Genomic DNA, 206,239 nt, shown 5'->3' on the forward strand with positions numbered 1-206,239 from the left:
GCGATGCGCTTGACCAGTTCGTTGACGCTGTCGTGGACGATGGGCGCCGGCAGGAAGAAGTGCGTGAGGGCACGCTCGAACCCGGTGTCCGCGACGACGAGTTGCCGGCCACCGGAATCAAGGTCTCCGACCAGGATCCCGGTCGGACCGACCTGTACGCCGAAACGGTAGACCGCCCACTGGTATCCGTCGGTGTACAGCACATTGTGGAGTGCCTTGATCTTCTCCCACTGCTTGCGGTCGTGGCTCTTCACCGACCACTTCTCCGGATCGGCCCCCGAGCCCGGCTGCTTCAGCTCGACGTGCCCTATGGTTCTGCCTCCGCAGGCGATGGCGAAGTCAGGCCGGATCCCGAGTTCCTTGATGCGACTCTGACCGTGGACGATGAGCTTGAGGCGATGCCGTGCGCCCATGCCGCGCAGCAGATGTTCCACCGGCGCGGTCAGGCTGTCCTCCTTACTGCTGACCGCCCCTGCTGGACCTTGCAGCTTGGCCCTGACTTCCTCGCCGAACCGAGCGACGAGGTCCGCGACCGATCCAGTTGTGCCCTTTCCCGCCCAGACGTCCCCTCTTGCCATCGGCCCCCCAAGGCTGCACCCACGCCGACGATCAGACCCATACAGAATGCCCATGACATCTCAAGCAACAAACGCCAGTGGATGTAGGTTGATTGGTGACGAGCTGCCAAAGCCCCGCTTAGCGAGGTCGGTTGGAGCGTGAGGGCGGGCGAGCGTCCCGGGCGTGCGTCAACATGCGGAGCGCAACCGGTGGACGGTACGGCGATCTCGCAGGCACGCTGGGGCGATCACCGGGGGGCGTACTGCGCGAGTACGAGGATCTCGACGTCGACGCGGCAGAAGGCGTCGTTGTGGGCGAGGACATGGAACCGCACGGTGACGAAGAGATCGGCTCCGCCGTCGGTATCCCATTCCTCTTCCTGGCTCTGAGCATGTGTCGCGTCGTAGCTGATGGCCTCGTCGGCCGTCAGACTGCTGGCGGTGCGGAGTCCTCTCGGGACGCTTGCCGCTGCCATGAGCCGGGCGGCGGCAGCCGGGTCCGTCCCCGGAGGGATCACCAGCAGGTCCAGGCGGCCCACCGTTCAGAACAGGCGGATCACCTTGTTCGGTCCTGCTCGGCCGCGAACCAGCCGACATGCACCGTGCGCCATGAACGAATCCGATACCTCTCGCGCCCCGGTCTTCTGCCGGACGCGATCCATCGGGCCGCGAAACCCGGGACGGTCCTCCCGCGGCTGGAGACGACACGGTCTTGGGTAGGCAACATCGACGGTGAGTGGTGGCCGCGTTCCCGCGACATCGGTGCTGAGCTGCCCGACCTCGTCCACGCGCTGACAGTGCACCTCGGCCCCCTCATGCGCGTCGGACTGGATGCCACCGCTTGGGATCACCTTTCCACGCGCCTAGTGATCGATGGCCAGGTCGTCCATATCGCCTCCTTGCCGGTGGGTGACGACACGGTCCTGATCACTCGGGGCGACCAGGGCCACTTCTCCCCTCTCGTCGTCCCACCGCGCGCGACAGCCGAGGCCGCCCGTGCCGCGACCGAGCCGTCAACGTCACCGAGGCCGCACAGATCCTCACCGACACCGGCACCCACCAGGCATACACGGTCCCGGTGGAGGGCCCTCGGAGCGGCGAGGAACGCCACGAGCCCGGGTATCACCTCCGTAGCTCCGGGCGCCGTAGGGATGTACGTGCCGGGCGGTGCCTTCAAAGCGATCGGGGCGGTGCCGCCCGTCGGAGTGGATGCCCGGAAGTGGTGTCCGCCGAAGTTCCGCCGGTGCCGATAGGGTGCGCGACATGGCCCGTACCCGGCTGTACCGCGACGGCTCCCTGGTCCAGGAGGACTTCCCGGTCCGGGACATCTCCCAGCATCTGGCGGACCCGTCCACGACCGTGTGGTTGGACCTCTACCGCCCGGAACGCGCCGAGTTCACGGCGGTCGGCGAGGAACTCGGTCTGCACGAGCTGGCGCTCGAGGGCGCACTGCACGAGGGGCAGCGGGCGAAACTCGACACCTACCGCACCCATCACTTCCTCAGTGTCTATGCGGTCACCGTCGACCCGGACAGTGCGGGACTGACGATGAGCGAACTCGCGGTCATTCTCACGCCACAGGCGTTGATCACGGTCCGCAAGGACGCCGCGTTCGCCCTCGACGAGCTGGTCGCCCGCTGGGACCGCACCCCGGCTCTGGCAGCGCACGGGGTGGCGTTTTTGCTCCACGGTTTGCTCGACCATGTCGTCGACGGGCACTTCGCTGCGGTACGGCGACTCGACGAACGTATCGAGGAACTGGACGATCTGCTCTTCGCCGAAGGCAGTCGGCAGATCCAGACGGTACAGCGCCAGTCCTACGTCCTGCGGAAATCACTGGTCCGACTCCGCCGCGTGGTCCTGCCCATGCGGGAAGTCGTCAATGCCCTCATGCGCCCCGACCTCGACATCGTCGATGATTCCTTGCTGCCGTACTACCGAGATGTGTACGACCACGTGCTGCGTGCCGGCGAGTGGACGGAGTCGCTGCGGGATCTGGTGGCCTCGGTGATGGAGACCAACTTGTCGGTGCAGGCGAACCGGATGAACCTGATCATGAAGAAGGTGACGAGCTGGGCCGCGATCATCGCCGTGCCCACGGCGATCACCGGCTTCTACGGACAGAACCTTCCCTACCCCGGCTTCGCACACCAGTCGGGTTTCATCGTTTCCAGCGCCGTCATCGTCGTTGCCTCCCTGACGCTGTACTTCGCTTTCAGGCACGGGGACTGGCTCTGACCGCACACTCCTGCGCACTCGTCGGCAGCCGGACCTTGGGAGCCGGTTCCAGGAGTCGGCTCCTAGACAGCTCCAAGGACTTCGGGCCGTGTGTCAGTGACGCAGGACCTCGCCCTGCAGCTCCGCCACGGGTAGCGACGAAAAGGGCGCCACCATGCCGCCCAGCTCCTCGGATCGCCCAACGGGTACCGGCAACGGCCCCGTCGCTCCTTTCGCCGTTCAAGTGCAGCGGCCGGCGGTCGGGCAGAGGGCGTTCAGGACTGCTGTCTCACATGCCGATGATCACGCGGCTGTCGTCACCGGGCTGTGCGGGTACCGCTTCGGGCGTCACGCAGGTACCGCCCTCGTACTCCCAAGCCTCGTCCGGATCGAGTGGTCGGTCGGCCGTGGAGACTGCGCGCCCGGCTCGGTCCGCGGCGATCAGTGCGCTCGCGCTCAGGGCGGGCCGTCGTAGTCGGATACGGCCGCTATCAGGCGCGCCGCCGACCGCACCCCGGGTTCGGGTGGGATGACGAGCAGATCCCAGCGTCCAGTGCCGTACGGGAGCAGCAGCTTGTGTGGGTCGATCTCCTGGGTGAACCAGCCGACCTTCACGACATGACCGTCGACGGGCACCATGGGCCGGATCACCGGCCGGTGCTCGGGGTTGACGGCGACACGGGTGATGCGGCCCCAGACGGGTGCAACGCATCGGCCAGCGCGTCGGCCAGTGCGGGTAGTTCACGCAGCAGGCCGCGCGAGCGCGGCCACCAGGCGCCGTCCAGGAGTCCACGGGACGGGCCGTCCGCATTCAGCACGATGCGGGTGGGGAGTATGGCCGCCGTCGTGAAGGACAGCGTGGGTTTGGGAGTCGCAGTCCGTTGACGGTGGCCGCCGGACCGGACCGCCCCCGGCGCCGCGGCGTCCCGGGTGAGGGCCCGGGAGTGTCGTCACCGGACCCGGCTCGGCCGGCTCCACTGCCCGGCCCTGGGCGGGCCGTGCTGCCCGGACGTGCAGTCCGTTCGGACCGTCAACGGAGTAGGCTGATGTTACCGAGGGTATTTCGTGCACCGGCTCCCCTGTCGTTGTCACTTTCGGCGATCTGATCACGCCGGGTCGGTTGCGATCGGCCCGGAGAAGGGTTCGCGTCATGAGTGCGACCGTTTCCCCCAAGCCGATCCCCGGTCGTACGCCCCCCTCCAAGTCCCTTCGGCTCCCGCACCCCCCGGTTCCTCGCCGACAGCCGTGCTCGATCCGCTGTCGGGGCTGAGCGGCGGGGCCGGTTGAACCGTGCGGTGGGCGGCCGCCCCGGGAAGACCACGAAGTCCGCGATCCGTCTGCACGCCCCCCAGATCCCGGCCGTTCACGTTGCGCCGACGGCGGGGTGAGGGCCGTGCGTACTCCAGCGGCCGTCGGGGCCGCAGTCGGCGGATCCTGGACCGGCGTACCGCAGAGTTCTCCCGGCTGAGCCGGGCCAACACCCGCCTCGGCAGCAGCCCGGGACCCCCGGCCGCACCTCAGGCCACAGGCCGGGGTCCTCCCGTGCTGTGTGCTTCCCGGACCGCTCGGGCCCGGGACCGTCATCGACGTAAGGAACGTGAGAACCATGGGTGTTCTGATCACCGTACTGGCGGTGTGCGCCGTGGCCGGGCTGATTCTGCTCGCGCTGAGCGTGCGCAACGTCCAGCAGTACGAGAAGGGCGTGGTGTTCCGCTTCGGGCGGCTGCTGCCGGACATCCGCGGGCCGGGCCTGCGGGTCATCCGGCCGATCGGGGACCGGATGCGGAAGGTGTCCGTACAGACCGAGGTCCTCGGTATCCCGCCCCAGGGGTCCATCACCGCCGACAACGTGACGCTCACCGTCGACGCCGTCGTGTACTTCAAGGTCATCGACCCCGTCAAGGCCCTGGTGAACGTGCGCAACTATCCTGCCGCCGTCTCCCAGATCGCCCAGACGTCGCTTCGCTCCGTCATCGGCAGGGCCGACCTGGACACGCTGCTCTCCGACCGCGACCACATCAACGCGGAACTCAAGAAGGTGATGGACGCCCCCACCGAGGAGCCCTGGGGGCTGCGCATCGAACGCGTCGAGATCAAGGACATCGCCCTTCCGGAGTCCATGATGCGCTCCATGTCCAAGCAGGCCGAAGCCGAGCGGGAACGCCGCGCGCGGGTCATCGCCGCCGACGGGGAGTTCCAGGCGTCCCAGCGGCTGACCGACGCCGCCGCGACGATGGCCGACACCCCCGGAGCACTCCAACTACGGCTGCTGCAGACCGTGGTGGACGTCTCCGCCGAGAAGAACAGCACCCTCGTGATGCCGTTCCCCGTGGAGATGCTCCGCTTCTTCGAGCGCCAGAGTGGGGAAACCGACGGCGAGCCCGCCGGACGGCGCGTGCACCGGACCCCCAGGCACGCTGCGCTGTCCACCAGCGCCGTGTTCCCCGAGCCCACCACCCCCGCACCGGCCCTCACGCCGTCGGTCTCCCTGCCCGAAGAGCGGGCCGACAGCCGTGCGGAGGTGGCCCGGGAGCGGCGGGACAACTGGCCGACGCGCCGGGACGCCGAGGAATCACTGAGCGGTTGACCGTTCCGGGCCGCCCGGGGTGACGTGATCGTCCCGGTACGGGTGGTGCAGCTGCTGGCCCCGGTGACAGCGTGTCACCGGGGTCGCAGCGGTCCGGGGTGGCTGAAGCGGCCGGCCCGCCGTTGGACGCGATGCCCGAGGGCGCGGTGTCGTACCGGCCGAGCCAGAGGGCGTGTCGCGATAGGGGCCTGCCGGTTCCAGCCGATCGCCCGGTACCGGTCGTTCACGCCCGCCATGGAGACGTTGCGGACGGCTGCTCGGTACCGGGATCGGCGACAACGGGTGGATCACCATCCTCTGGTGCTTGGGTCTTGCGGCGCTGGGCCACCGCTGGTCGAAGGCGGTGTTCGACCGCGGTGACCGCGCGAACTGCCGGGAACGTCGGCCGGACAGGGCGGGGCAGCCACGGGATCAGTGCGAGTCGGCGGGGACGGGCGAGAGTCGGTAGGCGCCCTCATGCGTGACGACACGGCCGGCGGTGGGCGGCGCGAAGTGGGTGCCCAGGAGGAGGGTGTCCGTGCCGGCGAGCGAAGCGAGCAGGGTGCGGCGCGACGTCTCGGACCGCTCGGGCTCGATGTCGACGCAGGCCCCGATCTCGGGGTGAGCAAGCTGGACGGGGTGGTGGACGCAGTCGCCGGTGATCACAGCCGTCTCTCCTCGGCTGGTCAGCTCAACGGCTATGTGGCCGGGGGTGTGCCCGGGGGTGGGGATCAGGCGCAGCCCCGGGACGGCCTCGACGCCCTCGGCAGGGACATCGACGAGGTCGAGCAGCCCGGCCTCCTCCACCGGAATCACGGAGTCACGGAACATCTGCCGGCGCGCCTCCTCCATGTCGTACCCGCTCCAGAACTCCCGCTCGACACGCGAGGTGACGTAGCGGGCGTTGCGGAAGGTGGGAACCCACTCTCCGTTCACCTGGTGAGTGTTCCAGCCGACGTGGTCGGCGTGCAGGTGGGTGAGGATCACCAGGTCGATGCGGTCCGGAGGGAATCCGGCGGCGCCGAGGCGCTGGAGGTAACCGGTGTTCAGCCTGTGCCAGGCGGGGTTGGCCCGCTCCTTGTCGTTGCCGATGCCGGTGTCCACCAGGACACGCACCCCGTCGACAGTGAACGCGAAGCTGTGGCTGTCGATGTTCAGGAAGCCCTCGTCGTCTGCGAAGTGGGGGCGCAGCCACCCCTGTTGGTCGACGACACCCGGGGTGGCACCGGGCAGCAGCCACGGTCCGGTGGCGGGCGGCAGGAGGATCTCGTCGATGCGGTGGACGGTGACGTCGCCCACGGTCCAGGAGGGCGTGGCGGTCGGGTCGATGGCCGGTGGAGTGGTCATGATGGGCCGTTTCCTGGTCTCTCGTTACGGAAGATCGTTACGGAAGATCGCTGTGCGCGCCGTGGGCTGCTCCGCGTCCCGACCTGGCGAGTGCCGCCAGGGCCGCGACGGCGAGCAGGGCGGCGGCGGTGGTGTAGGCGTGGGCGGTGGTATCCAGCCCGAAGTGCTGGGTGGCGGCTCCAGCGGCGATGGCGGGCAGGCTCATGGACAGGTAGCTGAGGACGTAGTAGGCGGCCAGGGTCGCGGCGCGGTCCTGCTCGTCGAGCGAGGTGAGCGTCATGCGCAGTGCCCCTTGGGAGACGGCCCCGAAGGCGACTCCGGCCAGGACCGCGCCGCCCTGGACAGCGGGCAGGCCGGCGCCGTGCAGACCCAGCAGGCTCAGGACCGCGGACGGGATGAGGGACAGGCACCCGCCGATGGCGGCGGCGCGCGGCGGCACGCACCGCACTGTCCACACAGTGATCGTGGCCGCGGCGGTGAGCACGAAGAAGACCACGCCACCGGCCGCCTGAGAGACACCTGGGGCCACGAGGTGCACGAGTGCCGGTCCGAGGGAGGAGTAGAAGCCTCCCAGAGCCCAGACGGCGACTACAGCGGTGCCGACCCCCAGCAGAGCGCTGCGCGCCGACGGAGGTACGGCGAGGTGAGGGCGCAGCGACCGCAGGACGCCGGCGTGCGAGCGGGCCGTTCCCGCGGTGAACGTGACCGCTATCGCCTGGGCGGCGAAGAGGACCGCCAGCAGGACGTACACGGTGACCGTGGGCGCGGGGGCGAAGCGGACGAGGAGGGCGGAGGCCAGGACGCCGATGGCCATGCCCGCCACCGGGGCGATGCTGTTGGCCAGGGCGGACCGGCCCGGACGCAGGGGGTCCTGAAGGTCGAGGAGGGCCGCTCCAGCAGCGCTGGTGGCCGCGCCGGTGGCCGCGCCCTGCAGGATTCGGGCGGTCACCAGCGCTCCGGCGCCGTCCGCCGACGCCAGCAACACCATGGATGCGGCCTCCAGCAGCAGGGCGCCCACAAGGACGGGGCGCCGCCCGAGGTGGTCGGAGAGCCCACCGGTGGTGAGCAGGGCCAGCAGCAGGGTCAGGGAGTAGGCGGCGAAGATCACGGTGACGGTGAGCGCGGACAGCTGCCAGTGGTCCTGGTAGTGGGGGTAGAGGGGGGTCGGCGCACTGGAGGCCGCCAGGAGGGCGGCCAGGATCGAGGCGTGCAGGGCGAAGGGAGCCGCGCGGTGGGCGGTACGGCTCCCGGCACCCGGGTGGCTGGATGGCGCAGGTATGCGTGGTGTGACGGCGGGCACGGGACTCCTTGGCGCAAACGCAATAGATTTGCTTTAAGGCACCGTAGCCCCTAAGGTCTACTAACGCAAATGTTTAGCCTTAGAGGGAGAGCGTCATGTCCTCAGTCGAACTCACCCCGCTGGAAGCGGCCCGCTGGGCCGCCCGCGTCGGCCTCCCGCTGCCTGCCGACCGCTACGCCGTGGTCGCGACCACCGCCCGCCACATCCACTCCGTCGTCGCGGTTCTGCGCGAGCTGGACTTCGCGGACACACCGCCTGCTCCCGCCTATCGCGCCGAACAGGAGAACCACGATGCAGCCGTATGAACTGCCCCTGAGCGCAGCAGCCGACGCCATCCGGGCTCGGCAGTTGTCCCCCGTCGAACTGGCCGACTCGGTCCTGGAGCGCATCGGGGAGGTGGAGCCGCACCTTCAGGCGTACGTCACCGTCACCGCCGAGCATGCCCGCCGTGCGGCACGCGAAGCCGAAGGCGACATCGCGGCCGGCCGGTACCGTGGCCCGCTGCACGGCATCCCCATGGCTCTCAAGGATTTGATCGACGTCGCCGGTACGGCGACGTCAGCCGGCTCCCGCGTCAGAGCGAACCACCGTGCGCAGGCCGACAGCGCCGTCGCCGCCCGCCTGGCCGCGGCCGGCGCGGTTCTGGTCGGCAAGACCCACACCCACGAGTTCGCCTATGGGCTGACCACACCGCAGACCCACAACGCCTGGAACACCGGTCGGATCGCAGGCGGTTCCAGTGGCGGGTCCGCCGTCGCCGTCGCTGCGGGCGCCGCGACGTTCGCCCTGGGCACCGACACCGGCGGATCAATCCGTGTGCCCGCCGCGCTCAACGGGGTCGTCGGTCTCAAGCCGACGTACGGGCTCGTCCCCCGCCACGGCGTTACGCCGCTGTCCTGGTCGTTGGACCACGTAGGCCCGATCACCCGCACCGTAAAGGACGCGGCCCTGGTCCTGACCGCCCTGGCCGGACACGACCCGCGCGACCCCGCGTCCCTGGCCACCCCGGCCGTGGACTACCGGCCGGGCGCGGGCGCGGACCTGACGGGGCTGCGGATAGGTGTGCCACGCACCTACTACTTCGACCACGTCGACGCGGAGGTGGAGGCCGCCACACGACGTGCGATCGGCCGGCTTCAGTCACTCGGCGCACGGCTCGTCGAGGTCGGCATTCCCATGACCCGGTACATCCGGGCGACCCAGTGGGGCCTCATGGTGCCCGAGGCAACCGCCTACCACGAGAACACGCTTCGCACGGTCCCCGAGCTGTACCAGGCCGACGTCCGAATCCTCCTCGAGGCCGGCGAACTGATGCCCGCCGGGGACTACCTGCGCGCCCAGCGCGCCCGCACCCTCATGCGGCAGGAATGGGCACGCATGCTGGAGGAGGTCGACCTGATCGTCGCTCCCACCGTCCCTGCGACCGCGGTCGAGGCCGGCCAGGAGAGCATCACTTGGGCCGACGGCACGGTCGAGGGCGTCTCCGACGCCTACGTACGCCTCTCATCGCCTGCCAACATCACCGGGCTGCCGTCCCTGTCCGTCCCGGTCGGCCACGACGCGGCGGGCCTGCCGATCGGCATGCAGTTGCTGGGGCGACCGCTCGAAGAAAGCGTGCTCCTGCGCGTCGGCCACGCCTACGAGCAGACCCGGCCCGCCCGCGAGCTCGCGCCCACGACGTGAACGAGTGCTCGGGCCCGGCCTCACCACTCGGCCGGGCCGAAGCCACATTCGTCACTGACCCGCCGGCCGGGGGCCGCAGAGGAAGACCTTCCCATGGAGAGGTACGACTCGATAGACGCAATGATTTTGCTTTAAAGTGGGGTTCCATGAGCAGGCAGATGGTGCGCCCTGGGGGGCGCAGCGCCCGGGTTCAGGCGTCGGTCCATGCCGCCGTACGTGAACTCATGTCTGAAGTGGGCCGGGACGCCCTGACGGTACCGCTGGTCGCCCAGCATGCCGGCGTGACGCCGTCGACGATCTACCGCCGCTGGGGGAACCTGCAGGAGCTGCTCTCGGACGTAGCCGTCGAGCGTCTGCGGCCCGACACCGCGCCTGAGGCACACGGAACCCTGGCGTCCGACCTGACGGCCTGGGCCGAGCAGTTCCTCGACGAGATGGCCTCTCCCGCCGGCCGCGCCTACACCCGTGACGCGCTCCTCGGCGACCCGGACGGCAGCAACGCCGGCCAGTGCTCGGCCTACGCCGCCGACCAGATCAACCTCATCCTCAGCCGAGCAGCCGAACGCGGTGAGAAGACGCCCGGCATCGAGACGGTCATCGACCGCGTCGTCGCACCCCTGATGTACCGCATCCTCTTCCGTCCTGACCGACTCGACGCCGCGTACGCGCGCCGACTCGTCGCAGAGGTTCTCCGGCCAGCCCAGCCCGTGACCAGCTGACCGTGCCGACGTGCCCCCCTGGCAATGTTTGCGACGTCCGGGCCGCGAAGGTCGGCACGACCTCACGGACTCCCCAGTCCTCGGGGTGCGCCCCAAGGGCGCACCCCGAGCACGTCAGGCCCACGAGGAGAGCGCCCGCGACGTAGTGGATGCGGGGTCGTTCGAACTGATGGTGCCAGGCGGATGCCCGCCCGACCTGTTGCGGTCGGAGCGCGGGATGGCCGGCCGACCGGTGCGTCAGCTGGCGTAGCGGACTTTCACGATGGAGACGCCACTGCGATCCGACAATGGCAACGGCCGCTTGAAAGAGGGCCGGCAGCGGAGTGCTACTCACGGGCGCCGCCCCTAGAAGGCGTGCCAGGCTCTTGCGAACGTGCTGAATCGACCACCGACGCGACCTCAGTCAACTTGAGGCCCTTGTTCGTGCATTCGCACGCTAAACCCGCCGCACGGACTACAGCACAGACTGGAAATCGTCAAAAGGACTCGGGAGCTCTCGGTGAACACGACAAAAACCCAGCCCCATCTTGGCGCTGGGATCACTCTTCAGCGGGACTGTATATCCGTCGCAAAACGAATCTTGAATTTCTCCGGGCTCATGCGCCAGACACATGCGGCTCAAGCGCAGCAGGCCAGTACTTGAGCCGTCTCGGTCGCCGGCCGCGCCAACCTGAGGCGAGAGAAGCGGGGCAACGGAGCGAGGGAACGCCGGTTGGCCTAAGTGGCGTCCCCGCGCACCATTGGTAGTCCACCGCCACCCGGCCCGGACGTCGAAAGGCCGCCGCGCGACCTCATCCTCACCGCACCGGACGACCACGCTCCAACGGCCCCGGCCGGAAAGAAGGTGCCGTTCCCCGTTCGTCTCCTGTGGTGTGTGCGGTGAAGAGGCCCGTGGGACCGGCCGCAGGACGGCCACCTGGCCAGGAAGTGCCACGCGAAGTGCGAGTTCGGCCTGCGCAAGGGAGTTCTTCCCGGTCTGCCGCAGGCGGACGCCGACCGTCCTGGTGAGTGCACGGAATGGAAGTCGACCCGCGCCGGCGTGTGCTCGCACCTGCCGACCCACGGCGGACACCTTCAATAAGCCATGGGCGGACGGAATGAGGTGACTGCGGTGCCGGGCGCGGCCCGGAGCGGCCCGGATCCCTGGCCTGGCTTCAGGGAGCCTCTGCATGCCACCTGTGGCGTACCGCACTTGCGGCATATGCCGGTGTAAATATTCTGATGAGTGGAAGTAGGGGTGGTCCGGCACGGTTCGTGCTGGACCGCCCATTTCGTGCGGCTGGAGGAGTTCCCAAGATGCAGCAGCCTTACCCGGCGGACATGCGAGCGGTGGCTACCTACCGCGATGACGGTGACATCAAGCTTGAAGGCATCTCACTCACCTGGCGGATCGGCGCAAACGCCCCCGACCAGGGCACCGCGGAGCCGTCCGACTGGAACAACGGGAGCCCGGATTACCCGCACCACTACGAGGTGTGGCTGGACGGACGTCCCGCGCAGACGGTGGATCTGTACTGGGCGGCCTGGTATCCGCACTGGCAGTCGGCCAACCGGCACTGGGTGTGCCTTGGAGAGACCCCCGCCCGCGAATACCGGGTGAAGATCCGGGCTCGGCACACGGACGGCGCCTGGGGGCCGTTCACGGATGAGGTCACCGTCAACACGTCCACATCCACTCCCTATAGCGCGCATATCCCTGCGCGCGCCGAGGATCGCGGAGAGGGCCGGGAGCGACACGGGAGTCTGGAGTTTCCGGCCAGCCGAGCAATCCGGGCGATCCGCGACGAAGACGATGCGCCGATCTGCCGGAAGGCGCGCGAGTTGAACACCTCGACCACCTGGCAGGAAGTGGTGCCTGCCGGAACAGCCGGCAACCCGCCGTGGAATGAGGCCCGCGGGTACCTGGAATACCGCAAGTTCTTCCAGGGAGCCAACGTGGCATCGGCAGCGAATCCCGCCTTCAAGGGCCTGGACCTGGCCAGCGGGGAGGGTTTGGGCGACTGGCCGACCAGCACGCTGGAAGCCGTCGACGGCCGGCACACCTTCACCTACAACTACCGGCAGAACCACATGGGCCCGAAGTGGACACACCAGTGGTTCATTACCAGAGAGGGCTGGGACCCGACCCAGGGAATCTCCTGGGACGTGCTGGAGCCGACGCCCTTCATGGTCGAGTACCACGGCAGCGGCACACACGCCGACCAGCAACTGCAGTACACCACTGAGCTACTGGCAACTCGGCAGGGACGACACGCCATCGTCAACATTTGGGGCGGCGGCGACGCCGGACACGACTTCAAGGGCGAGTTCTTCGTCAGCGTTTCCGACGTCCAATTCCCTTAGGGCCGCCCAGCGCACCCCCCAGTCTCATAGACCAGCAAGTTGCGTAGCCCCCGTAGTTGTCCAACATCGCTGGCAAACGATCCGGGTTCGGTGGCAGAGGACACCCGCAGAGCCACCGCACCTGGTCTCACGCTGACGCCCCGATGGAGCCCGCCGGCGCGCAGGACGATGGAAGCGTGGGCGAGCACAACGAGGACCGGGAGCACGGCGTCGGCCCGGGGCGGCCGCCGCTGACTGCGGCCCATGCCCGGGAGATGACGGCCGGGCTGTGCGAGGCGATTGGACGACGTCCGCCGCTCCGGGGTGGTGCTCGCGGCCCGGCGGGTCCAGGACGCGCACACCCCCCGAGTCTGGGTGCCGCTTTCGAGGGCGAGGACGTGGGCTCTCAATCCGTCGGCCAACCTTCCTCAGTGGCTGAACCGGCCCCTGCGTCGCACCGTCGCCTGGCCCCCGGCGGCTGCCCTGCCCCCGGCACGGCAGCCGCCGGGGGCACGGCATTTCGCATCGCAGCCACTCTCGTATTCGGCAGTTGTCACCCAGATAGCAACGCGCAGCCACTCATATTCAGCCCGCACCGCAGGGAGTCGGCAAGCCGACCTGGCGGATCCTGCCGACACCGCTAGGGTCCCTGCGTCACTGCCCCCCGCCGAGGGACAGAACCCTTGGGAGGTCCCGGCAGCCCACTACCGACCGGTTCTTCATCATCCCCGTCACCAATCCGGCTGGCCGGAGTGCTGTGCTAGGGGGCAGGAGCTGGCCGCCACTCGTATGGGCGAAGTGCGCGGCGGAACACGAAGGGCCCTGCCCCCTCTGTCTCGGGGAGGCAGCGGGGGCAGGGCCCGTAGCGGTGTCGGCAAGACCCGCCAGGTCAGCTTGGCAGATTCCGTCCGGCGGGGTGTCGTGACGCGCGGGGGCCGGTCAGAGGGCGCACGGCGAATGCTGTTGCTGGGGGTGCCAGATCTCGCTGCCGGTGGTCAGGTCGGCTTCGGCCTCGGCGGTGGTGCCGTACAGTCGCGGGCTCCGGTTCGCGGCCGTCCCGGGTCTGCACACCAAGCGGCGTCGGTCGGGTTCGAGGCCTATTCTCGGCCCTAACGAGCTGGTGCACGGTAGGCGGTGAGGCGTGGAGGACTGCGGCGGGGATCAGTATTGACATCTGCTGTGCCGAGGTGGCAGGCCAAGGCCCGCCAGTTCTTCCAAGGCACGACGCCGTGCTCGACGCGGATACGACGTGAGGCTGCGCCTTGTGCTGCCGCTCGTGCATCTCCTCGTACCAGTCCGTGGCGTTCTTCTTGACCTTGCGGTGCGGTGGCGTCGTCACGCTCCCGCCGGTCTGGGTGCCCAGGCCCTGGTAACCGGCATCCGCGGGGATCTCCAGTGCAGGTCCGACGTCCAGAAGTCCAACTAGCCCCAACTGGCGAGCATGGGTGATGCCTGCGTAGCTGCCGTGCCGTGCCGGACTGCAGATGAGGACAGGACCGTCACCGTCCGTGACAATCATGCTCTTGACCGCGTTCTGCTCGCTCTTGCCATAGATGAACTTGTCCGGGTTTTTGCGCCCGGCGCCCGGCGGCCGGGCACCTGACGCGGATCTCGGTTCCATGAGTGACGGCATGGCGCAGGTGCACGAGTGTGGCCAGGAGCCGGTCGACGAAGACCAGCCGGTGCTTCGCACCCGCGCCGCAACGCATTTCCCACCACACGACCATGATCGACGATCAGGAGCCCGACGCCTCACCGCCCGCCGTGCACCAGCTCGACAGGTCGTGTTTGTAAAACGCGTCGTCCGCCTGGCGGGCGGGCCCAGTGCGTGTCCGGTGCGTGCTCTCGGCGTGCTGGGCGGACGCCAGCGTACTGGCCGTCCTCGGGTGTTCGCCCGGTGCCGCGGTGGGGTACCTCCCGCGCGTGCGAAGTCGAGCGTGGGGGCGTCGTGGGGCAGGCGCGACTTTGCGGGCTCGGCCCAGCCGTTGTGCCTCCGCTCCAGCAAGCAGATTCTTGGAAAGAGGCGCGCTGACCGCGTCGCTGGCCGTAGTGATAGCGAGGATGGATGTGTCGTGACCAGTTTGACACCCGCCCCTGGGGCGGCCGATCGGGGCGACCCGCTGGGTGTCACGCGCGCAGCCGTCGTCACGCTGGACGAATGCAAACGGGTGACCGGCTGGAGCCCGCAGGCCGAGCGGCTGCTTGGCTACCGAGCGGAAGAGGTGCTTGGCCGACCGGTCGGTGTGCTGTCGGTGCGGGCAGGGGAAGCGGACGGGGGGTGGCCCGGCTCGCAAGCGGACCATGGCATGCCTGTTCACGCGGTTCTCCGTCACCGGTCCGGTCACGCTCTTCGGGCGGTGACGGCGCTGCACCGGCTCCCGGTGGCGGGCAACGTCTACCTCCTGTTGGTGGCAGATGCCGAGGAACATGCGGAGTGGCAATTTCGACAGGCTCTGCTCCATAGCCTTGCCGCTGACTCCTCGGTAGCGCTCACGATCTATGGCCCGGACTTGCGGGTGGCCTGGGCCAATGCCGCGGCGCGAAAGGAGTTGCCGGGAGACTTCGCGCAGTATCTGGGGCGTAGTGAGGGCGATCTGTATCCCGGTAGCCAGGTGCTTTCCGTTGGGCACCCGCCTTCGGTGACCCAGATGATGGGCGAGGTGCTCGCCTCCGGGCAGTCGGTCGTCGATCTTCTGTATCGGGGACGTACTCTCGCGGATCCGGATCGCGAACACGTGTGGTCACTGTCCTACTACCGACTGCAAGATGCGGCGGGCCTGACGCTGGGCGTGTGTGAGGAGTCGGTTGACGTCACCGATCTGTACCGAGCCCAGCACAGACTGACTCTGCTGAACAGGGCCGCTGCCCGGGTGGGCAGCACCCTGGACCTTGACCGCACGGCAGAAGAATTCGCCGAGATCCTGGTGCCTGAGATCGCCGACTTCATCGCTGTCGACTTGATCGGGGCCGTTGTGGACGGCTGGGAACCCGATGCCCGTTCCGTCGCCCGGACGGGCGACCTGCGTCGAGCCGTCCACCGGTCCGTCCGCGAGGACCTGCCCGAAGTCGTCGTCCCAGCCGGCGGCACGGTGGGGTATGCGGAGGGTTCGCCGCAGTGGCAGTGTCTCGCAAGCGGGCGCCCCGTCCTGAACGCGGTGTTGGCGCCGTCGAGCCCCTGGCTGGTGAAGGACAGCGCGCGCAGCACCCTCAGACGAGAGCTGGGCATCCACTCCCACATGGTGGTTCCGCTCCGGGCTCGGGACGTGACCATGGGGGTGGCGACCCTGATGCGGTGGCGCAACCCCGAACCGTTCACACCGGAAGACCTGCTCCTCGTCGAAGAACTCGCTGCCCGGGCCGCTGTTTGCATCGACAACGCACGCCGGTTCACCCGAGAGCGGCACTCCGCGCTCATGCTCCAGCGCAGCCTGCTGCCGCACGACATGCCCGCCCGCGCGGCCGTGGAGGCCGCCTACCGGTACCTGCCCGCCGACACACAGGCGGGAGTGGGCGGTGACTGGTTCGATGTACTGCCCCTGGCGTGCGCCCGGGTGGGGCTGGTGGTGGGCGACGTCGTCGGACACGGCCTGCGTGCCGCTGCCACGATGGGCCGACTGCGCACAGCCGTGCACACGTTGGCCGACCTGGATCTGCCGCCCGACGAACTGCTGGCACACCTCGACGACCTGGTTCAACGCTTGGCCGAAGAGGCCGAGGCGGCGCATCCGCGTGGAGTCGAAGGTGTAGTCGGCGCCACCTGCCTGTACGGCGTCTACGACTCGGTCACCCGGCGTGCGACATTCGCCAGCGCCGGACATCCGCCGCCCGCCATCGCACACAAGAACAAGCCGGTGGAGTTCTGCGACATCCCGACCGGCCCCCCGCTCGGCGTGGGCGGCATGCCCTTCGAAGCGGTGGAGGTCGACATCCCGGACGACTGCGTCCTGGCTCTGTACACCGATGGTCTGATCACGGCCTCCCAGTCCGACGCGGACATCGGTCTGGCGCGACTGAGCTTCGCGCTCGCTCATCCGGACCGCCCTCTGGAAGAGATCACCGGCACGCTGGAGCGCATCCTGCTGCCCGATCATCCTCCGGACGACGTCGCCTTCCTGGTTGCCCGGCCTCGCCCCCTGCCTGCCGACTGCGTCGCCTCATGGAGGCTGGCCTTCGATCTGGAAACGGCCGGGCGGGCCCGCGCGCTGACCGGCGAGCGCCTCGCTCAGTGGCGGCTTGAGGAACTGACCTTCTCGGCCGAATTGATCGTCAGCGAACTGGTCACCAACGCGATCCGGCATGCGCGCGGCCCCGTCTCCCTGCGGCTCATCCGGACAGAGGACCGTCTCATCTGCGCGGTCTCGGACGGCAGCAGCACCGCACCCCACATGCGACGGGCGGCAGCTGGCGATGAAGGAGGCCGCGGCCTCTTCCTGGTGGCGCAGTTCGCCGCACGCTGGGGCACCCGCCACACCACGGACGGGAAAATCATCTGGGCGGAAGTCCTCGCCCCTGCGGCAGAAGCGGGCACCTTCATCCCGTGACATCGACCGCCGCTCACAGCTCACATGGCCACGTCGCAACTCAGTCGGCCACGCTTGGCCGGAAGGCGTTGGTGCGCCTGAGCCGTGGCGGTCGGTGCTGGCATCGCAGACCCCGACCGGCGACATCGTCATAGAGACCCGGGCCCGGATCGGCTACGTCGCCCCGATCGGGTCGGCGGACGAAGACCGCATCCGGCACCTGACCGTCGCGCTCCCGCCCCGCGAGGCCCCTGCTTCTTCGACGCCCGAGATGTCGGCGCCAGCGACCAGCAGATTGCCGCCGACGCGCACAAAGAGGTGTATTTCCAGGACGGCGGCCGCCGCGTCGGCAGCCTGGAGGACGCCGTAGCAGCCCGTGCCCCGAACGGCGCGAGCCCCACCCGAGTCAGAAGAGGAGGTCGACGAACACACCGTGGAAGTGGTGGCTTCTCCGTGCCGTTCATAGCAGTGGGAATTCCTTGGTATGTGCCACATCGAGGAAGGTTCCGCATGAACCGCACGTACACGAACGACCGCCTCGCCCGCACCCGTGACGGCCGAGCCGACGCCGGAAGGGGCGGCAGCGGCTACGGCTCGCAGGCACCGCGCCGTACCGGCGGGCCCGTCCGCTCCGGCGGTCACGGCCGTTGGCCCGCCACCCTGCAAGGTAAGTTCGCGCTGCCCAGGACGATCACCCCCGCGCTGCCCGCCGTCGAGGGCTTCGCCCATCTCGACATGCCCGAACAGCTGCTGGCCGAACTCGGCAGGCAGGGTGTGACGGCACCGTACCCGATCCAGGGAGCGACGCTGCCCCTTGCGGGCCGTGACGTCCCGGGGCGCGGCCGCACCGGATCCGGCAAGACCCTGGCCTTCGGCCTCGCCCTGCTCGCGCGTACCGCGGGGCAGCGTGCTGAGCTCCGTCGGCCGCTGGGGCTGATCCTCATACCCACGCGTGAGCTGGCACGGCAGGTGACCGACGCGCTGACCCCGTACGCACGCTCCGTGCGGCTGCGGCTGGCCACGGTGGTGGGCGGCATGTCGATCGGCAGGCAGGCCGGCGCGTTGCGCGGCGGAGCCGAGATCGTCGTCGCGACACCGGGCCGGCTCAAGGACCTCATCGACCGCGCCGAATGCCGGCTGAACCCGTCGGCCGGTGCGGTCACGACGACGGGGCGCCACGTCCTGCACGTCCACGGCGCCGACAAGCGCGCCGCCACGACCGAGATCGCCGCCCGGGACGGCCGTGTGATCATGTTCCTGGACACCAAGCACGCCGTCGACCGGCTGACCGTACGGGCCGCCGCGCTGCACGGCGGCAAGTCGCTACCCGGCAAGGAAGGCGCTCACGGTCTTGCCGCCGGCGGCCCGGCGGGATTCCGCCGTGACGCGCGCGAGGCGGGTGACTGTGGGCCAGCCGAAGCCCCCGGTGCCTCCGTTCAGGTCAGGCGTCCGCATGCGCGGCACATGCCGGCCAGGATAGTGAACGGCGACCTCGATGGTGTCGGGGTGCGCAGTCAGGTCCAGTGCGCAGCAGCCCCCGCCGGGGCGCAGAGCATGGGTGACGAGCTCGGACACGACCAAGACCACAGTGTCCGCCGCGTCAGGGGCCACGGCCGGCTGCTGCAAACCTGAGAGGAAGGCCCGTGCCGTATCGCGTGCGTCGGCAATGGCTGCGGTGAACGGACGGCTGCGGCGCTCGCCATCACCGTGATCATCAGCGTCACCACGGTCTCTGAATAGTCCATGCCCCTGCCTACCCAGCCCCTGTGCCCTCCACCCGCCAACCCCACGAAGCCACAGTGCTTGCCTGGAGGGTACGGAGGACCACAGTCGACGCATGACAGGCGCCTGCTGCCGTGAGCCAGTGTCTCCGCAGTCCACGGTCTGCTCGAGTCAGAGGCCGTGTCGGTTCGCCACGAGCTGCTCGATCATCCCGGGACCGTCGGAGGCGGCGCAGGGACTCCTGCCACGTTCGTCAACGGCCGACCTGCGGGGCGTCACGGCTGGAAACGCCCGGTCCCGGCCAGTGGAGTTCTCCACGAGACGCTGTGTTGGCCGGTGCCCGCCGACGGTAGCCGCGGCGCAGTCGGCGACGTCCCGCTCAGGCCGAGGTGCTGCGCGGCGGGGGATCCCCTGCGCGCCGGACTGAGCCGGAAGCTGCTTGAACCGTCCATGGACCGGCCGAGGTAGACCGGCCAAGACGGATTACCTCATCGTGGAGTGCACGGAAATCTATGCCAGCCGAAGTAGACTTTCGTCGGCGGCGTGGTTATGGTTTCTCTCGTAGCCGAGATCGAGAGAGGCCCGGCAGAAATGAACCGCCGGGCAGCAGGGCGCAGTTGTAGTTTGCAGGACGGTGCGGTGGTGGAGTTCCGAAGCCAGAGCGGTTGCAGGACGGCGACGGGACTGACGACCGGACCGGGTGGCCCGCAATGATCAGGGGCCGCTATGAGCAGCACCGCAGTGGCGGTACCAGTGAGTGAAGGTTCGCCGTACCCAGCAGTGAAGTCAGTAAGCCGCACCTCGGTGAAGGCGTCGGCTGCGGACGCGCGCACCGGGAAGTTCGGCAGTGGGGTTCCAAGCCAGAGCAGACGCAGGACGGGCGACGGGGCCGGCTGCCGAAGAGTGGCGCTTTGACAGGCCACAGAGCAGTTCGCATCACCAGTAGTACGCAGTGGAGCAGTACCAGCGTTTGAGGGAATGAACGGAGGAATTGGCGCCATCAGGATCGCCCGGGTGGAAGTCATCAGGAGCCCGGGTACCGCAGGACATCGATAGTGAGGTGGTCTCCGGTCGAGCAACCGCGATCCCAGCATTCCCGGCAGCATCTCGGTCGGGTGTGCGGTGACAGAAGGCCGGCGCAGCAACAGGGCCGGCAGATGGTGTAGCAGTTCCTTCGGGCCCTGGCGCCGTACGGCGCCAGGGCCCTCCATGCGTTTGAGAGAGGTTCGATGACAGCAGACGACTCCTACAGCCGTCTCGACGACGAGGACTATCCCGCCTACACCATGGGCCGGGCCGCCGACATGCTCGGCACGACGCAGGGCTTCCTGCGCGCCCTCGGCGAACACCGCCTCATCACCCCGCTGCGCTCCGCAGGCGGACACCGGCGCTACTCCCGCTACCAGCTGCGCATCGCCGCCCGCGCCCGGGAACTCGTCGACCAGGGAACCCCGATCGAGGCCGCCTGCCGCATCATCGTCCTCGAGGACCAACTCGAAGAAGCCCAGCGCATCAACGCCGAATACCGCCGCAAGGCAGCAGCCCTGCACACAGCCGTCACCTGACACGCATGCGCGATACCTCGCCCGACCCCGCACATCCGCCCTTCAAGAACATGAGCGCATGATCGCCGAAGACAGTGAGACGCCATCCCACGGACGGGAGCCCCAGCCCGGCCCGGGCAACCCGCCCCACACCTCGCGTGTCCCGGTGATGGATGCGCCTCCCGCCGCAACTGGCCGGCTGACCGCCGCCACCGGCCTGGAAGCCCGGGTCGAGCGGGCTGCGACCGCGCTGAAACCAAGGATGCGCGGCTGGCTGCACGCCGGCGTCTTCCCCCTCGCGCTGGCCGGGGGCATCGTCCTGATCGCCGTATCACGTTCGGGCGCGGCGGTAGCGGCCTGCGCGGTGTACGCGGTGTCGGCTTGTCTGCTGTTCGGTACCAGCGCGGTCTACCACCGCGGAACGTGGGGTCTGCGCGGGGAAGCGGTGCTGCGGCGGCTGGACCACGCGAACATCTTCCTGATCATTGCCGGCACGTACACCCCGTTGGCGGTGCTGCTGCTGCCCGAAGGCCAGCAGAGGGTGCTACTGGCGGTGGTCTGGGCGGGGGCGCTGGCCGGGATCGCATTCCGCATCCTGTGGATCGGGGCGCCCCGCTGGCTGTACACGCCGTGTTACATCGCGCTGGGCTGGGTGGCCGTCTTCAACCTGCCCGACTTCGCGCACGCCGGCGGCAGCGCGGTCGTCGTGCTCGTCATCGCCGGCGGTCTGCTCTACACCGCGGGCGCCGTCGTCTACGGACTCAAGCGCCCCGACCCCTCACCGGCCTGGTTCGGCTTCCATGAAGTCTTCCACGCCCTGACCATCGCTGCCTTCGCCGCGCACTACACCGCCATCCTCCTCGCAGCCACATGACGGCTCCAGCGGGCAGAAGTCGCGTCCGGTAGGGCAATGTGACCCGTCCGGGTACCCCTCAGCGTCATCGAGCAATGGAGGAGCCGCTGTGACCGCAGAAAGGCCGGACGGCAAACGGACCGCTCGTCTTCCCCGGGGCGGAAGTGGCCGGGGCACGGCGATGACTCTGGCGGGGACGTTGGAGGCGGCGGAGGCCGCAGCGCCCGTGGAGTCGCTCGACGTGGTCGCGCGCTTGCTCCGGGAGCGCCTCGGAGCGGTGTCGGTGTCGTTCCTGATCACCGACTTCACCGGCAGTTCGGTCGTGCGGCTGGGGGCGGCGGGCAGCGTTGACACCGACGAACCCGCCCGGCGCATCACGCTGCGGGGCACCCTGTACGACGATGTGATCCGCACCCAGCGGCCGCGGGTGCAGGACGACGGCAAGGGCAGTCTGGTGCGGGTCGTGGCCCCGGTGACCAACCGCGGGGACGCCATCGGGCTCCTCGAACTCTTCCTGCCGACGGCGCCCGACGCGAAGACGATGCGCGAGATCGGCGAGACCGCGCACGCGCTGGCGTACATCGTCATCGCCAATCGGTCCTTCACCGACGTCTACCAGTGGGGACGCCGGACCAAGCCCCTGAATCTGGCCGCGGAGATCCAGCATCGGCTGCTCCCGGCCTCGCTCGCATGCGAGGCGGCGCAGTTCGCGGTAGCCGGGGCCCTGGAGCCGGCCGATCACGTCGGAGGTGACACCTTCGACTACGCGATCGACCGGGATACCGTCCAGCTCTCCGTCACCGACGCCATGGGGCACGATGTCCAGGCCGCGCTGCTGGCTACTCTCGCGGTGGGAGCCCTGCGCCGGGCCCGGCGGGCCGGTGCCGATCTCGCCGAACAGGCCCGCCAGGCCGACCAGGCCATGCGCGAGCACGGCCACAAGGGCTACGTCACCGGCCAGCTCCTGCGCATCAGCCTGATCGACGGCAGGACCGAGTTCGTCAACGCCGGACACCCCTGGCCGCTGCGGATGCGGGACGGCCAGGTGCGGGAGATCACTCCGATGGTAGACATGCCGTTCGGTTTCGACGCCCCTCATACCTACCGGGTCCAGTCGCTGGACCTGCGTCCGGGCGACCGACTAGTGATGCTGACCGACGGCATGCTGGAGTACAACGCAGACAGCCTCGACCTGTCCGACCTGATCGTGCGCACCCGCCCGCTGCATCCCCGCGAGGCCGCCCGTACCCTCATCGCGGCGATCGTCGACGCCAATGACGACCACCTGCAGGACGACGCGACCGTCATGTGCCTGGACTGGCACGGCACCCACCACTTCCAGCGGGACGCCGCCACCGGCGCCGACCTCACCGACGCCTCACAAGCGTCAGGAACGGGACCGACCACTCCGGAGCGGTGAGCCGGGCGTTTGGTAGGGACCGGGCCAAGCAGTGGCAGGCCAATACTGCGCAACGCCGCTGACAGAAGGTCGGGATGCCGGCGGGGACAGGCCGGGTCGGGTGGGAGGTCAGTGGGCGGGCTCCCGGCCAAGGGCCTGGGCAGGGCTGAGCTGCTGGTGGAAGTCGGCGTCGACGTCACCCGCGACGCCTACGGCCGGTGGCCGGGGAGAATCGACTGTAGGGCACCACCGTTTCCGGCGAACAGCCGGACGGTGGGACGGATCAGGTCCTGGAGCGGCGGCTGCCGCGGCGTTCCGACGAGGACAGCCTCCTCATCGACGCCGGGAGCCGGTCCGACGCTGAAGCCATTGATTGGGCAACCCCGCACCATCGGGAGCAGGAACCCGGTCCTCCCTGCCACAGGCCGTGTCGCGGAAGGTGGCTGTTGGGCGCTACCGGAAGCCGAGGTGTCTCTGGTGGGCCGGCCGACGCGGGGGGAAACACGCAAAGAGGCTCTGGGGCCTGCGTTCGTACGCCGGAGCAGAGACCTGACCCCCAAGGGTCTGACCCTGCCCGGGCACGTACCCGACCTTCGCTGCGCCGGTCCTGGACGCATCGTGGTGCTGGTAACCGCACACAACGAAGAAGCGCTCATCGCCGAAACCCTCCAGTCACTCGCGGCTCAGACCAGGCCGGCGGACGAGGTCATCGTCGTCGCCGACCGGTGCACCGACCGAACCGCTCAGATCAGCGCAGCCCACGGCGCGAGGGTCGTTGAATCGGTCGGGAACACGCAGGCCAAGGCGGGCGCGCTCAACCAGGTCCTGGACGAACTGCTACCGCAGCTGTCCGACGACGACGCAGTCATGATCATGGACTCCGACACCTCATTGTCCCCCGAGTTCATCGCCCGCGCGGCCCGCCGCCTGCACGAACAGGAACCCGGCCTCCCGCCCATGGGGAGTGTGGGTGCCATCTTCTTCGGCTACCCGCTGCGCGGTCTGGTCTGCCACCTCCAGGACAACGAGTACGTGCGTTACGCACGCGAACTGCACCGCCGCCACGGCCGCGCCGACGTCCTGACCGGCACCGCCTCCCTCTACCCGGCCAAGGCCCTGCGCCACGTCCACCGAGCCCGCACCGAGCACACCCTGCCCCGAGGGGACGCCGTCTACGACGTGCAGTCGCTGACCGAGGACAACGAACTGACCCTCGGACTCAGCCACCTCGGGTACCGCTGCGCCTCCCCGTGCGCGTGCGTCGTGGGCACCGAGCTCATGCCCACCTGGTCCCGGCTCTACTACCAGCGGCTGCGATGGCAGCGCGGCGCCCTGGACAACCTGCGGGCCTACGGCCTCACCCGCGTCACGCTGCCCTACGTGTGCCGGCAGGCGCTCACCTATCTGAGCGTGGCGTTCGTCCCCTTCTTCTTCCTGCACCGGGCGGGTATGCGCGAGGGCCTGGCGGACGAAGACCAGATCGCTGCGTCCGCGCTCATCGACTGGCTCGGCGGGGGCCCCGACCACTGGGACTCCATGGCCCGGTGAGCGCCTGCGGTACCGACAGGCGTCGGCGCCAGCCCGCCGAGAAGGTCCCCCCTCCCACGGTTGCGCGTGCGCCGGCTGCGGCTGGCTCCGCCGGAGTGGCTGATCCAGCACGGGCTGAACCGGACGAACCTCGATGCGGTGCACACGGCGAGTGCTGGGCCGCGGTCAAGAGCGGCCGGTGCCGCCCGGCCACCCGGCAGCAGGCCGTCGAGGCGCTGCGCCAGCAGGTCCCGGCGTGCGTCCACTGCCGCCCGGACACCGCCCTGGTCATCCTCGGATAGGGCCAGGCTTGCACCCCCGCCCGTCCACATCTCCGGAACCGCTTGCCTCTGTGACCTACACGACACCGTCGATGGCGGTCACCAGCTCCACGTCCAGAGCCAGTAGCAAATCCGCGCCTCCGCAGCGCTGGTAGGGGGCGCTGAGCGGGAGCTGGGCGACGTTGTTCAAGAGACCAGATGCGTGCACGGTTTCGGCCACAGCCTTGTTTGTGTGATCGATGGTGGTACAAGTGTTGTCGAATGCCGGGCTTCCGATGACACCGATACCCCCGGCTGCCGCCGACTCGGCATTAGCGATTCCAGCACCCATCGCAACAACCGTCAGACCCACCGCCACAGTGCCTCTGTATGTCTTCATGCTTCAGCCAACGACACATGCCCCTCTCAGTCACGGCGAGTAGTTGAGCAGCATGGATTCCCTCGAATTCGACATCTTCGCGGTCCGCAGGATCCACCTCGCTGACGCGGGCTGGGTCAAAGCTTCCACCTGCGCCCCTCGGTCTGCATGAACTTTGACTGACCCAGGCCGCGCCGCCCGGCCGGGTGCCTGCCCCCTCCGTCCAGCAGCGCGGGCATCTGCGAGGCAAGCTGCGATGGTCCGGTCTGGCGTCAGTGGGTGGGTGTCAGTGACGGCACAGGCCAGCCGAAGGCCACGCCTGTTCCGTCAGTGTCTGTCCGCCTGGCCTTCTTCCTCCGCGGCCATCGCGTCCAAGACCGCATGGGCCATCGCCTCGATGCGGTCGTTCAGCCTGTGCTGCTGCAGGTCGTGGCAGGCGTCGAGGACGGCTGCTGCATCCGTGGCGTTGAAGCCCAGTTGTTGCGCCTCCAGCGCTGCGCGGACGCTCTCAACGCCGTCAAGGAGTACCAGATCGGTTTCCTCTACCGTGTCCGGATATGACGGATTGCGCATCCACCCCTCGGCACCCCGAATGAACAAAGACACCATGGCGAGTTTGTCGGTCGGGTCAGCACGTGCGAATGAACGCAGCTGCGCAAGGTAGAGGATCTTGCTCCGTCCATCCTTCGCGCTGGAGACGAAGTGGCTCATCTCCTGAAATCCGGCCTCGGACGCGGTCGCCGTTCCTGTCTCCTGCCGGGCAGTCAGAGCAATCAGCGCCAGCAGTTCGACATAGACCGCGCCCGCTTGCGCGGTGACAGGTGTTTCGCCCTCGCGGGCCATCGGCAGGAATTGCTGACGAGCCACCTCGATAAGCCGGATCGCGTCGAACCGCGGCACCTCCACGACGAACTCCTTGATCGCCGCGGCGAAGGCTGCGTCAGCCTCAGTACCTGTCTCTGATCTTCCGTAGAACGCCTGGCGGCCCCTGCCGTGAGGCAAATGACAGGGGCGCCATCCGTTTCAGCTGCCCGGCGGACACGATGGCATGGCGCGTGATCAACAAGCCGTACTCCATGGCAATCTGCAGGTCAGCAGCATGATGTGGAGCCGGAGGTACACCGCTCGTGGCGGCGAACAGCAACCCCACCGTCAGGAGACGCCATCTGGGGGCCGAGCTGCGCCGGCTGCGCCTGGCCAGCGGACTGAAGAGCACCGACGTGGCCGAGCGGCTGATGATGTCCCAGCCCAAGATCAGCCATCTGGAAACGATCCCCCAACTCACCACCGAAGAGACCCGCAGGCGCCTGAAGGTACGCCTTCGCCGCCAGCACCGGATCTACGACCCGGCCCACCCCTTGCGCCTGTGGGTCGTCCTGGACGAATCGGCACTGCGTCGTGTCGTCGGAAGCCCCGACGTCATGCGGGAACAGCTGGAGCACCTGAACGCGCTCGGCGCCGAGCCGCACGTCACGGTCCAGGTCCTCCCCTACACCGCGGGGGCCCACCCGGGCTTGTCCGGACAGTTCTCCATCCTGCGGTTCGCCGACAGCTCCGCAGCACCCGTGGTATCTGGAGCGGTTCACCAGCGACCTCCATCTGGACAAGCCATCCGACGTGCAGCACTACAGCGCGTTGCACGCCCACCTCCAGGCCCAGGCCCTCAGCCCCGACAGCAGCCGCGACTTCATCACCGACGTAACCAAGATGTACGTCGACATGGCGGGCCGCCCCTGATCCGGCGAAGGCGAGCGGGCGTTGCATCCGCGTCGAGCTTCACCGGCGGCGGGACAGTGTGTTCAGGACCGCGACGCCGTGCCGGTGCGGGCCAAGGTGATGGTCATGGTGTTGGGAACGATCAGTCCCGCTGGGCTTTGCAGTCGGCGAGGAGTAGCGGTTGCCGTGACCGGTCAACGGTGGCTGCGGGAGCGGGTCGTTGCCGATGCCGGTGCCCCTGGCTGTCGCCAAGGTTCGATCTCGTGCTTCGGTTCTCCGCTGGGCAGGGACAGCAGCAGCCCCAGTGGGTACAGGCGGCTGAGGCGGATGACTGCTGCGGTGACACCGCAGACCACGAAGACGGCGATCAGGTGCCAGGCGATGCCGAGCGCGATGCAGGCGATGGCCAGGCCCACGACGGCGGCCAGCATAGTGAGCAGACCGCAGGTGGTGACCAGCAGTCGTCGGAGGCGTTTCTTACGGCCGCGTGTTTGTTCCCAGGTGGCGTCGGTGCGGGTCAGGATGTCGATGAGGGCTTTGGCGTAGACCACGTTGAGGAATTGGTCGAAGAGGACTTCCGGCACGATCGCACCGGCGAGCAGCAGGGACTTCCATCCGCCGTGTTTGGCTGCCCAGACGCGTTCGAAGGCGGCGATGCCGGTGACCGCGACCCAGAACCACGGCACTCCGGGAAAGCCCTTGGTGACGGTGTAGTACCCCAGGACGGTGAGGAAGAACGGCACGAAGGCCACACTCAGATAGGTGAGCGCCTGCCGGCACACGTAGGGCAGCGTGACGCGGGTGAGGCCGTAGGCCCTGAGGTTGTCCAGGGCGCCGCGCTGCCATCGCAGCCGCTGGTAGTAGAGCCGGGACCAGGTGGGCATGAGCTCGGTGCCCACGACGCACGCGCACGGGGAGGCGCAGCGGTACCCGAGGTGTTTGAGTGCGAGGGTCAGTTCGTTGTCCTCGGTCAGCGACTGCACGTCGTAGACGGCGTCCCCTCGGGGCAGGGTGTGCTCGGTGCGGGCTCGGTGGACGTGGCGCAGGGCCTTGGCCGGGTAGAGGGAGGCGGTGCCGGTCAGGACGTCGGCGCGGCCGTGGCGGCGGTGCAGTTCGCGTGCGTAGCGCACGTACTCATTGTTCTGGAGGTGGCAGACGAGTCGGCGTAGGGGGTAGCCGAAGAAGATGGCGCCCACGCCGCCGATGGGTGGGAGGCCGGGTTCCTGTTCGTGCAGGCGGCGGGCCGCGCGGGCGATGAACTCGGGGGACAATGAGGTGTCGGAGTCCATGATCATGACTGCGTCGTCGTCGGACAGCTGCGGTAGCAGTTCGTCCAGGACCTGGTTGAGCGCGCCCGCCTTGGCCTGCGTGTTCCCGACCGATTCGACGACCCTCGCGCCGTGGGCCGTGCTGATCTGAGCGGTTCGGTCGGTGCATCGGTCGGCGACGACGATGACCTCGTCCGCCGGCCTGGTCTGTGCCGCGAGTGACTGGAGGGTTTCGGCGATGAGCGCTTCTTCGTTGTGCGCGGGTACCAGCACGAGGATCCGGCCCGGCCCGGCGCGGCGGAGGTCGGGTATGTGTCCCGGCAGGGTCAGACCCTCGGAGGTCAGGTACCTTCGCTGACGTACGAACGCAGGCCCCCAAGCCTCTTCGCGCGTCTGCCCCCGCGTAGGCCGGCCCACCAATGGCACCTCAGCTTCCGATAGCTCCCATCGGACAGAACGAGCTTCCGCGTCGCCCGATCGATGGAGAGGGCGGCGGGCAGGCGCTCCCCGGCGTCGATGAGGGGGCTGTCCTCGTCGCAGCGCGGTGCCACCTGCCGCTGCAGGGCATCTCCATGCCCTACAGCCGATTCTCCCCTGCCAGTGCCGCCCGGCAAGTGGATCACTGCGGTCGTCTCTGCTGCTCAGAAGCCCTTGACGAAGTCGAGGACGTACCACTTGCTCGTGGTGGAGTTGTAGATCGCGGTGAGGAAGTCCCGCTTGCCGGCTGTCGTGGTGAGGGTGACAGTGGGGATCGTGGTGCCCCGGACGAAGATCGAATTGAGGGTGAGGGTGCGGTTCCCGGTGGCGTCCTGGATGAGTTCCCAGGTCACGCGTTGGCCGTTGATGGGATTGGTGGGCGCGCCCAGGGTCCTGTTGCCCTGGAGGGTGACGCGGAAGAGATTTCCGAGCGCCGCGTTGGTGGCGATGGTGGGGGCGTCGGTGAGGGCGACCGGGGCGGGGTTGACCTTGGAGTCGATGTAGTCCTTGCGCGTCAGATGCTCGGTCGCGGTCGGCGCGGTGCCTGAGGAGACGGTGCCTTCGTAGTAGGCCGAGTCTGCCCCGTAGACGAATCCGGCGGCGACGGTGCCGCCGGCGGTGTCGTTGATGATGTTGGTGCTGCCCGCCAGCGACAGGGGTTTGACGTTGCTGCAGTCGCCCAGGGTGGCCGAGCAGCCGGAATCGACTTTGACCGAGTTGACCGCTGTGCCGGTAGGGGTGTTCTCGGCGAATCCGAGGATGCTGACCGCTCGGGCGCCGCCGGTGACCCAGATGCTGACGTTGGGGCTGTTGTAGGTGAAAGGGTTGTACAGGCCCACGCCGATGGCTGCGTTGATCTTCCAGCTGTAGCCGTCGTATCCGGTGCCGCGGTTGACCGCGGACTCGGCTCCGCACCCGGTGAAGCTGATCCCCTGGCTTCCGACGCCGGTCACCTCGTAGCCGATACCGCAATGGTCGGCGGCGCAGCCGACGAAGGAACAGTAGGCCATGGTGTCCAGACGGAAGCCGGCGTTGGCGATGATATCGGCGTAGCAGGCGATGAACGAGCAACTTGTGCCTGCCGCGCCTCCGGAGACACCGTGGATGTCCCAGCCGTGGTTGCCGTTGTCGGCCGATGTCACGCCGGTGAACGTGGACACGATCGGGTTGGACAGCTCGATGCCGGTGTTGCCGAAGAACTTCACCGTCACCCGCGAGAACGCCAGCGACACGGTCGCGGGGTTCGCCGACCGCGTCAGCAGGATTCCTTTGCCGCTGCCGCTGCCCGGCCCCTGGAAGGTGAGGTCCTGGATGGTGAGCCTCGTGATGTCCGAGCCGGTGAGGCCGTGGGCCGTGGTGCTGCTCTGAGAGATCAGCGAAGAGCCGTCGCTGACGCCTTGGAGGATCAGGTTGGAGCGGGCCACCAGCGCGGAGGAGATCTTGTAGGTGCCCGCGGGGAACACGACGGTTCCGCCGGAGGAGGGCACCGCGTTGATCGCGGACTGGATTGCGGTGGTGTCGTCGGTGACGCCGTTGGCGGTCGCACCGTAGTCCAGGACGTTCAACCAGTAACTGGTAGCCATGAGGGTCTCCGTCGCTTGTTCGTCGACGCGGAGTGCTGAGCTGGGAGCAGCGAACACCGGATTCGGTGGCCGGCTCTGAGGAGAGGCGATCAGAGAGCGCGACTGAGGTCCCGAGGAGCGTGCTCCCGGCGGAGTAGCTCGTTCCCTGGGAATGGCCTTGGGCCTTGGTGACCGGCTGCTCAGGGGCGGGTGAGGGCACGATGACCAGCCGCCGCACAGTGACGCTACCGATGCAACTGATTACTTCACGTCATTTTAGTGACTGCGGGACGTCCCGTGAAGTCCTGCACATGTCCTTACACGCGTTCATCGGTCTGGTGATCGACGATGTGGTGGCAGGCACCCTCGCTGAGGCTCCCGGCCCAAGCGGTGCGGTCACATGGTGTCATCGGGTGAGCCACGCGGTCGCGTCGCCGGGCAAGCGTTCGCTCTCCAGGGGAACGCTGCTCAGGAGTACCCCGTCGTGGTCCGGCAGCCGAAGCAGCCGAAGGGCGCCAGGCATCCGATGTGCAGCACTACAGGGTGGTGCACGCCCACCTTCAGGCCCAGGCCCTCAACCCGGCGACAGCTGCGACTTGATCACCGATGTCACCAAGACGTACGTCAACGTGGCGAACCGCCCCTGAGTGCTGGCCACCTACGAGCGTGTGCTGTGTGCCCCAGCCTGCCGCGAACATCCCCCCATGCCACGGATGCACACCCTGCGGCGGGACCAGGACGTCGCCCAAAGCACGCCCGGTGCGCTGGGACAGCGTGGTGCTGCGCCCGGCGTACTGGAGACGGCCCGCGGTGTCGTAGCGGCCCAGCACTACGGGAGGCAGCCGATATCACTGGCCGCACGCTGCTGACCAGTGCATCGGCCTCTGTGTTCAGGTTGCATTCAGGTTCGACTGAGTCTCAGGCAACTCCCGTACCGGAAGCGCCAAAACTCTAGCAAAGGGGTCTGGAGCGAGGGCCGGGCACCATGTCATGGTGCCTGCCATGTCGACTGATCACCTCACTCACAACCGGCACGCGGGCCACATGCGGAACGCGGCGAGCAAGGTGCCGGAGGTGACCGTCTACTTCTGGATCATCAAGGTGCTCACCACCGGGATGGGCGAGACGGCGTCCGACTTTCTGGCTCATCTGCTTGGCCCGATCCCTGCTGTCGGCCTCGGTGGTATCGCCCTGGTGGCCGCTCTGGCGGTGCAGTTTGCCGTCCGCCGGTACGTGGCCTGGGTCTACTGGACGGCGATCGTCATGGTCAGTGTGTTCGGCACGATGGCCGCCGACGTCCTGCACGTCGGCCTCGGTGTGCCGTACACGCTGTCGACTCCGTTCTTCATGGCCGCGCTGGCCGCCGTCTTCGCCTTCTGGTACCGCAGCGAGCGCACCCTGTCCATCCACAGCATCCATACCCGGCGCCGCGAGACGTTCTACTGGGCCGCCGTGCTGGCCACGTTCGCGCTGGGTACCGCCGCCGGTGATCTCACTGCCACGATCGGTCGCGGCTATCTGGGCTCCGCGGTCCTGTACGCCGCCGCGATCGCCGTTCCAGCCGTCGCCCACCGGTGGGGGAGCCTGAACGCGGTGGCCGCGTTTTGGGCCGCGTACGTCATCACCCGCCCGCTCGGCGCCTCTGTCGCCGACTGGATGGCCGTCGGTCACGGCCGGGGCGGACTCGGCCTGGGCCTGGGGCCGGTCACGTTGTCCTGGACGGTGGCCATTCTCGGGTTCGTGGGCTATCTGGCCGTCTCCCGCAAGGACGTCCAGCGCGGCATCACGCCGTGAGGCTCCGGTAGCGTCGAGTGCGGCGTGGTCACCCGGCAGGGAGGCTGACCGCGCAAGCTGCCGCAGCATGTCCTCGGGGTGCGACAGGCGTCGATACCTGTGACCGTACGGTTCTGTGCGGGTCAGCCCGCGCGTGGGGCCGTCAACAGTGGCCTGCTCTCCACCCTCAGCGGCTGACCAGGGAAGATGGAGAACTGGGACGGGAGTATCTAGGGTCAGCGCGTGGCTTTCATCATGGTGTGCGAAGACGACGCGGCGGTCCGCGGCGTCCTCAAGCGCGCCCTGGAGCACGACGGGCACACCGTCTCCGTCGCCGCCACGGCCGACAGCCTGCTGCGGCAGCTCGAACCGGCGCCCCACCTGGTCGTCCTGGATCTCGGGCTCCCGGACGCCGACGGCCGAGACGTCTGCCTGGCCCTGCGGGCTCGCGGCGTCGACGCGCCGGTGTTGATGCTCACCGCCCTGGACGGCCTGCATCACAAGGTGGGCGGCTTCGAGGCCGGCGCCGACGACTACATGACCAAGCCCTTCGACATTCCGGAACTGCTGGTCCGCGTCCGGGCGCTGCTGCGCCGGGCCACCGTGGCGCCCGCACCGCGCGAGGTCGTCCTCGATCCGGCGAAGCACGTGGTTACCTACGATTCGGCGAACATGAGCCTGACCCCGACGGAGTTCCGGCTGCTGGGCCGTCTGATCGCCTCGCAGGGCGACGCGGTACGCCGCCACGCCCTCGTCGCTGCCGGCTGGCCGCACGGGGCGCAGGTCAGCGACAACACCCTCGACTCCTATGTGCGCCGGCTGCGGGCGAAGCTTGGTTCGCTGGGTGTGGCCGAGCGTCTGGCGACCGTCCGCGGCGACGGACGCCGACGCCCACGATCTGGCACGTACGCGCGCCGAGGCGGTCGCGGCGAACGTCACCGACAAGGGCGGCCGTATCGTACTGACGGAGAACGGCAGTGAGGCGCTGGACGAGGTCGCCTGGATGTATGCCGACGGCCGTCTGATCGACGGAAACGTCCCGCCGAGCCTGGTCGGTCGCGTCGAGGAGCTCGCGGACTCGGAGCGCTCGCAGACCGCGTCGGTCGGCGATTACCTCCTGTACGCGCGGAAGGTCCCGATGGACGGCCACCACGTCATGGTGATCGCCCGGGTGGACCTCACGCCCTACGAGACGTCCGAGCAGCGCAGCCTGACCTTGTCCCTGATACTGGGCGGCCTCACGATCCTCCTCGCCGGCGGGGTCGCACACCTCGTGGTGCGCCGCGCGCTGCGGGTCGTGCACGAGATGGCCGCCCTCGCCGACGACTGGGGCCGGCACGAACCCGGGCGCCGCTTCAACCTCGGCGTCCCCCGCGATGAGTTCGGGGAGCTGGGGCGGACCCTGGACCACCTCCTGGAGCGCGTCGACAACGCGCTGGCGGACGAGCGCCGGCTCACCGACGAGATCGCCCACGAGCTGCGGACACCGCTCACGGTGCTGCGGGCCGAGGCGCAGCTGGCGCAGCTGTCGGGCGAGCCGGTGCCGACGGAGGCGGTGCTGAGCGAGGTCGACCGCCTCGATACGGCGATCACGACGCTTCTGCGCGCCGCCCGCGCGCTGACGGAGAAGGGGACGCGGTGCGACCTGCGCTCCGCCGCACAGCAGGCAATCGCCGGCCGCGCGGTCGAGGTCGCCTTCCCCGCGAAGGTCGAGGTCGCCGTGTCGCCTGAGGTCGCCGTGTCGCTGCTGTCGCCCCTGCTGGACAACGGTCTGCGGCATGCGCGGTCGCGGGTGTGGATCACCGCGCGCAACCAGGGTGAGGCCATCGTGGTCGATGTCCTGGACGACGGCCCTGGATTCGATCCCGCGGAGGTCGACCGGGTCTTCGAAGTAGGGGTGACCGGTGGCGGCGGGTACGGGCTGGGGCTGCCGGTGGTCCGGCGCATCGCCGCCTCGGCCGGTGTGGAGGTCCGCGCGATCGCGGACGGCCGCGGTCACGTCGAGGTGACACTCCCGGCCGCCCGTGCAGCCGCGTAGTCAGGTTATGTGCAGGTTCCCCGCGTCAACCTCCCCGCATGACAGCGACAACGGAAGCGCGCACGCGCAGTGGGCGTCTCATGCTCAACAAGGTTCCCGAGGTCACCATCTGGTTCTGGGTGATCAAAATTCTCTGCACGACCGTGGGTGAGAGCTTCGCCGACTGGATCAACATGAAGCTGGGCGTCGGCCTGGTGAACACTGCCTGGATCTTCACCGCGGTGTTCGTGGTGGTCCTGGCCGTCCAGCTGAGGCTGAAGCGGTACGTCCCGTTCCCCTACTGGCTGACCGTGGTCGTTGTCAGCGTCACGGGCACCCTGTACACCGACATCCTGACCGACCAGCTCAACGTGCCACTGTGGATCAGCTCCGCGGTCTTCTCGGTGCTGCTCGCGGCGGTCTTCGGTGTCTGGTGGGCGCGGGAGCGCACACTGTCGATCCACTCGGTCACCACGCTTCCGCGGGAGTCGTTCTACTGGCTCGCCGTTCTCGTCACCTTCGCGCTCGGCACCGCGACCGGCGACTGGACACTTGAGCTCACCGGCTGGAGCCCGGGAGCCTCGGTCCTGCTGCCGCTCGGCCTCATCGCGGCGATCACGGCGCTGTGGAAGTTCGGCGCCAACCCGGTGCTGTCCTTCTGGCTCGCCTATATCCTGACGCGCCCGCTGGGCGCGAACATCGGCGACTGGCTCGCCTCCCCGAAGGTCGCCCAGCTGTGGGCCCACAGCCAGCCGCACGTCGGCCCGGCGCCGGAGGAAGACAACACCTCCGCCGTCCAGATGGCCCCCGGCCAGGCGGTGAAGAAGTTCCCGCCCGCCGAGGTCGCCGCGCTGAAGACCCTCGCCTCCACCTCGCTCAAGGACGCACGCTCGGGGAACGAGACCGGGGCCCACGCGGCCGCCCAGAAGCTGCGTGACCTGTGGGACGCCGACCAGGCGTCCCTGCAGCCGCTGGACCAGACCGGCTGGACCTCCATCGACGCCCAGATGGACAAGATGCTCAAGACGTTCGGCATCGACCACTCGAACCCGCCGATGTCGCCTGCGCAGCAGGAGAAGGAACTGAATGCCCTCCTGACGGACATGGGCTGACAGACCGCACAGCGCCCGGCCGGGCAGGCTCAGAGTGCCGAGGCAGCGCAGAGAACCGCGCTTCCTCGGCACACGCCAGGGAGCCTCGGAGGCAGGAAGTGAAGGCCGACTGGCCCGACTCGGGGAACGCCACGCCGGCAGCTGCTCGACGGGGGAGGACCCGAGACGCCCTCGGCAGTGAGGAGTCCTTCGCCGGGCTGCGCGAGGCCCGCCCCGTGGGCGGTGTCTCGTGCCGTTCGTGCCATGGTCGACGGACGACAGCTCGTAAAGCGGGCGGCAAGGCTGTCCGTCAATGCCGGTCGTGAGTAGACGAAGAAGCAACACAGGGCAGCTCGCCCTGGCCATGTTGAGCACCGGTTCGGGCGAAGCTTTTCGGCTGTGGTCGGGTCATGCCGTTGTACCGGGACCGATGGGACGGTTGCGCGGTGCCGTTCCGGGCGGGGGTCTGACTCATGAGATATATGACCCAAGTGTCCAGTCACAGGCGTGTCGACTGTCGTTGCGGGACGGCACCTGCAGGTACCGAGCCACAGGGGCGTGTCCCAATAGGGGCCTTGCTGAGTTTCAGGCGCCATCACGGTTCAGACCGCCCGAGCGGGTCGGTGCCGTCCACCCAGCACGTCACCCGCGGGAAGGCGAACCACCATGACGACCAGAGAGCGCAGCACCTCCTCGAGCACGGATCCGCCCGTTCGGCGCGAGGTCGTTCTGGGCGTGGACACGCACGGCGAGGTGCATGTCGCCGCCGTGGTCTCCCCGCTCGGGAAGATCTCGGGCACGGAGTCCTTTCCGGCGACGGCGGCTGGCTACCGGCAGCTGCTCGTGTGGGCCCGTAAGCGGGGGACGGTGCGCCGGGCCGGTGTGGAGGGCACCGGCACCTTCGGCGCGGGCCTGTCCCGCTACCTGCTGGCCCAGCAGATCCAGGTGTTCGAAGTGAACCGGCCCGACCGCTCGGCACGCCGCCTGCTCGGGAAGTCGGACCCGCTCGACGCGCAGGCTGCCGCGCGAGCCGTGCTCAGCGGTCGCGCCCGGGCCCGGGCCAAGTCCGGTGACGGTCCGGTGCAAAGTGCCCGGTTGTTCAAGCTCGCCAAGGACTCCGCGGTCAAGGCCCGCACCCAGGCGATCAACCAGCTCAAGGCCGTCCTGGTCATCGCCGACCCCGCCCTGCGGGAACGGTTGTCGACCTTGGGCAATGCCGAGCTGTTCCGCACCTGCGCGACCCTCAGCCCACCCGACAGTGAGGGAGACGAGGACGCGGTGACCCAGGCCACCCACCTGACGTTGCGCATGCTCGCCGAGCGCATCGAACAACTCACCAGGCAGATCAATGAGCTGAACCAACGCCTGACCGAGCTCGTCGAACGCCACGCCCCACAGCTACTCGAACCGGTGGGCATCGGCCCGAACAGCGCCGTCACGCTCCTGATCACCATGGGAGACAACCCCGAGCGGCTGAACTCCGAGGCATCCTTTGCTGCCCTTTGCGGAGTCAGCCCCATCGAGTACTCCTCCGGCCGCCGGAGCACGCGCCGGCTCAACCATGGCGGCGACCGCCAAGCGAACGCCGCCCTGCACCGCATCGTCTTCACCCGGCTGCGTCACGACCCGCGCACCCAGGCGTACTACGAACGCCGCACCCAGGAAGGCAAGACCCGACGCGAGATCATCCGATGCCTCAAGCGATATGCCGCCCGCGAGGTGTTCAACCTGGTCAGACCGGTCTCCCTTGCCCCCGCGTTATAGGGGCGTCAGTGATAGGGCGAGGCCCCGCCGGGCCCCTCCTGACGGGAGCACTGCACGGAGCCGTAAGACGACGAAGCCGCGCCGGAACGTTCCGGCGCGGCTTCGTCGTGAGATCAGCTGCGCTGGCGCGCACGATGCGGTCGGCGCATCACGCGGTCCGCGTCCTGTCACGCTTCCAGGGTGCGCCTACTTTGCGATTGCACTCGCCGGGAGGCACGGTTCTGGACGGCAGTGGGCGGCGGTCACACCGGTCGAAGGCCGGCAGGGCGAGGTCGCGACGAGCTGAGCCCTGAGGTGGAGTGAGGGGAAGGCGCATGCGGAGGCTGATGGGGCACCGAGGGCGGGCGACGATAAGGGCAGACATATTGAGCCCTACCGGTCAGATGTCCCGGAAGGGACCAGCCAACGCCGTGACCTGCGGCGTCTTGCCGATGCAGGTCGTTGACCTGCATGAATGCCCTCACAGTCCGCGCTCGTCAATTAGGTGCCGCCCGAGTGCCCTCTTGCGGGGGAATGTTGGCATGGATGTGTCAGGCAGCCATGCTTATGCCGATGAGAAGGAGGCGAGTTTGGACCTGAACGAGCACCACGATGCTGCACCCCTGCCCGAGCAGCCTGCGGACCGGCTATCGCCCGCGGCGCACTGGCCGTGCGTACTTGCGAGGCGTCCGCTCCGAACGTCACGCCCCTGACGTGGTGATCCCGATTCTCGATAGCTCAATGCCCGCGAACGCGTTCCGCATGAGGTCAGCAGTGTGCGCCTGGTGAACCGTCAGGCTCGTGATCAGGTAGACGTGTTCGGGCACACGCCGACAGGTTCAGGGCCATCGCAACGACAGAGGCCGGTGCGAATGCGAAGCTGGACATGCCCCTTCGTATGCCTGGGTCACGCATCGGGAGCGCCGTCGGCCTGTTGATTCCTACTGCGTCGTCGTGGCGATCGTTTGGGTTTCGGGATGTGACTGGGACGGGAGACGATGATCACATCGGTGATGTTGGGAAGTTTTAGGAGAGCGTTGCGGGTGGTGTCGTGTTCCTGGACGGAGGCGGACTCGTCGTATATGAAGACGGTCATCTGCCGGTAGGGCGAGTTTCCGGCAAGGTAGCCGATGTAGTCATCGTAGATCTCCTTCTCGAAGGTCTTGAAATCGGCGGCCTTGCGCGCGTATTTGACCTCTATGAGCAGAGCGAGCGAAGGGATGCCGAAATCCGCGCGGTAGGTGCTGTGGCCGAGCCTTCGGAGGGTTTCTTCCTCGACGAGGTCGTCGAATACGGGCCGGAGCATGAGCCAGAGGATGTTCTGGATCTCGCGTTCCGAGGTGATGGGCCATTTGATGGGGTTGTCGAGGTCGTCACCGTCGTAGCGCCATTGCCGCATCGCAGCCTCGAAACGACTCAGGAGCACGCCTACATGGGTGCGGCTCAGGAGAGTCTCGTCGATGCTGGCGGTGACTATCTGGGCGGTGGCCTCAAGGAGTAGCGCTGCCCGAGGCGCGGTTGGCTGCCCTGTATCGGCCAGGAGGATGTCGCTGAGCAGCCGGGACTGCAGTCGCCGCAACTCGTCTTGGTCCGCGAGGCGTCTGTCTCTGGCCGAGACGGTCAGCCAGTGAATACAGGCGGCTTCTACCGGATCGCGGATGCTGCAGGCGTCCACCGCAACGGCGGCGGTTGTGGTGCCGAGGATGCGCCGGGCGTGTTCTTGAAAAAGGCTCAGGAGGATGTTGGCAGGGCGTAGCTTCGGGTCTTGGAGGACCTCGGCCAGCCATGTGCGGGCTTGCGGAATGTCATCCTGCATTGTGTTGACGGCGAGCGCGAGTCCGATGATCTGCCTGGGATCGTTGACGAAGGTGACCCCATCGTCCTGGAACGGGTTCTTCCGCATGAGGGCAGGCAGGCCAGCGGTCAGGTGTTTCCGGGCAGCCGCCTGGGAGGCGGCTGTTGAGGAGAATCCGGCGAGGCCGTAGCCGAGGACGGCCAGGCCGTGAGAGTGGGCGAAGCGGTGCTCGTTGTCGGCGATCCATGCCGGCGCCAAGGGGTTGACGTCCCAGTCGAAGCTGAGGCGTCGTCGGCTCAGGATGTGATGGGCGAGCAGACCGTCGAGGTTGCCGGGCGCGTTCGCCTGTCGGATGCATTCCTCCAGGCGGGCGGTCTGCGCGGCCAACAGGTGTCCGGTGGGTGTGGCTCTTCCGGGTTCTTCGGTCCCGGTCACAGAAACCACCGGCTGGAGCGCAGCTTGGTGGCGACCGCGTCGGCGTTCCAGTTCCGCACGTGGCGCAGCTGTCCGAGCAACTCGGCGATCAGGTCTGAGTACAAGATCGTCACAGGGATGCGTGACGGATACATGTTCCGCCAGGACATCGCTGTGAACCGAAACGCCTGCCGTCCCAGGTATTCGATGTCAGTGAAGGTCGAATGGCGGTGGAGCTTGAGCAGGAGCGGCTTGGGGGCACCGTGCAGAGCGCTCTTGAGATCCATGGGCCCGCTGACAGCCACGAGCAGCTCACGCTGGCCGATGGGCACGGCATGGCCACGCTCCGGCACATAGTGCCCCTTTGCCCGGCCGCTGGCCCCCCGGTTCACTCCCGCGCTGGCCCGGTCGAACATGGCCCAGTCGTGGTCGGTGCTCACGTGCACGAACGCGAACTCGACCTTGGCATACGTCCGGGTGAGGCGCTCGACCAGCTCCTTGACCGCAGCGGCCTCAATGTCTTTGAGCGGTTTGAACACATGGAAGATAAGGCGCAGTTCGTCGCCTTTCTGCCAGGCGTTACGGATCTTGATCGCGTCGATGCATTCTGTCAGGGAGCGCAGGAGTTCCCGGGGGTAGTCGTCGTAGTCGGCCTCCCGGGACGTGTTGGAGAGAAGGTAGTTGCCGTCTGCGCTGAACACGGTGGTGATGCCCACTACTCGTTCCGGCGCGGTGAGTCGGCTCTCTTTGACGTGCGCGCTTCCGATTCCGATGACCAATTCGTGGGTGAGTGAGCGTGGAGCGGCGATCACGAAGGGGATTCCGCCCAACTTGGCGTAACAGGCCAGGGCAATGCTGTTGAGCGGGTGGGCGAGCTTACCCAGTCGGACCGTTTCGACTCTCACGTCCTGGACGGGGACGCCCTGTCCCATGAAGGCTGATTTCGCCACGAGATACGGGCTGTTGTCGCCCGTGAGATGAGCCTGATCCTCGCTGGTGATGACGATGGCCAGGTCGATGTCCCCGCTGAGCAGTGCCCTCCGGCACGCCTCGCGGTAAGCGTTGGCATCGGTCGTGGCCCCGTCGAAGGGGTGCAGGGAGACGTCACAGCCGGATAGGTGATACTTGCGGATGAACCCGAGGCCGAATGTCCTCTCTCCTTGGATCCCGTGAAGGAACTTAAATAGGAAGTTCTCGACAACGCCTTTGTGTGCGCGGGGCGTGATGACGGCGATCCTCGGTTTCTTCTTCGCGAAGAATTCCACGTCGAACGGGCCGTATTCGTCCAGGCCGCGGTCGGGTGACCGGCTCGTCTTGTCTCCGGCCTGGTCGAACTGGAACGTCGGGGACTGGTAGTAAGTCCCGCTCACTTTCCTGCCGCTGCTCGATCCGACTGGCGGCTCGATGGCCACGGACAGGTCACCGGCCACCTGCAGTTGGCCGAGTCGCTCCAAGCGGCTGGCAATGCTGACCGCACCCTCGTAGCGGCCAAAGGCCCCGAGCAAATCGAACGTCTTCTGGTCCAGTTCCTTGAGAATCCTGGAGCTGTCGGCTCCGGCCAGGGCACGGACCACGTCGTCGAAGGTCTCCCGTCGGCTCTCCAGCCACGCGTTGCTGGCAGAGATTCGGGTCACCCCAGGGGCATCGCGCAGTACCAGGTCGGTGCCGTCGACGTGGTCGACAGCACCGACCGCCTGCCGGGCGGCGTGGTGATCCATGCGCGGGTCGCGTGTGCTCGCCGCGTCCTCGCTCAGTACGTAGCGCCCCCGTACGTCGAGGCCCTGGTGGATCAACTCGTCCACTGTCATATCGATCTCGTAGCGGCTCTTCACCCCGACGATCACACCAGGGTGGTTCGAGGGACCGATGGTCCTGCTGTCCAGCCGGTATTCCGGATAGACGTGGAGCCTTCCGAGGGCCTCCTGACGCCGGCCGCGGACCGAAGGCTCAAGCAGATCCCTGCCCGCCAGGCGAGAGACGAACGCCGGTGGGCTAAGCCGACGCACCTTGTACCCCCATCCCAGCACCGACCGGAGCAACGCCTCCTGGACGAGACGCATGGTGAGGGACCGGTGATCGCGTGTCCGGAACGTTGTAGGGGTGCCGTAGACGTCGGTGTCGGCCTGCACGGGAATGCAGGCGATGTTTGTTCGTGTCTTGGCGACCACGTGGCTGTCGCCAAGCTTGGCTCGGAGGTCAGCGAGTTGCTCGGGTGACTCGAATTCGATCAGCCCACCCTTGAAGTCGTCCGCTGAAAAGCGGACCGGCAGGAAGTTGAAAGCCAGCACCGGCGGATTCATTCTGCCCCCTTGCTTCCAAGCCGCAATCCTCCCCGACAACGAGGCGGTTACACGTCACGGCACCTCGTCACCAGGGCGCCCGTCACGCTCAGAGCATTGTGGCACTGGGGTGTGACAACGGACGGGGAAGAGCCGCTTGATCGGATCAACCACGTGATGCCGGTCAGCGGGAGTCGCCACAGCCGGAGCTCTCCTTGAGTTGTCCGTGTGCCCGCAGGCCGCGCCCCTGCCCCTGGCGGACCGCCACCTCATCCTGCGAGCGATACGGAACGATCCGTGTCGGGTGAACCCTCCCCGAACCTCTGCTCGGCGGCATACGCTGGCCAGCCAGTGCCGCCGTGATCACCGGGAGCCCGGGAGGCGCGGCGGGAGGAAGGACAGCAGGACCGGGGGCAGGCTGCCCGCCTGTACGCAAGCACCGGGGCACTGTACCGACGCCATCTGGGAGCGCGTGCTGTGGCCGGGCAGGGCCGCGTCACCCGGCAGGGGGAGGGCCATGAACCGCTGGGTCGGCATCGTGTCGCTGCGCGAGACTGCGCCGCCGACACCCGTGCATCGCATCGCGCTCGCCATCGACGCCGCGCGGAACCGGACGTCGTACCAACTGGCCGGCCAGACGGTGCCGTATGCGCGCATGCGGTCGGCGCTGCGCACGCTCGGTCAGGAGCACGCGCGCCAATACGAGTGGGAGCGGTATGCGTACTGCATCGACCTGGCCGGCGACTTCTTCGACGGCGGCCACCCCCCAACGGGACTGCCCTCCTGGCTCACCAACGAACTCCAGAACCTCCTGGACGGCAGGTCCGGCACACCGCCGACCGGCGGGCGGAGGGTGCAGGAGGCCCCTCGGCGCACCGTCTCGCGTCCTGCCAACCAGCGCCCGACGTCCACCCGCCGGGGCCGGACCGTACCCCCAGAAGTCGCCCGACCGGCCCGGCCCGCGCGGTCAGGCCCGCCTGCGGCCGGACAGCGTCCGTCGCCCGAGCCGGTCCGACCGTACTCCCGCGCCGAACGGCGACTCGATGTCCACGACGTCACGTACCTGGCGTTGTGCGAGCCGCCCGTGTCGCTGGTGGGCAATTGCGGGCAAGAGGTCTGCGAGGCCGTGGGGAAGGCCGTGCGCGGATGGGACGCCGACGCCGAGGTCACCGCCTGGCTCGGCCTGGCCGCCGAACACCGCAGTCACCTCTACGAGAGCCACCACGCCGACCAGGTCACACCGCACGTGCTCGGCCTGCTCGACCGGCTCGGCGCCACCGCGCTCGACGTCATACTGCTCGACGCCTACGTGCGATGGGCGACGCCTCGGAAGGCGGGCGAACAGTCGAGCGAACACGCCCGGCGACGCGCCGCCGCCGACCTCGCGCTCGGCGCGTGGGCTGCCAAGCAGGGGCTGGTTCGCATGGGCGCGGGGGAGGCGCAGCAACCCGCCAGATCCGTCTTCGAAGGAGTGGCCCGGCAGATCCTCGGCGTGCTCAGCCTCTGTGGCGAGCACGAGATCGCCCGGAGACTGGTCGCCTCCGTCTGGCCCGACCTCGACCGCCCGTCCGTGGAGACCGGAGCCGATCCCGTCACCCTGGCGCAAACGGCCTTCCACAAGGAAGGACTGACCTACGACTACGACGAGGAGGGCCCGGACCACCGCAAGGTCTTCCGCGCCACCGTCCGCACCGGAACCGGCCGCACGGCACAGGGCACCAGCCAGTCCAAGAAGGCGGCGCGGGCAGCGGCGGCACGAGCACTGCTCGACGCATACCCGCATGTGGCCACCTCGGCGGGCGCCGAGCGGAAGGTGGCACCCGCGACCCTGCCGGCCGCGTCGCCTCTGCCCTACGCGCAGACGGGCAACCGGCACAGAGACGCCGTGAGCGACCTGGCGGCCATGTTCGAACTCGGCCATCGCGCGGACGGGCTCCTCGCCCAGGCCCTCACCCATGCCTCCTGGGTCCACGAGAACCAGGCGGCGGTTTCCGCCGCCCGCCAGCGCGACAACCACCTCCTCGCCCACCACGGCTCGCACGTGGTGAACCACCTTGCCGCCCACATCCGCGTCCGCCAGGTCCTCGCACACAGCCTCACCCCCGACGAGGACGAGGCACGCATCCTGACCGTCTCTGACGACGACACCGCCCGGCTCGGTGCGACCCTCCAGCTCGCGGAAGGGCTGCTGACGAGTCGCGGTGAGAGCGGACAGAGCCGCGCAGCGGTGTCGGACGCCACCCAGGCGGTTGTCGCCGCGGCCTGGCGCACCCACGGGCCTCGGCTGCTGAGGCGCCGGCCCGCCATCCTCGACGACTGGCTCACCGGCCTGGAACACCAGCACGACCCGGTGACCATCCTTGCCACCATGGCCACCACATACGGCATCGACCACGAGTACACGTACGACGTCTCGGGGCCAGACCACCTGAAGAGCTTCACCGCCACGATCAGGCTGCAGGACGTTCAGGGTCGGGTCCACCAGTGGACGGAGCGTCTGCCCGGAACTCCCGGAAAGCCGGAGGCGAAGAAGGCGACCGCCGAGGCCGTCCTCGATATCCTCGCCACGCCCGTCAACGGTGCCGTCGACGATCTTCCCGTCCCGGAACGGGACCTGCTCGTCTTCCTCCTGCGGGCTCAGCTCGATGGCCTGGGCCGGCCGACGGAACGGCAGCGCGCCCGGATGCTCGCCCGCGGCGACCTCGGCACCGACCTCCTCACCACCGGCGATACCGAGGCGTTTCTTGCCTGGGCAGAACGCGTCCGCCTCCTGCTCGGACCGGACGGCCCGGCCGTACCGGATGCGCTGCGCGAGCTTTACCGGAAGGTCCTCGATGACACGCGAATCGGGGCCGGCTCGCTCCTGCGCCGCATGGGCGCAGACCCCGGATCCGACGCCGCGAGCGTGGTCCGGCGAAACGCGGCGGACGCCGTGCGGCGAGCGCTCAGCAGCGGGCCGCAGGCCGCCTCGGTCCGAGACATCGTGCAGGGCTGGTGGCGCGACCAGGCCCCGGCCACCGGCGTCACGGTCCGCGATGACATGCGTCAGGACGTCTTCCGTCCGCTTCCCGTCCACCTGGGCGCGTTGGACGAGACCCTGACGTGGTGCGGCGAAGCCGCCGAGGCAGCCGGCACCCGCATCGACGTCGAGCTGACGGTTCAGGACGGCACGTTGCACGTCTGGCTCGGCCTCGACAAGGTGGACATCCGAGCGGCCTGCGACGATTTCGCCCGCCTCCTGTCCCGCACCCTTCCGTTCACCGACTGCCTGGTCGGTGACGACCATGTACTGCTGCGCCTGCACGGCGATCTTGAGACGGCTCCCCTCCATCCCCTGGCCACAGCGGGCATGGATACCTACGTCTCCGTGCCGCTTGATCGGCGGAGGCTCCCCAGGGAAGTCGAGCCAACAGGAGCACAGGACGTGCAGCCGTACTCGTGAGCCCGCTCCGCGAGCCAGGCCACCGGCCCCAACTGCTCCGTCGCCACAGTTCAGAGGACGGTCCTGGGCCCCGGTTCCAGTCGGCCGCTGGCCCAGGGGTAGGACGCCCATCCCTGGACGAGGATCGGGTTGAGGGAGTTCTCGTGCCCGTTCAGGCATTCGTTGAGTGCCCAGGTGGAGCGCTCGGGGTCGGCCGCCCGGTCCAGGAGTAGAGAGCTGGGTGTGGTGTCGGTGAGGGTCACCAGGCGTTCGACTTCGTGGGCTGCGACGACCGTTGTCGGGATGTCGGCGGTGGGCAGGTTGAGGTGGGGCAGGTTGGCGTTGGCGACGGGGAACGGTTCAAGGGTGACGATCAGTGCCTGGCGTGGACGGTCGGTCGGAATTTCGGCGAATGCCGGATGGCGCTGGTCGATCTGGGCCGAGGTGGCGTTGACCTGGCGGAAAGCGCGGGCGAGTTTGCTGTCGGTCTCGGCGACGCCAAGTTCCAGGCCGAGGCGGGCGTTCTCGGTCGGCATCATGGACTTGACCTCCACGAGCAGCACCAGGTCGTCGAAGACGACGAACCAGTCGACGCTTTGCAGTTCGTTCCGCTTGACCCGGTACGTGATCTCCGAGATGACATCGACGTCCGGTATCAGGCGGAGCTGGCGGCCGACGTACTCCTCGAAGAGATAGCCGGTCTCCTGGAGGAAGTCGGGTCCGAAGTGCTCGCGTCCTGTGTGGTAGATGCCGGACGGAGTCGCTTTGCGCCAGACCAGCTGGGGGGAGGGGCACAGCAGGCCGGGTCCTAAGCCGGTGACCGCGGGCCGGCCGAGCAGCGGGTTGTACGTGAAGCGCCGCAGTTGGGCCGCTTTGCCGCCGGCCACTCTCGCTAGGTTCTGCGTGGTGTGCTTCTCGGCTGCTTTGACGGAGGCCACGTCGGTGGCGAAGTGCCGTTCGATGACGCGTAGGACGGTGTCTCGGCTGACGGTGCGGTCGAACTTTTCCCCGTCCGGGCTGTCGTAGAGCGCGGGATCGAATCGCCCGGCGTTCAACAGTGCGCATCCCCACAGCAGTTGCGCGGTGCCGACGTAGTCGGGCAGCGGGCAGCCGAATACCTCGGTGTCCCAGCCGGAGACCATACAGCGGGGCTGGCGGTGTGCAGGGAACCGTGTGTGTAGGTACAGCGCCGCGGTACGGGCGAGACTGGCGAACTCCGGGGCCTGGAAGGCCATCTGTTCGCCGCCCAGGCGCATCATAAAGTCCCTCAGGCGGACCGCGTCCTCGTCGGTGCCATGCAGGGTCGGTTCCTTCAGGCTGGAGTACGCGGCCAGGATCTCCAGTAGATCGCGCTCGGTGGCTTCGGAGCGCAGGTGCTCGGTGCCGTAGGCCAGGCTGACACGGGCCGCGTCAGCCAGCGCCCACGGCGTGTACTTCAGAGAGGGACTTTCCAGCCAGGGCTGTGGCCGCTCTGGTGTGCTGTAGCGCGCCGCCGCAGCGGCGATCAGAGGCAACAGTGAGCTGGGACGATGCCGCCGGATGCGCTGGCGGTATTCGTCCTCCGTCACCAGCCGGTCGTACAGGTACGCAGCCATCCCGCCATGATCCTCGCCGTAGAGGAATTATTCGAGCAGTTTCTCCTGGTCAGTGCTGAACGCACGTATGCTCCGGGCAGCGTCCGATTGAAACGGATTGTTCGCTCCCGTAATCGGCGCAAGCCTGGCTGCCGCCAGCCGAGAGTTGTCTCTCGGACTGGGCGTCTGCGGATGATGACCTGGCAGTCCCTCTCTGCCAGTCCTTGCGTCTGCGGGCCGCTCCGCGAACGTCGGCTACTTGTCCGGTCGGGGGCCGGCACTGGCGTAGTAGAAGGCTCGTGCCTGTTTGACACGGTCCCGGGAGTCGCCATGCTCCGTTCCCTCAACGTTCAGCGGCGGGCGCAGTTGGGAGATCAGTTCCTTCTCCAGCGGGATCGGTTGGGGGCGCTCGGTCCAGGTGAGGGTGAGGTGGTGGTGCATCCAGTGGGTGAGGCGCTGCTCGTCCTCGGGAACCAGGACGACGCGGTCGGTCCAAGTGGTGCGGTAGCTCTCGGCGGCCATAAGGAGTCCTGCCAGGGTTCGACGCAGGGTGGACCGTCCGGAGTCCCTCAGGTGGTTGGAGGCGACGCGGGAGCGCAGCCGGCTGGCTTTGCCGAGGTAGAGCAGTCGCCGTCCAGGATCGAACGAGTTGACCGGGCCGGGGAAGGAGGTCAGGATCTCGGGCGGTGCCCACCAGGCGTACACCCCTGCGGTCGTGGGCAGGGCGATAGTCGCGCGGCTGAGGGGGTGCGGTGTGGAGAGTAGATCGGCTGTGGCCTGCTGAACGGTCGCGTCGTCGAGCATGAGCGCACCCTAGGCGCGACGGCGCGGATATGTCACCGCCTGCGGTGCCACCCCGCAGCTTGATCAGAAAGACGCCTCAGCGCGGGCGAACGCCAACTGCTCACTCGCCCGCGCGGTCCTCATCCAGCCGTCGATCCTTGTCCTGGACGAGGCCACGTCGTCCGTCGACACCCGCACCGAAGTCCTGACCCACCGCGCCATGGCCGGCCTGCGCACCGGCCGCACCGGCGTCGTCATCGCCCACAGGTTGTCGACGATCCGCGACGCGGACACCATCTCGCCATGGAGGCCGGGCGCATCGTCGAACAGGGCAGGCGCGAGGAGCCGTTTGGCGGCCGGTGACGCCTACGGTCGCCTATAGGAGGCTTGTGGTCCCCGGGCCGTAAGACCCATTGTTGGTAAGGGAGTCAGGACTCACTGGGCAGGCAGTGACCGCATCGCTCCCACTGCGTGGGTACCTCACCATCGGTGGGGAACCTCAGCAGTTCGCCACCGCGGTAACCCCGCCGGAACCAGTCGCAGTCCGTGCCGGCGTGGTAAAAGTCGCTCGTCGCCGTGGTGACGAACTCGTCATCGAACTTCCAGGTGCCAGGACGCATGAACCGCCCGTATGCGTCCTTTCGCAGGCCGGCGTCGATGCCACCGTTCTTGCCGCCACGGCTGTTGCGAGTGTTGACCCCGCATGCCTCGGCGAACTCGTAGACATCGAAGTTCGGGTCGTTGTATCCGAGCACCTGGGCGGTGACCCACATCGCGTTGGTCTTGACGCGCCGTGCCTCGTCGTCGGTCAGGGCCCGCTCGGTGAGCTTGGAGTTGGAGTCGCTGGCGCGGCTGTGACCCGCTCGGTCAAGCCGCCAGGGGGCATCGGACCAGTCGTGGTTCCGGATCTCGGCAGCGAACTCCTGGGCGATCTTGCTGAGGGCCATATCGTCCTCCGATCGGACGGCCTGGCCGCCCCCGACAGGGCGGCCAGGCGACGGTACGCGCCAACGGCCAGCAGCCGCAATAGCCCAGCTGACGCGGGAGCGGAGTGTCCGGTGTACACCGGGGATTCGTGGTGCGCTGTACCGAGTAGACCGTGAGGTCCAGTGGCGCTCGCTCCCCCATTGAACGAGTGCTTGGTGCACGGTGGGCAGGCGCACCCCCGTCGTCTGCCTGCCAGGCGCACGTCTTACCGGGACCGACTCATGTCGCCTGGCGCGCCCCCGGTACTCCGGGCACTCATCAACAAACTGCAACACCCGCTTTGGGAGTGGGATCGAATCTTGCCGGGGGTGCCGGAGCTGCGACGCTGTGCTGTCCTGCCTGGTCAGCGCATAAATCGTCTTCACCGAAGATGATGACACCGTAGCGTGGGGGTACGACAGCGACGGTGACTCGGCTGGCCAGCCTGCCTTCAGAGCGGGGTAGTGAAAGGGCGCGCTTGGAACGACGAAGCCCCGCCGGAAGCGGAGCCTCGTCGAAGCTGGCTTAGTGCGTGGGGCGGCATCCGGCGCGCGCATCGTTATACTCCGGATCTCCGCTTTCGAGGACGCGGAGTAGAGACGCCGTGACAACACGCGTCCTACGGCCGATGCGTAGCACACGGCACGGAAACTGCCCGTTGCGGATCAGGTCGTATCCCTTGGCCCGTGAGAATCCCAGCGCCTTTGAGGCGTCCTCCACGCTCCCCGTTCCGTCCCAGGTGGCGCGGATGTGAGCGGGGCTATAGCGAGGGCCCAGAGTCTCTTCGATCTGCGTGTGCATTCCGATTACTTTCGTCTTGGCGGGTAGCCCGTGCCGGGCCTACGGACACCGCATGCGCCGGTCATCGCGGTGACCGTCAATAATCCGCGTTATCGCCGGTTTGGCTAACCGGCGATTTGGGGCTATGTTGCCTCGCTCGCCGTGGAGGGGCTCACTCTGACGGCGTGAGGCACCGAAGAGGAGTCGGCAGAGTCCAGCACTTCACAGCATTGCCCAGCACTGTGACGAACGGTTACCACGGATGAGTTGGTTGTTGCATGGGTCGCAGTTCGCCCGTTGCACCACTGCAGGTCAATTGGGGTCTGGCTCTTCGGGGTCAGGCCCCTTAGTTTTCACCGTGCTGGATAGGTGCTGGATTTCCTGACCCCTCGTCACCTGCCTCAACTCCGCACCTGCACTGTGCTGGATTCGTGCTGGACGCCGACGAATCACGGGTACCACCGACCTGCGTGCTGCGCGCCGGGGCAGCTGACCCAGTTGATCGGGCATCCGGCACACCTTCTTCACGTGACTCGCGCCGGTTGCGGAAACAAATCTCTGCCCGTCCGACGTTGTCCATCTCATATGCGACAACGGGAGTGGTCGGCTTGAAGTTGTTCCGGACGGACGCATCGAAATGTGGCGTGAGCGAGGTCATGCCGCGTCTTGTTGAGGTCGAGGCAGATGTGCAGGGTCTCGTCGAGGCGCACATGGAGACGCTGCTAGGCGTCCGTTTCCTGGCGAGTGAGTACGGCACCGGGACGGTCCACAAGGGCCGGATCGATTCGCTCGGGCTGGACGAGAACGGATCGCCGGTCATCGTCGAGTACAAGCGCGGCATCGACGCCGGCGTCATCAACCAGGGCCTCTTCTACCTGGCGTGGCTAATGGACCACCGTGCCGAGTTCGAGCACCTGGTCCGCGACCGGCTCGGGATGAGGGCCGCGTCCCAGGTCCTGTGGAGCAGCCCTCGCCTGATCTGTATCGCCGGCGACTTCACGCGTTACGACGTGCACGCCGTGCACGAGCACCGGCGGTCGATCGACCTGGTTCGCTACCGACTCTTCGGGAGTGACCTGCTCGGGCTTGAGTCCGTGGCGTCCGGCAGCGGCGGCATGCAGGTGGCACGCCGAGTCCGCCGCCAGGCGGTTGCCCGGGCGACAGCCGACGTCCAGGATGCGTCGATGGTTGAGCTGGCGAGCGCGGTCGATGAGGCACTGCTCGGGCTCGGGGGCGGTGTGAACCGCGTCGAGCGCAAGACGTACCGGGCGTACCAGCGGCTGCGGAACTTCGCCTGCCTCTGTCCGCCGCAGCGGAGCAAGCTGCTGGTCTACCTGAAGGTGGACCCGAAGGACGTCGACCTTGTCCCGGGATTCACCCGGGATGTCTCCGGTCTCGGTCACCACGGGACGGGTGATCTGGAGGTGCAGTTGCGTACGCCGAGGGATGTGGAGCGGGCGCAAGATCTGTTCCTGGCGAGCTACGCGGCGGCGTGATCGCTGGCGGTTTCCTCGGTCGGGCCTGCTCGTGTGGGCGGTCGGGACCTCGTCGCGTGATGGACGCGGGGACAGGACGTGGCGGTGGATTACCAATGATGCGCGGGGTCGCCGGTTTGGCTAACCGGCGATCCCTCGCTATGTTGTGCCGCCGCCTCGGCCTCCTGGAGTCAGACGCTCTGAGCGATCGTCGCCACGCCTAGCAAGGTTGCCGCCGAGGCGTATTTCACTACGCTGGCATCCCCACGATTGGGTGCCGGGCTTCCGCCAAGGTGGCTGAACTACTCCTGGCCGGCGGTCGCTTCCGCCTCGTTGTCCTCCTGAGGGGGGGCGGTACTGCGGGTGGTCGAGGTCCATCTGCTGGGCAGCGTGGAGATGGACGGGGTATCGGGTTCGGTCGCTCCATGCCTGGGGACGGTTGCACAGGCGCGCTGGCGGAGGCGAGCCCGTCCTGGGCGACGGTCCCGACGGAGCTCGCCGCCATGCTTCGCGACCCAGGCTGATACGGCGAGCACGTCGGCCGACTGGCGGGAAGCCGACGTCACACGCGTTCGTACAGGGAATCCTCCGCCTCCCTCAGCTCGCGTTCGACGGCTTCGGTGAGGTTCGGGTTGTCGATGAGGACGCCGAACTCGACGTTGTTGTTCTCTGCGCTCCAGGAGAAGTTCGCGCTGGTGACCAGGAGGAGGTGGTGGTCGATGGCGAGGAACTTGGCGTGGTTGCGGACGTAGCCGCCGTCGAATTCCTTGGTGCGCCAGACCTCTGCCGGGGCCAGGTGCTCAGCTACCTCCGAGGTCGTTGGTGACCAGTGTTGTCCGCTGCCGTCGGCGGCCCGGGTGTCCATGTAGACGCGGACGGCAACGCCGTCGCGCTGCGCGGACGTTCGAAGTGACGTCCAGAGCGCCGAGCTGCGCTGGAAGTTGAAGGTCGAGCAGGTGATCGCGTGGCGGGCGCTGTCGACGAAGCGGGTGACCGAGGTGGTGAGCGGTCCGCTCTGGGCGAGGTGTCCGGGCATGGTCCACAGCGGTGACAGCGTGGTCGGAAGTGCCCGTGCCCCCTCGATCGCTCTCAGGACCAGGATCTGTTGGGGTGCCGCTCCGGGACCGCCGCCGACGGCCTCCAACAGGCGGCGGATTTCTGCCCGTTGGCCGACGGCGACGACCTTGAGGGCGGTGGTCAAGGTGTCGCCGTCGGCCAGGCGGTCCGCTATGTCCTTGGCCTCGGTTCCGGTCAGGAGCCGACCGAGCTGGCGTGGCGCGTTCGCGTCACTCATGGGTCTGGAAGAAGCCGAGGTCGCTGCCGGGCAGGTCGAGGAGGAAGCGGCGGTCGAGGAAGCGGTTGGCGCGCTCGCAGGAGGTCTCCGAGGCCATGACGCAGCAGTGGCAGGCGGCGCCGTGGAGGAAGTCCTCGGGATCCTGGGGGGTGCGCTTGGAGCAGATGGGGTCGGAGGAGCAGCGTGTGGCCTTGCGCAGTGCGCTGTTGACGACGCGTTGGAGGCGTGTGGGCTCGCTGAGCTGTACGAGGCCGCCGAGGGTGCCGTCGCTGTCGGAGGCGGTGGTGCAGATGAGAAGGCCGGCCGCGGGGTCGCGGCCTTCGGCGGCGGGCCATGCGTAGAGGCGTTCGCTGAGGCTGGCGGCCGAGTAGCCGCAGGTGAGGGCGAGTTCGCGGATGAGGATGTGGGCGAGGGTGTGGACGAGCCAGTAGCGTGGGGGCTTCAGGCGGCTGTCGGGGTCGATCTGGCCAGCGGTGTCGGAGAAGCGGCGCTCGAAGTTTCTGCGGTGTGCCTCGCGGTGGAGTTTCCAGAGGTCGGTGTCCAGGACGTGCTTCTCCCATGCGGCGACGGCGTTTTCGTCGAGCTGGAGGAAGATGCCTTCGCCGCGGTCCTCGGTGGCCACGGTCCAGCTCGGCCGGGATGTGCGCGTCAGTGGGGCCAGGCGGCGCGGGAGGTCGCCGACGCGGTCCATGTCGTCGATGCGAGTGAAGCCGACCAGGGCATTTACCTTGCGGAGGCGTTCGACCGCGAGTACACGGGTGATCTCGGGGTGGAGGGCGTCGCCCCGTTTGCGGGTAGCGAGGGTGAGTCCGCTCTTGGGGTCTTCGACGCGGGTGCCGACGATGTCACGCAGCAGGTAGCGCCATTCGGGGACGAGGAGGTCGACCGGGTCCCAGTCGCGGAGCTTCTCCTCCTGTTCCTCCGGGGTGTCGGTGGGGGCGGAGGCGGCCTGCAGGACCTGCTCCAGGTCGTGGTCGGACAGGCCGGTGACGTCGACGCCGCCATCCATGCCGAGCAGGTCCCGGATCATACCCAGGTTGTCGCGGTATTTGGCGAGTTTGTCGCCTAGCGCGGTGCGGACCCGGTCGGCCAGGTCGCTGGCCTTCTCCTCCTGAGACTCCGGCATCACGATGATGGACTGGGTGGCCGGGAACCACAGATTGGAGGCGCCGACGAGCATCAGCCGGGTCTCGTTGCGGCAGCCCTTGGGCTCGAAGGCGTCCAAGTGGGGGTGGCGTCCGCGGCACTGCGGGAGTTTCGCCCTGCCAGCCTCGCCCTGGGCCTCGTTCATGGGCCGCCGCATGTCGCAGGACGCGCAGTGGATGACTGCCGAGGCTCCCTTGCCGGCGGTCCGGTCGACCATCTTCAGGGCGGGCAGCTCCGCCTTGCTGCACGGCTGTCCGCGGTGCACCCACAGGTCGTACGGAAACTCGTCCAGGTGCCCGTCGACGCAGGCCAACAGATACCGGGCCGGGATGGCGGTGCGGCGCATCGGCTTACGAGCGCCGGCGCCCGCGCGGCCCGTGCACTTGGCGTGCTCGAACACGGCCAGGTCGGTGCGGAAGGGGTGCGTGTTGCGGTAGTCGAACTGGGTGAGCAGTCCGAGCATGTCGCAGCCCGTGCAGCGCAGCCATTGCGGGAAGACCCGGGAGGGGACTCCGAGGTCGTTGCCTTCGGCGGAGCGGCTGTGCTTCTTCGGTTGCCAGGGGTACGGCCGCAACTGGACATCGGGGGAACGCAGCATCATCCGGACTACGTCACGCAGGCGTGGAGCGTGGATCTGCGGGGGTGCGGAGTCGCGGCGCCGCCAGATGCGATCCCAGTCGTCCAGGCCGGTGGGCATGATCGTGAACTGCGGCAAGTCCATGATCGCGCCGGGGCCGTAGGTGTACAGCAGGGAGGAGGGGCGGGCCGAGCCGACCTTGGCACGGTTGTGCTTGGTGGCCTTCTCCGCCTCCTGCTCCAGGTCGCCCAGCGGGTCGACGGCGTGGGCGACATCGTAGACGAAGCGCGTCTCGTCACTCACGAGTTGTCCTCCGGCATCTTCCACTGAGGGGCATGGTCGGGTGCGCGGTACACCAGTCGCTCCTTGATCGGGCTCACCAGTAGGTTGATCTCCGGCTGCACCTCGCGCATCGAGTTCGCCACGATGAACGGTGCGGCGTCACGTGTGTCGATGCCCGCCTTGGCGTTCTCCGCGCTCATCATCAGCGCGTCGTGTCGACCGTCGTCCAGAACCCTCTCGTACACCAGCGACTTGCGGTCCTCCATGAGGCTCTTGCGGCGCTTGCCCCATTGGTCGAGCCGGTTTTCCAGGCGCAGGCGGGCACGGGTGGCGGCGTCCTCGTCGCCGGCCCGCGTGACGCGACGGACGAGGGCGTCTACGAGTTCGCCCGCGAAGTGCTGCTCGGCTTCAATACGGGCCGCCCCGTCCTCCGGGGACAGCCCTTGGTCGGCCTTGGCGGCCTGCAGGACGCGGGCGGCGCTGACCAGCACGCCGTCCAGGCCGCGCTCTAGGGAGGTCACCGAGAATGGGGTCACCGACAGCGCCTCCACCTGGGCGTAGAACGTCTCGTGGTAGTGGCGGAACTGCTCGAAATGGGCGAGGTCCCTCGGCCGCGCCCAGTTCCCGAGTGCGACCACTAGTCCCGGCCGGTCCGCGGTACGGCCGACGCGGGAGGACGCCTGGATGTACTCCGCGGTGTTCTTCGGCTGCCCGACCACGAGCATCAGGCCGAGGCGGGTCACGTCCACACCCACCTGGAGCATGGAGGTGGCCAGGACCACGTCGTACGGATTGACCTCACGCGTGGGCTCCGGCTTCTTCGCCTCCCGCAGCGCGCGCCGGTTGCGCTTGCCCGCGGTGGAGTCGAAGCCCGGGTCGAACGCTGCCGCCATCTGGTCCAGGGTCGCGGTGATGTCCGCGCTGGCCACGCGCGAGGTCAGCTCGGCGACGTGCAGCGAACCGTAGTCGGTGCCGGTGCGGCGGGGGAGCTTCGACCAGGGGCGGCCCTTGGCGAGCGCGGTCTGGATGTCGTCGCTCATGTATCGGGCCATGCCGGCGAGTTCACGGGTGGCGCTGAAGTAGCCGACCAGGGTCATGTACGGATCGGCCACGCTGCCGGAGCGGTCGAGAAGCAGTTGCCCGCCGGCCAGGAGAACCTCGGCGACCCGGATCTCCGCTGTGGTCAGGCGCACCCCCGTCGTGCTGATCCCGACGTACCGGCGTCCCGGGTGCTTCTCGGAGACCGGGATCTCCTTGGAGAAGTAGGTGTTCCCGGCGTCCAAGACCTGCGGCGGGAAGATGGTGACGTCGCGTCCGTACAGCGCGCGCACCTGCTCGGAAGCGTTACGGGCGGTGGCCGTGGAGGCGACGAGCAGCGGACGCACTGGGCGCCCGTCCTTGGTCCGCCAGTCGGTCATCACGTCAATGGCCACCTCGAACAGGCCCACCGTCGTGCCGAGTGCCCCGGTGATCAGGTGCAACTCGTCTTGAATGACCAGATCCGGGGGCCGCAGCCGCGTGGCCGGGTGAACGGGGGCCGCCGGCCAGCCGTCCTTCTTGGGATGCTTGCTGCCGTCCTTGATGTCGCACTGCTGATAGTCGGGATGCACGAAGCCGTGCCGTTCACAGCGTCGCGAGACGTGCCCGAACAGCGAGGCGGCCTCGCCCTCCCGCGCCAGGCGGGCGAACTTGTCCACAGTGGCGATGACGAATGCCGGCGCGAGCCGGTAGATCTCCTCGTCCACCGTGAGCACCGGCAGCCCGTCCGGCACATCACCGCCGTCGGCGAACGGGCAGTCGGCCAGCTCGTCCCCGCAGTACACGTACACTCGGCGCAGCGCGGGCTCCGTGCGCACATCGCGCGCCTCGACCCGCGTCCCGCACCACGGGCAGCGCTGGATCTGTAGCACCGTCAGCCGATAGCCACGACCCCCATGGGCTTTCTGCAACTGCTCGGCGGCTTCGTCGTACCGCTTCGGGCTTACATCGGTACCGACCCACAGCCCGATCCGGAACGGCTCCTCCCCCCACGTCCCCACATCGTCGCGCCGCGCCAGCTCCGCCGCGCACACCAGGGCGGTGGCGCGCTGGAACTGCTGGGCGGTGAGCAGGCGCAGCGTGTACCGCATGAGGACGGCGACCCCGGACCGCCCGTCCAGCGGACCGTCGAAGGCATCCACGACGCCCTGGCGGCGCCGGATCGCGAACGTGTAGGCGGCCAGACCCAGATACGCCTCCGTCTTGCCACCACCGGTCGGGAAGAACAGCAGTTGCGCCTTGGCCAGATCCCCCGACCGCTTCTCGGCCGCCGGGTCGGACAGCAACGGCAACTGCATGAGCACGAAGGCGAGCTGGAAGGTACGCCACGAATGCGCCAGCGCCCCCTTCTCCGCGAGGATCGCCTCGCGAGCCTCATCAATGCTCTCCTCCGGTCGGCTCGCCCGCCGCTCCGCGACCTGGGACTGCACACGCTGATCAGCCATCACCCGGTTCATGAACCGGAAGCAGCGCAACGCCTCCTCGTCCCCGAGGAGATGCTTCAGACCCTCCTCAAGCTGGCGTTGCACCCTGCGCGCCTCGGTGACCGCGTCCAGACCCTCGGACCGCAGATGCTCCGGAAGAGCTTTGGCCCGCTGCTCCTCGCCGTCCAGCCAGGCGGTGTAACCCGCGACGATCGGCTCAAGGCCCGTACGCAGCTCGTCGGTCGACGCCCCCTGGAGCTTGCGCATGTCCAGCAGGGCCGCGCCAATCTCCTCGGCGGCCGTCTGCGGCGTCTCGCTCACCGGCAGCCACGTCGTCCAGACCTCGCTGGCTCGGCGTGCTCCCTCGGCCACCTGCCAGTCCACCGAGCAGGTCCGGCCATGGGCGAACTCCAGACGGTTGCGGTACTGAAGCCGAAGCCGCCGCAGCTCATCGTCCGGCTCCTCACGCGTGTCCAGGAGTACGTCATTGACCGGCAGGAACACTTCAGCTCCACCAGCCGACACCGACAGCTTGGTCTGGTACAGCCACGCCTCGACCGGGATCTTGCGAGGCGTCTCCCGGTCATTGCACAACGCCACCTCGATCAGCCGGCAGCCACGCTCGGAGTCGTCATAACGATCCACCCGAAGCAGGACCTTGTCCTTGAGTACGATCTCGGTCGTGCGAGACGGCTTCAGGTCGGCAACCTTGATCGCCTTCGCTATGGCGTGCGGAGTGCGCTGGAAGCGACGGAGAGCCGGAGCGGGTGCCGCGCCGTCGCCCCCGCCGCCTTCGGTGCCCTCCCCGCGCTTCTCCTTCACCGGCTCGTACGTGCCCCACGAGGCGGTCACCGTGAACTCGTCCAGATCATCAGGGATCTGGAAGCGCAGCCCCATCGACGCCGGGATCATCAGCCCACGCTTCTGTGGCTGGTCCTCGACCTCGTCCTCATCCGAACTAGCGCTACTGTCGTCGACGGCGGTGAGCGGCACGCCCCGGCTCTCGGCAGCGTCCACGGCGTCGCCTACATCAGTTGCAGCGTCGTCCGATCCAGCCTCGCCGGGGTCGTCGTCGCCAGCGGTGAGCCGCACGGGAGCGATCCGGCCGATCAGGTACGCCGAGTCAGGGACCCCCTCGAGGATCTCGTCCGGGCCGTTGGCCGGGCCGAGGAGCTCACGCTCCAGGATGTCGACCAGGTTCTCGCGTGCCGTCCAGGAACGGTCGTCGGGGTCGAGAGCGAGCCGGTAGGCCAGGGTTTGGGGAGTGCCGCCTGCCGCTGCAGGTTGGGCGCCGTCACGCCGGGGGGTGGTCACTCGTCGCCCTCCTCTTCCTCGGTTGCCTCATTGTCGTCGGTGGGACTGACATCACCCTGCGAGGCAGCGCGACGATGGTTTTCCTCGAGGAGGCGGTCGAGGATCTCCACCCGGGCAGTGGGGCTCACCGTCCAGCGCTCCATCTGGCGGTAGGTGTAGAAGCCGTGCCCCAGAGAGACGTCATCCCAGCCGTAGGCAGCCATAACAGCTCGGTCGACCTCGGCATGGATTTCGCGGAGGCGGGCCACGTCGGGGTCAGCGGAGTCGGAGATAGCGCGGTCGTTCACCAAGTTGTAGAGCTTCGTAAGATTGAGAGCGCGACGGAGCATGATCTCGCGGCGCACGTCGTTGAGGGTGCGGCCTACCTCATCGAGTGCACCTTGCACTCGGGGGCGAGGGAAAGTCAGGAAGACATCTGACGGTGAATAGTTGACGTCTGATCGCATTGTTGCGCCGTATTTAATCGCCCACAGTTGGTGAATGCTCGACGAAAGCACCGCTTGGTCGACATATGAATCAGTAGCGAAGACGGCCATCTTATGGCTTATTACCTGTTTCGCGGACACGCGCATTGGCATAACAGTACTGCTCACCAGCACAATCGTGAGCATCTCGTCGAGGTCGCGGATCGCCTCCCGCATCGCAGGGGCATTTCGCGTAAACCGCCACCAGATTTCCCGACGCTGCCGATTCCTATTTCGCGCTCGTTCAGGTTTTACGCGTTCCAGGATTCGCTGGTACGGAAGCTCGTAGGTCTGCGCCTCTTGCTCCGAACGGTCGTTGAAGTCGATGACCCAACGGCTGGCCTCAAGCGTTGGACTACCGTTGATGTCCTTCTTTCCATCGGGGTAGGGGAAGACAACCTCCTTGTTTCTGGGGTCTGCCTCGATCAAGGCCGCAGCCTCATCGGGCTCCAGTACAAACCCTGCGCCCAGCACGTTGCAGCCCTGGAAAGCAAGACCAGTGTTCTCTGTCAGTCGCTTCGGATCGCCGCCCACTCGACCGCCCGGTTCCAGCAGAGTAGAAATACGCTCGACCTCGATATCGCCCTCAATTTCAGCGATGATCCGGGGAACCTCTGGGTTGATGCCAGCTCGACTGCCCCACACCGCCGCGTACTCCAGGTTGGCGCTAGCCGCAGGCCACGACCGGCTCTGGATCGCGCGGGTGATCGTGAAGCCCTTCGAGAAGAGCTGGTCGAGGCCGACCTGCCGGGTGTCTCCCTGGGCGACTGTGTTCGTTGCAATGAGGCCAAGTCCACCATGCTTCGTCAGCAGCCCATGAGCACGGAGGAAGAAGTACGCCACCAAATCCGCACTCCCCTTCCTCCCTCCAGCAAGTGTATTAACGAACCAGTCACGGACGTTGGTCCCCATCAAGCCGGTGAGCTTCTGTCCGCCCAAAAACGGCGGATTTCCGATAACGGCGTGGAACCCACCCCGCTCCATCACATCCGGCACCGCCAGAATCCAGTGCAGCGGCTTCCATCGCTCGTAGTCCGTCGTCACCGTTGGTGTGAGCCCGGCCTCCTGGATGCCGTCAAGCATCGCCCGGTCCGCGTCCCCGCCATCTGCCGGGTACGCCTTCTCCACCGCAATCCGAAGATCCTCGTACGCTGCCCTCAACACCTTCCCAGGCTTTCCACCCCACCGCAGTCCGGCCGCCGTCACTCCGTCCGCGACGTCAGCAAGCTGCGCCGTCAGTTCCTGGTACCGGCGCCACTGCCGCCGCTTCGTAGCGGCCGAGCGCTGCGGGTCGCTGTCGTCCACCTCGGTGGCGAGCTGGCGACGCAGACGGCTGGCCTGGTCCAGGATGTCGTCCACGTCCAGGGCGAAGATGCTGAGCTGGTTGCCGGCCGCGGCGGGGTCGATGTGGAGGCGGCGTAGCTGGTCGGCGTTGGTCAGGCCGAGCAGGGCGTTGCCGTGGAGCACCTTGTCGTCGACAAACGAGAACGGAAGCTTCGGGTCCAGCGACACTAGCCACAGCGACAGCTTGCACATCTCCACGGCCATGCCATTGATGTCGGCGCCGTACAGGCAGGTGGCGACGACGGTCCTTATAGCGTGGACGTGCAGGTCGTGCGGTGTCCTTCCACGTGCTTCGCCTTGGCGCTGCCATGCCTCGACGAGCCGGTCGGCGAGGTAGCGGGCGGCTGCGACGAGGAAGGCGCCGGAGCCGCAGGCGATGTCGGCGATGCGCAGGTCGAGGATCTGGTCGGAGTCAATGGGCCGCCAGCCGTCCTGGTCGGCGGTCTGGTGTGGTCCGGGCGAGTAGACGAGAGGTTCCAGCGCGTACCGGACGACTTCCTCGGCCAGCGAGCGGGGCGTGTAGTGCGCGCCGGCGGAGGCGCGCGAGGGGGTTTCCACCAGCAGGACGCCGCTGGGCTCGACCACCAGCGGTCGGTTGCGCAGGTCTCGGCGGATGATTCCGATGTACGGGCGCAGTCGGTCGCGCAGTTCGGGATCGTCGGTGACGTCGCGCAGGGCGATCTCGGTGTCGTCGAGGGTGTCGGCCGTCTTCAGTGCTTTGGTGAGGGCGGCTTTGCTGGACGGCTTCGCGGCCGGCTGGTGCTGCTTTATCCAGGACAGGATCGCGTCGGCCAGCGCGGTCTCGCTGCGCTTGGCCTGGCTGAGTTCTTCGAGGGCGGCGAGGGGGATCTCGGGTTCGGATCCCGCGCTGCCGGTGAGTCCGACGATGATCTCTTCGACGGGTTCGCAGGAGTAGCCGAGCAGACCCTCGTAGATGTAGCCGATCTGTTCGACGTCGATGTCGCTGAAGGAGATCCGTCGTGCTCCGCCGGGCAGCTGGGCGATCTGGACGGCGCGCAGGACTTCGAGCATGACGCGGTCGCTGACCGTGATGGCCAGGGTGTCCTGGGAGTCGCAAGCGGTGAGGAAGGGGAAGCGGGCTGGATCGAAGAGGGAGCCACCGTACTCAGGCAGGCGCAGGTCCTCGAAGCTCGCGCCCCGGTACAGGGCCTGGGAGGTGGCCAGGAGCCGGTGCCAGGTCAGGAACGTGGCGTCGAGGGCCTGTTCGCCCTCCTCCTTCTCGCGGGCGTCGAGGAGATCAAGTTCGTCGCTGATGCCGTATCCCATCGCGAAGAGGCGGCTCTGGGGCAGCAGTCCGCGTTCTTCGGCGAAGAGGAGGAAGACGACGCGCATCATGACGGTGACGGCGGCCTCGTAGACCTCGCCCCTTGCCGCCGGCAGCGGGTCAGGCTCGCCGCGTCGCTGTGCGTCCAGGGCGCCTTCGGACAGGGCTTGGACGATGAGTTCGACGGCGCGGCGGACCTGGGTGCCGAGTGCTTCGGTGATCTTCTCGGCGGCGGTGACGGACTCGCCGAAGAGTTCCGTCAGTCGGTCCTGTTGTTTGCCGCCTACCAGGCGGCGGCGCTGGAGGAGTTCGATGAAGGCGTTGCGGGTCTGGGGCTCTTCGATCCAGGTCTGTGCGTCGACGATGCCGGAGGCGACCATGGTCTGGGGGCGGGCGCTGACGATCGCCCACCAGCGGCCGTCAGTAACGACGCCGATGGGGACGCCGGAGGCGCGCAGCAGCTCTTCCATGCGATCGATGGGGCTGGCCGACCAGCCGTCGGTGAGCGGGTCGCGCAGGGAGTCCGTGGGGTCGGTGATCAGGACGAGGGCGCCGGTGGTGTCGCCGTAGACGAAGGCTCCGTCGGCGCGCACGGTGACGGTGTAGTCGGGTGAGCGGACCTCGGCGGCGGCTGGGGCGGGCACGGTGTAGGAGGCGCCCCAGCGCAGGCCCTGGCGCAGGACGAGGTCGACCCAGGTGTCGCGGGCCTCGCGGTACAGGGCGAGAGCGGCTTCGTCGCCCGGGCGCTCGTCCCAGTTCTCCCATGCCTTCTCGAAGGCGGGCTTGGCGTCCTTGATGGCGTCGAGCGCCCGGGAGTCGGGCTGGGGGATGCCCTGAGGGTAGACGCGTTCTAGGGCGGGAACGGCGAGGAAGGGGCCGTCGGCGTCGACGAGTTCGAGCCAGGCGCGGTGCAGGGCGGCGGCGGTCGGGGGGTAGCGGCGGCTCATGCCTTGACCATTCCGTTCTTCGCGTCTTCGGGGCTGAGGGCGAACACGACCGCGGCGGCGGATACGTAGGGCTTGATATCGCTGTAGCGTTCCAGGATCGAGGCGATCTCGCGTGCCTCCTCGTCGTCCAGGCTGTCGAGACGCTCGTTCATGTGGTGCAGGTCCCGGCGTCGCTGCTTCTGCTGGTCGTCGGTGAACAGCAGCTCTTCCTCGGCGCGGATCTCCTGCTCCAGGCGGTCACGGGACTCGCGCAGGTTGAGCCGGAAGGCGCCGAAGATCTCGTGGGCGCGCTTGATGTCGGCTTCCCGGCGCTGGGTGAGTGCCTCGGTGACCTTCTCCTGTCGGCTGGCGCTCTTGCGTTCCATTGCGGTCAGCAGGCGTGTGCGCAGCCGGGAGCCGTCGTCGTTCCACTGCTCGGCGAGGTGTGCACGTACTTTCTCATCGGCGAGGAGCAGATCGGCAGCGTCGAGGGTCTTGTCGAGGACCTGTTCGACCTTGGACTCGGCAAGGGCCTGACCGCGCAGCCGGACGCCCGTCAGGAACACCTCCTCGTGCAGACGCAACCCGCCGCGTCCGACCAGGACGAGCCGGGAGACGGCGGCGACACATGACTCAGGAAGGCCGGGGGCGATGACGGCGGTGACCCGGTGCACCGGGGAGTCCGTGCTGAACAACGCGGAGCGTAGGGTGCGGGTGGCGCGCTGCATGAGGGCGTGCCCAAGGTGGATGTGGACCAGGTCCGTGCGGTGTTGCGCAGCCTCGTCGTCGAAGGTGATGGGGCGCGGGACGCCAGGCTCGAGGCGGGTGTCCAGGCCACGCAGGGCGGGCTGCCAGGGGCGGCTGAGGTTCGGGATCTCGAAGACCTGTGCTTCGGTACGGTCGTCGCCGATCTCGATGAGCGGGGGCTGCGAGGTCAGCGTGAGCGCCGTGTCCACCACCCGGCGGGCGTTTGCGGGCGTGAGATGCATGGCGGCCTTGCTCTCGTGGTACGTCTCCGAGAGCTTGGTGAGCTGGCGGTTCAGCTCCATTCCGCCGGCCAGCACGCGGGTAATCACCTCGTTGCCGTCGTCCGGCGCTGTTAGCCGGGCCTTGCGCACCGTCCGGGTGGGGGCGAAGTGTTCCTGCACCTCGGCATCGATGACCTGGTTGACCTTGCCGAGGTCCTTGGTGGCCTGCCCGACCTTGGTCGCGATGATCCCCATGAACTTCATGTCCGCGTCGTACGTCGTGGAGCTGGAGACCGGCACGAAGTGGAAAATCTCCGGGTGTTTGGTCTGCCCGTACCGGTCGATGCGGCCGATGCGCTGCTCCAGGCGGGACGGGTTGAAGGGGATGTCGAAGTTGACCAGGCGGTGGCAGTGGGTCTGCAGGTCGATGCCCTCGCCGGCGGAGTCGGTGGCGAGCAGGATGCGGACCGGGTGCTTGTCCGGGCTCTCGGTGAACCGGGCGCGGATCTTCTCCCGCTCCTCGGTCGGGGTCGAGCCCTGGATGACCTCCAGTACGTGGTTGTAGCCGCGCTGCCGCAGGACGCGCTCGATCCATTCGAGGGTGGCCGCGTACTCCGTGAAAACCACGACACGTTCATTGGTCCAGTGGATGCCGTCCGGCCGGCAGACTGCGGCGAGGAAGTTCAGGAGTTCTTCCAGCCGGGAGTCCGGCTTGTGCTCATAGCGGCGCCCCCACTCGATGAGCGAGGCGATCTCGCTGCTGGTGGCCGCGACCAGGGGGTCCGAGCCCTTGGAGTGGCGCAGCGCGGTGAACTCGGGGTGTTCGGCCGCGCCCTCCTCCTCGTCGGACTGGCCGCTGCCCAGCACCTCTGTGTAGTACTGGTCTTCGTCGTCCATCCGAAGCTGCCGGTCGCCGCCGTCCGCGCCCTCGTACAGCTCAAGGGTGCGGGCAAAGGACCACGGGCTGGACAGGAACCGCTTCTTCAGCAGCATCGCGACGATGTCGCCGCCCGAGCCCTTACCGTTCGCCCGGGCACTGTCGGCCAGCAGCCGCTCCAACTTTGCGAACTGCTGCTGCTCCTCCTCGGACGGCGTGAAGGGAAGGGGCTTCACCTGCCGGGTCTTGAATCCCTTGTCCGGCAGATCGGTCTTCAGCCACCGCACCATCACCTCCTTCAGCGCCTGTTCGTCGATGCTCGCGCCGCGGGTGAACCGGCGACCGTCGATCATCTCCAGGAGGGCGGTGAAGGACTCCGAATAGCCGTTGTGCGGCGTCGCGCTAAGGAACAGTCTGTGCTCGCACGCCTCGGCGAGCCGCATCGTCGCCGTCGTCCGCTTGCTGTCGACCGCGTATCCGCGCTGCCCCGGCGCCGTCGTCGGGCTGGCCGGCGCCACATGGTGCGCTTCGTCGACCACCAGCACGTCGAACGCGTACCGCTTGGCCGTGCCCGCGCTGCGCACATCGGCCAGCACGTCGCGCAGCAGGCGCTGTGCCCGCAGTGACGGCAGCCACGCCATGCTCACGATCACGCGCGGAAAGAGCCGGAACGGGTTGGCGTTCAGCCCGTGGCTCCGCCGCACTTTCGCCATCAGCTCGCTGTTGACGATGACGAAGTCGAGGCCGAACTTCTCCCGCATCTCGTCCTGCCACTTCAGCGACAGGCTCGGCGGACACACGATCACCACGGATCGTGCACGGTGCCTCAGCAGCAGCTCCTGCACGACAAGCCCGGCCTCGATGGTCTTGCCCAGGCCGACGTCGTCGGCGAGCAGCAGGTTCGTACGCGAAGACTGAAGGGCCCGGCTCAGCGGCACCAGCTGGTACGCCTCCACGTTCGCGCCGCTGCGGAAGGGGGCCTGGTAGGAGTTCGCGTCCGCCGAGGTGACCGCACCCCAGCGGACGGCGTCCACGAACGCGGCGAGGGTGTTCGGGTCATCGAACGCTTCCGCCCGCACAGTCTCCGGAAGGCCCTGGTTCGGGGCGAGGGTGTGCCCGACCTCCAGCTCCCAGACCACCGTCAGCTCTTGCCCGAGCCTGTCCTCGTCCAGCGACTGCAGGCTGACCACATGGGTAAGTCCCGGCATGCCCTCGTCTGCGGGGCTACGAGGAAGGCCCTGCTTCTGGATATCGGACACGGCCCAGGTGGAGCCCCGCACCTTGACGACCTGTCCCGGCTCCGGGACCGGCGGAACGGCCGCCGTATTCGGGGTGCTGCTCGCCGATCCCTGCGGATACTCCGTCGCCGTCGCCACCTGGGCAGACTCCTTCACCAATGCCGTCACTTCCGGAGCGTAACCACCCAGGCACATGGGGATAGCATCAGGCCGCAGGGGGTCACAGAAACACCAGTATCTCCGACCTGGCAACGGCCCGCTGCAAGTCCTCGGGACTCGCGGACACCGTGGTCAGCGGATTACGGAAGGGTCGTCTTGGCGAGGGCTCGTCAGTGCGGGCTTCCGCCCGCACCTCCGCGCGATCTCGACCAAGACACACTCGGGCTGGGTCCCCCTGCTGGAATAGATGCCTCCCTGCCCTCGATCGTCACTTTCTATCCCTCACCCGTGGGGCGGGACCTCCGGTGGTGTACGCCGCCGGGGTCGGCGGCGGCCGTCAACGGGATGTCAAGTGCGCCAACTGGAGTCGACGGAGAGCTGGTTGCGGTTGGTCGCTTCCTGCGCGAGGCGCTGGCCGGCAGTGAGTAGATCGTGGGCCTGTGTGGACAGGGGCGGCGGCAGCCAGGCAGTGAGCGTCTCGGCATGGTCGTCGGCAACGAGAGCGGAGGGCGTGGGGGTGTGGCCGAGGAGGAGTCGGTAGAGGTCAGTTGCCGGTGCGATCGGGGGCAGGCCGTGCTGGAGGGCGGTGAGGGACGCGCGAGCAGGGATGGCCAGGCCGTCGGCGTCGAGGTCGCCGTAGTAGAGAATGCGGTGGATGCCGGAGAGTTCTGTGAGGCGGCTGACGGAGGCTTCGAAGGAACGTCCGGCTCCGAAGGCGACGAACCGGGTGCGGCCGGGCTGCTTGGAGAGCAGGTCGTGGAGTGTGGCGTAGGTGTCGCTGTTCTCCACCACTAGAAGGGTGTCGCCGTCGCCGACTTGGTGGTGGGCGAGCGGGGGCGGCTGGCGGTAGGTGGCCAGCTGATCGAGGGTGAGGCGCCCGGGGGCGAACAGCGCGCCGGAGATGAGGGCGTCGAGACGTTTCTCGTCGCGGAAGATCTCGTAGGACCGCTCGCGCAGCGGGATTGGCGTATGCCGTTCGGGGGCGTTGCTGCTGTCCCGGAACCAGCGGTTGCATGCCAGGAGGTCCTCGGTCTGTGCGGCGGTGAGACGGGCGGTGTAGGCCCAGTCGAGTTCCGGGCGCCACGAGACGGGTTCACGCGGTGCACGCGGCGTCGCCTGGGTGGTGGCGGGCAGGCGTACTTGTTCGGGCAGGCGTGGTCGGCCGGCGTCCCAGTGGGCTCTGCTGGTGGGCAGGTTGAGGAGGCGGTGGTCGGCGAGTTCGTGCAGGAGTGTGGCGAGCGCGGTGCGCGCGTGCTCGCCACTGGCCAGGCCGGGCAGGGCTGCGGTGAATGCTTCGACGAGGGTGGCGCGGGACACGGTGGCCTTCTCGGCCCGGGCCTGCAGCGCGGCGCTGAGGCTGGCCGCCGCGGGTGACAGTGGCGGGAGCGGAGGGGGAGAACCGGCGGTCATTGAGCGGGGGTCTCCTTCGTGTACAGGCGTGCGGAGTGGAGGTAGCCGGACGGGACGGCGGCGCTGTCGTCGGGGACGATGCGAGGGGAGGGGACGAGGGCGTGGCGGATGCGCTCGTCGAGGCGGATCAGGGAGAGGCCGGCGCGGGCTTCGGCGTCGTTGCGCAGCGGGATGCACATCGGGAAGCGGGCGGTGACCTCCTCGTCGCTCAGGCCGGTGGTGTAGATGAGCTGGATGCCGAGGGCGGCGGCCATCTCGAACTGGAGGTCGACGAGGTAGGTGGCGTTGGCGCGGCCGATGGGGTTGTCCAGGAGCAGGAGCCCGCCGTTGCGGGTGCGGCTGCGGGGGCCGGGCGAGGTGCGCAGTGCGGCCAGGGCGCAGTAGAGGAGGATGGCGCCGGTGAGTTCCTGACCGCCGGAGAAGGTGGTGCCCATCTTCTCCACGGGCACGCGGGTGATCCGCTGGGCGGCGTTGGGCTTCATGACCTCGGCGGTGAATCCGCGCGGTACGGCCTCCTTGAGGCAGCGCAGGACGACGTCGATGCCTTTGAGTTTGCGGGTGCGGGGGTTTTGGGCGAGGGCGTCGACGGTTTCGCGCATCGAGGCGGCGAGGGTCTGCTGGTCGGGTTTCTTGTAGCGGATGGTGAGGAATTTCTGTCCGGCCCACGGGGCGTCGCCGTCTGGGAAGGCGGAGAAGCGGCTGGCCTGGTCGAGGCGGTGCAGGAGATCGGTGACGTGGGCGCCGAGCTGGGAGGCGAGGGCGTCGCGGGTCTTGGCCATGGCATCCAGGTCGCTGGTCAGTGCGGCGATGCGGGAGCCGAGCGCCTGGGTCCAGTTCTCGGCCAGGGCGGGGATCTTCGCGCCGCCCAAGGCGGAGATCTGCGTGCGCAGCGGGATGTCGAGTCCTTCGAAGCGGACGTCGGCGGCTTCCTCTTTGAGGCGGCTGACGCCGGTTTCCAGAGCGCGGTCGGCGTCGCGGGCAGCCTGGTGGCAGGTGCGGTATTCCTCGGCGGCCTGCCGGGCCTCTGTCTCGGCAGCCTCGGCGGTGCCCGGATAGGGCTCTGCGGCGGCGGGAAGGTCGAGACCGTGAGCGGCGCTTTCCAGGCGCGGCAGGACGGACCGGAACGCCGCAAGGTCGCGGCTGCTGTTGGCCTGGCTGCGGCGGGCGCCGTTGTAGCGTTCGGACGCGGCGCGCTCCGTGGTACGGGCTTCCTCCAGCTCCTGTCCCGCGCGGGCACTCAGGGCGGTGGCATCCTCCAGGGTGGCCGGCGTCCAGGCGGCGGCCTCCTCGCCGGTCAGCGGTGCTGCCGCGGCGGCGGACTTAAGGTGGTCGGTGCGGATCTTCAGCTCGCTCTCCTTGTCACGCAGTGCGTTGAGCCGTTCGTCGAGGTCGGTGAGCTGTCCGGCCACGTCGCGCAGGATGGCGTGGCGTTGGACCTCGTCGGTGGCCCGCGGGTCCGCGCTGAACTTCTGGGCGAGCGCCTGAATCGGCCCGGGCACCTGGTTCCATTCCCTCTGGCACGTCAGAAGGTGTTCTTCGGCGCGGGCGGCGCGCTGCTGCTGGTCTTCCCCGACCTGGACGGCGCGCAGCTCGTCCAGGGCCTGTTCGTAGCGGTGCTTGAGCACGGGGAGAGGCTCGTGCGGTGTGTCGGGTTCGATAGCCGCGTCGCCGCCGGGCGGGGCGGGGACGGCCCGACGGCTCTCGGCATGGCTGTCGGCCTCCTGCCGGGCGGCTTCGATGGCCTGGGCGCGGCGCAGCAGCTCCGCTTCGGCCCGCTTGCACGCGGCACGCAGATCGTCGGCTTCGGTCCGCCACTCCTGGCACTGCGCGGTCAGGGCGGAGATGCGGTCGCGGGCCTGGCCGGCCTCGGTCTCGGCGTCGGCCAGTTGCCGGAGGACGTGCAGGGCGCGCTGGGCTTGACCGGCCCGGTCGACGAGGTCCTCGTACGCCTGCTCCGCCTCGTGTAGGGCGGCGTCGTGACCCTCGGCCGCGTTGCGGGCCTCCTGGGCGGCGGTCTCGGACGCGGCGGCGGTGGTTTGCAGGTCGTTCAGCTGGGCGAGGCGGTCGGGGACGGGCATCTGCGCGCAGGCTTCTAGCCAGTTGGCGAGGTGGCGCTCCAGCTCTCGGGCCTCCGCCAGGCGCGCATTGAGGTCTTGCAGTTGGCGGGTGGCGGCCGTGATGCGCGCGGTGACCTCGCCTCGTTCGCGTTCGGCGGCGTCTTCGTCGTGCAGGGTGGGAGAGGGCTCGATTACGAAGCGGTCGTCGTCGCAGGAGCCCGGGCGCAGCAGGCGCTCGCCGGTGCCCACGGTGACGGCGGTGGCCGGGAGGGGGCGGGTTTGTTCCATGTGGCGGCGAGCGGCGTCCAGGCCGTCGGCGCCACCCACGATGATCCCGCCGACCAGGTCGGGGTGCGCGCGGATGACCTGGGGGTGGGCGTCGGCGGGCACGTTGTCGTGCATCCACCGCCAGCCGGGCCAGGCCGAGATGCCGTGCGTGACAAGGTCCTCACACAGGCGCCGCACGGCAGCGCTGGCCGGGTGCAGGCCCCCGCTCGTATCGAGCACGTCGAGCAGGTCCTGGTCCTCGCGCAGGCCGAGGCGGGTCCCGGTGAGCGTGGTCTCCAGGTTCGCGATGCGGCGTCCGGCGGTCTCCCCCAGCACGGTGGCATGTTCATGGAGCCATTCCAACGCGTCGGAGGCGCGCAGCTCGTCGGGCGTGGCTTCGAGGAGGTCGGCGCACAGCGGCAGGGACTGGATCGCTGTGGCCTGCTTGCGCAGCCGGTCGGTCTGGGCGAGCGCCGCATCAGCCGCGGCACGGTCGGACAGCGCCTGCCGCTGCGTGTCGGCCAGGTGCCGGTGCGCATGGTCCCGCCCGGTGCGGGCAGTCTGACGTGCTTGTTTGGCCTCGTCCATGAGCTGGTCGAGGTGGCGGGTGTGCGCCTCGGCGCGGGCCGCGGCGTCCCCGGCTAGTTCGTCCGGCTCGACGAGCCGGTCATGGCGCGCCCGACCCAGCGTGGTGGTGAAGGAGTCGATCTGCTCGCGGAGCGTGCGGAGATCGGCCTGGGCCGCGCCGGTGTCTTCAAGGAGCTGTTCGCGGCGGTGCTGCCACTGCTCGATGTCGGTCTCGGTCTGCTGGTTGGCCTCGGCCAGTCGGCGGACCTTGTCCTGGGCGGCGGCCTCGGCGCTGGCGTACCCAGTACGGAGGTCGGCTGCTGCCTGGTGGACGGCCCGGAGGTAGGGCGCGGCGGTGCGCTCTGCCTGGCTGAGGGCTTCCTGGGCGCGGGTGTGATCGTCCACAGCATGCGCATGGCGTAGCGCCACTGGGACCGTCTCCCAGCCCGACTTTTCGGCTTCGGTCTCCTTCTTGGCCTGCTCGGCGCCGCGCTGCTTTGCCCGGACGGTGGCCAGTTCGAGGGCGCTGGCGTGATGGCGTACGTGGTGCACGCGCTGCTCGGCCCGCTCGGCTGCCCGCTTTGCCTCCTCGTGCGCTCGGTAGGTGTCCGTGATGGCGTCGGCGTGGACCGTGAGTACGTCGGACAGTTGCTGCTCGCGCAGCTGGACAGTGGCGGTCAGGTGCACGAGCCGTTGCTGCGCGCTCTCGGCGGCGTGGGCGGTCTTCTGCCGGGTCTGGTGAAGGATGGCGACCTCGCCACAGGCTCGCTGCATGGTCAGGGCGAACTGTCGTTCTTTGTCCCATGCGGCGCGCTGGTCGTGGGCATGGGCGTAGGAGTGGAAGGCGGTGCCCAGCTCGGCGTACTGGTCGTCGTCGGTGGCCTTGCGCAGCAGCCAGTCCACAAAGGCGTCGGATGTGGTGGTGGTGAATGCCGCCGCCGCGTCGCTCTCCTTGGCGTTCATCCGGCGCTGCACGTCGAACAGATCGGGCTGCAGGCCCAGGGTGCGCTGGTGTTTCTCCCATCGTTCCTGGCCGTCCTCGATGCGCAGTTCCAGGGCGTCGACGCGGCGCTGTACGTCCCGCAACTCGGTGCAATAGTCCTCGAACGGCAGCCAGTGCCCGTCGCGGTGGAAGGGCAGACGGTCGGCGTCCAGGGCGGCGGCCGGGTGGAAGCTGTAAAAGCGGCGGTGCAGTTTCCCCTCGCGGTCCGGCGCCAGGATCTGGGCGGTGATCAGCAGGCGTCCGGTCCTCGCGTCGGCCCATTCGAGAACCACGTGGGAGGGCTGTGCCAGGGACACCGTGAAGTTGCGCAGCGTCTCCACATCCTGGTGGCGGTGCGGGATGGTGGTGCAGGTGATGCCGGTCAGCAGTACGCCCTTGCCGCCGCCGTTTTGCAGCATGATCAGGTTGGCCGGGGCCGGGCGGTGGGTGACATGGCCGGCGGCCGGGATCAGCGAGGCGGTTTCCACCTCCGGGCCGGCGCCGGAGAAGTCCAGGGTGACGTCTTCGTACCGTGCGTCGACGGGGCCGAAATTGCGCAGCAGAATCCGGTTGAGTTCATACATGGCAGGCGTCCTTACGGCAGGTCAGTGGGGCAGCGGCGAACCCGGCAGGGTGTCATCGGTACTCAGAGCGCTGTCTGCCGCCGACTCGGAGGTGGTGGCCTGGTCGCGGGAGGGCAGGGCGGCCACGCCCAGGGCCGCCAGTTCCCGCAGCATGTCGCCAGCGGCCTGGTCGCGGATCTGCAGCCGGTACTTGACGCTGGTGGCGTAGGTGCCGGCGTCCTCGTCGCTCACCTTGCGCACGAAGCCGTGCTCGGCCAGGTGGGTCAGGGCGCGGCGCACCAGGGAATAGGTCACCGTCCTGGGGGTCTTGTCCGCCCGAGTGGTGCCGGTGGCATTGCGCCGCAGATAGGCCCGCCATAGTCCCTCCAGGCCGGGCTGGTCGGCCGGGGGATCGGTGTCGGCGTCGGTTTGCGCAAGCCGGTGCTCGATGGCCCGGGCCAGGGAGCGGACCTCCTCGTCCACCTGCTTGACCGAGACTCGGGTGACGTACTCGTCGTCGTCGAGGTCCTCGGGCCGGGGGAAGGCCAGGGCGGCGATGGCGAGCTGGGCCAGCAGATACAGCGGCCGGTCGGCGGTCTGCGGGACCAGGTCGGCCACCGAGACGGCGAAGTCGGTCTCCGGGGTGGTCCCCAGAACCAGGCCCGGCATGCGGTGGACCTCCAGCACCGTCAGGTCGAAGCCCTGGGTGATCTTCCGTACGATCTGGGCGAAGTCCGGTTCGGTCTCGAAGCGCCGGACCAGCCGCGCGTACTCCCCGGAGCGGGCCGGTGCCTTGCCACGGGCCAGGGCCAGGGCAACCATCCGGGCGGCGTCCGCAATGTCCTCGTGATGGCTCACGCGCTCTCCTGGTCACGGTCGGGGATGGGAGTCACCGACGACAGCCGGTTGTCGTCGGCGGTGGGGGCATCGGATGATCTGGGTGGGACCGAGGGCTGCGATTGGGTGCGGATCAGCAGGAAGTCGCTGCCGCCGAAGCGTTCGTCCACCAGCTCGGTGCCGTCGTCGACAGCCACAACGGCAGGCTCGCCGACGGCCAGTTGACGCACCGGCACCTGCCGAAAGAGCTGCTGCACGCGCATCGCAAGGAGTGCGTCCGTGCCGGATTCAGGACCTATGCCGGGGCCGGGCAAGCGGGTGGAGCCCAGCAGTGCGGACAGCCGCACTCCCTGGTCGGTGGCCGTGTCCAGCAGGACGTCCACCGCCTCGTGTTGCGCGTTGCTGAACACGGCCGTGTGCTCGCCGTCGCCTGGGTCGTCGTCGTGTGCGACCGGTACCAGGTCCCCCGCGGCCAATTCGCTGACGCGGGCCAGGGCCTCGAAATAGTCCGGCAGATACATCACGCGGGGCTGCTGCGGGCCCAGGACGGCCCTGGTGAACGCCTCCAAGGGCCCCAGGCAGGCATCCAGGGAAAATTCCATCACCGGCTGCAGGAGCTGCTCGTGCATGTGCACCCGGGCGTGCAGCGTCGGCGCCACGAACACCTGGCGGTCCTGTTGGCGCCGGTACTCCGGGCCGACCTTCAACAGCATGTCGATAAGCACCGAATGCCGTTGCATGCATTCGACGATCAGCGTCCCCAGCCCCTCCAACTGCCGACGCTTGTGCGCGTCGTCAGTGACCTCCAGCAGCTGGTCGACTCGCTCCTTGAGCTGCTGCTCAGTCGCGGAACGGCTGCGGACGTGCTCCAGGGCATCGTCGACGGTCTCCTTGACCTCCGTATCCCAGTCCACCGCCCGCACGTTCCGCTTCATCGCCTCGATACGCCCATGGATGTCCTTGGCGTAACGGATGCTCTGCAGACGGGCCGTGTGCGCGATCTGCCACGCCTCGCCGATACGGGCACGCTTCAGGAGCGCCTCCAACTTGGCCTCGGCAGCGATCTGTTCGGAAGCGATGTCCACGTCGATCGCATGCACCAGCACGGTGATCGCCGCATCCGTGGCAATCAGCGCCGCCTGCCCCACATGGTCAGGTACCTCCTTGAGGATCTGGAACGACGTCATACGGGTCTGGAACCCCTCGTCCGTCACGCTGCCGATCGCGTGACGGAACGCCCGGTCGCGCTCCTCGGTGTTGATCAGCCGTTCGGTCACCCAGCGCGCGACGGCCCGGTACTCCTCAGCCGGGCGTCCCGGCAGCTGCAGCGCGGCGAACTCGGACACATGGTCCACCACCGTCTCCTGGCGGACCGCCGTGCGCATGTCCGTGCGTAGCGTGACGACATCGATCGCAGCCAGCGCCAGCTCAGCCAGGCGGTAGCCCTCCCACCCCCGCTCGGCCTTGGCCTTGCTGCTGTCGAGCGCCAGTAGCGGGCGGACCACCGCCAGCGCCTTCATGCGTGAGGTAATGCTCTCGTAGACCGCCCGTGGTTCCTCAAAGATCACCCCGAAGGCTCCAATCGCCCTTTTTCCACTTGGAGTTCACGCTAAAACGCGGCACTGACATTCGCGCTGGGACCGAACCAGAACGGCCGACAGTGAGAGGGGAGAGGCGCGCACCTCCCGTGCGAAAGGAGCCATGCATCTTCACGGATCTTCCCCGCCCGGACCGGTTGATCACCTGGCGGCCTCGGGGGGAACGCACGCGGTGGATGCGATCTGGGATCGGCATGCGGGACAGGCTGGGGGTGATCTCGGTGGTGATGCCTTCGGCGTTGAGGGCTTGGGTGGCCTGGTCGGCCCAGTAGGGCTCTTCGTGGTCGATCCGGGCCAGGGCCATGGTGTGTTCGTCGAACTGCTCGAAGCCGCGCGCGGCGAGCATGGCTTGGGCGGTTCGGTGGTGGGTGCCCGTGAGGGAGGCGGTCACGGCGCTGGGGTGGGCGGGGTGGGTGTCGAGGCGGACGTGGGCCTTGAGGGGGCTCTGGTGCATGGGGTGGGCTCGATTCGAATCCGGGGCCCCTGTCGTGGGTTGGCCGGGCCCGGAGGGTGAGGTCATCGGTGGGTGCGCGCGGCGGACAGGGCTGGCCGGTGTGGTGGGCCGGTCCGGGGAAGCGGCGCGGATCGTGCGGGTGCACTTGTGGTGGACGCGGGGGTGGGTGAGGTGGCGCGGTTCCAGCGGGTACGCAAGGCGTTGAGGTCGGCCAGGGCGCGGCGGCTGCCGGTGATGAGCTGGTGGGGGGTGTTAGCGGGGTCGTCGGTGTAGGCGGTGATCCGGTCGGCGACCGTGTGGGCGCGGGCGAGCAGGGCGCGCTGGAGGATCTTCTCGCCCCAGTACTCGGGGGAGCCGGCGGGCGTGGAGACCAGTGCCATCAGGTCGCGGGGGGTGAGGGAGTCGGTGAGGAGTCCGCGGTGCTGGGCTTCGCCGAGGACGGTGATCGGGTCGACCATGTCGCCGCGGTGGACCAGCGCCGTGACGGACTGCCAGAGCGCGGCGTGCAGCGGAAGGATGAAGTCCTCCGCGGCCAGCCACCGCATCTGCTGCACATTCGCCGGGTAGGCGGTGGCGGTGGCCAGGAGGAGACGTTCTTCGTCCAGTTCCTCTTCGCCAGCCTGCCGTGGGACATCCCCGCTGTGTGTGGTGCGGGGAAGGGAGCCGGGGTGTGGGGCGAACTGCCCGGCGAGGTCGTCCAGGACGCGGCCGAGGGCGTCGGCCTGCATGAGGGTGGCGGCTGCCGGGTCGGGCCCGGCTGGGTCGGTGGCGGTATGGGCGAGGCGTTCGGCGTGCAGGCGCAGGGTTCGGCGGGCGTGGTCGGCGCGGATCATCCGGGTGTAGGCCGCGGCGTGCTTGGGCTGTGGGCAGAACTGGATGACGGCGTGGAGGTAGGAGGCGTTCAGGCCGGGGGCGTGAGGGCGGGCGCGCTCCAGGACTTGGTTGAGCCAGGCGGTGTCCTTGGCGTGGTCGTCGGGGTCGGGCGGTGGAAGAGTGCGGATCGCGGTGAACAGGTTGGCGTGGGCGTGGTTGTCGAAGTGGTCGGCGGCCAGGGTGCCGGTGTCGGCCAGACGTGCCGGTTCGAGGAGGAGGGCGCCGAGCAGGGCCTGTTCGGCGTAGTGGACCGGCTTCGGCGCCGGGACGCGGTCGACGTCGTCTTCCTCGTCGGGATCGGGGGTGGTGTAGGGCATCAGGCTGCGAGGGTGAAGTCGTCGGGGTTGAAGGGCTTGTCGAGGAGTGGAGCGAGCAGGTGCGCGGCCATCTGCGGGGGGACGGCGTTGCCGATCTGGGAGAACTGCTGGCCCTTGTTGCCCTGCCACGGGTAGTCGGCGGGAAAGGTCTGCAGGAGGCCGGCCTCCCGGGCAGTGATCCGGATCGGCTCCGGCACCGCCGGCGCGTCCGTGTCGTTGGCCAGAGCCGACACTGGTTCGGCAACCCAGGTGCACTCGTTCGCTCGGTGTCCGAAGAACAGCGTGCCTGCCGGCTCGGACAGCGGGCGGACGGTGGCGTTGGCCTGGTTGTTGCTGCGTAGGGACCAAGACCATCGGTGTGCTTCGGCGGTGAAGGTCGGCGCAGGGGCGCTGGCGGCGCGGTTTTCACGGGTGCCGTGCTTGGCAGCCCAACCGGCTCCTTCGCGGCGGGACTGCAGGACCACTCCGTCCGGCTGGGGCACCCAGGTGCCGCGCTCCCGGGCGTCGGACAGCGTCTTTCGCGAGCCGGAAGGGAACGGTTCGGGTCCGCCGCCGGGCCCTCCGCCAGCGCAGACGGTCGGGACGGGTCGGTCGGTCGCGCCCCATCCCAGGGCCTCGGCCATGCTGACCCAACGGGCACGGCCCGGACCGAACAGGGATTCCGGCTCCTCGACCTGGGAGTGCGTCGGCGTGGGAGGCTGTGCCGTACGGACCCGGGAGGCGAGCAGGATCGCCCGCCTTCTCGTCTGCGGGACGCCGAAGTCGGCGGCGTTGAGGATCCCGCACCAGACCGAGAAGCCCCATCCGCGCAGGACGGCCGCGTATTGCTTCCACAACGGCAGGACGTCCGGAACCTCCTCCATAGCGACCCACTCAGGCTCGCCGACCGTGTTCAGGGCCTGGAGGTAGCGCATCGGCTCAGCCGCCAGCAGAGACCGCTCGTCACGGCACGCGGCGAGGAGGCGTTCGCGGGTGTCCCGCCCGGCGGCCAAGTCCTCGACCGCCGCGTGCACCAGCGGCTGGTCCACCAGACCGAGGCGTTTGCCAGCCATACTCCACGCCTGGCACGGAGGGGAAGCGATCAGCCCACTCGTGCGGCCGATAAAGGGCCCCGTCGGATACATCGCCACGTCGGCCCGGATCGTCAACTGGCCAGCGGCCGCGCGGGTCTTGCAGGCCCACTCGTCCCACTCCAGGCCGACATCGCGCACTCCGAGGACACCCAGTGCTCGGCTCCAGCCGCCCGGCCCCGCGAAGAGGTCGAGTATCACGTGGCCAGCCCCAACTTGTCCCGCTTCGAAGCACCCGCATCCCCGCGGCAAGTGACGAGGCCATGCTCGGGCCAACATCTGTCCTCGGCGCCCGTCTGCACTTCATCGGCTTCGTCCAGGCGTGTCCTGCTCATGCTGCCGATCCAAAGTCGGCTTGGCTGGGTGCGTGCTTCGTGATTGCACGGGCGGTGATCGCCATGGAGGCACGGGCAGAGGCGGCGGCCAGTTCGTCGGCTCCGGGCTCGGCGTACCAGGGGCGCAGGTCGAGCATCGCGGCGCGCATGCCGGTGGCGAAGACCAGGGCGGTGCCCTTGGGCAGGGCGCGGATCTCGTCGGCGGGCAGGATCCGCTGCTGTCGCATCGACACCGAGGTCGACTTGCCGGACTCCGAGTGCGAGGTCGAGGTGGTTTCGACGTCGTGGTCGCCGATCAGGCGGCTGAGCTTGTCGGCAAAGTCGGGGTCGTCGATGCCGGAGCCGATGACCTTGACGGTCGAGGCGGACCACATGGCGTCCATGCCGGCGTCCCCCCAGACCTTCTGGCCCTGGCGGTAGGACTGCAGGATGGTGATTGGGATGATCCCGCGCGACCCAAGGTGTGAATACAGATCCGGCAAGTCGCTGATCTTGCACACGTTGGCGGCCTCGTCGAGGATCGCGAGCATGGGCGGGTCGAGGCGTCCGCCGGCGCGTTCGGCCTGCGCGGTCGCGGCCCGCATCACCGAATCCGCGCACGCCGCGATCACCGCCGAGGCTCCGCCTCCGCCGTCCTTGGACAGCAGAAACAGCGTGTCGGTGGAGGTGACGAACTCGGACGGCCTGAACTCCGGGACGCTCTTCTGCGGGGTGACCCAGGCGGCGATCTCGCTGTTCAGTAGCGCGGCGGCGTACTGGCGGGCGGTCTCGTAGATGCCGTCCCGGGTTTCCGGCGGTCCTTCCACGGTGCCCTTGAGCTGGGCGGCGACCGCGGTAAACCCGTGGTCGCGGAGGATGTCGAGCGGGGTGCGGTCGGCGGGGAAGGCCATCCACTGCATCACGTCGGTGATCGGCCGCTCGTCCAGGGCCGCGGCGAGGAACAACTGGGCGAGGATGTTGGATCCGGCCTTGGACCAGAAGTCGCCCTGCTGGGAGGAGTCCACGGAGGCGGCGAGGAAGTGGCCGGCGAGGCGGCCGGCGCCGTCGAGGGTCTTGGCGTCCGCCAAGGGGTTCCACCACATCTCGCGGGCGGCGTGCGCGATCTGCTGCGGGTCCATCGACCACACCTGCCCGACACGCGCGCGGGCGTCGAGGGTGGCGGTGTAGGCGTCGCCGGCGGCCTTGTTCGAGGTCAGCAGGACCGGGCCGGGCGCGGCGAGGATGGAGGGGATCGCGAGCGAGGTGGTCTTGCCCGAGCGGGGCGCCATGATGGCGACGGCCACGTCCTCGTAGCCCATGCGGATCTCGTGCTTGGTGCCCTGCAGGTTGCCGAGGAGGATGCCGGTGTCCCGGGCCTCGATGTGCTTGGCGTCCTTCAGGCTCGGGCGCAGGGAGCGGGCCTTGTCGGTGATCGCCTTGGCCATCAGCGGTTCGATGTCCCGGGCCTTGGCCATGCCGGTGATCTTCTTCTTCCGGCCGCCGCTGCGGTTCTTGTGCTGAGCCCACAGCACGCCCGCCGCTGTCCCGAGGGCCAGGAGCAGGACGACCGGGACGATGCGGGCACCGATCAGCAGGGACGTTTCTCCCGCGTGGGGCCAGACCTGCTCGGGGTGGAGCAGGGCGTTGGTCGGCTGGTACGCCGCCCAGCCAGCTCCGGTGAGGTAGGCGGTGATGTTGCCGGAAAGCCAGGCGAGGTGGGACAGGGGGACGACGACGGCGAGCACGCCGAGGAGGAGGCGCAGGACGATGTCGTACGCGTCGGTGGAACTGTTGGAGGGGGTGGGGGGCAAAGCGTTACGTGCCTTCCGGGCGGCGGCGGGGATTCAGCGACTGTTCCTGGCCGGCGGCTGGCGCGGCGGGCCTGGCGTCGTCGGCGGGAGGGTGCGGCGGGCCGCGAGGGAGCGGATGCGTTCTTCCAGGGCGGCGGCGACGTGCACGGCGACGACGTCCGTGGTCCGGCGGGTGACGACGTCCGGATCGCGGGTCGGGAGACTGCGCAAGCTGCCGGTACGCGCTACGGGATGCGGGTCGGTCAGCGAGGCGGTGAACGCGGCGACCAGCCGGGCAGGGGTGTGTTCGCCGAAGCGTGCCTGCCACACCGGCTTTCGCTCCGGGCCGAGGGAAGCGGTGACGAACCAGGCTCCCGGCTCCTGCGCGCTTCCCAGGCGCTGCACGTATGCCGTTCCGTCGAGCGACACGAGGCCGTCAGCCCCGATGGCTGGGGGCTGCCACGCGCTCTGCCGGAGCGGTTCGTACGGATCGCAGGGTGCGCTCGCCGCTGGGGCCGGGTCGGTCAGGGCGTCGGTGAAGGCGGCGATGAGTTCCACCGGGGTGCGGGCGCCGAAACTCGCGTACCAGGCGGGCCGGTCCGGCTCCGCAGCGTGGTTGAGGGTCCACCACTGTGCGTCGGGGTCGGGTTCCAGGCGCAGGAGGGCCTTCTGGTCCGGGCTGGAGAGCAGGACGCGGGGCATCAGGGGGTCGTCGCCGTGGCTCCAGCCGCAGGCGCGGTGCAGGGGGACGGTGATCCATGCGGGGTCACCGCCGCCGGCCAGGTGGCGCGGCGTGATGAAGTCGACCTCGACGGTCTCGGGGGTCTGGGGCATGCTCACTTCCGTGCCGCAGCTGGCCGGGCGGGCGCGGTGGCCGGGGCTGGTGTCGGTGTGGGGGCCAGGGGTGAAGGGGCTTTGCGGGCGGCGGTGTCGATCTCGCGGAGCGCCTTGCCGTGGGTGGCCCAATCGTCGAGGTAGCTCCACGATTCGGCGTGATGTACCGCGAGCGCGTCGTCGAAGTCGGCGGTGCCGGGCTTGGCGGTGGCGGGGAGGGTGTCGCGGGTGATCAGCCATTGCTCGTGCAGTTCGTCGAGCCGGTCGAGGGCGTCGCGCAGGACGCCCAACTGGTAGACCCAGCGGCTCTGCACGGTGTTCTCCGGCAGGTGAGCCAGTTGCGTCTCGGCCGTGGCCAGCAGGTGACGGGCGCCGTAGCGGAGCGGCTCGAACGCCTCGGCGGTGTCGGCGTCGCGTTGGCTCGCGCGCCTTCCGTAGGCGTGGTCGTCGTAGGGCCATCCGTCGAGGTCGGTGTGCTCGTCGGAGTAGGCGTCCCAGGCGTCGAGGATCTTCTTGCTGTCGCTCACGTAACGGTCGAGGTGACGGAGGAAGTCGCGGTGTGCGCGGTGATCGGCGGAAATGGGGAGGGGTCCTTCGGTTCAGCGGCGGGCGGCCGGCTGGGCGGTGTGGGCCTTGGCCGGGGTCGGTGCGGGTTTCGTCTGCTGCCGGCGGGCGGAGCGTGCCCGGGCGCGGAGCGACTCGATACGGGCGGTGTGGGTGTCGACCACCTGCTCCGGGCGCAGCGGGCTGGGCTCCTGCACGGCGCTGTAGTGGCCGGTGCGGTCGTACATGCCGCGTTGGAGCGGGCTGCGGTCGGCCAGTGCGGTGAGGAAGGAGCCGACGAGGTGGGCGGGGGTGTGCTCGTCGAAGTAGGCGTGCCAGATGCGCGGGCCGGGGAACTGCCCGTGGTCGGGCTCGCGGGTCTCGATGTGCCAGGACGGCCGGTTGCTGAATTCGCTCTGCGGGCGCAGTTCGATGTGGCACATGGAGTCCGGCGAGTGCGCCGTGCCGTCCGAGCTGCGGTGCCAGCCTGCCGAGGTCACCGGCTGCCACGGGTCTGGCTGTTGTGGCGGCGGGTCGATGAGGGCGTCGGTGAAGCCGGCGAGGACCTCGGCGGGCACGAGTTCGCCGAACTCGGCGTACCAGCCGGGCTCGGTGTCGGTGGGCTCGGCCCGCAGCCGCCACCACGCGGAGGTGGCGGACTGCGGGTCGAACTGGAGGCGGTGGCGAAGGTCGGGACTTGCCAGGACGATCTCGGCACTCAGCGGGTCGGAGACGGCGCTCCATCCGGCGGCGGCCAGGCTGTGGGTGACGTGGCGGGCGTCCCCGGGGCCGGCGAGGTGGCGGGGGCTGGTGTCGAGCGGGATGCGTCCGGCGTGCTTGTCGGCGAAGGCGGCGAGCTGCCGTTCGCTCAGCGGCACCAACAGCACCCCTGCTCGCTCGCCGGCGAACTGCCGTACAGCTGGCGCAGATCGTCCACGACGTAGTGGAGGGTGTGCTGGTCGGTCTGTTCCCACGCGGCCGTACGCAACTCGGTGATCAGGAGGTCGACTTGCGCGGTGCGGGGCGTGTCCGGGTGTTCCTGCACGGCACGGGCGAGGGCGCGCAGCGTGTCGGCGAGCTGGACGGGCAGGCCCGTGTACTCGTCGAGGAGAGGCTCAACGAGGGCGAGGGCTTCCGCGGGTCGGGGTTCTCGCGCAGGTAGTCGGTGAGGTCCGCCAGCGTTTCGGTCAGGGTGCGGATGGTGTCCGGGGTGAGTGCGGGCATCGGGCTCCTTGCAAGGGGGGGCGGGGGTCAGCGGCGGGTCCGGGCGCTGCTGGTCGGGGTGTGGGGACGGGGGCTGGTGCGCGGCCGGGTACTTCGGGCGCTGTTGCGGGCCCAGGTGGCGGCGCGGGCGGCCGTGATCCGGGCCTGCTGCCACGCACTGAGCTGGGAGGGTTTGACGGAGACCGACCAGGTACGGATCTGCGCGCTGTGCGGCACGCGTCCGCGCGGACGCATCACGGGATCGGGGCTGGCGAGTTCGGTCGAGAACGCTTGCACCAGGTGCATCGGGGTGTTCGGCGTGAAGTTGGCCGTCCAGCCGTTGCCCTGCTTGTCCTGCGCTCCGGTCCACCACATCGCCGAGCCGTCGGCGCCCTGGTGGTACTGCATCCACGCGGTGCCGTTGGGGCTCGTCGCCATGTAGTGCGCGCCCTCGAAACGCGTGTGCCAGTTCTGCTCCTGCAGAGGTGCCCAGACGTTGGGGGCGTGGGCGGAGCGGGGGCGAGTGAGGGCGTCGGTCAGTCCGGCGACGATCTCCACCGGGGTCTGCCGGCCCAGGTGCGCCGACCACTCGCCGTTGGCACCATCTGCTTGGCCGTGGATGGTCCACCCGCCGGGAAGGACGTAGGGGTCGTAGGCGACGCGGACGGTCCGGTCCGGGCTCTCCATGTGCAGGGGGCCGCCCGACTTGGACTTGTCCCGCCAGCCCGAGGCGCGCAGGAACTCCGAGACGTGCCGGACGTCGCCGCCACCAGCCAGGGCACGGGGCTGGACGAGGTAGTGCTGCTCGGCCTGCTCGGCCTGCTCGCCCGCCCCCCAGCCCTGCCACTGCTTCTTCTTCACCGGCGCCGCCGGACGACGAGCGGTGCGGGTGCCGGGGGCTTTGCCGCCGTGGTGGCGGGCTGGGCGCCGACGAGCTTGAGGGTGTCTTGGTGTTCGTCCAGGTCGAGGGTGATGTCGTGCAGTTCGTTCGAGGCCCGGCCCAGAGCGAGCCACACCTCTGCGGGGAGCGCGCCTCGCTCTGCCTGGTCCTTGGCGAACACGCTTCCGGTGGCGACGAGGTGGGTGACGCCGCCGAGGACTCCGGCGTCCGGGTCGAGAATGCGGGCGATGACCTGAGCGGCCTGGGGCGGGGGAAGCTGTGAGAGGTGGTCGGCGAGCTGGCCGAGCTGGCGGGTGATCTCGTCGGCCAGTCTCACCGGGTAGGGGGCTGGGTGGGACATGCTCCTCCGGGTCGGTGGACGGTCAGTGGTGGTGGCGCTGCCCGACGCGCTGCGTCTCGGCGAGGACGGCCTCCGGGCGGGCGCCGGCCAGCGGGGAGGCGCGGTCGGGGTCGGCGGGAATGCAGGCGCGCAGATAGCGGCGGAACAGGGCCGTGGCGAGCCGGGGCTTGAGCCGGTCGCTGATCGGCAGGGGTGTGCGAGTTGCTACGGGTTTCTCCGGGAATCGGGCGGTGCGGTGGCCGGGCGGCTCTGGCGTCGTGCCGGGGCCGACCGGGCGTATTACGGGGTATGGCGGGCCTGTGCGGGGCGCGAGGGGGAGCCGGCCGGTGCCGGTTGCTGCGCGGCAGGGTGGGCCGTACGGGTGCGGATGTCGTGCACGGCCTGCCGGTAGGTGGCTTCGTCGAAGACGTCGGGCGTGCAGTTGACCTCGTACCCGGCCAGGAGCAGGGCGGGGAATGGCGCGGGTCGCCAGGCGCTTCTGCTCGTCGGCGTCGAGGTGTTCGGGCACGGTGTGCCAGATGTAGAGCGGGGCGTCCGTGGGGTATGCGTGGCGCTCCAGGCCGAGCATTTCCAGTAGGTCGTGGAGCTTGGCTGGGGCGCCGGTCGGGGTGTCGGCGTGGATGGTGGTCGTCAGGGCCTTGATGTAGATCTCGACGTCTGTGCCGTACTCGTCGGCCAGGTTGGCCATGTAGTTCTTTCCGGGGTTAGTAATCCGAGCCCCTGGCGGAGCCACCCTGAGCGGGTGAAAATCGGGTGCGTGGCCGTCCGGCGGACGTCGAGCCGCAATGGCGTGATCGAACCCGAGGGTTAGTAGGACGCTGGGGGTCCATCGACAGGCACCCGGAAGTGTTGCTTCGAGCACGCGTATTAGAGTCTTCCGCCTGCCGGGCCCCTGCCGGACGGTCGCGTGCTCGCGGCTGTCGTCGGGAGGGGGTGCCGGGGCAATGGACGTACTGCACGAGCGCTGTGCGGGGATCGACATCAGCAAGGCGGACGTGAAGGTCACGATCCGTGTGCCCGGCACCGGCAAGCGCCGGCGCAGGGAGACCCGTACGTTCTCCACGATGACCCGGGACCTGCTGGCGATGCGGGACTGGCTGCTGACCGAGGGCGTCACCCTGGTCGGGATGGAAGCCACCGGCATCTACTGGAAGCCCGTGTTCTACCTGCTGGAGCAGGACATCGAGTGCTGGCTGCTCAACGCCCGGCACATGAAGGCCGTGCCCGGCCGCAAGACCGACGTCAAGGACGCCGAGTGGATCGCCGAACTGGTCGAACACGGCCTGGTGCGGCCCTCGTTCGTGCCGCCCGAGCCGATCCGGCAGCTGCGGGATCTGACCCGGTACCGCACCGAGGTCGTCCGCGAGCGCACCCGCGAGGCCCAGCGGCTGGAGAAGCTCCTGGAGGACGCCGGGATCAAGCTGTCGTCCGTGGTCTCCGACATCCTCGGCGTGTCCGGCCGGGCCATGCTGGAGGCGCTCGTCTCCGGCCGGCGCGATCCCCGGGCCCTGGCCGAGATGGCCCGGGGCAGCATGCGCGGCAAACGCGCCGTCCTCATCGAGGCGCTGACCGGCCGGTTCGGCGACCACCACGCTTTCCTGGCCCGGACGATGCTGGACCGGATCGACGCCTGCACGGTCACCGAGGCCCGGCTGACCGAACGGATCGAAGAGCAGGTGGCACCCTTTCGCCGCCAGCTCGACCTCCTGGCGACGATCCCCGGCGTGAGCCCGCGCACCGCCCCGCTCATCCTGGCCGAGACCGGCGCGGACATGAGCCGGTTCGGCAGCGCGGAACGCCTGGCCTCCTGGGCCGGGGTCTGCCCCGGCAACCACGAGTCCGCCGGCAGACAGCCCACCGGCAAGACCCGTCACGGCAACCCGTGGCTGAAGGCCGTCCTGGGCCAGACCGCGGTCTCCGCCGCCAGAACCAAGGACACCTACCTCGCCGCCCGCTACCGGCGCCTGGCCGCCCGTCGCGGCAAGAAGCGTGCCCTGGTCGCCCTCGAACACTCCGTCCTGATCGCGATGTGGCACATGCTCGTCCACGATGTGGAGTACGCCGACCTCGGCGGCCAGTACTTCCTGGAACGCACCGGCCGTGCTCGGCAGACCCGACGCCTGGTGAGCCAGCTCAACCAACTCGGTTACCAAGTCACCCTCCAGGCAGTTGAGGCCGCCTGAGCTGCGGCAACGGACACGGGATCGGGGATTTTCGTATTAGCGGCGGCGGGATACCGAGGACTGGACGCGGCTCGGCGCCGGTGCCGTGGCCGGTGGCTGCGCAGGCCGTGCGGCGTGATTGCGGGCGTGGAGGATCACGCGGGCGGCCTCGCTCATGGATCTCGCGGTGTCCCCGAGCCGCGCGATCGGCTCGGGTTCCTCGCCGAGTGCCCCCGGGAGGTCACAGGCGGCCGTCCAGGCGCGGACGACCACTTCCATGGTGAGGGGTAGCAGCCCTTGGACTGGGGCAGCGACCTCGGTCAGGACCTCTGCCACCTCACCGCTGGTCTCGGCGGCAGCGACCCGCTCGGCGAGCCGGGCCAGGTAGCGCAGGGCTGCCTCACGTTCGCCGTCCGGTGTGACCAGCATGTTGAGGGCGGGGTCGAGGTGGACGCTGTGACCGGCGGCGAGCAGGGCGTGTGAAGCGGTGGTTGCCTTCAGGCGCTGCTGCTCGGTGGGCAGGCCGTGCGGAAGCCGGTGGTAGTCCCCGCGGGGCCCGGCAACGGAGAGGAAGCCCCCGGTCCGCTGGAGGATGTCCGCCGCCTTCTCGGTGCCGCCGATGGCGACGACCAGGTCGGTGCGGGGATCCTTGGTGATGGTGACGTACTCCAACACCCAGAAGTCGGGCTCCGGCTGCTTCACCGAGACCTGGTGGTCGGCGTACGGCTGCCGGCCGGTGCCGGCGGCATGGAAGCTGGGGCGGCAGTGGGCGCAATCCGGCCTGCGGGGTGCTGGAGGGCCGTGCCGATGCCGAGCGCGTCGAGTTGCGGGCCGATCTCGCGCAGGGCGCGGGCCTGGGCCTGGGTGTCGTCGCCGTTGAGGCGGTAGATGCCGCTGTGCGGGTCCTGGATGAAGCCGTGGGCCACGAGGACGGTGCCGGCACGGTCGTCGGCGGGGGCGGTGGCGACGCTGCCGTCCTGTTGCCAGGTCAGGACGACCCGGTCCGGCTGGGACGGCTGGATGCCGCCTAGGGCGTTGATGCGGACCTGGGCGAGGGCGCTGTCGTAGCGGGCGAGCAGGTCGCCGGCGACCTGCTCGGCGCTCAGGAACGGGTCGTCGGCCAGGGCGACGCCGTTGGGCTCGAGGACGGCGCGGTACGCCTCGTCGGGCAGGGCGCGGGGGGCGACGGCGGCGACGAGGAATCCGTCGCGTCCGTCATGCCGGTCAAGGACGACAAGCTGGGCTCCGTCCGGGCGGCTCAGGACGGCGGCCTGCTTCAGCGGGTGCTCGGCGAGGGACGCGGCTACCAGGTCCAGGTCCCAGATGCGGTCGGCGAGTTCGGCGAGGTCGTCCTTGGCGTCCGTCGGGAGGTGGGAGCTGGTCCAGGTATCAGGGAGTTCGCCGGCGAGGACGTCGGCGTAGGAGGCGAGGCGCTCGGAGGTGTCGTGGTCGTGCATGGTGTCCTTGGGCAGGGTGGGAGTCAGCGGCGCAGTCCGGCGGCCAACGGGGCGGCGGGGCAGGGAGCGTGCGCGGCGGGGGCGGGCAGGCGCACACGGCGGAGCGCTCTTGTTCGGTGGACGGAACTTCCCCGGTGCAGGTGCTGCGGCGGGGGTGCGGGGCGTGCCGGTCGGCGAGCTTGTTGCGGAGGTAGGAGAGGTCGCCGTGGATTACGCGGAGATGCTCGTCAGCGATGTGGCGGAGCCGCTGGGCGATGTACTTGTCGGACGGGCCACCAAGCTCGTCATGGAAGTCGGCCGTGGCAGTGAGGACTTCGTCCAGCGCGGCGAGGATGCCGTCGTGGGCGGCGGTCAGCTCGGTCAGCGCGTCGGCCGCCTCGTCCGTGGTGGTGGCCTCGCGGACCCGCTCGGCGAGGTGGGCGACCGAAGCGCCGAGCGGCAGGTAATTGGCCGGACGCGAGTCGGTGTCGAAGACCGCGTCGCAGTCGACGTGGTATCCGGCGGCTCGGAGTCGGGCGACGGCATCGGTGCCGAGACGGGACTCGTCATCCGAGGCCAGACCGGTGGGGGCACGGTGGTAGGTCTCGTGGACGCGGACAACGGCGATGAAGCCCACGCGCTGCAAAATGCTGTGCGCCTCGGAGTTGCCGCCGCGGGCGAGCAGTTCTCCGGAGTGTGGGTCGCGGCGGATGTCCAGGAAGCGGTCGGTACGGAGCAAGGAGACGCTTCTCCTACGGCGATCGGTGGGCGGTGTGCCGGACGGCGGCCGGGACGGCGACGGCAGGTGGCTGAACCAGGTGGGCTGCGGTGCTGTCCAGGTCCTGCTGGATGGCGTGGAGGCGGCGGGCGATCAGCTCCAGGCGGTGCGCGGTATCGGTGCCGGCCGCTCCCGGCTGGCGGGCGATCTGGTGTGCGGTGTGCTCGACGAGTCCGCGCACCGTGGCCAGCGGGCCAGCCTGTTCGTCAGCGAGCTGCGTGAGGATGCCCGCGAGCTGGGCCGATGCCGTGGGCGCCGAGCGAATGGCAGGCCGCGGAGCGGGGCCGGAGCGAACGGGGATCAGATGGAGGTCCTGCTCAATGCGACGCGCCTCGTTCGCAAGGCGCCGCAGTCTGTCGGCGGGAGGGGTGTGCCATGCGCCGTCGAGGTGGATCAGGTTCGCGATCAGGTCGAGCCGCCCGGGCTGGGCTGGGACGGCGATCCACCGGCAGCCGTGATCTTTACCGGGAATCTCGATGCCGGCGGCCCGCGCGAGCCGGTGAGCGACTTCGGCCCACTCGGGTCCTGTCAGTTCCCGGTCGTCCGGGTGAAGGCGGATGCTGAGGTGGAGAATCGCCCGCCGGTCGTCTTCTGGGCTGGCGGTGAACGGGTGCTCCAGGTAGGGGTCTTCGAGGTGCTCGGCCCACTGGACGGCCGTCCAGGTCTTCTGCTCGTCGTCCAGGGTGAAGTAATCCAGGCCCGGCCAGTGGGCGACGACGGTGTACTCCGTCAGGCCCTCGTTCGGTGAGACCGGCCGGCCGAGCGCCTCTTCGAGCGGGTCCTGGGGCCGGTGGGTCCGCTCGTGCAGACGGGGGATCACCGGCCGCTCCGGATGTCGGCGATATGCACGAGCTGGCCCAGGGCGGTGGTGGTGTACCAGCCGCAATCGATCAGCTCGTCGCGGCCGGCGAACCGCGCAAGGAGTGCGTCCTCCATGGCCCGCAGGTAGATCAGGCAGTCCGGGCAGCGGCGCGAGAGGTGCACGAGGTAGCGGGGGTGGCCGGTGACGTAGGACTGGGCTCCGCCGGTCGCATCACGCAGCCGCCACCCGTCCTCGTCGGTCGGGGTGTGCCAGGACGGGGCCACGACGCGCATCGCATCGCCCCACAGTTCCCCGTTGGCTACCCCTTTCAGGACGACGACGGTGTCGCCAGCCTGGAAGTGTGCGTGGGTGATGTCCCGGTTGAGGGTGAGCGGGTCGGGCGTCGGCGCGAAGGCCGAAGTGGGCGGGGGCTGGGACATGCGGTTCCTTCCACGCGGTCGGTGGCGGGGTGGGAGGAACAATGGTCCGGAGGAACGCCGGTTTGGCTAACCGGCGTTTCCCGGCTATGTTCCCCCGCCGTCAGCGGAACGGGTTCTCCGTCCCGCGGTCCGCCTCGGTGGCTGCGTCGAGGAGTTCGAGCAGATCAGTGCCTTCGGCATCGCGCTGGTCGATCCACCATCCGGCACGGGTGATGGAGCGGGCCTTCTCCTCCAGCTCCGCCCAGTCCGCCTCGTCCCAACTTCCCTCTATGACCAGCGCGGTGTGCGCGGCCGTCATCAGCTGGTGTCGGGAGCGCTCGCCCCAGTCCAGGGCCTTCTCCGGGCCCTCCAACTGCGGCATGTCGAACTGCTTCGCCCATGCGACGGCCGCCTCCTGCTCCGCGGTGCGCTTCGCCGCGAGCCACTTCTCTTTGGACTCGGTGTCGGTGTCGCGCGCCGCCTTCCAGCAGTCGGCGCAGTCCTTCGACGCGAGCCAGCGGGCGAAGCCAGCTCGCTTGTCGGCAGGGCGATTGGACAGGTCATGATCCACGCGGTGGGAGCAGGCATGCTCCACGGTCCACTGCGTACGCACGGCCATAAACGGGTCTCCTCAAGGGGGTTGGAAAGTGGTGGGGTTGTGCCCTGATCAGGGCGTCTTGTGCCGGCCTCGGAGTGGGCGGCGGTGTCGGCCGCGCGGCAGATGTCCGGCGGGGCCGAGACGTCGGCGCGCGGCGAAAAGGATGGCGAGAGCGAAGGCCGCTTAGCGGCGGGGAGCGCAGCGCTGGCGAGCGGCTGCTCGGCGAGGCGTCCGGCCAAGGCGGTGCCGGCGGACTGTCCGACGCCGATCAACAGGATCAGCCACGGGTACGCCTCGCTGGGCCGGCCCGCCGGGGCAAGAGCGTCCGTGATCACTTAGGCACAGGCGACCACGGCGGTCAGGAACGTGCCGGGCAGGCGACCGCGACGGTGGCCGCGATGGGCCCCGGCAGAGCCACAAGCGGGAGCCACCCGGCGAGGAGCGCGTCACCGGCGGCAAGCAGCCGGGAGGCTGCGTTCAGCGGTGGCGGGTGGTCGTGCTGGCGCGGGGCGGCGGAGGGGGGTGTGGTGTCCACGGCGGGGCGCGGGCGGGCGCGCAGCGCGGGGGTGCGGTGTGGGGGCAGGACGGCGACGGTCGCGCCGAGGTCCTCGGCCGCTTCTTCGACTTCGCGGGTGAGGAACTCGATCTGACGGCCCAGCGCTGAGAGGCGAGCGGCGATCTGGCGGCCCTGCACGGTCTCCAGGGCGCTGCGAACTGGCTGCTCGTTTCGAGGAGTTCCTGGAGGCGGATCATCGGGCCCGCGTCGTAGCCGCGTTGGACGGCGCCGAGGAGGGCTTCGGAAGCGTCTCCTGCGGTCTGGCCTTCGACGACGTCGCGGATGAGTTCCTGCAGGGACACCTCCGGCGCCAGTGCCGGGCGGTTGAACCGGGAGACGTCCGCGCGCAGCACGCCGGGCGGGACCGGGGCGGGCAGTACCTTTCCTGCCTCGTATTCGTGCGCGTAGTGCCCGATCACCTGCCAGCCCGGCGCGTCCGGGTCGCCTCGCAGCGCGACAAGCGTCGAGTCGTTGTCTTGGATCAGGTGGGCGAGGGTGATCGGCTGCCCGTCGGCGGCGTACCACGACTCGGTCAGCTCCAGCTCGCCTCGCCTCTGCGCTGCCTGGGCCCTCTCGGTCCAGATCCGCTCTTCCTCGTCGGTCAGGGGGGCCTTGTGCTGGCCACCGCTCTGGTCGGCAAGGTCGGTGGCGATGAAGCTGTGATCCGCCCAGGCGGCGAGGTACGGCCACAGGGCCGAGTGCTGAGCGCGTTCGGCTGCGGAGCCAGGAGCGGCCGGCCGGTCCAGCGCCCGGCGGATCTCGGCGGCGGAGGCGGCCAAGCCGTCCAGCACAGCCCGCGACCCGGCCAGGTGCCGGGCAGGTGGCAGCTCGTCGAGCACAAGGCGGGCGGCATCGAGCAGAGCCTCGGCGTGTGGGGCGAGGTGGTTGGTGTACGCCTCCACCGCCGCCTTGTCGTGGTGCGCTCGTGCGGCTGCCGCGGCGCCCGGGTGGACGGTGCGGCCGAAGCGGCCGCGTGTCAAGTCGAGCGCGACCTCGGTCTCGCGATCGATGACCGTCATCCGTAGCCGGAAGTCACGGGCCCCATTGGCGAGTTCCGGTGCCGCCAAGAGGCCGTCGGCGGCCGGATTACTCGCGGGCGTCATCGGGACCGCCCGCCGCCCGGAGCCGTCAGGTGGACGGTCGGAGCATAGGTGGGCTTCGGCGGGATCGGCCGAGCCGACGGCGGGGAGGTGGTGGGCGGTGTGGAGCGCTGCGTCGTTCGGCTGGCTGCGGCCTGGGCGAGACGGCTGCGGCGCTCCTGGAGGCTGTTGGGCCGAACGGGGCGTGGCGGGCCGGCGGAGAGAGAGGGGTCGAGGCGGATGTCGGCCTGCAAGGTGTAGCCCTGGCGGCGCAGATCGTGGACGGCCTGGCGGGTCCGGCGGGGACCGTCGCGCTCGGGCTCGCTGAGCCGGTACAAGCCGGGTTCATCGGGGACGGGCTCGAACTGCTCGCGTACCAGGTACCAGTGGGCGAGGTGCGCGGGCATGGAGGAGGTGAAGGAGGCGACGAAGCCGTGGGTGGCGTGGTCGCCGAAGGCGAAATGGGTGCCGGGTTGCAAGGGGGCGGGGTTCTCCTCGCGTTGTCGGAGTGGAACTGTCAGCGACTGCGTTGCGCGGGCCGGCTCGCGGTGAGGGGGCTGGCCGGTGCGGCGACGGGAAGGGCTGGGCGGCGGTGAGGTGCGCTCACGCGGGCCTGGCGCAAGAACCTCTCGCCGTTGGTGAGCCAGGTCTCGATGGCCGGCCACGCGCGTGCACGGCGCTCCTGCGGCGGCACAGAACCGCCGTGGACGACCTCGTCGAGCAGGGTCTCGGCATCGGCCACGGCGTCGGCTAGGCGGGACAGCGCCGTGGCGTCGTCGGGCCACGGGCTGCTGTCAGGACGGCACCGGTCGATCAGCGTCGGGGCGTGGTCGACGACGACGAGGAAACGGCGCCAGGCATGGTCGAGGAATTCCTCGGTCGCGGAGCCGAGGGCGGCGGCGCCCAGGGGGGTGGCGTCGCTGTAGCGGCCGGAGGCGACCATGGCCTGCCAGGTGTCGCGCTCGGAGCGGATGTCCCCGAGTACGGCGGCGATGGCTGCGGTCCGGCGGGCATGGACGGCCTGCTCGTAGGAGGGCAGATATCGGTCGGCGACGGCCTGAGCCGCGCGACCGGCGAACGGCGGCAGGACGATGCTGTGCGGGGCGTGCGGATCGCCGTACCCCTCTTCGAGGCCCTCGGGAGCGAAGGCGCCGACCAGGTAGTCGAGTTGGCGGCCGGGGCGCTCGATGAACAGCAGCGTGGTGCCGTGCACCGTGTCGGTGAGCGTGGCGGCGTAGGGAATGCGTTCGCTCTGGAGGGCGCGGCCGAGTTCGCCGCTGTCCCAGATCCAGGGCACGAGGTCTTCCTGCCAGGAGGGGTGCGAGTAGATCTCGACTGAGGCATGCCACTGGTCTGGCAGCTGGCGGGCGAGGTCGCGGGCGGCATCGCCGATGAAACGCCGGCTGCTCGTGTGCACGCTGGTGCGGTGCCGTTTCGCGCACGTGACCAGGTCGACCACGGTGGTCCCGGTGCCATCTGCCGGCAGGTGGTAGACGCCCTCGTCGTCTCGCCGGAAGCCGCTCTCCGCGAGGGCGGTGTGTGCCCACGGGTACTGCTCGCCCGAGGCGATGGCGACGATCCCGGACTCCCGGCTGTGCGACAGGATGATCTCCGCCTCAGCCATGGACCCGGTCCTCCCCGCGGCGCAGGGCGGCGCGCAGGCTGCGGCCGTAGGCCCAGGCGTGCTCCCGGGCTGCCGCCTCGAGCTGGTCGTATCCGATCTGGGCCGTCATCTGCCCGTCCCATTTGCGATATCTGTATACGGGGACCGGCAGCAGGATTCCGGACGCAAGAGTGGTCACGCCGAGGGCCGCGCAGTAGTCCTCGCCCTGGACGAAGCCGCCCATTGGAGCGGCACGCACGAGGTCGGTGCGGGCGAGGATCGTGGTCGGCCCGATGGGGATGGTGTCCGCCGGGGACTTCCAGTACATCCACACGTCGCCGGCCTCGTGCCGATCGGGCGGGGTGGGGCAGCGCCACAGGGTGGTCGAGCCGTCGGGGTGCCGGTCCTCGCTCCATCCCGCACACCAGCCGACCTTGGTCGATTCCAGGGTCTTCAGCCGTACGGACATGGCGTCGTCGGTGAACTCGTCATCGTCATCAGCCCAGTTGGTGTACCGGGTGCGGACATGGGCGAGGGCCAGGTTCCGGGCGCAGGCGGCGCCGACCGGACGGGGCAACACCAGCGTGCGGATACAGGGGTCCTGCGCGAGCGGGGCCGGCAGACGGTCGGGCGAGGCACCGTCCAGGGCAATCACGGCCTCCCACGGCACGGACTGCCGGGTAAGGCTGGCGTGCATTGCGGTCAGATAGGCCAGCCGGTCTTCGCGCAGGCGGCTGGCGATGACGACGGTGATCAGGGGCGTGGAGTGCGGGGACAGGGAGGGCTCCGGGAAGACGAGGAGAACTAGCGGCGGGCGGCGGGGCGTGGGGTGCCGGCCTTCGCCAGGGCGGCGGCGGGGGCGCTCGGGGGCGGCGTGCTGCGTGATGCCCGGATAGTTGGCGCGCGGTCGAGGGAGGACCAGGCCGCCGGGTGGTCGTTGAAAACGGTGCGCGGGTCGGTGTCCCAGCTCACGACCGGGCCGATGTCCTCGTTCAGGAGGCTGATCACCTCGACGCCCTCCTTGTGCAGGACGTACCCCCACTGCATGTCCTGCTTGTCGGCGGTCTCGTCGGTGACCGACATGCGCACCAGCAGGGAGCCGTCCGGGGTGATCAGGTGGTCGAGGGTACGGCTGGGGCACTGCTCGCCGCCGGTCAGCGCGGCCACGAGTGCGGGCGGCGCATTGTCGAGAAGATCGGCGCCCAGCTCGTCCCAGCCGACGGCGACGTCGTCGATGAGGTGCCGGCACATGGTCTCGACGTTGCGTCCGAACTTGTACTGGTAGGCAGCCAGGAGCAGGGGTAGGTGGTGGCTGGGTACGCCGTCGAGCTGGACGTGGATGCCGCTGTATCCCGTGCCGACGGTGGGGCGGGCGATGAAGGAGCGTGTGGACAGGGAGTTCTCCAGATCGAGCAGGGGGCGGGGGATGTCTAGGTCATCAAGGTGCGCGCGGGTGCGTCTACGCGCGGTCCGACCAGGACGGGACCGGGGGGCCGGAGGCGTCGGTGCGGGCGCAGGTGTAGCCGATCAGGCGGGAGGGTTCGGCCTTCGCGGGGACGGTGGCGGCGTCGTTGCACACAAACGTGTACGTGATGGAGGTGCGGGGCACGTCGTGGAGCCAGGCCCGGTCGCCCTTACCGGGGTTGATCTGCAGGCCGGAGTACGCGACGGCGTCGGTCTGGGTGTGCGTATGGGAGAAGAGGATCAGCGCGCCGCCGTCGGTGGTCTTGAGGGCGTAGGCGTCCTCATAGCGGTTGGCGGCGCCGGCGAAGACGGTGGTGCCCTGGTTCCCGAAGCGGGTGCCGTTCTTGTCATGAACTTCGATCTGCCGCTTGCTTGCTTTGGTCGGGGCGAAGACCTTGGTCCCGGTGTTCGTGCCTCCGGTGGCGAAGTTGTCGAGCACGGCGGTGCGCAGCAGGGCGGCGCCCGCTGCCAGCTGCTTGTTGCCGTCGGCGGCGACAGCCGTCGCGTACCCGTCGCGGTCGAGGGCGATGTCCGGCAGTTCGGGGCTGTCGAGGTCGACGACGGAGACCAGCTCCCAGCGCTTGTGCTGGGGGCGTTCGGCGAACACGCCCAGACGCGAGGGTGCCTTGCCCTTTTGGTCCGAGAGCGCGGCGGCGAACCAGCGGTCCTGTCCGGCGGCCAGGCGCGGGATATACAGCTTGGCGTCCGCGGAGTCGTAGGACCACGGCTTGTACGGCTTGCGGTCCGCCGTGGGGAACCCTTCGGCCTCGGTGTAGTCCGAGACAGACATCGCGTACAGCGGGCCGTCCTCGACCGTGTCGAGCAGGGCGCGGTTCCGGTCGGCGTTGGCCGCATTGTTGATCTTCGAGTAGTGGGTGATGACGTCGCGGGCTTGGGCGGCGCTGAGGGCCGGGGCGGGCTTCGGGGCAGTGCTGGCCTTGGGCGTCTGCTGGGCGCGGGTGGTGCCGTCGTCGGAGCAGCCGGTGAGGGCCAAGGCGAGGCAGGCGGCGCCGATGAACAGCGGCAGGGTACGGCGAGTGGTGCGGATAGAGGCTCCAAGGATCTACGGGGAGGGAGTGGATCAGCGCGTACGGCTGGTCGTTGGCGCGGCCTTCGGCGATGTCGGTGGAAGGGCTGCGGTGGTCGTGGGCGCCGAGCGGCGCAGGTTCACACCGATGCCTTTGGCCGTGAGCTGCTGGACCACGCCGTGGACACGAAGCGCGCGACCGCTGTCACCACACGCAGCGGACAGGAGGAACGCTGCTTGGTGTGGGTGGTACTGGAAGCCGTGGGCGTAGAGCGTCATGCGGGCATCGACCGGCACGCTCTCGTACGGTGCGCCGAGGGCCCCGTCGCTGTAGAGGGTCAGGGTGAGGACTTGTTCGACCTGTGGCGGGGCGGGCCGGTGCGGGGGGTCGGGCTGGTTCGTCGCGTTGGTGAGCACCGTCTGTAGGGCCTGCCCGTAGCGGGGCAGCAGCCTCCGGGCGACTTGCGCCGCCGCCCGCGCGACGTCCTTGGGAACGGCGATGCCATTGGGTTCCTCGACCGCGACGAAGTGGTGGGGCTTGATGTGCGTGCCATTGGGCACGAGCGGGGCGACGACGAACTGGTGCGGGAAGCGGGGCCGGTCGGTCACGTACAGCCGCTGGCCGGCCGACCCGTGGAGCACGGCGTCGTTGGTGAGGACGTACTGGCTGACGATGTACTCGACGTGGCCGGTGTCCCAGAGCTGCTCGGTGCGGGGGAACTGGTCCGCATACTGCCCGTAGCGCTGATATTCGCTGGTCCAGGTGCCGGGCAGGCGGTCGGCAAGGCCGACGGCGAACGTGGACAGGTCGGTGCGGGGTGACGTCATGTGTTCCTGGAGGGAGGCGATGGTCCGGCCTCAGCGCATGTGCCGCGGCTGAGCCGGCGGGAGGGCCCGCGGGGGAAGGGAGGGCGCACGAGCCGCGGTGGAAGGGAGCCGCGGTGCCGGCACGAGCGGGGTGAGTGCCCGCATCCGGTCCTCGGCCACGTGCAACTCCTCTCCGAGATTGCGGATCTCGGCGGCGGCATCGGCGAGGTCGTAGGACAGGTCGAAGCCGTCGTCCTCCACTGCCTCCTTGGCCTTCTCCCCGGCTGCTTCGAAGAACTCGCCGAGCCGTTCGAGCAAGCCGTTGATCGGATCCAGGATCTGGTGGAGCAGGGCAGCCGCATCCGCATGCGACTCGGCTCCGTTGAGCCGGTCGGTCAAGGCGAGGATTGCGTCGCCGTAGACGTAGTTGCGAGCGTGGTCTGCTGTGTCGGGGACCGGGACCTGGCGCGGGTGGGGTGTCGACTGAGCTGGGTGCACAGGTGAGCCTTCGTGGGGCACGACGGGATGCGGCAGCAGCCCGAGCTGGGTAAGGCGATGGTCGATCGCCTCGATCAGGGGCCGGGCGCGGCTGCCGTGGTGGGCTTCGGGCCGCTGCGGAGCACCGGGGTCGCCGGAGGGAGCCGAGTCGTAGAGGACCTCGAACAGCGCCTGGTCGTCGGGGTGCTCACGGGTCGCGATCCAGCCCTCCGGGTTTCCCGGCAGGCGCTCGGAGGGGGGTTCCTGCGGTGGGCTGATGATCAGGTAACTGTCGTCGGGGAGCGACACACGCACGATGTAGGCGCTGAGGCCGAACTCGATTTCGCACTCCAGCCCACGCTCTCGCAGGGGCGTGGTGATGTGCGCGTGACGGCGCCACAGCTCCTGCCACCACGAGGTGTCCACGTTGCGGTGGTTCGGAAGCGGCGCGAGCCGAGCTGCGCGGTGGGCGTCTGGAGTGCTCTGCTCGTCAGCGGCCACGGCTCCTCCTGCGGGAGGCTGGCGATCGGTGCGAGGGAGGTAGCCGGCGAGCGGGGTCGGCTTCCGGCTTCGATGCCGGACTGAAGTCGAGTTCGTACTCGTCGTAGGTGGCGATCAGGCCGTGTTCCATCTGGGCTTCGCGGTCGGCGATCTGTGCCATGAGGTCGTCGTGCTCGGCTTGGCACTGCTGGTATTCGGCCCAGTCGGCGTCGCTGAAGTGGGCGGGGCGGTTCAGGGGACTCCTCGTGAGGGGCGGCCAGGGTTAACGGTGGAGACCGCTCGGTCTAGGCAGCGGTGGTGCCACGGTGCTCTCGCGATGGGAGTGCGCGGGGAAGCAGCGGTGGAAGTCGAGGTGGCGGGTGGCTGACCCCTCGGCGGTCAGCGCCGTGGCCCTGCGGGGCCGGGCTGCGGGCCGGGCGGGGCCGGGGGCGGTCCGGGCGCAGTGCGGGTTTGCTTCAGGAGCGCGTCGAGGTCCGGGGCCGGGTCGTAGTGCGCGCGAAGGATCTTGAGATCCGCTTCGGTGGCCATGGCCAGTCCGGAGGCAATACTGCTGGCGGCGCCGCGCAGTAGCCAGGGCGGTGACTCGGGTTCGGCTCCCCGGTTTTGGCCCCGCCACTTCGCCGTGGTGCCCAGGTGATCGATGACCTCGCCGAGGAACGGGGCGACGGCGTCCAGCAGGGCATTGAGTACGGTGCTGAACTCGGCCGGCGTCTCGGCTGCGTCCAGAGCCGCGCGGTAGGGGCTCAGGTCCGGGGCGGGGAAGGGCTCGTGCGGCAGGGGGTGCCGGGTCCGGAAGGCGGCGGCATCGCGATCGGCCCAGCGGTGCAGGTCGCCTCGGGTGGCGGAGCGGGTGTGGTAGGCGTGGATCTGGTCGGAGGTGCGGCCGACGCTGTCGTAAAGCTCGAAGTCGGGGTTTTGCAGGGGTGCTCCAAGTCTCGTGTGTCACAGGTGCCGTCGGATGGGGGCTGTTGTACCTGACGGAACTGCATGGGAAGTGAGAATCCGTCAGTCGGAGTGAACTCGGCCCTGTCTGTAGGGCCGTCAGTTCGGCGGCGGCGTGCTGGCGATGGGGTGGCTGCCTAGCAGAGAAGCGTTGGTCTTGAACTGGTTCCGTGGCTTCGATCTGCGCGTCCGTGACGGGCGCGAAGAAATGATGGTGGGAGCTGATCTGGTCCATGGCCTTGGCCAGGTAGTGGTGGGCGAGCCCCAGAGGCGCGGCACACTGGCGAATAGCCGTCGCGTGCATGTCGCGGTCGCTGCCCTTGCCGTTGAAACTGGTGACCAGGTCATCGGCGATGCAGTTCAATTCCCAGGTGATCTGCGCGAGCGCCGCATCGATCGCGTCGCTGATGGCCTCGCCTGTCCTCCGGCGACGGACTGCGGAAGTTGGTCTGCGAACCTTTCGAGGCTCCGCGCCGCTGCCCGGAGGTAGCCGGGGTTGGTTCTACGGATGTCATGGGGGTAGGTGGAGGTGTCGTACATCCCTGTCCTGTATGTATCCCTGAGCCGGTCGGGATCGGCCTATTTGCGCGAAATGTCATGTTTTCAATGCATCCGGGCGTCGGTGTCGAAGAGCGCCAGCTCGTACGCGTGCAGGAGGTGCTGCACGATGAAAGATCGTCCGGCGACTTTCCACAGGCCACGCCCTCGGTTGAGGTGGGCGATGGCGTCCATTTCGACGGAGGTCAGGCCGAGCAAAGAGGCCGCGGCGTGGAGTTGGTCGGTCTCCTGGCGGTAGATGATGCGGGTGGAGCAGTCGGCGAGGAGTCCTTCGGCCAGGGCCCGACCCTGTGATCCGGCGTCGCCGGCGGTGAGCAGGTCAGACAGCCGGTGGATCACCATGAGGTTGGCGATGCCGAGGCCGCGGCTGAGCTTCCACTGAGCCTGCATGCGCTGGAGCAGTCCGACGTGTCGCATCAGGCGCCATGCCTCGTCGTACACGATCCAGCGACGGCCGCCGTTGGGGTCGGAGAGGGCGGACTCCATCCAGGCGGAGGCGCAGGTCATCGCCAGGACGAGGGCGGTGTCGTCGCCGGAGCCGCCGAGGCGGGACAGGTCGATGGTGAGCATCGGCGCGTTCGGATCGAAGGCGACGGTGGAAGGGGCGTCGAACATGCCGGCCAGGTCGCCGTGGACGAGGCGCCGCATGGCGTGGGCGAGGTCGCGTGCTGCGTCGCCGAGTTGGCCCGACATCATCCCGGCGGCTTCGTCGAGTGCGCTGGGGTTGTTGAGCGTGGCGGCGACGTCGCCGAGGAGCGGGGTGCGGTGCGTGTCGGCGGCGCGGGTGACGACGACGTCGAGGGCGATGTCCAGGGCGGTGTGTTCCATGGGCATCAGGTCCCGCCCCAGGACGGTCCGGGCCAGGGAGCCGAGCAGGAGTAGGCGTCGTTTGCGTATCTCGCCGACCCAGTCGGCCTCGGAGACGCTCTCCGGGCGTGGGGCCGCGTCCAGAGGGTTCAGCCGTCCCGGCAGTCCCGGACCGAGGGCGACGGACCGGCCGCCGAGAGCTTCCGCCACCGGCGTCCACTCGCCTTTCGGGTCACACGGCACGTAGACGCGGTATCCGAAGGCCACCGAACGAAGGGCGAACGACTTGGCCAAGGCGCTCTTGCCCTGGCCGATGACCCCGGCGAGCAGGAGGTTCGGGTTGGTGAACCCCTCGATCTTGCCGTACAGCGCGAACGGATCGAAGACGAAGCTCGCCTCGGCGTGAACGTCGCGGCCGATGTAGATGCCCTCGGCGCCGAGGCCGCCTTCGGCCAGGAACGGATACGCGCCTGCGGCCACGGCCGTCGTCATGCGGTGGGCGGGCAGCTTCAGCCGGTTCCCCCGCGCGGAGGCGGGACCGGGACGTCCACTCAGGGGGTGGAGCGCGGCGGGCATCTGGTGCACGGCTGACGTGGTCTCGCTCTGGTGCGCGCTGGCTTCGACGCGGGCTTTGGCGGTGGCCTCGGCGAGCTGTCGACGGGCAGCCTTGCGGCTGGCACGGTCGGTGCCGTGGGGGGTGAACAGGGGGCTGGCGGAGGCGCGGCGGGCGCGACGGGCGGGCCGGTGGCTCATCTAGGACCCTCGATTCTGCGGGTGGTGCTCATCGCACGCAGGCCGTGGTGTGCGGGCGAAGGTCGGTGGGGGTGGTCTTGCGGCGGATGACGTGTCCGGCAGCGAGGTGACGCTGGCAGATCGTCAGTACGGGCGGCCCCTCGGGTAGCTGCTCTGGATGGCACGCGCTCGCCTCGGCGTCTGCCACGGCGGTGCTGGGCAGCAGGTGGAAGGCGGTGTGGACCTCGCTGGTGGCCTGCCAGAGGCGGGTGTGCGCGCTGGCCAGGTGGCGGCCGGCGGCGGGGTGTGGCGGACGGGTGGTTTCGGCGAGGCGGTCCAGGAGCTGGTGCAGGGCGGTGAGGTGTGCGTGGAGCACGTCAAGGTGCAGGCGGTCCGCCGGCCGGGGCGGGGTCGCGTCCAACGAGGCAAGGGCCCGGGTGTGGTGGCGGACTCCGGCGCTAGCGGCGCGGAGGTAGGGGTGCGCGTCGTCCGGAGGTGTGCGGGAGGTCAAAGGTGGTGGTCCTTCCTGCCGGGAGGCAGGGGCGGCGACGGGTGGTCCGTCGCGGGCGATCGAAGAGCAGCGGGCCAGGGTGCCGGCGGCGGGACGGGCTCACAGGGCGGTCCGTGCGAGCGGGAGCGCGGTGAGGGTGAAGGCGTCCGGCTGCTGGTAGTTGAGCCGTCGGAGATCGACGCCCGAGGTGACGGCGTGGGTCTCGATCTGTGCGCAGGCGGCGTCCAGCAGCGCGTCGGTCTCGGCGGTGACGGTGACCAGGCCGGTCAGCGCCACGTCGGCATGCCCGGCGATGAGCTGGCGCTCACGCTGCTTGACGTCGGCGTACTCGACGGAGTCTTCCTCGCTGTCGACCTGCCCCCGGCGGGCCCTCTCGTTGGCGTCGGCGATGATCGCCGCCTTCTTCCGCTGGACATCCCGCAGCGCGGACTCGAGCCCCTGCGGCACGTATATAAGGGAGAGGCTGCGACGCACGCCGGCCGTGAACATGATCCCGTGCAGGAACCCGGCTCCCATTTCGGTGCGCGGCCAGTTCTCCACCCAGTACGTCGCGTGCCGCGCGCTGTCGGTGGCGAGGCGGTCGTACTCCTCGAACTGGACGACGGGCCCGGCGGCGGCAGGGTCGGCCTCGGCGCGGCCGGTCTCGGACCACTGCTGGAGTGCACCGAGCGCTTTCGGGTCGTAGGCGGTGCGGATGACGGCGGCGATCTCCCGCGAGGTCAGCCATCCGGTGACCTGAAGTCCGGCGTTGCGGGCGGCCTGGGCGATGGACGCGGTGGTCTGCTCCATGACGGTGAACGCCCCGGGCAGCCCGCCGCCGGCCTGGCTGATCAGGCGCCGGGCGGCCTTGAGGTCGAGAGAGATGGCGAGGTAGGTCTCGTGCGGTGCGGCGGCGGGGCCTGCCGAGGCGACCAGTTCGGAGTAGATCTGTCCGGCGACGGGGGCCTGGGGCTGTCCGTTGTGGGTCCAGTGGCGGGTGAGGGTGTCGCCGCTGTCGGGGACGGTGCGCTCCAGCACCTGGACGGTAGCGATGTGCCCGGTGCGGGCGATGCCCGCCAGCGCACGTCCCCAGCTGCTCACGTTGTGGTTCTGCGTGGCGGGGTCGAGGAGGGCGAAGGCGCGGCTGCTGACGCGGGCGACGGCGGTCAGCGTCTGGTGATGAGGGTCGTGGACAGCCGCAGCCTGGTTCGCGGAGTCGCCGGGGGTAACGACCTTGAGGGAGGCGGTGGTGCCGGGCAGGTGGAGGATGCCGTCCTGCCGGGGTCGGGTGACGGGCCGGGCGAGCCAAAGGGTCTGGCCGGTGCGGCGGCGGTGTGCGTAGCGGGCGACGATCGGCGCCCAGTCGATCAGGGAGCGGCCGTGTCGGCGGATCGCCACGAGCGCACCGGCTGCCGCCCACAGCGGCGCCAGGGCAACGGCGCCGAGCAGTCCGGTGGAGATCACCGTCATCAGCAGCAGCGCCAACGTGCACGAAACGAGGACGAGTTGGGGAAGGGAAAGGCCGAGGAGGATGCCGCGGCGGGACCGGTGCGGGAACTTCACCGTGACCGGGGCGACGGAGAAATCAGTCAAGGGGCGGGTCCTGGAGGCGCGGGTGGAACCCGGGGGCGGGAGGTGGCGTGCACTCCCGCCCCCGGGAGTCGGGCAGGGGATCAGAGACCCGTCGGAGGCGGCGGTGGTCCGCTCGCCCCGCTTGACGCGGCGTTCTGTGAACCGGAGGACGGTGGTGCGCCCTGCGGCGGCGGGGTCGTGGTCGGCGCCGTGGACTGCCATCCGCCGCCCTGGCCGGACGCGGCGTTCGCTCCGGCTCCGCCAGGCCCCGGGCTGCCTCCCACCTGGCCGCTGGTGTTGTCGGACATGCTCGTCGGCGCGGCCTGGACGGCCTTCTCCAGACCGGACTTGACGGCATCGCCACCGGGCGAGCTGCCCGTTCCGCCGCTTTGCGAACCTTCCTTGCCCTCTCCGCTTCCGCCTGTCGGGGTGGCGGCAATGTCGCCGGGGAAGCCGCCTCCGCCAGCGGCGTCGGGGCCCTGCGGTGCGGCGCCTGCTCCGGCGGCAGCGCCACCGGTTCCGGCGGTGGCCGCGGCTGCTGCGGCCTTGCGGGCCGCCTTCTCGGCGTGGGCCTTGGCGATCTGGGCTCCGGCTCCGCCAGCGCGATGGATGGACTCGCCGTCGGTGCCGTCGGCCGCCCAGTGGACGAACTTGAAGACGGCGTACGGGCACAGCAGGACCAAAATCATGATCACGATGCCGGACATGACATCGGCGAGGGCCGCGACGCCGTCCTTCGCCTCCGTCTTGCCCATGGCGGTGATGCCGAGCACGAAGATCACGGTCATCAGCAGCTTGGAGACCACGAGGGTGGCGGTGGCCTCGATCCAGCCCTTGCGCCAGCGCCGCGCGACCTCCCAGCCGCCGCCGGCGGACGCGAAGACGGCCAGCGTGACCATGACCAGGATGCCGACCTTGCGGACCATCATCACGCACCAGTACAGGAAGGCGCCGATGGCGGCACCGAGGCCGACGACGACCGGGACGAGCCAGCCCAGCCCGGCTAGGGACCCGATTTGGCTGACCTTCACGATGCGGCGCACGGCCGACTCGATGTTCAGGTGCGCGGTCTTGAACAAGCCGTCGGAGACGGCGTCGACTACCTCGACGGCGACCGTGGTCAAGGCGAGAGCACAGAAGGCGAACAGGACGCCGCTCATGGTGCCGGTGAACGCCTGTGTCAGGGCTTGTCCGTCGCGCCGGACGGCGGCCCGGACCAGCTGCGCGCAGAACGTGGCGACCAGCAGGACCAGGCCCAGTGGCAGCAGCATCTCGTAGTTGTCGACGAACCACGATGCGTTGAGGTCCACCTTCGTGGTGGTGTCGACTGCCTCGGCGGCCAAATCGGCAGCGGCGGATGCCAGTTCACCGGCAGACTTTGCCATCCAGTCGCCGATGGCTTTGCCGGGGTCCGAGGCGAAATCCACCGCGTCTCCGACGGCGCACAGCTTGTCTGCCAGGGGGTAATCACAGAAACCCACGAGAGAGTTGCCCCTCCTTTCTTGAATCAGGCGCGGGTCACTGCGTGACGCTCGGAGCGATTGCGGCCAGGGAGCAGTCGTGGCCGGGGCGGCACTGAATGGCGAGAGTCACGGCCCGTTCCTCGGCCCCGCCGCCACCCCTCTTCCAGGCGATCTGCTGCTTGCCATTGACGGTGACGACGTAGATGTACGCCTCGGTGATCGCGGACGGGTCGTCGGCCAACGCCCGCTTGAACGCGCCGGGGTAGTGGCCCTCGGTGACGCTGGCGGTGGCGTGCTGGTCCTGGTCGGCCATCCGCGACCACAGCAGCGGATCGGGAACCTGGCCGGAGACGGACGCCCAGTCGGCGTACTTGGTCTCGGTGGTCATCCAGGCGCGCATGCCAGCGAGTTGCTGGTCGCGGCTGGTGTCGCGGGTGTCGTAGGACCACAGCATCTGCGTGGCTGCCTTGGCGTAGGCGACCGGATCGGCGATCTGCGGAGGCTTGGGCATGGAACCGGATCCGGAGGAAGGCTTCGGTGCGGCTTCGGAGGCGGTCGGGCTGCCGGTCGGGGCGGGCGCAGTGGCGGCCGGGGTCTGGTGGCCGTTCCTGCCGGCGGACAGCAGGGCGACGATCCCGGCGATGGCGAGCAGGGCGGCGACGACGCAGGTGACGATCGCGATGCGCCGGTTGGCCGACCAGCCCGCGCCGTACGAGGACAGCGAGAAGGCGGGGAATCGATTCCGCATTAGTGGACCTGCGCCCCCAGGCCGGAGAAGAAGGCCACGATTCCGTTCGCGGCGCCCAGACCGAGGGCGGCGCCGGCGGCTACGACCGCGCCCTTCTTGCCGTTGGCTTCGGCCTGGTGACCACCGGTGTGGTGGCCCCAGGCCCATACGCCGAGCGAGACGGCGAGGGCGCCGACGACGGCGATGATGCCGAACATGTTGATCGAGTTGACGACGTTCTTCAGCACGCTCAGGCCGGGCAGACCACCGCCCTTGGGTGAGATTCCTGGGTCGTAGGCGAGCTGGATGACGCGGTCGGCGAGAGGAACGGACATAGGTGTGGCGGGGCTCCTTGCATACGCGGGTCAGGCGAGGACCGGCGGGAAGGGGAAAGCGGAGAGGGGAGGTGCGCCTGGGGCGCGGAAGTGGCCGCGACGGCGGCCCCACCCGGGGCGGTGCCGGGCGGCGGCCTCAGAGGACGCGGCGGGCGGCGAGGATCGTCCAGTCCTTGATCGGAGTGATCCGGACCGGCTTGGTGGTGCGGGGCGCCTCGATCACGAGGCCCTCGCCCATGTACATGCCGACGTGCTCGGGCCGGGCGGCGGTGCCGCGGCTGAAGATCAGGTCACCGGGCTTGAGTTGGGCGGGCGATACGGCCTTGCCCTCGTTGACCTGCGTGTACGTGGTGCGGGTGAGTGTCACGCCGGCGTGGGCGTACGCCTGCTGCATCAGGGAGGAACAGTCGCAGCGGCCCATGGGGTCGGGGCCGTGCGCGTTGGTGCAGGAGCCGCCCCACTGGTAGAGCGTGCCGAGTTGCTGCATCGCCCAGGTGATGGCCTTGCGCGCCCGCGGATCAGCGTCCTTGGGGATCTTGTAACCCTTGGGGACGCTCCCCTCGGGGATCCGGCCGAAGCCGGAACCGTCCTGGCCCGGAGCACAGCCGGTGGTGCCGGGCGACGCCTGCTTGCCCTGGTCCGCGTCCTTGCCGTCCTTGTCGTTGCCACCCGGGAAGGTCTTGGCGATGGCCTCTTGCAACGCAGTGGCCAGGTTTTCCCACTGGGCGTACGCGTCCGGCAGCCCGGACTTCTGCACGGCTTGGGCAGCCTGGGTTACGGTCATCTGCTGCCAGCCGTCGACCTTGAGCAAGTGCTTGTAGAACTGCTCGGAGGCGTAGACCGGATCGCGGATCTGCTGGGCGCTGCCCCAGCCCTGGGAAGGGCGCTGCTGGAACAAGCCGAGCGAGTCGCGGTCCCCGTAGTTCAGGTTGCGCAGCCGGCTCTCCTGCATCGCCGTGGCGAGCGCGATGATCTGTCCCTTCTTGGGGACGTCGAGCGAGAGACCGGCGGCCACGATCGTCTGCGCGTTGGGAACTTGCTCGGCGGGCAGGTCCAGGCCCTCGACGTGGACGTCTTTGGCGGCCGCGCCGTCGAGGATCTTGGTGACCTGTTCGGCGACCTTGCCGGTGTCGATGTCGGTCGAGCAACTGCTGAAGGAGCCGCTGCTCTGCACGGCGTCGGCTGAGGAGGCCAGCATCATGCCGGTGCCGGCGATCAGGATCGGGGAGAGGAAGACGACGCCGATGCCGGCGGCGAGCCCCTTCAACCCGAGCGGACCGCTCGCTGGTCAGCGATGTCGGGCAGAGGTGGGTAACGAGACGTCATGAACGTGTCCTTCGGGGGTGCGGTGTCCGGCGAGCCGCGTGCGCGAAGCGTGTCGGAAGGCCGCGGCGGCCGGGGTGGGCGATCGGGACGGGCCGGCGCGGGCGAGTTGCCGCTCGCTCTGCGAGGCCGGACCGTGAGCTAGGTGTGCCGGGGCAGGGGGTACCTCCGTGAGGCGTGGCGGGAATAGCCAGCGGCGGTGTGCGCCGGGCGGTTCAAAAACAGTAGGCGCAGATCGGCGGTTGACCAAAAAGTCGGCGTGAGGTGCCGGAATCCGATACCCCAGCACAGCACTTCTTGGTCGTCGGCGGATTCGCTTCTACAGTTTTTGGACTCCCTCTCGCCCACCTCGGTCTGTGGCCCTGGGCTTCTGTATGCCCACTTCCGGCCCGCGAGGTTTCTGCACGAGACGGGCAGTTCCCTCCGTGATTCCGCACCCGAATAGGGGTTCCTCTTTGCCTTTTTCCCTGCACCAGGGCGACGCCCTCAGCGTTCTCGCCGGCCTCCCGGACGGTTGCGTCGACTCCGTCATCACCGACCCGCCGTACAACTCCGGCGGGCGGACCGCGAAGGAGCGCACCACCCGCTCCGCGAAGCAGAAGTACACCTCCGGTGCCGCCCAGCACGCTCTGCCGGACTTCACCGGCGAGAACATGGACCAAAGGTCGTACGGGTTCTGGCTGACGCAGATCATGACCGAAGCCCACCGCCTCACCCGCAGCGGCGGCACCGCGCTGCTGTTCACCGACTGGCGCCAGCTCCCCGTCACCACGGACGCGATCCAGGCGGCCGGATGGCTCTGGCGCGGAGTGTTGGCCTGGCACAAGCCGCAGGCCAGGCCGCAGAAGGGCCGGTTTACCCAGAACTGTGAATTCATCGTCTGGGCGTCCAAGGGAGCGATCGACGGCTCCCGCAACCCCGTCTACCTGCCCGGCCTCTACAGCGCGTCGCAGCCTTCGGGGGCGAAGCGTCAGCACATCACGCAGAAGCCCGTCGAGGTGATGCGCGAGCTGGTCAAGATCAGCCCCGAGGGCGGCACGGTTCTCGACTTCTGCGCCGGCTCCGGCTCGACGGGCGTCGCCGCCCTGCTGGAAGGCCGCGACTTCATCGGCGTGGAGAAAACCGAGCACTACGCGTCGATCGCGGCCGACCGGCTCACCGAGACGATCCGTGAAACGCTCACCCAGGACGACGTGGTTCTCACCGTCTGATCCGCTCCGCTGTATTTCGCTCCGGAGCCCCGCGCACCCTCCCAGTCTTTTCCGGATCCCGCCGGGACGTTCGTGCAACCCTCCGGCGGGTCCGTGCGCCGTGGATTCCGCCCACCTGCCATCTCGCGTCTCGTAGGAGGCCGTACTTTTCATGCCCGAATCCATAGAACCCGCAGGCAGCGGGGAATTGGAGCCGGTTCGCGTCCCGGACCCGCAATTGGAGGGGATCGAGGCGAGCGTCCGACGGCTCATGGAGCAGTCGGCTCAGCAGGCCCAGCAGCTCGACCATCTCGCGTCCTCGCCGCCGCCGGGCGGATCGCCGTTCGCGGCCTTCGGCATGCCGGGGCTCGGTGGGCCGGCTCCCGCCGCTCCGCCAGAGCCCCGCCCGATCCTGGAGCTGGACGGAGAGGAGCGCGAGGACGAACTCGACGCGCTCAGCGACTGGGTCGACGACTTCTTCCTCCCGGTCTACGGGGCGGAGGTCACCACCGCGGCGCCTTGGTGCCTGCAGTGGCAGGAGCACGACGACGTCGTGGCCTGGCTCCACGCCCTGTGGCTCGCCTACCAGCAGCACAAGGACCCCGAAGCCGGATTGAGCGGTCTGTTCGTGTGGCACCGGGACTTCCTCACCCACGCCGTAGCGGCGATCCGCGCGCCGGGTGGCCCGCTGTCGGCCTGCATGACATCTCCCGACCGGCCCGCGCACCGTCTTCTGCCCGGCCCGCCGCCGTCCGTACGGACGGAGACGGCGTCCACGGCGGAAGCCGCCGGCGCCGCCGAGCCGGACGAGCCGACGTCATGAACGCGGGAGTGGGACAGCCCGCCTTCGGACTGAGCTTCGACCCCCGAGCGCTGACCGATCTCCTCCAGGCCCCCAGCGATATCCGCGACCTCACCCTCGCCTACCTGCAGGAAGTCGTGAACGCACAGCGCTTCGGACTGCGCCTCGACGGCGACCTGGAGGGCTATCGAAAGCTTTTCGTGGACTCCCGGAAGGACTGGCGCGTCGTCTACGGCGTCCGTCCGGCACCCGCGGAGTCCGCACATCAGAAGGAGATCCACGTCGTCGCCGTCCGGCCGCGCGCGGGCAACGACGTCTACGACGAGGTCGGCCGCCGCCTGGGGATGACCCGCCGGCCGCTGAGCGCCCGCACCCACGCGGCCCGCTCCCGTTCCCCGCAGCTGACCACCCGCACTCCCGCGCCCCGGCCCGGTCCGCCGCCCACCGCACTGCCGGGTCTGCCCCGTCCCGCACACAACCCCGCGCACCACCACACCCGCTGACGCACGGAGCGTCGCCTATGCCCCCTGACCCCGCGCCGCTACCAGCCTGGCGTGCGGTGTCCCCGCTCGACCATCGCCTCGAAGCCGTCACCGGCCACGACATTGACACCCTGTGGTCCTACCGCGACCGCGGCGTCCTCGACGAGCCCCACGCCCACCTGGTCGACCGGCACCGCGAACTGGCCAAGACCCAGACCGGCGTCACCTTCTACCTCCGCCTCCTCCACCGCCTGTCCAGCGGCGAGTTCGACGTCGACGACGCCCTGTGCACCCGCATCGACCGCACCGTGGACCAGCTGGAGGAGGCCAGAGACCAGCGTGACGCCGCTGCCCGGAAGGTGCTCGCCGCGCTGAAGCCGATCGAGGCCGCTGCCGCGGCCTCGACGCCCCGCGCGCAGCAGCTCTCGACGGACGACCAGGCCGCGCTGCTCGCCATCGCCGGCGGCGCCAAGCTCTACGAACACCTTCTAACCGGCCGGATGTCCGTGACCGCGGCCTCCGGCACCCGCATTCCTCACGCCAAGCTCCAGCGGCTGGAGGACGCCGGCCTGGTCGTCCGGGACACCGGCCAACCCGTGCACGCCGGCCAGCCGGTCACCCTCACCGACACCGGACGGGCCGCACTGTTCGCCGCCCGGCGGACCCCCACGACCCAGCCATCCAAGCTCCCGGCCCGCCCCGGCGCGTCGCCGTCCACCCCGGCACAACGGCGCTGAACTCCACCGAAAGGCCCTTGTTGCCTCCCATCGAACCGGAGTCCCGGAAGTCCATCCCCCAGGTCGACTTCGAGCTGGACGACTTCGACGCCGACGAGGAGATGTACCGCGACTTCTACCGCAAGGTCGCCGTCCGCGAGGACATGCTCGTCCCCCTCGCCGAACACCACACCCCCGACGGCGCGCACAGCTACTACGTCCTGTTCGACCGCACCGCCACCTGGGGACACCCCGGTATGCCGCAGGTCCTCGCCGTTCATCTGCAACGGGACCGTGAGCAGCGGACGTTCGCCTTCGAGCAGGCCCCCCTGCCGCTGCCCGCGATGGCGCAGTCCTGGCTCATCCACCGCGGCTGCCCGCACGACGCCATCGGCCTAAACCCCGAGTTCGGCCCGCAGCCGGCGGACGAGGCGACACGTGCACTGGAACGACGCCTCGCGGGCGACGGCGACCACTACGCCATGGGCTACTCCTACACCTGCGACGACCCCGACGACATGGTGACCGTCGTGGCACTGCGCGCCCTGGACGAGCGAGCCCCTTCGCCGTTCCGCGTCATCGTCGAAGAGGTCGACACCGGCGCCTGGACGCGCACGCTTCGAGAGGGCGGCTTCGCCACGGTCGAGGACGCCTTGCAGTGGTGCGACGACCGGATTGCCGGCGAGGCCGACTCTCTGCCACCGGTCCGCCTGGCAGCCGCCGGCAGCCGCTCAGTCGGTGTGGCGAAGTCCCCTGCTCCGCGCCCGCCCGGCCGGGCCCGCTGAGCCCCGCCGCCGTCTACGGCGGCGCAACATAGCCGACGATCGCCGGTTAGCCAAACCGGCGATTCTCCGGACTCTTATACAGCCGCCGGGACAACACCCGCGGTGCCTTCCACGCAATCCCTATGCCTTCACGGAGGTTTCTTTCGCATGCGCTCCACCCGAATTGCCATATCCGCAGCGATGCTCGGCGCGCTCGCGCTGCCGGTACTCTCCGCCACCACCGCCAACGCGGCACCCGCTGCCGTCTCCGCGGCCCCGGCGAGCAGCTGCTCGTCCAAGCCGCCGCTGCCGTACGCGGTGCACACCAAGGCTGTGACCATCCGGTCCAAGGCCAGCTCGAAGTCCACCGCGCTCGGCGTGCTCTACAGCAGCCACAAGTTCAGCGTGGCCAGGAAGAGCGGCAACTGGCTCTACATCACGGACAAGACGACCGGCGTCAAGGGCTGGGTCTCCGGCACGTACGTCTACCGCGACGTCCGAATGTGCCTCGACTGACAGGCCCCAATAGGCGGCCCGAAAGCAGTTGAGTCGCCGAGCACGGCTGCCTCTCGTATTCCTCCAGGCATCGGCCTTTCCAGAACAGGAGTTCCCCTTTTGTCCGACGGCATATTCGATGACGCTGAGGATGTCGTCGGCGTGCTCACCGAACGGATCGAAGCGCGCTTCGGCATGGACATGGACCAGTTGAAGGCCGCGGTCACCGCCGCGCCGCTGGCGAATCCTGACGCCACCGATGTTGTCAAGTGGCACGGCCTCCTCGTCGAGGCCCAATCCGTGCTCGACCACGCGGAGGACGACCTCCTCGCCGCGCTGGAAACCCAGCCCAGCGAGGTCGACGACCCGACGATGGGTCTCGCCCACCGCGTGAACGCGGCCGTCACTGCCCGCGACGGCCGGGCCCTGGTCGTCCGGTGGCTCCTCGACCCGGACGCTCCGGGTAAGAAGGACCTCGCCGCCGAACGGCTCGCCCGCCTTCGCCCTCGAACTGGTCCGGCGGTGCAGACCAGCGCTCCTCACCGACCCGCGGGTACACCCGTGACGGCGACGGCGGGGCGGGCGGGAAGGGCTGTTCGATGAGCCCGGTCAAGGCCAGCACTATGGACGCCGACCTGCAGAAGGTCTTCGGCGGTACGGTCCCTGATCTGCACGAGGCAGCTGTCGGCCACGATGCCTCTCCGGCCCTCGCCCGTGCCCTGGAACTGCGTTCGTTCCTGGCTCTGACCGAGGAGCAGGTGGCCCGTGTCCGCGATCGCGTGCACGCGGACATGGACCCGGACCGCGACATGGGCGAGCTGTCGGCGGACAAGCTCCGCTTCGACGCGCAGTGGCTGGAGGCAGCGCTCGATGCCCGCGACGGTTACCGCGCGGCCCTCGGCGAACTGCTACGCACGATGCCCCCGCCCGACCAGCAGGCCCGGCCCGTCCGCATGAAGCAGCTCAAGGCCACCGCCACCCTGCCTCCGTCTGCCGCCCCGGCACCACCGCGTGCCGGGGCGGCCCGGGCCCGCCGACCCTGAAAGCCCCGCTTGCCCCTCACGTCCACCGTGATTGCCGGACGGATCGAGGACCTGTACGGCGCACCGCTCGCCGACCTCACCGCCTACGCCGAGGGCCAGCCGCCCGGCATGCTCTCCGCCCTGCTCGGCATGCACCACGACCTCGCGCTCGCCGAGCGCAGCATCGACTTCCACCGCGACCACCTCGCCCGGCTCATCCTCCCCGAGCGGCAGATCGGTCGGCACGAGGTCGCCCACCTTCTCGACGGTGCGCGACGGCTCGCCGAAGCCGTCGCCGTCCGCGACGTCCAGGCCAAGTCGGTCGCCGCCGTCCTGAAAAGCCTCGCCCGTGCCCCGGCCCCAGCGCCGTCCCCGCCGGCACCGTCACCGCCGCTACCGGCTCCGCCCCTCCCGGTGCAGACCCCGGCGCACAGCCGCTGACCGCAGGCAGTTCCCCTCATCCACCCAGGAGTTCCTCCCTTGGCCATCACCGCTCTGCCACCTGACACCGACATCGACATCGCCCGGGTCACCGAAGTCCTCGCCATGATCACCCCACGCTGGAACGTGAGGATCTTGCTGGCACTCTCCGGCCCGCCACTGCGCTATAGCGAGTTGGCGGCCAAGGTGTCCTGGCTGCAGAACGGCCAGCTCCACCTCAAGCTCCAGTCGCTGTGCAACGCCGGTCTCGTCGAGCGCACCGAACACACCGCACGCCACGTGACCTACGGCCACACCGAGCGTGGTGCTGCCCTGCTGCCGGTCCTGCCGATGATCGTCACCTGGGCCGAAGAACATCTGGAAACGGCGGACCGCCCGCTGCCCGCGATCGAGCAGATCGAGGACAGCCTCACCCTGCTCACCCGGCGGCACGCCGCTGCCATCCTGTGGGTACTGAAGTCGCGCAAGGAGGTCAGCGGCCGGGCGCTGGCCCGGATCGTGATGCCCAACAGCGACTGGACCAACGTGTACCCGCCGCTGCGGCAGCTCGTGGCCGACGGCCTGGTCGACACCGAAGGCGCCGGCCAGCCGTACCGGCTGTCTGCTGCAGGCGACGGCCTGGGCCCTGTTCTCGGCGCCCTGTCCGCGTGGTCCGCCGGGCAGCCCCTCGACCAGGCGGCCCACCACCCGGTCTGGGGGCACCCGCTGGCGAAGCCCGCGTCGAGGCCGTGGGTCAGCAGCCAGTCCCGCCCGGAGCCCGCGGCGATATCCCCAACCCGGACAGGCGAATCCGCTCCGGCGTGGCAGAACCGCGATCTCTTCTCCCATGTCACGACCGCCCGCCCGAAGGCGGCCGTCCCGGCGGGAGGCCCGCGCCGATGACCACCCTCTTCACCACCGCCGAAGTACGCAATGCGGTCGATCTACTGGCCTCTCGCTCCTTGATCCGCCTGGTCACCGAGATCGACGACAACGGGGCGATACCGCCACGACGCTTGGCCGACACCCTCGCCGACCTCTCCACCCATCAACTGCGGCACGCGACCGAAACAGCCCGCGCTCGCGGCCTCGTCCGGACCGCGCCCGGCACCGGCCTGGAACTCACAGACGCTGGGTCGGAGTTGGCCGACCTGTACGACACGGCTGCGCGCTGGTCGAGACGCCACGCCTCCCCGTCACCGGTCTGCGAGTTCAGCAACCGCGTCCACCACGTCCTCGACCTGCTGACGCCCTCGCTCGCGACCGAGGGCGCCGACAGCCTCGCACGGTTGTCCGCCCGGGGCCTACCCGGCGCGGAGGCCGAGGAAGACCTGGCCCGGCTCCGTGCCCTCCTGCTCCAGTGGCTGGCCGCGAACCCGCAGGTCACCGCCCTTTCCGATCCCGAGCCGGTCGCGTGAGCGTAGCGGTCACACCCCGGCACGCGCGCCACTCCGCCGGGCTGATGCGCAGCATCTACCTGCCGCGCACGGCGGACGCCCTCGCGTTCGCGATGTCCACCTACGGCATCCCATTGCTGGTCCTGGCCACCACGCGCTCCGCCGCGCTGACGGGCGCCGCGTTCGCCCTGGAGTGGATCCCGCGCCTGGCGGCGTTCGGGTGGGCCGGATCGGTCGTCGACCGGCGCGGGGCATCCGTGGTCTTCCACCTCGCCTCCCTGGGACGCGCTTTGGTTCTCGCCGTCGGCGCGGTCCTTCTCCATCTCCACCCGTCCGGCGCCGTGGCGAGCGTGACCGTGATGGTGCTCGCGGCGGCCACCGGCGTGCTCACCGAGTGCAGTTACATCGCGGCCGAGACCGCGGGCGCCGCCGCCGGCCGCCGGGCAGGTGCACGCGCTCACCGTGTCCAGGCCGTGCTGCTCGGTATCGATCAGACCGCGACGCTGGCCGGCCCGGCGCTCGCCGGGCTGCTCCTGCTCGCCGGGCCGCCGCCGATGCTCGCGGTGATCACCGTGCTTTCGCTGCTCGCCGCGCTGCTCGCTCTGCGCACACCCCCCTCGCCAGTCGCCCCGGCCCGCGCGCCGAAGGGGCGGCCCGGCGCCGGCCTCCTCACCGGGTGGCGCACCATCCGCTCGCTGCCCGCACTCGGTTGGCTCGTGGCCGGACTGACTCTGTCCAACCTGGCCACCGGGCTCCTCCAGGCGGCCGGTCCGGTGATCGTCGTCGCGCACTTCGGGCGGTCCACCACTGCCGTCGGCCTGGTCTGGTCCGCAGCCGCCGGCGCAACACTCCTCAGCGTCACGCTCTGCCGGTTCGCACTGGACCGCCTGGGCCTGTGGCCGGTCGGCGCCACCTGCGCAGCCCTCGCCTCGCTCGTCTGTCTCGCCGCCGCCCAGGCCCCCGACTACCTGTCCTACCTGGTCCTGGTCGCGGTCCTCATGGCGGCAGACGGCGGCATGACGGTGGTCCTGCGCACCCTGCGCTCCCGCCTGATCCCCCCGGAGAAGTTCGGCAGCACCCTGTCGGCGACCATCCTCATCCTCCTGCTGCCCTTCCCCGTCGCCGGCGTACTCACCGCGCTCACCCCGCCCGACGAACTAGGCCACGTCATCACCGCCTGCGCCGCCCTGCAGGCCCTCGGCCTCTTCTGCGCCTTCGCCCGCCTGCGCACCGATCCCGCCCTGCGCACCTGACCCTGCTGCGCCCCCAGCCTGTCGAGAACCTCATGCCCCCCACCGTCCTCGGGATGAACCGCGCCAGCGGTCGCACCATCACCGAGCAGTTCAACGCCTTCGACGCGCACAACCCGCACGTCTACCGCGCTCTGGAACGCATGGCCGCCCGCCGCTTGGCCTCCGGCGCCACGCGGGTCAGCCTCAAGGACCTCTTCGAGGACCTACGCCGCCAACTCCCGTACGGAGTCGCCGGGCTGAACAACAACTTCACCGCCCTCTACGCCCGCCGCCTGATCGACGACCACCAACACTGGGCCAGCGTGTTCGAACTGCGTCGCCGCCGCGCCGCCTGACCATCCCCTCCCTTCCATCGCTTCCGCGCCTTGTTCGGCCGGACGAAGGCCGCCTGTCGGGCCGCCTCGTGAGTGAAGCCCCAGCAGTCTGCGGGCTGCGCGAGCAGCCTCGGCCCGAGGTCGCACCACGCCGCCGGCCGCGCGTCGGCTGCTCGCTGAGCAGCCGTCCTCTGCCGCTGCAGTCCGCCGCCTCATGCCCACCGCATTGCCGCCCTCCGACCCCAAGGAGCTTGCTCTTGTCCGATCGTCCCGTCGCCTTGATCGTTGCCGCGGCCGACATGGAGGCCGAGGCGTACCGCGGGTACTGCCTTCAGTCCGTGGCCGCCGCGTATGACGTTGTTTTGATCACCGGCGAAGAGCCGTCGTGGGAGGTGCCGTACCTGCGGGACTACGTGGTCGTGTCCGATCCGACCGACCAGGCGGAGCTGTCCGCGGCCGGCCGGGCCCTGGCCGAACGCTATGACCTGGCCGGGGTCTTCACCTGGACCGAGTGGTACCTCGTCCCCGTGGCCCGCCTTGCACGCCAGCTCGGCCTGCGCACCACCACCCCGGAGGCCATGCAGGCGTGCCGCAACAAGGCCACGTCGCGTGCGCTGTTCGCACGGCACGGCGTGCCGTCGGCTGCTTCGGTGAGCGTGCGCACCCTGGCCGAGGCCGAGGCGGCCGCCCAGCAGATCGGCTACCCGCTCGTGCTGAAGCCCGCCGCGCACGCGGCCAGTATCGGAGTGATCCGCGCCGACACCCCCGAACAGCTGACCGCAGCCTTCGCGTTCACCGACCAGGCGGCCGGGCTCGGCCGGGAGTCCACCAGCGTGCTCGTGGAGGAGTACCTCGACGGGCCCGAGGTGTCGGTCGAGTGCGTCACCTACCGCGGCGAGACCACCGTGGCCGCGGTCACCCGCAAGACGGTCAGCACTCCGCCCTTCTTCGAGGAACTGGCCCACTGCGTGGACGCGGCCGACCCGCTGCTTGACGTAGTGACCCCCGTGGCACGGGCCGCGATCCGCGCTCTGGGGATCACCGACGGCGTCTGCCATGTCGAGATGCGGCTGGTCGACGGCCGGCCACGGCTCGTCGAGGTCAACGGCCGGATCGCCGGCGACATGATCGGCCACCTCGTCCGACTCGCCACGGGCATCGACCTGCCGCGCGCCGCCGCCGACATCGCCTGCGGCCGGGCCCCCGACCTCACCCCCGCCCGGTCCTCGTCCGCCGCGATCCAGCTGCTCTACCCGGACACCTCCGGCACCCTGCTCCACCTCGCTTTCGACAGCGTCAACCCGGACTGGCTGGACCGCGTGCACTTCCAGCACCAGGTCGGCGACCAGCTGCTTCTCCCGGCCGACGGCGGCAACATGTGGACCGCGCGGATCGGCTACCTGATCACCACCGCGCCCACTGCGGACCTCGCACAGGCCCGCGCCGAGGAAACGGTCCGCCGCATCCAGGTCCGCGTCGAGCCCCGCCCGGCCCACGAGCCTGTTGCCGGTGGGCGCCCCGCATGAGCCGCACCGACGCTTCCCTCCGGCGCGGCCGTGCCCTGCTGACCGGCTACTTCCTCGGCCTGGGCGTGGTAATGGCTCTCTGGGGCGCCCGGATGCCGGCCGTCCAGAACGCCGCCCACCTCACCACCGGCAGCCTCTCCCTCGTCCTGCTCGCCGCCGCTGTCGGCATGGTCGCCGGACTGCAGGCCGGCGGCCGGCTCGCCCGGCCTGAACGCCTTCCCGCGCTCCTGATCGGCGGAGCTGTCGCACTGGCAGCAGCACTCGCCCTGTTGGGGCAATGCCGGACTCTGGCATCGCTGCTCGCAGCGGCGCTGGCCTTTGGCGCCGCGCACGGTGTCCTGGACGTCGCCGCCAACACCGGGGCGGTCCGCTGTCAGACCGCCTACGGCAAGCCCATCATGTCGTCCCTGCACGCCGCGTACTCGATCGGTGCGCTGGGCGGCGCCGCCCTGGCCGCCGCCACCGCCGGCACCGCCCACAGCGCTCTGTTCCTGGCGGTCGGCGCCGCGCTGACGGCGAGCGTGCTCGTGGCCGGGCCGCGCACCCTCGCGCTGAGCGGCGCCGACCCCGAGACCTTCGACCCCCAGGGGACCGATCGGGACCGGGCGCCGGGGAGGGTATGGCTGCTGGGGGTGCTGGCGGCTGCCAGCCTGATGGGGGAGGGAGCGGCAGCCGACTGGGCCGCCGTGCATGTGCACGCCCTGCACGCCAATATGGCTGTTGCCGCGAGTGCCTTCGCCCTCTACAGCACCGGCATGGCGATCGGCCGGCTGACCGGCGACCGGCTCACGACCCGCTTCGGTGCCCCTGCCGTGGTCCGCGTCGGCGCGGTGCTCGCCGCAGCCGGACTGGCCACCGGCGTCCTGGCCGACATCGTGCCTGCGGCGCTGGCCGGCTGGGCCGTGTTCGGGCTCGGCCTGTCCGGCACCGTCCCCTCCCTGATCACCGCCGCCGGGAGCCACGGGCCGAGGGCCGTCGCTACGGTTTCCGTCACCGGCTACCTCGGCCTGCTCGCCGGCCCCGCCCTCATCGGCTCCCTCGCCAGCATCACCACCCTGCCCATAGCCCTGCTGCTGCCCGCCCTCCTCGCAGCCGCTCTCGCCACCTTCGCCCGTCGCGCTCTGGAGAACACTGCCCCTTGACCCGCCCCACCAGCCTCGATGCCGTCATCCTCGACTACAACGGCGTCATCGGACTTCAGCCCACCCGCGCCCACTGGCTTCGACTGGCCCACACCGCCTCCTGGCCCGAAGCCGATCTCGCAGGCTTCCAACGGGCCTTCTGGAACGCCCGCGACCTCTACGACGCCGGCCAGCTCAGCGACCTGGCGTACTGGGCGCGCGTCCTTGGCGCCCACCCCGGCTCCCGCCTGCTGCGCGAACTCCTTGCCGCGGACACGGCCATGTGGACCGAGACCGACGAGAGCGTCCTGGCTGTCCTCCGCCGCGCCCACGCCACCGGACTGCGCATGGTGCTGCTGTCCAACGCACCCGCCCATCTCAGTACCGTGCTCGACACCCACGGGTGGCGACGCTTGATGACCCAGGCGCTGTACTCAGCCCGACTGCAGGTGTGCAAGCCCGACCCGGCCGCCTACCACCACGCCCTGCGAGCATCCGGAGTTCGCGATCCACGACGCGTTCTGTTCGTGGACGACCGCGCCGACAACTGCCAGGCCGCCGCCCGCCTGGGCCTGCGGACGCTGCACTACACCGGCTCCAGCAAGGCCCTCCAAGAAGCACTGGCGCTCGCTGCCTGACCCGCCTTCATCCTTCAGGAACCTGTGACCTCTCACGACGACCTGCGCACGATTGACGGAGACGTCTTCGTCTCCCCGCGCCACCTCGCCTCTACCACCGGAATCGGCGACCCAGCTCTCGCCCCGCTCATCGACCTCGGCTGGGACCTCCATCACGACGACCTCGGCAACGCCTACGTCAACGCCCCCGACCGCAAGATCCGCCTGGGCTACCTCCCTGAGGGCGAGGACGACGGGCTCTGGCGCATCAACGCCTACCGCGATCCGTTCGGGCCACCGACCTGGGGCGTCTGTTTCAACGACCGCGTCCCTACCGAATTCGTCCAGGCGTTCACCACCGCCCTCGTCACGGCGTACCAGCAGGGTCCGGACGTCTACCTCGCCCGGCCGGTCTCCGGGACCGACGAGCACGACCCCTTCCTCGCCGTCGTACCCCTGCTGAAACAGGGTTGGGAGATCGACCGCCCGCGCTGGGGCGTCTTCGCCATCCAGGCCCCGGACGGACTCGCCGGCCTGGAGTTCACCACCGGCGACATCGACCCGGAAGCCGAACTGACCACGCGGGACGCCCGCTGGCAGCTGTGGGCGGGCAACTCCATCGACCGACCTGTCTGGTACGCCACGGCCAGCACCGACACCCCCGTCGCCCTGCTCGCCGCCGTCACCCAGTGCGTCGCCGACCCGGCTCCACTGCCCCGGTGGCGCGAGGAGACCTTCAGCTACATCAAAGGCATGGCTGAGCTGACCCCGATTCTCCCGCCCGGACCGCCGGCCCCAACCCCGCTCGACGTGCGGCGGGCTGCCGCCTCCCGGCGCCCTGCAGCGCTGCCCGCAGCCAGCGTTCCGCGCTGGAGCACCACCAGCCGACCGGCCCTGCCAGGCCCCCGCCGGTAGAACCAGCCCGTCTAACCGGAGGACCCCCTTGTCCCTGCGAGCCCCCGAGTTCTTCGCCGAACTCCGCCTTCCCTTCCCCAGCGGAACTGCCGTGGGCAACACCTACTACGCCACCCCCATCGCGGACGCACCGCTACGTCTGCAGATCAGCTTCACAGACACGATGTACAGGAACACGTACGGCGGTCTGCGTCTGACCGTGATGCACGTGGACCGAGGAAAGATCGACGCCGTAGCACTCAGCTTCGCCGACCACGGCACCTTCCACCGCCGTAAGGGAGCCCTGCACCACCGCAACATGCCGGACACCTTCAACATCACGCTCGCCAAGCCGGGCCAGCCCCCATGGGAGGGCGCCGACACCACGGGACTGCGCGACGCCATCCAGAGATACGCAGCCGTCTGGTTCCCCGGCGCCTGGACCGAGTCCGCGCCGAGCCGCGCCGCAGGCCGGACCGCGCGCCCGGCTCTCACCCTGCCGGCCGCACGCAGCGGCACCCGCGCACGTTGAGCTGCGCCACCCCGCCAGCCCCGGCGTTCGCACTCTCCCAGCAGGAGCCCCGCCCGCGATGACCCACTCCTTCGAGAACCTCGACCCGGCCCAGAGCGTGAAGGTCCTGCCCCGTCACCTCGCCGGCCCCGGGGCGGCTGACCCCCGAACCGTGTGGGCCTTCCCCTTCGACGAGGGCTGGCCGTTCGCCCAGACCGACGCAGGCACGGCCGCCGCGTTCAGCCCGTGCCTGCGACTACAGACCACCTTCGACCCCCAGCCCGAAAAGCCCGGCAGCGGCACGTGGACCATCAACGCCCACCGGGCCCCGTTCACCGAGCCGACCTGGCAGATCACCTTCGACGCCACCACTCCCGCCGAGCTGCTGCACGATGTCCACACCGAGTTGCTCGACCTCTACCTCGAAGACCGGCACAGCGACCAGGACCGGCTGTTCCAAGACGAGACGGCGCCGCACGAGGTGTACGCGCCATTGCTCACCCGCGGTTGGAGCCACGCCGTCAAGACCGACGGCACACAGACCTTCCTCACCCCGGAGGGACTCGGCGGTGTACGCCACCGCTACGCCACCAGCGGCTCCAGCGGCTCCAGCGGCTCCAGCGGGCCAGCCTGGCGGGCCTGGGGCGGGTACCCCAGCGAGCCGCACTGGAGGGCACGCTTCTCGTTCGGCACTCCCACCACGCTCGTCGCGGCCTTCACCGCCTCGCTCATCTCCACTGAAGCGCTGCAGCGCACCGTCCAGGATGTCCCTGCCCAGACCCGCCGCGCCCTCTACGTCGCTACTCCGGCAGCCAAGCAGCCGCAGGGCACCACGCATGTCGCCCCGTCGCCTCCTGCGCCGGTCCCTGGCCGGACCCGATGACCTTCCCCGCCCCCTGCCTCAAGGAGTCCTCTTCCTCGTGCACGCACGCCTCGTCCGATCCGCTGCTGTCGCCGTCGTGGTGACCGGCCCCTTCATCTGGTCGCCGACCGCGAGCGCCCAGCCCTCCGAACCGACCCCCTTGGCTTCTGCCGCTCCCGCCGAGACAGCGGCCCCGGACGGGGGCAGCGTCGAGATCACCAGCAAGGACACGGCCGGGGATGCGCTTCCCGGTGCCGCGTTCCTGCTGCTCAACTCCGCCGGCGCAGAGGCCGGACGTGGGAAGACCGACGCACAAGGGAAGTTGTCCTTCCCAGACCTTGCGCCGGGTGTCTACCGGCTCAAGCAGACGGCGTCCGACGCGCTCCACGAGGTCGTCGCCGATCAGGACGTCATTGTCACGCCGGGCGCGACCACCCGGCTGACCGTCACCGATCCGTTCAAGGCCGCCAAGGTCCTCCTGCAGGCCAAGGACGACAAGACCGGCGAGCTTCTGCCCGGAGCGACCGCGAACATCGGCACCGGCACCTCGACGCTGCTCACCCTGACCACCGGAGCCAGGGGCACGGCCTCCGGAGAGTTGCCCGTGTCGAGCCGGAAGACGCAGTTCTGGGTCAAGGACATCAAGGCCCCCGCCGGCTACGACCTCTACAAGCCGACCAAGACGTTCACCGCTGGTCCCGGCGCCCCGGTGACCGTGACCGTCACCAACGCCAAGACCGCCACCGACCCGAAGCCCGACCCCTCGGACAAGCCGACGCACAAGCCCACCGACACCCCGTCCAGTTCGGGCGAGCCGAGCAGCGGTACCGGTGGGTCCACGCCCTCCGCGCCGGGCAGCGACACACCGGATCTCGACTCCTCCACCGCTGCCGCGACCCCGGTAGGCAACTCCACACCGAAGGCGCCGACGGGCTCCCTCGCCCACACCGGAGCTGACGGCACCCCGTGGCTGATCGGCGGCGCGGCAGTGCTGATCGCTGCCGGCGGAGGTGCCCTCATCGTCGCCCGCCGACGGCGCACGGACGGCTCCACCGACAACGGCTCCGCCGAGAAATAACCCCAACTGCCCCACCGCGCATAGCCCCCGCAATCCGCCGAGGATTCCGGGGGCTATGTCGTCGGTAGTTGCAGGAACGGACAGGTGAGTCCTTGTGCAGGTTGGCCGTCGGGTCGATCTACCAGCTTCGGAAAATCACCGCCAGCAGTCGCTCCGCCCGCACCCTGACCTCTGGTTCGGGGTGCGACAGGGCTACGGCGAACAGCACCGTCAGCAAGGCAAGAAACGGACTGGAGAAGGTCGCGAACAGCGTGGCGTGGTCCATGCGGAGACAGTACAAGATGTGATCTTATGCACTAATTTACCCATTGAAGGGGGGTTAGGTAAGTTATACGCGTCAGCATCAAGAGGTGCGCTGGTCAGGTGCGTTGAGGCATCCCGGCTGCCGGTGACGCTTCTTCGTGGCCACTTCTGTTCAACTGTGACGGACGTCACTCGAAATTGAAGGGTGGGTCGACCCCTTAACCCGGCGTCCAGGGTGATCGTGCTGGGCATCGTGGCTTTCAGCGCGACCGGCCTCGTCCTGACCCTCCTCCCACGCATGTCAACCGCAGTAGTCAGGGCTTGGTCATGGTCCTCGATCAGTTCCCGAAGTAGCTGCTTGACCATGTCTGTGGCGAGGACGGTAGAGGGATGGAGCAACAGGCGCACCTTGTTCACCGGCGTGATGTAGGCCGCTTCGATGAAATTGATGAGCCTGTTCGCCCAGTGATGTGGTGGGTGGGATTCGAGACCGTCACCTGGACCGGTGAGAGCGAGCCGACCTGGTACGTCCCGCGAGTGAGTCCGCGAGTCCCATATCGTGTCCCGGCATGACGGTCTTGATCGTTGGCGGCAGCGGGTTCCTCGGCAACGAGCTGGGAGCGGTGGGGGCCGCTTCCGGAGGAGGGGGTGCTGGGGGTCCGCGACCTGCCGGCCGTCAACGGTCTGGTCAGCCCGCACGGCGATGTGCTGCGCCACCCCGTCCACACATCGAACCCAGGTCCCCCCGGCGGCCGGCGGCTCGTGGACGGCCGGGGAAGTCACGCCAGGTCGATGCCCAGCTCGGTGTCCGGTCTGCAGAATGTGCACGCAGTAATGGTCGGGTCGGTGAGGGCGGCCCGCACCTCATCAGCCCTGATCGGGTGCGGTGTTCCCTCGAACATGGTGCAGTCGGCCAGGTGGATGAAGGCGGGCTCCGGGCCGTGTGTGGTGCGCTTCTGCTGCACGATGTACCCGGCCCTCGCGGGCGGAGGAGTGAACGCCGGCAACGGTCCTGCGCCTTTCACCTTGTGCCCCGGCCGCTGCTGCTGCTGCGGCCGTTCGGCGCGTCCGAGCGCAGCGAGAACAGCCTCCCGCTGGAGCCGAAGGTAGGTGGCGACCGTTTCGTTGTCAGCGATCTCCTCGTCGAGGTGCGCGAGGATGACCCGGAGCCGACGGGGGTCGGGCGGCAGCGGCGGGCTAGGAGGAGGTTCGGACACGGCGCTCACCGTGCAGCGCTGCCCAGGCCGCTGACCGCCGGCCCTGCCAGTAAGGGTGGAACAGTACCTGCGACGACAGGCGGATCAGTCGTCTGCGCAGCGCGGTCCGAGGACACGCAGCGAGTTGCCCGTAGGCGGCGTGCCACTCCTCCTGTGCTCGCGCGAGGTCGTCGGGAATCGATCGCATGACCGGATTCAATCATGTGTTCGATTTTCGATGCGACCCGGTAGAGTCCCGGCCGCCCCCCTGGGTGTGACTGAGCGCGCCACTTGGCTACTGCGCGTGTTGGGTGGCCGCGGCGGCACTCATTTCCGCGCCTAGCCGGGCGCTGCGCCGGACGGGCCTGGTGACCGGGGGCCATGGGCAGCCGATGGTTTCCGCCCTGAGGGTCAAGGCGTACCCGTCCGGAGCATAAGAAGTACGGGGCCTCGACGGTCGCCGTTCTGCTGTTCGGAGCGGTGGCAGCGCTGCGACGGACACGCCAGCCGGGTTCGGGGTGACGACGTAGCCGCTCCTGTAGAGCGCCGGACCGGCGGGCGCGTCCCTCGCGCGATTCGCCGCGCGTGGCCGGACACTGCGGTCGGCCGACGCACGGCTGCAGCGTGGGCTGGGCGGTCCGATGGACGTCATAGAGAGACGGCGAAGGCAGATTCCGAGAGAACTTTTACTATGCGAGATGCGATTTTCGTCTAGCGAGAACCCCGAATTGCTTGAGGGTGAGGCGAGGCGTTTCCATCGCGTCAGCCAGCGGCCTCTCCTTGGGCCTAATTGGCAAGCGTTCCACGCAATGCACCGATAGGGCCGGCGCCACTGTGGTTACAGACACGGGGAGAAGCAACCCTTGCCTTGCCCAGTTGCACGGTCGTGGGTGAAGCGGTGCACTGGAACTGGGTGGCTACTGCGCGAGCGTTCCCGCCTTCGTGCGAGGCTGGAGTCCTGATGGCATATCACGACGTGGGCATAGTCGGCGGTGGATGTGCTGGGCTATTCCTGGCAAGGGAATTGGCGGTACGGGGCTGCGACTGCATTGTAATTGAAAAAGACCCAGCGGCTGCACATGCATCTACTCGAAACCAGGGATGGCTGCAGAGTGGATCATTTTATGCGGCGGTGGACGACGCAGCTGCGGCTAGAGGGTGCCGCGAAGGCTTTGACTACATCACTGAGACCTACCCTGACGCTATCTTGCGGGAGGTAGAGAGCTACTTCCTTTTTAGAAGTCAACAAGGTCTCACAGGAACATTGGAGCGCTGTCGAAGAGAGGGGATCCCGATTAACGCAATAGGAGAGAAGGAAATCCGGAAAATTCAGGACGAGAATCCCATCCTTCGGGGGACCCCGCTGGATTATATGGCCCAGGTGTATGACCGGCCATTCGACACACGTCACCTGCTCCAGACTGTCGCGGATGAGGTCGCATCGTGCAGGGTCGAGCCTATAGAGATTGCCAGTCTAGACAGTGTCACTGCTTCGCCCAAAAACCATGAGTGGATCGTCAATGTTGGCAATCGTAGTGGCATAGGATGCAGGATTCTCGTCCTCGCTTGCGGGGCCTACATCCCTGAACTGCTTGAAAGGATTACCCCTGAAATTCCCCTGGCGGTCGAGATAACTAAAACGCCGGTTTTGGTGCTCCGGGGTCATCAAATCTGCAGGTATGCGATCATGATGCCGTTGGAACCTGGCGGGCTTAACCTCGTACCCTTCAAGCCCATCGAGGATGTTGCGGGAATTAGCGTCTGCCTGTCCCGCACAGACTATCCGATAGATCGTGCAGGAAACGATTTCTTGCCCCCGAAGACACCGGAAGCTTTTGCCGCTTCGCTAGAGGCACACCTGCCGGGAATTAGGGAAGTTGTCCAAGCGTCATCGAGGCGGGTGGAAGCCCATTTCTACACTTGCCAAAAACTCAAGGAAAAGCTCAATGGTTCATCGCGCGGGCCACTGGCTCAATATTACGAAGATTGGCGACTCGGAGTCTTTTATCCGGGGAAATTTACTTCTTCCCCGATTGCGGCCAGCCGCTTCGCAGATGACCTGTGCAAGCAGTTCGGAAAGAAAACCGTTGCGGGGTCTGGTGGTGAACCTTTGCGCGTGGCGCGACAACGCTATTACGACCAAGCGGATCACCGGGTTGAGGTCACTGGTGGAGGGGTGAGGTTCCAGCTGGGGAGGGGGGTGGTTGAGTAGACATGTAAGTCACCAGGGGTCCGGGGATGTGGCCGTTTCCCGAAGCAGGTAGTAATCTTCAAGTGCCGATGAGATGTGTCGCTTGATTTCGTCGAGCCCAATAACGTGGGGGCCGGAGCCCTCTGTAGAAAGGCCCCTGGAGAACTGCAGGATACTCACTGAATCCTCCACCACTAGCGCAGCAGCCTCTTCGATTCGTTTCCGAGTCTCCTCAGAAACCGGGGAGAAGTTAGTGGGGGGATCGCCATGCTGAATTCGTCCGGGGATGTATGTAGCGAGCGCGTAACGAAAAGCGCAGACTAGGCCATTCTCCATGCCTGCCTCTGGATTCAATCCGCTCTCCGGAAGCCACGGATAGGATTTTCTCTGGTTGTAAGCCGCAAGGAATCGGCTGAGGACTCCGCTGTGCGCCTTTGATGCCACTATCTCCCGAAGGGCTTCATCTACTGCCACCACAAATTCCTTCGGAGCGGTAGGCTTTTCGTATCCCAATCTGGACACTTCGGTCTCCTCTGCTCTGCGCTGTGGCGACATGCAACTCCTTCTCACGGTATGGAGTGAACACTCACCCCGCATGCGTTGTGACTCATTGTGTTCGAGCGGCCACGTGGTGACATTTCGTGGCTAAATTACGTGGACGCTAAGACTCCGGACAAGGCGTGCGCTGCGTAATACCGCCCACACTCACCGTCCAGCGCTACCAAACGTGGCCTGCGGCCGTCCCGTAATGATCTCTGATGCACTTGCTGCCCTGCTCGGTTGATGATCAGGCGGTGATCATGAAGTTGCGCAGGCGTGCATGAGGGTGGCCGTCTTCTCTTTCCGCCCTACATCACAGGCTGGAACCGAGTGGGATAGTTGGTATGCCTACGGCGGTCCCTATCTGTGGCCAACTCCGATGCCGAGGGTGGCCAGATGAGGCACTCAGTCACACTGGGAGCATGGGCGTTTCGACGCGGATCGGCGGGAGGCGCGGATGGGCCTTGACGAGCTGCTGCAGCAGGCGATGCGAGTGCATGACCTGTACGACCGGCTGAACCTGCATGAACGGGGCCGGGGGTGGACACGGGAAGAGTTCATGCTCGGCTTCGCGGGTGACGTCGGCGATCTGGCCAAACTGGTCATGGCCGAAGAGGGAGCGCGGGACATGCCGGGCGGGCGAGCGGCACTGGAACATGAACTCGCGGACTGCCTGTGGTCGGTGCTCATCTTGGCCCACCGCTATGGCGTCGATCTGGAGACTGCCTTTCGCCGCACGATGGCGGAACTGGAGACGGCGATCAGCGCCCGGCTCCCCGGCGATGGGAGCTCTGCGTGACCGCGGGGCCCTTCGACCGCCGGCGCGCGATCAAGGACTGGTGAACTGATGGAGCGGGAGTCCGTGGATCTCGATGCCTACGCCGCCAGGGCCCGGACCGGCTCCTGCTTCATCTGTGCGTACCTGGACGGACACCCTGACTACCAGCACGAGACGATCTACAAAGACGACGCGCATGTCGCATTCCTGGACCGGTGGCCCACCGTCCCCGGCAAAGCCCTCGTCGCCCCGAAGGCACACATCGAGCACATTGCCCGGGACCTGGACGAAGCCGCGTTCAGCAGCCTCATGCTCGTCGTCCACAGAGTCGCGCTCGCCGTGGAGGAAGTCTTCCGCCCAGAACGGACCTACCTGCTGTCGCTGGGAAGCCAGCAGGGCAACACACACGTGCACTGGCACATCGCTGGGGCCCGCCCGGCGTCCCGTACGAGCGTCAACAATTTCACGCCCTCATGACCGAGAACGGCGTACTGGCCCCGGCCCCCGAGCAGAGCGCGGACATGGCGAAGCGTCTGCGTACGTCCATCGCGGCCGGCCGGGACCGTCCCTGCGACCAGAGGCTGGAGCAGGATGAGTCCGGACCGGGATGCGTGCCCCCTGCCGCCGGATGACTCTGGAGGTATGAAGGCCACGTGGTCCGGGATGATCCAGTTCGGGCTGGTCACCATGCCGATCAAGCTGTACGCGGCGACCGAGGAGCATCCCGTGCGCCTTCGCGAGATCCATATCGTCGATGGCAGCCGCGTCGAACACCGTCGCTTCTGCAGGGCCGAGAACAGGGAAATCCCCTACGACCAGGTCGGCAGGGGATTCGAACTGGCGGATGGGCGCATGGTGCCGCTTACGGAGGAGGACTTGGCCCGCCTGCCTTTGCCCACCAAGCGCTCCGTTGACGTGCTCGGCTTCGTGCCCTTCGAGGACATCGACCCCATCAGTTACGGCCGGCCGTACTACGCGGGGCCCGGACCCGGTGCCGGCCGGCCGTATGCTCTTCTCGTCGAGGCCCTCGCCCGCACCGGCTACGTCGCTGTGTGCAAGGTCGCCTTGCGCAGCCGGGAGCGTCTGGCGCTGCTTCGCCCCCGCCACGGAATGCTCATTTTGCAGACGCTGCTGTGGCAGGACGAGTTGCGTGACCCGGGAGATCTCGCGCCATCCGCGCCGGTCAGCGACCGGGAGCTGGGGCTGGCCGAGGTGCTGATTCGGGAGCTTATCGGTATTGACGTCGGTGAGGTACGCGACGAGTACGCTCATGCCCTTGAGCAGCTCGTAGATGCGAAGATCACCGGCGCTCAGCTCGTCGAGCCAGCGGCACCCGGCGCTGCGATGGATCTGATGACAGCGCTGGAGGAGAGCGTCCGAGCGGCTGAGCGAGCGCACGGAGGCCAGTCTGCCCGGCCTCGGTCATCGTCCTGACGGGCCCCGGAATGCTTCGGTTGTAGGGTCTCGCCGCCCATGGCCAGCGGCGGTGCCGTGACCTGGCAGTTGCCGTCGTGTCTCACAGCTTGGCCAGCCGTCCAGTCTCACGATCGTGTCCAAATCCTCGGGGCGGCTGGCTTGCTGGCTCGTCAGCTCGCTGGATAACCACCAGTTGACGGAGTGCAGAACGCAAGCAGGGCGCCGACCGGAGTGGCTGGCGCCCCGCTGCCGTGCCGTCAGGCCGGTTCGGATGTGGGCGTCTCGGTCCGGCTGCTGCTAAAGACGTCCACGATGCGGAAGTCGTCGCGCTCCAGGGCCTCGACGATCGCCACGGCCATGTCCTCAAGGCCGTCCGTGTCGGCAGGTAGGCCGCCGTGCGCCTTCCGGTAGGCGACCATGGTGTCCACGATCCTGAGCACAACATCGATGTTCTCCGCACTGCTCTGCATCACGCCTCCTGTTCGTCGTCGCTGCCGCCGTTGACCGCGCGGAGCCGCCGGTGAGCCTTGAACGCCTCGCCGGGTTCCGGCCAGTCGTCGGCGCAGATTCCGTAGCGGGGCGGCATCAGACCCCGCCCACCCATATGAGTGAAGGGCCTGACCTGCCAATCTCAAACTCGTGTCAGATCTGCCATCGCTTGGCCATCGACCGTGAGATTTGGCCACGAAATCTGAGACCCTACATCGGTGTAGGGTCTCGCGGCGCGTGTCAGAGGCCAGCGCTGTGACCTGGTGTTCTCAACCCTGTTCCGCTGTCCGTTGGGGTTGATCAGTCTCACGACAGTGACGGATCCCCATGGCTGGCCGCATCAGTCGTCTTCGGCGTCGATGCCGAAGCGCCCGATGCGCTCTCGCCGAACTGCGCGTGTGTCGTCCTTCTACCGGGGCCCGCGTGGCGCGCGGTCGGCGGGCTGCGACGTCCAGGCCGTGGGGCGAGGAACTGGTGCGCGCCGCGCAGCGTGGTACGCAACTTGCGCTGTGTCGAGCGGCTGTTGAGGCGGACATCGAGGGGCCCGGGAAGGGTACTGTCGGCCCGTAGGCCCGTGGGCAGTCGCGATGCGTCGAGTCCATCGCGTCGGGCGATGAGCACGCCCAGCTCGTGCCGGCTGAGAGCCTGGTTCCCACCGAGGTGGTGGACGCCGGTCGTGTCGCCCGACGCGAGTTCGAGGAGCGCTGCGGCCAGATCGCTCGCGTGGACCGGGCATCGGAAGTCGTCTGTGAAGAGGACGCCTTCGCGTGTGCCGGCGGCCAGTTCGTGGACGGTGCGTTCGTGCTCGGACTGTCCGTCGCCGATGATCAGCGAGGTGCGGGCCACGGCGGCGTCCGGATGGAGCAGAAGCACCGTTTCCGCGGCGGCCTTCGCCGCTCCGTACGGGGTGATGGGGTCGGGCCTGCAGTGTTCGTCGTAGGGAACGTGGCTCTGGCCGGAGAAGACGGCGTCGGTGGAGAGCTGGATCATTCTGCTTCCGGCCTTCGCCGCGGCGAGCGCGAGGCGGACGGGTCCCTCGGCTGTGACTGCCCAGTCGGCCCCGCCGCTCGATGCATTGACGATGACGCGAGGGTTCACCTCGGCCACGACCGCTTCCACGCTCCCTGGATCCCGCAGGTCGAGGCTGCGCCAAGTAACCCCCGGAGCACTGCCGGGCCTGGTCGTATAGGTCGCGGCCGTCGGGCGCCCCGCCGATACAGCTTGCCGGACCAGCTCGGTGCCCAGGAACCCGGACCCACCCACGATCAGCAGCGTCATGAGGCGACACCCTAGACCGGTCAGGGCCCGGTGATGGCGAGAATGTGGGCGGAGGCGTCGGTGAGGGCCGCGTGCGGTTCCGCGATGCGAGCCGCGGCGAGGGCCGCTTCATACATGTCCGTGCCCATGAGGTTGGCGCTGGTGTACTTCTCGATGGCCTTGACCGCCACCCAGCCGGGTCCTTCGATTCCGTAGAGGCGGGGATCGGTAAGACCGGCCTCCGTGACCTCCGCGCGCAGCTCGGTGGAGGTCTGGAAGTAGGCGACGGTGAAGCCGCGCTGTCCGGCGTAGCGGCCCTGGGCCAGGGTGTCACGGACCCTGTCCTGGATCGCGGACTCGGTGATACCGGTGGTCGCGATGTAGTCGAGGAGGGGCGAATAGCGGGAGATCGCCGCCGCGGCGATGAGTCCGCCAGGCCGGGCCACGCGGGCCGCCTCCGCCAGCGCGGAGATCCGGTCGATCTTGTCGTGGAGGTGGTAGAGCGGGCCGAGAAGCAGAACGACGTCGTACGTCCTGTCCGCGGCGGTAATGCGGCGGGCGTCGCCCAGCTCGGCCGTCACGCCGTCGATGGCGGCTGCCTGGGTGACGTGCTTGGGGACAGGGTCCACGACGTGCACCGTGTAGCCGTCGTCGGCCAACCACCGGGCGTGCGTTCCGGGACCACCGCCGACATCGAGCACGCGGGCCGGTGCCGGCGGGAGGTGGCGGCGCAGTAACTCGCGGGTGCGCGCGAACTCCAGGGTGCCTGTGGCGGTGGTCTGCAGCCGTGCGGCTTCGTCGGACCGGGTGTAGAAGTCGATGATCTCCGGGCGCACGGCGCGGTTGCTCGTCATCGGGGCGTCCTCGTCAGGAGGGGCTGTCGGTGTCCGGCAGGGTAGGGGAGACAAGGAAGTGATCACTTTGATTTTCGGAGCCCTGCAAGGATCCGGCGCCATTGTGGAATCGCGGCTGGTCGTCGCACACCAAGCCGACGAGGGAGCAACTACCGGGTCCAGTGGGTACAGGACAACAAGAAGCGCACGTCGGCGGTGAGCTACGGCCTGCCCAGCGCGTAGGACCGCAAGAGGACGCTGGAGGCCGAGGGCACCGCCACGGACATCAACATCGTGAAGGTGCAGCCCGGCCAGTAGGGGCCGGCATCCAGTGAGTGAGCAGTCACGTGGTTGTCCGACGGGCGCTGCTTCGTATGAAGAACGCGGGGACCCGTGCCCACCGCCCGCGCCGCTCGTCACTTCGTGGATGGTCTCGGCGGTTCAGATGCTCCTGCGCGGCCTGCGTGAACCGCTCGATTGCGGCGAGCAGCTCCTCATGACGCGTCCAGGAGCGCTCCGGGTCCGGCGGGACGACTCCTCCGGCCACGCGCTCGCTATGCCCCGCCCGCCGGAGCGTGCGGAAGAGGCCGGTGGCTGCGGCGCGCACCTGCCGCGCGGCCTCGGCTACCTCGGCGGGCCCTTCGAGCTCCACGTGCTGGACAGCCGTCGATACCGGGTTCGGGTTGTTTACCGCCGATATGCGGTCCCGGAAGTCCGCTTCCGCCGCGGCCTCCCCTGCGGCCTCCCTGCGGGAGAGGCGGTCTGTGTTCGCGGCCGCCCTGTCCATCCCCCTGGCCAGCCGAAGGACCGGGTGTACCTCGGTCGCGTAGCTCTGGGCTGCCGTCATGAGCCCTACGTAGGCTTCCCTCTGCGCCGTGCGGCGGGCCGTGTCGAGGGGGCCGAGGTAGGCGCTGGCGGCCTGGGCGAGCCCGGCTTGGACAGCGGCTGCGGCTTGCCGTCGCGCACCACGAACGGTGAACATCCCGGTGAGGGCCGCGCCCACCACAGCTCCTCCGGCGCCCATGACGGCGGTGGCTGTCTCCTGTCCCATACCCCACAAACTCATGTCCCCGATCTTCGCCTACGGTGCCGGGGTTGGTCCCGGAATCGTAGCCAGGAGACAACGGGCTGGCGCTGGCGGGCCACCCCCATGACCGGCTGCCGGGCAGACGCCATTTCTACGGGTGTACGCCGAGCGGTTTCAGACCCTCGGACCGTCAGATTCGCCGCGAGGACCAGCGCGACGGTGGTGGTGAGGGTGCCCAGCCCGACGTGTTCATGGGTCAGGAGCCTGGCACCGAGGTAGGCGTTCAGCGGGAGCAGCCGGGAGGCCGGACTGCCGAGCGACTGTCCAGAAGAGGGCTGCGCCACCTCGCCTTCATCCCCTAGAGCGAACAGGGTGGCCGGAAGCCTCAGATTTGTGGCCAATCGGCCACGAGATTTGGCCACGCTATGAGATCCCACAGTGTGGGATCTCATAGCTCGTGTCCTACACCGACGCTGGGGCCTGCGGCTTCTCAATACGTCTTACGTCGTAGTGGGGGGGAGTCTAGATGTCCTGTCCCTATCCTTGGTCGATCTCGGGCACGCCCGCCTCGGCGAGCATCGCGAAGAAGGCCGAGATGGGGCCAGCACGTTCGGACCGGTCCGTGGTGAAGATCAGCCGTTGAGCAGCCCTTGACAAACCCACGAAGAAGGTCGACGTCCCTTCACGGGGGTCGCTTCCGAGCGCCCACCACTGCCTGCCGTGGATACCGAGGAAGAACACGGTGTGGTATTCGAGGCCCTTGCTGCGGTGGGTGGTGAGCAAGACGACGGCATCGGCGGACTCGAACTCGTCGAGCACCACACCCCAGTCGGCCGCCCCGCCAAGCACTGTCTCAAGGCGTGCCTCGAATGCGCCGGTGACGAGATCGAACTCCTCACCGGGTGCCGTGGCCTTCACGTAGCGGCGCAGGGCTGCGCTGTCCGCGAGATCGAGCATCCTTCGGACGGCGTCGGCCGCTGACGTGGTCGACGGAGGGTGGGAGTGAAGCCAGGCACGGAGTCGGGTGGTCAAGTCGCTCAAGTCCTCGCCGACACGCTGCTGGGCTGCCTCGTCATCGGTTGCGCCGTACACACGCTCCAGAGTCGCCGATACCTCCTGCCACACTGCGACGAGGCCACGGGGCTGGTGCGCCAGTCGGAACAGCCCCACGAACAGGCGAGCGGTCTCGCTCTTCAACAGATCTTGGAGGGTCATCTTGCCCACCCTCGCGTCGTCATTGCGAACTCGAATGCCGTGCGCGGCGAGGCGTGCCCGAAACAGCGGCTCGAAGTCTTTGATTTTCTGTCGTGCGATGAGCGCGAAGTCTGCCGGCTTGCGGTCCGAGCCGGCGATGTCCCGGGCGATCCAGTCGGCGATGAACCTCGCCTCCCTGTCTCCGCCGGAGAACGTCCACAGCACGGCCGGCTCGTGCCCGTCCTCGGCAGTCGCCTTTGAGGTAGCCCGCACCGTGGTCGGATCGAGTTTGCTGGCGATCACGTGTTGCAGTTCGACCAGGGCGTCGCTGGAACGGAAGTTCCACGCCAGCCGGTAGGTGGTGGCGTCAAACGTGCTGGTGAAGCGCTGGACGGCCTCGGGCACAGCGCCGGCCCAGCCCATGATCCGCTGTTTGCTGTCTCCGACCGTGGTCACCGCGGTCTCCTCGCCGAACACTGACGTGAGGAAGGAGAACTGCGCGCTGGTCGTGTCCTGGAATTCGTCGACGAACACAATGGGGTAGGTCATCCGCAGGGCGCGTCGGATTTTCGGCACCGCACGGACCAGCAACTCGGCGAGCCGGTTGAGCATGACGAAGTCGACTTCCGCCTTTCCCGGCCGCAGGTAGCGCGCACGCCACCACTCGCGTCCGGCGTAGGAGACGGCGTCGACCTCGTCGTCCGTCGGTACGCTCACGGGCAGATTCCATCCCCCGACGATGTCGGAGACGAAACGCCCGGGCTGGAACCCGACCTTCCCGGACAGCGTCCGGGGCGCCGAGAAGGCGATGGTATTGAGGAAGGCACTCACCTCCCGGTCGGGTGCCGTGCGGATGTCGTACCCGTGACTCATCCGCCAGTCCGGCGGAAGGGCCGGCGCGAAACGATCCACCAGTCCCTTGGTGAATGCGTCGAAGGTCATCGACGCGAAGCGGCTGGAGTGTTCCGGAACCCGGGCGGCAACCCGACGCCCGAGGTTGGCGGCAGCGTCCCGCTTGAAGGAGATCGCCAGAATGTGCTGCGGCCACGGGCACAGCCCGGTCTGGAGGAGATAGGCGGCGCGCTGAGCGAGGAACTCCGTCTTGCCCGCGCCGGGCCCGGCCACGACTGCCACATTGCCCGTGTCCCGCAGAGCCTCCCACGCGGCTGGCTCCAGATCATCGATACCCGCCGGGCGCCAATCCTCCACCGGGACCAGGGCCGTTGGGCGCAGCGTCGGAACGGTGGTCGAGGCGAGGCGGTCGGAGGCGCTCACAGCGCGACCTCCTTGCGGATGTGTTCCACGAGGGCCACGAGGACCTCCGGCGCGTTCAGTCGGAGTTCCTCGTCACTGAGGCGGCCGAGCGCGCGCAAATGGGTGCTCGGCTTCGACCGCGTCAGGAACAGGTATCGATACCAGCCCAGCCACTCGGCCCGTGTGCCGTTCCAGTAGCGCGGCCTGGTCCCCTTCTCTCCCAGGACCGTGGTGGTGGGGTCAGTGGAGTCAGGCCCGCGCTGTTTGCCTTCGAGGTGTCTGTAGGCGTTCTCGAACGCGCACAACATGGCGTAATCGAGGTCGAGCGGCTCGGAGTAGAAGACGGCGAACGTGCGCAGGTGTTCCAGGATCGGCCTGATGTGCTTGAGGAGGAGGCCGTCGTGGATGTCGTCGACGTCGTCATAGCCGTCGAGATCTTCTAGTGGGTCGAGCCCATTGTCCACGAGGCGGTTGCACGCATCACGGAGTCGGGCCGGGCCCGCGCCGACTTTGCCGTAATCGAGGTCCAGCAGGGTGGCGTGAGGAATGTCCAGGTCGTGGAGCAGCTTCCACATGTGGTTGGTGTGCCTGCCGTCGAGCGGCACCATCGCTACGAACGAGGGGTCTAGCTGCACCCCGTGGGCCTGGGCGATCCGGGGGATGACGAGCTGCTCGGTGTCGCCTTCCCCGAGCACCACGAACTTGGCGAAATACAGCTCCGGGTGGGCACGCACCGCCTCCCGTAGGTACTTGCCCGCCTCGGTGGTGTCGCCGGGGAGGGTGATTTCGCGGACTGATGCGGTCGCGGTGGCCGGCTCCGCGCGGAAGTATCGGACGTCTTCGGGACGGATGCGGGGCATGACACTGGCGGAGTGGCTGGAGAGGATCGTCTGCGTTGCCGTTTTGCTGCTCAGATCTTGCAGCTGGCCAACGATCCGGGACAGGAAGAACGGCGAAAGGCTGTTCTCGGGTTCTTCGACCGCGATCAGGGTCAGGTGAGGCAGTTGAGCGGCTTGCAGCGTGAAGTCATCGCTGTGCTGGCCGGCGCAAACCGCGGCCTCGACGTCTATAGCAGCCGCCGCCAAGGCGAGGTGCAGCAGCGACCGCTGCCCGTCGCTCAGCATGCGGGCCGGCCTGGGCCGACCGTTGTGATCGGGCTCGAAGACGAGTTCGGAATCGCGGACCAGTTGGTTGAAGTCGCCGTCGAGGAGCCGCAGTTTGGGATCCGAGTGCATCCCTGCGTCGTGCAGTTCCTGCCATCGGGCCGTCAGGGCGCCCTCGACCGCTTGGACCACGGGCTCCTCGGTGAAGTTCTGGGCGACTTCAGCCGCGTGGCCGCTGACGAGGTCACGCAGGCCGGTTGACCACTGCGCGGCTCGCCATAGCCGGCTGCGGAGAAAGGCCGTCACCTGGCGCACACCGTCACGGGAGGCCGGGATGTAGATCATCTGGATACGGCTGCGCTCTGCAGCAGTCAGCTGCACGTAGTCGTCCTCGCCATACTCCTCGACAAGGGTGTTGACGATCACGCGTGACTCGGTGATCGCCCCCTCCACCGTGCCGTCATCGACCCATTCGGCCCGAAGCGCCACCCGGACCTTCAGGTCGCCATCCTCCGTGGCGGCCATGCGCCGGAAGAACTCCGGGACTGCTCGGGATACTCCGGCCTGCTGGTGCTCCGCATCCTCCGCGGCATCACCATCGTCGTCTTCTCCGACTTCGTCGTTCTCCCCGCTGCCGTCGAGTTCGGGGAAAGCGAGCACCGCTTCGATGGTCAGCTCGCGGCTGGCGGGCAGGTCGGTCTCGCCGGCGGGCACGTGGAAGTCGTCCACACGTACGGACCGCTCCTGCCCGGATATCCCGAACAAACGCAGCAATGCCTCGCAGGCTGCGGTCTTGCCCGAGCCGTTGGCGCCGATGAAGGCAGTCATGCCCCGGTCAAGGCGAAGGATAGTGCGCCCCGGCCCGAAGCACTTGAAGTTCTCCAGCACGAGCTTCTCGATGAACATTCGTCACTTTCCGGTACAACGATGTCATGAATGGCGATACCGCGCCGATGACAGTACCGAAACCGTGTGATCTCCGGGCTCATACGATCAAAGTTGTCGCCGGTCCTGTCTGCTGTCCCGTCGCATCCGAGTTGTCTCTGGATCTTGGCCTGAGCTGCTGGTTCGCCAAGTGGATCGAGAACATACCTCGCCGGATTCTCAACGGAACTGGCTTCGGCGGAATCCATGAGGACCGTCCATCGCCCCTCGGCCGGGGCCGTGCACCATGGCGGGGTGATGAGCACCGAAGCAGAGCCGGTTGAACACGAAAACCGGTGGATCTTGAATCTCCGCGGGTGGGGCGTTACTGGGATCACTGTCGACTACCGCCTCACGCTGGCCCTCGACGACGGTTGGGAAGTCGTACTCGAAGCAGCTGCTTGGCTCTCATCCGGGCCAGCCCACACCGATCCTGGCTTGCTTCTGCTGCCGGAGACTCAGGACGTGGCCGCAGCTCTCCCGCTCTTCGGGACGAAGGTCGTCTCTACGATCGCCTTCAAGTCCGGCAAGCTCCGGATGGTGTTCGAGGTCGGCGCGCATCTGACGTGTCCAGCCGATGCGGAGTTCGAAGCGTGGCAGATCACAGGACCCGGAGGATGGCGGTTCGTGTCACTGCCGGGAGGCGACCTCGGCGTCTGGTCTGCCTCCGCGGCGAATGAGAATCCGCAAGGTCAGTCTGCAGAGCATTGAGAATCTGCCAACTGCAGTGCAACGGGACGACTGCGAATTTCAGCGCAGTGTCGGATCAGACTTCGACCCGACATCAGCCGTGAGATTCCGACACGATATTTGAGACCCTACAATCGGTGACAATGGGCAGTTCGCCGGGGGCAGACAGGAAAGATCGCGGAAAGACTGGCCAACGGGTTCGAGGGCATGTCAACGTAGACGACCTTGCAAGAAATCCCAGGTCAGAGAGGTGATTGCCCGTGACCGTAGCCCCTGTCGGCCCCGGTTTCTCCACCACCGTCGAAGCCCTGCGACTGCGGGAGTGGCAGCTCGGCCCCGGTCAGCCGACCCTGGTCATGGACCAGTTCTCCGCCGAGGACTTCCACCTGATCGTCGATGACCGCGCGGACGTGCACGTCAGCAGCAAGGACGGCAGGTTCTACCTCGGCTGGTTCCCGCTCGGCCGCCCCGGCACGGACGGCGAGGGATGGAAGATCGCCGTCACCGGCACCGCCAAGGTCCGCGGCTACCACCTGTCGTTCGATACCGAGACGCCGGCCGACATCGTTGCCGCCGCCGTAGCGCGCGTGCTGGAGACCTCACGCCGCCTCTGACAGCGCGGACACCGACAGATAATGCCCGCCCTGTGAGCGAGCTGGCCGTCCGAACGGCGGCCCGCTCCACCGCCCCGTTTCCCCGCACCCCAGGAGGCTCTTCGTGACGTCCCCGGAGATGACCGTCGGCGATCTCATCGACCTGCTGTCCGGCTGCGACCCGAATGCTCCGGTCCGCCAGGCGATGAACCCGTTCTTCCCGATGGCCCACCGCTTGGCGCAGGTCCTGCAGTCGGTCGACGAGACCGGCCGGACCGTCGTCTACCTCGCTGAAGGGCGTGACGAGGACGCACAGCTCGGCCACCTGCCACCCGAGGTCGCCATCGAGCTGACGTGGCAGGGCCCAATTCAGGCACCCCCGCGCCGCCCCCGCCGCCGCGCCGGCGGCAACTAGATACGCACCGAGCCCTTGGAGGCGCCCCTGTACCCCGACTTCCCGCCCGACTCGTCCACGCCGCGCGGCGGCCAGCCCGCGTTCTGGGTCAGTCCTCGGCACCTGGCTGGTGACGATGGGCGCCTCTACGACGTCGTCGCCGACACGCTCGCCGGCCTGGGCTGGACGAGCCTGACGATCGTCCGCGGACGTCATGAGCCGGACGAGGCCCCGGAGGACCGCCAGGTCCTGCGCAGCACCGTCCTGCACATCAGCCCAGACGCCCTGCGATGGGCCCAGTGGGGCCTGGCGGACGAGCCGTTCCACCTGGGCGAGCTGCCGATCGCCTGGCAGATCTCCGCCCGAGCCGAGGCGAGCAGCCCGCTCGCCCAGTGGTCGGCCTACTTCACCCGCGACGTCCCTGGCGAGGCGGTGGTCGACTTCCTCGTCGCGCTCGACGCATGCGACCAGCCTGCCGTGCCGCTCGCCGGATCCGAGCTGGTCCTTGACGCTGTCGCCGCCCACGGATGGTTCCGCGACATCGACCAGCCCCAGGCGGCAGCGACAGACCCGACGTTCACCTCACACATCAGCCTCGGCGAGGTCCCGCCCCTCATCCAGGACGCCGACCCGCGTGCCCTGTCCGCCGAGGACGACGAGACGGGGCCGGCCGGATGGCAGGCGTGGGCCGAGCCCGCGCTCGGCGCACCGTGTCTGTGGGCGGCATCGTTCGCCGCCAGCGTCCCGCACGATCTCGTCGCCGCCTTCGCCGCCTCTCTCAGCTCGACCGCACCGGTCCTGCGGCGGGTGCTGCCCGTGGCCACCCAGGAGCGCCTCCTGCGCGCGCCGGCCATCTAGCGTCCAGCGCGCAACTCTCGACGATCGCAGTCCGGCACCCTCCCAGTTGGGGTGCCGGACTTTCTTGCTTCCCGAACGTGCTCTACGTACAGGCCGGCCAGGTCCGAGCCTGGGTACCAGGCCAAGCCGCTCGCGCCGCTCAACGAGCCATCCAGTAACGCACTGCTGCCCCCGACCCGCGGTGGTCGGAGGCAGCAGCGTGACGTGCATGCAGGTCAGCCCGTTGACGTGGCCTTGGCGAGGGCCTTATCGAGGTGGCGGTCGACGAGGGCCGGGGAGCCGGAGACGATCAGCAGCAGGCTGCCGTCGCGGATCGCGGTCTGCTTGACCACGGTGCTCCGTCCCCCGGCGGTGAACGTCAGGAGTTGGCTCCACTGCTCGTCACCGCTGGCGTGGGGTGAGGGCAGCTTCTGCGAGGTCACGTCAACTGGGGTGCCGCCCGCGACGATCTGATAGGTCGGGCAGCCGGTCATGGCGTCGAAGATCCGGTCGATGCCGTCGGAGAGCTTCCTCGCGCTGTCGCTGTACAGCTCCTCGGAGATCTCCGAGGAGCTGCCGCCGTAGGTGAAGTCCGCCTTCGCCTTGTGCGGGAAGGCGAGCGTGCCGCCAGTCGCCGCGTCGCCGCCCAGCTCGCTCAGGGCTGGGCAGCCGATGACGGTGACGTCGTCGTGCTGGGCCGGACGCTCCGGCTTGGGCAGGTAGCCGCTGCCGAGGTCGCTCTGGTCGAGCAGGCGGGACTCGAGCGCGGCCGAGGAGAGCGCGGCTGGCTTCTGGACGGTGTCGGCCGGCTTTCCTGTCCGGGCGGCGGAGGAGGTCTGGTGCGTTCCCCCGGTGGTGTCGGTGGAGCAGGCGGGCAGGGCGAGGGCGGCGGTGATGCCGAGGGCGGTGGTGGCGACGCGAACGCGCATGACGGAACTGACCCCTTGGTGCTAGGCGACGGGTGGTCAGTGCGGGCCTGCGGGCCCGGTGGGGTCGTAGGAGTGGTGGTCAGTGCCCGAGGTGGCGCAGGCAGTCCTCGAACGTGGCGTGCGTCGCGTCCGCCGGTCCGGAGTGCCGGTTGTACCAGGCGGTGTCGATGCGGGTCTCCTGCTGCTGGTGGCCTGCCCGGCAGCGCAGCCAGATCTCGCCACGGGTGGAGAGGATGAGCCAGTCCCGGTATGCGCCGCACTCGGTGCAGGCGGCCATCTCGCCGTCGAGGACGAGGGGCTGCTTCCACGGCATCATCTTGCCCTCGACCTGGTCGTGGCTCGGCACGCGCAGTTCCGGCGGAAGGAAGTCGTCCACGACGGCGGCCGGTTCGGTGGGTTCCGGCTCAGGCGCCGGCACTCCGAAGCCGGACGGGACCTGGCCCTGCAGCTGCGCATGCAGCTTGGCGAACTGCCTCTGAGCTTCGCTCGGCTCCTTGGCGCGGCGGCGTATCCGGTGAAACACCCTGGCGTCCTCCTCTACCTCGTCACCTCGTCCTGCGCGTTTCATGATCGTGCCCCGCGCCCCCGGCGGTTTCAATTCACAAAGTCCACAGTCGCCTCCGGCCAGGTCGGCAGGGGTACTCGGGTTTCTCGGTTGCCCAGAGGGCGAGTTGGCCACGGTGCTATACTGCGCGGCGGTGCTGCCGCGGTGTGCCCGATCACACGTCGTTGTCTGCCTCAACCGCTCAACTTCACGACGCCTACTGGCTCGACTCGCCCCACCTGCGCCATGCCCGTCCGTCCTGCGCGTGCACGGATGCAGACGGCCTCGGCATCGGACCTGGCCGGCACCGAGGTCCGATGTGGCGTACGACGATGTTGTGGATTGCGGTCGGAGCGGTGGCGCTGTCCCTTCTCGCGGTGATGCGCTTAGGCCCGTGCCAGCGCCTGACGGGCTCACCGGGGTTTACGCGACGTCTCCTCTCCGCTGCGCCGCCCGCCGGGCGCGGAGGGCCTGGTGGGCGTCCCACGCGCTGCGGACCGGCTCCTTGCGGTGCTGGTCTCGGGCAGGTGGGAGGCGTCGGCGGGCAGGTCGGCGGTCCGCCGCATCCGCCACACGAGCACGTCGCTGATGGAGTCCGCGGTGCCGAGTTCGCGGCGTCCGGCGACGTCGGACAGTAGGGCGGCCGGGTCGTGGCCGGCGGCTTCGGCTTCCGCGAGGGTCGCCGCCAGGGCGTACCAGCCGGGTTCGGCGAGGATCTGCTCGGCCAGCTCCGGCAGCGCCTCGCGCAGCAGCACGGTCTGCCGCTGGAGCATCGGCCCCAGACGCCGGCCACGCTGGTAGAGCACGCCGAGAGGCTGTGCGGCGGCGGTCTGGTAGGCGGTGCGCAGGTGCTCGGCGGCCCGGGTGGCGGCCTCGGCCTGCTGGGCGTGGCCCTTCCTTGCGTGCCAGTGCGCGGCGGCGGTGATGAGGAAGAACAGCATGTCGATGGCCATGGCCGTGGTGGCTCCGTCCTCGCCGCGTCCGAGGGCCGGGCCGCCTTGGACGAGGTTGCGGGCGGCCTGCCGCAGGGCTCGGTCGTGCCCGCGTATGGCGCGGACGTGAGACCGCGAGGCCCGTTCGAAAGCCGTTGCTGCGTCGCGCAGTTCGCGGCGGGTGTGGGCAGCGGACGTCTTCGCGAGGGCATCCAGGACCTCGCCGGCCGCTGCGATGTGGGCAGCGGCGACCGCGTCCTCGCCGTGCTCGACGACGAGCACGGCCTGCCACACGGCCGAAGCCGTCCCGCGGCGCGCGGCGGCCGGACTGCCCGGCCCCGTACGGATCGCATCCTCCCGCCGGGCAGCCGGAACGTCCTGGGCCTCACCGGCCCAGCGCTCGCGGATGCGGGGCAGCGACAGGTCGGGGGCCAGGCGCGCGCCGGGATAGAACACCGGCTCGCCGTCCTTGTTCAGGTCGTCGGGCAGGGCGACCTTGTATCCGAGCAGGTCGCCGGAGGGCGCAGCACGCTTGCGGATCAGGAGGCCGACGGCGGCGAGCCGGTCGAAGAACTCCTCGTCGCTCCTCGCCCCGGCCACCGCGCGTCGTACGGCTTCGCGCAGTTCCTCGCGGGCGGTGCGCTCGCGGCCCTGCCGTTCGGCCTTATGGCGCTCGGCGCTCGTGGGCCGCTGTGCGGCTGTGCCGTCGCCCGGCGCGACCTGGTGGAGACCGAGTTCCTTCTCGATGAGCCGGGCTTCGGCCTGGGCGCGAGCGCCGGAGCGGAAGTCGTCGGGGCGGTGGCCGTCCTCGGTGACGAGGGTGGCGACGATGTGGATGTGGTCTTCGGCGTGGCGTACGGCGGCCCAGCGGCAGCCGGGCTGTCCGTCGCCGGGGTCGATGCCGGTGGCGGCGACGATGCGGCGGGCGATGTCGGCCCACTCCTCGTCGGACAGGATCCGGTCGCCGGGGTCGGCGCGTACGGAGGTGTGCCATACGTGCTTGGCCGGGCGTGCGTGCTTGGCGAGGGCCATCACGGGCTGGTCCAGGAGCTGCTGGAGGTCCTTGAGGGTGGCGTTCGGGTCGCGGCCGGGGTCGGGCGACATGCCGTCGAAGGAAGCGACGAGGTGAGGGTCGGTGTGGTCCTCGTACTTGCCGGTCTCGTAGAGGTAGTAGAGGAGACCTCTGGTGTCCGACCCGGACGGGTTGACGCTGGGGATCATGAGCCGTGGTGCTCGATCAGCCGTGTGGCGGCTTCGTGCGCGGTGTCGGCGGCCCGCCGTACGGCGGCGACGGCCGCTTCGAGCTGAGGGACGTCTGCACCGGAGTTGAGCGCCTTGACTGCCTGGTTGAGGTTGCTGCCGGCCCAGCCGAGCCGACGCCTGCTGTCGAACAGGGCTGTGATCACTTCGCGTTCGTCGGCGATCTCGGCACTGGTGCGGTCGAGGTCGCGGGCGGCGGCGAGCGCGGAGCGGGCGAGGAATCCGGCGACGGACAGATTGCACTGGGCGGCGGCGGACTTGATCAGGGCGAACTCATCATCGTTGAAGCGTGTGTTGGGCTGGTGCAGGCGCTTCTTCTCGGGTGACTGGCGCGGACGCTGGCGGGCACGAGGGGTGCGCTGTCGGCGGGCGCGCGGCTCAGTCTGCTTCTCCTCCTGCCCCGGCTTCGATCCGCCCCCGGTCGAAGCCTGAAGGACCTGCGCCCCCCGGTGCAGGTCCTCTCCCGCCCCCTTGGGGGCGGGTTCGGCGGAAGCTACGCTTCCGCCCCAACTTGCTCGCCCCGAGACCGAGTTGGAGTCAGCAACAGGTTTCGGGGTGGTGCCGTTCTGGGTGGGGTTCGTCATCGGGATTCGGGCCTCGTAGAGCGGGTGTGGTGCTGGATGGTCGCGGCGAGCGCGAGGAGGTCGGTCGGTCCCATAAGGACGCGGACGGGTCCGTCGGGCTGGTCCTGGACGAGCCACTGGCCGGTCGGCGTGAGGACGGCGGCGTGTAGGAGCCGCCTCCGGACCAGGACGTCCGCCCAGGCGCCGGCCTCGTCGACCGTGGGCTCGGATGAGCGAGCAGGTCGCGCAATCACAGCGTGTCTCCTCAAGGGGGGGGCGGCCCGGCACGGAGCCGGGCCACCGGTTGCGATTAGGGGTGTTTGGCTGGGATTTTGCAGGTTCAGCCGCACTCGGCGCAGCGCCCGACGTGGCTGTTGAGCGCCCGTGCCATCCGCTGCTTCGTCGATGCAGCCTGCTTCGCGCTGGATTTCGCGGCTGGCCTGCCCTCGTGCCGCTTGGAGTGGGCGAGCATGAAGCCGATCTCCCGCTCGTACTCCGCACGGACGGTGTCGAACTGGTGGCAGGTCTTCACGGGGCGGTGCTCCTTGTCGTGGTGTCGTCGCTCCGCAGTTGCTGGAGGACGAGGCTGAGTCGGTCGTTCCGGCCGCCCTTCAGGCCCTCGCGGCGGAGGATCTCTCGCAGCTGGACCCGGGTGACGGACTCGTTGCCGTCCCGTTCGAGCAGGGCAGGGACGTGCGGACGGACCCGCCGGACGAGCTGGTCCACCGACTGCTCCGGCTCGCGCGGCGGACGCTGCGTCTGTTGGGTGCGGGACCGGGTGCGCTTCCCCTTGGTCTTAGTCCGGGGCTTCGTGGTCGTCTTCCGGCGGAGTGGGGCCTTGTGTCCCCGGTCCCCGGTGGGCTCGGTTCCCGTGTCGGTGTCGTGCGGTCCCCGGTCCCCGGTGGGCTCGGTTCCCGTGTCGGTGTCGTGCGGTCCCCGGTCCCCGGTGGGCTCGGTCCCCGACTCGGCGGCGTTCGGTCCCCGATGCGGATCCGGGCCCTGAGCAGGGACTTCTCGCGTAGTTCGGTCGGTCCCCGCGCCTCCGGGGTCTCCCTGCGAGGCTTCCGGATTGGCGCGACCGGTCCCCGGGACCGCACCTGCTTCCGGGGCCTCGGTCCCCACCCTGGTCCCCGCGTTCTCGCCCTCGGTCCCCGCGCTAGCTGACTCCTGCGGGTCCGCGATTTCGGGGACCGGTCCCCTCGGAGCGCTCGGTCCCCGGTCCCCGACCGACTCGTCGGATCCGTCTATGGGGACCGGCGCTTTCGAGGCCGGCTGTGAGGGGACCGTGGCTGCCGTCGAGGTGGTGTGCGTCGGGGACCAGGGCGAGGGCAGCGGGACCGTGGCGAGCGCGAGTGCGTGTCGGCGCGCGGCGAGCTGGTCGAGCAGCTGCGCGCGCTGGCGGGCGTCGGTCCCGACCGAGGCCCTGCCGACCGCCTTCGACAGGCGCCGCGTCAGCCGCCGGCCGCGTCGGCTCTGTTGCTGCTCGGGTGTGCGTTCGGCGAGGCGGGCGGCGAGGGCGACTGCGCGGGCGGTGGCCCGGTCCCGGGTGATCTGTGCGGCGTCGCGGTCGCGTGCGGCGATCCCGAGGCGGGACAGCAGCCGCTCGCGTGCTTCCCGCCCCAGGACGGCGATCAGTCCGTGGGAGGCGGCACCCGGGGTGCGCAGGCGCAGCTCGATCCCCATGGCGAGGTGCCACAGCATCGCCGCCATGACCGGCCCGACGAAGGCCCTTACCGTGCCGCCGATAGGACCGCTCTCGGCATAGGCGGGGATCACCTGCACTGTGGTGATCACCCAGACCAACGTGCCCGGAAGGCCGGGGGCGCCCTCGGTGGCCAGGTTCTGCCGTGCCATCAGCGCCGTCGCGAAGAGCGCCAGCTCGGCCGCGGCGAACATGCCGGCCCGCTCGGCGGCACCGGCCATGTCGAGGTAGTCGGCGGCGAACCGCCAGCTCGTGTCCGCGGAGTAGCAAGTACAGCCGAGGGCGGCAAGGGCAGCGACCTTGACCGCCGGACCGCTGAGACGTTTCTGCGGGCGCGTGCCCCGGCGCCGGATCGTCCAAGCGGTCAGCACCAGCACGACGGCGGCGGGCACCACGGCGGCGAGGAGGAGAGAGAGGTCCGGAGCGGCGCCGAGGGACAGGAAGGGGTGGCTCATGCGGCCTTTCCGAGAGAGGCGTGCGCCGGAGTCGACGCTGCCGGGCGGGCTGCCGGCTGCTGTGTGCCGGGCGCGGCGGGCGCGGGGCCGCCTGCTGCTGGGGCGGTCTTCTTCCGCTTCTTCTTGGGCCGCGGCACGCCGTAGGTGCGGTCGCGGTCGAACACCTTGTTAGCCGCCTGCCGCAGCAGGTCGCGTGCGTGCTTGTGGCTGATCTGAAGGGCGGTGGCGAGCCGGTCGGGCCGCCAGCCGCGTACGTAGGCGTGGTCGATGACGACCTGCCGCTCGGCCTCGGTCAGATGTACGTCGCGTCCCAGGAAAAAGGAGGTTACGCGTCGGTAGTCGAGGCGCTGGTGCAGTGCGTCGTGCCAGGGACGCCGCTCGGCCTCGGTGAGGCCGCCCCAGATGCCCTCCTTGAGGACGTTCTCCAGGGCGAAGTTGAGGCAGTCGCTGCGTACCGGGCACCAGCCGCACAGCTCCTTCGCCTCGGCTATGGCTTCGTGGTCCCGCGGGAGCGGGAAGAAGACGGCGTCAGCGTCCTCGACGTCCATGCCGTGGCACGCTCCCTGGGTGTGCCAGTTGGTGTCTCCGATACTGCGCAGGCCGGTGGCCGGCGCGTCGTGGGTGGTGATGTGACGCAAGGGTGGTCTCCGATGTGCTGCCACGTCGGCCGGCTGGGGCGGTGCTGGGCGCGGCGTCGGGTGGCCGCAGCGCCCGGGCGTGCGCCGCAGCCGGGGCGGGACGGTGATAGGGGGTAGCGGTGCATCGGGCGGGATGCACGCGCCCGATGCGCCGGTCAGGCCACGGCGGGCTGCTGGACCTGCTCGCTCGGCTGGGCCTGCCGGGCGGCGGCGAGGTCGACGCGGCCGGGGTGCGGGGTGGCGCGCGGGGCGGTCGTGCGTACCCAGTCGTCGGGACCGATCCGGCGGCGACGACACGGCTCACCGGGCTGGGCCAGGCACCACTCGCACTTGACGCTCAGGGCGTCGGGCAGCCCCTGAGCGACGGCGGCCTCCCGGGCTGCGCGAGCGGGTCGATAGGGGGCGAGGGCTGCTCGGGCGGCGGGCGGTATGCAGGAGCCGATCTGCCGCAGCCTCGCCTCCAACCTTGGGTCGATGCGGTCGCGACCGCTGGTGATGACTCTGGCCTGGGCGGGCTGCGCGGTGCCGGCGGCGACGGCGCGGCGGGTGCCGACCAGCTCGGCGGTCCAGGCGGCCTGGTCGTCCGGGTCGGCGGACGGCGTGGGATCGGAGTGCCGGGCCAGGCGGTCGCGACGGTAGCTCTCCCAGGGGCGGGCCACGTCCGCGGGCAGGATCTGGTACGGCGAGACTCGGATGTGCTGTCGAGCGGCGACGCGGGCGTCCCAGCCATGCGGAGTGGCCATCGGCACGTCGCCAAGCAGCTCGTGCCACTGTGCGAGCTGGTCGCGTGCCTCGCCCTGGTCGGTGCGGATGGTGCGGGGGTCGAGTCGGCCGATGTAGGCCAGCAGGGCTGCGATTTCACGGCGGTCCACGACTACTGCTCCGTTCCGGTCGGCTCGTTCAGGGCGGCGAGAAGTGCGGCGGTGTGGGCCTCTGCCCGCGTCATGCCGCCGGGCTGGCCGGGACCCGCGCCGGGCACGGCGTAGAGGTTCGGGCGGCCAGGGGGATGCTCCCGGGCAACCCAGGAGCGCCAGTCGGCAGCCCAGGCAGCCGCCGGCCTCGGCTTGAAGCCTGAGCGGTGGGCACGCCACTTCGCGTCGGCCGCCTGCAGGCCCTGCTCGCCGAGGCGGTCGAGGTGTCCCTGCTGGCGGGCCCAGGTGTGGCTGGCTGGGTCGATCTGCCACTCGGCAGCTGAGAGGACGGCAGCATCACCACTGCTGTACCTCCAGTTCAAATCCGGTTCACTACGGTTCTGTGTGCCGGTTTCCGGTACATCGCTGTGCCGGTTTCCGGTACGTCGAGGTGCCGGTTTCCGTCGGGACCTGCCGGATTCCGGTACTGCCGGTTTCCGGGCGCTCGCAGGGGATTCCGGCACCTCACGCGGGCGGATGTTGTAGCGCCGCAGGGCCGAGATGCGGAGCGCCGGGGTGGCCTCAGTCCCCGCCCGCGGCGCATGGTCGGCATCCTCGTCGTCCACGGTCTCTGCCAGGGCCTTGGCGGCGAGGGGGAGGCGGTAGACGGTGCTGCGCTGCGGGCCGGTGAGGTCGTCGAGCTGCTCCAGCTCACCGGCGTCGACCAGACGGTCGATGGCTTCGCGGACCGTGGAGACGGAGGCGCGGGTGCGCTTGGCCAGGCTCGACAGGGAGGCCCAGGAGACGCACTGCTCGTCGCCCACCCGGTCGGCGATGGACAGCAGGACCAGACGCGCCGTCCCCCGGCTGCAACTGTGCTCCCACACCCAGTCGCGGGCTTCGCTGCTCATCGGCAGCTCCTGACGAGCGGGCGGGTCCCGCGGCTTGGCGGGGCCATGAAGGTGCGGTCCGGCTCGGGGCGCTGAGGCGCCGAGGCGGAGATGGCTGCCGCGCAGGCCAGGCGGAAGGGCCTTTTGCGCAGGGCAGGAGACATGCGATACTCCCCTTTGCAGTGTTGCCACGCTGATGCGCCCCTTGGAAGGACTCAGTGTGGTGATGGTGGGCAATCTCCGCCCTTGCCGGGGCGGGTGTGCCGCTTAGCGTTCGGCGTCCGTGAGTTACCGCTCCCGGGCGCCGTCGCTGTTTGTGGACCTTCGCGGTCCGGTCCGTCCTCGTGCTCTCCTCATGTCCGTCGCTGCGGGCGGGCTGCCCGGGGACGACGAACATACGCACGGACCCGTATCAAGATCCAGACTTGGTTCTTAAACTCTGTACTGGTTGCAGAGAGTCACTAAGTGGTTTCCACCGCAGCCCAGCGAGCGGCATGCCAGCGGAGTGTGCCCGGAGCTACCGAGCGTCGGCCGGACCGCCGAGGGCGGTCGGCTCGAGATGCTCGCTCCTGGCGAAGGGTCCGCTGGTGCGCCGACTTGAGGGTCTGGGCGCAGCAAAGGTGATTGGATATTCAACCTTGCGGGGGCTGTTATGCCAATCGTGTCCACCGTCAGAAAGTTGAAGCCACTTAAGTGTCGGCGCTGCCGATACGGGTCTGTGCCGCCCGGCAATGTTGCGCTCTCCGCGCATATCTCGCCCCATCTGTTCGGATGTGAATGAGTGCACGATTGCGGGAACGAACAGACAGGGTATGTGGGCTAGGCCCTAGACCTTGCTGGAGGGCTCTTTCTGCAACGCCTGGAGCACGTATAAGCGCCTTGGTGACGGAAATGGAAAGCCGAGGCATGGACGGCACATGACCGCCCCGACGTCCTCGCAGATGATCTTCACCCTCCCTCGTATCGCCTGCCGCAACGGCCTCACCAACCGCCAGCCAGGGGTAGTCCAAGTCTCGTCTAACTACGAGTGTCCACTCTGATCTAGAGGACATCCTTGCTGGCCATCCCCCCGGCGGATCACCCGGTGGCTTGCGACCCGTCTCGTGGACAACCAGATCTTGGGCTTGGTCTGGATCATTCGTCAATGTATGCAAACTGTCACGGCAAAGTAACGAAATGCCTCCTCCGCTAGGGGCCGGTGGAGCCATTGCTGTTCAACTTTCCTACGTCTAGCCGAACTTAGCGAGACCTGTGTGACGCCGATGCCGAGAGGCGCCCTCCCTCTTATAGGACAAGTCGGTCAAAAATCGGTGACCGGCAATCTTCTGCCGGTCATCCGGAGCCACCCGTTGACCGCCCATGTGACGCAGAGAACAGCGCCTTACCCGCATTGCAGCGGGAGTTCGCACAACTTGATCCGGATACAATCCTCCGAGATCACAACCATGCACACGAGAACTGTGAGGAACATGGCATGCTCGGTGCCACAAGGGATAACAGCAGAGAAGCAGGACCCGCCGAACTCGGGTCCCTGCTGCGCGCCTTCAGGGCTGCCGCCAGCACCACGCTCGGCCGCACGATCCTCCAGAGAGAAGTGGCCGACGCGCTGCACAGGAGTGAACGTTGGTATCGGGACCTTGAAGGCGGAACCATCACCCGCGCCCTCACCCGCCACGAACTCGACATCATCGGCGCGTTGCTCGGACTGGACCGGGTCCAGCGACGGGCTCTGTTCCTCGTCAGCCACGGCGGGGGCCTGTCCAGCCTAGGAGTCCAGGAGCCACCCCGCATCAGCGACCAGCTGCGCTACCTACTAGACCAGCAGCCTTTTCCCGCCTATGTCATCGACGCCACATGGAACGTGCTGGCGGTCAACATGGCGATGGCCGCCCTGTTCCCGTGGTCAACCGCCCCCGAAGCCAACCTGATGCGGTGGCTGCTCCTCAGTGATGAGGCGCGGGACCAGCACCTGAACTGGACGTCCGACGCGGAAGTGTGCATCCGCATGCTCCGCGACGCGGCCGTCGACCGTCCCGACGACGCAGACCTTCAGCAGCTCATCAGTGACACCAGGCAGAACCCCGCCGTGCGCGATCTGTGGGCCCGTGGCACAGCCGACTTCGCCGATCACTATGACGGTCATGTACTCCAGATGATGCTTCCGCTTTACGACGGTCAGGTGACCGAATTGGTCCCCCACGTTCTGCACCCCGCCGGTCTTCCTGGTTGCCGCATGACGATCCTGACTCAGCGGGCACACGGACAGCCGGTAGCCAAGCGATCGGCCCCGGCAGGGCGACCGGTCCCTCCGCCGGCGCTCGGATACTCAGGGCGCGGTTAGAACATGCCCGCCGGGCAGCCCCAAGCCCGCCGGTGCCAGCCGATCGACTACGAAACCCGTTACAGCGGCCCTCTTCATCAACAGCGGCGGTCGGCAGTGCGGGATCAGTGTCCGCCCAGACTTCCGCGCCTGCGCAGACGGGCGTTGTCGATAAGGCTTTGCCCGAGGAGTTCAGGGTGACGGTTTCTGTGATCCGGCCGTGGCGGGCTGTCTCTCGTCGAGACGCCGAGCGCTGAGGCGCGCTCCTACTGCGGTCAACAGTGGCCCAGGACACGTCTTCAGGCACCGCTGAGAAGCCGAACCGGAACGCGTTGTTGTGGTTATCGTCGTCGCGCGGTATGCCAACTGGCGATCCATCGGACGTTGATGGTTTCATAAGCTCGGCCTGCCGGTCACAGGCGAGGCGGTTGAAGCCGCCCGTCCCCGTTCATTGCCGCGTTGCTCTCGCGGTCTGGTTAGGGCGTTGCTTCTCGATGTGGTGAGGTTGCATCTCAGCCGGGGTGAAAATTTCCACCCGGTCTGTTCGGTCGCTGGCGGGTTCGGGCTAGGCCGGCATGCATGACTGTCAGCGGAGCCATGCGCTGGCCGTTTTCCTGAGGGGCACCGAACCTACGCTTCCGGCCTCTTGCCCGGACGTTCCTGCGCACCACTCGTCCCAACTCACAGCAATCCAGCCTCACTTCGGTAAGAGCTTCACCGCAATCACAGCAAAGACTCCTTGCTGTCGTCACAGGAGCAATGCCTCTTGTCGCAACTCAGTGATTGACGCCAGCAGCAACACAGCGTGGCAAGCGTCACTCTTCATGGAAGGGAAGGGGATAATATAATGGCTCAATGATCATTCGTGATGCGCGCGGCGGACAGCTCCTCCGTGTAGGAGACCCGGGGCAAGGGGTCCATCTGCTGTTCTCTACTCCGGCACGGCCGTATGGAGACGACCCTGCACTTGACATCCCTGTACGGGCCAAAGGTGCATGGGTAGACGTCAGCGATCTGGTTCGGACGATGGATGGTGATGGATTGGCAGAGTTCCTTTCGTCACTGACTGACAGATCGAGCAGTTGGAGCGAACCCCGCACATGGCAGTCAAGTGAAGGGCAGTTGAAAATATCAGCGCAGCGTTCGGATAGCCGCATCGTCCTAACGTGGGGTATGCGGGCAGTGGTGACCGGGTCCGAAGGTTGCTGGCGTTTCGAGACTGTCACATCCCATGAAAGTGGGCAGGAGGTACGCGAGCTTTCCGGCGCATTTAATGCCCTACTTTCCGAGAAGCCTCGGAAGTCCTTTAGTCGGTGTAGAAGAGCCTCGGGGGCCTAGGCAGTGGCCCTTTGCGACCTGGCGATTCGGATGCGCAGTTGGGCTGACAGACAGGCGAAATCCCTGGTAGATGGGTTTTCAACCAAGAAATCTCAAGCGCTACGTTGCACGAGAGATCTATCGACTCATCGTCCCGGCAAACCCTTCGGCTGGCCAGACCGGAGCCGCGGCGCCCAGCAGCGCGCCGTCAATAGCTACCCGCCGGCCCCCGGACTCTGAGGGCGGGTAAACGACGACGCGCGAGGTGGCCATGCGTCCAGCGTGACCCCGGACCCGGGGCCACGCACCCAGGGCTACTCCGCTGGGTCTTCCTTGGCATGCCGGACCGCCCATTTCACGGCCATCTCCACGTCGTACCGCGGCACTCCAGCCGCCGCAGCGTGGTCGGTGATCGCTGCCTGAACCGCGACGGAAGCCTCACGCCAGGTACGGCGCTGAGCGTCGTACTCCTCACCGTCGAGGCTGGCCAGCTTCGCCCGCTGCTCCTCAGCAGCGCGTTCCAGTCTGGGAGACCGCCATGGCGATTTCCAAGCGTCGCCGACCCGGACGCTGCCATGGATGGTCCGCAGTGGGTGGAGTGGCGCGATGACCCCGCTCAGGTGGTTCACCGCGGCCTAAGAGAGCATCTGATCAAGGTTCACAGTGATGTGCGCGGGATGTCCTTTTCAATTCGCCAGGTTGGTGCGGATTCTCCGGTCAGTTCGCGGGACATTTTGTTAGCCATGGCCCAGTGGATCATCGCCCTCGATCTCTGAGGGAGGGCTTCGTAGTCCCGTGCAAGGCGGCGGTGCTGCATCAGCCAGCCGAAGGTCCGCTCGATCACCCACCGTTTCGGCAGCGGCTCGAACCCCTTCGTCCGTGGCCTCTGTACCACCTCGACGTCGATGCCCAACCGTGCGCCGTGGTTGAAGATGCTGCTCTGGTAACCGCCGTCGGCCCAGACCTTGGTCACACTGGGATGTGCCGCGGCCAGGTCGTCGAGCAGGCGCTTGCCGCCGGTGGTGTCGTGCACATTCGCGGCAGTGACGAGGACTGCCAGCACCAGACCGAGCGTGTCCGTGATCAGGTGCCGCTTGCGTCCCTTGATCTTCTTGCCGGCGTCGATGCCTTGGCTCGTCTCGGCGACGTTTGACGAGGTCTTCACGCTCTGCGCGTCAACCACGGCCGCGGTGGGTTCCCCACTGCGGCCGTGCGCGCGACGGGTCTTGTCGCGTAACAGGTCGTGGACCTGCTGGGTGGTGCCGTCGGTTTCCCACTTCGCGTAGTAGTCGTAGACGGTCTTGTACGGAGGGAAGTCGTGCGGCAGGTACTCCCACGGAATCCCGGTGCGGTTGACGTAGAGGATCGCGTTGACGATCTCTCGCAGGTCGTGCACCCGAGCCGCCGTACCGGGGCCAGTCCGTCTCGCCCGCCAAGCGGTGAAGACCGGCTCGATCAAGGCCCAGCGGGCGTCGGACACGTCACTGCGGTACGGGCGACGAACACTCACGCCTGATCCAACGACCACCAACGACGGCAGTCACACAAACATCCCAGAACACCAACTACCTGGATCAGATGCCCTCTTAGACCGGGCATCGACGCCGGGAGCTCCTGCAGGCGCTGGGGATCTTCCAGAGGGCTACGCCCGATCAGTTGTGGAAGCTGACCCGTCCGGACAACCGGCACGACAAGCTCGTGCGGGACAACCTCCTGGATCTGGAGGACCACGACCTGGTGAGGATCGAGTCGGTCCGGGAGGACCAGCGGCAGGTGTGGGTGCTGACCCGGCGAGGACACGGCGAGGCGAAGGACCTGCTGGAGCCGAAGGGCATACGGGTCTCGGTGCTGCGCAAGCAGGAGTACGCCCCGGACATCGGGGAGCTGCTCGGCACCGGCTACGACGACCACGCGGCGGCGGTCACCTCGACGGCCGCCGAACTCCACCGTGCCGGGATCGAGCACCGGCTCGGCTTCCAGACGGAGATCGGGCACCGGCTCGCGGACGGGTACGTGCAGCGGGCGGACCTGGTGGTGCGGGCGCCGGAGGCCGGGGTGCCGGTGATGCTGCTGGAGATCGACCGCCGCACCGAGGACGCGCATGACCTGGTTGCCAAGCTGCGCCGGTACTGGGAGTGGGGCCGGCTGCTCCCAAAGGACGCGGGCAAGCACACCGTGGACCTGGTCCGCTCCCGGCCGGACGCGATCGAGCACGTCGACCACGAGCAGCGGCTGTGGCGGCGGGTCTACCCGCCGACCGGCCGTGAGGGCCTGGTGCCAGTGGCGTTCGTGTTCGCGGACACCACCGAGGAGAAGGTCGCCAACACGGTCGCCGTACTGGAGGAGGCCGGCCGCCGCTACTGGGCACCGCGCCGGTACGAGAGCTACTACCGCGAGGCGATCACGGCGAAGGACTACGGCCAGGCGGTGCCCGTCGTCGTCACCACCCTGGAGCAGCTCCAGGAGCACGGCGCGGACGCGGCGGTGTGGCGGCGGCTGGGACGCACCGGCGAGCAGACGCTGACGGTCGCGCTGGACAACCCCGACGGCGATGTCCTCTTCCGCGACCAGGAGGCCCGCGCCGACGCGGAGGAGAAGCAGCGCCGCGTTGCTGAGCGGGAGGCGCAGCGCCCGGTGTGCAAGCGGTGCGGAAGGAAGTTCACCGATCAGCGCTGGGAGGAGACCACCGCGCACAGGACGGCCTGGAGTGCCGGGGACGTGTCGGTGTGCGGCACCTGCTATGCCGACGACGTCGCCCGTGAGGAAGCCGCCGAGGCCGCCCGCCTCCAGGCCGCCGCACCGCCACAGTCGGAGGACGACCCCGAGCCGGGCCGGGGCCGCGGCTGGATTCGCCGGCGGGCCTGACCGCACGAGCCCGCTGTGCGGTCGGAGCCGCCAGGCCGCACAGCGGGACTGACCCCGAAGTCACCGCACCACGGGGCGGGACGGACAGGCCCCCCCGGCGCCGCCAGCGTTCCGCAGGCCCTACACAAGCCCCATGAGACGCAGCCGAGAAGAGACCGCACCCCAGGATCTGCTGGGCGACCTGTGGCACGCCCTGGCCCAGCTCCACCACACCCACCGCGACCCCGTGGGCCGCGTCGGGCTGCTTGCCCGCCCGGCCGAGCTGCTGTCCTTCACCGCGGCCGCCGACACCCTCCTCGCGGCCCGGGTGCAGCCGACCGGTGCGGAGACGATGCGCGAGGTGAACGAGACGCTCCGCGCGATGACCGGTGACCTGCCCACGCTCACTTCACCGGACTCGCCGTCGCCCTGGAGCTCACCCTCAGCAGACGCCAGGAGCTCCCGGTCCACGCGGCACATATCGCCGGACTCACCCGGCTCTTCCGGCACGCCTCCGGCACCATCGGTGCCCGGAGAACCCCGGGCGGTGGCCGCTGTTTCCACTGCGACGGGACTGGGCTCGCCCGACCCTTGTGGAGCCGGCCGCCGGGCACGCCCGAGATCGGTCCGCCACAAGAACGCTCGCGCCCCGGGCCGCCCTTCTGGACGGAGCGGGACGCGGGCGGGCGGAAGGAACTGAGGCTTACGCCGGTACGGGCGCCGGTGCCGGGCGCAGCGATGCGAGCGGGGAGCACCGGCCTTTCTCCACTGCGATACCCGGTCAGAACCTGTCAGCGGTCAGGGGGCGAGCGCTTCGCGCAGGGTGGTGCGGCAGTCGATGAGATCGTCGACGCCGACGAGCTGAAGTGTGCGCAGGACGGAGTCGGTGGGTGCGGCCAGGCGGATCCAGCCGCCGTCCCGGGTGACGGTCTGGTAGGCGGCGACGAGGAGGTTGATGCCGGTGGAGTCCATGAAGGTGACTCGTCGCATGTCCACCACGATGCGGGGCCGGGCGGTGCCGGTAACGTCCAGCGCCTGGCGCAGCGCCTCGCCGGTGTCGTGGTCGAGTTCCCCGGCCAGGCTCAGCACCCGGATGCCGTCCGTGGCGGTGACCGTGACCGACAGGCTGCCGGCGTGTGCGGCCTGCTCCGCGTCCGTCATCCGTCTCTCAGCCATAGGGGGATACTGGCACAGCCAGACCTTCGCCTTGAAGCGCTGCCCTGCACGTGGTGACGGTGCCGCGGGTGGCTGCGGGGGAGCCGTGCAGGAGCGTGAAGCGTGTGCTGGGCGGGCGAGGGTACACCGAGGTAAACGGGGGAATGGAAAGGCTGCCGAGATGGAACCAGTCCCGGTGAATGAGGACGGCACCGCGCCGCACGAGCAGGCCATACAGACCACGATGGCCCTGCAGGGCGAGGGTACGAGCATCGCCGAGGCCCGCCACCTCGCCGCCCGGTTCCTCACCCGGGTCCAGGCCGAGCACGGCCTGCCCGTCTCGCAGCGTGCCGTGGATGTGACCCAGCTGGTGGTCAGCGAACTGGTCACCAACGCCCGCAAGTACGCGCCCGGCCCGGTGATGATGGATCTGCGGATCGTCGGCGACCTGGTCGAAATCGTGGTGTGGGACTCCGCGCCGGAGCTGCCGGTCGCCAAGGCCGCGGACGCCGGGCGGGTTGGGCAGCACGGGCTGGAGATCGTGATGGCGGTGGCCCAGGGCTTCGAAGTCCAGATGGAACCGGTCGGCAAACGCATCACCGTCCGCATCGCCCTCCTCGACGACCCCGGCGGCGCCGTCACAGGACGCAGACCCCAATAGCGCCCTTCTGCTTCAGGGAGCCGTCGGCGCAGCGCCTGGATGTCCTGCTGCCGGGCGGCACCGGACGCTCTTGACCACGGCCCAGCAGCCGCCCGTGTGCACCAAATCAGTGTTCGCTCGGCTGAGCCCGTGCTGGATCAGTACCTCCGGCGCAGGCCGCATCTCCTCACCGGAGTGCCACCGCGCCCCGCGACGCTCCTCTGCCGCGATCCATCCGTCGAGCTGCTCAAGGGCCGCCGTCGCCTGCTGCACCACCACGCACCGGGCGAAGCGGAGGAGCCGCGAAATTCGTCGTCCCATGCGGCCGACGCAGTGCATGGGCGCTCCGGCGGTCCAAGTGGCGTATCACCGCGTGCGGGTGGAGGCGGGTGCTGGTGAGGTTGTTGTGTCCCTTACCTCCACTTCTTGGAGCTCCATCATGCTGTCCCTCCGTAAGACCTTCGCGGCCGTTGCTCTGGCCGCTGCCGCGGTGATGGCCGGTCCCGGCATCGCTGCCGCCAGCGATCACTCCGAGCGGGGCGAGGGGCCCGCCTCCTACGGGCAGTGCAACGACTTCACCACGCAGCTCGGAGCGGTGAACGTCAACCAGGGCCCGGTCTGCATCAACTTCGACTCCCTCTTCGAAGCAGATGGGAACAAGGGCGGTGACGACGACGCGGGCTTCGACTGCAACGCCGCCGTCACCCAGGTCGGCCTGGTCAACGTCAACCAGGGCCCGGTCTGTATCAACTTCTGACCCCCCTTGAGAGGTGGGCCATCCCCCAACTGTTGTCGGCAGGCTCGATCCGGCGTGTCGGCAACCGTTGGGGGAAGCGCCGCATGCCGCTGATGATCGGGCGTTCCCCACTCGGGGTGCGGCTGGGCTTCCTCCGCACCCCGGGCGGTGCTGGACCGCGGCTACGACAGCGCAGGCCGCGCGCAGCACAGCCTCGGCGGTGGCGCACACGTTCCACTTGCTCCCAGCTCCTCCAGTCCGGGCGCAGTCCGCTCCAGCCGTCCGCGCGCGACGGCAGTTGACGGGCGCGACATCAGCGGTGCCTCCATCTGGGGGTCGGCGAGCAGCGCCTCCAGTGCAGCCGCTGACGTCCCTGCGCCGGTCGCTCAAGAGGGTGACGTCGCCACGGGCCCCCCGGCAGCACCTTCCAGGGTTCTCGTATCCGTTCTGGGCGACGTGGACGCGGTCGTGGCCCGAGGGTGCCGTTCTTATCCGTGAGCAGGCGAAGGCCACGGTGGCTCGGGCCACCGTGGCCTCGTGCGTGTGATGAGTGGGCGTTCACTGGTGGCGGCAGTCCCAGTAGCCGTTGACCCAGTGATGCTCAAAGTGGGCGGGGACGTAGATCCACTTGTAGGAGGAGCTGTCCTTCCAGTAGCCCTTGTGCCACGTGCCGTGCTTGTCGTAATGGCCGGAGTGCCAGATCTTGTGGTGGACCAGCTTCTTCTCCCAGTGGGCCTTCACCCACTTCTTCTCCCAGTGCCCCTTGTGCCACTCGCACTTGCTGTGGTGGTCGTGCTGGGTGCTGCTGATGACGGATGCCGGCGCGGGTGTAGCGCTTGCTGTGCCCGCAAGGCCGACAGCGGCACCGCCGGCCAGGAGGCCCGTCGTGGCCGCTCCAGCAAGCAGTTGCCGCGCTCGTATGGACGTACGCATCGCTATGTCTCCTAAGCGGTGGTGGGCTGCATCTCCGGCTCACAGGCCGGATATGAGGTATTCGAAGCGGGTGTCGCAACGGATGACAGCGGCACGAGAAAGTTTCCAGCCACCAGCCAGCCCCCTCACCAGCAGGACACCGTCGTTTGGCTGGAAACCAACAACTGTGCAGCCCACGTGCCCGGCGGCATCCATCCATCAGCGCCTCAGCTACGAATCCCTGTGCACCAACTCGCCAGATCCACAGCCCCCGAGGGAGCCATCATGTCGGCCACAGCACCGTCCCCCGCCGCCCCGCGCCATGCCGTCGACCTGCCCCGGGGCCTGCACACGCCGGCCGTCGCCCGTCACATCACGCAACGGTGGCTCGAGACGGCCGAGCAGACCGGTCGCGTCGAGGACGCGGTACTGATCGTGTCCGAGCTGGTGACCAATGCCGTCCGCCACACGGAGGCCTCCTGCCAACTCGCGCTCAGTCTGCAGGACGGCCAGTTGGATATCGCCGTCGCGGATCACAGCGAGGACCTGCCCGAGATCGACCGGCATGCCGGCGGCACGGCGCCCGGTGGTTTCGGCATAAACATCATCGAACAGCTAGGAGGACACATGACCGTGGTCCCTGGGCTGGGCGGGAAGACGGTACACGTCGTTCTGCGTCTGCGGCCCGAGCCGGATGCCTTTGGAAGTGAGTGACCCCGTGCCGGTCACCCCCACGCCACGACCGCCCTGCACCGCGCGGCCGAGGATGGAAGAGTCGGGCTTGTCGCATGCTGCAAATCCCGCCGGATCGCAGCGCACAGCATGACGGGAGGGGGCATGCTGCACAGGTCCGGACCAGAGGCCAGGGCCGAAGATCTGCTGGCCCGCGCAGGCCGCGGAGACAAGGACGCGTTCGCCGGGGTCTTCGACATCTTCTCCCCCGTGGTCATGGGCCTGGCATGCCGGATCCTGCGTGATCCGGCCCAAGCGGAGGAGGTGACCCAGGACGTCATGATCGAGATCTGGCGTACGGCGGACCGCTACGTCCCCGAGCGGGGATCTGCGAAGGCCTGGGTGCTCACGCTGGCGCACCGGCGCGCGGTGGACCGCGTGCGCGCGGCTCAAGCCGGCATGGAGCGTGAACAACGTGCTCGCACGCTGCTGCCCGAGGGCGCCTTCGACGTGGTGGCCGAAGTCGTCGAACACCATGACGAGCAGCGTCGCGTCTACCGATGTCTTGCTTCGCTGTCCCGCAGTCAGCGGGTCCCGCTTGTGCTCGCCTACTACCAGGGCCTGACGTACCTGGAGGTCGCACACGCCCTCTCCGCCCCCGTGGGCACGGTGAAATCCCGCATGCGAGCCGCTCTGCGGCAGCTGCGGGCCTGCATGGAGGCCGGCAGATGACAGCCGAGGACGACCCGCATGAGGCCATCGCCGCCTACGTGTTGAACGCTTTGCCCCCGGCCGAAGAAGCCGCGTTCGAAAACCACCTCGCCGGCTGCAGCACCTGCACTGAGGAGATCACTGCATTTCGCGAGGTCGTCGCTGAGCTGGCCGCCGCCCAGAGCGCCCCCGTACCGCAGCACATCCGCACCACCACACTGAAGGCCATCACCCACATACACCAGGAGAGCGCCCCCCGGCCGCCCCGCACGGCGGGACGCCGCAGGCCAGCTCTCGTACTCGCCGCGAGTATCACGGCGGCCGCCCTCCTGGCCGGGACGACGGCGTGGCAGTACACCGAGGCCGAACACGCACGCACACAGGCAGCTCAAGCTCGCGGATCGAGCCAGGCGCTCACAGATCTCCTCGTGGCACCGGACGTCACCGTGCACACCGCCAAGCTCACCGACGGAGCCAGAGCAGCGGTCACCGTTTCCCGCGGTCAGGGCAAGGCCGTATTCGCAGCTCAGGGCCTTCCGGCACCGGACGAAGGCAAGACCTACGAGCTCTGGTACGCCTTCACCACCGGCGACTTGCACCCTGCCGGTCTGGTATCCGGGGATGCGCGCCACGCCCCACACCTGCTGAAAGGCCCCCTGAACAAGGCGGTGGCTGTGGGTATCACGCTCGAGCCCGCGAGCGGCTCGAAGCAGCCGACCAGCAAGCCGCTGGGCATCATCCCGATCACCTTGTGACCCTCACACACGTTGCCGGGACGCTCAATGGGCCGACCGCACCGCCGCCCTCGACCAAGCGGAGCTGACGCCGGGCTGCTCGCCCTCCCGGCCTTCCTCTGTCCAGCGCGCTGTGCCGGAGGGCAGGAGCTGGTCGGCACTTGTCCCGCCGAAAACGCAACAGGCCCTGTCCCCGCCGTCTCGGCGGGAGACAGCCGGAACAGGGCCGTAGCGGTGTCGGCAAGACCCGCGAGGTCAGCTTTGCACATTCCGTCCGGCGGGATGTCGTGACGCGCCCTGGGCGTACAGCGTCCACCCCTGAAGGGAGCAGCACTCGGTCCGGTGCCGCCACCGTGTCGGGCTGCGGATACGAAGCCACCGCGACCGTGCACCTGCGCTCAGGGCCAGGCGCCCGCTGCACCTCGCCCGGGCTCTCGCGTCCCGCAACCGGACAGGCCGGCCCAGAGCCCTCGGCACGGCTGGTGGCCCCCTTTCTCCCATGGATCGCGCCGTGTCGGCATCCCTGCCGGGAAGCCGGGCTGATCAAGACTGCGCTCTACCACCTGAATGAGCTACGCGCACGCGGCGGTCAGTCTTCGGCCGGGTACTGCACTGCAGTCATGGACGAAGTGGGAACGCCATGTGAGGGAAGTCGGTAGGCTCACCGTCACGATGGTTGCGTCTCCCGATGAGGCGGTTGGGAGCGCCTGATGACCACAGAACCCTCAGTCCGGGCACGCATGGCAGGAACGTCGCTTATCGTGCAGCTCAGCGGCGACATCGACTATCTCACCGCCTCCTTCTTCCAGGACCGCCTGCTGGAAAAGATCGCCCTGGGCCGGCAGCGCGTAGTACTGGACCTAGACGCCGTGCCGTTCTGCGATTCAGCCGGCCTGAATGTGCTGGTGCACGCCTGGCAGCAGGCGAAGCAGACCGGTGCCGTGCTGGTACTGGCCTGCGCGCCGCAAAAGCTGCAGCGGATGCTGCGCATGACTGGCATCGACACCCTCATGCCGGTGTACGGCACCGTCGCCGAGGCCGGGCTGGTGGACGGCAACGGGGCTTGAAGCCCGACCTGACCGTCCGCGGCAGTCAGCTCGCCATCTTTAGTCACCCACAGGGGGTGATGGCCTACAACGCTTCGTCCCACATTATGACTATCGTGAGTGCTTCACAGCCTGTGACCGTAGGTCCGCCTGACAGTGAGGGTGGCCGACTGGTGCACGTCCACGGTGTGCCGGTCGGCCGCGCCTACGGGCGGTGGGATCTGGTGGTCTTCCTGGGCCGAGCAGGTCTGCGTGAGGGTCTGGCGGACGAGGACCAGATCGCAGTCTCCCCGCTCATCAGGTGGCTCGGTGGGGGCGCCGACCAATGGGACCCATGACGGGGGCCGGAGTGCCTGGGGCGGGGGCCAGGGTTCGCAGCAGCGGCTGTCATGTCAGAGGGCCCGTCTGAGGGCTTTGGTCGTCATCGGTGGTGGAGGCGGCGCCCGATGCCCCAAGCAACCGCGATCATCGGGATCACCGCCTATCTCTGCTTGCCAGTGCTGCTGCGGCGAGGGCGGCGGCCAGGAATTCGGAGGTGATGGAGGCAAGTCCGAGGGGCTCGGTCCAGTTTCCTACGTCGTCGGCGATCTGCGGGAGTGCGGTCATCCGGGACACCAGGTAGGCGAGGACGGCGGCCACGGTCACTGCCAGGACGGCTGCCCAGACCAGTGCGGTGTCGTGGCGCAGCAGCATCAGGGCCAGGGCGAAGCACACGACGGTCAGGGCGATGAACAGGATCCCGATGTAGGGGGCTTCTTCGAGGTGGCCGGGGGTGATGGGGATGTGGGCGATGCCTGCGACCAGCAGCAGTGCGGCGGCCGGGAACCGTACTGGGTGGTGGAACGGTAGGTGCTGCGACCGTGCCGGCGGTGAGGGCGCGGAAGTATGCCGGGCCATGGCATCTCCAGGGGGTGCTTGGCGGGGAGAGGCTCACGGGCGGAGACCACGGCCGGTGGCGTGGGGGGTGCCGTCCGTGCGCGGGAGAGGTGACCAGGTGACTGCCCTCATGAGGGGGTGAGTTGTGCGGTGATGACGAGGTTGGATCGGTAGGTGCGGCGTGTGCTGTCCCAGCCGGTGCAGGTGATCAGGGTCAGGGTGGCGGTGTTGGTGGGGCCGTAGACGCGTTGGGAGGGGAAGGCGTTCTTCGCCCACACCTCGATGCCGGTGACGGTGAAGCGGGCGGTGCTGCCGTCGTGGCGGGTGACGGTGAGGGGGAAGCCCTTGCGCAGGGCGCCCAGGCCGTAGAAGGCGGCGGGTCCCTTCTCGGAGTCGACGTGGCCGACGGTGATCGCGTTGCCCCTTTCGCCCGGTGTGACGGATCCGGTGTACCAGCCGGCGTGATCGGGATCTTTGGGCAGAGCGATGGAACCGTCGCCGGCCCGGGCGACCTTCTCGACCGGGGTGTGCAGGCCGATCTTCGGGATGCTGATGACGGCGGGTTCCGAACGGGGCAGTCCCGCACTTGGTAGCTGGGGGACTGTGCTGTGCGCAGTGGGCGCGGTGCGGGCACTGGCGGGTGGGGTGGGGGGTGGCTGCGGCGCGGTCATGGCGGTGGCGAGGAGGGCGAGCGCGCCGGTGGTGAAGGCGGTGGCCGCCGCGGTGTAGACACTGCGGCGGCCACGAGGCCGGAAGCCGGTCATATGTGCCGGTGCCGGTCAGCTCTGGCGGCTGGAGCGGCGGCGCAGGTACAAGGCGCCTCCCGCTGCGGCGAGCAGCCCGCCGGCGGCGCTCAGTGCAATGGTGTCCCCGTTTTGTGTGCCTCCCATGCCGCCGGCGACCGCTCCGGCGGGGGCCATCTTCAGCGGCCCGCACAGCGCGGGGTCGGTGGCCTCGGCGGGCAGCTTGGGGTCGAGGTCGCTGGCACCCAGCACGTTGTCGTACTTGCCGTTGCCGTTGAAGTCGATGCCGTGGACGACGACGACGGCGTTCTCGGCCCGCAGTTCCTTTGCGGTCTCGTCATCGACGGTGATCGTGCGCTGGTAGGTGTACGAGGCGCCCATGGGGAAGCGCTCGACCGCGAGGGCCGAGTGGTCGGCACCGGTGTCACCGGAGGTGGTGAGCGAGGCGCCGATCTTGCCGTAGAACGGCAGACCGTCCGTGGTGTTCAGGCTCAGATGCCCGTTGTGCATCTTCGCCGCGGAGGCCGGCGGGCACTGGCCCTTGCCCGCGATGTGGAAGTGCTGGGCATGAGGCGCCCCTGCCAGCAGGCCCTGCGCCTTGATGGTCACGGTGGCCTGGTTCCCCTTGAGGTGCACCATCGCCGTCCCGGAGCCGGTGACCTTGCTCGTCGGTACCGGGGAGAGCATCGCGTGCAGTTCGGCGTCGCCGTGCGAAGCACCGCCCGCGAACGCCGTCGGCGCCAGGACCAGCCCGGAGGCTATCGCCGCCAGGGCAGCCACCGATGTGACCGTCTTCTTCTTCATGCGTACTCCAGCTGAGGGTTGGTACCGGCCGCCCGCCCCGGAGGCGAAGAGGGCGCGCACACAAAGCGCATACCGGTGTTTTTCATGACAGTCTGGGCGCACTCGCACAGCGCAGCCACCGTAAGCGGCCATTCGAGGGAAGCCGCCGAGAAAGTCCACCCTTGCCACGGATGCACACCCCTGTGGCAGGGCCAGGACGTCGCCCAGCGCACGCCCAACGCGCGCTGACAGCGTCGTGTTTTGCCCGACGTACCGCAGGCGCCCCGCCGGGTCGTAGCGGCGGGTGCCGTCACCGGCTCCCTGACGGCACCCAGGACGGTGCTGCTGGGAGTCGACGGCCTCAGGCGGCGGTGCGCACCTTGTACTCCCGCCCTGGCGCCGCCCGAGCGCCGACGGAGCCTGCCGGGACCTGCCGGTTGCGGTCGCCCCTGCTGAGTGAAGGAAACCGCAAGCACCAACACGACACCGACGCCCGCCCGGTCGAGGAGGAGTGCTGACCAAGACGACTTTCCCGTAATGAACTGGCTCCCTCACGTAGTTCGGGACGGTAGGTTCAGGCGACAGGGAACGAACATCTCCGGCCTCCTCGGGCGCCCGTCATACGTAAGCGCCTCTGTCCCCACGGAGCGTGGCGACGAGTGCGATATTCCAAGTCTGAGGAGCAGCAGGAGTCCGCCCGACAAGGGTTGTGACGAGGTTGAGCAGGAGTCAGCACGTGACCGAAGCCGCGAAGGAAATGCCGCACCACTTGGTGCCTGGCTCCCTGCCTGACGAGGTGAGCGAGGCGGTGGCCGAACTCGGTCTTGGTCGGGCCATCGCGTACGCCCGCGGTGGCGGTCGCCCCAAACGCAGACAGCTGACCCTGTACGCATTTGACGACGGCGCCGTCTTCACCGACCGTCGCGACCGAGTCATCGCCGCGCCCTACTGGGACGACGTGCGCTCATTGCTGTTCGACGTGCATGTTCTCATCAAGCCTCAGTTGGACATCGGCAGCGTCCTTCACCAGTTCGTCCGCTTCCTGACGTTCGACATTGACGACAGCGCCGCTCCCAGTCTGGAACTGAGGGACGCCCCCGACCGCACACTGGCCTCCGACTACGCCACATACGGCATGCGCGAGGATCTACGGCATGAGTTCGGGCCCTTGGTCAGCGCAGTTCGAGACAAAGTCGCCGCCGCCCAGATGCCCCGACTGGGCCAGGAGATCACGGAGGGCGCCGAGGCCCGGTTCGGGCCTTTCACCGTTTCGCGCGACGGGCTGCGCGGCAACGCCGAACTCATACCGTGGTCCGCCAAGCCGCTCATCTTCTACGGCTACCAGTGGAACGACACGCCGCCCATGGGCAACCGCGGTCTGGTGACCGTGCGCTGCGGCCCTGTGGACGGCGGTCCGTTCAGCCACGGTCCGGAACTGATGAGAGCCTGGTCTGCCCAAGTGCCGAATCTGCGGACGCTGGAACGCCTGTGCGACGGGATGCAATCCGACCCGCCTTTCATTCCGAGCGAGCGGTGACCCAAGAACGACGGTGAATATCGCCTTAGTTCCGAGCCGCACAGCCATGTGTCAGCCCCGGTCCTCCGCGAGGGGCGAAGGAACCGGGGCCATGTGCGCGCCGTTCGCCCGCGCAGGGGAAGCCGGGCGGCGGACAGCGCGGCCCTACCGCCACGCCGGTGCGGTGACGGGGCTGCCGACACGGTCGAGACCTCGTCGTGCCAGGTGGTCAACGCCCGGTCGGCTGCCGGGGTTACGTGACCGTCCCTCACAGGGTGATGAGGCGGCGGCGCAGCGGGTACGCGGCGCGGTGGGTGAGCCAGGCGGTGGTCAGGCCGATGGCGGCGCCGGCCGCGACGTCGCTGGGGTAGTGGGCGCCGCTCTGCACCCGCTCGACGGCGACCGCTGCCGCCGGTACCGCGCACAGGGCACCGGCCACCGGCCACGCCGGTGTGACGGCCGCGGTGAACGCCACGGCGGCCGCGGTGTGTCCGGAGGGGAAGGACGAGGAGTCCGGGCGGTCCTCGACCTCGTCGTGCGGGATCCACTCCTTGGGCGGCCGGCGCCGGCCGGTCACCTGTTTGCCTACGCCGTTGGACACCAGCTGCGCCACCACGATCGCCGCGATGCCCGCGGCTGCCGCCCTACGACCCCGCGGGCCGCCCCGCCACGCCATCATCCCGGCCATACCACACCACAGCTTCGAACTCTCGGCAGCCTCCTCGACCGCCGACAGCACCTTCGCCACCCCGGCCGGTATGCGGGAAGCCGCTTCCTTGGTTCCCAGCTCGTCGGCGTCGCGCACTTGATTCAGCAGTTTCATATGGTGCCGGTACCCCAGGTAAACGGCTTGCACCAAGGCCAGGCTGTCAGCTTGTCCGGGTGGCGGCGGTCCCCGTCGCTCCACTTGCGGGTGTCGCGCGGCTGGGTGTAGGGCTCGGCCTCCGGCGGGTGGCCCCCGGCGATCGCCTGCTGCCGGGCGGTCTCCGCGTCGAACTCCAGGCCCAGCAGGATCGTCAGGTTGCTGATCCACAGCCACGCCAGGAAGACGATGACGCCGGCCATCGTGCCGTACGTCTTGTTGTACGAGGCGACGTTGGCGACGTAGAACGCGAACCCGGCAGAGCCACCAGCTGCTGTCAGGCATCGAGTCATCGCCAAGGCAGTTGTCGGATGTCGAGGACGTGCATGCCGGCGGTGGTGGCGGCGGTGATGCCTTCGTCGGTGTCCTCGTGCGCCAGGCACCGGCCGGGGGCCATGTCCAGGAGGTGGGCGGCGTGCAGGTAGGCGTCGGGTGCGGGCTTGGGATGGGTGACGTGGTCGCGGCCGACAACGGTCCAGGGCAGGTCGTTCAGTCCGATGACGTTCAGGCCGGCGCGGACGATGTCGCTGTAGTTGGCGGAGACGACGGCGATGGCGGCGTGTTCGGCGGCGTCGCGTGCTGCGGCGGCGGCCGCGGTGATCGGGGTGATCTGGTCGGTGTGGGCGAACCAGTAGGCGCGTGCGGCTTGGACGAAGCTGTCCTCGGGCAGGGCGGCGGGTGGCAAGGCCAGGCGCCGGCGCAGTCGGGTGGCGGTGAAGACGGGTTCGGCGGCCAGCCAGGCGGTGGTGACGGTGATGCCGTGGGCGGCAAGCGAGGCCCGTACCGCGCCGTGGTTGATGTCTGTGGTGTCGGCGAGGGTGCCGTCGAAGTCGAAGGCGTAGGCGGCGTACGGGCCGCGCCCATCGGAAGTTGTCGTGGGCACCGTGTCGCTCCTTCCGTACCTCGGCTGCACGGCGATTCAGGCGGTGACGTGCACGAACAGCTGCGCGGGGCCGTGGACGACGCGGTGGGTGTGGGTGGGAATCTGGCCGGGGTCGGCTGTGGCTAGGCGCAGCGCGGGAAAGCAGCGCAGCATCGTGGTGAGCAGGGTGTGCAGTTCGGTGCGGGCGAGCTGGTCGCCGATGCAGTGGTGGGGGCCATGGCCGAAGCTGAGGTGTTTGGCGGCGTCGGGTCGGTCGGGAACGAAGCAGTCGGGGTCGGTGAACCGGTTGGGGTCGCGGTTGGCGGCGGGCAGGTGGAGGACGACCCGCTCGCCGGTCTGGATGGGTTGTCCGGCGATGGTGAGGGGTTCGCGGGCGACGCGCAGCAGGCCGAACTGCAGGACGGTGGCGTAGCGCAGGGTCTCCTCAATGACGCCGTCGACGAGGCCGGGACGGCGGCGCACTATCTCCCACAGGCGGGGCGGGCGCAGCAGCAGGAGCACGGCGAGGCCAAGGACGTTGGCGGTGGTCTCGTGTCCGGCGATGAGGATGAGCTGGGCCAGGGCGGCGATCTCGTCGTCGGTGAGTTTTGGGTCGCCGGCCTGAGCGTGGAGAAGTCCGGACAGCAGGTCGTCGGACGGCTGCTCGCGCCTGGCGGCGATCAGGTGCAGCAGGTAGTTCTTCAGTTCCGCTTTGCTGGCCAGGAGCTGGTCGCGGGTGCGGTCCAGGGAGAGAAGTTCGGTGGTCAGGCGCTGGTACTGGTCGCGGTCGGCAAAGGGAACTCCGAGGAGTTCGCTGATCACCAGGCAGGGGACGGGCAGGGCGACGACGGCCATCAGATCTACTGGGCCGGGTGCGGCGGCCAGGGTGTCGAGGTGGTTGTCGACGATGGTCTGGATCCGTGGGGCGAGCTTGTGGATGCGGCGGGTGGTGAACTGCCCGGCCACCAGGCGGCGCAGGCGGGTGTGTTCGGGAGGGTCGCTGGTGAGCAGGTCGGAGGGACGCAGGACGGCCATTTCCGCTGAGGTGATGAGGCTGGCGCGGACGTGGGAGTTCAGGTGCGGGCGCCGGGAACTGAGCCGCGGGTCGGCCAGCGCGGCGCGTACATGGTCGTAGCCGGTGACCAGCCAGCCCGGCGGTCCGTCGGGAAACGCCAGCGGTGCTACCGGCAGCTCGGAGCGCAGCTGCCGGAGCTCTTCGGGCAGGTCGAGCTGGGAGGGCCGCTCGACCGGCAGAGGGCGCGGTATACGGACGGTGTGCGCGGGGTGCAGACTGGGGGCGGCCGGTGGGTCGGCCGGGTGCCCGCTCACCGTGCCGGGACGCCGGTTGCCGGGCTGCTGTCGCAGCCGGTCAGGGCCAGCAGGACCCAGATGTCGGTGAAGACCGGCGCGTCGAACAGCAGCGGGCGGGGGGCGACCTGGTCGGGTAACGCGGTGAAGGCGCCGTCGGGTTGCTGTCGCGACAGCAGATGGTCCACACCCGCGCGCACCACCTGGTCTTCCTTCCGGCGCCGGTTCATCGCGGACAGGGCGAGCAGTGAGTAGCACGTGCTGGTGGTGTCGCTGGGATCGCCCGGGCGGTAGCCCCAGCCGCCGTCCTCGTTCTGCGCCCGGGCCAGGAACCGGTAGGAGGCGGCACTCGCGCCGGCGATGCGCCCGGCCAGGGTGATGCGGACCGGCTCGGGCAGGGAGTGCAGCGCCCACATCGCGCGCCAGATCGTGTTCGCTTCGCTCAGACTCCAGCTGCGCTCGAACGTCCCGTCCGGGTGCTGGGTGTCCAGCAGCCAGCGCGCCCCATTCGCCAGCAGATCACCGTGATCGACGCCGTTCCAGGCCAGGGCGCAGAGGGCGCCGGCAGTCATGCCCACCTCGGAGGGGTCGCCCTTGATGTAGGTGGGGAACCCGCCTTCGCTTGCGGCGATGGCCCGGAAGTACCCGCCCGCCCGCTCCAGCGCCGGCCGGTAGCGGACGGGATCAACGGCGGCCAGGCACGCCGCGGCATAAGAGCTGGCGTCGACGTCGCTGTGCCGCATGTGCTCGCCGAACACCCACCCGCCGTCCGGCATCTGCTGACCGGTCAGGTAGTCGCACATGCGGTGCAGCAGACCACGGTCCGCGCCTGCCCGAGCCAGGGCCAGCCCGGCGGGGCCGGTGCTGAACACATCCAGGTTCGACATGCTCGGCACACCCCCGTCCGGGTTTCGGCACGCCAGCACCGCCGCTGTACCGGACTCCACCAACCGGTGGCCGGGGGTGAACTCCTGGACGGCGAGCAGCGCCATCAGGTGGGCGGCGGGGTAGTTCTCCCACACCGGTGCCCGGCTTGAGCCCAGCAGCTCCAGCAGCCGCCGACGCTCCTGCTCGGTGATCTGCTTACCCGCGCCGAGACCGTGCGCGACCACGACCCGCACACTCAGCATGATCATCTCGATCCAGGTGACCGTATTGTCGCTGGCGTCGCGGGGGCTTTGATCCTGGCGGGGAGGGCGGAGCATGGACTCCTCGAACGGGGCCGCACCGGCCACGGCCAGGTACACGTCGAACAGCAGCCGCTTGCGCGCACGGGAGAAGTGGTCGAACCCAGCCAGCAGCTGACTGCCGACCACGTCGGCGCCGGGACCGCGGCCGTCGAGGACCGCCTGCGCCATGGCTGCGCCGAACGCGTCGGCCCGCGCCTGCGGGGTGGCCAGGTACGCCGCGAGTTCACGCTGCTGCAGCGGGTGGCTGCCGCGCCGACGCAGCAGCACCAGCAGCAGCGCCGACTCCAGCGCCCTACTCGCGCACGGCCTGCGCACCGCACCGTCCGCACCGACCATCGCAGTCAGGGCCGCACACACGCTTTCCCGGGCCGCCGTCAACCGCCCGGCCGCCGACTGTCCGGTTGCCGCAGCCAGGTCACCGGACCCACCCGGACCGCTCGTGCCGATCTCGCTCGTCGTCACCGCAAGCTCCTCGCTCTCCGGCCGCGGCCGCCGGACCGCTCCGCGCCGGCAGCCGCGCATCAGCGCCCGCCAAGAGCGCATAGACACACCCGAGCGAAGCGCTCACGAAGCCAGGGAAAAGGCTGTTTTTCGCAGCTGGTGTGAAAGGTGCTGATACGCGCCACTGGCTGAACACTTTGTGATCAGTGGTGTCGCTGTAAGGAGCCACACATGTCTCTGTCTGTGGCGCTGCCGGTGCCGCACTGATGGCGAGACCCACCGCGCCATGGCCAGAACTGGTCTTCGTCCGCGCGGCCAAGCGGGCCACCCTGCACAAGCCAAGCACCGAACTCGTTCTCGTTCGCACCGAGGCCTGCTGGATCACCCACCAGCCGAACCGGCGGCATGCCACGATCCGACTTCCATCGCGGGTCAGCCCGACCCAGGCGTGCCGTTTAGTGCGTCGCTTCGTTGAGCCGGGCATGGGAACAATGATCATGCGCGGCGTGCTCGCCGCTGCCGCAGTGACCGTCGCTTGTGCCATGAGCGCCGCACCGGCCCTGGCCGACAACGGCAGCGACTCTGGCAGCGTGAACGCCGCCAGCAACTGGAACTTCACTGCGGATGCGGTGTGCCGGCAAGAGGTCGCCGTCGTGCCCGCCCTGGGCGATTACGTCAGCGACGACGTCAACAACTGCTCCAACGGCAACGTCATCGACCACACCGCCCAGCATCTGGCCGGAGGCACCGTGGACGCTCTGAGCAGCCACTGACGTCCGCCCCCCGGGGCACCGAAGGCGCTGACCACCGCGGACAGCGGGGATCGGTGGCCAGTGTTCCTGCCCTGGTGATCCACCGGGAACGCCATGGGGCGGTGCTGGAGTCCCGGACTCGGATGCCCGGCTTGCAGCGCTGGCGACCAGCACCCGGATAGACGACGGTGCGGGACTCCTTACCCGGGAGCCCGGCGACGGCGGAGGGCGGCGCATGCACCTGGCGATATGCGAGGCGCTCCGACGGCTATTTCAAGATCGACCATGGTGGGTCGCGGGGTGTCCGCGCTCCTCGCGACCTCCCCTCCGGCATGACACCTGACCGTTACTCGGGGGCGGTCAGGCGTCATCACGTCCTTCAGGCGAGGTCCGGCACAGGCCGGGGGCTGGGACAGCGATGAGCTTCGAGCGCGCGATGAGAGCCAGTGCCGGTGCGTCATGGTGAGGGCGGCCGTCGCCCAGTGCCGTTAGTGCCGGGTACTTATCGCGATCCCGTCGCGTGATGGTCCCCGTCACCTGGAGCACTTTCGGCAGTTTCTGCCGTGTCGGCTGCGTCACTGTCTTCGGCGGCGCTCTCCGGCTCGGCGGTGAGTGTGGCAGTCGCTGCCTCCTCTGTGGACGCCTCGCTCTTCTTGTGACGGAACTTGCTGAAGACACCCATGGGACTTTCCTCCGGTGGCCGGTTGGTCACAGTGTTTCCTGTTGGCCGCAGGTGCCGCCACCTGTGGCGACCGTTCGCCGAGCACCTGCCGGTGCTGCATTCCGGCCGGGCAGCACTCGAGCTGCCTGTACCGGTCCAGGAACTGGCCTCTGCGCGTGCGTCCTTCGGTCACCGGGAGGGCCAAACCACCCTTGAGTGGGCGCGTGAAGCCTTTGCGGCTACGTGGCTGCTGCTCACGCCCGACACGGCCGCCCTGCGCGCGCCCACCGTGCGGGTGACCTGCGGCATGAACCCGCGCCTGGGAGCCAAATACCCCCTCGGGAAGACCTACCGAAACGGTCTCCCCGTCCCTGAACCGGACTTTCTGACGTGGAGGCACACGTATGCAGGTGAAGAAGAAGTGGACGCGGACGGCCGGGATCACAGCCGCAGGGCTGTGCCTGACCGGCCTCGGCGTCATCGGCGGGATCGCGATCGCGGCCCCCTCGGGTTCCCAGGCCCCGTACGCCAGGGCCGGCGCCCTGGTCAACGCCGACGGAACGGTCGTCCACTCCAAGAACGTCAGTGAAGTGACCAAGCCGGCCGGCCACAACTACTGCGTCAGGATCAACGACGACGACATCGACCTGTCCAGGGCTCTGGTGACGGCCACGCCCCGCGACGGCATCAGCACCAGCATCCGCGCCATCGCCGGCGGCTGCGCGAACGGCAGGGGAGTCCTGGTGGGCACCTACGACACCACCAACCACGGAAGGGCCGCCGGGTTCTACCTCGCCGTCCTCTGACCGCAACGCTGCCCGCGCCGCCTGCGCCGACCGTCGTCGGTCAGGCGGCCTGGGCGGCATGGGACACGGCGGCCGAGGAGGCGTGGTGTCGACGGCGAACCCGCTTCACCTCGCAACGGTCTCATCCGCGTTCGATGCCCCTGGCTGCCGCACATGAGCCTTTGGGGTCGGCTTCCGCTGATGTCGAGCTGCGCCTCACCGACCCCGGCCTGCGCGAGCAGCTTCAGGCGCGGCGTGGTGAGGACACGGATCCGTCATCCGACTCGCCTCTGGTCCGTTCGATGCTCTCGCCGTCCGACCTTCACCGTTCATGACGCCGCAGGGACATGCTGTGGTTCGGAACATCGGCAGAAAAACCGTGTCCCGCAGCGACCTACCGGCCTTCCTGTTTCAGGCCTCTCGGCAGGAGCGGGTCTCTAAGCGGGCCGTCGCTCCGTAAGCGTTGACTATCGCACTTACCGCCCGATCGAGTAGAGCCGCTACCGCTTCCCGGGCGTGTCCGGCTCCGGGCCCGCTACGAAGATCACGACCCGTCGGTGTTCTTCGAGAGGGCCCCTCCTCGTGTTCTTCGCCCGTGCTGCCGCCATCGCCGCCGCCTTCATCGTCCTGCTGCTCCCCACCACCGCCCACGCCGCTCCGGCCTACCCTGCCTTGCGCGAGCCGGGCCAGACGCTCACCGCACCCGTGCGTGATGTTCTGGCCCACCTGCCCATCGCCCAGGAGAACCGCACCGGCTACCAGCGCACCGCCTTCAAGCACTGGGTCGACGCCGACCGGGACGGCTGCAACACCCGCGCCGAAGTTCTCAAGGCCGAAGCCGTCGTCGCCCCCGAGCAGGGCGCCCGCTGCGCGCTGAGCGGGGGCGAGTGGTACTCGCCCTACGACGACCGGTACATCAACGGCCCGTCCGGCCTGGACATCGACCACCTGGTCCCGCTCGCCGAGGCCTGGGACTCCGGCGCCTCAGCTTGGAGCCCAGCAGAGCGGGAGGCCTACGCCAACGACCTCGGTGACGACCGCGCCCTGATCGCGGTCTCGGCCGCCTCCAACCGTTCCAAGGCCGACCAGGACCCCTCCACCTGGCTGCCGCCGGCCGCCGGGTACCGCTGCCAGTACGCCACCGACTGGATCGCCGACAAGACCCGCTGGGGCCTGAGCATCGACATCACCGAGCACGGCACGCTCGCCGACGCCCTTGCCGGCTGCCCCGACGCCCCCGTCACGGTCACACTGGCCCGCTGAAACACCTCCCGCCCAAGGCCTGTCCGACGGGTCAGGCCCTGGTGTGTGTCCAACAGGTCTTCGTGCTTGCGCTTTCCGTTGCGGCAACTTCTACGGTCATGCGGGTGGCCGGACCGGCCGGCTCGGCGAGGGAGGTACCGGCATGGCCTGGTAGATCGCGGAGGTGACGCGGATGTCCAAGGTGACATCGCGGACGCGAGCGGTGGCCCGGCGGCCGGGCACTGTACGACCCGCGCCCCGACGCCCCGCGCCCGCTGCTGCTGTATCGCTGAATCGGGTGATCTTGCCCTGATTGCCTTGTGTGTCAGTTCGGTCGCCCTCGTGTCTGCGAAGCTGACCCTCCCTCAGGGGACCAGCCGCCTGCTCCCCGGGACCCGGGCCGCCGTCACCATGGAGCTGAAGCACGTTGTCGCGATGGAGGCCGGCACCCCGTTCACCGTTGCCGACCCCGGCAACCGCAGCGTCACCGTCGCCACCGGCACCGTCACCAACGTAGAGAACCTGGCACCCGCCCGCGCCTGAGCACCCGCGAAGGCGCACTGACGCGCGGAACCGGGGCTTGCGGCTGAGCCCTGCGCCATGCGGCGTTGCCGTCGCAGGCGGGGAGCGCCCAGCCGCAAGCCGAGCCGCTCAGGACTGGAACGCCTGCAGGTGCTCGTCGAACTCCTCGTCGTCCAGCAGTTCGCCTCGGGGAGTGACGGCGTCCGCAGCTGCAGGAAGTTCCTGCGCAAGCTGCTCCGCGTACGCTTCGACCGTCATGTCCGCCTCGGCCGCGGCCTGCGCGAGGCTGTCGCGGCCGAGGGCGCTCAGCAGCTGTGCCCCAGTGATGGGCAAGTTCTCCACGGCGTCGCTGACCCAGGACCCCACCTGGTCGGCGTACCCGTTCTCAGCGAGGAACATCAGCAGGTTGCCGAGGCTGTCGGCCGTGACTTCGGTAGCAGCGGATTCGCTCGTCACTTCGCTCCCTCCTTGGACTTGGATGCCGCGGCTTTCCCGAGGTTCTTCAGCTCTTCGCGCGCCTTGCGCCTGTCGAATCGTGGCAGGACTTTCGGCAGCGGCCTCACAGCACCAGGCAAGAGAAGTCGGCGCATGGGTGTCCTCTCCTATAACGATCACCAGCGATCAACACGAGAGTGTCCGAAAAGTCGCTTTCGGTTGCATATCTTCAATAATGGAACAGGCGGAGGGGGCTCTACCTGGCGCGGCCACCCTTAATGGTCTGTCTGACCAGTCCGACATCACCGGCAGGCCGATGTTTCGCTGCGCGACACGGATCTTGGCCCTCCAGGTCAGGTGCGAAGTGCTCCGTACCAGGGTGGTACGGAGCACTTCGCGGGTCGTGGTTCAAATGACCCTGATGTTCTCCGCCTGCATACCCCTCTGGCCCTGGGTGACGTCGAACTCGACCTTCTGGCCCTCGTGGAGCTCGCGGTAGCCCTGGGCGGCGATGTTGCTGTGGTGGGCGAACACGTCGGCTCCGCCGCCGTCCTGTTCGATGAAGCCGAAGCCCTTTTCCGAGTTGAACCACTTCACGATTCCCGTAGCCATGCTTCCTCCTGGTCAAGGCGGGGCACGCGTCGGTCGCGCATCCCTGGGATCGAGGTGATCGCTGTGCCGTGCTCGCGGCGCTCCGATCGCCTACTGGGTCAGGTTGATGATCTAGTTCAGTTCGTCGGTGGCATCAGCGATCGCGTTCTGGTTGCGCTGCCAGGACTGTGAACCCTTCCCCTCGCGGCTTCCCGCGAGGTTGCCGACGACGGACACCGCGTCGTCGAGTGCAGAGGCGCGAGGGTGCCTCACCGGGCCGGTGAGGCACCGAGCCCGCCTGAGGTGGCGGCCTGAGCGGGCGCGAACAGGAGCAAGGGCAAGCCGGCGGCCATGGCGGAGGCTCCGAGGAGAGTGCGGTTGATCTTCATGCACGGTCAACGCATCGTCATCATCGCGAGACACGCCTCCAACCCGGTGACGTACACGCCCCCACCGAACCCAGCTCCAGGTAGCGGATGGATGGTGGGCCGGCGTAGCCCCCAGGGCGCAGCACTTCGCGCAGGTGGACGTCCCGGCGGGCGATCAGCCGGTCGATCGCCATCTTCGACCGCACCGGGGTGTCGGAGTCCCGCGGCGGCATCCCCTTCGTTCGGGCCGGGACCGCCGGCCCGTCATAGCCGCACTCAGCGCACCAGCCGGTCCAGGACAGCACCACGCCGCGGCGGGCGTTCTAGGTGTTCACCGCCGAGCTGCCCCAGAGCAGTCCAGCGCCTCGCCGATCTCGTGGTCCGCCACCGCGGCAAGCGGCCGGCTTTCGCCGATCCGCTCGGCGGGTATGCACGCGTGTTCTTCCCAACGCGGCCCGGGCGGAGGAGGTTACGGCGTATGTGACCGGTCAGGTGACCGGGTTCTGCGGTGGTCCGTACGGCCGTGCGGTGGGGCGGCAGGCGGCCCTTCGCCGTCTGTCGAGGCGTTGCTGACCTGCTGACAGGGGTGCGCGTATGCCGGGGTCGGCGCGGCCGGCGCGGGGTGTCGTGTCCTGGGCCGGTGTTGTGGTGTGTCGGCGTGGCTTGCTGAATCGTGCCTGCGTGGCGTACACCGCGCTTCACGGTTATCGGGACAGCAGCAGCGTCCCGCCCGGGCAGCGGCGTCAGGCCGCTTCGGGCGGGGTGTTATGCGGCGGGGGAGTGAGCGGTGATGTTCCAGGGGCGGGACCGAGTGGAGGGAGCCTGCGGGGTGGGGTCCGGCACGGCGGGCCAGGAGGGCCCGTTCGGGCCGGGCTGGAGCGTTGAGAGCGGCCCGGGGGAAGCCGAGGGCCTGAACATGGCTGCGGTGGACGCCTACGCCGTGTATGTGGCTCACATCGAGGTCTGTGGTGAGTGCGGGGCGCAGCGCTGCGTGGTGGGGCAGGAGCTGGTGGAGGTTTACCTGCGCGAGGTGCGCCGTCGCCGGTAGGGCATTTGGTTTCCGGTCCCGGCTGCGCCGGGATAGGCGGCCGGGACCTAAGGTGCTGCGGCGGCCCGGAAGGAGGCCTGCCGGTCTGGTCGGACAGAGTGTGACGCCCTGGCGGGCTCAATTCGTGTGTATGCCCGGCAGCGTCAGAGCGGCTCCAGCCCGAGGCCGGCCAACGCGGTGAGCTGTTGGCCGTCAGCTTGGCCGGGTCAGGCTCCCAGAGCCGTGCGCATCCGCTGGTAGCGATCAAGGTCGCTCCACGTGTCGTGGGTCGGCGGAGCGGGGCGACGTCGCCCGATGCACCAGGCCCAGGTACTGGCTCCGAGGCTCGTGAGCAGCGGTGGAAGCAGCCAGGCCAGAGCATCCATGTTCGTCTCCTCCTTCTTCAGTTGCTCGTTGCCGTTGGGACGAGCGTGGTCAGCCCGGCGATACGCGAGAGCCTCCACCCCCGCTCGCCCGCTTCTCCATATACCGATCCATCCCTGGCTATGACAAGCTACCACTGCGGGAAGTTGAGTTGAGAGTTGTCAACTTTCCGGGTGCCGGGTATATAAGAAGTAGCGCAACGCACGAGACAGGAGGGTGTGAAGGAGGGATGCAGATGCTGATGCGTACCGATCCTTTCCGGGAGCTCGACCGACTCGCCGAACGGGTCTGGGGGACGGCTGCGCGGCCCGCGGCGATGCCGATGGACGCCTGGCGCGAGGGCGACACGTTCTACGTCGATCTGGACCTGCCGGGGGTGACGCCGGAGTCGATCGATCTTGATGTCGAGCGCAACGTCCTGACGGTGAGGGCCGAACGCAAGCCAACGTACGGCGAGAACACCGACACGGTGGTCACCGAGCGGCCCGTGGGGACGTTCAGCCGGCAGCTCTTCCTGGGTGAGACCCTGGACACCGACCGGATCGACGCCTCCTACGAGGCCGGCGTGCTCCGGCTGCGGATTCCGGTCGCCGAGCAGGCCAAGCCCCGCAAGATCGCCATCAGCGGCGGCGAAAGCCGCAAGGAGATCACCGGCTGACCCCCCACTCAGCGGGCGGGCCGTGTGCTCTCTGTCCCTGCTGCTGGTGACTGCCAGGGGTGCGCGCCGTCCCTCGAAGGGGTGTTTTCACGTGCTGGAGAAAGAAAAATGCGAAAAGCATATTGATGCGGTAAGTGACGGCCCGCCTCCTCAAAGAATGGCCGAAGCCGGCCCCTCCCGCGGGCGAGTCACCGGGGCGGGACGCGGGTCGCAGGCGAGGACTGTCCGGCGCTTCGGCGCGATGGTCCGGAAGGCTTGCAATTGCACAGAGGCGCCCGTCGAGTGGGCGGCCGTGGTCGTGCGGCGGGTTGGCACGGGAGGCGCGAGTCGCGCGCGATTGCTGTGGCGGGCGCCGTCCCAACGGCCAGCGGGTGCCAAGAGACTGGAGGTCGGCGGGAGCGCGTCGTGACCCAATGACGAGCTGGAACGGGTTGTCGGCCTACGCCTGTACGAGGCGGCGGATACGGCTGGCCGCGGTGATGAGTGAACACCACAAGCTGTGCCCGGGCCCTGTGCCCGATGGACAATGCTCGGGAACGGCGGGAACCAGGTGGAGGGCAGGCCGCCGCCGTCGGGGATGCGGCCGAGCTTTTTGACGCCGATGTGGACCAGTTCCCCGGGCCGGGCGCGTTCGTAGCGGCGCACGGGCTCGCCGGTGGCCCGGTCGCAGGCGGCCAAGGCGGGCAGGCCGTGGCGGACGAGGATGCGGTGGGCGGTGGAGGCGGCGACGCCGGTCCGGGCTGCCAGCCGCACCGACCCGATCCGATGCTCGTGCCGCAGTTGCACGACCTGCAGTTCGACCGCGGCGGGCGTCTGGCGCGGGCTGTGGTGGGGGCGGCTGGAGCGGTCGTGCATGCCGGCCTGGCCCAGCTTGCGGTAGCGGCTCGCCCAGCGGGCGACGGTGGTGTGGCTGACCTGGAAGCGTTCCGCGGCCCGCCGCAGCGGCCAGCCGTCGTCCACGACACACCGGGCCAGACGCAGCCTCCCGGTCGCAGCCAGCGGGGCATTACGGTGGGACACGAGGGCCTCCTGCGGTCAGGTGCAGATGTCGCAATCCACACCGAACCCAGAAGGCCCTCACCCGTTCAAGCACCCAGCATGCGTGTCACCAACGTCCCGGGACAGCACATCTAGATTCTGGGCTCATGCATCCTTGACCTACGCGCGGGCAGGCTTCCCGGACCGTGACCGCAACCGGGCGCTGCGTGCGCTGCGGCCTCCGCGGGTGGCGGGGCGGTGGTGATGCCTGAACGGGCGAGGCCGCGGCGTCGGGTGTGGGGAGGGTCCCTCGATTCGGCTGCATCGCTTCGGACAGTCCTGGGCTACCAGGAGGTGGGGCCGAGGCTCGTGAGGGCGGTGGGCCGCGGACGGAGCGTTTACGCGCCTCCTGACTGTGGCCATCAGCGAGAGCCGTTCGGCGGGGCGTTCATCGGCTGGCGCCCTTCTCGTCGAGGGACACCTCGCTCTGGGGCGTCTTCTGTACGGGTCCGAGGGAAGCCACGCTTTCTCGGATCACTCCGCTACTGGTCCGAAGCGCATGGACCAATCTGGCGGCCGAGGTCGGAGGTAGCCTTCCGTCGTCCAGTCCGCACGCGTGGACGAGGTCTCGTGCAGCGTTCGTTTTCCCGGCGGAGATCAGGTTGGTGAACCGGGGGTTGACCAGGCACTCGCGGGCGGCGTAGCCGTCGGTCGCGGCCATGGTCCGACGGTGCAGTTCCTCGGCAACGAGGGGTGCTTCGGGGCTGTCGGACTGGTCGAGGAGGTCCAGGACGGTCAGTCCGAGGCGTGTGTCGAAGACGGTCGTACCGATGTCGGGTTTGCGCTGCACATAGCTGTTCACCAGCTCGGGGAGCAGGTCGTCGACGGGGCGGTGGGCGGCTCGGTGGCACATCACAGCCAGGCAGGCGGTGACGGCGTTTTCCCAGGGTTCGCCAGGTGTCGTGTGGGCGATGAGACTGGTGGCGTGGTCGGGGTCGCCGTGGAGGGCGGCGAGTACGGCGACCTGCCGGCCGTCCAGCATCCGCAGTCCGAGGCCGTGGTGTTTCTCGATGTGAGCCAGGGCCTCGGTCCAGCGGCCGGCGGTGGTCAGGGTGCGGGTGCCGTCGGCGAGGATCACCCGCCACAGCCAGGCGCGTACCTCGTCGCGATCGGTGTCACTGGTGGTCAGCTTTGCGGGGATGCGGACGCCTTCGAACTCGGCGGTGGCGGCGTTGCTGACGGCGTCGAAGAGGTCGAGGAGGCGGTGGCGGCCGTCGTCGGTGTTGCCGGCGCGGATCTGGAGGCGGGCCAGGTTGACGACGGGTTCGAGGGCTCGGATCGCGGTCATGCCGGGGAGGGGGGTGGCGTGGAGGTAGGCGGCAGCGTGCTGGTGGCACCACTGGCGGGCGAGGTCGGGCAGGCCGAGGTCGGAGGCGATAAGCGCGACCTGGTTGTAGACCGCTGACGCCAGGCCCTGGTCGGCCTTCGTCTGGGCCGTGGCGGAGAGCTCGACCAAGGCGCGGACACGCTGCGGGAGCGGCAGGCAGGCGGGGCGGAAGCGAGAGATAAGGGGGAAGCGCCGGGCTATGGATGCGTACGGGTCCATTGGGACTCCCGGGGAAGGGAACGGCGAGCGGGGGCGCGGGCCCGCCGTCGGTCGGCGGGCCCGCGCCGGGGGCTACGGCCAGGTGACGAGGACGCGGTTGAGCGGGGTGCCGAGGACGAACGTGCCGGGTCGCGGGTCGACGGGGGGCGCGTCGAGCGGCAGGAGCTCGAAGGCGGCTTCCCGGCCGCGGTACTCGCGGTCCCAGGTGCGGATGGCGTCGGCGACTTGGGAGGCGAGTTCCTCGCTGCCGGGGCCGTGGCCGACGACGCCGAACTCCCAGAGCTTGCCGCCTTCGGGTGTCTTCTCGTCGAGCAGGCGCCGGGTGAGGTAGGTGAGCGCGCCCTTGTCCACGGCGGCCGTGGAGGAGGGGTAGGGGTCCTCGGTGAGCACGGTGCCCTTGGCGGCCTGGGGGAACAGCATGCGGATCAGGCCGGAAGGCAGGGAGCAGGAGACGAAGAGCTCCATCCACTCCGGGCTTTCCATGGCGCGGACCTTCATCCCGGTCCACTGCTCGGTCCGCGGTTGTTCCAGGACGCCGGCGAGGGCGTCGGCGTCGATTTGCTGTCCGGCAGGGGCCTGTAGGCGCACGGTGCTCTGCTTGGAGAGGGGGATGGCACGGCGGTCGTCGTCGGCGATGCCGCGCCGCAGTGGCATGAAGGTGTTCATCTGGGAGCCGGACGAGACCCATCGGCCGTCGCGCTCTTGGTAGACGATGGAGCGCGAGACGCTGCCCTTGAGGCGCTGGGGGGTGACGAGCCGACCGCCGGGGGCGAGCTGTGCGAGCCAGGCGGACGGGATGCCGTGTGCGCCGACGGTGGCGATGATCCGGTCGTAGGGCGCGCCTTCGGCGTATCCGAGGGCTCCGTCGCGGGTGAGGGCCTGGACGTTTGTGAAACCGGTGTCGGCGAGGTGGGCGCGGGCGCCTTCGACGAGGTCGTCGTCGACGTCGATGGTGGTGACGTGTCCGTCGGGGCCGACGAGATGGGCGATGAGGGCGGCGTTGTAGCCCGTGCCGGCGCCGAGTTCGAGGATGCGCTCGCCGGGCTGGGCCTGGAGCTGGTCGAGCATGAGGGCGACGACACTGGGCTGGGAGGCGCACGAGATCGACGTGCCGTCGGTGTCGTACTTGATGTTCACCGGCGCGTTGGCGTAGGCGTCGGTGAGCGGCGCGTCGGGGACGAACCGGTGCCTCGGGACCGTGCGCAGGGCGTTCTCGACCTCGGGGGTGCGAGCGTGGCCTTCAGCCTTGATCTGGTCGACCAGGGCGTTACGCAGCCGTTCGGCGTCGGCGTCGGGTGTGGTGAGCGTATCGGTGGTCACCGCGCTGACGCTATCGGCGCCGGAGTCGTTCGCCGCTGCGGACGCGGTGTTGTCACTCGATCCCATGACTACCTCTCGTGTGCTATGGAACAGGGCGTGCTGGTCTGCGGCAGGCAGGCCGGCACGGTTGGCGTGAAAGATCACGTGGTGGGTGATGACGGCGCGCAGACCCCGGGTCAGTTCGCCCTGCGCGGCGAGGCGGGCGAGGGCCGCACCCGCCCGTTCGAACGCGGCGATCCACAGCGCGTGGCCGTCCAGCGGCCTGCCCGCCCGGCACAGGCTGCGCGCTTCGGTGGTCATCAGCTTCCGCATCGCCGGCAGAAGACTCTCGGACAGGCCGGCTAGCGGGGCGTCGGTGCCGGGGCGCAGGGCGGCGGCCTTGCTCCACACATCACCCTGCTCGAACCAGTCGAGATGCGCGGCGCGCATCATGCTGCTCAGCAGCAGAACGGCCATCTCCGCACGGTCCAGGTGACCGGGGCCCGGTTGGTACGCGAGGAGGTGACGGCTGTCCTCGTGGAAGAGGTCGTGCGCGGCCGCCATGGCAGGCCGGCCACCGAAGGCGTCCGTCTCCGGCTCGTAGATCCCGGTCGTCCAGGAGAGCGCGATGCCATCCGCGACCAGATCGTCCAGCAGCGCCGTTACGGCCGGGGCAGCGCGTTCGGCCAGGTACCGCAGTGGCCAGGGCTGCTTGTTCATGAACCACCAGCCGCTGAGCTGCCGGGTCGCTTCCGCCTCGCGCAGGACGGGGGCGAGACGGTCGGCAATGGCGGCGCGCGCCGTCTGCCGGTCGGGGAAGGTGATCTGGTGCTGCTGCCAGTGGCCGGCGGGCATCGGGGTCCTCTCGGATTCAGGCGACGAGCAGGAAGGCGTCCCAGTGGGTGTGGGGCGGGGCGGTACCGCAAGCAGCGAGGAGGCCGAGCCCGATGCCTGCGGCGCCGTCGAGGAGCCCGGCGCCAGCGGGGCCGTCGACGAGTGCCGCGCCTGCTTCCTCGGGTTCCGAGCCGAGTGGCAGCAGGGCGGCCAGCAGGTCGGGCAGAACGGCGCGGAACTGGTTCGCGGTCTCGGGTGCGGCGTCGTCGGCGGTACGGGCGGTGAGATGGGCGAGTCCGGCGAAGCCGTGGCACAGGCCGGCGTCCGTGGTGGCCCACAGCTGGGCAGGGTCGGAGAGAGCGGCCAGGAGGGCGTTCTCGGCAACCGCTCGGCGGGCGGGATCGCCGAGCGCGAGGGCGGCGAGCTGCTGCGCGCGCGCCACGCCGGCGGTGCCGTAGCACCACGAGGGGCGCCGGGGACCGGCGGACGCGAGCTGGCCGGTGCGCAGCTCGTCCCGGGTGACCCAGTACGGCCAGGTCCGATTCTGTGAGGTGACAGTGGCCCAGCGGTCGAGCCAGGCCAGGATGGTGCGCAGGGCCTGGTGGTGGCCGCTGACCGTGGTGCCGCGGCGGGCGCAGAGCGCGAGCAGGGCCAGGACGGAGCCGATGCCGTGGGCCATGCCGGAGTTGCCGTGGCCGCCGGGGAAACGGTCGTCCGGCCGCCCGGAAGGCCCGGTGAGCGTCCACCACCCCGGCAGGGTGTCCCCTTCATGGGTGATCGGTTCGGTCAGGCGTACGCAGTAGTCGAGGACCGATCGCAAGGCCGGGTCCGCCGGGTCTTGGCGCAGTAGGTAGCCGCCGAGGCCGGTCAGCCCGCGGATCGCGTCGAACTCGGCGAGCACCGGGAGCTGCCCGGCGTCGATCCGGCGGTGCGCGGCGTTCAGGCGGCGTTGGACGTCGTCGAGGATCTGCCGGTCCAGCAGGGCGAGGTCGCGTTCGTAGGCGCCGGGGAGTCCTTGGGCGGCGCAGGCCAGGGCGTGCGCGAGCGCGGGGGCGCCGTAGAAGGGGTGGCTGTCGGCGCCGCTGGTGAACGGCCGGCGGGCGGCGGCCGCGAGCCAGTCGTGGGCGCGCTGCCAGGGCCCGAGGCCGGCTGCGGCCCGCTCGATGTGAAGCAGAGCGATGCCGATCGGCCCGAGAGCAAGGTGCTGCCGGGCGGCCTCCGTGCTCACCGTGGTGGGCCCGGTGCCGGGGTGGGCGAGGCGGTCGGCGATGCCCGCGGACAGGCCGAGGACGGTGTCGTGGTTCACCGGGCCCTCCCGGGGCGGGCGTTGAAGGCCAGAGCGGCGGCGCGGGCGAGATGGAGACAGAGCTCCTCCTCGGGGAAGTTGACCGCCACGTGCCGCACGAAGTGGGTGTGCAGCAAGGAGGTCAGGACGTCGTCCAGGGCGATGCCCTCGGTGTCCGGGCCCGGCAGGTGCTCGCGGTAGGCGGCAAGCGCGGCGGTACGGCCGGCCCAGCCCGCCACGATCGCCTCGCCGCCAGGGACGCTCCGAAGCGCCGCCCAGTCGTCGTGGGGGTCGGCCAGGCGGACGGCCTCGGTGAACTGCGGCCGTGGGAGCGGCTCCGGTGCCCGGTGCGGGATGTGGTCGATCAGCCAGCGCGCGCCGGCCTGCGGGCTGCCGAGGAACGCCGAGGTGATCGCGAAGGTGTGGGCGGCCACCAGCGTGCGCTGCTGCGGGCGCCGGGGCTGGGAGAGCTGGGTGAGGATGGCCCGTGAGTCCGCGCGGAACACCTCCTCGGCGGCGTCCCACGCGCTCCCGGAGCCCCAGCGGCCCATCTCCCGGTAGGAAGTGGGGTACCGCAGGTCCGCCAGCAGCCCGGCCGTGCGTAGTTCGTCGGCCCACGCGCTCACCGTACGGGCGGCGTCCGCGAAGCCATCCGGGTCCGGCAGGGCCATGCGCAGGCGAAGATGCTGGTCGGGGTCTCGGAAGCGGATGAACCACCACGGCGGAGAGCCGAGCCGGCCAAGGAGGTCGGGGACGTGCCGGGCCAGCACGGAGTCCTGACGGCGCAGGTCCCCGTACAGGGCGGCCAGCAGCACCGAGGACGCGCCCGGCGTCTGCGTCTGCGCCCGTGTGAGGGTGCGGGCCGGGCTGGGCTGGGGCAGCGGCGGCCACGCGGCGGACCGGGTCGCCTTGAGGGGGACGATGATGTCGTGGGCCCGGCCTTGGCTCCAGCCGTACGCCTGCGGCCCTGGCGCCTCGGTGAGCACCACGGCCGAGGCGCGGTCGAGGTGCCGGCGCAGCAGACTGCGGTGGGCGGCCTGAGCGAGGTCGAGGGGGAGGAGCCGGTCGCCCTGGACGAGCTGCACGTGCTGAGGCAGGCGTCGGCGGCTGCGCCGCTCACCGAGCGCCAGGTTCCATTCCGCTGTGGGACGGTCCCGGCCGGGCAGGTCGGCCGCTTCCAGCCGCCATCGGGCCGGGGAGAGCACGATGCGGCCGTAGCGCAGGCGCGGGAGGAACGGCGCTGTCGCGGCGGCGCCCCAGTCGAAGGTGGTCACCTGGGCGCACTGGCCGCGCGAGAGCTCGGTGAGCAGCCGGGCCAGCGGCGGGGTGTGCTCGGTGAGGTTGAGCGCGTGCATGCCCACGGCCTCGATGCGACGGCCGAGAGCCGGGGCGGCCAGGTACATCCGGCGGCCGTCGCAGGCCACCGCGAGATCGGCCGGAGTGAGCACGTCCGGGGCGGGCGGCCGGTGCTCTTGCAGGCTGATCAGCAGCGGCAGGATGCGGGGGGTCCGGGTGACGTGCGCGGTGTCGGCAAGGAGGGGTGGGAAGGAAAGCTGGGCGGGGTCGGTGCCGAAATCGGCGGTGGGCAGGTCTGCCAGCTCCGTGACCAGCGCCTTACGCGCGGCGGAATCCAGGACGCTGGCGAAGCGGCCGGTGCTCACCCCCGCGCCACGGGACACGCTCGTGACCTCCACGGTGAACCGGCCGCGCTGTACCTCTTCGACGCTCGTCGCGTGCAGCCGTACGCCGATCTCCAGGTGCGGCGGCACCCGCGGGTCCTTCGGCCCCACGTCCAGGGCGTCCACCATCTCGTCGGTGAGCACCACCTCGTCGTGCCCGTCGAGCGCGGCGGTCTGGGCGAGGCGGACCAGGACGTCGTCGCGAGGGGAGATCCGCCGTCGGCGGGCGCCGGCCGGCGCCCCGGGGTAGCCGTCGGGGTAGCCGATGCCGCTGTCGGCGACGACATCGAGGAGGGGCACCATCGTGCCGATGCCGTATCGCTCGTAGAACCGCTGGTGGTACTCACCCAGCCCGCGCCCCCCGTACGGGCGGGCGCTGAGCCGGGTGAGGACGGTGGCGGCCCGCTCGACCTCGCGCGCCACTTCGTCGGGGAGCCTGAGGCGTGCGTCGAGGCGGAGGTCGAGCGCCAGCGGGTGGCGGCGAAGGCCCGGCACCAGCCGCCGCATCCGGGCAGCCACCGCCTCCCGGTCATCCGCCGAGGCACACTTCGGCAGCGCCGCCTGGACGGCGCGGAGGTCTCTGACCGTCCCGACGAGCGGGGCGAGGGCGCCGGCCCCGGCGGCATCGAGCTGGGCGAGGACGTAACAGAGGGCATAGCTCTCGGTGGCCGGCGCCTGGAGGTTCGTGATAAGCACGCGCCGCCGGATCAGCCCTGCCAGCAGCCCGTGGACCCGCTCGGGCACCACCCCGGGGAACTCCGCGCCTAGCTTCTCGGCCAGGTCCTCGAACCGGATCGGTGTTCCCGCTGCGGCAAGGACACTGGGCAGCGGGGCGGACAGCTCGATCGACGCCTCCACCGCCCGCCGACCGTCGTCCTGGTACGGGACGATCAGGTGGCCGTCCCGCACGAAGGCCGTGCCGTTCACGACGACGGACAGCAGCGGCAGCAGCTCCTCGCTCTTCTCCAGTTGCTCAACCAGCCGGGACAGCCACTCTGCGCCGGCCCGCGCGACGACCACATGGTCCGCGCCCCAAACGGCATCCGTCCGATCGCCGAAGGCGGCGGTGGTGACGCCGGCGAACAGGCCGAAAGGCGTGGCCCGGTGCCCTGCCCGAAGCAGGTAACGGGCCAGGGAGAGGACGGTGCGCCGCACGTCGCGCTCGGAGGGAGCCCGGGACGCGCACAGAGCCTCGACCTGGGCCCCCAGGTCCGGGCTGGCGTGCCGTACGGCCTCGGCCAGAGCCGAATCGCTCCAGACAGCGCGCACCCACGCCAGCCGGTCGACGGTGATGTCTTCCTGACCGGCGGCACGCAGGGACCGGTCGTCGAAGTCCGGGCAGGGAGTCTCGGCCGTGGCCGGTCGTGCGACGGCGCGCACGAGGGCGATCCCCCCGGCCCGGAATGCCGGTGGTGCAGTCACGAATGCCTCCTGGAGCCGAGAAGGAATGGGGGCTGGTGCCGCCACACCATCGGCGTGGCGACACCAGCCAGGGTCAGGCCGGTAGGGCCCAGGTCAGGCGACGTTGGTGGTGCAGGCGCCGCAGGTGGTGCCGCAGTTGTCGTCGGTCAGGTTGGTCAGTCCGGCGGCGTCGGAGACCTCCAGCAGGCCGATGTTCAGGGTGAACCCGTCCTCCTGGGCCACGGACCCCTGGGCCCCGGTGGTGCTCTGCGCGATGTTGTGCGTCATGTCAACTCCTAGTTGATACGCGGGTGTTGCTGACTGGTGGCGCTGCCAGAGGCGGCGGCCGGAGCGTAGTGGGAGGGCTGGCTCCGTTCGCCGGGTTCTGGCCAACCCGACGCGAAGCTGCGGCGGGGAAGCCCCCTCCGGCCCCTCCGCTGCCGGTGGGAGGACCCGGGTTACGAGGTGGTGCAGGCGCTGGGGCAGGAGCTGCCGCAGGTGTCGCCCGTGCTGCACATCAGGACCGTCTCGGTCGCCGGCGTGCCCTCGATGAAGGTGATGTCGAGCCCGAACGGGTCGTCATCGGTCTTCACGAGGTCCGCCTGCGCGGGGGCGGTCGGCCTTTCGGCCTGGATGGCGGTCATGCATGCCTCCTGGGGGTCGTTAATGGTGCGGGCTGCCGAGGCCCGGCCGGGCCCCGGGGACTGCTGCCGGACGGTGACAGGTGGCGAGATCGTCTGAGCCGTCGCGCGTCCGGGGTCGGTGGGGAGCGTTCAGGCTGCTGCGGGCTGCGCCTGCGGGTGGTTCTTCGCGGCCTGGTCCAGCACGCGGGTGAAGTGCTCGGCCTGTTCGTCGCCCTCGGCCTCCTGGGCGCGGAGTTCGCCGAAGCGCTGCCAGTAGCGGCGGCAGACGTCCCTCTCCATCAGCTTCGCGGCGTAGAAGGGGAGTTGTCCGTCACGGACGAAGCCGAGGCGGTCGCGGACGCTGAGGATGCAGATGAGCTGGTTGGCCTTGAGCAGCTGCATGTACTCCTCGACGTCCATGTCCTCGGGCGTCCAGAGCTTGGCGAGGTCGGGGTTGGTGGACATTTGTGCCAGCCAGTCGAGTTGGTTGCGGGTGAGGAACGCCTCGTTGCGCTCGGCCTGGTGCCGCGCGTCCTGCCTGAGCCGGGTGGCTCCGACCACGGCGGTGGTGAGGGAGAGGGCAGCACCGGCAGCGAGGACGGCGGTGGTGAGTTTCATCTGTCAACGATCCTTTCGCAGGGAAGAGTTGCGGCCTGGAGGCCAACTGGTTGAGAACCCGGGGTTCCGCTTGTTCACGCGGCCCCCGTGAGGACGATGGGCGGGGCTTCGTCGGCAGAGCCGTCGTGCCTGTACCGGCGGCGCACTGTCTTCAGCGCGACGGCGATCGGCGGCAGACCGACGGTGGCCCTGCGGGCGTCTACGGACTCCGGTGCGCGCAGAGGGCATAGTTCGATGCCGTCGGTGCGCAGCAGGAGCTGGGTGCCGTACTCCTGGTTGCGCCCGCTGGTGATGAGGGCACGGTCGTGCAGGTGCGCCCAGTGCTGGACCGGGGCGTCGCTGGCCTGGACCGCACGTCCCAGCAGGGTGGTGGCGGCGCGCTGGAAGGCGGGGTCGTCGTCGCTGTGCAGTGCGATGCTCCAGGCTGCGCGGGCCCCGTCGGGGCCGACGAGGCGGTGGCCGGGCCAGTCGTGCTCGGCCAGGATGCGGCGCAGCACCTTGGTGTTGGCGTGGTCGGTGTGCCGGCCCTGTCCGAGTTGGATGGCGTTGAGCTGGTGGCGCCTGCGTTTCGCCCGGTGCGCGGCCGACTGGGCCGCACGGGCGATCAGTTCGCGGGCAAGGTCGGGGCACTGGGGTTCGGTGGTCGTCACGCGCTGCCCCTGTGGCTTGGGGCCGTCTCCGGCGTGTGGACGCGGCAGCCGATGAAGGCACTCAGCCTGGGCCGGTGCTCGGCCGCGAGTTCGAGGCGGGCGACTCGGTCACCCTCTCGTCCTGTGCCGGAACCCCGGATGATCCAGCCCATATCAGTGAGCCGACGCAACAGGGCCGCGATGGGGTCGGCGCTCAGGCGGTGACCGGCCAGGGTCTCGGCCCGTACGACGGGCAGGCCCTGCCGGGCGGCGAAGTCGGATGCCCACAGGGTGATCAGCCGGGTGATGTCGTCGGGCTGGTCGGGCAGGGTGTGGACGCAGCCAAGGAAGAGGCACGGGCTCTCGCCCGAATCGGGGCCGGGGGTGTGCTCGGGGATCATGCAGGCCAGCAGTTTCCCGTCCTCGAACAGTCCTGCCGGCCTCGTCTGCGGGTTGCGGAAGAGGGCCGGGACGTCGGTTTGAGCGGGCACCGCGAGACCGCGCAGGGTGAGCCAGCGCTGCCGGTCCTGGACGAGGGCGGCGGCCTCCTCGCGCTCGGCGTCCGTGCGTAACGTGCGCATCTCGTAGCCGGCGGTCCGGGGCGCCGGGCTGAACGGTGCCGCAGACGGTCGCTCCTGGTCGGCCGTTGAGGCCGGGTACCCGTTCACTGGCTCGCTCCGCCCCGCGTCGGCTCGGCCGTCAGCAGGTGCCAGCCGCGCGCCAGGACTACGAGCTGGGTGGTGTCCTGTGCGCCCGTGTCGGCGAGGAGCTGGTCGAGTGCGGCGCGCAGGTCAGCCGGGGCGAGTTTGGCGGCTACGGCGATCTCGCGGGCGTCGCTGTGCTCAGCGACGGCTCGCAGTAACAGCAGCTGGTCCGAGCTGAGCCTCGGCGCCGGCCTGTCCGCCGTGGGAGGGATCACCAGCTGGGCAGTGAACAGGCGGTGCACGATCACCGGGGGTTTGCAGCGCGGCGGGTAGTGGAGGCTCTGACGGATTTCACGGACGTACTGGCGGACGGTCACGGCCGACAGCCCGGTCTGCGTGGCGATCTGCGCGGGTGTGAGGCCGTTCGCGAGGTGTTGGGCGACGCGCTGCAGGGCCGGTGTCAGCGGAGTGATCGGTGCGCTGGTCGTTGCGGGCGGGGTCACGGTGTCTCTTTCTTGGCTGGTATGGACGGTCACCGGGGGAGGTGCCGCCGGTCCCCGCGGGGGTCGGGGGCCGGCGGCACGGGCCCGTGCGCGGCGGTGGGGAGTCACGGGGTGCCGCGCACGGGGGCTCATGCGGCGGTCGGGTCGGGGCGTGCCCAGGCGGCTTCGGCGGCGAGGCGTTCGGACCACTGGATGTGGTCTTCGTCGAAGGCGGCGTCGGCCAGACGGATGCGCTGGACTTCGCCGGTGCCGGCGGGCGGGTAGGTGTGCTGGATGTCGCGCCACAGGCGTTGGAGGATGTAGTCGCGGTCGAGGGCGTGGGCGCCGTGCAGTTCCATGGCGTCCTGGGTGGACTGCATGGCCCACTGGTGGCCGAGGTATTTGGCGTTGATCAGGTCGGCGTCGCAGGGCAGGCCCTGGTCGAGGAGGTGCACCGACTGGTAGGCCAGGATTCGGCCGGCGCGCAGGCGTGCCTCCATGCCGCCGATGCGGTCCCGCAGTACGGGCAGGTCGGACAGGGCTCCCCGGTAGCGGGGACGGGTCTTGAGGCGGGCGGTGGTGGTGTCCACGACCGCCTCGTGGATGCCGAGGCTGACGGCGGCCAGGTTGGGGCGGCCGTACAGGATGCTGCTGCTCTGGGCGACGGCCAGCCCTTGGCCGATCTCTCCGACCATGTGGTCCTCGGGGACGCGAACGTGGTCGAGGTCGAGGTGGCCGGCGGAGAAGCCGTGCAGGCCGAGGCCGGGGCGGTGGTCGGAGACCGAGAGCCCGGGGCGGTCGGCTGCGACCATGAATGCGGTCAGTGCCTGGGAGGTGCTCACGCCCGCTTCGGCGGTGCGGGCGATGACGAGATGGGCTCCCGCGAGGTGGCTGTTGCCGATATGGATCTTGCTGCCGGTGATCACCCATTGGTTGCCGGCGCGTTCGGCGGTGGTTTCGATGCCGCCGATGTGTCCGCCGGCTTGTGGTTCGGTCACGGCGATCGACAGCAGCAGCGAGCCGTCCGCGACGCGGGGCAGCCAGTAGCCCTTCTGCTCGTAGGTGGCGAAGTGCAGCAGGGCGCCGACGGGGATGAGAGTGGCCTGCAGGATGGCCGCGGCAGCCGCCGATACCCGCGCGATGCGGTGGACCAGGATCGTCTTGGCCACGTGTCCGGCGCCCAGCCCGCCGAAGGCGGCCGGGACGGTGACGGCGAACCAGCGCCGTGCGGCCATCAGATCGGCGACCTTGCGCTCCACCCTGCCCGGGGCTGCCTCCATACGAGCGGCGCGCGGCGCGACGTGCTCGGCCGCGAAGGCGTCCGCCTCCTGCCACAGCAGATCGTGGCGTGCGCTGAGATAGGGACGCAGCGCCGGTGGCGGCGTGGTGGGTGTGGCGGACATGGTCTCCCTCTCCCTGGATGAAGGTCGCAACGCGGAGCGGCCGGGGATCGCCTACGGCTCCCGGGTGGGGGGTGTGGAACGGCCTTAGCGCACGGGGGCGCGGGTGATGTGGTCCATCACCTGCGCACTGGCGTTGATGACGATGTCCCGCAGCCGGCGGGCCTCCGCCAGGGGCCGCTTCTGGGGGTCGATGACACACACCGTTCCCAGCACGGTGCCGCTGTCGTGGACGAGCGGGGCGCCGAAGTAGGAGCGGATCCCGACGGCGTCGACCACCGCGTTGCCGCTGAAGCGCGGGGACGCGTGCACGTCGTGCAGCGGGAGGGCCTTCTTGCGGGCCATGACCTCCGGGCACCAGCCGTGGTTCCGGCTCATGGTGCGGCCGACGATCACGTAACCGCTGTCCGCGGGCGGCTGGTGCAGTCCGACGAAGGTCTGCTCCTGCAGGAACAGGTTGACGAAGCCGTACAGGAACCCGGCCTGCTCGGCCATGTCGCGGGCCAGGCCGTCGAAGTCCTCGTTGGCCACCGGGGGCACGCCCAAGCGGTTGAGCAGCTCATAGCGCTGCGCCAGCTCCAGCGACTGCTGGGGTGGCTGGCTGGTGAGGGCGGCGGCGGGCGGGGTGACCGAGCTACGGATGGCGTCCCGCATGTCGCGGCGCGGCAAGGACTGTGCGGGCGGGGCGGCCTGCGGCGTGCGGTAGAGGTCGCTGGGGTGCTGTGACATCAGGCGTCCTGGAGGGTGGTGGAAGGGGCGTGACCAGTGCGGCTGGTGGTGGCGTTGTTCATGGCGTGGTCGACGAGGGTCAGCAGAACGCCGGCGACGTGGTTCGGGTCGCGGGCGTCGCAGGTGACCACGGGTATGGCGGCCGGGAGTTCGAGGGCGGTGCGGACCTCTTCGGGGTGGTAGCGGTGGGCTCCGTCGAACTGGTTGACGGCGACGACGAAGGGCAGGCCGATGTCTTCGAAGAAGCTGACGGGGGTGAAGCTGCTCTCCAGACGGCGGGTGTCGACCAGGACGACCGCGCCGACGGCGCCGCGGGAGAGGTCGTACCAGAGGTCGACGAACCGGTCCTGGCCTGGAGTGCCGAACAGGAACAGCTCCAGGGGCGTCGGCGCGTCGGACAGGCTCAGGCGGCCGAAGTCGAAGGCGACCGTGGTGGTCCGCTTGGACTCCAGGCCCGTCAGGCTGTCGACGTCCGCGCTCGCCTCGGTCAGGTACTCCTCCGTGCTCAGCGGCGTGATCTCACTGACGGCGCCCACGGCGGTGGTCTTGCCCGCACCGAAGCCCCCGGCGATCACGACCTTCAGCACGGTCGGCGCGGCGCCGGCGCACGCGTGCGGCGGATTACGCGGCACCGCGGCCGGGTCATCCGGCCTGTGGATAGGCGACGGCATCAGGCCACTTCCTCTTCAAGCCCGCGGAGAGGGCTGCCAGCAGTTGGGTAGACGGACCGGACCCCGCACCGGTATCGGCATAGGGCTGGGTCAGGGGGACGACGAGGGCGTCGGCGTCTAGGAGGTCGGAGACGAGGACCTTGACGGCGGTCACGGGCCGGCCGAGGCGGCCCGCCAGTTCGACCACCGGCCGTCGGCGCTCCCGGCACAGCGCGAGGATCTCCTCACACTCCTCGGCCTGAGCCGGGCCGGGCCTTCCCGGTCCCGCCTCCAGCACGGTTTCCAGACCGAGTAGGTGCCGCGGCTTGGTACGCCCGCGCGTGAGGGTGTAGGTCCGCACGAACGCCGACTCCTCGGCCGTGCGGCCGTATGTGGTCACCGCACCTCTCCGCCCGTGCCGACGCGGACGGGGATCACCATGTAGGGAGCGAACTTTGCCACGAGCCGACCCATCTCGAAGCCGACGGTGCCCGCGTCGGAGTCCCGGGTAGCGATGACGGCGAGGATCGTGTCCACCTCACCGCGTTCGTTGCCGGGGTGGTTGTCGAAGGCCGCGCTGCGCCCGGCGCTCTGGACGAAGAACAGGCAGTCGTCTCGCTCGATGACGACCTGGCCCGCTGGCCTCTTCTTCCCGCTGGGGCCGGTGATGTTCGCCGCGAGGGAGGCAACGCCACTGAAGGCGGCCGACAGTTCATCCGCCCAGTCCTTGTCGACGTCACTGTCCAGCAGCCGCAGTCCGTCGCGCGAGAGCAGGACGGCGTGCGTGACGCCCGGCGTCTCGGAGGCGAACTGACGCAGCAGCCAGACCATGCTGTCCCGCTGCCCGCTTGTCGTCGTCGCGGATGCGGGCGTGCCGCCGGTCACGTTGTTCATCGCGGGGTGGGTGCTCATGGAGATCGCTCCAGTAAGGGGAAGGGCCAGTGGGTGTACCGGGCCACCGGGAACGCGGAAGGACGGGTCAGGGGGTGGGGTGTTCTGTCGGTGCGGGAGGGGGACTGGCGGTGCCGCCGGCCTGGAGGCCGTTGCGGAAGGCGGCTGCGAGCCCGGGCGTTGCCGCGGACGCCGGGGCTTGCTCCCGCTCGTGTGGTGGATGGAAAGGTTCGGTCCGGCGTGTGCGCGTGGGCAGAACGGGCGCGTCGGCCGAATGGCCCGCTGTGGTCGGCGCCCCAGCGGCGCCGGGGCGTGCGATCCGGCCCACCCCCGGGGCGGCAGGAGCCGCGGCCACCTGCTGCGGTTGCCGCCCGGAGACGCGAGCCTCCTCGGGCGGCAGCGCGCCCGCATCCTCAACCGATGGAATCGCTACCAGGAGCCGTGCCGGTATGACGACCAGGGCAGTGGTGCCCCCCGTCACGTTCTCCTGCAGGAGGACGGACAGCCCGTGCGACTGGGCGATCTTCGCGGCGACCAGCAAACCGAGCTGTCCGGCCCGGACTTGGCCGCTGACGTCGACCTCGTCCGGGGCCTTGAGCAGATGGTTCATCTGCGCCCGCGTCTGCGGGTGCATGGGGATGGCCCGGTCCTCGACCTCGATGGCCAGCCCGTGTGGCACCCGCTGCGCCCGCACCATCACCCGCGTCGCCGGATCGGAGCACTCGCAGGCGTTCTCGATCAGCTCGGCCAGCAGGTGCGTCAGGTCCGGACCCACATGGCCGGGCAAACCCAGCTCGGCGCCCACGGACCCGGCGGCGACGGCCACCCGTGGGTACTGCACGACCTCGGAGACCGCGCCGCGCAGGGCCGTCGTGACGGGAACGGGCCGGCGCACGCTGCGCAGGGACTGCCCGCCCAGCACCGCCGTGCTCTCGACCTGACGGCGCATCCGCGTCACGAGGTGATCGATCTCGAAAATCTTGGCCAGCAGCTCCGGGTCGTCGGTCAGCATCTCCAGCCGGCTCAGTGCCTCAAGTGCCTTGCTGACCAAGGCGTGCTCCCGCATGGCCAGGCGGCGCAGCACTTCCAGGAGGACGACCGACTGGGACGCGTCGTGCACGCGGATCAACGACGCGATGGCCTGCGCCTGGAGGGCACTGAGCGCGTTGTCGATCCCGGCGATCGGAGTGGGCGACTGCGGCATCTGCGGGTCTGGCAACGGTGGACGTTTTCCGCGACACAGCTCGTCCGCCGACCACAGCACCGACTTCTCGACGGCCGCCGCTGCCCCTGCGACCGCTTTCAGCGCCGCAGCCTGGGAATCCTCCACGGCCGACTGCACGGCGCCGGCGACGGTGCGCGCTGAGCGTGCCGCCACCACGGCGACCCCCGCCAGTCCGCAGACCAGGCCGGCCAGAACCCAGCCGGGGCCTACTCCGGACACCGAACCGAGAGCGAACGGGGCGACCAGCACCGCGGCAAGGAGCACCAGGGGCAGTGCTATCGCGCGGCGAGCGAGGTACAGCGTGTTCGCGTCGAGCGAGGGCCGCCGCCTGCGGTGGCCGGCAGAGGCCGACCGTGCCGGGAAGGCGCTGTCAGACATGAGAATCCTCGTCAGGGGTGGGGTGACTATGCGTGCTGCGGCGTCAGGCCGGCGGTGGGCTGGCGCGCGCTGTGGGAGGCCGAGCGGGGCGCCAGAAGCGCGACTGCACCGTGGCGGGAGTGCGAGTGCATCGCCATCTGCTGAAGGAGCAGGGCGCTTTGAATCAGGCCCATGTGGCTGAATGCCTGCGGGAAGTTGCCGAGCTGGCGCTGCTGGACGGGGTCGTACTCCTCCGCTAGGAACCCGAGGTCGTTGCGCAGAGTCAGGAGGCGTTCGAACAAGGCGCGGGCTTCGTCGATGCGACCGGTCAGGGCGAGGCCGTCGACGAGCCAGAAGTTGCACAGGAAGAAGGTGCCCTCGTCGCCGGTCAGGCCGTCCACCCCGACGTCCTTGCCGCAGGTCGGGTATCGGTACACGAGCCCGTCGCCCGTGGAGAGTTCACGACGGACCGCATCCACGGTGCCGATGACACGTGGGTCGTCGGGCGGCAGGAAGCCGGTGCGGGGGATGAGTAGCGTGGCAGCGTCCACTTCCTTCGAGCCGTAGGACTGGGTGAAGGTGTTGCGCACCGGGTCGAAGCCCTTGTCACAGACCTCCCGGTGGATCGCCGCCCGCAGTTCGACCAGAGGGGCCAGGTCCATGTCGAGCGCGCCGGCCTCGGTCAGGCGGATGGTGCGGTCGACCGCCACCCAGGCCATCACCTTGGAGTGGACGAAGTGCCGGCGGGCCCCGCGGATCTCCCAGATGCCCTCGTCGGGCTCCTGCCAGCGCTGCGCCAGGTGCTCAATGAGCCGCTGGTGCAGGACCGCGGTGTCGGCGCAGTGAGCGACTCCACTCTGGTGCGCGAGGTACAAGGTCTCGATCACCTCGCCATACACGTCGAGCTGCAGCTGGTCTGCCGCCCCGTTGCCGACCCGCACCGGGCTTGAGCCCTCGTATCCGGGAAGCCATGGCAGCTCCCGTTCCAGCAGGTCACGCTCCCCGGTAATCCCGTACATGATCTGCAGGTTCTCCGGGTCACCGGCCGCGGCGCGCAGTAGCCATCGCCGCCATGCCTGTGCCTCCTGCCGGTACCCGGTCCCAAGCAGTGCGGCCAAGGTGGTGGAAGCGTCGCGCAGCCAGGTAAAGCGGTAGTCCCAGTTCCGTCCGCCGCCGACCTCCTCGGGCAGCGACGTGGTCGGCGCCGCAACGATCCCGCCGCTCGGTCCATAGGTCATGGCTTTCAGCGCGATCGAGGACCGGACGACGGCCTCGCGGTAGGGCCCGTCGTAGGTGCACTCCTGCGTCCAGTCCTGCCAGAAGGCGAGCGTCTCGGTGAGCGCCGCGTGCGGGTCGGGGATCTCCGGAGCCGGTGCGTGGGACGGGCACCAGCTGAGCACGAACGCCACGCTCTGCCCAGCGCTGATGGCGAAAGCGCTGACGACGACGCCGTCCTTCTCCGCTTGCGGCACACAGGTGTCGAGCCACAGAGCGTCCGCGCCAGCCTCTGCGACCATGCGCCCACCGACCTCGTGGATCCACGGGCTGACGCTGCCGTATCCCGGCCGCGGGCGCATGGTAGAGATCATCTCTACCTCGCCGGTCAGGCCCTCGATGATTCGGATCACCTGCGGTGCCCCGTCGCGCGGTGGCATGAAGTCCAGGACGCGGACCGATCCGGTCTGAGTGCGCCATACCGATTCGAGGACGAGGGAGTCACCGCTGTACTGGCGCTCGGCGACTGCGTCAGAGCTGGAACGGCCGGCGGCAGCGGCCGGAGCGATTCGCCAGGTGCCGTGTTTCTGTGTGCCGAGCAGGCCGGCGAAAACGGCCGGCGAGTCGAAGCGGGGCAGGCACAGCCAGTCGATCGAACCGTCGTCGCAGACGTGGGCACTGGTCTGCATGTCGCCGATCAGGCCGTACTGCTCGATGCGCGGGAGGCGTTTCATCGTGTGGGTCTCCGTAGTCCCCGTGGACCCGGGGGGTGGCTTCGGGGCCGCCTGGGCGGCCGGGAAGTGTCGGTGAGAGAGGCACGGTGGTTATCGGTCCGGGGGAGGTCTGTTCTGCCTCGGCCGGGGATCCACGTCCCGTGGAGCAATGCGGCCGGTTACTCGCTCACCACGAAGAGCCAGCCACGCCATGGGACCGAGGATCAGCGCGATTAGAACTGCCCCGGCGGCGGTCATGTCCGGGGCACCGACGCGGCCAGAACCACGCACGCGAGGGCGAGAGCGAAGACCGTGCCGCGCAGCACGTTGATCGGCGGCTTCCACCAGCGCCGTCTCTGGACCGACTTCGCAGGGGCCACGTCGTGGGCCTGCACGGCAGCGATAAGGTCTTGGGTCGCCTCGGCCAGCCTGACCACATGAACCCTGCTGGGCATGTAGCCATCGGGGAGGCCGCCCGAACAGAGCTGCTGCGCACGGAGCAGGGCTGGCTCTTGCGAAGGCGTCAGAGCTCCGAGCTGGCTGACGTGTCCTCGCAGCCGCAGTGCGAGGTCCTCCGCATCGGCGGCAGTATCGGGTAACGGCGAGCGAGTCCTCGCCCAGCACGAGCGCCACCGTTTCCGTTGCCGAGGCCGCCGGGTCCCGTCGCAGGATGGGCTCACCAAGGGCGTGGCTTCTCCTTCCGTGATCACTGAGTTGGCACGCCCGGCGAAGGGCCAGCGAGGGACGCATGACGCAACTCCTAGGTGAATCAAGCCAACTTGAGCGAGGAACGCTGTGCACCGCAGGCAACTGACGTGCAAGGTGAGTGATCCTGCGGCTACGTTGAGCGAACCGCGAATCCCTGTCAGGGGGTATGCCTACGCGGCCCTCAAGGCCGTCAAAGGCGTCAAAGATCATTTCGGAACCGAGGGGCAGTACATGGCCCGTGAGAGAAACGTCGCCCTTGCCGCGCTCCTGCGCGAAGCGGGCTGGTCCCAGCCCCAAGCAGCCGTCGCGGTCGCTCGCGTTGCCGCGGAGAGCGGTGTACGCGAACTGGAGGCCATTTCCCGCTCCCACATCGCCATGTGGGTCCAGGGCACGAAGCCCAGTGGACGAGCGCCTCATATCCTGCGTGAGACGCTGTCCCGCAGGCTCGGCCGACGCCTCACCCTCGCTGACCTCGGACTGGAAGATGGGCCGACAGGATCCACTGACAGTAGTTCTGACTGGAGCGTCGACCCTCTGACCGTGCTGGCCGAGCTGGGAAGCGACGATCTGGACATGCACCGACGCAAGCTGTTGGCTACCACCGCGTACTCGGCCGCCGGCCTCGTCCTGCCTGCCGCTCCATGGTGGGCAGCCGCCCCGGCCACGGCGGCCTCGCGCCCTGCAGTCTCCTCCCGGCTGGTGACTCGGGCTGACATCGACGATGTCCGCAAACTGACCACCTTCTACTCCGCGAGGGACCAGCAGCGCGGTGGAGCCTCGGGGCGCTCGGCCCTGGCCGGCCATCTTCGCGACGAAGCGGTGCCGCTCCTGGGCAGCAGGTTCCGAACGGAACAGCACCGCCGGGATACGTACTCGGCCGTGGCAGAGATGACCTACCTCGCCGGCTGGATGGCCTTCGACGCCTCCGAGCATCGGACCGCCCAGCGCTACCTCACCCTCGCCGCACGCATTGCGGCCGAAGCCGCAGACGGACCGCTGGGCGGCCACATCCTGCGTGCCCTCGCCCATCAAGCAGTCGACCTCGGGCACCCACGCAGAGCGCTCGACCTGGCCGACGCCTCCATGTCCCGCACCCACTACGGCCAGGCCAGCTCGCGGGAGAAGGCCCTGCTCGCGGTAGTCCATGCCCGCGCCCTGGCCGCCGGCGGCGACCGCCGCGGCACTCTCGCGGCCATCAGTCGCGCGGAGAGGGACCTCGCACGTGCCGATAACGAGGATGCCCCCGACCGCGTCAGCTTCTTCCAGGAAGCCTCCCTCGCCCACGAGACTGCGTGTGCCTTGCGAGACCTGGGAAATCCTCTCGACGCGGAGTTGCATTTTCAGCGCAGCGTCGCCACCCGCCGGCGGCAGCAGTATGCCCGTACCCACAGTGTGACGCTCGGCTACCTCGGTGCTGTCCAGGTCCAGCAGGGACGCCTCGATGAGGCATGTGGTACCTGGGGACAAGCACTGGACGCCATGGCTGGCGTCCAGTCCGGCCGCGCCCGCGACGTCATCGTCCGCATGCAGAGCGACCTCTCGCCTGTGCGGCAACGTGGTGGCCGCCACGTCGCCGAACTGGACCGCCGGGCGCGGGAAATGCTGCGCGCCATAGGCTGACCACAGAGCACGTCCGCAGCTATTGACGGCAGCTGCTGAATACGCGACCCCGTTAGAGAGGAACGAGCGCCGATGGCAACGTACGAGGTCGAATCGATCGCAACGGTGGTCGGGGGCCACACCCGCGTTCAGGACGATTACCAGGGCGGAGTCGAGTCGGTCATCCGTCTCAACGAGGCGTATCCCCTTGAGACGCTGCAGGGAATCGAAGAGTTTTCCCACCTGACGGTGACCTGGCTCTTCCACCTGGCGCGACCGGAAGACGTCCAGCTCCACGCACGCAGCCCCCGCGGGAATCCGGACTGGCCGTCGACCGGTACCTTCGTCCACCGCAACCATCGGCGTCCCAATCAACTGGCGATCAGCTACCCGCGGCTGCTCGAGGTCGAGGGACGGGACCTGTTGGTCACCGATCTCGATGCTGTAGACGGAACGCCCGTGATCGACTTGGCACCGTACTTCGAACAGATGGGGCCTCGTGGCCCGATCCGTCAGCCCGCCTGGCCCGGCGAGATGCTCGAACCGAATTACTGGGCGAAGGCAAGCGAACGGCCCTCGGAGCGCCCTGTGTGACAGAAGCGACTGAGCTGCCCGGCTTGCCATTTGCATCGTCGGCAACCAACTGGAGGTCTGGCTCAAGCTGCAGCCCTCGCGTCTTGGAACTCACACCACGTCTCCTCGCCGCTGCTCTCCCATGCGTCTGAGATCGCATCGACCAGCCGGATCCCGCGCCCCGATTCACCGTCGGGTCCGGCTTCTTTGAGCACAGCGGGCGCCGGGTTGTGGTCGGTTACCGAGGCACGCACCACGTCGACGCCCACCGTGATGCGGAGCACGACTTCGCCCTCACCGTGGACTACGGCGTTGGTGACCAGCTCCGAGACGGCCAGTACGACGAGCCCCGCCACCGGCTCCGAAACACGGCACCGCCGCAGGAACGCCCTGGCTATGCGCCGCATCTCCCCGACCTTCGCGAGGTCGGGGAGAAGGGCCGCCTGACAGGCATGGGATGCCGCCGGTACCTCTGCCCTCGCCCATGCGCCGGGCTCATCATACTGAACCGGCCTGACGCATGACGCGCCTGCTGTAGCCGCACAGCTACGGATGCCCCCGCCGGGCGGGGCCGCCTCTTGGAGCCTGGTCATGTGGGCTATAGCACCGCGCGGCGACGCCGTCGACCAGGGGAATCCAGAGGGGGAAAAATATGTCAAGGGGGAAACTGCAGGGGGGAATTGAGGCCATGATTGGATTCCGCCCACCAACAGAGGTCACACTCATGCCAGACCCGTTCGCCGACCTGCTCCTCCGGCTTCGGCAGGAGGCGGGCCGGACTCAGGAGGAGCAGGCGGAGGCGATCAACGCTGTCTCCGGCCGGGACACCATGACCCGCCGAGAGATCAGCCGTTATGAGAACTTCGAGAACATTCCTACCAACCACACGATCGGCCACATCGCGGCGGCCTGCGGTGTCCCCTTCGAGGAGCTACAGGGAGAGGCCAAGGCCGCCCGCGCTCGGAAGAGAAAGGGGCATGCCGATGCAGGGGAGGAGCAAGACGCCGTGAAGCGTCGCACGCTCCTGGGTAGCGCCACCATCGGCGTGAGCGTGGCCGCCGAGCCTTGGGGGCGCCTCGCCTTCGCCCTCAGCAAGGGGGCCAAGATCGATTCGCCCGCTGCCGCCGCGCTCATCGACCGAGCCGCTGAACTGCACGTCCAGGAACTCAACCTCAGCGCGCGGCGGCTACAAAAAACGGTCGAGTCGCATCTTGACGCGATCACTGCGGCCCTGCCTCGTGCAGGCGATCACGAAGGCGCTCTCACCATCGCCGCCGGAGAAACCGCCGCTCTGGCCGGTTGGGTGGCCTGGGACCTGGGGGAGCACGACAAAGCCAACGCCTACTACAAAGTCACGTCGCAGTGCGCTGCGGCTGCCGGGCATCCTCCACTCCGGGCCCTGGCCCTGACCTACAGCAGCTACGGCGCTTTGACGCCAAAGGCGAAGATGGAGTTCCTCTCCCAAGCCGCCAACGACGTGCGCGGCCACGGTAACGCTACTGCTGCCGCCTGGGTTCTCGGTAGGCATGCGGAAGAAGCTGCGGCGGCCGGCGACGAGGTGGGGGCGCTCCGGGCGTTAGCCCGAGCGCGCTTCGCTTACGATTTCGCGGACCACGCCAGCGAGCAGGCATGGGTCAGGTTCGTGACCCCATACCGCATGGACTCGTTGGCCCTGTCCGTGTACGGCCAGCTGAGGCGTCCCGAGCTCACGTCCACAGCTGATACCGCGGTCGACCGCCTCGGAGACGGACTACCGGACGGGGGCGTCGTGGTCCTCGGTGATCTCGCTTCGGCCCTACTGCGTGGGGGTGACGTCGACCAAGGCGTCTACGTGGCACGCCAGTTTGCTGCGGCGGCACAGGCCAAGCCCAACACCATGGGCAAGGAGCGGGCGGCGGCTATTGCAGCGTGGCTTCCTGACAGCGAACACGAACTTGCCGTTCATTTCCGGCGGTTCGCATCCTGATCCACCTCGGGTGGTACGCGGCACGCCCAGGGGGCCAACGCCGCCGACGCCCGGCCCGTGGCTCCTCAGTCCGATTCCGTCTCCTCGAAGACCCAGGACAGGTACGCCTCCGACCCGCCGGTTACGGGCAGAGTGATCCATTGAGGGACGTCGTACGAGTGCTTCTCGTGCACCCACGCTTCTAGCGCGGGTAGACGGTCCGTCGTAGTCATATACGAGATGCGCCACTCTCGCGCCGCCTCGACCTTCCCCTTCCACCAGTAGAAGGCGGTGATTGGCGCATCAATGTGAACTCCCGCTGCAAGCTTGCTCTCGACCGCACCTCGGGCCAGCATCGTCGCCTGCCCCTCGTCGTCGCTGGTCGTCTGCGCAATCACAATATCGTGGGCCATGCAACTACCTCTCCAGCTTGGGTACCGCGACCCTACCCAGCCGTCCAGGGCACTCCGAAAGCTGGTAGCCACCCCTCAAGGCGAGTGAGGCTCGACCACGTGCCTGTACCAGTCAGGTGCCGGTGGGCCATGCGGGGTGGCGCGTCGCTTCGGCACCGCGGTGGCAGGTTCTCATCAACGAGGTCGTGCGGCTGCATTATGCAGGCGCCGGGCCCGTGCGCTTCGCAAGCCCACCGCAGGAGGATTTGCTGGCTGTCGGCGGCCATTCGCTCACGGCAGACGAGAAATAGGACCACAGGACTGGATACCTCCGTCCGGACCATGTCAACGTACAACGTCCCGGAAAACACCAGGCCAGGATGTGCAGATGCTCCACTGCGGCCCAGGTTGCGAAACGCCTTGGAATCCTGCACCCGTGTGACTGCCTTGCTGGCAGGCTCCTACTTGGGGAGGTCCGCCTGTCTGACTCCGCTATTCGATCCGCTCGCTTCACTGCACCCGCTCTTTATACGCGCGGCGCGTCTGAACGCCTGGTACAGCCAGGCAGCCGGCGACTACGGGACCCTTTCCGCCGAGCTGTGCGTCTGCCTTTGCGTGGCTGGCCTGTTCGGCGAGGACTTGTTGCAACCCGGCTATCGCAGCGTCAGTGCCGCTCTCGCATACCGTGCGGCACGTCTTGGCGCCGCAACACTGCAAGTGGCACTCGCCATCAGGACGAGCGACTCGCTGCCGGGAATCTCGACCGCCTCACCGATGACGGTCTGCTCGTGCTCGCCACGGACGGCGCGCACCTGGTTGCGCGTCGGCTGGCCCTGGCTGCGGCGAGCCTAAGCAGATGCTGCCTTCGTGATGCGGTGCGCAACATAGACGACGATCGCCGGTTAGCAAAACCGGCGATCGTGAGGTTCCTTGAGGACGTTCGCATGCGCGGCTGTGCTTGGCGGCGGAGCTGCAGCGAACTCAGTAGCCCTTGAAACGGAATGGCACTGGTCTGGTGCCAGCCAGATGATCCGGCGCCCTGCTCGTGCAGGTCCCCTTGAAGGAGAGTGAGTACCCCCTGTCCGTTCCGATCAAGAAGCTTCCACCCAACTCCAGGGGACAGGTGCGCTACCGGTTCGTAGTCGACGTAGGCATCGACCCTGCCACCGGGAGGCGCAAACAGCTGACTCGTACGTTCACCACTCTCAAGGAGGCGAAGGCTGAGTACGCGCGCATCATCAACCGCCGCGAGGAAGGGACGTTCGTACCGCCCAACCAGATAAATGTAAATGAGTGGCTTGATCAGTGGCTGGCCATGAAGGCAGAGGATCTGGAAGAGACCACTATTTACAACTATCGGGTTACCCTCGATCGAGTTCGGGGGAGGTTGGGGCGCATCCGGCTTCAAGAACTCACCGAGGAAGATGTAGAAAATTGGATGCACTGGGCGTTGAGGCATGGGCGGGTGCGCGGTGACAAAGCAGGTACTCCGCTTGGAGTGACCAGCGTGGAGATGAGTCTCGCCCGATTGAAGGACGCCCTGAATCGAGCCGTTACGCGTCGGCTAGTAACCATGAATGTAGCCCAACATGTGACCATCCCACGTAGGGCACGTAAAGAAGAGCGAAAGAAGAAGCAGGAGGTGAAGCCGTGGAACGTGCAGGAGATTCAGACGTTCATTCACGGTGTCCGGACAGAAAGGCTTTACGCTGCTCTCTTGCTGTCCCTCATGGGTCTACGTCCGGCTGAAGTCTGCGGACTCCGATGGGAAGACGTGGACTTGGAAGTCGCCACGATCACCATAGCCAACACGCGGACAATGATGGGGAATCGGTACGTTGTGGAGAAGGACACCAAGTCCCTGGCCGGGGAACGGGATCTTCCTTTGCCGGCACCGGTGCTGGCTGCCCTCAAGTCGTTCAGGGCTCTCCAAGCCAAGGAGAAGCTCGTCCTCGGTGAGGCTTACTCGGATTCCGGATACGTCGTGGTGCACGAGACCGGGGAAGCCTTCACGATCAAGCAGCTCCGCAGACGCGCTTACCGGCTCATGGAGATCCTTGAGCTCCGCAGAGTGCGCCTCTACGACGCTCGCTCCTCCTGCCTCACATACCTCGCCAACAAGGGCGTGCCGGATCACATCCTTGCCCGGTGGGCCGGACACACGAACGTCAAGACCACCAAGAAGTGGTACGTGAAGCCGGACGTGGAGGACCTCCGCGGAGCCGCCACAACGTGGGACGGCCTGCACGGTGCGGCGACGGAGGGGCAAGCGTGACTCAGGCGGCCTGCCGATTGAGTGACCTGCCCAGCCGTATGGCAGTCAAATCGAGTGGACCCGGGAGGCCGCTGCTGGCTGTGGACCAGCGACGGCAAGGGGGGAGGGGCGGCCAGGCTACGGCCAACGTCTCCCCTCCTGCGAGGCAAGGCAGAGCTTGCCCGCCGTGTGGCGTTCGGGCTGTTCGTCGGTGAATCCCGGAAGGTTTTCAGGTGCGTCATGCCGATCCTTGGGGACGGCACTACACGCTTTGCTGCAAACCAGACCGTCTGGAAGCCGTGCCGAGGGTGGGAAGCTGTGCGGCGCAGGGATTGGGAGGGTGCGCGAGCCGGGAGGACGCGCTGTCCCCACGGTCAGGCGTGCACATCGAAGAACCCGTACGTGGACCCATGAGGGTCTCGGCGGTGCCGGGCGTGCCGCGCCGCGAGGGTCACGAGCCGCCGGGTTCACCTGGCCGTGTGAGATTTCGTGAGACGTGAGAGGGTCTGGGGCGTGAGTGAGACACCCCCGAACACCCTGCAATACCGCTTTGACGGGCCAGAAGACGCTCCGGTCCTGATCTTGGGTCCCTCACTGGGTACCACATGGCACATGTGGGACCGTCAGGTGCCCGAACTGGCCCAGCAGTGGCGTGTCCTGCGGTTCGACCTGCCGGGGCACGGCGGGGCGCCCGCCCACCCCGCCGGGTCGGTCGCCGAGCTGACCGCGCGGCTGCTGGTCACCCTGGACGCGCTCGGCGTCCAGCGGTTCGGCTACGCGGGCTGCGCGCTCGGCGGGGCGGTCGGTGTCGAGCTGGCGCTCCGGCACCCCGACCGGCTCGCCTCGCTGGCGCTGATCGCGGCCTCGCCGCGGTTCGGCTCGGCCGACGAGTTCCGCCAGCGCGGCGTCGTCGTCCGCACCAACGGCCTCGACCCGATCGCGCGCAGTTCGCCCGACCGCTGGTTCACCGGCGGCTTCGCGGCCGCCCAGCCCGCGATCACCGACTGGGCCGTGCAGATGGTGCGCACCACCGACCCCGGCTGCTACATCGCCGCCTGCGAGGCGCTCGCCTCCTTCGACGTCCGCGCCGAACTCGGCCGGGTCGGCGTGCCCACCCTCGTCCTCGTCGGCTCCGACGACCAGGTCACCGGCCCCGCCGAGGCCCGTACGCTGGTCGCCGGCATCCCCGACGCCCGCCTGGCCGTCGTACCCGGCGCCTCGCACCTGGTGCCCGTGGAGCAGCCCGCGGCCGTCACCGACCTGTTGGTGCGGCACTTCTCCACCGCCTGGCAGCCCGCCTACGACGTGAGCACCGGCCAGACCGCGCTGCCCGGCATGACCGGCATGGTGCCGATGGGCGCCATGCCCCCGCGCGCCCCCGTCGTGCCGCCGCAGCCCGTCGCCCCCGTCGCGGAGATCGCGCCCGCCCCGGCCGCGCCGCCCGGCGGCAGCCGCGCCGACGCCTACGACGCGGGCCTGAAGGTCCGCCGCGAGGTCCTCGGGGACGCGCACGTGGACCGGGAGCTCGCGCAGGCCGACGCCTTCTCCGAGGACTACCAGGAGTTCCTCACCCGCTACGTCTGGGGCGACGTCTGGGACCGCCCCGGCCTCGACCGGCGCTCGCGCAGCTGCGTGGCACTCACCGCGCTGGTCGCCGGCGGGCACCCGGAGCAGCTGGCCGTCCACATCCGCGCCGCCCTGCGCAACGGGCTCACCCCGGACGAGATCAAGGAAGTGCTGCTCCAGACGGCGGTCTACTGCGGCGTCCCCGCCGCCACCGACGCCTTCCGGATCGCCCAGCAGGTCATCCGCGAGGAGACCACCCCGCGGGAGTAGGCCGTGGCCTCGGGGAGCCAGGAGGCCGGGCGGCCGCCTGCGCCGGGGGTGCGGCGGGGCCCACCCGCCGCCTCACGCCCGCTCGGCGCCCCACCCGGCAGGATGGACCCATGAAGCTCACGAAGATGTCGCACGCGTGCGTCCGGCTGGAGAAGGACGGGCGCACCCTCGTCCTCGACCCCGGCGGGTTCAGCGAGGAGGACGCCGCGGCCGGCGCCGACGCGATCCTCGTCACCCACGAGCACCCCGACCACTTCCACGAGGGCCGCCTGCGCGCCGCCCTCGACGCCGACCCGGCCGCCGAGCTGTGGGCCCTGCGGTCCGTCGCCGAGCAGCTCGCCGCGGCGTACCCGGGCCGCGTCCACACCGTCGGCCACGGCGACACCTTCACCGCCGCCGGCTTCGACGTGCAGGTCCACGGCGAGCTGCACGCCGTCATCCACCCCGACCTGCCGCGCGTCACCAACGTCGGCTACCTGGTCGACGACGGCCTCGTCTTCCACCCCGGCGACGCCCTCACCGTGCCCGACCACGCCGTGGAGACCCTGCTGGTCCCGGTGCAGGCACCCTGGAGCAAGATCTCCGAGGTGATCGACTACGTGCGCGAGGTCGCGCCCCGCCGGGTCTACGACGTCCACGACGCGCTCCTGACGGACCTCGCCCGGCCGATCTACGACACCCACCTCGGCAACCTGGGCGGCTCCGAGCACCTGCGGCTCGCCCCCGGGGGCACCGCCGACCTCTGAGGCCGGGTTGTCGGACCCTCCGGGTAGGTTGGGGACCATGCGCATCGCGACCTGGAACGTGAACTCGATCACCGCACGCCTGCCGAGGCTGCTGGCCTGGCTGGAGAGCAGCGGCACCGACGTGCTGTGCCTCCAGGAGGCCAAGGTCGCCGAGGAGCAGTTCCCGTTCGAGCCCCTGCGCGAGCTGGGCTACGAGGCGGCGGTCCACGCCACCGGCCGGTGGAACGGCGTGGCGGTGCTCTCCCGCGTCGGCATCGAGGACGTCGTCAAGGGCCTGCCCGGCGACCCCGGCTACGACGGCGCGGTGGAGCCCCGCGCGCTCTCCGCGACCTGCGGCCCGGTCCGCGTCTGGTCGGTCTACGTGCCGAACGGCCGCGAGGTGGGCCACCCGCACTACGCGTACAAGCTGGAGTGGTTCGAGGCCCTGCGGGCCGCCGTGGCGGGCGACGCGCAGGGCTCCCGCCCGTTCGCCGTGCTCGGCGACTACAACGTCGCGCCGACCGACGACGACGTCTTCGACGCCTCCGCCTTCGAGGGCTCCACGCACGTCACGCCGGCCGAGCGCGCCGCCCTCACCGCCCTGCGCGAGGCCGGCCTCACCGACGTGGTGCCGCGCCCGCTGAAGTACGACCAGCCCTTCACCTACTGGGACTACCGCCAGCTCGCCTTCCCCAAGAACCGCGGCATGCGCATCGACCTGGTCTACGGCAACGCCCCGTTCGCCCAGGCCGTCAAGGACGCCTACGTGGACCGCGAGGAGCGCAAGGGCAAGGGCGCCTCGGACCACGCACCGGTCGTCGTCGACCTGGACGTGTAGCGGCGGACGCGAGGCCGCCACGGACACGAGGTTCCGGAAGCGCGGCCACGCGTGCGGGGCCATGGATGCGCGGCCACGCACGGCCGCCGTCGGCTCGGTGATGCGGGCCGGTCCTCCCGGCCCGCCCCGTCACGACGACGCCGGCACCGGCAGCTCCGCCACCACCGGGTGGTCGCGGTCGGCCGGGCCCACCCCGGCCGCGCCGCCGGGGGCGCCCAGGTCGGCGAAGAACTCCGTGTCCGCCCGGCGGAAGTCCGTCCAGCCGTCGGGCAGGTCGTCCTCGAAGTAGATCGCCTCGACGGGGCACACCGGCTCGCAGGCGCCGCAGTCCACGCATTCGTCCGGGTTGATGTACAGCTTGCGGGCGCCCTCGTAGATGCAGTCGACGGGGCACTCGTCGACGCACGCCTTGTCCTTGAGGTCGACGCAGGGCTGCGCGATGACGTAGGTCATGAGGCACTCTCCACGGTCCAGGTGTCGTTGCCGGCGAGCAGCAGGGCGAGGTCGCCCTTGCCGTGCTGCTCGATCGCGGTGTCGAGCTGGTCGGCCATCAACGTGTCGTAGACGGGCCGTTCGACGGAGCGGAACACCCCGATGGGGGTGTGGTTCAGCGTCGTGGGGTCGGCCAGCCGGGACAGCGCGAACGCGGTGGTGGGCGTGGCCGCGTGCGCGTCGTGCACGAGGACGTCGGACTCGTTGTCCGGGGTCACGGTGACCACCTCCAGGTCTCCGGTGGCGCGGTCGCGCACGACACCGCGCGCGCCGTCCGCGCCGAAGCGGATGGGCCGGCCGTGTTCCAGGCGGATCACGGCCTCTTCGGCGGACTGCTTGTCCTTCAGGACGTCATAGGCGCCGTCGTTGAAGATGTTGCAGTTCTGGTAGATCTCGATGAGTGCGGTGCCGGGGTGGGCGGCGGCCTGGCGGAGGGTCTCGGTGAGGTGTTTGCGGTCGGAGTCGACGGTGCGGGCGACGAAGGACGCCTCGGCGCCGAGGGCGAGGGAGACCGGGTTGAAGGGGGCGTCGAGGGAGCCCATCGGCGTCGACTTGGTGATCTTGCCGACCTCGGAGGTGGGCGAGTACTGGCCCTTGGTGAGGCCGTAGATGCGGTTGTTGAAGAGGAGGATCTTGAGGTTGACGTTGCGGCGCAGGGCGTGGATGAGGTGGTTGCCGCCGATGGAGAGGGCGTCACCGTCGCCGGTGACGACCCAGACGCTGAGGTCGCGGCGGGAGGCGGCGAGGCCGGTGGCGATGGCGGGGGCGCGGCCGTGGATGGAGTGCATCCCGTAGGTGTTCATGTAGTACGGGAAGCGGGAGGAGCAGCCGATGCCGGAGACGAAGACGATGTTCTCGCGGGCCAGGCCGAGTTCGGGCATGAAGCCCTGCACCGCGGCGAGGATCGCGTAGTCACCGCAGCCGGGGCACCAGCGCACTTCCTGGTCGGACTTGAAGTCCTTCGGGGTCTGCCGGGCCTCGGCCTTCGGCACGAGGGTGAGTGCCTCAACGGGCATGGAGGGCCTCCTTGAGAGCCTGCGCGAGCTGTTCCGCCTTGAACGGCATGCCGTTGACCTGCGTGTGCGACCGTGCGTCCACCAGGTACCTCGCCCGGAGCAGCCCGGCGAGCTGGCCGAGGTTCATCTCGGGGACGACCACGCGTTCGTACCGGGCCAGGACCGTGCCGAGGTTGTGCGGGAAGGGGTTGAGGTGGCGCAGGTGGGCCTGCGCGATGGACTCCCCGGCCGTGCGCAGCCGGCGTACGGCGGCGGTGATCGGCCCGTAGGTGGAACCCCAGCCGAGCACCAGGGTGCGGGCGCCGTGCGGGTCGTCGACCTGGAGGTCCGGTACGTCGATCCCGTCGATCTTGGCCTGGC

Annotated in this window: 183 protein-coding genes and 10 pseudogenes (1 of these 193 only partly in view); 77 read left to right on the forward strand and 116 right to left on the reverse strand. The window is 69.1% G+C overall.

Annotated features, from left to right (window positions below; translation table 11 throughout):
* Positions 1-434, reverse strand: partial view of a type ISP restriction/modification enzyme gene (locus AQJ30_RS06680; RefSeq protein ID WP_211278936.1) — the 5' portion only. The gene continues 2,800 nt to the left of window position 1, outside the view; only the first 434 of its 3,234 coding nucleotides appear in the window; its start codon is at positions 432-434; its stop codon lies off the left edge, out of view.
* 371 nt (positions 435-805) lie between these two features.
* Positions 806-1,096, reverse strand: a complete 291-nt coding sequence (locus AQJ30_RS38910) for a hypothetical protein (RefSeq protein ID WP_067229868.1) — start codon at positions 1,094-1,096, stop codon at positions 806-808.
* Positions 1,097-1,166: 70 nt separating this feature from the next.
* Between AQJ30_RS38910 and AQJ30_RS39145 the strand changes: the two are divergent.
* Positions 1,167-1,656: pseudogene (locus tag AQJ30_RS39145) on the forward strand (DUF5994 family protein); the annotation flags it as partial.
* 164 nt (positions 1,657-1,820) lie between these two features.
* Positions 1,821-2,795 (forward strand): magnesium transporter CorA family protein, encoded by a 975-nt coding sequence (locus AQJ30_RS06690; protein WP_067229870.1) that lies wholly within the window; start codon positions 1,821-1,823, stop codon positions 2,793-2,795.
* A gap of 435 nt (positions 2,796-3,230) precedes the next feature.
* Here the strand turns inward: AQJ30_RS06690 and AQJ30_RS40060 are convergent, their stop codons facing one another.
* Both AQJ30_RS40060 and AQJ30_RS40065 read right to left on the reverse strand, forming a co-directional pair.
* Positions 3,231-3,413 (reverse strand): DUF5994 family protein, encoded by a 183-nt coding sequence (locus tag AQJ30_RS40060; RefSeq protein ID WP_404768735.1) that lies wholly within the window; start codon positions 3,411-3,413, stop codon positions 3,231-3,233.
* Between the two features lie 8 nt (positions 3,414-3,421).
* Positions 3,422-3,592, reverse strand: a complete 171-nt coding sequence (locus tag AQJ30_RS40065) for a DUF5994 family protein (RefSeq protein ID WP_402087517.1) — start codon at positions 3,590-3,592, stop codon at positions 3,422-3,424.
* A 788-nt stretch (positions 3,593-4,380) separates the two neighbouring features.
* Here AQJ30_RS40065 and AQJ30_RS06700 point away from each other — a divergent pair.
* The gene (locus AQJ30_RS06700; protein WP_067229873.1) at positions 4,381-5,361 is read left to right on the forward strand and encodes a slipin family protein; all 981 of its coding nucleotides are present in this window, start codon (positions 4,381-4,383) and stop codon (positions 5,359-5,361) included.
* A 195-nt stretch (positions 5,362-5,556) separates the two neighbouring features.
* A pseudogene (locus AQJ30_RS39150) lies at positions 5,557-5,716 on the forward strand (ABC transporter permease); the annotation flags it as partial.
* Positions 5,717-5,772: 56 nt separating this feature from the next.
* Here AQJ30_RS39150 and AQJ30_RS06705 read toward each other — a convergent pair.
* Both AQJ30_RS06705 and AQJ30_RS06710 read right to left on the reverse strand, forming a co-directional pair.
* Positions 5,773-6,687, reverse strand: coding sequence for an MBL fold metallo-hydrolase (locus AQJ30_RS06705; RefSeq protein ID WP_067229874.1), 915 nt, complete (start codon positions 6,685-6,687; stop codon positions 5,773-5,775).
* 37 nt (positions 6,688-6,724) lie between these two features.
* A complete protein-coding gene (locus AQJ30_RS06710; RefSeq protein ID WP_245726827.1) occupies positions 6,725-7,987 on the reverse strand; it encodes an MFS transporter in 1,263 nt (420 codons plus the stop codon).
* 95 nt (positions 7,988-8,082) lie between these two features.
* On the opposite strand from AQJ30_RS06710, the gene AQJ30_RS06715 reads away from it, so the two are divergent.
* From AQJ30_RS06715 to AQJ30_RS06745, 7 genes and pseudogenes are all read left to right on the forward strand, one after another.
* On the forward strand, positions 8,083-8,292 hold the full coding sequence (locus AQJ30_RS06715) for a hypothetical protein (RefSeq protein WP_067229877.1): 210 nt from the start codon (positions 8,083-8,085) through the stop codon (positions 8,290-8,292).
* On the forward strand, positions 8,279-9,670 hold the full coding sequence (locus AQJ30_RS06720) for an amidase (protein ID WP_067229879.1): 1,392 nt from the start codon (positions 8,279-8,281) through the stop codon (positions 9,668-9,670). Before AQJ30_RS06715 ends, AQJ30_RS06720 begins: the two co-directional genes overlap by 14 nt.
* A gap of 146 nt (positions 9,671-9,816) precedes the next feature.
* The gene (locus tag AQJ30_RS06725; RefSeq protein WP_079083874.1) at positions 9,817-10,389 is read left to right on the forward strand and encodes a TetR/AcrR family transcriptional regulator; all 573 of its coding nucleotides are present in this window, start codon (positions 9,817-9,819) and stop codon (positions 10,387-10,389) included.
* 1,296 nt (positions 10,390-11,685) lie between these two features.
* Positions 11,686-12,732: a lytic polysaccharide monooxygenase auxiliary activity family 9 protein gene (locus tag AQJ30_RS06730; protein WP_067229884.1), complete on the forward strand. Its 1,047-nt coding sequence runs from the start codon at positions 11,686-11,688 to the stop codon at positions 12,730-12,732.
* A gap of 2,051 nt (positions 12,733-14,783) precedes the next feature.
* A complete protein-coding gene (locus AQJ30_RS06735) occupies positions 14,784-17,252 on the forward strand; it encodes a SpoIIE family protein phosphatase (protein ID WP_245726828.1) in 2,469 nt (822 codons plus the stop codon).
* A gap of 115 nt (positions 17,253-17,367) precedes the next feature.
* Positions 17,368-17,594: pseudogene (tpg, locus tag AQJ30_RS40070) on the forward strand (telomere-protecting terminal protein Tpg); the annotation flags it as partial.
* A 147-nt stretch (positions 17,595-17,741) separates the two neighbouring features.
* Positions 17,742-18,560, forward strand: a pseudogene (locus AQJ30_RS06745) (DEAD/DEAH box helicase); the annotation flags it as partial.
* Here AQJ30_RS06745 and AQJ30_RS40180 read toward each other — a convergent pair.
* Positions 18,555-19,070, reverse strand: a complete 516-nt coding sequence (locus AQJ30_RS40180) for an ATP-binding protein (RefSeq protein ID WP_483855234.1) — start codon at positions 19,068-19,070, stop codon at positions 18,555-18,557. The pseudogene AQJ30_RS06745 and the gene AQJ30_RS40180 sit on opposite strands and share 6 nt — an antisense overlap.
* 1,112 nt (positions 19,071-20,182) lie before the next feature.
* Here AQJ30_RS40180 and AQJ30_RS06750 point away from each other — a divergent pair.
* The 5 genes from AQJ30_RS06750 to AQJ30_RS39155 all read left to right on the forward strand — a co-directional run bounded on the left by AQJ30_RS06750 (position 20,183) and on the right by AQJ30_RS39155 (position 24,578).
* On the forward strand, positions 20,183-20,518 hold the full coding sequence (locus AQJ30_RS06750; RefSeq protein ID WP_067229888.1) for a MerR family transcriptional regulator: 336 nt from the start codon (positions 20,183-20,185) through the stop codon (positions 20,516-20,518).
* 58 nt (positions 20,519-20,576) lie between these two features.
* Entirely contained in the window at positions 20,577-21,371 is a 795-nt protein-coding gene (gene trhA / locus AQJ30_RS06755) for a PAQR family membrane homeostasis protein TrhA (RefSeq protein WP_245726829.1), read from the forward strand.
* Between the two features lie 160 nt (positions 21,372-21,531).
* The gene (locus tag AQJ30_RS06760; RefSeq protein WP_067229893.1) at positions 21,532-22,770 is read left to right on the forward strand and encodes a PP2C family protein-serine/threonine phosphatase; all 1,239 of its coding nucleotides are present in this window, start codon (positions 21,532-21,534) and stop codon (positions 22,768-22,770) included.
* A 597-nt stretch (positions 22,771-23,367) separates the two neighbouring features.
* Positions 23,368-24,297 carry a glycosyltransferase family 2 protein gene (locus tag AQJ30_RS38340; RefSeq protein WP_067229895.1) on the forward strand — a complete coding sequence of 310 codons (930 nt, stop codon included), beginning with the start codon at positions 23,368-23,370 and terminating at the stop codon, positions 24,295-24,297.
* Between the two features lie 95 nt (positions 24,298-24,392).
* Positions 24,393-24,578: a DUF6233 domain-containing protein gene (locus tag AQJ30_RS39155; RefSeq protein WP_245726830.1), complete on the forward strand. Its 186-nt coding sequence runs from the start codon at positions 24,393-24,395 to the stop codon at positions 24,576-24,578.
* 55 nt (positions 24,579-24,633) lie between these two features.
* Here the strand turns inward: AQJ30_RS39155 and AQJ30_RS06770 are convergent, their stop codons facing one another.
* The gene (locus tag AQJ30_RS06770; protein ID WP_067229897.1) at positions 24,634-24,915 is read right to left on the reverse strand and encodes a hypothetical protein; all 282 of its coding nucleotides are present in this window, start codon (positions 24,913-24,915) and stop codon (positions 24,634-24,636) included.
* Between the two features lie 327 nt (positions 24,916-25,242).
* Entirely contained in the window at positions 25,243-25,821 is a 579-nt protein-coding gene (locus AQJ30_RS06775; RefSeq protein WP_067229900.1) for a hypothetical protein, read from the reverse strand.
* A 221-nt stretch (positions 25,822-26,042) separates the two neighbouring features.
* Here AQJ30_RS06775 and AQJ30_RS06780 point away from each other — a divergent pair.
* Positions 26,043-26,652 (forward strand): annotated as a pseudogene (locus tag AQJ30_RS06780) (helix-turn-helix domain-containing protein).
* A gap of 173 nt (positions 26,653-26,825) precedes the next feature.
* Here AQJ30_RS06780 and AQJ30_RS38345 read toward each other — a convergent pair.
* Both AQJ30_RS38345 and AQJ30_RS06790 read right to left on the reverse strand, forming a co-directional pair.
* Entirely contained in the window at positions 26,826-28,574 is a 1,749-nt protein-coding gene (locus AQJ30_RS38345; RefSeq protein WP_342671616.1) for a glycosyltransferase family 2 protein, read from the reverse strand.
* Positions 28,541-29,941: a glycosyl hydrolase family 28-related protein gene (locus tag AQJ30_RS06790; RefSeq protein WP_067229904.1), complete on the reverse strand. Its 1,401-nt coding sequence runs from the start codon at positions 29,939-29,941 to the stop codon at positions 28,541-28,543. Before AQJ30_RS06790 ends, AQJ30_RS38345 begins: the two co-directional genes overlap by 34 nt.
* Before the next feature lie 999 nt (positions 29,942-30,940).
* On the opposite strand from AQJ30_RS06790, the gene AQJ30_RS06795 reads away from it, so the two are divergent.
* The 5 genes from AQJ30_RS06795 to AQJ30_RS06815 all read left to right on the forward strand — a co-directional run bounded on the left by AQJ30_RS06795 (position 30,941) and on the right by AQJ30_RS06815 (position 36,583).
* Complete coding sequence (locus AQJ30_RS06795; RefSeq protein WP_067230928.1) at positions 30,941-31,732, forward strand: COG4705 family protein; 792 nt, start codon at positions 30,941-30,943, stop codon at positions 31,730-31,732.
* Positions 31,733-31,954: 222 nt separating this feature from the next.
* Positions 31,955-32,692 carry a response regulator transcription factor gene (locus tag AQJ30_RS06800; protein WP_245726831.1) on the forward strand — a complete coding sequence of 246 codons (738 nt, stop codon included), beginning with the start codon at positions 31,955-31,957 and terminating at the stop codon, positions 32,690-32,692.
* Complete coding sequence (locus AQJ30_RS06805; RefSeq protein ID WP_245726856.1) at positions 32,610-33,749, forward strand: sensor histidine kinase; 1,140 nt, start codon at positions 32,610-32,612, stop codon at positions 33,747-33,749. The genes AQJ30_RS06800 and AQJ30_RS06805 overlap by 83 nt, the downstream gene beginning before the upstream one ends.
* A 38-nt stretch (positions 33,750-33,787) precedes the next feature.
* A complete protein-coding gene (locus tag AQJ30_RS06810; RefSeq protein ID WP_067229909.1) occupies positions 33,788-34,840 on the forward strand; it encodes a COG4705 family protein in 1,053 nt (350 codons plus the stop codon).
* A gap of 645 nt (positions 34,841-35,485) precedes the next feature.
* Complete coding sequence (locus AQJ30_RS06815) at positions 35,486-36,583, forward strand: IS110 family RNA-guided transposase (RefSeq protein ID WP_067229911.1); 1,098 nt, start codon at positions 35,486-35,488, stop codon at positions 36,581-36,583.
* Positions 36,584-37,469: 886 nt separating this feature from the next.
* On the opposite strand, the gene AQJ30_RS06820 is transcribed toward AQJ30_RS06815, so the two are convergent.
* Together AQJ30_RS06820 and AQJ30_RS06825 are read right to left on the reverse strand one after the other, a co-directional pair.
* On the reverse strand, positions 37,470-38,744 hold the full coding sequence (locus AQJ30_RS06820) for a PD-(D/E)XK nuclease domain-containing protein (protein WP_067229913.1): 1,275 nt from the start codon (positions 38,742-38,744) through the stop codon (positions 37,470-37,472).
* A 44-nt stretch (positions 38,745-38,788) separates the two neighbouring features.
* Entirely contained in the window at positions 38,789-41,071 is a 2,283-nt protein-coding gene (locus AQJ30_RS06825; RefSeq protein WP_079083882.1) for an argonaute/piwi family protein, read from the reverse strand.
* A gap of 496 nt (positions 41,072-41,567) precedes the next feature.
* On the opposite strand from AQJ30_RS06825, the gene AQJ30_RS36625 reads away from it, so the two are divergent.
* Positions 41,568-44,492: a putative dsRNA-binding protein gene (locus tag AQJ30_RS36625; RefSeq protein WP_159052297.1), complete on the forward strand. Its 2,925-nt coding sequence runs from the start codon at positions 41,568-41,570 to the stop codon at positions 44,490-44,492.
* A 50-nt stretch (positions 44,493-44,542) separates the two neighbouring features.
* Here the strand turns inward: AQJ30_RS36625 and AQJ30_RS06840 are convergent, their stop codons facing one another.
* The 5 genes from AQJ30_RS06840 to AQJ30_RS36630 all read right to left on the reverse strand — a co-directional run bounded on the left by AQJ30_RS06840 (position 44,543) and on the right by AQJ30_RS36630 (position 48,595).
* Entirely contained in the window at positions 44,543-46,066 is a 1,524-nt protein-coding gene (locus AQJ30_RS06840) for a hypothetical protein (protein ID WP_067229921.1), read from the reverse strand.
* A 234-nt stretch (positions 46,067-46,300) separates the two neighbouring features.
* Complete coding sequence (locus AQJ30_RS06845) at positions 46,301-46,849, reverse strand: GIY-YIG nuclease family protein (RefSeq protein WP_067229923.1); 549 nt, start codon at positions 46,847-46,849, stop codon at positions 46,301-46,303.
* Between the two features lie 63 nt (positions 46,850-46,912).
* Positions 46,913-47,125 (reverse strand): hypothetical protein, encoded by a 213-nt coding sequence (locus AQJ30_RS39740; protein ID WP_067229926.1) that lies wholly within the window; start codon positions 47,123-47,125, stop codon positions 46,913-46,915.
* Between the two features lie 131 nt (positions 47,126-47,256).
* A complete protein-coding gene (locus AQJ30_RS06855; RefSeq protein ID WP_067229928.1) occupies positions 47,257-47,775 on the reverse strand; it encodes a hypothetical protein in 519 nt (172 codons plus the stop codon).
* Between the two features lie 544 nt (positions 47,776-48,319).
* Positions 48,320-48,595, reverse strand: coding sequence for a helix-turn-helix transcriptional regulator (locus AQJ30_RS36630; protein WP_079083883.1), 276 nt, complete (start codon positions 48,593-48,595; stop codon positions 48,320-48,322).
* Positions 48,596-49,173: 578 nt separating this feature from the next.
* On the opposite strand from AQJ30_RS36630, the gene AQJ30_RS06860 reads away from it, so the two are divergent.
* Positions 49,174-50,070: a DUF5655 domain-containing protein gene (locus AQJ30_RS06860; RefSeq protein ID WP_067229931.1), complete on the forward strand. Its 897-nt coding sequence runs from the start codon at positions 49,174-49,176 to the stop codon at positions 50,068-50,070.
* A 138-nt stretch (positions 50,071-50,208) separates the two neighbouring features.
* Here AQJ30_RS06860 and AQJ30_RS38355 read toward each other — a convergent pair whose 3' ends face one another.
* The 17 genes from AQJ30_RS38355 to AQJ30_RS06940 all read right to left on the reverse strand — a co-directional run bounded on the left by AQJ30_RS38355 (position 50,209) and on the right by AQJ30_RS06940 (position 79,739).
* Positions 50,209-50,634, reverse strand: a complete 426-nt coding sequence (locus tag AQJ30_RS38355; RefSeq protein WP_159052314.1) for an RNaseH domain-containing protein — start codon at positions 50,632-50,634, stop codon at positions 50,209-50,211.
* Positions 50,612-51,343 carry a DISARM system phospholipase D-like protein DrmC gene (drmC, locus tag AQJ30_RS06865; protein ID WP_067229933.1) on the reverse strand — a complete coding sequence of 244 codons (732 nt, stop codon included), beginning with the start codon at positions 51,341-51,343 and terminating at the stop codon, positions 50,612-50,614. Before drmC ends, AQJ30_RS38355 begins: the two co-directional genes overlap by 23 nt.
* Complete coding sequence (drmB, locus tag AQJ30_RS06870) at positions 51,336-53,369, reverse strand: DUF1998 domain-containing protein (protein WP_067229935.1); 2,034 nt, start codon at positions 53,367-53,369, stop codon at positions 51,336-51,338. Before drmB ends, drmC begins: the two co-directional genes overlap by 8 nt.
* Positions 53,366-57,124 carry a DISARM system helicase DrmA gene (gene drmA / locus AQJ30_RS06875; protein WP_079083885.1) on the reverse strand — a complete coding sequence of 1,253 codons (3,759 nt, stop codon included), beginning with the start codon at positions 57,122-57,124 and terminating at the stop codon, positions 53,366-53,368. Before drmA ends, drmB begins: the two co-directional genes overlap by 4 nt.
* Positions 57,121-61,164: a DNA methyltransferase gene (locus AQJ30_RS06880; RefSeq protein ID WP_067229938.1), complete on the reverse strand. Its 4,044-nt coding sequence runs from the start codon at positions 61,162-61,164 to the stop codon at positions 57,121-57,123. The genes drmA and AQJ30_RS06880 overlap by 4 nt, the downstream gene beginning before the upstream one ends.
* Positions 61,161-64,421: a DISARM system SNF2-like helicase DrmD gene (gene drmD / locus AQJ30_RS06885; RefSeq protein WP_245726832.1), complete on the reverse strand. Its 3,261-nt coding sequence runs from the start codon at positions 64,419-64,421 to the stop codon at positions 61,161-61,163. Before drmD ends, AQJ30_RS06880 begins: the two co-directional genes overlap by 4 nt.
* Positions 64,422-64,733: 312 nt before the next feature.
* On the reverse strand, positions 64,734-65,795 hold the full coding sequence (locus tag AQJ30_RS06890; RefSeq protein WP_245726833.1) for a Wadjet anti-phage system protein JetD domain-containing protein: 1,062 nt from the start codon (positions 65,793-65,795) through the stop codon (positions 64,734-64,736).
* Complete coding sequence (locus AQJ30_RS06895; protein WP_067229944.1) at positions 65,792-70,252, reverse strand: coiled-coil domain-containing protein; 4,461 nt, start codon at positions 70,250-70,252, stop codon at positions 65,792-65,794. Before AQJ30_RS06895 ends, AQJ30_RS06890 begins: the two co-directional genes overlap by 4 nt.
* Positions 70,253-70,273: 21 nt before the next feature.
* Entirely contained in the window at positions 70,274-71,089 is an 816-nt protein-coding gene (locus AQJ30_RS06900) for a hypothetical protein (protein ID WP_079083886.1), read from the reverse strand.
* On the reverse strand, positions 71,086-72,636 hold the full coding sequence (locus tag AQJ30_RS06905; protein ID WP_159052298.1) for a hypothetical protein: 1,551 nt from the start codon (positions 72,634-72,636) through the stop codon (positions 71,086-71,088). The genes AQJ30_RS06900 and AQJ30_RS06905 overlap by 4 nt, the downstream gene beginning before the upstream one ends.
* Entirely contained in the window at positions 72,626-73,120 is a 495-nt protein-coding gene (locus AQJ30_RS06910) for a hypothetical protein (RefSeq protein ID WP_067229949.1), read from the reverse strand. The genes AQJ30_RS06905 and AQJ30_RS06910 overlap by 11 nt, the downstream gene beginning before the upstream one ends.
* A gap of 62 nt (positions 73,121-73,182) precedes the next feature.
* Positions 73,183-74,310: a DnaB-like helicase N-terminal domain-containing protein gene (locus AQJ30_RS06915; protein WP_067229952.1), complete on the reverse strand. Its 1,128-nt coding sequence runs from the start codon at positions 74,308-74,310 to the stop codon at positions 73,183-73,185.
* The gene (locus AQJ30_RS06920; protein WP_067229955.1) at positions 74,310-75,581 is read right to left on the reverse strand and encodes a DNA cytosine methyltransferase; all 1,272 of its coding nucleotides are present in this window, start codon (positions 75,579-75,581) and stop codon (positions 74,310-74,312) included. Before AQJ30_RS06920 ends, AQJ30_RS06915 begins: the two co-directional genes overlap by 1 nt.
* A 130-nt stretch (positions 75,582-75,711) precedes the next feature.
* Complete coding sequence (locus AQJ30_RS06925; RefSeq protein ID WP_067229956.1) at positions 75,712-77,505, reverse strand: type IV secretory system conjugative DNA transfer family protein; 1,794 nt, start codon at positions 77,503-77,505, stop codon at positions 75,712-75,714.
* Between the two features lie 33 nt (positions 77,506-77,538).
* Positions 77,539-78,318 (reverse strand): SPDY domain-containing protein, encoded by a 780-nt coding sequence (locus AQJ30_RS06930; protein ID WP_067229959.1) that lies wholly within the window; start codon positions 78,316-78,318, stop codon positions 77,539-77,541.
* Between the two features lie 2 nt (positions 78,319-78,320).
* Positions 78,321-78,845 (reverse strand): hypothetical protein, encoded by a 525-nt coding sequence (locus AQJ30_RS06935; protein WP_211278937.1) that lies wholly within the window; start codon positions 78,843-78,845, stop codon positions 78,321-78,323.
* A 72-nt stretch (positions 78,846-78,917) separates the two neighbouring features.
* Complete coding sequence (locus tag AQJ30_RS06940; protein ID WP_067230934.1) at positions 78,918-79,739, reverse strand: SPDY domain-containing protein; 822 nt, start codon at positions 79,737-79,739, stop codon at positions 78,918-78,920.
* A 131-nt stretch (positions 79,740-79,870) separates the two neighbouring features.
* Between AQJ30_RS06940 and AQJ30_RS38360 the strand changes: the two genes are divergently transcribed.
* Positions 79,871-80,023 carry a hypothetical protein gene (locus tag AQJ30_RS38360; protein ID WP_159052300.1) on the forward strand — a complete coding sequence of 51 codons (153 nt, stop codon included), beginning with the start codon at positions 79,871-79,873 and terminating at the stop codon, positions 80,021-80,023.
* A gap of 89 nt (positions 80,024-80,112) precedes the next feature.
* Here the strand turns inward: AQJ30_RS38360 and AQJ30_RS06950 are convergent, their stop codons facing one another.
* The 3 genes from AQJ30_RS06950 to AQJ30_RS39165 are packed head-to-tail and all read right to left on the reverse strand — an operon-like array spanning position 80,113 to position 81,993.
* Positions 80,113-80,925, reverse strand: coding sequence for an SPDY domain-containing protein (locus tag AQJ30_RS06950; RefSeq protein WP_067229965.1), 813 nt, complete (start codon positions 80,923-80,925; stop codon positions 80,113-80,115).
* A complete protein-coding gene (locus AQJ30_RS06955; protein WP_067229967.1) occupies positions 80,922-81,305 on the reverse strand; it encodes a hypothetical protein in 384 nt (127 codons plus the stop codon). Before AQJ30_RS06955 ends, AQJ30_RS06950 begins: the two co-directional genes overlap by 4 nt.
* Before the next feature lie 22 nt (positions 81,306-81,327).
* On the reverse strand, positions 81,328-81,993 hold the full coding sequence (locus AQJ30_RS39165) for a hypothetical protein (RefSeq protein WP_245726834.1): 666 nt from the start codon (positions 81,991-81,993) through the stop codon (positions 81,328-81,330).
* A 256-nt stretch (positions 81,994-82,249) separates the two neighbouring features.
* Here AQJ30_RS39165 and AQJ30_RS06965 point away from each other — a divergent pair, with 256 nt between their 5' ends.
* Positions 82,250-83,488: an IS110 family RNA-guided transposase gene (locus tag AQJ30_RS06965; protein ID WP_067229969.1), complete on the forward strand. Its 1,239-nt coding sequence runs from the start codon at positions 82,250-82,252 to the stop codon at positions 83,486-83,488.
* Positions 83,489-83,524: 36 nt separating this feature from the next.
* Here the strand turns inward: AQJ30_RS06965 and AQJ30_RS06970 are convergent, their stop codons facing one another.
* The 22 genes from AQJ30_RS06970 to AQJ30_RS07070 all read right to left on the reverse strand — a co-directional run bounded on the left by AQJ30_RS06970 (position 83,525) and on the right by AQJ30_RS07070 (position 103,907).
* The gene (locus AQJ30_RS06970) at positions 83,525-84,169 is read right to left on the reverse strand and encodes a hypothetical protein (protein ID WP_067229971.1); all 645 of its coding nucleotides are present in this window, start codon (positions 84,167-84,169) and stop codon (positions 83,525-83,527) included.
* A complete protein-coding gene (locus tag AQJ30_RS06975; protein WP_067230937.1) occupies positions 84,166-84,924 on the reverse strand; it encodes a hypothetical protein in 759 nt (252 codons plus the stop codon). The genes AQJ30_RS06970 and AQJ30_RS06975 overlap by 4 nt, the downstream gene beginning before the upstream one ends.
* Positions 84,857-85,642, reverse strand: coding sequence for a hypothetical protein (locus tag AQJ30_RS38670; RefSeq protein ID WP_245726835.1), 786 nt, complete (start codon positions 85,640-85,642; stop codon positions 84,857-84,859). Before AQJ30_RS38670 ends, AQJ30_RS06975 begins: the two co-directional genes overlap by 68 nt.
* 13 nt (positions 85,643-85,655) lie before the next feature.
* Positions 85,656-86,501, reverse strand: a complete 846-nt coding sequence (locus AQJ30_RS06985; protein WP_067229974.1) for a relaxase/mobilization nuclease — start codon at positions 86,499-86,501, stop codon at positions 85,656-85,658.
* On the reverse strand, positions 86,498-86,923 hold the full coding sequence (locus tag AQJ30_RS06990; protein WP_067229976.1) for a hypothetical protein: 426 nt from the start codon (positions 86,921-86,923) through the stop codon (positions 86,498-86,500). The genes AQJ30_RS06985 and AQJ30_RS06990 overlap by 4 nt, the downstream gene beginning before the upstream one ends.
* 100 nt (positions 86,924-87,023) lie before the next feature.
* Positions 87,024-87,521 (reverse strand): hypothetical protein, encoded by a 498-nt coding sequence (locus tag AQJ30_RS06995; protein ID WP_211278938.1) that lies wholly within the window; start codon positions 87,519-87,521, stop codon positions 87,024-87,026.
* A 456-nt stretch (positions 87,522-87,977) separates the two neighbouring features.
* Positions 87,978-89,075, reverse strand: a complete 1,098-nt coding sequence (locus AQJ30_RS07000; RefSeq protein ID WP_245726836.1) for a hypothetical protein — start codon at positions 89,073-89,075, stop codon at positions 87,978-87,980.
* 80 nt (positions 89,076-89,155) lie between these two features.
* Positions 89,156-89,614 carry a hypothetical protein gene (locus AQJ30_RS07005; protein WP_067229978.1) on the reverse strand — a complete coding sequence of 153 codons (459 nt, stop codon included), beginning with the start codon at positions 89,612-89,614 and terminating at the stop codon, positions 89,156-89,158.
* Between the two features lie 38 nt (positions 89,615-89,652).
* Positions 89,653-90,759 (reverse strand): hypothetical protein, encoded by a 1,107-nt coding sequence (locus AQJ30_RS07010; RefSeq protein WP_067229981.1) that lies wholly within the window; start codon positions 90,757-90,759, stop codon positions 89,653-89,655.
* On the reverse strand, positions 90,752-91,495 hold the full coding sequence (locus AQJ30_RS07015; RefSeq protein ID WP_079083940.1) for a glycosyltransferase family 2 protein: 744 nt from the start codon (positions 91,493-91,495) through the stop codon (positions 90,752-90,754). The genes AQJ30_RS07010 and AQJ30_RS07015 overlap by 8 nt, the downstream gene beginning before the upstream one ends.
* Before the next feature lie 47 nt (positions 91,496-91,542).
* Complete coding sequence (locus AQJ30_RS07020) at positions 91,543-91,989, reverse strand: hypothetical protein (protein ID WP_342671617.1); 447 nt, start codon at positions 91,987-91,989, stop codon at positions 91,543-91,545.
* A 208-nt stretch (positions 91,990-92,197) separates the two neighbouring features.
* Positions 92,198-93,196, reverse strand: coding sequence for a DUF8094 domain-containing protein (locus AQJ30_RS07025; protein WP_245726837.1), 999 nt, complete (start codon positions 93,194-93,196; stop codon positions 92,198-92,200).
* An 87-nt stretch (positions 93,197-93,283) separates the two neighbouring features.
* A complete protein-coding gene (locus tag AQJ30_RS07030) occupies positions 93,284-94,057 on the reverse strand; it encodes a hypothetical protein (RefSeq protein WP_067229988.1) in 774 nt (257 codons plus the stop codon).
* A gap of 30 nt (positions 94,058-94,087) precedes the next feature.
* A complete protein-coding gene (locus AQJ30_RS07035; RefSeq protein ID WP_067229991.1) occupies positions 94,088-95,014 on the reverse strand; it encodes a hypothetical protein in 927 nt (308 codons plus the stop codon).
* Complete coding sequence (locus AQJ30_RS38675) at positions 95,004-95,174, reverse strand: hypothetical protein (RefSeq protein WP_169808460.1); 171 nt, start codon at positions 95,172-95,174, stop codon at positions 95,004-95,006. The genes AQJ30_RS07035 and AQJ30_RS38675 overlap by 11 nt, the downstream gene beginning before the upstream one ends.
* Positions 95,175-96,559: 1,385 nt before the next feature.
* Positions 96,560-98,074 (reverse strand): VirB4 family type IV secretion system protein, encoded by a 1,515-nt coding sequence (locus tag AQJ30_RS07040; protein WP_067229994.1) that lies wholly within the window; start codon positions 98,072-98,074, stop codon positions 96,560-96,562.
* A 28-nt stretch (positions 98,075-98,102) separates the two neighbouring features.
* The gene (locus tag AQJ30_RS07045) at positions 98,103-98,564 is read right to left on the reverse strand and encodes a DUF6238 family protein (protein WP_067229995.1); all 462 of its coding nucleotides are present in this window, start codon (positions 98,562-98,564) and stop codon (positions 98,103-98,105) included.
* A 99-nt stretch (positions 98,565-98,663) separates the two neighbouring features.
* A complete protein-coding gene (locus AQJ30_RS07050; RefSeq protein ID WP_067229998.1) occupies positions 98,664-100,136 on the reverse strand; it encodes an SCO6880 family protein in 1,473 nt (490 codons plus the stop codon).
* 80 nt (positions 100,137-100,216) lie between these two features.
* The gene (locus tag AQJ30_RS07055) at positions 100,217-101,596 is read right to left on the reverse strand and encodes an SCO6881 family protein (RefSeq protein ID WP_079083891.1); all 1,380 of its coding nucleotides are present in this window, start codon (positions 101,594-101,596) and stop codon (positions 100,217-100,219) included.
* 37 nt (positions 101,597-101,633) lie between these two features.
* Complete coding sequence (locus AQJ30_RS07060) at positions 101,634-102,326, reverse strand: hypothetical protein (RefSeq protein WP_067230000.1); 693 nt, start codon at positions 102,324-102,326, stop codon at positions 101,634-101,636.
* Positions 102,326-102,640: a DUF6112 family protein gene (locus AQJ30_RS07065; protein WP_067230003.1), complete on the reverse strand. Its 315-nt coding sequence runs from the start codon at positions 102,638-102,640 to the stop codon at positions 102,326-102,328. Before AQJ30_RS07065 ends, AQJ30_RS07060 begins: the two co-directional genes overlap by 1 nt.
* 136 nt (positions 102,641-102,776) lie before the next feature.
* A complete protein-coding gene (locus AQJ30_RS07070) occupies positions 102,777-103,907 on the reverse strand; it encodes a C40 family peptidase (protein ID WP_067230005.1) in 1,131 nt (376 codons plus the stop codon).
* Between the two features lie 511 nt (positions 103,908-104,418).
* Between AQJ30_RS07070 and AQJ30_RS07075 the strand changes: the two genes are divergently transcribed.
* The 20 genes from AQJ30_RS07075 (at position 104,419) to AQJ30_RS07170 (ending at position 119,427) form a co-directional block, all read left to right on the forward strand.
* Positions 104,419-105,174 (forward strand): DNA-methyltransferase, encoded by a 756-nt coding sequence (locus AQJ30_RS07075; RefSeq protein WP_067230008.1) that lies wholly within the window; start codon positions 104,419-104,421, stop codon positions 105,172-105,174.
* A gap of 250 nt (positions 105,175-105,424) precedes the next feature.
* Entirely contained in the window at positions 105,425-105,976 is a 552-nt protein-coding gene (locus AQJ30_RS07080) for a DUF4913 domain-containing protein (protein ID WP_067230946.1), read from the forward strand.
* Complete coding sequence (locus AQJ30_RS07085; RefSeq protein ID WP_067230009.1) at positions 105,973-106,458, forward strand: hypothetical protein; 486 nt, start codon at positions 105,973-105,975, stop codon at positions 106,456-106,458. The genes AQJ30_RS07080 and AQJ30_RS07085 overlap by 4 nt, the downstream gene beginning before the upstream one ends.
* Before the next feature lie 17 nt (positions 106,459-106,475).
* Complete coding sequence (locus AQJ30_RS07090) at positions 106,476-107,174, forward strand: helix-turn-helix domain-containing protein (protein ID WP_067230012.1); 699 nt, start codon at positions 106,476-106,478, stop codon at positions 107,172-107,174.
* Between the two features lie 17 nt (positions 107,175-107,191).
* Entirely contained in the window at positions 107,192-107,938 is a 747-nt protein-coding gene (locus AQJ30_RS07095) for a hypothetical protein (protein ID WP_067230015.1), read from the forward strand.
* Between the two features lie 147 nt (positions 107,939-108,085).
* Entirely contained in the window at positions 108,086-108,433 is a 348-nt protein-coding gene (locus AQJ30_RS07100) for an SH3 domain-containing protein (protein WP_245726839.1), read from the forward strand.
* A gap of 99 nt (positions 108,434-108,532) precedes the next feature.
* Positions 108,533-109,015, forward strand: a complete 483-nt coding sequence (locus AQJ30_RS07105; protein WP_067230019.1) for a hypothetical protein — start codon at positions 108,533-108,535, stop codon at positions 109,013-109,015.
* Complete coding sequence (locus tag AQJ30_RS07110) at positions 109,012-109,455, forward strand: hypothetical protein (RefSeq protein ID WP_067230021.1); 444 nt, start codon at positions 109,012-109,014, stop codon at positions 109,453-109,455. Before AQJ30_RS07105 ends, AQJ30_RS07110 begins: the two co-directional genes overlap by 4 nt.
* A gap of 9 nt (positions 109,456-109,464) precedes the next feature.
* A complete protein-coding gene (locus tag AQJ30_RS07115; RefSeq protein WP_067230023.1) occupies positions 109,465-109,875 on the forward strand; it encodes a hypothetical protein in 411 nt (136 codons plus the stop codon).
* A 39-nt stretch (positions 109,876-109,914) separates the two neighbouring features.
* Positions 109,915-110,757 carry a winged helix-turn-helix transcriptional regulator gene (locus AQJ30_RS07120; RefSeq protein ID WP_067230026.1) on the forward strand — a complete coding sequence of 281 codons (843 nt, stop codon included), beginning with the start codon at positions 109,915-109,917 and terminating at the stop codon, positions 110,755-110,757.
* Entirely contained in the window at positions 110,754-111,272 is a 519-nt protein-coding gene (locus AQJ30_RS07125; RefSeq protein ID WP_067230028.1) for a regulator, read from the forward strand. Before AQJ30_RS07120 ends, AQJ30_RS07125 begins: the two co-directional genes overlap by 4 nt.
* On the forward strand, positions 111,269-112,504 hold the full coding sequence (locus AQJ30_RS07130; protein ID WP_067230031.1) for an MFS transporter: 1,236 nt from the start codon (positions 111,269-111,271) through the stop codon (positions 112,502-112,504). Before AQJ30_RS07125 ends, AQJ30_RS07130 begins: the two co-directional genes overlap by 4 nt.
* Before the next feature lie 53 nt (positions 112,505-112,557).
* Positions 112,558-112,839 carry a hypothetical protein gene (locus AQJ30_RS07135; RefSeq protein ID WP_067230948.1) on the forward strand — a complete coding sequence of 94 codons (282 nt, stop codon included), beginning with the start codon at positions 112,558-112,560 and terminating at the stop codon, positions 112,837-112,839.
* Positions 112,840-113,117: 278 nt separating this feature from the next.
* Entirely contained in the window at positions 113,118-114,344 is a 1,227-nt protein-coding gene (locus AQJ30_RS07140) for an ATP-grasp domain-containing protein (RefSeq protein ID WP_067230950.1), read from the forward strand.
* Positions 114,341-115,486: an MFS transporter gene (locus tag AQJ30_RS07145; RefSeq protein WP_067230033.1), complete on the forward strand. Its 1,146-nt coding sequence runs from the start codon at positions 114,341-114,343 to the stop codon at positions 115,484-115,486. The genes AQJ30_RS07140 and AQJ30_RS07145 overlap by 4 nt, the downstream gene beginning before the upstream one ends.
* Positions 115,483-116,103 carry an HAD family hydrolase gene (locus tag AQJ30_RS07150; protein ID WP_067230036.1) on the forward strand — a complete coding sequence of 207 codons (621 nt, stop codon included), beginning with the start codon at positions 115,483-115,485 and terminating at the stop codon, positions 116,101-116,103. Before AQJ30_RS07145 ends, AQJ30_RS07150 begins: the two co-directional genes overlap by 4 nt.
* Positions 116,104-116,127: 24 nt before the next feature.
* Complete coding sequence (locus AQJ30_RS07155) at positions 116,128-116,997, forward strand: SPDY domain-containing protein (RefSeq protein ID WP_067230038.1); 870 nt, start codon at positions 116,128-116,130, stop codon at positions 116,995-116,997.
* 28 nt (positions 116,998-117,025) lie between these two features.
* Positions 117,026-117,508, forward strand: a complete 483-nt coding sequence (locus tag AQJ30_RS07160) for a hypothetical protein (RefSeq protein ID WP_067230041.1) — start codon at positions 117,026-117,028, stop codon at positions 117,506-117,508.
* A 58-nt stretch (positions 117,509-117,566) separates the two neighbouring features.
* A complete protein-coding gene (locus AQJ30_RS07165) occupies positions 117,567-118,370 on the forward strand; it encodes an SPDY domain-containing protein (protein WP_067230043.1) in 804 nt (267 codons plus the stop codon).
* A gap of 37 nt (positions 118,371-118,407) precedes the next feature.
* Positions 118,408-119,427 carry a SpaA isopeptide-forming pilin-related protein gene (locus tag AQJ30_RS07170; RefSeq protein ID WP_067230046.1) on the forward strand — a complete coding sequence of 340 codons (1,020 nt, stop codon included), beginning with the start codon at positions 118,408-118,410 and terminating at the stop codon, positions 119,425-119,427.
* A 118-nt stretch (positions 119,428-119,545) separates the two neighbouring features.
* Here AQJ30_RS07170 and AQJ30_RS38365 read toward each other — a convergent pair whose 3' ends face one another.
* On the reverse strand, positions 119,546-119,692 hold the full coding sequence (locus tag AQJ30_RS38365) for a hypothetical protein (protein WP_159052301.1): 147 nt from the start codon (positions 119,690-119,692) through the stop codon (positions 119,546-119,548).
* Positions 119,693-120,449: 757 nt separating this feature from the next.
* On the reverse strand, positions 120,450-120,896 hold the full coding sequence (locus AQJ30_RS07175; RefSeq protein ID WP_245726840.1) for a DUF6233 domain-containing protein: 447 nt from the start codon (positions 120,894-120,896) through the stop codon (positions 120,450-120,452).
* Positions 120,897-121,827: 931 nt separating this feature from the next.
* Here AQJ30_RS07175 and AQJ30_RS36660 point away from each other — a divergent pair.
* Entirely contained in the window at positions 121,828-123,078 is a 1,251-nt protein-coding gene (locus tag AQJ30_RS36660) for an FAD-dependent oxidoreductase (RefSeq protein WP_079083894.1), read from the forward strand.
* A 9-nt stretch (positions 123,079-123,087) separates the two neighbouring features.
* Here AQJ30_RS36660 and AQJ30_RS38370 read toward each other — a convergent pair whose 3' ends face one another.
* Positions 123,088-123,612, reverse strand: coding sequence for a hypothetical protein (locus AQJ30_RS38370; RefSeq protein ID WP_159052302.1), 525 nt, complete (start codon positions 123,610-123,612; stop codon positions 123,088-123,090).
* A gap of 442 nt (positions 123,613-124,054) precedes the next feature.
* Here AQJ30_RS38370 and AQJ30_RS07180 point away from each other — a divergent pair, with 442 nt between their 5' ends.
* From AQJ30_RS07180 to ku, 3 genes are all read left to right on the forward strand, one after another.
* Entirely contained in the window at positions 124,055-124,396 is a 342-nt protein-coding gene (locus AQJ30_RS07180) for a MazG nucleotide pyrophosphohydrolase domain-containing protein (protein ID WP_067230048.1), read from the forward strand.
* 63 nt (positions 124,397-124,459) lie between these two features.
* Positions 124,460-124,852: an HIT family protein gene (locus AQJ30_RS07185; RefSeq protein ID WP_245726841.1), complete on the forward strand. Its 393-nt coding sequence runs from the start codon at positions 124,460-124,462 to the stop codon at positions 124,850-124,852.
* A gap of 165 nt (positions 124,853-125,017) precedes the next feature.
* Positions 125,018-125,809 carry a non-homologous end joining protein Ku gene (gene ku / locus AQJ30_RS07190; protein ID WP_067230053.1) on the forward strand — a complete coding sequence of 264 codons (792 nt, stop codon included), beginning with the start codon at positions 125,018-125,020 and terminating at the stop codon, positions 125,807-125,809.
* A 239-nt stretch (positions 125,810-126,048) separates the two neighbouring features.
* On the opposite strand, the gene AQJ30_RS07195 is transcribed toward ku, so the two are convergent.
* From AQJ30_RS07195 to AQJ30_RS07220, 6 genes and pseudogenes are all read right to left on the reverse strand, one after another.
* Positions 126,049-126,261 carry a hypothetical protein gene (locus tag AQJ30_RS07195; protein ID WP_067230055.1) on the reverse strand — a complete coding sequence of 71 codons (213 nt, stop codon included), beginning with the start codon at positions 126,259-126,261 and terminating at the stop codon, positions 126,049-126,051.
* A gap of 481 nt (positions 126,262-126,742) precedes the next feature.
* A pseudogene (locus AQJ30_RS07200) lies at positions 126,743-127,558 on the reverse strand (SDR family oxidoreductase); the annotation flags it as partial.
* 20 nt (positions 127,559-127,578) lie between these two features.
* Positions 127,579-128,391 (reverse strand): class I SAM-dependent methyltransferase, encoded by an 813-nt coding sequence (locus AQJ30_RS07205; RefSeq protein ID WP_067230057.1) that lies wholly within the window; start codon positions 128,389-128,391, stop codon positions 127,579-127,581.
* Positions 128,392-128,713: 322 nt separating this feature from the next.
* Positions 128,714-129,421 (reverse strand): hypothetical protein, encoded by a 708-nt coding sequence (locus AQJ30_RS07210; RefSeq protein WP_067230059.1) that lies wholly within the window; start codon positions 129,419-129,421, stop codon positions 128,714-128,716.
* A gap of 513 nt (positions 129,422-129,934) precedes the next feature.
* Positions 129,935-131,866: a UvrD-helicase domain-containing protein gene (locus tag AQJ30_RS07215; RefSeq protein WP_079083896.1), complete on the reverse strand. Its 1,932-nt coding sequence runs from the start codon at positions 131,864-131,866 to the stop codon at positions 129,935-129,937.
* Entirely contained in the window at positions 131,863-133,854 is a 1,992-nt protein-coding gene (locus AQJ30_RS07220; protein WP_067230062.1) for an ATP-dependent nuclease, read from the reverse strand. Before AQJ30_RS07220 ends, AQJ30_RS07215 begins: the two co-directional genes overlap by 4 nt.
* Positions 133,855-134,130: 276 nt before the next feature.
* Between AQJ30_RS07220 and AQJ30_RS07225 the strand changes: the two genes are divergently transcribed.
* From AQJ30_RS07225 to AQJ30_RS07240, 4 genes are all read left to right on the forward strand, one after another.
* Complete coding sequence (locus AQJ30_RS07225; protein WP_245726858.1) at positions 134,131-134,583, forward strand: DUF6188 family protein; 453 nt, start codon at positions 134,131-134,133, stop codon at positions 134,581-134,583.
* Positions 134,584-134,822: 239 nt separating this feature from the next.
* Entirely contained in the window at positions 134,823-135,176 is a 354-nt protein-coding gene (locus AQJ30_RS07230) for an SPDY domain-containing protein (protein WP_067230065.1), read from the forward strand.
* Positions 135,177-135,279: 103 nt separating this feature from the next.
* Positions 135,280-135,570 carry a hypothetical protein gene (locus tag AQJ30_RS07235; RefSeq protein ID WP_067230067.1) on the forward strand — a complete coding sequence of 97 codons (291 nt, stop codon included), beginning with the start codon at positions 135,280-135,282 and terminating at the stop codon, positions 135,568-135,570.
* Between the two features lie 15 nt (positions 135,571-135,585).
* Complete coding sequence (locus AQJ30_RS07240; RefSeq protein ID WP_067230068.1) at positions 135,586-136,407, forward strand: SPDY domain-containing protein; 822 nt, start codon at positions 135,586-135,588, stop codon at positions 136,405-136,407.
* Between the two features lie 215 nt (positions 136,408-136,622).
* Here the strand turns inward: AQJ30_RS07240 and AQJ30_RS07245 are convergent, their stop codons facing one another.
* From AQJ30_RS07245 to AQJ30_RS07290, 9 genes are all read right to left on the reverse strand, one after another.
* Positions 136,623-137,315: a hypothetical protein gene (locus tag AQJ30_RS07245; RefSeq protein ID WP_067230070.1), complete on the reverse strand. Its 693-nt coding sequence runs from the start codon at positions 137,313-137,315 to the stop codon at positions 136,623-136,625.
* Between the two features lie 79 nt (positions 137,316-137,394).
* Positions 137,395-137,838 (reverse strand): hypothetical protein, encoded by a 444-nt coding sequence (locus AQJ30_RS07250; RefSeq protein ID WP_067230072.1) that lies wholly within the window; start codon positions 137,836-137,838, stop codon positions 137,395-137,397.
* Between the two features lie 434 nt (positions 137,839-138,272).
* A complete protein-coding gene (locus AQJ30_RS07255; RefSeq protein ID WP_107119509.1) occupies positions 138,273-140,012 on the reverse strand; it encodes a relaxase/mobilization nuclease domain-containing protein in 1,740 nt (579 codons plus the stop codon).
* Positions 140,009-140,635: a plasmid mobilization protein gene (locus AQJ30_RS39175; RefSeq protein ID WP_245726842.1), complete on the reverse strand. Its 627-nt coding sequence runs from the start codon at positions 140,633-140,635 to the stop codon at positions 140,009-140,011. The genes AQJ30_RS07255 and AQJ30_RS39175 overlap by 4 nt, the downstream gene beginning before the upstream one ends.
* 319 nt (positions 140,636-140,954) lie before the next feature.
* A complete protein-coding gene (locus AQJ30_RS07270; RefSeq protein ID WP_067230077.1) occupies positions 140,955-141,146 on the reverse strand; it encodes a hypothetical protein in 192 nt (63 codons plus the stop codon).
* The gene (locus tag AQJ30_RS07275) at positions 141,143-142,771 is read right to left on the reverse strand and encodes a collagen-like domain-containing protein (protein ID WP_067230079.1); all 1,629 of its coding nucleotides are present in this window, start codon (positions 142,769-142,771) and stop codon (positions 141,143-141,145) included. The genes AQJ30_RS07270 and AQJ30_RS07275 overlap by 4 nt, the downstream gene beginning before the upstream one ends.
* Positions 142,768-143,409: a WhiB family transcriptional regulator gene (locus AQJ30_RS07280; protein ID WP_067230082.1), complete on the reverse strand. Its 642-nt coding sequence runs from the start codon at positions 143,407-143,409 to the stop codon at positions 142,768-142,770. The genes AQJ30_RS07275 and AQJ30_RS07280 overlap by 4 nt, the downstream gene beginning before the upstream one ends.
* 155 nt (positions 143,410-143,564) lie before the next feature.
* A complete protein-coding gene (locus tag AQJ30_RS07285; RefSeq protein ID WP_067230084.1) occupies positions 143,565-144,281 on the reverse strand; it encodes a zinc finger domain-containing protein in 717 nt (238 codons plus the stop codon).
* A gap of 2 nt (positions 144,282-144,283) precedes the next feature.
* Positions 144,284-145,171 carry a helix-turn-helix domain-containing protein gene (locus tag AQJ30_RS07290; protein WP_067230087.1) on the reverse strand — a complete coding sequence of 296 codons (888 nt, stop codon included), beginning with the start codon at positions 145,169-145,171 and terminating at the stop codon, positions 144,284-144,286.
* A 1,453-nt stretch (positions 145,172-146,624) separates the two neighbouring features.
* Here AQJ30_RS07290 and AQJ30_RS07295 point away from each other — a divergent pair.
* Positions 146,625-147,491, forward strand: coding sequence for a helix-turn-helix transcriptional regulator (locus tag AQJ30_RS07295; protein ID WP_067230090.1), 867 nt, complete (start codon positions 146,625-146,627; stop codon positions 147,489-147,491).
* Positions 147,492-148,325: 834 nt separating this feature from the next.
* Positions 148,326-148,808, forward strand: coding sequence for a DUF6228 family protein (locus AQJ30_RS39185; RefSeq protein ID WP_245726843.1), 483 nt, complete (start codon positions 148,326-148,328; stop codon positions 148,806-148,808).
* Between the two features lie 637 nt (positions 148,809-149,445).
* On the opposite strand, the gene AQJ30_RS07300 is transcribed toward AQJ30_RS39185, so the two are convergent.
* Complete coding sequence (locus tag AQJ30_RS07300; RefSeq protein WP_067230092.1) at positions 149,446-150,297, reverse strand: IS5 family transposase; 852 nt, start codon at positions 150,295-150,297, stop codon at positions 149,446-149,448.
* 146 nt (positions 150,298-150,443) lie between these two features.
* On the opposite strand from AQJ30_RS07300, the gene AQJ30_RS07305 reads away from it, so the two are divergent.
* Positions 150,444-151,652, forward strand: a complete 1,209-nt coding sequence (locus AQJ30_RS07305; protein ID WP_067230094.1) for a replication-relaxation family protein — start codon at positions 150,444-150,446, stop codon at positions 151,650-151,652.
* Between the two features lie 777 nt (positions 151,653-152,429).
* On the opposite strand, the gene AQJ30_RS07315 is transcribed toward AQJ30_RS07305, so the two are convergent.
* The gene (locus tag AQJ30_RS07315) at positions 152,430-152,807 is read right to left on the reverse strand and encodes an STAS domain-containing protein (RefSeq protein ID WP_079083942.1); all 378 of its coding nucleotides are present in this window, start codon (positions 152,805-152,807) and stop codon (positions 152,430-152,432) included.
* Between the two features lie 160 nt (positions 152,808-152,967).
* On the opposite strand from AQJ30_RS07315, the gene AQJ30_RS07320 reads away from it, so the two are divergent.
* Both AQJ30_RS07320 and AQJ30_RS07325 read left to right on the forward strand, forming a co-directional pair.
* Positions 152,968-153,447, forward strand: a complete 480-nt coding sequence (locus AQJ30_RS07320; protein WP_067230099.1) for an ATP-binding protein — start codon at positions 152,968-152,970, stop codon at positions 153,445-153,447.
* Positions 153,448-153,865: 418 nt separating this feature from the next.
* Positions 153,866-154,183: a hypothetical protein gene (locus tag AQJ30_RS07325; protein ID WP_067230101.1), complete on the forward strand. Its 318-nt coding sequence runs from the start codon at positions 153,866-153,868 to the stop codon at positions 154,181-154,183.
* Between the two features lie 537 nt (positions 154,184-154,720).
* On the opposite strand, the gene AQJ30_RS07330 is transcribed toward AQJ30_RS07325, so the two are convergent.
* Positions 154,721-155,095 carry a hypothetical protein gene (locus tag AQJ30_RS07330; RefSeq protein WP_067230104.1) on the reverse strand — a complete coding sequence of 125 codons (375 nt, stop codon included), beginning with the start codon at positions 155,093-155,095 and terminating at the stop codon, positions 154,721-154,723.
* Positions 155,096-155,359: 264 nt separating this feature from the next.
* Here AQJ30_RS07330 and AQJ30_RS07335 point away from each other — a divergent pair, with 264 nt between their 5' ends.
* The 4 genes from AQJ30_RS07335 (at position 155,360) to AQJ30_RS07350 (ending at position 158,258) form a co-directional block, all read left to right on the forward strand.
* Entirely contained in the window at positions 155,360-155,788 is a 429-nt protein-coding gene (locus tag AQJ30_RS07335; protein WP_067230106.1) for an ATP-binding protein, read from the forward strand.
* Between the two features lie 123 nt (positions 155,789-155,911).
* Entirely contained in the window at positions 155,912-156,478 is a 567-nt protein-coding gene (sigK, locus tag AQJ30_RS07340) for an ECF RNA polymerase sigma factor SigK (RefSeq protein WP_067230108.1), read from the forward strand.
* A complete protein-coding gene (locus AQJ30_RS07345; protein ID WP_067230111.1) occupies positions 156,475-157,212 on the forward strand; it encodes an anti-sigma factor in 738 nt (245 codons plus the stop codon). Before sigK ends, AQJ30_RS07345 begins: the two co-directional genes overlap by 4 nt.
* Positions 157,213-157,901: 689 nt before the next feature.
* Positions 157,902-158,258: an STAS domain-containing protein gene (locus AQJ30_RS07350; protein ID WP_067230114.1), complete on the forward strand. Its 357-nt coding sequence runs from the start codon at positions 157,902-157,904 to the stop codon at positions 158,256-158,258.
* A gap of 453 nt (positions 158,259-158,711) precedes the next feature.
* Here the strand turns inward: AQJ30_RS07350 and AQJ30_RS07360 are convergent, their stop codons facing one another.
* The 3 genes from AQJ30_RS07360 to AQJ30_RS07370 form a co-directional block, all read right to left on the reverse strand.
* Positions 158,712-159,134 carry a hypothetical protein gene (locus AQJ30_RS07360; protein WP_067230117.1) on the reverse strand — a complete coding sequence of 141 codons (423 nt, stop codon included), beginning with the start codon at positions 159,132-159,134 and terminating at the stop codon, positions 158,712-158,714.
* Between the two features lie 107 nt (positions 159,135-159,241).
* Entirely contained in the window at positions 159,242-159,877 is a 636-nt protein-coding gene (locus AQJ30_RS07365) for a class F sortase (protein WP_067230120.1), read from the reverse strand.
* A 15-nt stretch (positions 159,878-159,892) separates the two neighbouring features.
* Positions 159,893-160,660: a hypothetical protein gene (locus AQJ30_RS07370; protein ID WP_067230123.1), complete on the reverse strand. Its 768-nt coding sequence runs from the start codon at positions 160,658-160,660 to the stop codon at positions 159,893-159,895.
* 715 nt (positions 160,661-161,375) lie between these two features.
* Here AQJ30_RS07370 and AQJ30_RS07375 point away from each other — a divergent pair.
* A complete protein-coding gene (locus AQJ30_RS07375) occupies positions 161,376-162,176 on the forward strand; it encodes a hypothetical protein (RefSeq protein WP_159052304.1) in 801 nt (266 codons plus the stop codon).
* 247 nt (positions 162,177-162,423) lie between these two features.
* On the opposite strand, the gene AQJ30_RS07380 is transcribed toward AQJ30_RS07375, so the two are convergent.
* From AQJ30_RS07380 to AQJ30_RS07400, 5 genes and pseudogenes are all read right to left on the reverse strand, one after another.
* Positions 162,424-162,978, reverse strand: coding sequence for a phosphatase PAP2 family protein (locus tag AQJ30_RS07380; protein ID WP_067230127.1), 555 nt, complete (start codon positions 162,976-162,978; stop codon positions 162,424-162,426).
* Positions 162,975-163,280 (reverse strand): annotated as a pseudogene (locus AQJ30_RS07385) (YihY/virulence factor BrkB family protein); the annotation flags it as partial. The pseudogene AQJ30_RS07385 and the gene AQJ30_RS07380, both read right to left, overlap by 4 nt.
* Positions 163,281-163,306: 26 nt before the next feature.
* On the reverse strand, positions 163,307-163,900 hold the full coding sequence (locus AQJ30_RS07390; RefSeq protein ID WP_067230132.1) for an HAD family hydrolase: 594 nt from the start codon (positions 163,898-163,900) through the stop codon (positions 163,307-163,309).
* 36 nt (positions 163,901-163,936) lie between these two features.
* The gene (locus tag AQJ30_RS07395; RefSeq protein ID WP_079083899.1) at positions 163,937-165,208 is read right to left on the reverse strand and encodes a cytochrome P450; all 1,272 of its coding nucleotides are present in this window, start codon (positions 165,206-165,208) and stop codon (positions 163,937-163,939) included.
* A complete protein-coding gene (locus AQJ30_RS07400; RefSeq protein ID WP_159052305.1) occupies positions 165,205-166,839 on the reverse strand; it encodes a prenyltransferase/squalene oxidase repeat-containing protein in 1,635 nt (544 codons plus the stop codon). The genes AQJ30_RS07395 and AQJ30_RS07400 overlap by 4 nt, the downstream gene beginning before the upstream one ends.
* A 245-nt stretch (positions 166,840-167,084) precedes the next feature.
* On the opposite strand from AQJ30_RS07400, the gene AQJ30_RS39940 reads away from it, so the two are divergent.
* From AQJ30_RS39940 to AQJ30_RS38375, 4 genes are all read left to right on the forward strand, one after another.
* Complete coding sequence (locus tag AQJ30_RS39940) at positions 167,085-167,591, forward strand: hypothetical protein (protein ID WP_342671619.1); 507 nt, start codon at positions 167,085-167,087, stop codon at positions 167,589-167,591.
* 1,044 nt (positions 167,592-168,635) lie between these two features.
* On the forward strand, positions 168,636-169,037 hold the full coding sequence (locus AQJ30_RS07410; RefSeq protein WP_067230140.1) for a hypothetical protein: 402 nt from the start codon (positions 168,636-168,638) through the stop codon (positions 169,035-169,037).
* A 561-nt stretch (positions 169,038-169,598) separates the two neighbouring features.
* Positions 169,599-170,279, forward strand: a complete 681-nt coding sequence (locus AQJ30_RS07415; RefSeq protein WP_079083901.1) for an HNH endonuclease family protein — start codon at positions 169,599-169,601, stop codon at positions 170,277-170,279.
* Positions 170,280-170,600: 321 nt separating this feature from the next.
* The gene (locus AQJ30_RS38375; RefSeq protein WP_159052306.1) at positions 170,601-170,801 is read left to right on the forward strand and encodes a hypothetical protein; all 201 of its coding nucleotides are present in this window, start codon (positions 170,601-170,603) and stop codon (positions 170,799-170,801) included.
* A 108-nt stretch (positions 170,802-170,909) separates the two neighbouring features.
* Here AQJ30_RS38375 and AQJ30_RS07420 read toward each other — a convergent pair whose 3' ends face one another.
* The 3 genes and pseudogenes from AQJ30_RS07420 to AQJ30_RS39190 form a co-directional block, all read right to left on the reverse strand.
* The gene (locus AQJ30_RS07420) at positions 170,910-171,236 is read right to left on the reverse strand and encodes a YidB family protein (RefSeq protein WP_067230143.1); all 327 of its coding nucleotides are present in this window, start codon (positions 171,234-171,236) and stop codon (positions 170,910-170,912) included.
* Between the two features lie 387 nt (positions 171,237-171,623).
* Positions 171,624-171,827: a cold-shock protein gene (locus AQJ30_RS07425; RefSeq protein ID WP_067230146.1), complete on the reverse strand. Its 204-nt coding sequence runs from the start codon at positions 171,825-171,827 to the stop codon at positions 171,624-171,626.
* 493 nt (positions 171,828-172,320) lie between these two features.
* Positions 172,321-172,598: pseudogene (locus tag AQJ30_RS39190) on the reverse strand (site-specific integrase); the annotation flags it as partial.
* A 366-nt stretch (positions 172,599-172,964) separates the two neighbouring features.
* Here AQJ30_RS39190 and AQJ30_RS07430 point away from each other — a divergent pair.
* Together AQJ30_RS07430 and AQJ30_RS07435 are read left to right on the forward strand one after the other, a co-directional pair.
* Entirely contained in the window at positions 172,965-173,222 is a 258-nt protein-coding gene (locus AQJ30_RS07430) for a hypothetical protein (protein ID WP_159052307.1), read from the forward strand.
* 598 nt (positions 173,223-173,820) lie between these two features.
* Complete coding sequence (locus tag AQJ30_RS07435; protein ID WP_067230971.1) at positions 173,821-174,243, forward strand: Hsp20/alpha crystallin family protein; 423 nt, start codon at positions 173,821-173,823, stop codon at positions 174,241-174,243.
* A gap of 561 nt (positions 174,244-174,804) precedes the next feature.
* On the opposite strand, the pseudogene AQJ30_RS36690 reads toward AQJ30_RS07435, so the two are convergent.
* The 19 genes and pseudogenes from AQJ30_RS36690 to AQJ30_RS39195 all read right to left on the reverse strand — a co-directional run.
* Positions 174,805-175,263: pseudogene (locus AQJ30_RS36690) on the reverse strand (leucine zipper domain-containing protein); the annotation flags it as partial.
* Between the two features lie 406 nt (positions 175,264-175,669).
* Complete coding sequence (locus AQJ30_RS07440; RefSeq protein WP_067230151.1) at positions 175,670-176,827, reverse strand: hypothetical protein; 1,158 nt, start codon at positions 176,825-176,827, stop codon at positions 175,670-175,672.
* A gap of 72 nt (positions 176,828-176,899) precedes the next feature.
* Positions 176,900-178,981: a methyltransferase, FxLD system gene (fxlM, locus tag AQJ30_RS07445; protein WP_067230154.1), complete on the reverse strand. Its 2,082-nt coding sequence runs from the start codon at positions 178,979-178,981 to the stop codon at positions 176,900-176,902.
* Between the two features lie 16 nt (positions 178,982-178,997).
* Complete coding sequence (locus tag AQJ30_RS07450) at positions 178,998-180,266, reverse strand: lanthionine synthetase C family protein (protein WP_067230157.1); 1,269 nt, start codon at positions 180,264-180,266, stop codon at positions 178,998-179,000.
* Positions 180,263-183,202 (reverse strand): lantibiotic dehydratase, encoded by a 2,940-nt coding sequence (locus AQJ30_RS07455; RefSeq protein WP_067230974.1) that lies wholly within the window; start codon positions 183,200-183,202, stop codon positions 180,263-180,265. The genes AQJ30_RS07450 and AQJ30_RS07455 overlap by 4 nt, the downstream gene beginning before the upstream one ends.
* A gap of 237 nt (positions 183,203-183,439) precedes the next feature.
* A complete protein-coding gene (locus tag AQJ30_RS36695) occupies positions 183,440-183,613 on the reverse strand; it encodes an FxLD family lanthipeptide (RefSeq protein ID WP_079083903.1) in 174 nt (57 codons plus the stop codon).
* A gap of 170 nt (positions 183,614-183,783) precedes the next feature.
* Positions 183,784-183,969, reverse strand: a complete 186-nt coding sequence (locus AQJ30_RS07460; RefSeq protein WP_067230160.1) for an FxLD family lanthipeptide — start codon at positions 183,967-183,969, stop codon at positions 183,784-183,786.
* 129 nt (positions 183,970-184,098) lie between these two features.
* Positions 184,099-184,566 carry a DUF6082 family protein gene (locus tag AQJ30_RS07465; RefSeq protein WP_067230163.1) on the reverse strand — a complete coding sequence of 156 codons (468 nt, stop codon included), beginning with the start codon at positions 184,564-184,566 and terminating at the stop codon, positions 184,099-184,101.
* A 74-nt stretch (positions 184,567-184,640) separates the two neighbouring features.
* A complete protein-coding gene (locus tag AQJ30_RS07470) occupies positions 184,641-185,216 on the reverse strand; it encodes a DUF6624 domain-containing protein (RefSeq protein ID WP_067230166.1) in 576 nt (191 codons plus the stop codon).
* Positions 185,213-185,776 carry a hypothetical protein gene (locus tag AQJ30_RS07475; RefSeq protein WP_067230976.1) on the reverse strand — a complete coding sequence of 188 codons (564 nt, stop codon included), beginning with the start codon at positions 185,774-185,776 and terminating at the stop codon, positions 185,213-185,215. The genes AQJ30_RS07470 and AQJ30_RS07475 overlap by 4 nt, the downstream gene beginning before the upstream one ends.
* Before the next feature lie 83 nt (positions 185,777-185,859).
* Positions 185,860-186,342 (reverse strand): helix-turn-helix domain-containing protein, encoded by a 483-nt coding sequence (locus AQJ30_RS07480; protein ID WP_067230978.1) that lies wholly within the window; start codon positions 186,340-186,342, stop codon positions 185,860-185,862.
* Positions 186,343-186,470: 128 nt separating this feature from the next.
* Complete coding sequence (locus tag AQJ30_RS07485) at positions 186,471-187,724, reverse strand: acyl-CoA dehydrogenase family protein (RefSeq protein ID WP_067230169.1); 1,254 nt, start codon at positions 187,722-187,724, stop codon at positions 186,471-186,473.
* Positions 187,725-187,808: 84 nt separating this feature from the next.
* Complete coding sequence (locus AQJ30_RS07490) at positions 187,809-188,450, reverse strand: GAF domain-containing protein (RefSeq protein ID WP_067230172.1); 642 nt, start codon at positions 188,448-188,450, stop codon at positions 187,809-187,811.
* Positions 188,450-189,037, reverse strand: coding sequence for a GTP-binding protein (locus AQJ30_RS07495; protein WP_067230981.1), 588 nt, complete (start codon positions 189,035-189,037; stop codon positions 188,450-188,452). The genes AQJ30_RS07490 and AQJ30_RS07495 overlap by 1 nt, the downstream gene beginning before the upstream one ends.
* A gap of 55 nt (positions 189,038-189,092) precedes the next feature.
* Complete coding sequence (locus tag AQJ30_RS07500) at positions 189,093-189,500, reverse strand: DUF742 domain-containing protein (RefSeq protein WP_067230174.1); 408 nt, start codon at positions 189,498-189,500, stop codon at positions 189,093-189,095.
* On the reverse strand, positions 189,497-190,012 hold the full coding sequence (locus AQJ30_RS07505) for a roadblock/LC7 domain-containing protein (RefSeq protein ID WP_067230177.1): 516 nt from the start codon (positions 190,010-190,012) through the stop codon (positions 189,497-189,499). Before AQJ30_RS07505 ends, AQJ30_RS07500 begins: the two co-directional genes overlap by 4 nt.
* Before the next feature lie 67 nt (positions 190,013-190,079).
* The gene (locus tag AQJ30_RS07510; RefSeq protein ID WP_079083904.1) at positions 190,080-191,594 is read right to left on the reverse strand and encodes a sensor histidine kinase; all 1,515 of its coding nucleotides are present in this window, start codon (positions 191,592-191,594) and stop codon (positions 190,080-190,082) included.
* A 26-nt stretch (positions 191,595-191,620) separates the two neighbouring features.
* Positions 191,621-193,522: a glycoside hydrolase family 15 protein gene (locus tag AQJ30_RS07515; protein WP_067230180.1), complete on the reverse strand. Its 1,902-nt coding sequence runs from the start codon at positions 193,520-193,522 to the stop codon at positions 191,621-191,623.
* Positions 193,523-193,755: 233 nt separating this feature from the next.
* Positions 193,756-193,956 carry a hypothetical protein gene (locus tag AQJ30_RS39195; protein ID WP_245726862.1) on the reverse strand — a complete coding sequence of 67 codons (201 nt, stop codon included), beginning with the start codon at positions 193,954-193,956 and terminating at the stop codon, positions 193,756-193,758.
* Between the two features lie 484 nt (positions 193,957-194,440).
* On the opposite strand from AQJ30_RS39195, the gene AQJ30_RS07525 reads away from it, so the two are divergent.
* Together AQJ30_RS07525 and AQJ30_RS07530 are read left to right on the forward strand one after the other, a co-directional pair.
* Positions 194,441-195,829, forward strand: coding sequence for an NsdA family TPR-like regulatory protein (locus AQJ30_RS07525; RefSeq protein WP_211278952.1), 1,389 nt, complete (start codon positions 194,441-194,443; stop codon positions 195,827-195,829).
* 72 nt (positions 195,830-195,901) lie between these two features.
* A complete protein-coding gene (locus tag AQJ30_RS07530; protein ID WP_055493703.1) occupies positions 195,902-196,402 on the forward strand; it encodes an SAM-dependent methyltransferase in 501 nt (166 codons plus the stop codon).
* 62 nt (positions 196,403-196,464) lie between these two features.
* Here AQJ30_RS07530 and AQJ30_RS39745 read toward each other — a convergent pair whose 3' ends face one another.
* Entirely contained in the window at positions 196,465-196,974 is a 510-nt protein-coding gene (locus tag AQJ30_RS39745) for an ATP-binding protein (RefSeq protein WP_079083905.1), read from the reverse strand.
* A 131-nt stretch (positions 196,975-197,105) separates the two neighbouring features.
* Here AQJ30_RS39745 and AQJ30_RS07540 point away from each other — a divergent pair, with 131 nt between their 5' ends.
* Positions 197,106-198,347 (forward strand): helix-turn-helix transcriptional regulator, encoded by a 1,242-nt coding sequence (locus AQJ30_RS07540; RefSeq protein WP_067230185.1) that lies wholly within the window; start codon positions 197,106-197,108, stop codon positions 198,345-198,347.
* Between the two features lie 65 nt (positions 198,348-198,412).
* On the opposite strand, the gene cutA is transcribed toward AQJ30_RS07540, so the two are convergent.
* Positions 198,413-198,739 (reverse strand): divalent-cation tolerance protein CutA, encoded by a 327-nt coding sequence (gene cutA, locus AQJ30_RS07545; RefSeq protein WP_006143010.1) that lies wholly within the window; start codon positions 198,737-198,739, stop codon positions 198,413-198,415.
* Positions 198,740-199,775: 1,036 nt separating this feature from the next.
* On the opposite strand from cutA, the gene AQJ30_RS07550 reads away from it, so the two are divergent.
* From AQJ30_RS07550 to AQJ30_RS07565, 4 genes are all read left to right on the forward strand, one after another.
* Entirely contained in the window at positions 199,776-200,993 is a 1,218-nt protein-coding gene (locus AQJ30_RS07550) for a tyrosine-type recombinase/integrase (protein ID WP_245726844.1), read from the forward strand.
* 492 nt (positions 200,994-201,485) lie between these two features.
* Positions 201,486-202,808, forward strand: a complete 1,323-nt coding sequence (gene pcaDC, locus AQJ30_RS07555) for a bifunctional 3-oxoadipate enol-lactonase/4-carboxymuconolactone decarboxylase PcaDC (RefSeq protein WP_067230188.1) — start codon at positions 201,486-201,488, stop codon at positions 202,806-202,808.
* Positions 202,809-202,918: 110 nt separating this feature from the next.
* Positions 202,919-203,554 (forward strand): MBL fold metallo-hydrolase, encoded by a 636-nt coding sequence (locus tag AQJ30_RS07560; protein WP_067230189.1) that lies wholly within the window; start codon positions 202,919-202,921, stop codon positions 203,552-203,554.
* A 37-nt stretch (positions 203,555-203,591) separates the two neighbouring features.
* Positions 203,592-204,371, forward strand: a complete 780-nt coding sequence (locus AQJ30_RS07565; protein WP_067230191.1) for an exodeoxyribonuclease III — start codon at positions 203,592-203,594, stop codon at positions 204,369-204,371.
* Positions 204,372-204,500: 129 nt separating this feature from the next.
* Here the strand turns inward: AQJ30_RS07565 and fdxA are convergent, their stop codons facing one another.
* The 3 genes and pseudogenes from fdxA to AQJ30_RS39210 form a co-directional block, all read right to left on the reverse strand.
* Positions 204,501-204,824, reverse strand: a complete 324-nt coding sequence (fdxA, locus tag AQJ30_RS07570; RefSeq protein ID WP_067230193.1) for a ferredoxin — start codon at positions 204,822-204,824, stop codon at positions 204,501-204,503.
* A complete protein-coding gene (locus AQJ30_RS07575) occupies positions 204,821-205,879 on the reverse strand; it encodes a 2-oxoacid:ferredoxin oxidoreductase subunit beta (protein WP_067230195.1) in 1,059 nt (352 codons plus the stop codon). Before AQJ30_RS07575 ends, fdxA begins: the two co-directional genes overlap by 4 nt.
* Positions 205,869-206,239: pseudogene (locus tag AQJ30_RS39210) on the reverse strand (2-oxoacid:acceptor oxidoreductase subunit alpha); the annotation flags it as partial. The pseudogene AQJ30_RS39210 and the gene AQJ30_RS07575, both read right to left, overlap by 11 nt.

The sequence above is a fragment of the Streptomyces longwoodensis genome, assembly GCF_001514125.1.
In the GTDB taxonomy this organism is placed as follows: Bacteria; Actinomycetota; Actinomycetes; order Streptomycetales; family Streptomycetaceae; genus Streptomyces; species Streptomyces longwoodensis.

Bases quoted from the DNA above. Each gene is read 5' to 3' on its own strand.
- AQJ30_RS06690 (WP_067229870.1), top strand. From the start codon at position 1,821: ATGGCCCGTACCCGGCTGTACCGCGACGGCTCCCTGGTCCAGGAGGAC.
- AQJ30_RS40060 (WP_404768735.1), bottom strand. From the start codon at position 3,413: ATGGTGCCCGTCGACGGTCATGTCGTGAAGGTCGGCTGGTTCACCCAG.
- AQJ30_RS06700 (WP_067229873.1), top strand. From the start codon at position 4,381: ATGGGTGTTCTGATCACCGTACTGGCGGTGTGCGCCGTGGCCGGGCTG.
- AQJ30_RS06705 (WP_067229874.1), bottom strand. From the start codon at position 6,687: ATGACCACTCCACCGGCCATCGACCCGACCGCCACGCCCTCCTGGACC.
- AQJ30_RS06715 (WP_067229877.1), top strand. From the start codon at position 8,083: ATGTCCTCAGTCGAACTCACCCCGCTGGAAGCGGCCCGCTGGGCCGCC.
- AQJ30_RS06720 (WP_067229879.1), top strand. From the start codon at position 8,279: ATGCAGCCGTATGAACTGCCCCTGAGCGCAGCAGCCGACGCCATCCGG.
- AQJ30_RS06725 (WP_079083874.1), top strand. From the start codon at position 9,817: ATGAGCAGGCAGATGGTGCGCCCTGGGGGGCGCAGCGCCCGGGTTCAG.
- AQJ30_RS06730 (WP_067229884.1), top strand. From the start codon at position 11,686: ATGCAGCAGCCTTACCCGGCGGACATGCGAGCGGTGGCTACCTACCGC.
- AQJ30_RS40180 (WP_483855234.1), bottom strand. From the start codon at position 19,070: ATGCGTCGACTGTGGTCCTCCGTACCCTCCAGGCAAGCACTGTGGCTT.
- AQJ30_RS06750 (WP_067229888.1), top strand. From the start codon at position 20,183: ATGACAGCAGACGACTCCTACAGCCGTCTCGACGACGAGGACTATCCC.
- trhA (WP_245726829.1), top strand. From the start codon at position 20,577: ATGATCGCCGAAGACAGTGAGACGCCATCCCACGGACGGGAGCCCCAG.
- AQJ30_RS06760 (WP_067229893.1), top strand. From the start codon at position 21,532: ATGACTCTGGCGGGGACGTTGGAGGCGGCGGAGGCCGCAGCGCCCGTG.
- AQJ30_RS06795 (WP_067230928.1), top strand. From the start codon at position 30,941: ATGTCGACTGATCACCTCACTCACAACCGGCACGCGGGCCACATGCGG.
- AQJ30_RS06810 (WP_067229909.1), top strand. From the start codon at position 33,788: ATGACAGCGACAACGGAAGCGCGCACGCGCAGTGGGCGTCTCATGCTC.
- AQJ30_RS06815 (WP_067229911.1), top strand. From the start codon at position 35,486: ATGACGACCAGAGAGCGCAGCACCTCCTCGAGCACGGATCCGCCCGTT.
- AQJ30_RS06825 (WP_079083882.1), bottom strand. From the start codon at position 41,071: ATGAATCCGCCGGTGCTGGCTTTCAACTTCCTGCCGGTCCGCTTTTCA.
- AQJ30_RS36625 (WP_159052297.1), top strand. From the start codon at position 41,568: ATGAACCGCTGGGTCGGCATCGTGTCGCTGCGCGAGACTGCGCCGCCG.
- AQJ30_RS06840 (WP_067229921.1), bottom strand. From the start codon at position 46,066: ATGGCTGCGTACCTGTACGACCGGCTGGTGACGGAGGACGAATACCGC.
- AQJ30_RS06845 (WP_067229923.1), bottom strand. From the start codon at position 46,849: ATGCTCGACGACGCGACCGTTCAGCAGGCCACAGCCGATCTACTCTCC.
- AQJ30_RS39740 (WP_067229926.1), bottom strand. From the start codon at position 47,125: ATGGTGTCCGCGTCGCGGATCGTCGACAACCTGTGGGCGATGACGACG.
- AQJ30_RS06855 (WP_067229928.1), bottom strand. From the start codon at position 47,775: ATGGCCCTCAGCAAGATCGCCCAGGAGTTCGCTGCCGAGATCCGGAAC.
- AQJ30_RS36630 (WP_079083883.1), bottom strand. From the start codon at position 48,595: ATGCACACGCAGATCGAAGAGACTCTGGGCCCTCGCTATAGCCCCGCT.
- drmC (WP_067229933.1), bottom strand. From the start codon at position 51,343: ATGAGTGACGCGAACGCGCCACGCCAGCTCGGTCGGCTCCTGACCGGA.
- AQJ30_RS06880 (WP_067229938.1), bottom strand. From the start codon at position 61,164: ATGAGCCGCCGCTACCCCCCGACCGCCGCCGCCCTGCACCGCGCCTGG.
- drmD (WP_245726832.1), bottom strand. From the start codon at position 64,421: ATGTGCCTGGGTGGTTACGCTCCGGAAGTGACGGCATTGGTGAAGGAG.
- AQJ30_RS06890 (WP_245726833.1), bottom strand. From the start codon at position 65,795: ATGACCGCCGGTTCTCCCCCTCCGCTCCCGCCACTGTCACCCGCGGCG.
- AQJ30_RS06895 (WP_067229944.1), bottom strand. From the start codon at position 70,252: ATGTATGAACTCAACCGGATTCTGCTGCGCAATTTCGGCCCCGTCGAC.
- AQJ30_RS06910 (WP_067229949.1), bottom strand. From the start codon at position 73,120: ATGCACCAGAGCCCCCTCAAGGCCCACGTCCGCCTCGACACCCACCCC.
- AQJ30_RS06915 (WP_067229952.1), bottom strand. From the start codon at position 74,310: ATGCCCTACACCACCCCCGATCCCGACGAGGAAGACGACGTCGACCGC.
- AQJ30_RS06930 (WP_067229959.1), bottom strand. From the start codon at position 78,318: ATGCCCCAGACCCCCGAGACCGTCGAGGTCGACTTCATCACGCCGCGC.
- AQJ30_RS06955 (WP_067229967.1), bottom strand. From the start codon at position 81,305: ATGTCCCACCCAGCCCCCTACCCGGTGAGACTGGCCGACGAGATCACC.
- AQJ30_RS39165 (WP_245726834.1), bottom strand. From the start codon at position 81,993: ATGGCCAACCTGGCCGACGAGTACGGCACAGACGTCGAGATCTACATC.
- AQJ30_RS06965 (WP_067229969.1), top strand. From the start codon at position 82,250: ATGGACGTACTGCACGAGCGCTGTGCGGGGATCGACATCAGCAAGGCG.
- AQJ30_RS06975 (WP_067230937.1), bottom strand. From the start codon at position 84,924: ATGCACGACCACGACACCTCCGAGCGCCTCGCCTCCTACGCCGACGTC.
- AQJ30_RS06990 (WP_067229976.1), bottom strand. From the start codon at position 86,923: ATGTCCCAGCCCCCGCCCACTTCGGCCTTCGCGCCGACGCCCGACCCG.
- AQJ30_RS06995 (WP_211278938.1), bottom strand. From the start codon at position 87,521: ATGGCCGTGCGTACGCAGTGGACCGTGGAGCATGCCTGCTCCCACCGC.
- AQJ30_RS07000 (WP_245726836.1), bottom strand. From the start codon at position 89,075: ATGACGGTCATCGATCGCGAGACCGAGGTCGCGCTCGACTTGACACGC.
- AQJ30_RS07010 (WP_067229981.1), bottom strand. From the start codon at position 90,759: ATGGCTGAGGCGGAGATCATCCTGTCGCACAGCCGGGAGTCCGGGATC.
- AQJ30_RS07020 (WP_342671617.1), bottom strand. From the start codon at position 91,989: ATGTGCCGGCACCTCATCGACGACGTCGCCGTCGGCTGGGACGAGCTG.
- AQJ30_RS07030 (WP_067229988.1), bottom strand. From the start codon at position 94,057: ATGACGTCACCCCGCACCGACCTGTCCACGTTCGCCGTCGGCCTTGCC.
- AQJ30_RS38675 (WP_169808460.1), bottom strand. From the start codon at position 95,174: ATGGCACAGATCGCCGACCGCGAAGCCCAGATGGAACACGGCCTGATC.
- AQJ30_RS07040 (WP_067229994.1), bottom strand. From the start codon at position 98,074: ATGAGCCACCGGCCCGCCCGTCGCGCCCGCCGCGCCTCCGCCAGCCCC.
- AQJ30_RS07060 (WP_067230000.1), bottom strand. From the start codon at position 102,326: ATGCGGAATCGATTCCCCGCCTTCTCGCTGTCCTCGTACGGCGCGGGC.
- AQJ30_RS07065 (WP_067230003.1), bottom strand. From the start codon at position 102,640: ATGTCCGTTCCTCTCGCCGACCGCGTCATCCAGCTCGCCTACGACCCA.
- AQJ30_RS07080 (WP_067230946.1), top strand. From the start codon at position 105,425: ATGGAGCAGTCGGCTCAGCAGGCCCAGCAGCTCGACCATCTCGCGTCC.
- AQJ30_RS07085 (WP_067230009.1), top strand. From the start codon at position 105,973: ATGAACGCGGGAGTGGGACAGCCCGCCTTCGGACTGAGCTTCGACCCC.
- AQJ30_RS07090 (WP_067230012.1), top strand. From the start codon at position 106,476: ATGCCCCCTGACCCCGCGCCGCTACCAGCCTGGCGTGCGGTGTCCCCG.
- AQJ30_RS07100 (WP_245726839.1), top strand. From the start codon at position 108,086: ATGCGCTCCACCCGAATTGCCATATCCGCAGCGATGCTCGGCGCGCTC.
- AQJ30_RS07110 (WP_067230021.1), top strand. From the start codon at position 109,012: ATGAGCCCGGTCAAGGCCAGCACTATGGACGCCGACCTGCAGAAGGTC.
- AQJ30_RS07125 (WP_067230028.1), top strand. From the start codon at position 110,754: ATGACCACCCTCTTCACCACCGCCGAAGTACGCAATGCGGTCGATCTA.
- AQJ30_RS07135 (WP_067230948.1), top strand. From the start codon at position 112,558: ATGAACCGCGCCAGCGGTCGCACCATCACCGAGCAGTTCAACGCCTTC.
- AQJ30_RS07140 (WP_067230950.1), top strand. From the start codon at position 113,118: ATGGAGGCCGAGGCGTACCGCGGGTACTGCCTTCAGTCCGTGGCCGCC.
- AQJ30_RS07145 (WP_067230033.1), top strand. From the start codon at position 114,341: ATGAGCCGCACCGACGCTTCCCTCCGGCGCGGCCGTGCCCTGCTGACC.
- AQJ30_RS07165 (WP_067230043.1), top strand. From the start codon at position 117,567: ATGACCCACTCCTTCGAGAACCTCGACCCGGCCCAGAGCGTGAAGGTC.
- AQJ30_RS38365 (WP_159052301.1), bottom strand. From the start codon at position 119,692: ATGGACCACGCCACGCTGTTCGCGACCTTCTCCAGTCCGTTTCTTGCC.
- AQJ30_RS36660 (WP_079083894.1), top strand. From the start codon at position 121,828: ATGGCATATCACGACGTGGGCATAGTCGGCGGTGGATGTGCTGGGCTA.
- AQJ30_RS38370 (WP_159052302.1), bottom strand. From the start codon at position 123,612: ATGTCGCCACAGCGCAGAGCAGAGGAGACCGAAGTGTCCAGATTGGGA.
- AQJ30_RS07180 (WP_067230048.1), top strand. From the start codon at position 124,055: ATGGGCCTTGACGAGCTGCTGCAGCAGGCGATGCGAGTGCATGACCTG.
- ku (WP_067230053.1), top strand. From the start codon at position 125,018: ATGAAGGCCACGTGGTCCGGGATGATCCAGTTCGGGCTGGTCACCATG.
- AQJ30_RS07195 (WP_067230055.1), bottom strand. From the start codon at position 126,261: ATGCAGAGCAGTGCGGAGAACATCGATGTTGTGCTCAGGATCGTGGAC.
- AQJ30_RS07205 (WP_067230057.1), bottom strand. From the start codon at position 128,391: ATGACGAGCAACCGCGCCGTGCGCCCGGAGATCATCGACTTCTACACC.
- AQJ30_RS07210 (WP_067230059.1), bottom strand. From the start codon at position 129,421: ATGGGACAGGAGACAGCCACCGCCGTCATGGGCGCCGGAGGAGCTGTG.
- AQJ30_RS07220 (WP_067230062.1), bottom strand. From the start codon at position 133,854: ATGTTCATCGAGAAGCTCGTGCTGGAGAACTTCAAGTGCTTCGGGCCG.
- AQJ30_RS07225 (WP_245726858.1), top strand. From the start codon at position 134,131: ATGAGCACCGAAGCAGAGCCGGTTGAACACGAAAACCGGTGGATCTTG.
- AQJ30_RS07245 (WP_067230070.1), bottom strand. From the start codon at position 137,315: ATGCGCGTTCGCGTCGCCACCACCGCCCTCGGCATCACCGCCGCCCTC.
- AQJ30_RS07255 (WP_107119509.1), bottom strand. From the start codon at position 140,012: ATGATCCCCAGCGTCAACCCGTCCGGGTCGGACACCAGAGGTCTCCTC.
- AQJ30_RS39175 (WP_245726842.1), bottom strand. From the start codon at position 140,635: ATGACGAACCCCACCCAGAACGGCACCACCCCGAAACCTGTTGCTGAC.
- AQJ30_RS07275 (WP_067230079.1), bottom strand. From the start codon at position 142,771: ATGAGCCACCCCTTCCTGTCCCTCGGCGCCGCTCCGGACCTCTCTCTC.
- AQJ30_RS07290 (WP_067230087.1), bottom strand. From the start codon at position 145,171: ATGAGCAGCGAAGCCCGCGACTGGGTGTGGGAGCACAGTTGCAGCCGG.
- AQJ30_RS07295 (WP_067230090.1), top strand. From the start codon at position 146,625: ATGCTCGGTGCCACAAGGGATAACAGCAGAGAAGCAGGACCCGCCGAA.
- AQJ30_RS39185 (WP_245726843.1), top strand. From the start codon at position 148,326: ATGATCATTCGTGATGCGCGCGGCGGACAGCTCCTCCGTGTAGGAGAC.
- AQJ30_RS07315 (WP_079083942.1), bottom strand. From the start codon at position 152,807: ATGGCTGAGAGACGGATGACGGACGCGGAGCAGGCCGCACACGCCGGC.
- AQJ30_RS07320 (WP_067230099.1), top strand. From the start codon at position 152,968: ATGGAACCAGTCCCGGTGAATGAGGACGGCACCGCGCCGCACGAGCAG.
- AQJ30_RS07325 (WP_067230101.1), top strand. From the start codon at position 153,866: ATGCTGTCCCTCCGTAAGACCTTCGCGGCCGTTGCTCTGGCCGCTGCC.
- AQJ30_RS07330 (WP_067230104.1), bottom strand. From the start codon at position 155,095: ATGCGTACGTCCATACGAGCGCGGCAACTGCTTGCTGGAGCGGCCACG.
- AQJ30_RS07335 (WP_067230106.1), top strand. From the start codon at position 155,360: ATGTCGGCCACAGCACCGTCCCCCGCCGCCCCGCGCCATGCCGTCGAC.
- sigK (WP_067230108.1), top strand. From the start codon at position 155,912: ATGCTGCACAGGTCCGGACCAGAGGCCAGGGCCGAAGATCTGCTGGCC.
- AQJ30_RS07345 (WP_067230111.1), top strand. From the start codon at position 156,475: ATGACAGCCGAGGACGACCCGCATGAGGCCATCGCCGCCTACGTGTTG.
- AQJ30_RS07350 (WP_067230114.1), top strand. From the start codon at position 157,902: ATGACCACAGAACCCTCAGTCCGGGCACGCATGGCAGGAACGTCGCTT.
- AQJ30_RS07360 (WP_067230117.1), bottom strand. From the start codon at position 159,134: ATGGCCCGGCATACTTCCGCGCCCTCACCGCCGGCACGGTCGCAGCAC.
- AQJ30_RS07365 (WP_067230120.1), bottom strand. From the start codon at position 159,877: ATGACCGGCTTCCGGCCTCGTGGCCGCCGCAGTGTCTACACCGCGGCG.
- AQJ30_RS07370 (WP_067230123.1), bottom strand. From the start codon at position 160,660: ATGAAGAAGAAGACGGTCACATCGGTGGCTGCCCTGGCGGCGATAGCC.
- AQJ30_RS07380 (WP_067230127.1), bottom strand. From the start codon at position 162,978: ATGAAACTGCTGAATCAAGTGCGCGACGCCGACGAGCTGGGAACCAAG.
- AQJ30_RS39940 (WP_342671619.1), top strand. From the start codon at position 167,085: ATGGCGAGACCCACCGCGCCATGGCCAGAACTGGTCTTCGTCCGCGCG.
- AQJ30_RS07410 (WP_067230140.1), top strand. From the start codon at position 168,636: ATGCAGGTGAAGAAGAAGTGGACGCGGACGGCCGGGATCACAGCCGCA.
- AQJ30_RS07425 (WP_067230146.1), bottom strand. From the start codon at position 171,827: ATGGCTACGGGAATCGTGAAGTGGTTCAACTCGGAAAAGGGCTTCGGC.
- AQJ30_RS07430 (WP_159052307.1), top strand. From the start codon at position 172,965: ATGTTCCAGGGGCGGGACCGAGTGGAGGGAGCCTGCGGGGTGGGGTCC.
- AQJ30_RS07435 (WP_067230971.1), top strand. From the start codon at position 173,821: ATGCTGATGCGTACCGATCCTTTCCGGGAGCTCGACCGACTCGCCGAA.
- AQJ30_RS07440 (WP_067230151.1), bottom strand. From the start codon at position 176,827: ATGGACCCGTACGCATCCATAGCCCGGCGCTTCCCCCTTATCTCTCGC.
- fxlM (WP_067230154.1), bottom strand. From the start codon at position 178,981: ATGCCCGCCGGCCACTGGCAGCAGCACCAGATCACCTTCCCCGACCGG.
- AQJ30_RS36695 (WP_079083903.1), bottom strand. From the start codon at position 183,613: ATGACGCACAACATCGCGCAGAGCACCACCGGGGCCCAGGGGTCCGTG.
- AQJ30_RS07460 (WP_067230160.1), bottom strand. From the start codon at position 183,969: ATGACCGCCATCCAGGCCGAAAGGCCGACCGCCCCCGCGCAGGCGGAC.
- AQJ30_RS07465 (WP_067230163.1), bottom strand. From the start codon at position 184,566: ATGAAACTCACCACCGCCGTCCTCGCTGCCGGTGCTGCCCTCTCCCTC.
- AQJ30_RS07475 (WP_067230976.1), bottom strand. From the start codon at position 185,776: ATGCGCACGTTACGCACGGACGCCGAGCGCGAGGAGGCCGCCGCCCTC.
- AQJ30_RS07485 (WP_067230169.1), bottom strand. From the start codon at position 187,724: ATGTCCGCCACACCCACCACGCCGCCACCGGCGCTGCGTCCCTATCTC.
- AQJ30_RS07490 (WP_067230172.1), bottom strand. From the start codon at position 188,450: ATGTCACAGCACCCCAGCGACCTCTACCGCACGCCGCAGGCCGCCCCG.
- AQJ30_RS07505 (WP_067230177.1), bottom strand. From the start codon at position 190,012: ATGAGCACCCACCCCGCGATGAACAACGTGACCGGCGGCACGCCCGCA.
- AQJ30_RS07510 (WP_079083904.1), bottom strand. From the start codon at position 191,594: ATGTCTGACAGCGCCTTCCCGGCACGGTCGGCCTCTGCCGGCCACCGC.
- AQJ30_RS07515 (WP_067230180.1), bottom strand. From the start codon at position 193,522: ATGAAACGCCTCCCGCGCATCGAGCAGTACGGCCTGATCGGCGACATG.
- AQJ30_RS39195 (WP_245726862.1), bottom strand. From the start codon at position 193,956: ATGCCCAGCAGGGTTCATGTGGTCAGGCTGGCCGAGGCGACCCAAGAC.
- AQJ30_RS07525 (WP_211278952.1), top strand. From the start codon at position 194,441: ATGGCCCGTGAGAGAAACGTCGCCCTTGCCGCGCTCCTGCGCGAAGCG.
- AQJ30_RS07530 (WP_055493703.1), top strand. From the start codon at position 195,902: ATGGCAACGTACGAGGTCGAATCGATCGCAACGGTGGTCGGGGGCCAC.
- AQJ30_RS39745 (WP_079083905.1), bottom strand. From the start codon at position 196,974: ATGACCAGGCTCCAAGAGGCGGCCCCGCCCGGCGGGGGCATCCGTAGC.
- AQJ30_RS07540 (WP_067230185.1), top strand. From the start codon at position 197,106: ATGCCAGACCCGTTCGCCGACCTGCTCCTCCGGCTTCGGCAGGAGGCG.
- cutA (WP_006143010.1), bottom strand. From the start codon at position 198,739: ATGGCCCACGATATTGTGATTGCGCAGACGACCAGCGACGACGAGGGG.
- AQJ30_RS07560 (WP_067230189.1), top strand. From the start codon at position 202,919: ATGAAGCTCACGAAGATGTCGCACGCGTGCGTCCGGCTGGAGAAGGAC.
- AQJ30_RS07565 (WP_067230191.1), top strand. From the start codon at position 203,592: ATGCGCATCGCGACCTGGAACGTGAACTCGATCACCGCACGCCTGCCG.
- fdxA (WP_067230193.1), bottom strand. From the start codon at position 204,824: ATGACCTACGTCATCGCGCAGCCCTGCGTCGACCTCAAGGACAAGGCG.
- AQJ30_RS07575 (WP_067230195.1), bottom strand. From the start codon at position 205,879: ATGCCCGTTGAGGCACTCACCCTCGTGCCGAAGGCCGAGGCCCGGCAG.